Source organism: Geodermatophilus ruber (genome assembly GCF_900114385.1).
In the GTDB taxonomy this organism is placed as follows: domain Bacteria; phylum Actinomycetota; class Actinomycetes; order Mycobacteriales; family Geodermatophilaceae; genus Geodermatophilus; species Geodermatophilus ruber.
The window spans coordinates 1-228,349 of the sequence record NZ_FOSW01000004.1 but is presented as its reverse complement, the minus strand read 5'-3'; the positions used below and the strand labels follow the sequence as shown (position 1 = coordinate 228,349).

The 228,349-nt window shown below is 73.9% G+C and carries 213 protein-coding genes, 5 tRNA genes, 2 pseudogenes and 1 riboswitch (1 of these 221 cut by a window edge); of the genes and pseudogenes, 140 read left to right on the top strand and 80 right to left on the bottom strand.

The window, feature by feature from the left end; all coding sequences use genetic code 11:
- The 6 genes from BMZ50_RS08620 to BMZ50_RS08595 all read left to right on the top strand — a co-directional run.
- Positions 1-411, top strand: partial view of a TadA family conjugal transfer-associated ATPase gene (locus tag BMZ50_RS08620; RefSeq protein WP_091323188.1) — the final stretch only. The gene continues 741 nt to the left of window position 1, outside the view; the window shows 411 of its 1,152 coding nt (coding positions 742-1,152); its start codon lies beyond the left edge, outside the window; the stop codon is at positions 409-411.
- Entirely contained in the window at positions 408-1,202 is a 795-nt protein-coding gene (locus BMZ50_RS08615) for a type II secretion system F family protein (RefSeq protein WP_091323186.1), read from the top strand. The genes BMZ50_RS08620 and BMZ50_RS08615 overlap by 4 nt, the downstream gene beginning before the upstream one ends.
- Positions 1,199-1,936: a type II secretion system F family protein gene (locus BMZ50_RS08610; RefSeq protein WP_091323581.1), complete on the top strand. Its 738-nt coding sequence runs from the start codon at positions 1,199-1,201 to the stop codon at positions 1,934-1,936. The genes BMZ50_RS08615 and BMZ50_RS08610 overlap by 4 nt, the downstream gene beginning before the upstream one ends.
- Positions 1,937-2,081: 145 nt before the next feature.
- Positions 2,082-2,360, top strand: coding sequence for a DUF4244 domain-containing protein (locus tag BMZ50_RS08605; RefSeq protein WP_091323185.1), 279 nt, complete (start codon positions 2,082-2,084; stop codon positions 2,358-2,360).
- 2 nt (positions 2,361-2,362) lie between these two features.
- Positions 2,363-2,773, top strand: a complete 411-nt coding sequence (locus BMZ50_RS08600; protein ID WP_245753474.1) for a TadE family type IV pilus minor pilin — start codon at positions 2,363-2,365, stop codon at positions 2,771-2,773.
- The gene (locus tag BMZ50_RS08595; protein ID WP_091323181.1) at positions 2,770-3,177 is read left to right on the top strand and encodes an Rv3654c family TadE-like protein; all 408 of its coding nucleotides are present in this window, start codon (positions 2,770-2,772) and stop codon (positions 3,175-3,177) included. Before BMZ50_RS08600 ends, BMZ50_RS08595 begins: the two co-directional genes overlap by 4 nt.
- Before the next feature lie 5 nt (positions 3,178-3,182).
- Here the strand turns inward: BMZ50_RS08595 and BMZ50_RS08590 are convergent, their stop codons facing one another.
- Positions 3,183-5,657 carry a DEAD/DEAH box helicase gene (locus BMZ50_RS08590; RefSeq protein ID WP_091323179.1) on the bottom strand — a complete coding sequence of 825 codons (2,475 nt, stop codon included), beginning with the start codon at positions 5,655-5,657 and terminating at the stop codon, positions 3,183-3,185.
- A gap of 206 nt (positions 5,658-5,863) precedes the next feature.
- On the opposite strand from BMZ50_RS08590, the gene BMZ50_RS08585 reads away from it, so the two are divergent.
- The 5 genes from BMZ50_RS08585 to BMZ50_RS08565 all read left to right on the top strand — a co-directional run bounded on the left by BMZ50_RS08585 (position 5,864) and on the right by BMZ50_RS08565 (position 13,954).
- On the top strand, positions 5,864-8,119 hold the full coding sequence (locus BMZ50_RS08585) for a sodium-translocating pyrophosphatase (RefSeq protein ID WP_091323177.1): 2,256 nt from the start codon (positions 5,864-5,866) through the stop codon (positions 8,117-8,119).
- 166 nt (positions 8,120-8,285) lie between these two features.
- Entirely contained in the window at positions 8,286-8,603 is a 318-nt protein-coding gene (locus BMZ50_RS08580) for a hypothetical protein (protein WP_091323175.1), read from the top strand.
- The gene (locus BMZ50_RS08575; RefSeq protein WP_091323174.1) at positions 8,600-10,114 is read left to right on the top strand and encodes an alpha/beta hydrolase; all 1,515 of its coding nucleotides are present in this window, start codon (positions 8,600-8,602) and stop codon (positions 10,112-10,114) included. Before BMZ50_RS08580 ends, BMZ50_RS08575 begins: the two co-directional genes overlap by 4 nt.
- A 187-nt stretch (positions 10,115-10,301) precedes the next feature.
- Positions 10,302-13,181, top strand: a complete 2,880-nt coding sequence (topA, locus tag BMZ50_RS08570; protein WP_091323172.1) for a type I DNA topoisomerase — start codon at positions 10,302-10,304, stop codon at positions 13,179-13,181.
- Positions 13,182-13,189: 8 nt separating this feature from the next.
- Positions 13,190-13,954, top strand: coding sequence for a class I SAM-dependent methyltransferase (locus tag BMZ50_RS08565; protein ID WP_091323170.1), 765 nt, complete (start codon positions 13,190-13,192; stop codon positions 13,952-13,954).
- Here BMZ50_RS08565 and BMZ50_RS08560 read toward each other — a convergent pair.
- Complete coding sequence (locus tag BMZ50_RS08560) at positions 13,930-14,730, bottom strand: trans-aconitate 2-methyltransferase (RefSeq protein ID WP_091323168.1); 801 nt, start codon at positions 14,728-14,730, stop codon at positions 13,930-13,932. The two genes, BMZ50_RS08565 and BMZ50_RS08560, sit on opposite strands and share 25 nt — an antisense overlap.
- 103 nt (positions 14,731-14,833) lie before the next feature.
- On the opposite strand from BMZ50_RS08560, the gene tmk reads away from it, so the two are divergent.
- The 4 genes from tmk (at position 14,834) to BMZ50_RS08540 (ending at position 17,606) form a co-directional block, all read left to right on the top strand.
- Entirely contained in the window at positions 14,834-15,481 is a 648-nt protein-coding gene (gene tmk, locus BMZ50_RS08555) for a dTMP kinase (RefSeq protein WP_245753473.1), read from the top strand.
- Positions 15,478-16,653, top strand: coding sequence for a DNA polymerase III subunit delta' (locus BMZ50_RS08550; protein WP_091323164.1), 1,176 nt, complete (start codon positions 15,478-15,480; stop codon positions 16,651-16,653). Before tmk ends, BMZ50_RS08550 begins: the two co-directional genes overlap by 4 nt.
- Positions 16,654-16,711: 58 nt before the next feature.
- Positions 16,712-16,784: transfer RNA gene (locus BMZ50_RS08545), tRNA-Thr, on the top strand.
- A 72-nt stretch (positions 16,785-16,856) separates the two neighbouring features.
- Positions 16,857-17,606 (top strand): SAM-dependent methyltransferase, encoded by a 750-nt coding sequence (locus BMZ50_RS08540; protein ID WP_091323162.1) that lies wholly within the window; start codon positions 16,857-16,859, stop codon positions 17,604-17,606.
- A gap of 91 nt (positions 17,607-17,697) precedes the next feature.
- Here BMZ50_RS08540 and BMZ50_RS08535 read toward each other — a convergent pair whose 3' ends face one another.
- Positions 17,698-18,192, bottom strand: a complete 495-nt coding sequence (locus BMZ50_RS08535) for an inorganic diphosphatase (protein ID WP_091323160.1) — start codon at positions 18,190-18,192, stop codon at positions 17,698-17,700.
- A 151-nt stretch (positions 18,193-18,343) separates the two neighbouring features.
- On the opposite strand from BMZ50_RS08535, the gene dacB reads away from it, so the two are divergent.
- The 10 genes from dacB (at position 18,344) to BMZ50_RS08485 (ending at position 27,530) form a co-directional block, all read left to right on the top strand.
- Positions 18,344-19,669 (top strand): D-alanyl-D-alanine carboxypeptidase/D-alanyl-D-alanine endopeptidase, encoded by a 1,326-nt coding sequence (dacB, locus tag BMZ50_RS08530; protein ID WP_245753472.1) that lies wholly within the window; start codon positions 18,344-18,346, stop codon positions 19,667-19,669.
- 50 nt (positions 19,670-19,719) lie between these two features.
- Positions 19,720-20,805, top strand: a complete 1,086-nt coding sequence (locus tag BMZ50_RS08525; RefSeq protein WP_218146168.1) for a zinc-dependent metalloprotease — start codon at positions 19,720-19,722, stop codon at positions 20,803-20,805.
- A 10-nt stretch (positions 20,806-20,815) separates the two neighbouring features.
- Positions 20,816-21,832: a tRNA lysidine(34) synthetase TilS gene (gene tilS / locus BMZ50_RS08520; protein WP_091323154.1), complete on the top strand. Its 1,017-nt coding sequence runs from the start codon at positions 20,816-20,818 to the stop codon at positions 21,830-21,832.
- The gene (gene hpt / locus BMZ50_RS08515; RefSeq protein WP_177212712.1) at positions 21,829-22,413 is read left to right on the top strand and encodes a hypoxanthine phosphoribosyltransferase; all 585 of its coding nucleotides are present in this window, start codon (positions 21,829-21,831) and stop codon (positions 22,411-22,413) included. The genes tilS and hpt overlap by 4 nt, the downstream gene beginning before the upstream one ends.
- A 227-nt stretch (positions 22,414-22,640) precedes the next feature.
- Positions 22,641-24,632, top strand: coding sequence for an ATP-dependent zinc metalloprotease FtsH (gene ftsH / locus BMZ50_RS08510; RefSeq protein ID WP_091323151.1), 1,992 nt, complete (start codon positions 22,641-22,643; stop codon positions 24,630-24,632).
- Complete coding sequence (folE, locus tag BMZ50_RS08505; RefSeq protein ID WP_091323149.1) at positions 24,629-25,252, top strand: GTP cyclohydrolase I FolE; 624 nt, start codon at positions 24,629-24,631, stop codon at positions 25,250-25,252. The genes ftsH and folE overlap by 4 nt, the downstream gene beginning before the upstream one ends.
- The gene (folP, locus tag BMZ50_RS08500; RefSeq protein WP_245753470.1) at positions 25,249-26,118 is read left to right on the top strand and encodes a dihydropteroate synthase; all 870 of its coding nucleotides are present in this window, start codon (positions 25,249-25,251) and stop codon (positions 26,116-26,118) included. Before folE ends, folP begins: the two co-directional genes overlap by 4 nt.
- Positions 26,111-26,497, top strand: a complete 387-nt coding sequence (gene folB, locus BMZ50_RS08495; protein ID WP_091323146.1) for a dihydroneopterin aldolase — start codon at positions 26,111-26,113, stop codon at positions 26,495-26,497. The genes folP and folB overlap by 8 nt, the downstream gene beginning before the upstream one ends.
- A gap of 14 nt (positions 26,498-26,511) precedes the next feature.
- Positions 26,512-27,018, top strand: a complete 507-nt coding sequence (folK, locus tag BMZ50_RS08490; RefSeq protein ID WP_091323145.1) for a 2-amino-4-hydroxy-6-hydroxymethyldihydropteridine diphosphokinase — start codon at positions 26,512-26,514, stop codon at positions 27,016-27,018.
- Positions 27,019-27,023: 5 nt separating this feature from the next.
- Entirely contained in the window at positions 27,024-27,530 is a 507-nt protein-coding gene (locus BMZ50_RS08485; RefSeq protein ID WP_245753468.1) for a DUF3180 domain-containing protein, read from the top strand.
- Positions 27,531-27,614: 84 nt separating this feature from the next.
- On the opposite strand, the gene BMZ50_RS08480 is transcribed toward BMZ50_RS08485, so the two are convergent.
- Complete coding sequence (locus tag BMZ50_RS08480) at positions 27,615-28,790, bottom strand: ABC transporter ATP-binding protein (RefSeq protein ID WP_091323140.1); 1,176 nt, start codon at positions 28,788-28,790, stop codon at positions 27,615-27,617.
- A 3-nt stretch (positions 28,791-28,793) separates the two neighbouring features.
- Here BMZ50_RS08480 and BMZ50_RS08475 point away from each other — a divergent pair, with 3 nt between their 5' ends.
- The 4 genes from BMZ50_RS08475 (at position 28,794) to BMZ50_RS08460 (ending at position 32,800) form a co-directional block, all read left to right on the top strand.
- Complete coding sequence (locus BMZ50_RS08475; protein ID WP_091323139.1) at positions 28,794-29,528, top strand: ABC transporter permease; 735 nt, start codon at positions 28,794-28,796, stop codon at positions 29,526-29,528.
- Positions 29,525-30,259 (top strand): ABC transporter permease, encoded by a 735-nt coding sequence (locus BMZ50_RS08470; protein WP_091323571.1) that lies wholly within the window; start codon positions 29,525-29,527, stop codon positions 30,257-30,259. Before BMZ50_RS08475 ends, BMZ50_RS08470 begins: the two co-directional genes overlap by 4 nt.
- Positions 30,260-30,457: 198 nt before the next feature.
- Positions 30,458-31,474: a glycine betaine ABC transporter substrate-binding protein gene (locus tag BMZ50_RS08465; RefSeq protein ID WP_091323136.1), complete on the top strand. Its 1,017-nt coding sequence runs from the start codon at positions 30,458-30,460 to the stop codon at positions 31,472-31,474.
- 183 nt (positions 31,475-31,657) lie between these two features.
- Positions 31,658-32,800, top strand: coding sequence for a DUF6779 domain-containing protein (locus tag BMZ50_RS08460; RefSeq protein WP_143087125.1), 1,143 nt, complete (start codon positions 31,658-31,660; stop codon positions 32,798-32,800).
- Between the two features lie 13 nt (positions 32,801-32,813).
- Here the strand turns inward: BMZ50_RS08460 and BMZ50_RS08455 are convergent, their stop codons facing one another.
- The gene (locus BMZ50_RS08455) at positions 32,814-33,566 is read right to left on the bottom strand and encodes an SDR family oxidoreductase (RefSeq protein ID WP_218146167.1); all 753 of its coding nucleotides are present in this window, start codon (positions 33,564-33,566) and stop codon (positions 32,814-32,816) included.
- Between the two features lie 281 nt (positions 33,567-33,847).
- On the opposite strand from BMZ50_RS08455, the gene BMZ50_RS08450 reads away from it, so the two are divergent.
- The 10 genes from BMZ50_RS08450 (at position 33,848) to BMZ50_RS08405 (ending at position 44,798) form a co-directional block, all read left to right on the top strand.
- Positions 33,848-34,807: a Rossmann-like and DUF2520 domain-containing protein gene (locus BMZ50_RS08450; RefSeq protein WP_091323130.1), complete on the top strand. Its 960-nt coding sequence runs from the start codon at positions 33,848-33,850 to the stop codon at positions 34,805-34,807.
- A gap of 28 nt (positions 34,808-34,835) precedes the next feature.
- Entirely contained in the window at positions 34,836-35,681 is an 846-nt protein-coding gene (panC, locus tag BMZ50_RS08445) for a pantoate--beta-alanine ligase (RefSeq protein WP_091323128.1), read from the top strand.
- Complete coding sequence (gene panD, locus BMZ50_RS08440; protein ID WP_091323126.1) at positions 35,678-36,103, top strand: aspartate 1-decarboxylase; 426 nt, start codon at positions 35,678-35,680, stop codon at positions 36,101-36,103. Before panC ends, panD begins: the two co-directional genes overlap by 4 nt.
- Entirely contained in the window at positions 36,100-37,773 is a 1,674-nt protein-coding gene (locus tag BMZ50_RS08435; protein ID WP_091323123.1) for an L-aspartate oxidase, read from the top strand. Before panD ends, BMZ50_RS08435 begins: the two co-directional genes overlap by 4 nt.
- Positions 37,767-38,681: a carboxylating nicotinate-nucleotide diphosphorylase gene (nadC, locus tag BMZ50_RS08430; RefSeq protein WP_245753466.1), complete on the top strand. Its 915-nt coding sequence runs from the start codon at positions 37,767-37,769 to the stop codon at positions 38,679-38,681. The genes BMZ50_RS08435 and nadC overlap by 7 nt, the downstream gene beginning before the upstream one ends.
- Positions 38,682-38,684: 3 nt before the next feature.
- On the top strand, positions 38,685-39,491 hold the full coding sequence (locus tag BMZ50_RS08425) for a type III pantothenate kinase (RefSeq protein WP_091323121.1): 807 nt from the start codon (positions 38,685-38,687) through the stop codon (positions 39,489-39,491).
- A gap of 11 nt (positions 39,492-39,502) precedes the next feature.
- Positions 39,503-41,017: a lysine--tRNA ligase gene (lysS, locus tag BMZ50_RS08420; protein WP_091323118.1), complete on the top strand. Its 1,515-nt coding sequence runs from the start codon at positions 39,503-39,505 to the stop codon at positions 41,015-41,017.
- A 144-nt stretch (positions 41,018-41,161) separates the two neighbouring features.
- The gene (locus BMZ50_RS08415) at positions 41,162-41,515 is read left to right on the top strand and encodes a histone-like nucleoid-structuring protein Lsr2 (protein ID WP_091323114.1); all 354 of its coding nucleotides are present in this window, start codon (positions 41,162-41,164) and stop codon (positions 41,513-41,515) included.
- A 412-nt stretch (positions 41,516-41,927) separates the two neighbouring features.
- Positions 41,928-44,462, top strand: coding sequence for an ATP-dependent Clp protease ATP-binding subunit (locus tag BMZ50_RS08410; protein WP_091323112.1), 2,535 nt, complete (start codon positions 41,928-41,930; stop codon positions 44,460-44,462).
- A gap of 123 nt (positions 44,463-44,585) precedes the next feature.
- Complete coding sequence (locus tag BMZ50_RS08405) at positions 44,586-44,798, top strand: hypothetical protein (RefSeq protein ID WP_091323110.1); 213 nt, start codon at positions 44,586-44,588, stop codon at positions 44,796-44,798.
- Positions 44,799-44,801: 3 nt separating this feature from the next.
- Here BMZ50_RS08405 and BMZ50_RS08400 read toward each other — a convergent pair whose 3' ends face one another.
- Positions 44,802-45,704, bottom strand: coding sequence for an HhH-GPD family protein (locus tag BMZ50_RS08400; protein WP_091323108.1), 903 nt, complete (start codon positions 45,702-45,704; stop codon positions 44,802-44,804).
- A gap of 76 nt (positions 45,705-45,780) precedes the next feature.
- Between BMZ50_RS08400 and BMZ50_RS08395 the strand changes: the two genes are divergently transcribed.
- Positions 45,781-46,467: a MucR family transcriptional regulator gene (locus BMZ50_RS08395; protein WP_091323106.1), complete on the top strand. Its 687-nt coding sequence runs from the start codon at positions 45,781-45,783 to the stop codon at positions 46,465-46,467.
- A gap of 58 nt (positions 46,468-46,525) precedes the next feature.
- Here the strand turns inward: BMZ50_RS08395 and disA are convergent, their stop codons facing one another.
- The 3 genes from disA to BMZ50_RS08380 form a co-directional block, all read right to left on the bottom strand.
- Positions 46,526-47,611, bottom strand: coding sequence for a DNA integrity scanning diadenylate cyclase DisA (disA, locus tag BMZ50_RS08390; protein ID WP_091323103.1), 1,086 nt, complete (start codon positions 47,609-47,611; stop codon positions 46,526-46,528).
- A 101-nt stretch (positions 47,612-47,712) separates the two neighbouring features.
- Complete coding sequence (radA, locus tag BMZ50_RS08385) at positions 47,713-49,077, bottom strand: DNA repair protein RadA (protein ID WP_245753465.1); 1,365 nt, start codon at positions 49,075-49,077, stop codon at positions 47,713-47,715.
- A gap of 38 nt (positions 49,078-49,115) precedes the next feature.
- Positions 49,116-49,700, bottom strand: a complete 585-nt coding sequence (locus tag BMZ50_RS08380; protein ID WP_091323100.1) for a copper chaperone PCu(A)C — start codon at positions 49,698-49,700, stop codon at positions 49,116-49,118.
- A 241-nt stretch (positions 49,701-49,941) separates the two neighbouring features.
- Here BMZ50_RS08380 and BMZ50_RS08375 point away from each other — a divergent pair, with 241 nt between their 5' ends.
- Positions 49,942-50,715 carry a hypothetical protein gene (locus BMZ50_RS08375; protein WP_091323097.1) on the top strand — a complete coding sequence of 258 codons (774 nt, stop codon included), beginning with the start codon at positions 49,942-49,944 and terminating at the stop codon, positions 50,713-50,715.
- Between the two features lie 8 nt (positions 50,716-50,723).
- Here BMZ50_RS08375 and BMZ50_RS08370 read toward each other — a convergent pair whose 3' ends face one another.
- A complete protein-coding gene (locus BMZ50_RS08370; RefSeq protein ID WP_245753464.1) occupies positions 50,724-51,581 on the bottom strand; it encodes a UbiA family prenyltransferase in 858 nt (285 codons plus the stop codon).
- Between the two features lie 121 nt (positions 51,582-51,702).
- On the opposite strand from BMZ50_RS08370, the gene BMZ50_RS08365 reads away from it, so the two are divergent.
- The 5 genes from BMZ50_RS08365 to rlmB are packed head-to-tail and all read left to right on the top strand — an operon-like array spanning position 51,703 to position 55,748.
- Positions 51,703-52,185, top strand: coding sequence for a CarD family transcriptional regulator (locus tag BMZ50_RS08365; RefSeq protein ID WP_091323096.1), 483 nt, complete (start codon positions 51,703-51,705; stop codon positions 52,183-52,185).
- Positions 52,186-52,229: 44 nt separating this feature from the next.
- Positions 52,230-52,892: a 2-C-methyl-D-erythritol 4-phosphate cytidylyltransferase gene (ispD, locus tag BMZ50_RS08360; RefSeq protein WP_091323094.1), complete on the top strand. Its 663-nt coding sequence runs from the start codon at positions 52,230-52,232 to the stop codon at positions 52,890-52,892.
- Positions 52,889-53,389, top strand: coding sequence for a 2-C-methyl-D-erythritol 2,4-cyclodiphosphate synthase (ispF, locus tag BMZ50_RS08355; protein WP_091323092.1), 501 nt, complete (start codon positions 52,889-52,891; stop codon positions 53,387-53,389). The genes ispD and ispF overlap by 4 nt, the downstream gene beginning before the upstream one ends.
- The gene (cysS, locus tag BMZ50_RS08350; RefSeq protein ID WP_091323091.1) at positions 53,386-54,786 is read left to right on the top strand and encodes a cysteine--tRNA ligase; all 1,401 of its coding nucleotides are present in this window, start codon (positions 53,386-53,388) and stop codon (positions 54,784-54,786) included. Before ispF ends, cysS begins: the two co-directional genes overlap by 4 nt.
- On the top strand, positions 54,768-55,748 hold the full coding sequence (gene rlmB, locus BMZ50_RS08345) for a 23S rRNA (guanosine(2251)-2'-O)-methyltransferase RlmB (protein ID WP_245753463.1): 981 nt from the start codon (positions 54,768-54,770) through the stop codon (positions 55,746-55,748). Before cysS ends, rlmB begins: the two co-directional genes overlap by 19 nt.
- A 59-nt stretch (positions 55,749-55,807) precedes the next feature.
- On the opposite strand, the gene BMZ50_RS08340 is transcribed toward rlmB, so the two are convergent.
- From BMZ50_RS08340 to BMZ50_RS08325, 4 genes are all read right to left on the bottom strand, one after another.
- The gene (locus BMZ50_RS08340; protein WP_245753462.1) at positions 55,808-57,088 is read right to left on the bottom strand and encodes a DUF445 domain-containing protein; all 1,281 of its coding nucleotides are present in this window, start codon (positions 57,086-57,088) and stop codon (positions 55,808-55,810) included.
- Positions 57,089-57,134: 46 nt separating this feature from the next.
- Entirely contained in the window at positions 57,135-58,436 is a 1,302-nt protein-coding gene (locus tag BMZ50_RS08335; protein ID WP_091323087.1) for a S1C family serine protease, read from the bottom strand.
- A gap of 105 nt (positions 58,437-58,541) precedes the next feature.
- Complete coding sequence (locus BMZ50_RS08330) at positions 58,542-59,318, bottom strand: ABC transporter permease (RefSeq protein WP_091323086.1); 777 nt, start codon at positions 59,316-59,318, stop codon at positions 58,542-58,544.
- A gap of 51 nt (positions 59,319-59,369) precedes the next feature.
- The gene (locus BMZ50_RS08325) at positions 59,370-60,269 is read right to left on the bottom strand and encodes a universal stress protein (RefSeq protein ID WP_091323561.1); all 900 of its coding nucleotides are present in this window, start codon (positions 60,267-60,269) and stop codon (positions 59,370-59,372) included.
- A 182-nt stretch (positions 60,270-60,451) separates the two neighbouring features.
- Here BMZ50_RS08325 and BMZ50_RS08320 point away from each other — a divergent pair, with 182 nt between their 5' ends.
- From BMZ50_RS08320 to BMZ50_RS08305, 4 genes are all read left to right on the top strand, one after another.
- Positions 60,452-61,132, top strand: coding sequence for a hypothetical protein (locus BMZ50_RS08320; RefSeq protein WP_091323085.1), 681 nt, complete (start codon positions 60,452-60,454; stop codon positions 61,130-61,132).
- Between the two features lie 153 nt (positions 61,133-61,285).
- Positions 61,286-63,232: an APC family permease gene (locus BMZ50_RS08315; RefSeq protein ID WP_091323083.1), complete on the top strand. Its 1,947-nt coding sequence runs from the start codon at positions 61,286-61,288 to the stop codon at positions 63,230-63,232.
- A 52-nt stretch (positions 63,233-63,284) separates the two neighbouring features.
- The gene (locus BMZ50_RS08310; RefSeq protein WP_091323081.1) at positions 63,285-64,796 is read left to right on the top strand and encodes a sensor histidine kinase; all 1,512 of its coding nucleotides are present in this window, start codon (positions 63,285-63,287) and stop codon (positions 64,794-64,796) included.
- Entirely contained in the window at positions 64,793-65,467 is a 675-nt protein-coding gene (locus BMZ50_RS08305) for a response regulator (protein ID WP_091323079.1), read from the top strand. The genes BMZ50_RS08310 and BMZ50_RS08305 overlap by 4 nt, the downstream gene beginning before the upstream one ends.
- Positions 65,468-65,733: 266 nt before the next feature.
- Here BMZ50_RS08305 and BMZ50_RS08300 read toward each other — a convergent pair whose 3' ends face one another.
- Both BMZ50_RS08300 and BMZ50_RS08295 read right to left on the bottom strand, forming a co-directional pair.
- Positions 65,734-66,501 carry a sulfite exporter TauE/SafE family protein gene (locus BMZ50_RS08300; RefSeq protein WP_091323077.1) on the bottom strand — a complete coding sequence of 256 codons (768 nt, stop codon included), beginning with the start codon at positions 66,499-66,501 and terminating at the stop codon, positions 65,734-65,736.
- A gap of 137 nt (positions 66,502-66,638) precedes the next feature.
- Positions 66,639-67,241, bottom strand: a complete 603-nt coding sequence (locus BMZ50_RS08295; protein WP_218146165.1) for a FadR/GntR family transcriptional regulator — start codon at positions 67,239-67,241, stop codon at positions 66,639-66,641.
- 136 nt (positions 67,242-67,377) lie between these two features.
- Between BMZ50_RS08295 and BMZ50_RS08290 the strand changes: the two genes are divergently transcribed.
- Positions 67,378-68,733, top strand: a complete 1,356-nt coding sequence (locus tag BMZ50_RS08290) for an SLC13 family permease (RefSeq protein ID WP_091323074.1) — start codon at positions 67,378-67,380, stop codon at positions 68,731-68,733.
- 25 nt (positions 68,734-68,758) lie between these two features.
- Here BMZ50_RS08290 and BMZ50_RS08285 read toward each other — a convergent pair whose 3' ends face one another.
- From BMZ50_RS08285 to BMZ50_RS08270, 4 genes are all read right to left on the bottom strand, one after another.
- Entirely contained in the window at positions 68,759-69,424 is a 666-nt protein-coding gene (locus BMZ50_RS08285; RefSeq protein WP_091323072.1) for an HAD family hydrolase, read from the bottom strand.
- 125 nt (positions 69,425-69,549) lie between these two features.
- Entirely contained in the window at positions 69,550-70,416 is an 867-nt protein-coding gene (locus BMZ50_RS08280) for an MOSC domain-containing protein (RefSeq protein WP_218146164.1), read from the bottom strand.
- Positions 70,417-71,114: 698 nt separating this feature from the next.
- Complete coding sequence (locus BMZ50_RS08275) at positions 71,115-71,495, bottom strand: DUF2267 domain-containing protein (protein ID WP_091323068.1); 381 nt, start codon at positions 71,493-71,495, stop codon at positions 71,115-71,117.
- Positions 71,496-71,738: 243 nt separating this feature from the next.
- Positions 71,739-72,089, bottom strand: a complete 351-nt coding sequence (locus BMZ50_RS08270; protein WP_091323065.1) for a DUF8129 domain-containing protein — start codon at positions 72,087-72,089, stop codon at positions 71,739-71,741.
- A 1,512-nt stretch (positions 72,090-73,601) separates the two neighbouring features.
- On the opposite strand from BMZ50_RS08270, the gene BMZ50_RS08255 reads away from it, so the two are divergent.
- Positions 73,602-73,674, top strand: a tRNA-Thr gene (locus tag BMZ50_RS08255).
- A gap of 64 nt (positions 73,675-73,738) precedes the next feature.
- Here BMZ50_RS08255 and BMZ50_RS08250 read toward each other — a convergent pair.
- Entirely contained in the window at positions 73,739-75,244 is a 1,506-nt protein-coding gene (locus BMZ50_RS08250; RefSeq protein ID WP_218146163.1) for a M20/M25/M40 family metallo-hydrolase, read from the bottom strand.
- Between the two features lie 206 nt (positions 75,245-75,450).
- On the opposite strand from BMZ50_RS08250, the gene BMZ50_RS08245 reads away from it, so the two are divergent.
- Positions 75,451-75,660, top strand: a complete 210-nt coding sequence (locus tag BMZ50_RS08245; protein WP_091323061.1) for a dodecin — start codon at positions 75,451-75,453, stop codon at positions 75,658-75,660.
- Positions 75,661-75,667: 7 nt separating this feature from the next.
- On the opposite strand, the gene BMZ50_RS08240 is transcribed toward BMZ50_RS08245, so the two are convergent.
- Both BMZ50_RS08240 and BMZ50_RS08235 read right to left on the bottom strand, forming a co-directional pair.
- Positions 75,668-76,102, bottom strand: a complete 435-nt coding sequence (locus BMZ50_RS08240; RefSeq protein ID WP_091323058.1) for a Rieske (2Fe-2S) protein — start codon at positions 76,100-76,102, stop codon at positions 75,668-75,670.
- A 43-nt stretch (positions 76,103-76,145) separates the two neighbouring features.
- On the bottom strand, positions 76,146-76,568 hold the full coding sequence (locus tag BMZ50_RS08235) for a DUF5313 family protein (protein ID WP_091323056.1): 423 nt from the start codon (positions 76,566-76,568) through the stop codon (positions 76,146-76,148).
- A gap of 87 nt (positions 76,569-76,655) precedes the next feature.
- On the opposite strand from BMZ50_RS08235, the gene BMZ50_RS08230 reads away from it, so the two are divergent.
- The 6 genes from BMZ50_RS08230 (at position 76,656) to BMZ50_RS08205 (ending at position 83,876) form a co-directional block, all read left to right on the top strand.
- Positions 76,656-77,087, top strand: a complete 432-nt coding sequence (locus BMZ50_RS08230) for a CBS domain-containing protein (protein ID WP_091323053.1) — start codon at positions 76,656-76,658, stop codon at positions 77,085-77,087.
- A 61-nt stretch (positions 77,088-77,148) separates the two neighbouring features.
- Positions 77,149-78,066 carry an EamA family transporter RarD gene (gene rarD, locus BMZ50_RS08225; RefSeq protein WP_091323052.1) on the top strand — a complete coding sequence of 306 codons (918 nt, stop codon included), beginning with the start codon at positions 77,149-77,151 and terminating at the stop codon, positions 78,064-78,066.
- Positions 78,067-78,157: 91 nt separating this feature from the next.
- The gene (locus tag BMZ50_RS08220) at positions 78,158-78,526 is read left to right on the top strand and encodes a DUF3263 domain-containing protein (protein ID WP_091323050.1); all 369 of its coding nucleotides are present in this window, start codon (positions 78,158-78,160) and stop codon (positions 78,524-78,526) included.
- Positions 78,527-78,993: 467 nt separating this feature from the next.
- A complete protein-coding gene (locus tag BMZ50_RS25015) occupies positions 78,994-80,064 on the top strand; it encodes a LytR C-terminal domain-containing protein (protein ID WP_143087124.1) in 1,071 nt (356 codons plus the stop codon).
- Positions 80,065-80,151: 87 nt separating this feature from the next.
- A complete protein-coding gene (locus BMZ50_RS08210) occupies positions 80,152-83,004 on the top strand; it encodes an alpha/beta fold hydrolase (protein WP_245753460.1) in 2,853 nt (950 codons plus the stop codon).
- The gene (locus BMZ50_RS08205) at positions 83,004-83,876 is read left to right on the top strand and encodes an ABC transporter permease (RefSeq protein WP_091323045.1); all 873 of its coding nucleotides are present in this window, start codon (positions 83,004-83,006) and stop codon (positions 83,874-83,876) included. The genes BMZ50_RS08210 and BMZ50_RS08205 overlap by 1 nt, the downstream gene beginning before the upstream one ends.
- A gap of 57 nt (positions 83,877-83,933) precedes the next feature.
- Here the strand turns inward: BMZ50_RS08205 and BMZ50_RS08200 are convergent, their stop codons facing one another.
- On the bottom strand, positions 83,934-84,755 hold the full coding sequence (locus tag BMZ50_RS08200) for an HAD family hydrolase (protein WP_091323043.1): 822 nt from the start codon (positions 84,753-84,755) through the stop codon (positions 83,934-83,936).
- Between the two features lie 60 nt (positions 84,756-84,815).
- Positions 84,816-84,933, top strand: a riboswitch (SAM riboswitch).
- 12 nt (positions 84,934-84,945) lie between these two features.
- Here BMZ50_RS08200 and thrC point away from each other — a divergent pair.
- The 3 genes from thrC (at position 84,946) to groL (ending at position 88,554) form a co-directional block, all read left to right on the top strand.
- Positions 84,946-86,265, top strand: coding sequence for a threonine synthase (gene thrC / locus BMZ50_RS08195; protein WP_218146162.1), 1,320 nt, complete (start codon positions 84,946-84,948; stop codon positions 86,263-86,265).
- A gap of 209 nt (positions 86,266-86,474) precedes the next feature.
- A complete protein-coding gene (locus tag BMZ50_RS08190) occupies positions 86,475-86,675 on the top strand; it encodes a cold-shock protein (protein ID WP_091323040.1) in 201 nt (66 codons plus the stop codon).
- Between the two features lie 250 nt (positions 86,676-86,925).
- On the top strand, positions 86,926-88,554 hold the full coding sequence (groL, locus tag BMZ50_RS08185) for a chaperonin GroEL (RefSeq protein WP_091323038.1): 1,629 nt from the start codon (positions 86,926-86,928) through the stop codon (positions 88,552-88,554).
- A 175-nt stretch (positions 88,555-88,729) separates the two neighbouring features.
- Here the strand turns inward: groL and BMZ50_RS08180 are convergent, their stop codons facing one another.
- Positions 88,730-89,092, bottom strand: coding sequence for a VOC family protein (locus tag BMZ50_RS08180; RefSeq protein ID WP_091323036.1), 363 nt, complete (start codon positions 89,090-89,092; stop codon positions 88,730-88,732).
- Between the two features lie 83 nt (positions 89,093-89,175).
- Positions 89,176-91,254, bottom strand: coding sequence for a fibronectin type III domain-containing protein (locus BMZ50_RS08175; RefSeq protein WP_177212711.1), 2,079 nt, complete (start codon positions 91,252-91,254; stop codon positions 89,176-89,178).
- A 274-nt stretch (positions 91,255-91,528) separates the two neighbouring features.
- On the opposite strand from BMZ50_RS08175, the gene BMZ50_RS08170 reads away from it, so the two are divergent.
- Positions 91,529-92,329 carry a DUF72 domain-containing protein gene (locus BMZ50_RS08170; protein WP_091323032.1) on the top strand — a complete coding sequence of 267 codons (801 nt, stop codon included), beginning with the start codon at positions 91,529-91,531 and terminating at the stop codon, positions 92,327-92,329.
- On the opposite strand, the gene BMZ50_RS08165 is transcribed toward BMZ50_RS08170, so the two are convergent.
- Positions 92,326-93,321: a Gfo/Idh/MocA family protein gene (locus BMZ50_RS08165; RefSeq protein WP_091323030.1), complete on the bottom strand. Its 996-nt coding sequence runs from the start codon at positions 93,319-93,321 to the stop codon at positions 92,326-92,328. The genes BMZ50_RS08170 and BMZ50_RS08165 overlap by 4 nt on opposite strands.
- A gap of 66 nt (positions 93,322-93,387) precedes the next feature.
- Between BMZ50_RS08165 and BMZ50_RS08160 the strand changes: the two genes are divergently transcribed.
- Positions 93,388-93,684 carry a DUF4031 domain-containing protein gene (locus BMZ50_RS08160; protein ID WP_091323028.1) on the top strand — a complete coding sequence of 99 codons (297 nt, stop codon included), beginning with the start codon at positions 93,388-93,390 and terminating at the stop codon, positions 93,682-93,684.
- Here BMZ50_RS08160 and BMZ50_RS08155 read toward each other — a convergent pair.
- Positions 93,635-94,270 (bottom strand): HD domain-containing protein, encoded by a 636-nt coding sequence (locus BMZ50_RS08155; protein WP_091323026.1) that lies wholly within the window; start codon positions 94,268-94,270, stop codon positions 93,635-93,637. The two genes, BMZ50_RS08160 and BMZ50_RS08155, sit on opposite strands and share 50 nt — an antisense overlap.
- Positions 94,267-95,538: an ArgE/DapE family deacylase gene (locus BMZ50_RS08150; RefSeq protein ID WP_091323024.1), complete on the bottom strand. Its 1,272-nt coding sequence runs from the start codon at positions 95,536-95,538 to the stop codon at positions 94,267-94,269. Before BMZ50_RS08150 ends, BMZ50_RS08155 begins: the two co-directional genes overlap by 4 nt.
- 81 nt (positions 95,539-95,619) lie before the next feature.
- Between BMZ50_RS08150 and BMZ50_RS08145 the strand changes: the two genes are divergently transcribed.
- The 4 genes from BMZ50_RS08145 to BMZ50_RS25005 all read left to right on the top strand — a co-directional run bounded on the left by BMZ50_RS08145 (position 95,620) and on the right by BMZ50_RS25005 (position 101,241).
- Positions 95,620-96,363 carry an LURP-one-related family protein gene (locus tag BMZ50_RS08145; RefSeq protein WP_091323021.1) on the top strand — a complete coding sequence of 248 codons (744 nt, stop codon included), beginning with the start codon at positions 95,620-95,622 and terminating at the stop codon, positions 96,361-96,363.
- Between the two features lie 282 nt (positions 96,364-96,645).
- Positions 96,646-97,953: an MFS transporter gene (locus BMZ50_RS08140; protein ID WP_091323019.1), complete on the top strand. Its 1,308-nt coding sequence runs from the start codon at positions 96,646-96,648 to the stop codon at positions 97,951-97,953.
- A 124-nt stretch (positions 97,954-98,077) separates the two neighbouring features.
- A complete protein-coding gene (locus BMZ50_RS25010; RefSeq protein ID WP_281245413.1) occupies positions 98,078-98,206 on the top strand; it encodes a hypothetical protein in 129 nt (42 codons plus the stop codon).
- Between the two features lie 56 nt (positions 98,207-98,262).
- A complete protein-coding gene (locus BMZ50_RS25005; protein ID WP_091323017.1) occupies positions 98,263-101,241 on the top strand; it encodes a helix-turn-helix transcriptional regulator in 2,979 nt (992 codons plus the stop codon).
- Positions 101,242-101,303: 62 nt separating this feature from the next.
- Here BMZ50_RS25005 and BMZ50_RS08130 read toward each other — a convergent pair whose 3' ends face one another.
- The 4 genes from BMZ50_RS08130 to BMZ50_RS08115 form a co-directional block, all read right to left on the bottom strand.
- On the bottom strand, positions 101,304-103,094 hold the full coding sequence (locus BMZ50_RS08130; protein ID WP_091323015.1) for a DEAD/DEAH box helicase: 1,791 nt from the start codon (positions 103,092-103,094) through the stop codon (positions 101,304-101,306).
- Positions 103,095-103,289: 195 nt separating this feature from the next.
- Positions 103,290-104,975: a DNA repair helicase XPB gene (locus BMZ50_RS08125; protein ID WP_091323013.1), complete on the bottom strand. Its 1,686-nt coding sequence runs from the start codon at positions 104,973-104,975 to the stop codon at positions 103,290-103,292.
- 133 nt (positions 104,976-105,108) lie between these two features.
- The gene (locus BMZ50_RS08120; RefSeq protein WP_091323011.1) at positions 105,109-106,392 is read right to left on the bottom strand and encodes an SAM-dependent methyltransferase; all 1,284 of its coding nucleotides are present in this window, start codon (positions 106,390-106,392) and stop codon (positions 105,109-105,111) included.
- Positions 106,393-106,445: 53 nt separating this feature from the next.
- Positions 106,446-108,701 (bottom strand): helicase C-terminal domain-containing protein, encoded by a 2,256-nt coding sequence (locus BMZ50_RS08115; protein ID WP_091323552.1) that lies wholly within the window; start codon positions 108,699-108,701, stop codon positions 106,446-106,448.
- Positions 108,702-108,771: 70 nt separating this feature from the next.
- On the opposite strand from BMZ50_RS08115, the gene BMZ50_RS08110 reads away from it, so the two are divergent.
- The 3 genes from BMZ50_RS08110 (at position 108,772) to BMZ50_RS08100 (ending at position 111,305) form a co-directional block, all read left to right on the top strand.
- The gene (locus tag BMZ50_RS08110; protein ID WP_091323009.1) at positions 108,772-109,299 is read left to right on the top strand and encodes a hypothetical protein; all 528 of its coding nucleotides are present in this window, start codon (positions 108,772-108,774) and stop codon (positions 109,297-109,299) included.
- A 123-nt stretch (positions 109,300-109,422) separates the two neighbouring features.
- The gene (locus BMZ50_RS08105) at positions 109,423-109,653 is read left to right on the top strand and encodes a hypothetical protein (RefSeq protein ID WP_091323007.1); all 231 of its coding nucleotides are present in this window, start codon (positions 109,423-109,425) and stop codon (positions 109,651-109,653) included.
- Complete coding sequence (locus BMZ50_RS08100; protein ID WP_091323005.1) at positions 109,650-111,305, top strand: AMP-binding protein; 1,656 nt, start codon at positions 109,650-109,652, stop codon at positions 111,303-111,305. Before BMZ50_RS08105 ends, BMZ50_RS08100 begins: the two co-directional genes overlap by 4 nt.
- Here BMZ50_RS08100 and BMZ50_RS08095 read toward each other — a convergent pair whose 3' ends face one another.
- Together BMZ50_RS08095 and BMZ50_RS08090 are read right to left on the bottom strand one after the other, a co-directional pair.
- A complete protein-coding gene (locus tag BMZ50_RS08095; protein WP_091323004.1) occupies positions 111,306-111,626 on the bottom strand; it encodes a hypothetical protein in 321 nt (106 codons plus the stop codon). It abuts the gene before it with no gap.
- A gap of 46 nt (positions 111,627-111,672) precedes the next feature.
- Entirely contained in the window at positions 111,673-112,440 is a 768-nt protein-coding gene (locus BMZ50_RS08090; RefSeq protein WP_091323002.1) for an endonuclease/exonuclease/phosphatase family protein, read from the bottom strand.
- A 75-nt stretch (positions 112,441-112,515) separates the two neighbouring features.
- Between BMZ50_RS08090 and BMZ50_RS08085 the strand changes: the two genes are divergently transcribed.
- Positions 112,516-113,085 carry a nucleotidyltransferase family protein gene (locus BMZ50_RS08085; protein ID WP_091323000.1) on the top strand — a complete coding sequence of 190 codons (570 nt, stop codon included), beginning with the start codon at positions 112,516-112,518 and terminating at the stop codon, positions 113,083-113,085.
- On the opposite strand, the gene BMZ50_RS08080 is transcribed toward BMZ50_RS08085, so the two are convergent.
- Both BMZ50_RS08080 and BMZ50_RS08075 read right to left on the bottom strand, forming a co-directional pair.
- Positions 113,072-113,395 carry a DUF202 domain-containing protein gene (locus BMZ50_RS08080; RefSeq protein WP_091322997.1) on the bottom strand — a complete coding sequence of 108 codons (324 nt, stop codon included), beginning with the start codon at positions 113,393-113,395 and terminating at the stop codon, positions 113,072-113,074. The two genes, BMZ50_RS08085 and BMZ50_RS08080, sit on opposite strands and share 14 nt — an antisense overlap.
- The gene (locus tag BMZ50_RS08075; protein ID WP_091322995.1) at positions 113,392-113,751 is read right to left on the bottom strand and encodes a YidH family protein; all 360 of its coding nucleotides are present in this window, start codon (positions 113,749-113,751) and stop codon (positions 113,392-113,394) included. Before BMZ50_RS08075 ends, BMZ50_RS08080 begins: the two co-directional genes overlap by 4 nt.
- A gap of 148 nt (positions 113,752-113,899) precedes the next feature.
- Between BMZ50_RS08075 and BMZ50_RS25230 the strand changes: the two genes are divergently transcribed.
- Positions 113,900-114,295, top strand: coding sequence for a cold-shock protein (locus tag BMZ50_RS25230; RefSeq protein WP_091322992.1), 396 nt, complete (start codon positions 113,900-113,902; stop codon positions 114,293-114,295).
- 7 nt (positions 114,296-114,302) lie between these two features.
- Here the strand turns inward: BMZ50_RS25230 and BMZ50_RS08065 are convergent, their stop codons facing one another.
- Both BMZ50_RS08065 and BMZ50_RS08060 read right to left on the bottom strand, forming a co-directional pair.
- On the bottom strand, positions 114,303-114,800 hold the full coding sequence (locus tag BMZ50_RS08065; protein WP_091322990.1) for a DUF2771 family protein: 498 nt from the start codon (positions 114,798-114,800) through the stop codon (positions 114,303-114,305).
- The gene (locus tag BMZ50_RS08060) at positions 114,797-116,296 is read right to left on the bottom strand and encodes an MFS transporter (protein ID WP_091322988.1); all 1,500 of its coding nucleotides are present in this window, start codon (positions 116,294-116,296) and stop codon (positions 114,797-114,799) included. The genes BMZ50_RS08065 and BMZ50_RS08060 overlap by 4 nt, the downstream gene beginning before the upstream one ends.
- Positions 116,297-116,390: 94 nt before the next feature.
- Between BMZ50_RS08060 and BMZ50_RS08055 the strand changes: the two genes are divergently transcribed.
- Positions 116,391-117,185, top strand: coding sequence for a DUF3027 domain-containing protein (locus BMZ50_RS08055; RefSeq protein WP_091322986.1), 795 nt, complete (start codon positions 116,391-116,393; stop codon positions 117,183-117,185).
- A 1-nt stretch (position 117,186) separates the two neighbouring features.
- On the opposite strand, the gene BMZ50_RS08050 is transcribed toward BMZ50_RS08055, so the two are convergent.
- Complete coding sequence (locus tag BMZ50_RS08050; RefSeq protein ID WP_218146161.1) at positions 117,187-117,414, bottom strand: DUF2530 domain-containing protein; 228 nt, start codon at positions 117,412-117,414, stop codon at positions 117,187-117,189.
- 170 nt (positions 117,415-117,584) lie between these two features.
- On the opposite strand from BMZ50_RS08050, the gene BMZ50_RS08045 reads away from it, so the two are divergent.
- The 5 genes from BMZ50_RS08045 to thpR are packed head-to-tail and all read left to right on the top strand — an operon-like array spanning position 117,585 to position 121,936.
- Positions 117,585-119,117 carry an NCS2 family permease gene (locus BMZ50_RS08045; protein WP_091322982.1) on the top strand — a complete coding sequence of 511 codons (1,533 nt, stop codon included), beginning with the start codon at positions 117,585-117,587 and terminating at the stop codon, positions 119,115-119,117.
- 38 nt (positions 119,118-119,155) lie between these two features.
- Positions 119,156-119,590 (top strand): MarR family winged helix-turn-helix transcriptional regulator, encoded by a 435-nt coding sequence (locus BMZ50_RS08040; protein WP_091322980.1) that lies wholly within the window; start codon positions 119,156-119,158, stop codon positions 119,588-119,590.
- Positions 119,587-120,921 (top strand): MFS transporter, encoded by a 1,335-nt coding sequence (locus BMZ50_RS08035; protein WP_245753458.1) that lies wholly within the window; start codon positions 119,587-119,589, stop codon positions 120,919-120,921. Before BMZ50_RS08040 ends, BMZ50_RS08035 begins: the two co-directional genes overlap by 4 nt.
- Positions 120,922-120,956: 35 nt before the next feature.
- On the top strand, positions 120,957-121,364 hold the full coding sequence (locus tag BMZ50_RS08030; RefSeq protein WP_091322978.1) for a hypothetical protein: 408 nt from the start codon (positions 120,957-120,959) through the stop codon (positions 121,362-121,364).
- Complete coding sequence (thpR, locus tag BMZ50_RS08025; RefSeq protein ID WP_091322976.1) at positions 121,361-121,936, top strand: RNA 2',3'-cyclic phosphodiesterase; 576 nt, start codon at positions 121,361-121,363, stop codon at positions 121,934-121,936. Before BMZ50_RS08030 ends, thpR begins: the two co-directional genes overlap by 4 nt.
- A gap of 19 nt (positions 121,937-121,955) precedes the next feature.
- Here the strand turns inward: thpR and BMZ50_RS08020 are convergent, their stop codons facing one another.
- The gene (locus BMZ50_RS08020; RefSeq protein WP_091322974.1) at positions 121,956-122,924 is read right to left on the bottom strand and encodes an aldo/keto reductase; all 969 of its coding nucleotides are present in this window, start codon (positions 122,922-122,924) and stop codon (positions 121,956-121,958) included.
- Between the two features lie 27 nt (positions 122,925-122,951).
- On the opposite strand from BMZ50_RS08020, the gene BMZ50_RS08015 reads away from it, so the two are divergent.
- The 3 genes from BMZ50_RS08015 (at position 122,952) to BMZ50_RS08005 (ending at position 126,851) form a co-directional block, all read left to right on the top strand.
- The gene (locus BMZ50_RS08015; protein WP_091322972.1) at positions 122,952-123,776 is read left to right on the top strand and encodes a thioesterase family protein; all 825 of its coding nucleotides are present in this window, start codon (positions 122,952-122,954) and stop codon (positions 123,774-123,776) included.
- Between the two features lie 107 nt (positions 123,777-123,883).
- Positions 123,884-126,010: a molybdopterin-containing oxidoreductase family protein gene (locus BMZ50_RS08010; protein ID WP_091322969.1), complete on the top strand. Its 2,127-nt coding sequence runs from the start codon at positions 123,884-123,886 to the stop codon at positions 126,008-126,010.
- Between the two features lie 31 nt (positions 126,011-126,041).
- Positions 126,042-126,851 (top strand): TrmH family RNA methyltransferase, encoded by an 810-nt coding sequence (locus BMZ50_RS08005; RefSeq protein WP_091322967.1) that lies wholly within the window; start codon positions 126,042-126,044, stop codon positions 126,849-126,851.
- 1 nt (position 126,852) lies between these two features.
- Here the strand turns inward: BMZ50_RS08005 and BMZ50_RS08000 are convergent, their stop codons facing one another.
- The 4 genes from BMZ50_RS08000 to BMZ50_RS07985 all read right to left on the bottom strand — a co-directional run bounded on the left by BMZ50_RS08000 (position 126,853) and on the right by BMZ50_RS07985 (position 130,853).
- Positions 126,853-127,326 carry a YflT domain-containing protein gene (locus BMZ50_RS08000; RefSeq protein ID WP_091322964.1) on the bottom strand — a complete coding sequence of 158 codons (474 nt, stop codon included), beginning with the start codon at positions 127,324-127,326 and terminating at the stop codon, positions 126,853-126,855.
- A gap of 54 nt (positions 127,327-127,380) precedes the next feature.
- Entirely contained in the window at positions 127,381-128,292 is a 912-nt protein-coding gene (sepH, locus tag BMZ50_RS07995) for a septation protein SepH (protein WP_091322962.1), read from the bottom strand.
- Between the two features lie 211 nt (positions 128,293-128,503).
- Positions 128,504-129,616, bottom strand: a complete 1,113-nt coding sequence (gene serC, locus BMZ50_RS07990) for a phosphoserine transaminase (RefSeq protein ID WP_091322959.1) — start codon at positions 129,614-129,616, stop codon at positions 128,504-128,506.
- Positions 129,617-129,722: 106 nt separating this feature from the next.
- Entirely contained in the window at positions 129,723-130,853 is a 1,131-nt protein-coding gene (locus tag BMZ50_RS07985) for a citrate synthase 2 (RefSeq protein ID WP_091322957.1), read from the bottom strand.
- A gap of 130 nt (positions 130,854-130,983) precedes the next feature.
- Here BMZ50_RS07985 and pdxH point away from each other — a divergent pair, with 130 nt between their 5' ends.
- Complete coding sequence (gene pdxH / locus BMZ50_RS07980; RefSeq protein ID WP_425432001.1) at positions 130,984-131,631, top strand: pyridoxamine 5'-phosphate oxidase; 648 nt, start codon at positions 130,984-130,986, stop codon at positions 131,629-131,631.
- A gap of 136 nt (positions 131,632-131,767) precedes the next feature.
- Positions 131,768-133,159 (top strand): MFS transporter, encoded by a 1,392-nt coding sequence (locus BMZ50_RS07975; protein WP_091322953.1) that lies wholly within the window; start codon positions 131,768-131,770, stop codon positions 133,157-133,159.
- 44 nt (positions 133,160-133,203) lie between these two features.
- On the opposite strand, the pseudogene BMZ50_RS07970 reads toward BMZ50_RS07975, so the two are convergent.
- Positions 133,204-133,938, bottom strand: a pseudogene (locus tag BMZ50_RS07970) (UdgX family uracil-DNA binding protein); the annotation flags it as partial.
- Positions 133,939-134,106: 168 nt separating this feature from the next.
- Between BMZ50_RS07970 and BMZ50_RS07965 the strand changes: the two are divergent.
- The 4 genes from BMZ50_RS07965 (at position 134,107) to BMZ50_RS07950 (ending at position 138,152) form a co-directional block, all read left to right on the top strand.
- Complete coding sequence (locus BMZ50_RS07965) at positions 134,107-135,027, top strand: ABC transporter ATP-binding protein (RefSeq protein ID WP_091322950.1); 921 nt, start codon at positions 134,107-134,109, stop codon at positions 135,025-135,027.
- On the top strand, positions 135,024-136,208 hold the full coding sequence (locus BMZ50_RS07960) for an ABC transporter permease (RefSeq protein WP_091322948.1): 1,185 nt from the start codon (positions 135,024-135,026) through the stop codon (positions 136,206-136,208). Before BMZ50_RS07965 ends, BMZ50_RS07960 begins: the two co-directional genes overlap by 4 nt.
- Before the next feature lie 29 nt (positions 136,209-136,237).
- On the top strand, positions 136,238-137,215 hold the full coding sequence (locus BMZ50_RS07955; protein WP_091322945.1) for an LLM class F420-dependent oxidoreductase: 978 nt from the start codon (positions 136,238-136,240) through the stop codon (positions 137,213-137,215).
- A gap of 79 nt (positions 137,216-137,294) precedes the next feature.
- Positions 137,295-138,152: a tetratricopeptide repeat protein gene (locus BMZ50_RS07950; protein ID WP_091322943.1), complete on the top strand. Its 858-nt coding sequence runs from the start codon at positions 137,295-137,297 to the stop codon at positions 138,150-138,152.
- Between the two features lie 10 nt (positions 138,153-138,162).
- Here the strand turns inward: BMZ50_RS07950 and BMZ50_RS24130 are convergent, their stop codons facing one another.
- Together BMZ50_RS24130 and BMZ50_RS07940 are read right to left on the bottom strand one after the other, a co-directional pair.
- Entirely contained in the window at positions 138,163-138,321 is a 159-nt protein-coding gene (locus BMZ50_RS24130) for a hypothetical protein (protein WP_091322942.1), read from the bottom strand.
- A 9-nt stretch (positions 138,322-138,330) separates the two neighbouring features.
- Positions 138,331-139,038 (bottom strand): class E sortase, encoded by a 708-nt coding sequence (locus BMZ50_RS07940; protein WP_091323546.1) that lies wholly within the window; start codon positions 139,036-139,038, stop codon positions 138,331-138,333.
- Between the two features lie 128 nt (positions 139,039-139,166).
- Between BMZ50_RS07940 and ppc the strand changes: the two genes are divergently transcribed.
- Together ppc and BMZ50_RS07930 are read left to right on the top strand one after the other, a co-directional pair.
- Positions 139,167-141,962 carry a phosphoenolpyruvate carboxylase gene (gene ppc, locus BMZ50_RS07935; RefSeq protein ID WP_091322940.1) on the top strand — a complete coding sequence of 932 codons (2,796 nt, stop codon included), beginning with the start codon at positions 139,167-139,169 and terminating at the stop codon, positions 141,960-141,962.
- Positions 141,955-143,064: an inositol monophosphatase family protein gene (locus BMZ50_RS07930; protein WP_091322939.1), complete on the top strand. Its 1,110-nt coding sequence runs from the start codon at positions 141,955-141,957 to the stop codon at positions 143,062-143,064. The genes ppc and BMZ50_RS07930 overlap by 8 nt, the downstream gene beginning before the upstream one ends.
- A 2-nt stretch (positions 143,065-143,066) precedes the next feature.
- On the opposite strand, the gene BMZ50_RS07925 is transcribed toward BMZ50_RS07930, so the two are convergent.
- The 5 genes from BMZ50_RS07925 to BMZ50_RS07905 are packed head-to-tail and all read right to left on the bottom strand — an operon-like array spanning position 143,067 to position 146,815.
- The gene (locus BMZ50_RS07925; protein ID WP_425432000.1) at positions 143,067-144,473 is read right to left on the bottom strand and encodes an FAD-dependent oxidoreductase; all 1,407 of its coding nucleotides are present in this window, start codon (positions 144,471-144,473) and stop codon (positions 143,067-143,069) included.
- Positions 144,474-144,518: 45 nt separating this feature from the next.
- Positions 144,519-145,343, bottom strand: a complete 825-nt coding sequence (locus BMZ50_RS07920; protein WP_091322935.1) for a glycoside hydrolase family 25 domain-containing protein — start codon at positions 145,341-145,343, stop codon at positions 144,519-144,521.
- Positions 145,344-145,392: 49 nt separating this feature from the next.
- On the bottom strand, positions 145,393-146,202 hold the full coding sequence (locus tag BMZ50_RS07915; protein ID WP_091322933.1) for an Fpg/Nei family DNA glycosylase: 810 nt from the start codon (positions 146,200-146,202) through the stop codon (positions 145,393-145,395).
- Positions 146,195-146,458 (bottom strand): FAD-binding domain-containing protein, encoded by a 264-nt coding sequence (locus BMZ50_RS07910; RefSeq protein ID WP_091322931.1) that lies wholly within the window; start codon positions 146,456-146,458, stop codon positions 146,195-146,197. The genes BMZ50_RS07915 and BMZ50_RS07910 overlap by 8 nt, the downstream gene beginning before the upstream one ends.
- A gap of 36 nt (positions 146,459-146,494) precedes the next feature.
- Positions 146,495-146,815, bottom strand: coding sequence for a GNAT family N-acetyltransferase (locus BMZ50_RS07905; protein ID WP_091322929.1), 321 nt, complete (start codon positions 146,813-146,815; stop codon positions 146,495-146,497).
- Positions 146,816-146,981: 166 nt separating this feature from the next.
- Here BMZ50_RS07905 and BMZ50_RS07900 point away from each other — a divergent pair.
- The 4 genes from BMZ50_RS07900 to BMZ50_RS07885 all read left to right on the top strand — a co-directional run bounded on the left by BMZ50_RS07900 (position 146,982) and on the right by BMZ50_RS07885 (position 159,793).
- Positions 146,982-147,057: transfer RNA gene (locus BMZ50_RS07900), tRNA-Arg, on the top strand.
- 690 nt (positions 147,058-147,747) lie between these two features.
- Positions 147,748-150,645, top strand: coding sequence for a helicase-related protein (locus BMZ50_RS07895; RefSeq protein ID WP_091322927.1), 2,898 nt, complete (start codon positions 147,748-147,750; stop codon positions 150,643-150,645).
- A complete protein-coding gene (locus BMZ50_RS07890; protein ID WP_091322924.1) occupies positions 150,642-154,502 on the top strand; it encodes an Eco57I restriction-modification methylase domain-containing protein in 3,861 nt (1,286 codons plus the stop codon). Before BMZ50_RS07895 ends, BMZ50_RS07890 begins: the two co-directional genes overlap by 4 nt.
- Positions 154,502-159,793 (top strand): DEAD/DEAH box helicase, encoded by a 5,292-nt coding sequence (locus tag BMZ50_RS07885; RefSeq protein WP_091322922.1) that lies wholly within the window; start codon positions 154,502-154,504, stop codon positions 159,791-159,793. Before BMZ50_RS07890 ends, BMZ50_RS07885 begins: the two co-directional genes overlap by 1 nt.
- Before the next feature lie 185 nt (positions 159,794-159,978).
- Here the strand turns inward: BMZ50_RS07885 and BMZ50_RS07880 are convergent, their stop codons facing one another.
- Complete coding sequence (locus tag BMZ50_RS07880; RefSeq protein ID WP_177212710.1) at positions 159,979-162,348, bottom strand: bifunctional DNA primase/polymerase; 2,370 nt, start codon at positions 162,346-162,348, stop codon at positions 159,979-159,981.
- Positions 162,349-162,724: 376 nt separating this feature from the next.
- Between BMZ50_RS07880 and BMZ50_RS23665 the strand changes: the two genes are divergently transcribed.
- Both BMZ50_RS23665 and BMZ50_RS07870 read left to right on the top strand, forming a co-directional pair.
- Positions 162,725-163,123 carry a hypothetical protein gene (locus BMZ50_RS23665; protein ID WP_177212709.1) on the top strand — a complete coding sequence of 133 codons (399 nt, stop codon included), beginning with the start codon at positions 162,725-162,727 and terminating at the stop codon, positions 163,121-163,123.
- Positions 163,124-163,506: 383 nt separating this feature from the next.
- On the top strand, positions 163,507-163,926 hold the full coding sequence (locus BMZ50_RS07870; protein ID WP_091322915.1) for a hypothetical protein: 420 nt from the start codon (positions 163,507-163,509) through the stop codon (positions 163,924-163,926).
- Positions 163,927-164,156: 230 nt separating this feature from the next.
- Here BMZ50_RS07870 and BMZ50_RS07865 read toward each other — a convergent pair whose 3' ends face one another.
- A complete protein-coding gene (locus BMZ50_RS07865; protein WP_177212708.1) occupies positions 164,157-165,212 on the bottom strand; it encodes a tyrosine-type recombinase/integrase in 1,056 nt (351 codons plus the stop codon).
- Positions 165,213-165,379: 167 nt separating this feature from the next.
- Between BMZ50_RS07865 and BMZ50_RS24125 the strand changes: the two genes are divergently transcribed.
- A complete protein-coding gene (locus BMZ50_RS24125; protein ID WP_177212707.1) occupies positions 165,380-166,036 on the top strand; it encodes an HNH endonuclease in 657 nt (218 codons plus the stop codon).
- Between the two features lie 770 nt (positions 166,037-166,806).
- On the opposite strand, the gene BMZ50_RS07860 is transcribed toward BMZ50_RS24125, so the two are convergent.
- A complete protein-coding gene (locus tag BMZ50_RS07860; RefSeq protein WP_091322911.1) occupies positions 166,807-167,118 on the bottom strand; it encodes a hypothetical protein in 312 nt (103 codons plus the stop codon).
- Positions 167,119-167,972: 854 nt separating this feature from the next.
- Between BMZ50_RS07860 and BMZ50_RS07855 the strand changes: the two genes are divergently transcribed.
- The 3 genes from BMZ50_RS07855 (at position 167,973) to BMZ50_RS07845 (ending at position 170,821) form a co-directional block, all read left to right on the top strand.
- Complete coding sequence (locus BMZ50_RS07855) at positions 167,973-168,317, top strand: helix-turn-helix domain-containing protein (protein WP_091322908.1); 345 nt, start codon at positions 167,973-167,975, stop codon at positions 168,315-168,317.
- A gap of 43 nt (positions 168,318-168,360) precedes the next feature.
- A complete protein-coding gene (locus BMZ50_RS07850) occupies positions 168,361-169,773 on the top strand; it encodes a tyrosine-type recombinase/integrase (protein ID WP_091322906.1) in 1,413 nt (470 codons plus the stop codon).
- A 295-nt stretch (positions 169,774-170,068) separates the two neighbouring features.
- Positions 170,069-170,821 (top strand): DUF5131 family protein, encoded by a 753-nt coding sequence (locus BMZ50_RS07845; RefSeq protein ID WP_091322904.1) that lies wholly within the window; start codon positions 170,069-170,071, stop codon positions 170,819-170,821.
- 306 nt (positions 170,822-171,127) lie between these two features.
- Here BMZ50_RS07845 and tcmP read toward each other — a convergent pair whose 3' ends face one another.
- Complete coding sequence (gene tcmP / locus BMZ50_RS07835) at positions 171,128-172,285, bottom strand: three-Cys-motif partner protein TcmP (protein WP_091322901.1); 1,158 nt, start codon at positions 172,283-172,285, stop codon at positions 171,128-171,130.
- Between the two features lie 259 nt (positions 172,286-172,544).
- Positions 172,545-173,108 (bottom strand): hypothetical protein, encoded by a 564-nt coding sequence (locus tag BMZ50_RS07830; RefSeq protein ID WP_091322899.1) that lies wholly within the window; start codon positions 173,106-173,108, stop codon positions 172,545-172,547.
- A 324-nt stretch (positions 173,109-173,432) separates the two neighbouring features.
- On the opposite strand from BMZ50_RS07830, the gene BMZ50_RS07825 reads away from it, so the two are divergent.
- Complete coding sequence (locus tag BMZ50_RS07825) at positions 173,433-174,536, top strand: hypothetical protein (RefSeq protein WP_091322897.1); 1,104 nt, start codon at positions 173,433-173,435, stop codon at positions 174,534-174,536.
- Between the two features lie 528 nt (positions 174,537-175,064).
- Here the strand turns inward: BMZ50_RS07825 and BMZ50_RS07820 are convergent.
- Both BMZ50_RS07820 and BMZ50_RS24120 read right to left on the bottom strand, forming a co-directional pair.
- Positions 175,065-176,990 carry a hypothetical protein gene (locus tag BMZ50_RS07820; RefSeq protein ID WP_091322895.1) on the bottom strand — a complete coding sequence of 642 codons (1,926 nt, stop codon included), beginning with the start codon at positions 176,988-176,990 and terminating at the stop codon, positions 175,065-175,067.
- On the bottom strand, positions 176,987-178,225 hold the full coding sequence (locus BMZ50_RS24120) for a hypothetical protein (RefSeq protein WP_177212706.1): 1,239 nt from the start codon (positions 178,223-178,225) through the stop codon (positions 176,987-176,989). Before BMZ50_RS24120 ends, BMZ50_RS07820 begins: the two co-directional genes overlap by 4 nt.
- A gap of 311 nt (positions 178,226-178,536) precedes the next feature.
- Between BMZ50_RS24120 and BMZ50_RS07810 the strand changes: the two genes are divergently transcribed.
- A complete protein-coding gene (locus BMZ50_RS07810; RefSeq protein ID WP_143087119.1) occupies positions 178,537-178,827 on the top strand; it encodes a helix-turn-helix domain-containing protein in 291 nt (96 codons plus the stop codon).
- Positions 178,828-178,846: 19 nt separating this feature from the next.
- On the opposite strand, the gene BMZ50_RS07805 is transcribed toward BMZ50_RS07810, so the two are convergent.
- Positions 178,847-179,632 carry a hypothetical protein gene (locus tag BMZ50_RS07805; protein ID WP_091322887.1) on the bottom strand — a complete coding sequence of 262 codons (786 nt, stop codon included), beginning with the start codon at positions 179,630-179,632 and terminating at the stop codon, positions 178,847-178,849.
- Between the two features lie 66 nt (positions 179,633-179,698).
- Between BMZ50_RS07805 and BMZ50_RS24115 the strand changes: the two genes are divergently transcribed.
- The 3 genes from BMZ50_RS24115 (at position 179,699) to BMZ50_RS07790 (ending at position 182,037) form a co-directional block, all read left to right on the top strand.
- The gene (locus tag BMZ50_RS24115; protein WP_177212705.1) at positions 179,699-180,148 is read left to right on the top strand and encodes a hypothetical protein; all 450 of its coding nucleotides are present in this window, start codon (positions 179,699-179,701) and stop codon (positions 180,146-180,148) included.
- A 175-nt stretch (positions 180,149-180,323) separates the two neighbouring features.
- Positions 180,324-181,139, top strand: coding sequence for a hypothetical protein (locus tag BMZ50_RS07795; protein WP_091322883.1), 816 nt, complete (start codon positions 180,324-180,326; stop codon positions 181,137-181,139).
- Positions 181,140-181,740: 601 nt separating this feature from the next.
- Positions 181,741-182,037 (top strand): hypothetical protein, encoded by a 297-nt coding sequence (locus BMZ50_RS07790; protein ID WP_091322881.1) that lies wholly within the window; start codon positions 181,741-181,743, stop codon positions 182,035-182,037.
- On the opposite strand, the gene BMZ50_RS07785 is transcribed toward BMZ50_RS07790, so the two are convergent.
- The gene (locus tag BMZ50_RS07785) at positions 182,034-182,921 is read right to left on the bottom strand and encodes an oxidoreductase (protein ID WP_091322879.1); all 888 of its coding nucleotides are present in this window, start codon (positions 182,919-182,921) and stop codon (positions 182,034-182,036) included. The genes BMZ50_RS07790 and BMZ50_RS07785 overlap by 4 nt on opposite strands.
- Positions 182,922-182,994: 73 nt before the next feature.
- Here BMZ50_RS07785 and BMZ50_RS07780 point away from each other — a divergent pair, with 73 nt between their 5' ends.
- From BMZ50_RS07780 to BMZ50_RS07755, 6 genes are read left to right on the top strand one after another with little or no spacing between them, the layout of a single operon-like run.
- Positions 182,995-183,399: an ArsR/SmtB family transcription factor gene (locus BMZ50_RS07780; protein WP_091322877.1), complete on the top strand. Its 405-nt coding sequence runs from the start codon at positions 182,995-182,997 to the stop codon at positions 183,397-183,399.
- Positions 183,396-184,334, top strand: coding sequence for a cation diffusion facilitator family transporter (locus BMZ50_RS07775; RefSeq protein ID WP_091322875.1), 939 nt, complete (start codon positions 183,396-183,398; stop codon positions 184,332-184,334). The genes BMZ50_RS07780 and BMZ50_RS07775 overlap by 4 nt, the downstream gene beginning before the upstream one ends.
- Before the next feature lie 58 nt (positions 184,335-184,392).
- Positions 184,393-184,767: a hypothetical protein gene (locus BMZ50_RS07770; protein WP_091322872.1), complete on the top strand. Its 375-nt coding sequence runs from the start codon at positions 184,393-184,395 to the stop codon at positions 184,765-184,767.
- A gap of 50 nt (positions 184,768-184,817) precedes the next feature.
- Entirely contained in the window at positions 184,818-185,264 is a 447-nt protein-coding gene (locus BMZ50_RS07765) for an SRPBCC family protein (protein WP_091323542.1), read from the top strand.
- 40 nt (positions 185,265-185,304) lie between these two features.
- A complete protein-coding gene (locus BMZ50_RS07760; protein WP_177212704.1) occupies positions 185,305-186,153 on the top strand; it encodes an NAD-dependent protein deacetylase in 849 nt (282 codons plus the stop codon).
- A gap of 3 nt (positions 186,154-186,156) precedes the next feature.
- On the top strand, positions 186,157-187,092 hold the full coding sequence (locus tag BMZ50_RS07755; RefSeq protein ID WP_091322869.1) for an MSMEG_6728 family protein: 936 nt from the start codon (positions 186,157-186,159) through the stop codon (positions 187,090-187,092).
- On the opposite strand, the gene BMZ50_RS07750 is transcribed toward BMZ50_RS07755, so the two are convergent.
- Together BMZ50_RS07750 and BMZ50_RS07745 are read right to left on the bottom strand one after the other, a co-directional pair.
- Positions 187,089-187,514 carry a PaaI family thioesterase gene (locus BMZ50_RS07750; RefSeq protein ID WP_218146160.1) on the bottom strand — a complete coding sequence of 142 codons (426 nt, stop codon included), beginning with the start codon at positions 187,512-187,514 and terminating at the stop codon, positions 187,089-187,091. The genes BMZ50_RS07755 and BMZ50_RS07750 overlap by 4 nt on opposite strands.
- The gene (locus tag BMZ50_RS07745) at positions 187,511-187,870 is read right to left on the bottom strand and encodes a VOC family protein (protein ID WP_091322867.1); all 360 of its coding nucleotides are present in this window, start codon (positions 187,868-187,870) and stop codon (positions 187,511-187,513) included. The genes BMZ50_RS07750 and BMZ50_RS07745 overlap by 4 nt, the downstream gene beginning before the upstream one ends.
- A gap of 44 nt (positions 187,871-187,914) precedes the next feature.
- Here BMZ50_RS07745 and BMZ50_RS07740 point away from each other — a divergent pair, with 44 nt between their 5' ends.
- A complete protein-coding gene (locus BMZ50_RS07740) occupies positions 187,915-188,625 on the top strand; it encodes a YbaK/EbsC family protein (RefSeq protein WP_218146159.1) in 711 nt (236 codons plus the stop codon).
- A gap of 72 nt (positions 188,626-188,697) precedes the next feature.
- Here the strand turns inward: BMZ50_RS07740 and cpaB are convergent, their stop codons facing one another.
- The 5 genes from cpaB to BMZ50_RS07715 all read right to left on the bottom strand — a co-directional run bounded on the left by cpaB (position 188,698) and on the right by BMZ50_RS07715 (position 192,252).
- Entirely contained in the window at positions 188,698-189,315 is a 618-nt protein-coding gene (gene cpaB / locus BMZ50_RS07735) for a Flp pilus assembly protein CpaB (RefSeq protein ID WP_091322864.1), read from the bottom strand.
- Positions 189,316-189,403: 88 nt separating this feature from the next.
- Positions 189,404-189,724: an FmdB family zinc ribbon protein gene (locus tag BMZ50_RS07730; protein ID WP_091322862.1), complete on the bottom strand. Its 321-nt coding sequence runs from the start codon at positions 189,722-189,724 to the stop codon at positions 189,404-189,406.
- Between the two features lie 466 nt (positions 189,725-190,190).
- A complete protein-coding gene (locus BMZ50_RS24110; RefSeq protein ID WP_091322859.1) occupies positions 190,191-191,057 on the bottom strand; it encodes a hypothetical protein in 867 nt (288 codons plus the stop codon).
- Positions 191,054-191,581 (bottom strand): SigE family RNA polymerase sigma factor, encoded by a 528-nt coding sequence (locus BMZ50_RS07720; protein WP_091322856.1) that lies wholly within the window; start codon positions 191,579-191,581, stop codon positions 191,054-191,056. Before BMZ50_RS07720 ends, BMZ50_RS24110 begins: the two co-directional genes overlap by 4 nt.
- A gap of 407 nt (positions 191,582-191,988) precedes the next feature.
- Positions 191,989-192,252: a helix-turn-helix domain-containing protein gene (locus BMZ50_RS07715; RefSeq protein ID WP_091322855.1), complete on the bottom strand. Its 264-nt coding sequence runs from the start codon at positions 192,250-192,252 to the stop codon at positions 191,989-191,991.
- A gap of 46 nt (positions 192,253-192,298) precedes the next feature.
- Here BMZ50_RS07715 and map point away from each other — a divergent pair, with 46 nt between their 5' ends.
- The 7 genes from map (at position 192,299) to BMZ50_RS07680 (ending at position 198,396) form a co-directional block, all read left to right on the top strand.
- Positions 192,299-193,069, top strand: a complete 771-nt coding sequence (gene map / locus BMZ50_RS07710; RefSeq protein ID WP_091322853.1) for a type I methionyl aminopeptidase — start codon at positions 192,299-192,301, stop codon at positions 193,067-193,069.
- Positions 193,070-193,463: 394 nt separating this feature from the next.
- Positions 193,464-193,928, top strand: coding sequence for an SseB family protein (locus BMZ50_RS07705; protein ID WP_218146158.1), 465 nt, complete (start codon positions 193,464-193,466; stop codon positions 193,926-193,928).
- A gap of 218 nt (positions 193,929-194,146) precedes the next feature.
- Complete coding sequence (locus tag BMZ50_RS07700; RefSeq protein WP_245753453.1) at positions 194,147-195,547, top strand: hemolysin family protein; 1,401 nt, start codon at positions 194,147-194,149, stop codon at positions 195,545-195,547.
- A complete protein-coding gene (locus tag BMZ50_RS07695; RefSeq protein WP_091322849.1) occupies positions 195,544-196,563 on the top strand; it encodes a hemolysin family protein in 1,020 nt (339 codons plus the stop codon). The genes BMZ50_RS07700 and BMZ50_RS07695 overlap by 4 nt, the downstream gene beginning before the upstream one ends.
- A 40-nt stretch (positions 196,564-196,603) precedes the next feature.
- Complete coding sequence (locus tag BMZ50_RS07690; RefSeq protein WP_091322848.1) at positions 196,604-196,774, top strand: CsbD family protein; 171 nt, start codon at positions 196,604-196,606, stop codon at positions 196,772-196,774.
- Between the two features lie 63 nt (positions 196,775-196,837).
- Entirely contained in the window at positions 196,838-197,332 is a 495-nt protein-coding gene (locus tag BMZ50_RS07685; RefSeq protein ID WP_091322846.1) for a MarR family winged helix-turn-helix transcriptional regulator, read from the top strand.
- Between the two features lie 41 nt (positions 197,333-197,373).
- Positions 197,374-198,396: an LLM class flavin-dependent oxidoreductase gene (locus tag BMZ50_RS07680; protein WP_091322844.1), complete on the top strand. Its 1,023-nt coding sequence runs from the start codon at positions 197,374-197,376 to the stop codon at positions 198,394-198,396.
- A gap of 12 nt (positions 198,397-198,408) precedes the next feature.
- Here the strand turns inward: BMZ50_RS07680 and BMZ50_RS07675 are convergent, their stop codons facing one another.
- Entirely contained in the window at positions 198,409-199,935 is a 1,527-nt protein-coding gene (locus tag BMZ50_RS07675; protein ID WP_091322843.1) for a carboxyl transferase domain-containing protein, read from the bottom strand.
- Positions 199,932-201,122, bottom strand: a complete 1,191-nt coding sequence (locus BMZ50_RS07670; RefSeq protein ID WP_091322841.1) for a CaiB/BaiF CoA transferase family protein — start codon at positions 201,120-201,122, stop codon at positions 199,932-199,934. Before BMZ50_RS07670 ends, BMZ50_RS07675 begins: the two co-directional genes overlap by 4 nt.
- Before the next feature lie 272 nt (positions 201,123-201,394).
- On the opposite strand from BMZ50_RS07670, the gene BMZ50_RS07665 reads away from it, so the two are divergent.
- Positions 201,395-202,126 (top strand): FadR/GntR family transcriptional regulator, encoded by a 732-nt coding sequence (locus tag BMZ50_RS07665; protein ID WP_218146157.1) that lies wholly within the window; start codon positions 201,395-201,397, stop codon positions 202,124-202,126.
- Between the two features lie 9 nt (positions 202,127-202,135).
- Here BMZ50_RS07665 and BMZ50_RS07660 read toward each other — a convergent pair whose 3' ends face one another.
- The gene (locus BMZ50_RS07660; protein WP_091322840.1) at positions 202,136-202,720 is read right to left on the bottom strand and encodes a 5-formyltetrahydrofolate cyclo-ligase; all 585 of its coding nucleotides are present in this window, start codon (positions 202,718-202,720) and stop codon (positions 202,136-202,138) included.
- Between the two features lie 55 nt (positions 202,721-202,775).
- On the opposite strand from BMZ50_RS07660, the gene galU reads away from it, so the two are divergent.
- The 5 genes from galU (at position 202,776) to BMZ50_RS07635 (ending at position 206,760) form a co-directional block, all read left to right on the top strand.
- Positions 202,776-203,693, top strand: a complete 918-nt coding sequence (gene galU, locus BMZ50_RS07655; protein ID WP_091322837.1) for a UTP--glucose-1-phosphate uridylyltransferase GalU — start codon at positions 202,776-202,778, stop codon at positions 203,691-203,693.
- 41 nt (positions 203,694-203,734) lie between these two features.
- Complete coding sequence (gene glp, locus BMZ50_RS07650) at positions 203,735-205,147, top strand: molybdotransferase-like divisome protein Glp (RefSeq protein ID WP_245753499.1); 1,413 nt, start codon at positions 203,735-203,737, stop codon at positions 205,145-205,147.
- Positions 205,148-205,155: 8 nt separating this feature from the next.
- The gene (locus BMZ50_RS07645; RefSeq protein ID WP_091322835.1) at positions 205,156-205,776 is read left to right on the top strand and encodes a GNAT family N-acetyltransferase; all 621 of its coding nucleotides are present in this window, start codon (positions 205,156-205,158) and stop codon (positions 205,774-205,776) included.
- A gap of 167 nt (positions 205,777-205,943) precedes the next feature.
- On the top strand, positions 205,944-206,618 hold the full coding sequence (locus tag BMZ50_RS07640) for a hypothetical protein (RefSeq protein WP_245753452.1): 675 nt from the start codon (positions 205,944-205,946) through the stop codon (positions 206,616-206,618).
- Positions 206,619-206,686: 68 nt separating this feature from the next.
- A tRNA-Ala gene (locus BMZ50_RS07635) sits at positions 206,687-206,760 on the top strand.
- A gap of 62 nt (positions 206,761-206,822) precedes the next feature.
- Here the strand turns inward: BMZ50_RS07635 and BMZ50_RS07630 are convergent.
- From BMZ50_RS07630 to BMZ50_RS07620, 3 genes are all read right to left on the bottom strand, one after another.
- Complete coding sequence (locus tag BMZ50_RS07630; protein WP_091322831.1) at positions 206,823-207,527, bottom strand: hypothetical protein; 705 nt, start codon at positions 207,525-207,527, stop codon at positions 206,823-206,825.
- A gap of 76 nt (positions 207,528-207,603) precedes the next feature.
- Positions 207,604-208,425, bottom strand: coding sequence for an enoyl-CoA hydratase/isomerase family protein (locus tag BMZ50_RS07625; protein ID WP_091322830.1), 822 nt, complete (start codon positions 208,423-208,425; stop codon positions 207,604-207,606).
- Positions 208,426-208,474: 49 nt separating this feature from the next.
- On the bottom strand, positions 208,475-210,004 hold the full coding sequence (locus BMZ50_RS07620) for a dolichyl-phosphate-mannose--protein mannosyltransferase (RefSeq protein ID WP_091322827.1): 1,530 nt from the start codon (positions 210,002-210,004) through the stop codon (positions 208,475-208,477).
- A 102-nt stretch (positions 210,005-210,106) separates the two neighbouring features.
- On the opposite strand from BMZ50_RS07620, the gene rsmI reads away from it, so the two are divergent.
- Positions 210,107-210,946 (top strand): 16S rRNA (cytidine(1402)-2'-O)-methyltransferase, encoded by an 840-nt coding sequence (gene rsmI, locus BMZ50_RS07615; protein ID WP_091322825.1) that lies wholly within the window; start codon positions 210,107-210,109, stop codon positions 210,944-210,946.
- Positions 210,947-210,957: 11 nt separating this feature from the next.
- On the opposite strand, the gene corA is transcribed toward rsmI, so the two are convergent.
- Positions 210,958-212,067, bottom strand: a complete 1,110-nt coding sequence (corA, locus tag BMZ50_RS07610; protein WP_091322824.1) for a magnesium/cobalt transporter CorA — start codon at positions 212,065-212,067, stop codon at positions 210,958-210,960.
- Between the two features lie 122 nt (positions 212,068-212,189).
- Between corA and BMZ50_RS07605 the strand changes: the two genes are divergently transcribed.
- From BMZ50_RS07605 to BMZ50_RS07580, 6 genes are all read left to right on the top strand, one after another.
- The gene (locus tag BMZ50_RS07605; RefSeq protein ID WP_091322822.1) at positions 212,190-213,698 is read left to right on the top strand and encodes an amino acid permease; all 1,509 of its coding nucleotides are present in this window, start codon (positions 212,190-212,192) and stop codon (positions 213,696-213,698) included.
- A 100-nt stretch (positions 213,699-213,798) separates the two neighbouring features.
- Complete coding sequence (locus BMZ50_RS07600; protein WP_091322820.1) at positions 213,799-214,431, top strand: hypothetical protein; 633 nt, start codon at positions 213,799-213,801, stop codon at positions 214,429-214,431.
- A gap of 33 nt (positions 214,432-214,464) precedes the next feature.
- Positions 214,465-216,258: a methionine--tRNA ligase gene (metG, locus tag BMZ50_RS07595; RefSeq protein WP_091322818.1), complete on the top strand. Its 1,794-nt coding sequence runs from the start codon at positions 214,465-214,467 to the stop codon at positions 216,256-216,258.
- Positions 216,255-217,166, top strand: coding sequence for a TatD family hydrolase (locus BMZ50_RS07590; protein WP_091322816.1), 912 nt, complete (start codon positions 216,255-216,257; stop codon positions 217,164-217,166). The genes metG and BMZ50_RS07590 overlap by 4 nt, the downstream gene beginning before the upstream one ends.
- An 18-nt stretch (positions 217,167-217,184) precedes the next feature.
- Positions 217,185-218,024: a hypothetical protein gene (locus tag BMZ50_RS07585; protein ID WP_091322814.1), complete on the top strand. Its 840-nt coding sequence runs from the start codon at positions 217,185-217,187 to the stop codon at positions 218,022-218,024.
- 338 nt (positions 218,025-218,362) lie between these two features.
- Positions 218,363-219,454, top strand: coding sequence for a resuscitation-promoting factor (locus BMZ50_RS07580; RefSeq protein WP_091322812.1), 1,092 nt, complete (start codon positions 218,363-218,365; stop codon positions 219,452-219,454).
- On the opposite strand, the gene BMZ50_RS24695 is transcribed toward BMZ50_RS07580, so the two are convergent.
- Positions 219,447-219,698, bottom strand: coding sequence for a hypothetical protein (locus tag BMZ50_RS24695; RefSeq protein WP_245753510.1), 252 nt, complete (start codon positions 219,696-219,698; stop codon positions 219,447-219,449). The genes BMZ50_RS07580 and BMZ50_RS24695 overlap by 8 nt on opposite strands.
- On the opposite strand from BMZ50_RS24695, the gene rsmA reads away from it, so the two are divergent.
- Both rsmA and BMZ50_RS07570 read left to right on the top strand, forming a co-directional pair.
- Positions 219,591-220,334 (top strand): 16S rRNA (adenine(1518)-N(6)/adenine(1519)-N(6))-dimethyltransferase RsmA, encoded by a 744-nt coding sequence (gene rsmA, locus BMZ50_RS07575; protein ID WP_245753497.1) that lies wholly within the window; start codon positions 219,591-219,593, stop codon positions 220,332-220,334. The genes BMZ50_RS24695 and rsmA overlap by 108 nt on opposite strands.
- On the top strand, positions 220,331-221,299 hold the full coding sequence (locus BMZ50_RS07570; RefSeq protein ID WP_091322810.1) for a 4-(cytidine 5'-diphospho)-2-C-methyl-D-erythritol kinase: 969 nt from the start codon (positions 220,331-220,333) through the stop codon (positions 221,297-221,299). The genes rsmA and BMZ50_RS07570 overlap by 4 nt, the downstream gene beginning before the upstream one ends.
- 7 nt (positions 221,300-221,306) lie before the next feature.
- On the opposite strand, the gene BMZ50_RS07565 is transcribed toward BMZ50_RS07570, so the two are convergent.
- Together BMZ50_RS07565 and BMZ50_RS07560 are read right to left on the bottom strand one after the other, a co-directional pair.
- Complete coding sequence (locus BMZ50_RS07565) at positions 221,307-221,945, bottom strand: TetR/AcrR family transcriptional regulator (protein WP_245753450.1); 639 nt, start codon at positions 221,943-221,945, stop codon at positions 221,307-221,309.
- Positions 221,946-222,031: 86 nt separating this feature from the next.
- A complete protein-coding gene (locus BMZ50_RS07560) occupies positions 222,032-223,021 on the bottom strand; it encodes an acyl-CoA desaturase (protein ID WP_091322803.1) in 990 nt (329 codons plus the stop codon).
- A gap of 155 nt (positions 223,022-223,176) precedes the next feature.
- On the opposite strand from BMZ50_RS07560, the gene BMZ50_RS07555 reads away from it, so the two are divergent.
- The 6 genes from BMZ50_RS07555 to BMZ50_RS07530 all read left to right on the top strand — a co-directional run bounded on the left by BMZ50_RS07555 (position 223,177) and on the right by BMZ50_RS07530 (position 228,009).
- Positions 223,177-223,252, top strand: a tRNA-Gln gene (locus BMZ50_RS07555).
- A 69-nt stretch (positions 223,253-223,321) separates the two neighbouring features.
- Positions 223,322-224,803: a bifunctional UDP-N-acetylglucosamine diphosphorylase/glucosamine-1-phosphate N-acetyltransferase GlmU gene (gene glmU / locus BMZ50_RS07550; RefSeq protein ID WP_091322801.1), complete on the top strand. Its 1,482-nt coding sequence runs from the start codon at positions 223,322-223,324 to the stop codon at positions 224,801-224,803.
- Between the two features lie 46 nt (positions 224,804-224,849).
- The gene (locus tag BMZ50_RS07545) at positions 224,850-225,830 is read left to right on the top strand and encodes a ribose-phosphate diphosphokinase (RefSeq protein WP_091322799.1); all 981 of its coding nucleotides are present in this window, start codon (positions 224,850-224,852) and stop codon (positions 225,828-225,830) included.
- Between the two features lie 189 nt (positions 225,831-226,019).
- Positions 226,020-226,691: a 50S ribosomal protein L25/general stress protein Ctc gene (locus BMZ50_RS07540; protein ID WP_091322796.1), complete on the top strand. Its 672-nt coding sequence runs from the start codon at positions 226,020-226,022 to the stop codon at positions 226,689-226,691.
- 67 nt (positions 226,692-226,758) lie between these two features.
- Positions 226,759-227,346 carry an aminoacyl-tRNA hydrolase gene (pth, locus tag BMZ50_RS07535; protein ID WP_091322794.1) on the top strand — a complete coding sequence of 196 codons (588 nt, stop codon included), beginning with the start codon at positions 226,759-226,761 and terminating at the stop codon, positions 227,344-227,346.
- Between the two features lie 327 nt (positions 227,347-227,673).
- Positions 227,674-228,009, top strand: coding sequence for a hypothetical protein (locus tag BMZ50_RS07530; protein ID WP_143087117.1), 336 nt, complete (start codon positions 227,674-227,676; stop codon positions 228,007-228,009).
- A 20-nt stretch (positions 228,010-228,029) separates the two neighbouring features.
- Here BMZ50_RS07530 and BMZ50_RS07525 read toward each other — a convergent pair.
- A pseudogene (locus tag BMZ50_RS07525) lies at positions 228,030-228,349 on the bottom strand (IS982 family transposase); the annotation flags it as partial.

Here is a 228,349-nt window from a genome sequence, read left to right as displayed (position 1 = left end):
CGCGACCTGGTCCGGCAGGCGCTGCGGATGCGGCCCGACCGCCTGGTGGTCGGCGAGGTCCGGGGCGCGGAGGTCACCGATCTGCTGGCCGCGCTCAACACCGGCCACGACGGCGGTTGCGGCACCCTGCACGCCAACCGGCCGGCGGAGGTCCCCGCCAGGCTGGAGGCGCTGGGCGTCGCCGCCGGGCTCGACCGGCTCGCGGTGCACAGCCAGGCGGCCGCGGCCCTCGCCGCGGTCGTGCACCTGCGGCGGACGCCGTCCGGACGCCGGGTCGAGGAGATCGGCGTGGTCCGGCGGGCGGGGGACCTGGTGGTCGTCGAGCCGGGCTGGCGCGCCGACGGTGGGCCGTGCCCGGGCCAGGGGCGGCTCGCGGAGCTGCTCTCCCCGCCGGGGGAGGCGCCCAGGTGACCGGCGCGCTGCTGCTCCTCGGCGCGGCGCTCGCGGCCTGGCCGGGGAGGCGGACCCTGCGGCAGACCCGGGTGGCCGGGCTCACCGGTTCCCGGAACGGCGGTGCACCGGGACGCCCGCGGTCCGCCCTCCTGCCGCTTCCCCTGGTGGCCGGGTGCGCGGGAGCGGTGCTGGCGGTGGTGGCCAGCACGCCGCTGGTCGCCGCCCTCGCCGGCGCGGCCGCGTCCCTCGCCGCGCGCGCGTGGGAGCGGCGCCGGGCGGTCGCGGCCGAGGAGGCGCGGCTGGCCGGTCTCGCCGAGGCGCTGGGCGCCCTGGCCGCCGAGCTCCGCAGCGGCCGCTCGCTGGAGGAGGCCACCGACGCCGCCGTGGCCGTCTGCGCCGAGGAGGAGAGCGGGCGCGCGCTCGCCCGGGCCGTGCGGGCGCCGGTGGACGGGGGGTCCGCGCGGGGCGAGGAGGAGGCGGCGCTGCGCCGGGTGTCGGCGGCCGTGCTGCTCAGCGGCCGGACCGGCTGCTCGCTGGCGGCCGTGGTGGGTGCCGTCGAGGACGACGTGCGCGCCCGCCGCCGGCACCGGCTCGACCTGCACTCGGCCCTGGCCGGTCCGCGGGCCAGCGCCGTGCTGCTGGCCGGGTTGCCCGTGCTGGGCCTGCTGATGGGCAGCGGCGTCGGGGCCGATCCCTGGCGGGTGCTCACCACGACCGTTCCCGGCCAGGCGCTCCTGGTGGTGGGCGTCGCGCTCGAGGCCGCCGGTCTGGCGTGGTCGGCCCGGCTGACCGGGCGCGCCCTCCGATGACCGTCGCGGCGCTCGTGCTCGCGGCCGCGCTGGTGGTCTGGTCACCGCCGCGGTCGGTCGTCGCCGGCCGGCTGCGCTCCCTGACGGCTGCGCCGCCGGGGGCGGTCCCGGCGGAGCCCGGGGCGCAGCGGGGTGATCCCGCGGCTGCGGTGCGGCGCCGCTGGCTGCTCGCGGTCGGCGGCGGGCTCGCTGCCGGCCTCCTGCTGGGCGGCTGGCTCGGCGTCGTGGCGGGCGCCGGGGTGACGGCGGGGGTGGAGGCGACACTGCGCCGTGCCCCGAACGACGAGCGGCGGTCCCGGGCCGTCCTGGCCGCCGATCTGCCGGTGACGTGCGACCTGCTGGCCGTGTGCCTGGGCGCCGGGTTGCCGGTCAGCGGCGCACTGGCCGCGGTGGCGGCGGCGGTTCCCGGCCCGGTCGGCGACCGGCTGTCGGCGGTGGCCGCCCTCTATCGGCTGGGTGCTCCGCCCCGGCGGGCCTGGGCCGAGGTACCGGACGAGCTGGCGGGCCTGGCGCGCACGCTGATCCGGGCCGGGGAGTCCGGGTCCTCCGTGATCCCCGCGCTGCAGGCGCTCGCGGCCGAGGCGCGGGCCGCCGAGCGTGGCCGGGCCGAGGTCGCCGTGCGCCGGGCGGGGGTGTGGGTGCTCGCCCCGCTCGGGGCCTGCTTCCTGCCCGCGTTCCTGTGCCTCGGGGTCGTCCCGCTGGTGCTCGGCATCGCTGCCGACGTCTTCCCCTGACCTCCCGCTTCCCCTGACCCCTGCGGGCGCCGTCCACAGCCGGCGGCCCCCTCCACAGATCCGCGCCGGCCGTGGAGCCGGCCCCACCTCCCGGCGAGGGTCGGGACGCCGGCCCCGACAGCGGGCCGCAGACCGAGGAGGAGCCATGACCGCGACCCCCGACCAGTGCCCCCACCCGCAGCTCGCGCCGGACGCCGAGGAGCCCGGGGGCGACGCCGCCGACGCACCGGACGGTGGTCGCCCGGCGACGCGCTGGGCCCGGGTCCGCGCCACCGGTGAAGCCGGGATGAGCACGGCCGAGTACGCGGTGGGGACGGTGGCGGCCTGCGCCTTCGCGGCGGTCCTGTACCGGGTGGTCACCGGGGACTCGATCGTCGCCGCCCTGGGCGAGCTCGTGTCCTCCGCGCTCACCAGCCTGTCCTGACCATGGGTTCGCCGAGCCGGCTGCGCCGTCGCGCGGCAGCGCTGCGCTCCGGAGATCGGCGCCAGGCCGGCATGGTGACCGCCGAGACCGCGGTCGTGCTCCCCGTGCTGCTGCTCGTGCTGGCCGGGGCGGTGGCCACGGTGACGATCGTCGGCGCGCAGCTGCGCTGCGTCGACGCCGCCCGGGAGGGCGCCCGGGCGGCGGCGCGCGGGGAGAACGCCACCGTGGTCGTCGACGTGGCGTCCCGGGCGGCTCCGGACGGCGCGCGCACCACGGTGGCCGCCGACGGGTCGGCGGTGACCGTCACCGTCGCCGCGGACGTCGCCCCGCTGGGCCCCGTTCCCCTCCGGGTGCGGGTCAGCGCCACGGCGGTGGCGCAGCGCGAACCCGGCGGCACCGGGACGTCCGGGTGAGCGCCCGGCCCTCGCGGACCGGTGAGCGCGGGTCGGCCACGGTGTGGGTGGTCGCGCTGTCCGGGGTGCTGGCGGCGGTGGGCGTGGCCGCCGTGCTGGTCGGCACGGCCGTCGTCGCCCGCCACCGGGCCACGGGCGCCGCCGACCTGGCCGCGCTGGCCGCGGCCGAGCGGGCCGTCCGGGGCGACCCCGGCGCCTGCTCCGCCGCGGCCGCGGTGGCCGGCGCCAACGGGGCGGAGCTGACCGGCTGCACCGTGGACGGGGCGGCGGTGGTCGAGGTGACCGTCGCGGTCCCGGTGCGCCTCGGCCCGCTGGGGACCGGCCGGGCGGCGGCCCGGGCGCGGGCGGGCCCGGTGGCTCCCGCACCGGGGACGCTGCCGGTCCCGGGGGAGTCGCCGCGGTGACGAGGTCAGAAGACCAGGTCGTCCTCCTGAACCGCGTCGGGTGCAGTTCCCGCCTCGGCGTCGGCGGGGCCTTCCCCGACGTCGGTGGCCGGCTCCTCGTCGGCCGGGCCCGCCTCGGCGTCGGCTAGTTCGTCGAGGACCACGTCGAGCACGCGCACCGCCCCGGCCTTGTCCAGCGGCTCGTTGCCGTTCCCGCACTTGGGCGACTGGACGCACGACGGGCAGCCGCTCTCGCACTCGCAGCTGGCCACGGTCGCCCGCGTTGCCTGCAGCCACCGGCGGAGTGCGGCGAACCCGCGCTCGGCGAAGCCCGCTCCGCCGGGGTGGCCGTCGTAGACGACGATCGTGGCGGCGCCGGTGTCGGGGTGCAGCGCGGTCGAGACCCCGCCGAGGTCCCAGCGGTCGCAGGTGGCCAGCAGCGGCAGGATGCCGATCGCCGCGTGCTCGGCGGCGTGCAGCGAGCCGGGCAGGTTCACCTCGTCGACCCGGGCGCGCGCGACGGCCCGCTCGTCGAGGGTCAGCCACACCGCCCGCGTGCGCAGCTGCCGGGCCGGCAGGTCGAGGGGGAACTCCGCCAGGACCTCCCCGGTCCCGATCCGGCGCCGCTGGTAGGCCACCACCTGGTTGGTCACGTCGACGACGCCGGTGTGCGCGGTCACCGTGCCCAGCCGCCGGGAGCGGTCGGTGGCGACGACGGAGAGGTCGGTGACGTCCCGCGCGACCGTCGTCCACTCCGGGCTCTCCGGGTGCACGACGGCGACCGCCTCCTCGGCGTCGAACTCGTCCACGACGTAGGTCTCGCCGCGGTGCACGTACAGCGCGCCGGTGTGCACCGTCGCGTGCGCCGCGCCGCCGTCCACGGTGCCGAGCAGCCGCCCGGTCCCGGCCTCGATGATCGACACCGGCTCCGCGCCGCTGCCGCGGATGTCGACGTCCGGGCGCCCTCGTCCGGCCCAGTACCAGCCGGTCGGCCGCCGCCGGAGCATCCCCTCGGCGACCAGCTCCTCGATCCGCGCCTCGGCGACGGGCCCGCCGAACTCGGCCAGGTCCGCGGGGGTGAGCGGCAGCTCCGCCGCGGCGCAGCACAGCTGCGGGCCGAGCACGTAGGGGTTGCTGGGGTCGGTGACCGTGGCCTCCACCGGGCGGCCGAACACCGCGCGCGGGTGGTGGGCCAGGTAGTGGTCCAGCGGGTCGTCACGGGCGATGAAGACCACCAGCGACTCCCGCTGCGCCCGCCCGGCCCGGCCGGCCTGCTGCCACATCGAGGCGAGGGTGCCGGGATAGCCGGCGAGGACGACGGCGTCCAGCCCGGCGATGTCGATGCCCAGCTCCAGGGCATTGGTGGTGGCGACACCGAGCAGGTTCCCCGCTGACAGGGCTCGCTCCAGCTCGCGGCGTTCCTCGGGCAGGTAGCCGCCGCGGTAGGAGTCCACCCGCCGGGCCAGGTCGCTGCGGCCCCGGTCGGCCAGGATCCGGCGGGCCTGGTCGGCGACGGACTCCGCGCTGCGGCGCGACCGCACGAACGCCAGGGTGCGGGCGTTGCGCTCGACCAGGTCGGCCAGCAGCGTGGCGGCGTCGGCGGCCGCGGACCGGCGCAGCGGGGCGCCGTGCTCCCCGGTGCGCTCGGTCAGCGGCGGCTCCCACAGTGCGAACGTGGCACCCGGCCGGGGCGAGCCGTCCTCGGTGACGGCCACCACCGGGGCGCCGACCAGCCGGGTGGCGGCCGCGGCGGGATCGGCGACGGTCGCCGAGGCGAGCAGGAACACCGGGTCGGCGCCGTAGCGGCGGCAGATCCGCCGGAGCCGGCGCAGCACGTGCCCGACGTGTGAGCCGAAGACTCCCCGGTAGGCGTGGCACTCGTCGATGACGACGTAGGCGACCCGGCGCAGCGTGCTCGACCACCGCTGGTGGGCCGGCAGCACGCCGCGGTGCAGCATGTCCGGGTTGGTGACGATCCAGCGCGCGTGCCGCCGGACCCACTCCCGCTCCTCCATGGGGGTGTCGCCGTCGTAGGCGGCGGGGCGCACCGATGCATCGGCCAGCGCGGCCACCGAGGCCAGCTGGTCGCGGGCCAGGGCCTTGGTCGGCGCGAGGTAGAGCACGCAGGCCCGCGGGTCCTCGCCCAGCCGGGTCAGCGCCGGCAGCTGGTAGGCCAGGGACTTGCCCGACGCCGTCCCGGTGGCGACGACCACGTGCCGGCCCTCGTGCGCCAGCCGGGCGGCCTCCACCTGGTGCCGCCACGGGGCCTGCACTCCCTGCGCCTCCAGCCGCTCGCGCAGCTGCGGGCCCACCCACTCCGGCCACGGCAGGGTGCGGCTGTCCCGCACCGGTAGCCGGTGGACGTGGGTGACCGGCTGCTCCTCCTCCGGGGTGCCGGCGAGGAGGGCGTCGAGCAGATCGGCGCCGGGGAGGATTCCACCCTCTGGACCAGGGTCCGCGCCGGGAGGGGGAGCCGACCGGACCGGGTGGAGCGTGGTCACCCTCCCACTGTCACACCTGCCGGCAACCCGTCGGCGCCGGTGCTTCCTCCGGCACCGGTGAATCCGCGTCGCTGGGATCATGTGTGATCTCCCTTACACTCACGCGGCGCCCATGCGCACGGAGCCACCCGTGCGCCTGGACCGAACCTCCGCCGACCGGAGCGCAGGTGTGCCCCCGGGGCGGCCGACGCACTTTGGAGGAACACATGCCGGACAGCGCACTCTCCGGCGGGGACGTCGTGCTCGTCACGATCGTCCTCGCCGTCTCGATCGCCGCCCTCGCCTTCGCCGCGTACCTGGCCCGTGCCGTCATGGCCGCCGACCAGGGCACGGCGACGATGCGCGACATCGCCCGGGCGGTGCAGGAGGGTGCAGCGGCCTACCTGCGGAGGCAGTTCCGCACGCTGAGCGTCTTCGCCGTCATCGTCTTCCTGCTCCTGCTCGTGCTGCCCGTCGCCGACGGCGGCTGGGGGACGCGCGTCGGCCGGGCCCTGTTCTTTCTCGTCGGGGCCCTGTTCTCGGCGATGGTCGGGTTCATCGGGATGACGCTGGCCACCCGGGGGAACGTGCGGGTGGCGGCCGCCGCCCGCAGCGGCGGCTACCGCCCCGCCTTCCGGATCGCCTACCGGACCGGCGGGATCGTCGGGATGATCACCGTCGGCCTCGGGCTCTTCGGCGCCGCGCTCGCGCTGCTGCTGTTCGACGAGACCGCACCGGTGGTGCTCGAGGGCTTCGGCTTCGGCGGTGCACTGCTGGCGATGTTCATGCGTGTCGGGGGCGGCATCTTCACCAAGGCCGCCGACGTCGGCGCCGACCTCGTCGGCAAGGTCGAGGCCGGCATCCCGGAGGACGACCCGCGCAACGCCGCGACCATCGCCGACAACGTGGGCGACAACGTCGGCGACTGCGCCGGCATGGCCGCCGACCTGTTCGAGTCCTACGCCGTCACGCTGGTGGCCGCACTGATCCTCGGCCAGGTCTTCTTCGGTTCCGTCGGCATGGTCTTCCCGCTCACCATCGCTGCCATCGGCGTCGTCGCCTCGGTCGTCGGCATCCTGGCCAGCAACCCGGGCAAGGGGGACGCCAGCGGTCTCGCGCCGATCAACCGGGGCTTCTTCGCCTCTGCGGTCGTCTCCCTGGTGTTGGTGGCGGTGGCCTCGTTCACCGTGCTGCCGAGCGTCGCCGACGTCCCCGACTCGGTGGTCAGCCCGCAGGTCCTCGGCTTCGTCTCCGTGCTCATCGGCATCGTGCTGGCCGCCGCGATCCAGCAGCTCACCGGCTACTTCACCGAGACCAGCCGCAAGCCCGTCAAGGACGTCGGCCGCAGTTCGCTCACCGGCCCCGCCACGGTGATCCTCTCGGGCATCTCCCTGGGCCTGGAGTCCGCGGTCTACGCGGCCCTGCTCATCGGCGGCGCGGTGTACGGCGCCTTCCTCATCGGTGGCGGCGCGGCCCTCTACGCGGTGGCCCTCGCCGGCTGTGGCCTGCTCACCACCGCCGGTGTGATCGTCTCGATGGACACCTTCGGGCCGGTGAGCGACAACGCCCAGGGCATCGCCGAGATGTCCGGTGACCTCGACGAGGAGGGCGCCCGCGTGCTCACCGACCTCGACGCGGTCGGCAACACGACCAAGGCCATCACCAAGGGCATCGCGATCGCCACGGCGGTCCTGGCGGCCACCGCGCTGTTCGGCTCCTACAACGAGCAGGTCCGCGCGGCGCTGGACGGCATCGATCTGGGCCAGGCGTTCAGCCTGGTGGAGCCGGACAACGTCGTCGGTGCGCTGCTGGGTGCCGCGGTGGTCTTCCTGTTCTCCGGCCTCGCGATCAGCGCCGTGTCGCGGGCGGCCGGCCGAGTGGTCTTCGAGGTGCGCGAGCAGTTCCGGACCCGCCCGGGGATCATGGATTTCAGTGAGCGCCCGGACTACGGCGCCGTCGTGGACATCTGCACCAAGGACTCCCTGCGCGAGCTCGCGACCCCCGGGCTGCTGGCGGTGCTCGCGCCGGTCGCGGTCGGCTTCGGGCTCGGCTTCGGCCCCCTGGCGGCCTACCTCGTCGGCGCCATCGCGGCGGGCACGCTCATGGCGGTCTTCCTCGCCAACTCGGGCGGGGCCTGGGACAACGCCAAGAAGATGGTCGAGGACGGCGCGTACGGCGGGAAGGGCAGCGAGGCGCACGCGGCCACGGTCATCGGCGACACCGTGGGCGACCCGTTCAAGGACACCGCCGGCCCCGCGATCAACCCGCTGATCAAGGTCATGAACCTGGTGGCCCTGCTCATCGCGCCCGCCGTCGTGAGCCTGTCGGTGGGCGAGGACGCCAACGACACGGTGCGGGTGCTCATCGCGCTCGGGGCCACCCTCGTCATCGTCGGCGCGGTCGTCGTCTCCAAGCGGCGGTCGGTGGTCGTCGGCGGTACCGAGACCGCCGAGACCGACTCGCTGACCACCAGCGTCCGCTGATCCGCATGCCGGGATCCTCCGGCGGGCCGGGGCCGCCCGGAGGATCCCGGCGCGGGCTGTGGACAGCCATCGTCGGTGTGGACGACGGCCCGTGGACGGTGGCCGCCCCCTCCTAGCGTCCGGGCGCCGGATTCAGCCCGAACCGGCTCGACGCCGGGAGGTCCTCGTGTCCGTGACCATCGCCGCCCAGTTCGACGCCATCGACGCGATGGCTGCCGAGCTGGCCGGCCTCGCCACCGAGCTCGGCGACGAGGCGCAGCTGTGCCGGTCCACAGCCCTGTTCCTGGAGACGGCGGTCAGCGGTGGGGCCGGTGAACGGGCGGGTGCCGCCGGCCGGGGGTGGGGCCGGCTCCTCGACCTGGTCGCCCAGCAGATCGGGGCCCTGGCCGCGACCCTCTCCGCCGCGGTCGACTCCTACCGCCAGGCCGACGCGGCGCTCTCCGACCGGCTGCTGGTCCTGCGCGCGCCGTCGGCGGCCCGGTGAGCGCCCCGCCGCTGACCGCGATCGCCGGCTGGGACGTCCCTCTCCTGCGCGGGGCGGTCTGGACGCTGGACGCGGTCGCCGACCGGCTGCCCGCGTGGCGGGCGCGGATGGAGGCCGTCGGCCGATCGCTGACCGACGCGGAGTGCTGGTACGGGCCGGCCGCGCAGTCGGCCGGCGCCGCCCTCGTCGAGGTCTCGACCGTCGCCACGGCGGCGACCGCCGCGCTCACCGAGTCACTCGGGCACACCCAGCGGCTGCTCACCGAGGCCGCCTCCGCGCAGGAGCTCGCCGAGCAGGCCCTGGCCGCGGCCGCCGCGGTCCCGGTCGCACTGGATGACGCGGGCCGGCTGGTGGGGCCGCTGCCGACCGATCCGCTGACCGGGGCACCCGGCCTCGACGCCGACCAGACCGCCGCGGTGCTGCGCGCCCAGGAGCTCGCGGCCGACGCGCTGGCCGCCACCGCCCTGGCCGCCTCCGCGGCGACCGCGGCCGCCGACGCGCTCGTCGGGCTGGGCATCGGCGGCCCGTTCGCCCCCGCGGACTTCGACGCCCTGGCGGCGCTGGCGCCCCGCACGCCGGGGGCCAACCCCACGCTCCTGCTGGGTGCCACTCCGGGGGAGGTGGCCGGCTGGTGGGGTGGGCTGTCCACGGCCGCCCGCACGCAGGCCATCGCCCGGACCCCGGTGCTCGTCGGCGCCCTCGACGGCGTGCCCGCGTGGGCCCGGGACGAGGCCAACCGCCGCTTCCTCGACCAGGTCCTCGCCGACCCCGCCGCGCCCGGGCACGCAGTGGCCGTCTCGGTGGCCACCGAGATCGAGGCGCGGGAGAGCGCCGGGGAGCGGGTGCAGCTGTACCAGTTCCAGCCGCAGCAGGAGCTGGTCGCCCTCGCCCTCGGGGACGTCGACACCGCCGGCTCCGTCGCCTTCCTCGTCCCCGGGATGCGCAACGCGGCGGCGAACGACCTCACCGACCTGGCGGCCGCCGCCGACGCGGTCGCCGATGCCGCCCGCGCCGCCGCGCCGGGCGCCGCCGTGGCCACGGTGGCCTGGTTCGGCTACCGCCCTCCCAGCGGCGCCGGTGCGATCGGCACGGCGGCGAGCCGGGCGGGCGGCCGCGCGCTCGACGGCGCCCTGGACGGCCTCGCCGCCTCGCGTGCCGCCGAACCGGCGCGGGTCGTCGTGAGCGCGCACAGCTACGGGACGACGGTGGTGGATGCGGCGGCCGACGCCCCCGGAGAGCTGGCCGCCGACGCGGTGATCCTCAACGGGAGCCCCGGCATGGACAACGACGCCGAGGGCCTGGAGGCCGCCGAGGTGTACGAGGCGTCCCCGCTGTTCGACCCGATCACCTGGATCGACCTGCACGGGCAACACCCGACCTGGACCGACTCCTTCGACGCCGTCGGGCTGCCGGTCGACGAGGCCATGCTGCACACCGAGTACTACGACGAGCACTTCCCGACCCTGGCGGCCATCGGCGAGGTCGTGGCCGCTGCTCGCCCCGAGGAGTGAGTGTCGGGAACACGCGGGCGATCCCGGCCATTGGAGCGGGAGACGGCACGCCCGCGGTGGGTCGCCGGCGGGCTCCCTGTCCGCCTCGTGGCCTACCGTGGCGACGCCGAGGGCGTGCGCGCAGCGATCGCGTCGCCCGGCGCCGAACCGCCGGCGCCCGTCACCCAGCAGCACCGACAGGAGCACCGTGCCCACGAAGACCGCGAAGAACGGCAGCAAGACCGCCAGCGAGACCGCCGGCGGCACGAGCACCCCTGCCCGCCGCCGCACGCCGGCCGCCGGTGGCGGACGGCCGCTGGTCATCGTGGAGTCGCCGACCAAGGCCGGGAAGATCGCCGGCTACCTCGGCAGCGGCTACGTCGTCGAGGCCAGCGTCGGGCACATCCGCGACCTGCCCCGCAACGCCGCGGACGTGCCGGCCGAGCACAAGGGCGCCCCGTGGGCCCGGCTCGGGGTCGACGTCGACAACGCCTTCGAACCGCTCTACGTGATCAGCCCCGACCGCAAGCAGCAGGTCAGCCGGCTCAAGCAGCTGGTGAAGGAGGCGAGCGAGGTCTACCTCGCCACCGATGAGGACCGCGAGGGCGAGGCCATCGCATGGCACCTGGTCGACACGCTCAAGCCGCGGGTGCCGGTGCGCCGCATGGTCTTCCACGAGATCACCCCCGAGGCGATCGCCCGCGCCGTGGCCAACCCCCGCGAGCTGGACACCGCGCTGGTCGACGCGCAGGAGACCCGCCGCATCCTCGACCGGCTCTACGGCTACGAGGTCAGCCCCGTGCTGTGGAAGAAGGTGCTGCCCAAGCTCTCGGCCGGGCGGGTGCAGTCGGTGGCCACCCGCATCGTGGTGGAGCGTGAGCGCGAGCGGATGGCGTTCCACGCGGCCGACTACTGGTCGCTGGAGGGCACCTTCGCCGTCACCGGCCGGACCGCGGGCACCGACGACGGCGAGCCCACCACGCTGCGCGCCAAGCTGGTCACCGTCGACGACAGCCGGGTCGCCACGGGCCGCGACTTCGACCCGGCGACCGGCCGGGTCACCGGCGAGGTCGTGCACCTCGACGAGGCCGGGGCCCGGGGCCTGGCCGCCCGCCTGGAGGGCCGGCAGGTCACCGTCAGCCGGGTCGACGAGAAGCCCTACCGGCGCCGGCCGTACGCGCCGTTCACCACCTCGACGCTGCAGATGGAGGCCGGCCGCAAGCTCGGCTGGTCCTCGGCGCAGGTCATGCGGGTGGCCCAGCGGCTGTACGAGAACGGCCACATCACCTACATGCGGACCGACTCGACGAACCTGTCGAACGAGGCGATCAACGCCGCGCGCACCCAGGCCCGCGAGCTCTACGGCGACGCCTACGTGCCGGCCGAGGCCCGGCGCTACGCCAAGAAGGCCAAGGGCGCGCAGGAGGCGCACGAGGCCATCCGTCCCGCCGGGGACAGCTTCCGCACCCCCGGCCAGCTGGCCGGGCAGCTGGCCCGCGACGAGTTCCGGCTCTACGAGCTGATCTGGCAGCGCACCGTGGCCTCGCAGATGGCCGACGCCGTCGGGCAGACCGTCAGCATCCGGCTGGCCGGCCGCAGCTCCACCGACGAGGCCGTCGAGTTCACCGCCAGCGGGCGCACCATCACCTTCCCCGGCTTCCTCCGCGCCTACGTGGAGTCCCGGGACGAGGGCGCGGCCGGCGACGATGACCACGGCAGCGACGACGCCGAGCGGCGGTTGCCCCGCGTCGAGCGCGGCCAGCTGCTGGACACCCAGGCGCTGGAGGCCAAGGGGCACTCGACCACGCCGCCGTCCCGGTACACCGAGCCGAGCCTGGTCGCCCGGCTCGAGGAGCTGGGCATCGGCCGCCCGTCGACCTTCGCCTCGATCATGCAGACCATCCAGGACCGCGGGTACGTCTGGAAGAAGGGCGCCGCACTGGTGCCCTCCTTCATCGCGTTCGCCGTGGTGAACCTGCTCGAGCAGCACTTCACCCAGCTGGTCGACTACGATTTCACCGCCTCGCTGGAGGAGGAGCTCGACCAGATCGCCGGCGGCAACCTGCAGCGGGTCGACTGGCTGACCGAGTTCTACTTCGGCGGCGAGGGCCGCGGCAACGGCGGCATCGCCGAGTCCGGTGGGCTCAAGCAGATCGTCGGGCAGCGGCTGGAGGAGATCGACGCCCGCGGCGTCAACTCCATCCCGCTGCGCGCCAGCGGCCCGGACGGCGAACCGGTCGTCGTGCGGGTCGGCCGCTACGGCCCGTACCTGCAGGCGGGCGGGGAGGACGGCCCGCGGGTCAGCCTCCCCGAGGACCTCGCCCCCGACGAGCTGACCCAGAGCAAGGTCGAGGAGTTGCTCGCCGCGCCGTCCGGTGACCGGGAGCTCGGCACCGATCCGGACTCCGGGCTGCCCGTCGTGGTCAAGGCCGGCCGCTACGGCCCCTACGTCACCACCGTCGTGCCGGAGGGCAGCAAGGAGTCCCCGCGGACGGCAAGCCTGTTCTCCTCGATGTCGCCGGAGACGGTCACGCTCGACGAGGCACTCCGGCTGCTCACGCTGCCGCGCACGGTCGGCGCCGCGCCGGACGGCGAGGAGATCCAGGCGCTCAACGGCCGGTACGGGCCGTACCTGAAGAAGGGCAGCGACTCCCGCTCGCTCGACAGCGAGGACAAGCTCTTCACGGTCACCCTCGACGAGGCGCTGGCGGTCTTCGCCCAGCCGAAGCAGCGGGGCCGGCGGGCCGCGGCGGCGCCGCTCAAGGAGCTGGGCCCCGACCCGGTCTCCCAGGGCGCGATCACCGTCCGCGAGGGCCGGTTCGGTCCCTACGTCACCGACGGTGAGACCAACGCCAGCCTGCGCAAGGGCGACGACGTCGAGAGCATCACCCTCGAGCGCGCCGCGGAGCTGCTGGCCGACCGGCGCGCCCGCCCGACGACGAAGAAGGCCACCAAGAAGAAGGCCGCCACCAAGACGACCGCCAAGAAGACGGCCACGAAGACCACGGCCGCCAAGAAGGCGACGACGGCGGCGGCCAAGAAGACCGCCACGAAGGCCGCCGGCACCGACCCGCTCCCCGCCGGCTGAGGCCGCGGGTGACCAGGGACCTCGACCCGGCCGCGTGGCGGGAGCGGCGGCTGTCCTTCGGCTCCGTCGCGGCCGGCTATGCCGCGCTGCGGCCGGACTACCCGGCCGACGCGGTGGCGTTCCTGCTCGGCGAGCGGCCGCTGCGGGTGCTCGACCTGGGCGCCGGCACCGGGCTGCTGACCGGTGTGCTGCTCGCCGCCGGGCACGAGGTCGTCGCTGTCGACCCGGCCGAGGGGATGCTCGCCGAGCTGCGCGTCCGCCACCCGCAGGTGGTGGCGCACGTCGGCGACGCCGAGGCCGTGCCGCTGCCGGACGCCAGCGTGGACGCCGTCGTCGCGGGCCAGGCGGCGCACTGGTTCGCCCCGGAGCCGGCGGCCGGCGAGATGCGCCGCGTGCTGCGGCCCGGCGGGGTGGTCGGCCTGGTCTGGAACACCCGGGACGAGCAGGTGCCGTGGGTGGGCGCGCTCGATGCGGTCCTCGCCGCCGCGGCTCGCGGCCACGAGGCCGACCAGCAGGTCGTCGAGGACTTCGCCCGCGCGCTGGACGCCCGGGTCGAGCGGTTCCGCTCCGCCGTCGTCCAGCGGGTCGCCCCCGAGCAGGTCGTCGCCGGCATCGCCACCCGCAGCTACGTCGCGACGATGGACGACGCCCGCCGGGCGGAGTTCCTCGGCGGCGTCCGCGAGGTGCTGGCGACGCACCCGGACACCCGCGGTCGCGACCTGGTCGAGCTGCGTTACCGGACCGACGCCTACCGGCTCGTCCCCGGCGCCTGACCGACGGCGAACACCCGCCGGAACGGCAGCAGCGTCGTGCCGTCCGCGCGAGGCGGGTAGGCCCGCCGCAACGCCGCGGCGTACTCCGCCGTCAGCTCGGCGGTGTCCTCCTCCCCGAGCCGGGCGAGTACCGGCCGCAGCGCCGTGCTGCGCACCCAGCCGAGCACGGGATCGGTCCCGGCCAGCGCGTGCAGGTACGTCGTCTCCCACGCCTCGACGGCCAGCCCCTCGCCGGCGAGCACCTCCAGATAGCCGGCCGGGTCCAGCACGGCGTCCGCCGCCGGTGCGACCTCGGCCAGCACCGGTGCCCAGCGCGGTGAGCGGCACAGCTCGGCCAGCAGGACGTGGCTCGGCGCCCGGAAGTTGCCCGGCACCTGCACGGCCACCCAGCCACCGGGGGCCAGCTGACCGGCCCACCGGACCAGCAGGTCGGCGTGGCCGGGCACCCAGTGCAGGACGGCGTTGGTGACCAGGACGTCGACCCGCTCCCGGGGCTGCCAGTCGCGCACGTCCCCGAGGGTGAACTCCACCCGGCCGGGCACCACGCGGGCCGCCGCGGCGGCGAGCATCTCCGGGGAGGAGTCCACGCCGGTCACCCGCGCGCCCGGCCACCGGCCGGCGAGGGAGGCGGTCAGCGTGCCCTCCCCGCAGCCGAGGTCGACGACCACCCGGGGGTCCGCGGCGTCGACCCGGGCCAGCAGGTCGGTGAACGGCCGGGTCCGCTCGCCGGCGTACCGGAGGTAGCCGGCCGGGTCCCACGTGCCGATGCCGGTCATGGCTCCGACCCTAGGCTCGTGGAGGCCCGGGCCCGTCGGTGCCCACCGGTAGCGTGGCGGCCGCCCACCTGCCCATCCCGACCGACTGGAGCCCGCGATCCCCGTGTCCGACGACGAACCCCTGCGCGGGCTGTTCATCGCCTTCGAGGGCGGCGAGGGCGCGGGCAAGTCCACCCAGGTGCGGCGGCTGCAGGAGTGGCTGACCGCCGAGGGCCGGCCGGCGCTCGCCACGTTCGAGCCGGGCGGCACCCCCGCCGGTGCCGCGATCCGCGCGATCGTGCTCGACCGCGCGCACACCGGCCTGTCCCCGCGCGCCGAGGCGCTGCTCTACGCCGCCGACCGCGCCCAGCACGCGCACGCCGTGCTGCGCCCGGCGCTCGCCGCCGGTGAGGTGGTCATCACCGACCGGTTCGTCGACAGCTCGCTGGCCTACCAGGGCGCCGGCCGCACGCTCTCCCTCGAGGAGGTGCGCACTCTCTCCCGCTGGGCCACCGAGGGCCTGCGGCCCGACCTCACCGTGCTGCTGGACCTGCCCCCCGAGGTCGGCCTCGCCCGGGCGCGCGGGCGGGCCGCCGCGGACCGGCTGGAGTCCGAGTCGCTCGACTTCCACCAGCGCGTGCGGACGACGTTCCGGGCGCTGGCCGCCGCCGAGCCCGGCCGCTACCTCGTCCTCGACGCCACGCGGCCTGCCGACGAGCTCGCCGCCGACGTGCGGGCCCGGGTGGGTGCGCTGCTGGGGGTGCCCGCGTGAGCGGCGAAGGTGTCTGGGCGCAGGTGATCGGCCAGCCGGCGGTCGTCGCCGAGCTGCGCGCCGCGGTGGCCGACCCCACCGCGATGACCCACGCCTGGCTGTTCACCGGCCCGCCCGGCTCCGGGCGCTCGGTGGCCGCCCGCGCGTTCGCCGCCGCGCTGCAGTGCGCCGAGGGCGGCGACGGCACCTGCCACGACTGCCGCACGGTGCTCGCCGGCACCCACGCCGACGTGCAGACCGTCGTCCCCGAGGGGCTGTCCATCGGGGTGGCCGAGGTGCGCGAGCTGGTGCGCATCGCGGGCCGGGCGCCGTCCCAGGGCCGTTGGCAGGTGGTGCTGGTCGAGGACGCCGACCGGATGACCGAGCAGGCGTCCAACACCGTCCTCAAGATGCTCGAGGAACCTCCGGCGCGGACGGTGTTCCTGCTCTGCGCGCCGAGCCTGCACCCCGACGACGTGCCGGTGACCATCCGCTCCCGCTGCCGGGTGGTCGGCCTGCGCACCCCGCCGGTGGACGCCGTGGCCGAGGTGTTGGTCCGCCGGGACGGGATCGACCCGGCGCTGGCCGCGTGGTCGGCCGCGGCCGCCGGGGGGCATGTCGGCCGGGCGCGGCACCTGGCCCGCGACGAGGAGGCCCGGCTGGCCCGCAAGGCGGTCCTGGACATCCCGCTGTCGCTGGTCTCGCTGGCCGCCTGCCTCAACGCCGCCGACGACCTGGTCGGCGCCGCGAAGGAGGAGTCGGACCGGGCGAGCGCCGCCCTCGACGGCGCGGAGACCGAGGCGGTCAAGCAGAGCCTGGGCATCGGTGCCCGAGGGCCGGGGGTCGCTGCCGCGAGCCGGGGCGCCGGGCAGCTCAAGGAGCTGGAGAAGCGGCAGAAGTCGCGCGCCACCCGGCTGGGCCGGGACTCCCTGGACCGCGCGCTGGTCGACCTCGCCGCCCTCTACCGGGACGCGCTGGTGCTCGCCGCAACCCGCGAGGCCGGGGAGGAGGCGCCGTCCCTGGCCCACCCGGACCGGCGCGCCGACGCCGAGAACCTCGCCGCCCGGATCGGGGCGGAGGGGGCGCTGCGCCGCATCGACGCCGTCCTGGCCTGCCGGACGGCGCTGGAGCAGAACGTGAAGCCGCAGATCGCTGTGGAGGCGCTCACCGTGGCGCTGCGGCTGCCGGCCTGACACTCCGGCCCGTCGCGGCAGCGGTTCGCCGGTGACGTAGGCTGTGCTCCGCACGCCCGCCGCCTTAGCTCAGTCGGTAGAGCATCTCACTCGTAATGAGAAGGTCGTCGGTTCGATTCCGACAGGCGGCTCAGCAGCGCCCAGCGGGCCATCGGCACCCTGTCCAGGTGCACCCGACCCCGGCCGCCCAGCAGGATGTGCGGGTGGACAGAGCCCTGACCAGCGCCGTCGCGCACCGCTGGCACCCCGTGGCCGCCCCCGTCTCCGACGGCGCCGTCGGCCTCCTGCTCGACCGGCTCGCGCCGCCGGAGGGCGGGCGGGTCCTGGACCTGGGCTGCGGCTTCGGCGAGTGGCTGCTGCGGCTGCTGGAGGTGCACCCGACCGTGACCGGCGTCGGTGTCGACAGGTCGGCACCCGCGCTGGCCGAGGCGCGTGAGCGGGCGGAGCGGCGCGGGCTCGCCGGGCGGGTCGAGTTCGTCGAGGGGGACGCCGCGGCCCACGACAGCGGCCGGTTCGACGTCGTCCTGTGCGTGGGCGCGAGCCACGTCTTCGGTGGGCCCGCCGGCACGCTGAGCGCCCTGCGCGGCCACCTGCGCCCGGACGGGCGGGTGCTGTTCGGCGACGGTTTCTGGGAGCGCGGCCCCAGCCCGGAGGCCCTGGCCGGGCTCGGCGCCGAGCCCGGCGAGCTGCCCGATCTCCCCGGGCTGATGGCGGAGGCGGCCCGCCAGGGGTACGAGCCCGGCTACGGCCACCTCAGCACCCTGGCCGAATGGGACGAGTACGAGTGGTGCTGGACCGGGGCGCTCACCGGCTGGGCGCTCGCCGATGCGCCCACCGACGCCGACCGCGCGCAGGCGCTGGAGGCCGCCCGCACCCACCGTCGGCAGTGGCTCGCCGGCTACCGCGGTGAGCTGGGCTTCCTCACCGTCGTCCTGCACGGCACGCGGCGGTAGGAACGCCGACGGCGGTGCACCCCGTGAGGGGTGCACCGCCGTCGTGTCCGTCGTGCGCTCGGCGGCCGCTCGACGAAAGACCAGGGCCGGGTCAGTGGTGCGGCGCGGCGTCCTGCGCGCGCTGCAGGGAGGCGTTGATCTCCGCCTCGGCCTCCGCGCGGCCGACCCACTCGGCGCCTTCCACCGACTTGCCGGGCTCGAGGTCCTTGTAGGTCTCGAAGAAGTGCTGGATCTCCAGCCGGTCGAACTCCGAGACGTCGCCGATGTCGGTCAGGTGGGCCATCCGCGGGTCGGTCGCGGGCACGCACAGGACCTTGTCGTCGCCGCCCTTCTCGTCGGTCATCCGGAACATGCCGATGGCGCGGCAGGTGATGAGGCAGCCGGGGAAGGTCGGCTCCTCCAGGAGGACCAGGGCGTCGAGCGGGTCGTCGTCCTGGCCGAGGGTGTTCTCGATGTAGCCGTAGTCCGCCGGATAGCGGGTGGAGGTGAAGAGCATCCGGTCCAAGCGGATGCGTCCGGTGGCGTGGTCCAGCTCGTACTTGTTCCGCTGGCCCTTCGGGATCTCGATCGTCACGTCGAACTGCACGGGTCGTAGTGTGGCCCACCGGGCCCCGGACGGATGCCGGAGGTCGTTCCAGGGGGTGGGCACCATCGGGTCGAGCGGGTCGACGTCGGTCAGGCCGAGGTACTCCCGGTTCCGTCGGCGCCTCCTCCTCGGCGGCCTCGTCGTCCTGCTGGTGGCGCTCCTCGGTGGCTATCTCCTCGTCCGCCCCGTGGGCGGCGGCGGGGTGCTGCAGGGGGCCGACGACGCGGCGGTGGCGCTGCCCGAGCTGGGCAGCGCCGAGCCGGTGCTGGCGAGCCTCTCGCTCGAGGCCCCGGTGCCCGCCGGTCGTGCGCTGCAGACCGAGCTCGACCCGCTGCTGAGCGTTCCCGCGCTGGGCGGGGGCGTCTCGGCGCAGGTCGTCGACGTCGCCACCGGCGAGCTGCTGCTCGACCGGGACGGCGACGACCCGGCCACGCCCGCCTCCACCGCCAAGCTGCTCACCGCCGTCGCGGCGCTGACCACTCTCGGCCCGGAGGAGACGCTGGAGACGACCGTCGTCGCCGGTGCCGGTCCCGGGGAGGTGGTGCTGGTCGGCGGCGGGGACCCCACGCTGTCGCGCACCGCGCCCTCGCAGACCTACCCGGGCGCGGCGACCATGGCCGATCTCGCCGAGCAGGTGCGCGCGGCCCTGCCCGCGGGCACCGAGGTCACCCGCGTCGTCGTGGACAACTCGCTGTTCTCCGGCCCGCTCACCGCCGACGGGTGGGGCCCGGACGACGCCCCCTCCAGCTACGCCGCGCCGATCACCGCAGCGGCCGTCGACGGTGCGCGGGTGGAGCCCGGTGGGCTCGCGCGCAGCGGCCAGCCGGGCCTGGACGCGGGCATGGCGCTCGCCGACGCCCTCGGGGTCCCGGGGGCCACCGTGGCGCTCGGCGACGCGCCGGTGGGCGCCGGGGCGCTCGGCACGGTGGCGTCCGCGCCGATCGCCCGGCTGGCCGAGCAGGCGGTGTCGCAGTCGGACAACGTGCTCGCCGAGGCGCTGGCCCGGCACGTGGCCCTGGCGCGCGATCTGCCGGCCACCTTCGAGGGGGCGGCCGAGGCGGTGACCGGCGCGGTCGCCGAGGCCGGCTTCGACACGGCGGGGCTCGAGCTCGCCGACGGCAGCGGGCTGTCCCTGCGTGACCGCATCCCCGTGGCCCTGCTCGCCGACGTCCTCGTCGGGGCCGCCACCGGTGCGCCGGCCGAGATCTCCGCGATGCTGTCGGGCCTGCCCGTGGCGGGCTACGACGGCACCCTCGCCGAACGGGGTGACGAGGACCCGGCGACCGCGCCGGGCGCGGTGCGGGCCAAGACCGGCACGCTGCTGGGCGTGCACGCGCTGGCCGGCACGGTCGTCACCGCCGACGGGCGGCTCCTGGTCTTCGCCGTGATCGCCGACGAGGCGCCGGGAGACCGGGCGGCCGCCGAGGCCGCGCTGGACGACGTCGCCGCGGCGCTGGCCCGCTGCGGCTGCCGCTGACCGGGCGCCGAGGACGGCAGCCGAACGCCCGTTCCGCGTACCGTGAGGAGATGAGCAGCAGCCCCTCGATGGTCGACTGGGACCTCGCCGGACGCACCGCCCGCCGCCTGGTCGGCCCGGGGCCGGAGACCACCCGGGAGGAGGCCGCCGCCGTCGTCCGCGAGCTGCACGAGGCCGCCGCCACCGCGGTCGCGCACGTGGAGGGCCTGACCGGTCTGCGGGCGCGGCCCGACGGCCCGAGGCCGGAGATCGCCGTCGTGGACCGCCCCGGCTGGGTGGACGCGAACACCGCCGGGATGGCCGCGCTGCTCGACCCGCTGGTCGACGCGCTGGCCGAGAAGCAGGACGCCCGCCCCGGGCCGCTGGCCACCGCCATCGGCTCGCGGGCCACCGGGGTGCAGGCCGGCGGGATCCTGGCGTTCCTGTCCTCCCGCGTCCTCGGGCAGTACGAGGTGTTCGGCACCGGCGGGCGGCTGCTGCTGGTGGCCCCGAACGTCGTCGACGCCGAGCGCCGCCTCGGTGTCGACCCCAGCGACTTCCGGCTCTGGGTGTGCCTGCACGAGGTGACCCACCAGTTGCAGTTCACCGCCGTCCCGTGGCTGCGCGACCACCTCGAGGCCCAGATCGGGGAGTTCATCGAGGCCACCGACCTGAGCCCCGACGTGCTGCGCGAGCGGCTGCGCGACGTGCTGCGCAGCCTCGGCGACGCGGTCCGCGGGATCGAGGGAGGGGACGACGGCGGACTGATGGCGCTCATCCGCGACCCCGCCCAGCGCGCCGTCCTCGACCGGGTCACCGCCGTGATGAGCCTGGTGGAGGGGCACGCCGAGTTCGTGATGGACGGCGTGGGCCCCGACGTCGTCCCGTCGGTGCGGACGCTGCGCAAGCGGTTCGCCCAGCGGCGCAAGGGCCGCGGCCCGCTGGACCGCGTGCTGCGCCGGCTGCTGGGCCTGGAGCAGAAGATGAAGCAGTACGCCGACGGCCGGCACTTCGTCGCCGGCGTGGTCGACCGCGTCGGCATGGAGGGCTTCAACCGGGTCTGGTCCGGGCCCGAGACGCTGCCGCGCATCGAGGAGCTCACCGATCCCGACCGCTGGGTGGAGCGGGTGCACGGCCGCCCCGCCATCCCCGCCTGAGACCGGGCCGATGAGCGGGCCCGCGCCCGCGGTGGCCCGCGTTCGCAACGCGGTGCGCCCCGGCCTGCAGTCCTCGCCCGCACCGGTGCTCGTCGCGGTCAGCGGGGGAGCGGACTCCCTCGCCCTGGCCGCCGCGGTCGCCTTCGAGGCGCCGCGGGCCGGCGTCCGGGCCGGCGCGGTGACCGTCGACCACGGCCTGCAGCCGGGCTCGGCCGAGCGGGCCCGGACCACCGCCGACCTGCTGGCCGGTCTCGGGCTCGCCCCGGTCCGCGTCCTGCCGGTGCAGGTGGGTACCGACGGCGGACCCGAGGCCGCCGCCCGCACCGCCCGGTACGCCGCGCTCGCGGCGGCGGGCGGGGAGGGCGGTGCCCGCATCGCCCTCGGGCACACCCTGGACGACCAGGCCGAGACCGTGCTGCTCGGCCTCGGGCGCGGTTCGGGGCCGCGCAGCGTCGCCGGGATGGTCGAGACCCGAGCCGCCGGGGGAGTGACCTGGTGGCGCCCGCTGCTCGGCGTCCGGCGGGAGACCACCCGCGCGGCCTGCGCCGCCCAGGGGCTGCCGGTGTGGGAGGACCCCTGGAACGCCGATCCCGCCTACACGCGGGTGCGGCTGCGCAGCGAGGCGCTGCCCCTGCTGGAGGAGATCCTCGGGGGCGGGGTCGCCCCGGCCCTGGCCCGCACCGCCGCGATGCTGCGGGAGGACCTCGACGCCCTCGACGACCTGGCCGCCGCCGAGCTCGGCCGGCTGGCCGGTGCCGACGGGCTGCTCGCCGGCCCGCTGGCCGCGCTGGCCCCCGCGGTGCGCCGCCGGGTGCTGCGCAGCTGGCTGCGCGGCGCCGGCGTCCCGGACCTGCAGGCGGTCCACCTGGCCGCCGTCGATGCCCTCCTCACCCACTGGCGCGGGCAGGGCCGGGTCGACCTACCCGGCGGTGCGGGCGTCGTCCGGGCGTCTGGCAGGCTCGTGTTCCTGCCCCCGGATGCGCGCGGGGCCCCTGAACACGCATCTCCCGAGGAGCGCGACACGTGAGTGAGCAGGCCAGCACCGCAGAGCTGGGCAACCACCACGGCTACGGCCCCGACATCGACCACGTGCTCCTGAGCGAGAAGCAGATCCAGGAGAAGATCGCCGAACTGGCTGCGCGGATCGCCGAGGACTACGCGGGCAAGGAGGTCCTCCTCGTCGGCGTCCTCAAGGGCGCGGTGCTGTTCATGAGCGACTTCGCCCGGGCGCTGCAGCTGCCCACCCAGATGGAGTTCATGGCCGTCTCCTCCTACGGGTCGGCCACCAGCTCCTCCGGGATCGTGCGGATCCTCAAGGACCTCGACCGCGACATCAGCGACCGGCACGTCCTGGTGATCGAGGACATCATCGACTCGGGGCTGACCCTGTCCTGGCTGCTCAAGAACCTCGGGGGCCGGCGTCCGGCCTCGCTGGAGGTCTGCGCCCTGCTGCGCAAGCCCGACGCGGTCAAGGTGGACGTGCCCGTCCGCTACATCGGGTTCGACATCCCCAACGAGTTCGTCGTCGGCTACGGGCTGGACTACGCCGAGCGCTACCGCGACCTGCCCTACATCGCGACGCTCAAGCCCGAGGTCTACTCGTCGTAGCTGCCGGCCCGGTCGGGAAGCCTCCGGCCCCGTGACCGGGCCACCCGGTGGTGTGCTGCAGGGCATTCCCGGTTCGAGCACAGCTGTTGCACAGGCTCCCCGGTGTACCGTCGATCGCAACGACGCTGCACCGAGCGCCGGGGTTCCCGGGCCGCTGGGAGCGTCCCCCGGACGATCAGGAGGGTCGACGGGCCAGGTCGGGCACCCCGACCGCCCGGCATCGGTGTATGGAACGTAAGAAGATCTTCCGCTCCGTGTGGTTCTGGGTCGTCCTCGTCGTCCTCCTGGCGCTGGCGTTCTCGTCGATGTTCCGCGGCAACGGTGGGTACCAGGAGGTCTCCACCGCGACCGCGATCGAGCAGATCACCAACGGGAACGCCCGGTCGGTCACGATCAACGACAAGGAGCAGACCCTCGACCTCGACCTGCGCAACGCGGTCGAGGGCAGTGACAAGGTCACCGCCTCCTATCCGCAGGGTGCCTCCGACGACATCTTCGATCTCGTCTCCGGGCTCGGGGGCGGCGACGGGGTCGACTTCAACACCAACGTCACGCAGGACAGCGTGCTGGTCAGCATCCTGATCAGCTTCGTGCCGTTCCTGCTCCTGCTGCTGCTGCTGTTCTGGCTGTTCAACTCCATGCAGGGCGGCGGCCGCGGCGTCATGGCCTTCGGCAAGTCCAAGGCCAAGCTGGTCAGCAAGGACACCCCGAAGACGACGTTCGCCGACGTCGCCGGCGCCGACGAGGCGATCGAGGAACTGCAGGAGATCAAGGACTTCCTCGCCAACCCGGTGAAGTTCCAGGCGGTCGGGGCGAAGATCCCCAAGGGCGTGCTGCTGTTCGGCCCGCCCGGCACCGGCAAGACCCTGCTCGCCCGCGCCGTCGCCGGCGAGGCCGGGGTGCCGTTCTTCTCGATCTCCGGCTCGGACTTCGTCGAGATGTTCGTCGGCGTCGGGGCCAGCCGGGTGCGCGACCTGTTCGAGCAGGCCAAGCAGAACGCCCCGGCGATCATCTTCGTCGACGAGATCGACGCCGTCGGCCGCCACCGCGGCGCCGGCATGGGCGGCGGGCACGACGAGCGCGAGCAGACCCTCAACCAGATGCTCGTCGAGATGGACGGCTTCGACGTCAAGGGCGGCGTGATCATGATCGCCGCCACCAACCGGCCGGACATCCTCGACCCGGCGCTGCTGCGCCCGGGCCGCTTCGACCGGCAGATCGCCGTCGACCGCCCCGACCTCGAGGGCCGCAAGGCCATCCTGGCCGTGCACGCCAAGGGCAAGCCGCTCGCGCCGGACGTCGACCTGGAGACCGTGGCCCGCCGGACGCCCGGGTTCACCGGCGCCGATCTGGCCAACGTGCTCAACGAGGGTGCGCTGCTCACGGCCCGCAACAACGGCTCGCTGATCACCGACGACACGCTGGAGGAGGCGATCGACCGCGTCATCGCCGGCCCCGAGCGCAAGACCCGGGCGATGAGCGACAAGGAGAAGAAGGTCACCGCCTACCACGAGGGCGGGCACGCCCTGGTGGCGCACGCACTGCCCAACCTGGACCCGGTGCACAAGGTGACGATCCTGCCGCGCGGCCGCTCGCTCGGGCACACGCTGGTCCTGCCGACCGAGGACAAGTACACCCAGACCCGCTCGGAGATGATCGACACCCTCGCCTACGCCCTCGGCGGCCGGGCGGCGGAGGAGCTGGTCTTCCACGAGCCGACCACCGGTGCCGGCAACGACATCGAGAAGGCCACCGCGATGGCCCGGGCGATGGTCACCCAGTACGGCATGAGCGCCAAGCTCGGGGCGGTGAAGTACGGCACCAACGAGGCCGAGCCGTTCCTGGGCCGGGACATGCGCACGCATCCGGACTACTCCCAGGCCGTCGCCGCCGACATCGACGCCGAGATCCGGGCGCTGATCGAGGCCGCGCACGACGAGGCGTGGGAGATCCTCGTCGAGTACCGCGGGGTGCTCGACCAGCTCGTCCTCGAGCTGATGGAGAAGGAGACCCTCTCCAAGGAGGACATGGCGCGCATCTGCACCCCGGTCACCAAGCGGCCGTCGCTGGCGCCCTACAACGGCTTCGGCAAGCGGACCCCGTCCGACCAGCCGCCGGTGCTCACCCCGGCGGAGAAGGCCGCGCAGAACGGGGGTGCCAGCCCCCTCGGTGAGGGGCGCAACCCGGTGGGTGACGTCGGGGCACCCGCGCCGCGGTGACCGAGGTGCCGGCTGAGCCGGACGAGGAGCAGCCGGCGTCGCGGCCGCGCCCCGGCGTCGACGAGGAGCGCGCGGCCGCGGCGGTCCGGGAGCTGCTGCTGGCGGTGGGGGAGGACCCGGACCGGCCGGGCCTGCAGGACACCCCGGCGCGGGTGGCCCGCGCCTACGCGGAGAGCTTCGCCGGGTTGTGGCAGGACCCCGCGGAGGTGCTGGCGACGACGTTCGACGAGGACCACGACGAGATGGTGCTGGTCAAGGACATCCCGATGTACTCGACCTGCGAGCACCACCTGGTGCCCTTCCACGGGGTGGCGCACGTGGGCTACATCCCGGGCGAGGACGGCCGGGTGACCGGGCTGTCGAAGCTGGCCCGGCTGGTGGAGGTCTACGCCCGGCGCCCACAGGTGCAGGAGCGGATGACCAGCCAGATCGCCGACGCGCTGGCCGACGTGCTCAAGCCGCGCGGGGTGCTGGTGGTCATCGAGGCCGAGCACCTGTGCATGGCGATGCGCGGCATCCGCAAGCCCGGCTCCACCACGGTCACCTCCGCCGTGCGCGGCATCTTCCGCGACAGCCAGGCCACGAGGGCCGAGGCGATGAGCCTCGTCCTGGGCCGGTGAGCGCCGCCCCCGCGCTCGCGCTCCCGCGACCCGGGCGCTGCGTCGTCATGGGTGTCCTCAACGTCACGCCCGACTCCTTCTCCGACGGCGGCTGCTTCGCCGACGCCGGCACCGCGATCGCGCACGGGCTGGCGATGCACGCCGCCGGCGCGGACTACGTCGACGTCGGTGGGGAGTCCACCCGGCCCGGGGCGGACCGGGTGGACGCCGCCGAGGAGTGCCGCCGCGTGCTGCCGGTGATCCGGGAGCTGGTCGCCGCGGGGGCGCGGGTCAGCGTCGACACCACGCGGGCCGAGGTCGCCGAGGCCGCGCTGCACGCCGGGGCCGGCCTGGTCAACGACGTCAGCGGCGGGCTCGCCGACCAGCGGATGGCCCGGCTGGTCGCCGACGCCGGCGTGCCCTGGGTGCTGATGCACTGGCGGGGGCACAGCCGGGAGATGTACGCGGCCGCCCGCTACGGCGACGTCGTCACCGAGGTCTGCGCGGAGCTGACCGCCCGCGTGGAGGACGTCGTCGCCGCAGGGGTGGCGCCCGAGCAGCTGGTGCTCGACCCCGGCCTCGGCTTCGCCAAGCGGGGCGAGCACAACTGGCGGCTGCTCGCCGGCCTGGACCGGATCGTCGGGCTCGGCCTGCCGGTGCTGGTCGGGGCGTCCCGCAAGTCCTTCCTCGGCCGGCTGCTCGCCGACGCCGAGGGCACCGTCCGCCCGGCCGAGCAGCGCGACGCGGCCACCCTGGCCACCACCGTGCTGGCCGCCGAGGCGGGCGCCTGGGGCGTGCGGGTGCACGACGCGGCCGCCTCGGCCGACGCCGTCCGGACCGTCGCCGCCGTGCAGGCGGCCCGCCGCGAGGGGAGCTGCCGTGCCTGACCGCATCGCCGTCCGGGGCATCTCTGCGCACGCTCACCACGGGGTCTACGACTGGGAGCGCGAGCGCGGGCAGACCTTCCGCGTCGACGCCGTCCTCGAGGTGGACACGGCGCCGGCCGCCGCCTCCGACGACCTGGCCAAGACGGTCAACTACGCCGAGCTGGCCCAGCGGCTGCACGCCGTCCTCACCGGGGATCCGGTCGACCTGCTCGAGACCCTCGCCCAGCGGCTGGCCGAGGTCTGCCTGGCCGACCCGCTGGTCGACGCCGTGGAGATCACCGTGCACAAGCCGCAGGCCGAGCTGGGGGTCCCGTTCGACGACGTCGAGGTCAGCATCCGGCGGACGCAGGACCCCGGGAGCGGGCCGACGAGCGAATGACGAAAAGGCCGCTTGTGACCCGCGCGGTCCTGTCGCTGGGCGCCAACCTGGGCGATCGGGCCGGCGCGCTGCGTGCCGCGATGGCCGCACTGCGGGACGACGGCGTGCTGGTGGCCCGCTCCACGCTCTACGAGACCCCGCCGTGGGGGCCGGTCGAGCAGCCGCCCTACCTGAACGCGGTCGTGGTGGTCCGAGGGCCGAGGGACGCCGCGGGCTGGCTGGCGCGGGCCAACGAGCTGGAGCAGGCGGCCGGGCGCACCCGGGAGGTGCGCTGGGGGGCGCGCACCCTGGACGTGGACGTCGTCACGGTCACCGGGGACGACGGCCGGCCGGTGCTCTCCGACGACCCCACGCTCACGTTGCCGCACCCGCGCGCGCACGAGCGGGCCTTCGTCCTCGTGCCGTGGGCGATCCTCGACCCGACGGCCGTGCTGCCCGGGCGCGGGCGGGTGAGCGACCTGCTGGCCGGGCTGCCGCCCGAGGACGTCGCGGCCGTGGTCCGCTGGGAGCACCTGCATTGAACCCGGTGAGCCGGCGGGACCTCGCCGTCCTCGCCGCCGGCCTGGCGGTGGCGGCCTGGCTGGTCGTGCGGTCCACCTACGGCTCGCTGCCGGCGCTGCGCTGGTGGCTGCCGCTGCCGCTGGGCGCGCTCGCCGTCGCCGAGGCGCTCGGCGCCCGCACGCTGCGCGCCCGCCTGGCCGCTCAGCGGGACCGGCGCCCCCTCGCCGAGCGCCCCGATGCTCCCGTCCGTCCGGTCGAGCCGATGCTGGTGGCCCGGCTGGCGGTGCTCGCCCAGGCCAGCGCCTACGTGGGGGCGGCGTTCGTGGGGATCTGGGTGGGCGTGCTGGCGCACGTGGCGCCGGCGGTCACCCGGCTGCAGGCAGCCGGCGGCGACACCGTCACCGCGATCGTGGGGATCGTCTGCGCGGCCGGGTTGCTCGGTGCCGCCCTGTGGCTGGAGTCGGTCTGCCGGGTGCCGCCTGATCCCTCGTCGTCCTCCGGACGACACCGCGACCAGGAGCCGTCCCCCTGACGCGTTGAGCCGCTGCCCACGCCCCGCCGGAGGCCTCCGGCCGCCGCGAGCGGTCCACGCCGTGGCGGTCGCTCGGGCAGACCGTCATCCCTTCACCGACCGGCGCAGGGCCGCGTGCAGCGACGCCGGGGTGAGCACCCCCAGGTAGCGGTCCCCGTCGAGGACGGCCACCCAGCCGGCGTCCTGCTGCAGCATCGTGGCGAAGGCCGTCCGGAGCGAGGCGTGCACCGGCGCGACCGCGTCGGCCCGTTCGAGAGCGGAGCCCACCGTGCCCGGGCCGGTGGCCCGGTCGGCGGGCAGCCAGCCGACCGGCCGCCCGTCCTCGCCCAGCACGAGCGCCCACCCGGCGCCGGACCGGTCGAGCATCGCGCCGGCATCGGCCAGGCCGTCGGCGGGTCCGACGACCGGAGGCTGCTCGAGGTCGGCGGTGTCGATGGGGGTGACCGCGAGCCGCTTGAGGCCGCGGTCGGCGCCGACGAAGTCGGCCACGACGGCGTTGGCGGGCCGGCCCAGCAGCTCGGCGGGCGGGGCGAACTGCTCGACCCGGCCCCCGGTGCTCATGACCGCGATCCGGTCGCCGAGCCGCACCGCCTCCTCGATGTCGTGGGTGACGAACACGATGGTCTTGCGCACCGTCTCCTGCAGCCGGAGAAACTCCGACTGCAGCCGCTCGCGCACCACCGGGTCCACCGCGGAGAACGGCTCGTCCATGAGCAGGACGGCGGGATCGGCCGCGAGGGCGCGGGCCACCCCGGCGCGCTGCCGCTGACCGCCGGAGAGCTGGGCGGGGTAGCGGTCGCCGTGGACGGCCGGGTCCAGGCCCACCGTGGACAGCAGCTCGTCGACGCGGGCCCGGGTGCGCTTCCGATCCCAGCCCAGCAGGCGCGGCACGGTGGCCACGTTGGCCCGCACGGTCTGGTGGGGGAAGAGGCCGACGCTCTGGATGACGTAGCCGATGCGGCGGCGCAGCCGGTCGGCGTCCACCCGGGTGACGTCCTCGCCGCCGAGCAGGATGCGCCCGGTGGTCGGCTCGATGATCCGGTTGATCATCTTCATCGTCGTCGTCTTGCCGCACCCCGACGGGCCCACGAGTACCGACAGCTCCCCGGCGGCGAAGGTGAGGTCCAGCTCCGCCACGCCGACCGTGCCGTCGGGGTAGACCTTGCCGACCCCCTCCAGGCGGATCTCCTGCGCGGCGCCGGACGGGTCGGCGACCGGGTCCGGGTCGCGCAGGGAGGGGGCGGCAGCAGTAGCGTCCACGACGTGGCCTTCCTGGGTGTGCACCCGCTCGCGGGCGCGGCGGGCACCCCGGGAACCGGGTTGCTCGCGGCGGACGAGGCGCCGAACCCCTGGTTCGACCCGTCGTACGTGACCGGCAACTGGGACACCATTGTGGGCTACCTGGGCCAGCACATCCGGCTGACCGTGGCAGCCGTCGCGCTCGGGGCGCTGATCGCGCTCCCGCTGGCCCTGCTGGCGCGGCGCGGGCGGTGGCTGTCCGGGTCGGTCCTGGGCCTGTCCTCGGTGGTCTACACGATCCCGTCGCTGGCGATGTTCGCCTTCCTGGCGCCCTTCACCGGCCCGCTGTCGGCGACCACCGTGCTCGTCGGGCTGACCCTCTACACCCTGGTGATCCTGGTGCGGAACTTCCTCGCCGGCCTGCAGGGTGTCCCGGCCGACGTCCGGGAGGCGGCCCGCGGGATGGGGTACGGGCCGGCCCGGCTGTTCCTGCGGGTCGACCTGCCGCTGGCCCTGCCGACGTTCATGGCCGGGTTGCGCATCGCCACGGTGTCGACCGTCGCCCTCGTCACCGTCGGTGTCATCACCGGCAACGGCGGTCTCGGGCAGCTGATCGTCGGCGGCTTCAACTCGAACTTCTACCGGGCCGAGATCGTCACCGGCGCGGTCGGCTGCGTGCTGCTGGCCCTGGTCGCCGACGTGCTGCTCGCCGGCCTCGAGCGGCTGCTCACCCCGTGGACGAGGGCGGTCCGGACGTGACCGCGTTCGGCGACGCTCTCCGCTACCTCAACGACCCGTTCAACTGGACCCGGTCGGGGGGGATCCTCGACCTGCTCCTCGAGCACCTGGCGATCTCCGCCGCGGCCGTCCTGCTCGCCGCCGTCCTCGCGATCCCCGGCGGGGTCCTGCTCGGCCGCAGCACCCGGGGCGCCGGCGCGATCGTGGTCCTCTCCAACGTCAGCCGGGCCGTGCCGACCCTGGCCCTGCTCACCGTCTTCGCGGTGACGCCGATCGGCTTCAGCGACACCGCCACCGTCCTCGCGCTCGCCGTCTTCGCCTTCCCGCCGATGCTCACCAACACCTTCGTCGGCTTCCGCGAGGTCGACCGCGACGTCCGGGAGGCGGCCCGGGCGATGGGGATGAGCCACGGCCAGCTGCTCGCCCGGGTGGAGTTCCCGCTGGCCCTGCCGCTGGTCATGACCGGCGTCCGGACGGCGGGGGTGCAGGTGGTCGCCACCGCGACCCTGGCCGCGCTCGTGGGCGGTGGCGGGCTCGGCCGGATCATCAACCTCGGTTTCGGCCAGCAGGATCTCGGCCAGATCCTCGCCGGGGCGCTGATCGTGGCCGCGCTGGCGCTGCTCACCGAGCTGGTCCTCGTCACCCTGTCGTGGGCGGTCACGCCCGGGCCGCGGCGGCTGCCGTTCGCCCGCGTCCACCGCGGCACCGCCGCGGGGCAGCCGGAGCCCGCTGCGGCGGGAATCCCGCTGTGATGAAGGACCCCTCTGCCCCCCACCGCTCGCAGGCTCGCGGCGGGACCCTGCAGAGGGGCCGTGCGTAACAACCGGGCAACACTGGGCCCCCTGGGTTGGCATCGGCCGCCGACGGCGGGTTGCATGTCCGGCGCGGGGTCCTCCCGCCAGACACGCGTCGCGGCCGCACGGCCGCACGGGACACAGAAGGCGGGCCAGATGCGCAAGCGTTCCCGGATCGTTCCTCCTCTCGCGCTGGCCGCGGTGCTGCTCACCGCGACGGCCTGTGGCGAATCGGGATCATCAGGCACCGGCGGCGGCGAGACCGGCGGGGCGAACGCGTCCGGTGACGCCTGCGCCCCCGTGGCCGGGGACCAGCTGGTCGTCCTGGAGGACGACCGGCAGCTGCAGAACGCCGACAACGTCGTCCCGGCGGTCAACACGGCCGCCGCATCGGCCAACCCGGCGCTGCTGCCGGCGATGAACGCCGTGTCGGAGGCCCTGACCACCGACCAGCTCATCGAGCTCAACGCCGCGGTGGACATCGACCGGCAGAGCGCCGAGGACGTCGCGGCCGCCTGGGTGCAGGACAACGTCGACGCCGCCGCGCTGGAGCAGGGCAGCGGCGCCATCGCCGTCGGCGGTGCGAACTTCACCGAGTCGACGGTGCTGGCCAACGTCTACGCCGACGTCCTCACCGCCGCCGGGTTCGACGCCTCGGTGCGCGAGGTCGGCAACCGCGAGCTGTACCTGCCGGCGCTGATCTCCGGCTCGGAGATCCAGGTCTTCCCGGAGTACCTGTCCACCGTCACCGAGTTCCTCAACCGGCAGGTCAACGGCGCCGACGCCGAGCCGGTCGCCAGCGGGGACCCGCAGGAGACGGTGAGCGCACTGCAGCCGCTGGCCGAGCAGGTCGGGCTGGTCTTCGGTGAGCCGTCGCAGGCCGCCGACCAGAACGCCTTCGCCGTCACCCGGGAGTTCGCCGACCAGCTGGGGGTCTCGACCCTCTCGGAGCTGGCCGACGCCTGCGGCGACGGTTCGCTGGTGCTCGGCGGGCCGGCCGAGTGCCCGGAGCGGCCGTTCTGCCAGCCGGGCCTGGAGGAGACCTACGGGCTGACCTTCGCCGAGTTCCGCGACTTCGACGCCGGTGGCCCGCTGACCAAGGCCGCCCTGCAGCAGGGCGAGGTCTCCATCGGCCTGGTGTTCAGCTCCGACGGGGCGCTGGCGCAGGGCTGATCCGGGGGCCCTCCGGGCCCTCGCGTGGGGAGCGTCTCGCCGATCCGGGACGTGATCACACGGTGTCCCACCGTTACCCTGGTCGGCATGCGGGGGGACCGGGACGACGCGTTCGCTGGGCGTTCGAGGATCCGGTCCCGGGCCGCCGCACGGACGTCCCCGACGCTGCGCACGGTCGGTCTGGTGGCCGGTTTCGTGCTGGCCGTCGCGGCGACCGCGGTGGTATTCCTCACCGACAACCCGCAGCTGCTCCGGCTGGCGGTGGTCGCCGCCGCCTGGGCCTTCGTGCTGGCGGCGCTGGTCTCGGCCCGCCGGGGCGCGGGGACGCACGGACCTGCCACGGGGGAGGCCGCCGCGCGCGAGGCCGAGCTGCGGCTGGCCTACGAGCTCGAGCTGGAGCGGGAGGCGGCCGCCCGCCAGGAGTACGAGCTGCGCCTGGAGAAGGACCTGCGGCACGAGGCCGAGGAGTCGATGCGCGCCGAGCTGGACGCGCTGCGGGGCGAGCTGGCGCAGGTCGCGGAGCTGCGCCGGGACATGGCGCAGGTCGCGGAGCTGCGCCGGGACATGGCGCAGGTCGGTGAGCTGCGGGGTGAGCTGGCCCAGGTCGGTGAGCTGCGGCGGGACGTCGCCCAGCTCGCGGAGCTTCGGGTGGGCCTGGCCCAGCTGGCGGACCTGCGGGCCGACCTGGGGAAGCTGACCGAGCAGCTGTCCGGGGAGATGCTCATCGAGCGGATCATGCTCCGCACCCAGACGATCCGGACCGGCCCAGCGACGGTGGAGTCCCTCGACAGCCGGACCATCGACGCGGCGGTGGACGGGGACATGACCTGGGCCGCGGAGCCCGCGGCGCCGACGCGGCAGCTGGAGGAAGCCCGAGTCGAGCAGCCGGTCCCCGCGCCCGAGGTCACCGCCGCGTTCGCCGCCACCCCGCCCCCGCCGCCGCTGGACTGGCTGACCGAGCGGTCCCTCGTGGAGCCCGAGGAGGCGAGCGAGGCGCGCCGCGCCCGGCACGCGCGCCTCGACCCGGAGCCCGGCCCGGCCGTCTCCGAACCGCGCCGGCGCCGCACCGACGGCCCCGCCGCGGTCGAGCCCGCTCCGGTCGCCGCCGGGCAGCTGACCGTGGAGCGGCCGGTGGCCCAGCGGGAGCGCCCGCCGGTGCCGGGGGCGGGCCCCGCCGAGCCGGAGGGGCCGGCAGGGTCCGGGCGGCTGGCGGAGATCCTCGCGGAGAGCGGGGTGAGTCCCTCGTCCGGAGGCCGCCGTCGCCGCCGCTACCGGGAGGACGACGAGGCGGACGACGTCCTCGCCCGCGTGCTCGGCCGCAGCTGAGGAGCCCGCGCGCTCAGCCGTGGCCGCGGGAGAGCGCGCCGCCGTCGAGGACGAGCGTCTGCCCGGTGACCCAGCCGGCGCTGTCGCCCAGCAGGTAGGCCGCGGCCTCGCCGACGTCCTCGGGCTCGCCCAGCCGGCCGGCCGGGTAGGCCGCGGCGGCCTCGGCCTCGCGGCCCTCGTACAGGGCGCCGGCGAAGCGGGTCTTGACCACGGCCGGGGCCACGGCGTTGACCCGGACCTTCGGGCCCAGCTCGACGGCGAGCTGGGTGACCAGGTTGATCAGCGCCGCCTTGCTCACGCCGTAGCCGCCGATCATGGGGGAGGCCTTGAGCCCGGCCACCGAGGCGACGACGAGGATCGAGCCGCCGTGCTCGCTCATCCACGCCTTCCAGGCCTCCTGCACGAGGCCCAGGGTGGCGACGACGTTCGTGTCGAGGATCTTGCGCAGGCCGTCGAGCGGTAGGTCGACCATCGGGCCGTAGAGCGGGTTGATGCCGACGTTGCCCACCAGCATGTCCAGGCTGCCGAAGGTGTCCACGGCGGTGCGCACCGCCTCGGCCCGGTGCTCGGCGTCCCCGGCGTTGCCGGCCACCCCCACCGCGACCTCGGGACCGCCGAGGGCGCCCACCGCCTCGGCGAGCGCCTCCGGCTTGCGCGCGGTGACGACGACCCGCGCCCCACGGCCGACCAGGCTCCGCGCGATCGCCAGCCCGATGCCCCGGCTGGCGCCGGTGACCAGTGCGGTGCGTCCCTCCAACGTGCCCACGCGTCTCCTCCTGCCCTCGTCGGTGTGCCGCCGCACACCGTAGGTCCGGCGCCGGAGGCGGCCGCGGAGCGGGCGGGCGTGACCCAGTCCACACGTCCCAGCCGTTGCACGGTGCGCGAGCCGGTCACACACTCGCCTTCGGCGCTTTGCCTGCGTGACACACATCGGTCGCAGCGGGAGGGCGCCGGTACGGCCCGCAACACCCCCTACGGGCTCCGACGAGGACCCCGTGACCTGCGAGTCCGGTACCCGCGAGGGACTGGAACGAGAGGTGCCCCCCGATGCCTGCTGCCCGCAGGACCCCCCGCGCTGCCGGCCTTCCCCCGGTCAGCTCCGCTCCCGCCCGGCTCCGCGTCGGCGTCGTCGGCGCCGGCCGCGTCGGCGCCGTCCTGGGCGCCGCGCTCGCCGCCGCCGGCCACGACGTGGTCGCCGCCGCCGGCCTCTCCGCCGCCTCCGCCGAACGGGCGGCCCGCCTGCTGCCCGAGACCCCGCTGCTGCCCACCGACGAGGTGGTCGCCGCCGCCGACCTGGTGGTGCTGGCCGTCCCCGACGACACCCTCCCCGGCCTGGTCGCCGGCCTGGCCGAGACCGGCGGCTGGCGTCCCGGCCAGCTGACCTTCCACACCTCCGGCGCGCACGGGCTCGCCGTCCTCGCCCCCGCCGCCCGGGCCGGCGTGCTCCCGCTGGCCCTGCACCCGGCCATGACGTTCACCGGCGCCCCGGAGGACGCCGACCGGCTGGCCGGCGTCCCTTTCGGCGTCACCAGCGCCGCCGAGCACCGGCCCGTCGCCGAGACGCTGGTGCTGGAGATGGGCGGCGAACCGTTCTTCGTCGCCGAGGCCGACCGGAAGCTCTACCACGCCGCCCTGGTCACCGGCGCCAACCACCTGGTCACCCTGGTCGCCGAGGCCGCCGACCTGCTGCGCACCGCGGGCGTCGACCAGCCCGCGCGGGTGCTCGCCCCGCTGCTCACCGCGGCGCTGGACAACGGGCTGCGGCGCGGCGACCGCGGCCTGACCGGTCCGGTCAGCCGCGGCGACGTGGGCACCGTCCGCGACCACCTGGAGACGCTCGCCGAGCGGGCGCCGGAGTCGGTCGCCGCCTACGTGGCCATGGCGCAGCGGACCACCGAGCGGGCGCTGGCAGCGGGCCGGCTCAAGCGGCACGAGGGCGCCCCGCTGGTCGACCTGCTGGTCGGCCACGGTCCGGGTTCCCTCGCGAGCGAGCGAGCGGAGGGTTGACCGTGGTCCTTCTACCGGCGGGTTCCCGGTGACCGGCCCCGCGGTCGCCGAGACCACCGCCGAGCTGCGCAAGCTGCGGGCGGGGCTGCCCGGCCCGGTCGGCCTCGTGCCGACCATGGGCGCGCTGCACGAGGGGCACCGCACCCTGGTCCGCGCCGCCCGGGAGCGGTGCGGCAGCGTCGTCGTCTCCGTCTTCGTCAACCCGACCCAGTTCGGCCCGGGCGAGGACTTCGACCGCTACCCCCGCACCTGGGACGCCGACCTCGCCGCGCTCGCGGAGGAGGGGGCCGACGTCGTCTTCCACCCGGCGGTGGAGGAGGTCTACCCGCCCGGCTCGCTCGGCGTGACCGTCGACCCGGGCCCGCTCGGCGGCGTGCTCGAGGGCGCCGTCCGGCCCGGGCACTTCGCCGGTGTGCTCACCGTCGTCGCCAAGCTGTTCGGCCTGGTCCGCCCCGACGCGGCCTTCTTCGGGGAGAAGGACTACCAGCAGCTGACGCTCATCCGGGCGATGGCCCGCGAGCTGGCCCTGGGGATCGAGGTCGTCGGCGTGCCGACCGTCCGGGAGGGCGACGGACTGGCGCTGTCCTCCCGGAACCGCTACCTCACCCCGGAACAGCGGGCCACCGCCGTCGCGCTGTCCGCGGCGCTGCAGGCCGGCGCCACGGCCGGCCGGGAGGGCGCCGATGCCGTCCTGGCCGCGGCCGGCCAGGTGCTGGCCACCGCGCCGACGCTGGTGCTCGACTACCTCGCGCTCACCGACCCCGACCTCGGCCCGGCGCCCGCCGCCGGCCCCGCACGCCTGCTGGTCGCCGCCCGCGCCGGCAGCACCCGACTCCTCGACAACGCCCCCCTGCACCTGGGAGACCACCGATGATGCGCACGATGCTCAAGTCCAAGATCCACCGGGCGACGGTCACCCAGGCCGACCTGCACTACGTGGGCTCGGTGACCATCGACGAGGACCTCCTCGACGCCGCGGACCTGCTGCCCGGCGAGCAGGTCGCGATCGTCGACATCACCAACGGCGCGCGGCTGGAGACCTACGTCATCCCCGGCGAGCGGGGCAGCGGTGTGATCGGGATCAACGGGGCGGCCGCGCACCTGGTGCACCCCGGCGACCTCGTCATCATGATCAGCTACGGCGTGATGGACGAGACCGAGGCCAAGAGCTACATCCCGAGGGTCGTGCACGTCGACGGCGCCAACCGCATCGTCGAGCTGGGCGGCGACCCCTCCGCCCCCGTCCCCGGGGCAGCTGACCAGCGCCGCAGCGACCTCGGCGTCCCCGTTCGGTGACCGCGCTGGCGCCCGACACCGTCACCGGCCTGCCGCTGCGCCTCCGGGCGCCGGAACCGGGCTGGGAGCTCGTGGCCGACGTCTGCGTCGTCGGCTCGGGTGTCGCGGGGCTCTGCGTGGCGCTGCACGCGCGCGCCGCGGGGCTGTCGGTCGCCGTCGTCACCAAGGTCCGGGTGGACGCCGGATCGACCCGCTGGGCGCAGGGCGGGATCGCGGCCGTGCTCGACCCGGCCGACACCCCCGCGGCGCACGCCCGGGACACCGAGACCGCCGGCGTCGGGTTGTGCGAGCCCGGTGCCGTCTCGGTGCTGGTCCACGAGGGGCCCGGGCGGCTGCGCCAGCTGATCGGCTGGGGAGCGGCGTTCGACCGCGACCCCTCCGGCCGGCTGCTGCTCACCCGCGAGGGCGGCCACTCCGCCGACCGCATCGTGCACGCCGGCGGCGACGCCACCGGCTCGGAGGTGCAGCGGGCCCTGCAGGACGCCGTCCGCGCCGACCCGGGGGTGACCCTGGTCGAGCACGCGATGGTCCTGGACCTGCTCACCGACGCCGAGGGGCGGGCTGCGGGGGTCACCCTGCACGTGCTCGGCGAGGGCCGTCCGGACGGCGTGGGCGCGGTGCGCGCCCGCGCGGTCGTGCTGGCGACCGGGGGGATGGGGCAGGTCTACGCCGCCACCACCAACCCGTCGGTCTCCACCGGCGACGGCGTCGCCCTGGGCCTGCGTGCCGGTGCGGTCGCCACCGACCTGGAGTTCGTCCAGTTCCACCCCACCTCGCTCTACCTGGGCCCGGGCCTCCGCGGCCAGCAGCCGCTGGTCAGCGAGGCGCTGCGGGGCGAGGGCGCGGTGCTCCGCGACGGCGCGGGGGAGCGGTTCATGGCCGACGTGCACCCACTGGCCGAGCTCGCGCCGCGGGACGTCGTCGCCAAGGCGATCACCCGCGTGCAGCTGCGCGACGGCGTGCCGCACGTGTGGCTCGACGCCCGCGGGGTTTCCGGCGTCGCCGAGCGGTTCCCGACGATCACCGCCAGCTGCCGCGCCGCCGGCATCGACCCGGCCTCCCAGCTGATCCCGGTCACCCCGGCCGCGCACTACGCCTCCGGCGGGCTGGTCACCGACCTCGCCGGCCGGACGACGGTGCCCGGCCTCTACGCCTGCGGGGAGGTGGCCTGCACCGGGGTGCACGGCGCCAACCGCCTGGCGTCGAACTCGCTGCTGGAGGGGCTGGTGTTCGCCGCCCGGATCGGCGCCGAGCTCGCCGCGCGGCTGCCGCTGCCGGCCCCGGTCGTGTACCGCGCGCCGGCGCTGTCGGGCCTGCTGGACCCGGCCGGGCGCCGCCAGGTCACCGACACCATGTCCGCCCGCGTCGGCGCGCTGCGCACCGGGGCGGGCCTGGCGGAGGCCACCGGCCGCCTGGCGGCGCTGGCGGCAGGCCTGGGGGACCAGGCACCCGGCGTGGCCGGCTGGGAGGCCACCGACCTGCTCACCGTGGCCAGCGCGCTCACCGCCGCGGCCGCGGCCCGCGGGGAGACCCGCGGCTGCCACTGGCGGGAGGACCACCCCGACACGGAGGAGGCATGGCGCGTGCATCTGGACGTCCGGCTCGACGAGGGCGGGCACCTGCGGGTGACCCGCCGGCCGGTGGGCACCCCGTTGGTGACGCCGTGGTGACGCGGACCGATCCCCGCGACCTCGCCGGGACGGGGCTGAGCGAGGCGTGGGTCGACGAGCTGGTCGAGCGCACCCTGGCCGAGGACCTCACCGGCGGCCCGCCGCTGCCCGGCGCCCCCGATCTCGCCGTCTCCTTCGACGTCACCAGTGCGGCCACCGTCCCGGCCGCGCAGCCGGGCACCGCCGACCTGGTCGCCCGCGCCGACGGCGTCGTCGCCGGCCTGCCGGTCGCCGCCCGCGTCTTCACCCGGCTCGCCCCGGGGGCAGTGCTGACCGCCGGCGCCGCCGACGGCGACCGGGTGCACCGCGGTGACGTGCTGCTCACCGTCCGGGGGCCGGTGCGGGCGCTGCTGGCCGCCGAGCGCAGCGCGCTCAACATCGCCAGCCGGGCCAGCGGGATCGCCACGCTGACGAGGGCGTGGGTGGACGCGGTGGACGGCACCGGCGCCGTCGTCCTGGACACCCGCAAGACCACGCCGGGGCTGCGGCCGCTGGAGAAGTACGCCGTCCGGTGCGGTGGCGGGTCGAACAAGCGCATGGGCCTCTACGACGTGGCCATGGTGAAGGACAACCACGTCGCCGCTGCCGGCTCGGTGGCCGCCGCCGTCGCCGCCGTCCGGGAGCGCGCGCCGAAGGTGCCGGTGCAGGTCGAGATCGACCTGCCCGAGCAGGCGCTCGAGGCCGTCGGCGCCGGTGCGGACTTCCTGCTGCTGGACAACATGACCCCCGCGCAGCTGCGCGAGGTCGTCGCGCTGGTCGGCGGCCGGGTCGAGCTGGAGGCCACCGGCGGGCTGACCCTGGCCGTGGCCCGCGAGGTCGCCGCGACCGGCGTCGACTACCTGTCGGTCGGAGGCCTGACCCACTCGGCGCCGATCCTCGACCTCGCGCTCGATCTGCGGGCCGGCTGACCCGTGCTGCTCACCGTCGACGTCGGCAACAGCCAGACCGTCCTGGCCACCTTCGACGGCGACCGCCGGCTGGGCAGCTGGCGGGTGACCACCGCGCCGCGGGCCACCGCGGACGAGCTGCGGATGCTGTGGCGCGGGCTGCTGCGCGACTCCGTCGTCACCGGGGTGTCGGCCTGCTCGACGGTCCCGGCCCTGCTGCCGGCGCTGCGCCAGCTGCTGGACTCCCTGGAGGTGCCGGTCGTGCTGATCGGGCCCGGGGTCCGGACCGGCGTGCCGCTGCACGTGGACAACCCCCGCGAGGTGGGGGCCGACCGGGTGGTCACCGCGCTGGCCGCGCACGAGTTCTTCGGCCGCCGGCCCGATGGCAGTGGGCGGCCGGTCGTGGTCGTCGACTTCGGCACCTCCACCAACGTCGACGCCGTCGGCCCCGACGGGCAGTTCCTCGGTGGTGCCCTGGCCCCGGGGGTGGAGGTCAGCCTCGAGGCGCTGGCCACCCGCGCGGCCCAGCTGCGCAGCGTGGAGCTCACCGTGCCGGCCCACGCGATCGGCAAGAACACCGTCGCCGCGCTCCAGTCCGGGCTGGTGCTCGGGTTCGCCGGACTGGTCGACGGGCTGGTGGGCCGGATCGCCGCCGAGCTCGTCACCCAGTTCGGCGCCGCACCGGTGGTCGTGGCCACCGGAGGGCTGGCCCCGCTGGTCGCCGACAGCTGCCGGTCGATCTCCGAGCGGGAGCCGGATCTGACCGTGCACGGGCTGCGGCTGGCCTTCGATCGGCAGCAGGGGGCGGGGCGCCGGTCCGGTTCCCCGTAGGCTGGCCATCCGTGAGTGAGGAACCGCCGGGCGGGGCACCGCAGCATGAGGACGAACTCCCCGAACAGCTCCGGGTCCGCCGGGCCAAGCTGGACCGGTTGCGCGAGTCCGGTATCGACCCCTACCCCGCGGCGGTGGCCCGCACCACGACGCTGGCCGACGTCCGCGCCGCCCACCCCGACCTGCCGCCGGACACCATGACCGGCGAGAAGGTCGGCGTCACCGGGCGGGTCATCTTCTCCCGCAACACCGGCAAGCTCTGCTTCGCGACGCTGCGCGAGGGGGACGCCGAGCTGCAGGTGATGCTCTCCCGCGACCGGGTGGGCGAGGAGGCGCTGGGCGCCTGGAAGGCCGACGTCGACCTCGGCGACCACGTCCTGGTCACCGGCGAGGTGGGGACGTCGCGGCGCGGTGAGCTCTCGGTGTTCGCCGACTCCTGGCAGCTGACCGCCAAGGCGCTGCGTCCGCTGCCGGTCGCGCACAAGCCGATGAGCGAGGAGCTGCGGGTCCGGCGCCGGTACGTGGACCTCATCGTGCGCGACGAGGCCCGGCGGACGGTGCGTCAGCGCGCCACGGTGAATGCCGCGCTGCGCGCCGGCCTGGCCCGCCGCGGATATCTCGAGGTCGAGACCCCGATGCTGCAGACCGTGCACGGTGGTGCCGCCGCGCGCCCGTTCCGCACCCACATGAATGCGTTCGACCTCGACCTCTACATGCGTATCGCGCCCGAGTTGTTCCTCAAGCGGTGCATCGTCGGTGGGCTGGACCGGGTGTTCGAGATCAACCGCAACTTCCGTAACGAAGGGGCAGACAGCACGCACTCTCCGGAGTTCGCGATGCTGGAGGCTTATCAGGCGTATGCGGACTACCAGGTGATGGCCACCCTCACCCGGGAACTGATCCAGGAATCCTCCGAGGCGCTGTTCGGCGACCACGTCGCGCGGCACAACGACGGCACCGAGATCGACCTGTCCGGTGAGTGGCCGCAGGTGCCGCTCTACACCGCGGTCTCCGAGGCGGTGGGCGAGGAGATCACGCCGGAGACGCCGCTGCCGCGGCTGCGGGCCCTCGCCGAGCGCCACGGGGTGGGGGTGGACCCGGCCTGGATCCCCGGCAAGGTGGTCGAGGAGCTGTTCGAGGCGCTGGTCCAGCCCACGCTGCAGGCGCCGACGTTCGTCATCGACTACCCGCTGGACACCTCGCCCCTGACCCGCGCGCACCGCTCGACGCCCGGGCTGGCCGAGAAGTGGGACCTCTACATCGCCGGGGTGGAGCGGGCCACCGCCTACTCCGAGCTGGTGGACCCGGTCGCGCAGCGGGAGCGGTTCACCGCGCAGGCCGCCCTGGCCGCGGCGGGCGACCCCGAGGCGATGGCGTTCGACGAGGACTTCCTCGAGGCGCTGGAGTACGGGATGCCGCCGACGGGGGGCATGGGTATGGGCCTGGACCGGCTGATGATGACGCTCACCGGGCTGGGAATCCGCGAGACGATCCTCTTCCCGCTGGTCCGCCCGCTTTCCAGCTGAACGACGCCGATCCGTTCCCCAATTTCGGGGTGTTCGGTCAATTGGACCGAGCAATGGCCTATGGTTGGGTGTGACAATGTCGTCGCCCCTTCCGGGGCGCGAACCGCCCTGTTCAGGGTTCCCTGCGGGAAGTGGAGAAACGGAATGGCTCGCAAGGTTCAGGTGATCCTGAGTGACGACCTCGACGAGGACCTCCCGGCCGACGAGACGGTGAGCTTCTCGCTGGACGGGACGAACTACGAGATCGACCTGTCGGAGAAGAACGCACAGGATCTGCGCAACGCCTTCTCGCGGTACGTGCAGGCGGCGCGGAAGGTCGGGCGGGGCTCCGGCCGCGGCTCCGGCGGCGGCCGCTCCCGGGCCACCGGCGGCGGTGGGCGGATGGACCGCGAGCAGGCCGGCGCGATCCGCGAGTGGGCTCGCCGGAACGGCCACCAGGTCAGCGACCGGGGGCGGATCCCGGCCAGCGTGGTGGAGGCCTACGAGGCCGCGCACTGAGGTCTGCGTCACCCGTGACGTCGCCGGCGCGCTGCGCGCGTCCGGCCGGCCCGGTTCCCTCCTGCGGAGGGGGCCGGGCCGCTGTCGTTCCGGGCTCGCGCTGGGCGGGATCGGTGCTCCGTCGCCATCACCTGCGGGGATGACGGCGGCCCTCGGCGGCGTTGCACAGGACAGCGCCCGGACCGGGCGCAGAGGCCGTCCGCTGTCGGCGAAATCCGACACGGAACACCTGCACCCCCTGTATCAGTTGGACGGGGCAGCACCCACAACCCCCCGTCGTCCGACGCCGGGGCGGTGTGGTTCACGACTACAGTGAAAAGACCGGTGCCCAGCGCGCCGACGGATGTCGGGTGCTCCTTCCCACCCCAGGGAAGAGCAGTGCCGGACCAGCCGGTCGAAGGAGAAGCAGCAGATGTTCGAACGGTTCACCGACCGAGCCCGACGGGTGGTCGTCCTGGCCCAAGAAGAGGCCCGGATGCTCAACCACAACTACATCGGCACCGAGCACATCCTCCTGGGCCTGATCCACGAGGGTGAGGGCGTCGCTGCCAAGGCGCTCGAGTCCCTCGGCATCTCGCTGGAGGGTGTCCGCCAGCAGGTGGAGGAGATCATCGGGCAGGGGCAGCAGGCCCCGTCCGGGCACATCCCCTTCACGCCGCGGGCGAAGAAGGTCCTCGAGCTGTCGCTGCGCGAGGCGCTGCAGCTCGGCCACAACTACATCGGCACCGAGCACATCCTGCTCGGCCTGATCCGCGAGGGCGAGGGCGTCGCCGCCCAGGTCCTCGTGAAGCTGGGTGCCGACCTCAACCGCGTCCGCCAGCAGGTCATCCAGCTGCTGTCCGGCTACCAGGGCAAGGAGCCGGCCTCGGCCGGCGGCCCGGCCGAGGGCACGCCGTCGACCTCGCTGGTCCTGGACCAGTTCGGCCGCAACCTGACCCAGGCCGCGCGCGACTCCAAGCTCGACCCGGTCATCGGGCGGGCCAAGGAGATCGAGCGGGTCATGCAGGTCCTGTCGCGGCGGACCAAGAACAACCCCGTCCTCATCGGCGAGCCCGGCGTCGGCAAGACCGCCGTCGTCGAGGGGCTGGCCCAGGCCATCGTCAAGGGCGAGGTCCCCGAGACGCTGAAGGACAAGCAGCTCTACACGCTGGACCTCGGCGCGCTCGTCGCCGGTTCCCGCTACCGCGGTGACTTCGAGGAGCGGCTCAAGAAGGTCCTCAAGGAGATCCGCACCCGCGGCGACATCATCCTGTTCATCGACGAGATCCACACCCTCGTCGGGGCGGGTGCCGCGGAGGGCGCGATCGACGCCGCCAGCATCCTCAAGCCGATGCTGGCCCGTGGCGAGCTGCAGACCATCGGTGCCACCACGCTCGATGAGTACCGCAAGCACCTGGAGAAGGACGCCGCCCTCGAGCGGCGGTTCCAGCCGATCCAGGTGGGCGAGCCGACGCTCACCCACACGATCGAGATCCTCAAGGGGCTGCGCGACCGGTACGAGGCGCACCACCGGATCAGCATCACCGACGGCGCCCTGGTCGCCGCCGCGACGCTGGCCGACCGGTACATCTCCGACCGCTTCCTGCCGGACAAGGCGATCGACCTGATCGACGAGGCCGGTGCCCGGATGCGGATCAAGCGGATGACCGCGCCGCCGGACCTGCGCGAGTTCGACGACCGGATCGCGGCCATCCGCCGGGAGAAGGAGTCGGCGATCGACGCGCAGGACTTCGAGAAGGCCGCGTCGCTGCGCGACAAGGAGAAGCAGCTCCTGGGCGAGAAGGCCGAGCGCGAGAAGCAGTGGAAGGCCGGCGACATGGACGTCGTCGCCGAGGTCGACGACGAGCAGATCGCCGAGGTGCTGGCCAACTGGACCGGCATCCCCGTCTTCAAGCTCACCGAGGAGGAGACCACGCGTCTGCTCCGCATGGAGGACGAGCTCCACAAGCGGATCATCGGCCAGGAAGAGGCCATCAAGAGCGTCAGCCAGGCGATCCGGCGCACGCGGGCGGGCCTCAAGGACCCGCGCCGTCCGGGTGGCTCGTTCATCTTCGCCGGCCCCTCGGGCGTCGGTAAGACCGAACTGGCAAAGGCGCTGGCCAACTTCCTGTTCGGCGAGGACGACGCGCTCATCCAGATCGACATGGGCGAGTTCCACGACCGGTTCACGGTGTCCCGCCTGGTCGGTGCCCCTCCCGGTTACGTCGGCTACGACGAGGGTGGCCAGCTGACCGAGAAGGTGCGGCGCAAGCCGTTCTCGGTGGTCCTCTTCGACGAGATCGAGAAGGCGCACGCGGACGTGTTCAACACGCTCCTGCAGGTGCTGGAGGACGGCCGGCTCACCGACGGTCAGGGCCGGATCGTGGACTTCAAGAACACGATCCTGATCCTCACGACCAACCTCGGGACGCGGGACATCTCCAAGGCGGTCGGCCTCGGTTTCCAGGCCGGGAACGACACGCAGTCCAACTACGAGCGCATGAAGTCGCGGGTGCACGACGAGCTCAAGCAGCACTTCCGGCCTGAGTTCCTCAACCGCATCGACGACATCGTGGTCTTCCACCAGCTGACCGAGGCCGAGATCATCCAGATCGTCGACCTCATGCTCGCCCGCGTGGAGGGCCAGCTGGCCAACAAGGACATGTCGCTCGAGGTCACCCAGGAGGCCAAGAAGGTGCTGGCGCACCGCGGCTTCGACCCGGTGCTGGGTGCCCGGCCGCTGCGCCGGACCATCCAGCGCGAGATCGAGGACGCGCTCTCGGAGAAGATCCTCTACGGCGAGCTGACCGCGGGTCAGATCATCGTGGTGGACGTCGAGGGCGAGGGGAACGACGCGAAGTTCACCTTCCGCGGCGAGGCCAAGCCGATCGCCCTGCCCGACACCCCGCCGGTGGCCCTCTCGGGCGCCGAGGGTGACGAGGCCGGCCCGTCGGCCCAGGCCGAGTGAGATAGGACCCCGTTCCCCTCACCCCTCGCACGCTCGGGGTGAGCCTCTGAACGGGGCCGCGACAGGGGCCGCTCCCACCGCCAGGTGGGGGCGGCCCCTTCGTCGTTGGTGGAGAGTGGTCGCATGGCACGGGGTGAGCACCCCCGGCGGACGCCGGTTTACGGCGGGCTGCTGATCGTCGCGGCGATGGTCGGCGCGACGCTCGTCTGGTCGAGCGGCCTGCCCGGCTGGCTGCGGACCGCGCTGCTCGTGGGTGCGCTGGTCATGGCGCTGGCGGGCTGGTTGATGACCTTCCGCGACCTCAGCAGTCCCCGTCGGCGGCGCCCTCGCCCGTGAGGGTCAACCCCGGGGAAGGGTGAACAGTCCATCGGGGGTCTGCTCGACCAGGCCGTCGACGAGCAGGGAGTCCAGGCAGCGGGACCGCTGGACGGCGTCGTCCCACGCCGCCTCGAGCTCGGCCGCGGGCACCGGGTGGCAGGCGGCCCGCAGCACGTCGAGCAGCCGGCCGCGCACCTGGCGGTCGGTGCCGGCGAACTTCTGCACCCGCCGCGGCGGGCCCTCGTACGGCGGGCAGCCGGCCAGCCGCCAGGCGCACCGGTCCCGGACGGGGCAGGCGCCGCACCGTGGGGTCCCCGCGGTGCAGACCAGCGCGCCCAGCTCCATGGCGGCCACCGAGAAGCGGACGGCCCGGGCCGGCTCGGGAGGGGCGAGCAGGGCGACGTCGGCGAGGTCCGCGGCCCGCGCGGGCCCGGCCTCGGCGCGGCCGTGGATAAGCCGGGCGACCACCCGCCGGACGTTGGTGTCCACGACCGGCTGAGGCTGCCCGTGGCCGAAGCAGGCGACGGCGCGCGCGGTGTAGACGCCGATGCCCGGCAGGGCCTCCAGGGCCGCCACGTCGGCCGGGACGGCCCCGTCGTGCCGCTCGGTGAGGGTCACGGCCGCCTCGCGCAGCCGGAGGGCCCGCCGCGGGTAGCCGAGCTTCCCCCAGGCCCGGATCACCTCGGCGGGGGAGGCCGCCGCGAGCGACGCCGGCGTGGGCCAGCGGGCCATCCACTCCCGCCACGCGGGCTCGACCCGCGAGACGGGCGTCTGCTGCAGCATGACCTCGCTGACGAGGACCGCCCAGGCGTCCACGTCCGGACGGCGCCACGGCAGGTCACGCGCGGCCGTGGCGAACCAGTCGACCAGGGTGTCGCCGAGCTCCTGCGCCGGGGTCCGGACCGCTCCGGGAAGGCTCTCCACGGGGATCCAGTGTGCCGTCCGCCGAGGTCGGCGTGCCGGTGCGGCCCGTCCGGGGCCGCCGACTACGGTTCTCGGCGTGCTGCACCCGCTCGGCCCTCTTCCCGCGGCCGTGTACTGGCGACGGCGGCTGCTGGTGCTGGGTCTCCTGGTCAGCCTGCTCGGCGGGGGCGGCTGGCTGGCCGTAGCGGCCCTGAGCGGCGACAGCGACACGTCCTCGGCCGCCGCGGCGCCGGAGAACACCGAGCCGGCCGGGCCGCCGGCCCTGGCGCGCGTGGTCCCGTCCCTGGCCAGCGTGCAGACCCCCACGCCGCCCCCGGAGCCGGTCGAAGAGCCCGCCCCCGCACCGGAGCCGGCCCCGCCCGCGCCCGAGCCCGGCGGGCCGTGCACCGATGACATGGTGGGCCTGGAGGTGCGCACGCCGGGGAGCGCACCCGCGGGCGGCAAGCCGACCTTCGAGCTGGTGGTCACCAACGTCTCCCCGGTGCCCTGCGTGCGCGCGCTGGACAAGGAGCTGCAGGAGATCGTGCTGCTGGACCTGGGGGGCACCCGCCTGTGGGGCAGCAACGACTGCTTCCCCGAGTCCAGTGACGACACCCGCACCCTGGGGCCGGGGGAGGGCGTGGCGTTCCCGCTGGTGTGGGGCGGGCTCAGCAGCGAGCCCGGCTGCGCCGCGGACCGCAATCCGCTGCCCCCGGGGGACTACCTGCTGCGCGGCCGGCTCGACACCAAGACCAGCCCGGACGCCGGCTTCAGCGTCGTCTGAAGAAGGACCCCGTCCTCCTCATCCCTCGCAGGCTCGGGAGGAGCCTCGGGACGGGGCCTCAGCTGTAGCGGTCGAGGATCGACGTCTCGGCCAGCCGCGACAGGCCCTCGCGGATCCCGCGGGCACGGGCCTCCCCGACGCCCTCGACGGCCAGGAGGTCCTCGATGGTGGCGGCCAGCAGCTTCTGGAGCCCGCCGAAGTGGTCGACCAGCCGGTCGATGATCCCGGCGGGCAGCCGGGGCACCCGGGCCAGCAGCCGGTAGCCGCGGGGGCTGACCGGGGAGTCCAGCGCGTCGGCCGACGTGGGCAGCCCGTAGCAGCGGGCGACCGCGGAGAGGTCGAGCAGCTCGGTGGCCGACAGCGCCCGCAGGTCGGTCAGGACCTGCTCGATGGTGCGGGGGCGGCGGCTGCCGCCGGGCAGGTAGTCGCGGACCAGCAGCCCGCGGTCCTCCTCGACGCCGGCCAGCATCTCGTCCAGCTGCAGGGCCAGCAGCCGGCCGTCGGTGCCCAGCTCGACGACGAAGCCCTCGATCTCGTCGGCGATCCGCCGGACCATCTCCAGCCGCTGGCTGACGCTCATCGCGTCGCGCACGGTCACGAGGTCCTCGATCTCCAGCGCGGACAGCGTGCTGGCGACCTCGTCCAGGCGCAGCTTGTACCGCTCCAGGGCGGCCAGCGCCTGGTTGGCCCGGGCCAGGATCGTGGTCGGGTGCTCGAGGGTGTAGCGCCGGCCTGCGACGTAGACGCTGATGATGTGCATCGACTGGCTGACCGAGATGACCGGGAACCCGGTCTGGATGGCCACCCGCTCGGCGGTGCGGTGCCGGGTGCCGGACTCCTCGGTGGGCACCGTCGGGTCGGGCATCAGGTGCACGCCGGCCCGCACGATCCGGGCACCGTCGTAGGAGACGATCACCGCGCCGTCCATCTTGGCCAGCTCGCGCAGCCGCGTCGCCGACAGCGCGACGTCGAGGGCGAACCCGCCGGTGCAGATGGACTCGACGACGCGGTCGTAACCCAGCACGATCAGCGCGCCGGTCCGCCCGGCCAGGATGCGCTCCAGCCCGTCGCGCAGCGCGGTCCCCGGAGCGATGCGGCCGAGCAGTTCGCGGAGCGCGACCTCGGAGTCCACGGCGGGGGGCACGAGCGCTCCTGACGTTTCGATGTTGTGGCGGCTGAGTCTACGTGCCCCTCAACGGTACTGGCGGGGCTCGGTGACCTGCCCCACCGCCCCGGAGCGGGAGGTCAGAAGAAGCGGGCGAACGCGGCGCCCAGGTCGGGCACCTCCACCAGCCGCATCCCTCGCGGTGCGCTGCCGGCGTCCTCGGGCACCAGCGCCACCTTGTAGCCCTGCCGGGCGGCCTCGGCCAGCCGCCGGCCGGTGCCGCCGACCCGGCGGATCTCCCCAGACAGCCCCACCTCGCCGAGCGCGACCAGGCCGCGCGGCAGCGCGACGTCCTTGGCGGCGGAGGCGATCGCCAGCGCGAGCGCGAGGTCGGCCGCCGGCTCGGCGATCCGCACCCCGCCCACGGAGGCGGCGAAGACGTCGGCATCGGCCAGCTTGACCCGGCCGCGTCGCTCGACCACCGCGTTGACCATCGCCACGCGCTGGGAGTCCAGGCCGCTCACCGCCCGCCGCGGCGAACCGCCCCCACCGGTGCCCGCGACGAGGGCCTGCACCTCGGCCAGCAGAGGGCGGCTGCCCTCCAGGGTCACCGTGACGCAGCTGCCGGGCACCGGTGCGCTGCGCCGGGACACGAACAGGTGCGAGGGATCGGGGACGCCGACGACCCCGGAGTCGCCGATCTCGAAGCAGCCGATCTCGTCAGCCGGGCCGAACCGGTTCTTCATCGCACGGATCAGGCGGAGGGTGGAGTGCCGCTCGCCGTCGAAGGAGACGACCACGTCGACGAGGTGCTCGAGCGTGCGGGGACCGGCGATGGCGCCGTCCTTGGTGACGTGGCCGACGAGGATGGTCGTCATCCCGCGGCTCTTGGCGACGGAGGTCAGCGCACTGGCCACCGCCCGCACCTGCGTGGCGCCGCCGTCGGTGCCCTCCACCGCGGGCGAGCGCACCGTCTGGACGCTGTCGAGCACCAGCAGAGACGGCGCGACGTCCTCGACGTGGGCGAGAACGGCCGACAGCTCGGTCTCCGCGGCGAGGTAGAGGTTCTCGTGCAGCGCGCCGATCCGCTCGGCCCGCAGACGCACCTGGGCAGCGGACTCCTCCCCGGAGACCACGAGCGCCGGACCGTTGGTGGCGGCCACCCGGTGGGCGACCTCGAGGAGCAGGGTCGACTTGCCCACGCCGGGCTCCCCGGCGACCAGCAGGACGGCGCCGGGCACCAGGCCGCCACCCAGGACGCGGTCGAACTCCTGGATCCCGGTCGGCACCGCGCGGGCCGCGGCCAGCTCCACCTGCGCGATCGGGACCGCCGGCGCGGTGACCGGGCCGGCGGCCACGGCACGCAGCGGGGAGGCCGGGACGCCGACCTCCTGCAGCGTGCCCCACGCCTGGCACTCGGGGCAGCGCCCGACCCACTTGGCCGAGCCGTAGCCGCACTCGGTGCAGCGGTGGGCGGGGCGGGACTTCACACCGGGGGAGGGCACGTCACGACGCTAACCGCCGCGGGTGACAGTTCCCCGGATCAGTGGCCTTCCTCGTCGAAATCGAAGGCCTTGCCGCGCTCCAGCTCCTCGTCGGGGGTGGTGACGACGGCCCGGACGGTGACCTCGCCGGCGTTCTCGAAGGTGAAGGTCAGGTCGAGGCCCTGCCCGGGGGTGAGGTCCTCGGAGAGGTCGGTCAGCGCGACGGAGTAGTCGCCGTCCGGGCCGATGTAGACCACCCCGCGGGCCGGCACCGGGATGTCGACCGACGAGCCGGCGGATGGGGCGCCCGTCGTCCCGGGCACGGGGGAGGCGGTGGCCGCGTCCTCGGTGACCGTGACCCCGTCGAACCCCTCGCCCTCGATGCCGACGAGGGTGTCGTCCTCGTCGCCCCTGTTGCTGATCGCCATGATCAGCTCGGCGTCGTCACCGGCCTCGTAGCGTTCCTCGTCGGGATAGGCGAGATGGACCTGGCGCAGGACGATGTCGCCGGCCTGTGCCTCGGCGCCGACCTTGTCCCGGTTCTGGGCGACGGTCTGCGAGGCCTGCCCGGCGCTGCAGGCGGTCAACGCCATCGGGCTGAGGAGCAGGACACCCATCGTGGCGGCGCGCAGTGCGCGGTTCACAGCCGTCGACCTCCAGGGACGTGCCGGCCACCGCACGTCGATGGCCCGGTTGCGCCGAGCCTAACGCCCGGCCCCCGGGCTCCGCCGGGAGGTGAGGCGGTCGCGCCCGGCATGCCGCCGGTCGCTGCAGGAGCCCGTGCCCCCGATCGGGTGAATGCGGTCAGGCCCGCGCTGGTCCGTGCCGTTGAGAGGCGAAGGCGGGGAGTTCCGCCGCCCTTCGACACCTCAGGAGAGACGGCTCATGCTCCTTCCCGCCTTCGTCACCAAGATCCTCTCCGTCGGCGCCGTCGCGAAGACCGCGACCGGTGCGGGCGTGGCCCTGGTGGCCTTCACCGGTGCCGCCACGGCGGACGTCCTCCCCGGTCCCGTGCAGGACACCGTGGCCGGGGTCGTCGAGACGGTGGCCGGCGTCGACCTGCCCGACTCGGGCGACCCGGCGGAGCCGGTGGTCGAGGCGGGCTCCGGCGACGCCGTCGAGGCCGGGGAGGAGACGCCGGCCGAGGAGCCCGCGCCCGAGGAGAGCGGCGAGGCCCCGCCGGACGGGGACGGCGCCGGCAGCGGCGTGGACGACGGAACCGGGAGCGGCGAGGGGGCCGACGGTGGCACCGAGGAGGGTGCGGACGACGTCGCCGGCGGTGATACCGAGGAGGGCGCCGAGAAGGTGCACCCGGACAACTTCGGCGCGACGGTGAGCGAGGACGCCCGCGACGGGGGCGTCGACGGCCGGGAGATCAGCCGACAGGCCCATGCCCGCAACGAGGCGCGCAAGGCCGAGCGCAGGGCCGGCCGGGGTGACGCGCAGCCGGCCCCCGAGGCGCCGGCTCCTGCCCCTGCGCCGCAGCCCGCCCCGGCGCCGGAGCCGGTCCCCGCGCCGGCTCCCGAGCCCGTCGAGGAGCAGCAGGTGTCGGTCGCCCCGCAGACCCCGGACGGCAACGGGCACGGCAATGGCCACAGCAACGGCAATGGGAATGGGATCGGGAACGGGAACGGCGGTGGTAACGGCCGCGGCAGGTAGGTCGCGGGTCAGGTCACGGTGGCCCCGCCGGCCAGCAGGAGCGCGACGTCGAGCACGGTGAGCAGCATGACCGCGGGGAAGGCCAGCCGGCGGAAGCGGTCGGTGCCGGCGAGGGCGGCGACCACGACGGCGGGCGCGGCGAGGACCAGGCCGGCCCACGCCGGCGCCGACGGCGGGCCCGCAGGGCCGAGGACCAGCACCAGCGAGGCCGCGCCGAGCAGCGTCGCCCCGGCCGTCGCGGACGCCCGGGCGCCCAGCCGGTGCGGCAACCCGCGGACGCCGGTGGCCAGGTCGTCCTCTAGGTCCGGGGCGACGTTGGCCAGGTGCGCCGCGGCCCCCAGTGCGGCGCCGGCGGCGACCAGCCACCAGGGGGCCGCCGGCTGTCCCGGCGCCGCGGCCACCACGCCGGCCGGCAGCACCCCGAAGCCGGTGACGTAGGGCAGCGCCGACGCCGCGGTCCGCTTGAGGCCGGCGTTGTAGGCCCAGCCGCTGGCGACCAGGCCGAGCAGCAGCAGACCGGGGGCGAGGCCCAGCAGCAGCGACAGGATGACCGCCGCCGCGAGCGACAGGAGGGCCAGCGTGCGCAGCCGCACGGGGTCGACCGCGCCCTGGACGACGGGCTTGTCGGCCCGGGCGACGGCGCGGTCGCGGTCGGCGTCGAGCCAGTCGTTGCTCCACCCGATGGAGGCCTGACCTGCGAGGACGGCGACCGCCAGCAGCGCGACCCGCGCCGCGGGCACCCCCGCGGTCGCCGCGAGCAGGGTGGCCACGAGGGTGACCGCAACCGTGGGCCCGGGGTGGATGGCCAGCGCCAGCGCGCGGACGGCGCCCGCCGCCCGGCTGGGCCGCGCAGGCACATCCACCACGCCGTGTCAACCCCTCCCGAGTCCTTCATTCGGCCCCTGACCTGCGGATTTACGAGATCGGGCCGATCCGTTGGTCAGTCTGCCGTGGTAGCCTGTGGATAGCGAAAGGGGTCACACACACATGGGCTTCACTGTCGGCGAGACCGTTGTCTACCCGCACCACGGTGCCGCGCTCATCGAGGCGATCGAGAAGCGGGTCGTCAAGGGTGAAGAGAAGGCCTATCTCGTGCTGAAGGTCGCCCAGGGCGACCTGACCGTGCGCGTGCCGGCCGACAACGCAGAGATCGTCGGCGTCCGCGACGTCGTCGGTCAGGAGGGGCTGAACCGGGTCTTCGAGGTTCTGCGCGCCCCGCACACCGAGGAGCCGACCAACTGGTCGCGCCGCTACAAGGCCAACCTCGAGAAGCTCGCCTCCGGTGACGTGAACAAGGTCGCCGAGGTCGTGCGTGACCTGTGGCGCCGGGACAAGGACCGTGGCCTCTCGGCCGGCGAGAAGCGGATGCTCTCCAAGGCCCGCCAGATCCTGGTGAGCGAGCTCGCGCTCGCCGAGGGCACCAACGAGGACAAGGCCGAGGTCCTCCTCGACGAGGTCCTCGCCAGCTGAGCTCCCCGCAGCTCCGCGCACCAGAGCACGTCCGGGCCGCTCCCGTGCACGCTGTCGGCATCGTCGCAGCGGCCGGGAGTGGTCTGCGTCTGGGGGCCGATCGGCCCAAGGCGCTGGTCCTCCTGGCCGGGCGGCCGCTGGTCGCCTGGGCCGTCGAGTCGCTGCGCGCCGGTGGGGTGGCGGAGGTGCTCGTCGCCGTGCCCGCCGACGAGCGGGCGGCGTTCGCCGGGGCGCTGCCTGCCGACGTCCGGCTGGTGACCGGCGGGGCGAGCCGCACCGCCTCGGTCCGCGCCGCCCTGGCCGCCGTCGAACCGCGGGCCGACGCGGTGCTCGTGCACGACGCCGCCCGGCCGCTGACCCCGCCCGACGTCATCGCCCGCGTGCTCGCCGCCCTCGCCGCCGGCGCCCCCGCCGTCGTCCCCGTCCTGCCGGTGGTCGACACCACAGTCACCGTGGACGCCGACGGGTGGATCACCTCCGCGCCCGAGCGGGCCACGCTGCGCCGGGTGCAGACCCCGCAGGGCTTCGCCCGCGATGTCCTGGTCGCCGGCTACGACCGGCTCCCGGCCGGCGCCGACCTGACCGACGACGCCGCGGTGGTGCGCGCGGCCGGGACATCGGTGGTCACCGTGCCCGGCGACGAGCGGGCCGCAAAGGTGACGGTCGCCCACGACCTCGCGCTGGCCGAGGCGCAGGTGCGGCGTTGAGCGCGGCGCTGCCGCGGGTCGGCGTCGGGGTCGACGTCCACCCGATCGAGGCCGGGCGGGCCTGCTGGCTGGCCGGGCTGGAGTGGCCCGGGGCCGACGGGTGCGCCGGGCACTCCGACGGCGACGTCGTCGCCCACGCGCTCACCGACGCGGTGCTGTCTGCGGCCGGGCTCGGCGACATCGGCGGGCTGCTCGGCACCGACGACCCCCGCTGGGCCGGGGCCCGCGGGGCGGCGGTCCTGGCCCACGTGCGCGAGGTGCTCGAGGCCGCGGGCTGGCGGGTGGGCAACGCGGCGGTGCAGCTGGTCGCCACCACGCCGAAGCTGGGTCCGCGGCGGGCCGAGGCCGAGGCGGTGCTCGGCGAGGCGCTGGGCGCGCCGGTCAGCGTCACGGCCACCACGACCGACGGGCTGGGGCTCACCGGCCGCGGCGAGGGCAGGGCCGCGATGGCGACGGCGCTGGTGGTCCGGACGGCGTCCGTAGACTCTCAGCAGTGAGCCTCCGCCTGTACGACACGGCCGCCCGCGCGGTCCGCGACTTCACGCCCCTGCGTGCGGGACAGGCCTCCATGTACGTCTGCGGGCTGACCGTCCAGGGCCCGCCGCACGTCGGGCACGTGCGCGCCGCGCTGGCCTTCGACGTGCTGCGCCGCTGGCTGACCGCGAGCGGCCTCGACGTCACCAGCATCCGTAACGTCACCGACATCGACGACAAGATCCTCGCCAAGGCCGCGGCGAACGGCGTTCCGTGGTGGGCGTGGGCGTACACCAACGAGCTGGCCTGCACCCGCGCCTACGACGTCCTCGGGGTGCTGCCGCCGACCTACGAGCCGCGGGCCACCGGGCACATCCCGGACATGGTCGACTTCATCGAGCGGCTGATCGAGCGCGGGCACGCCTACGCCGTCGACGGCGACGTCTACTTCGACGTCCGCTCGTTCCCGGGGTACGGGGAGCTCACCGGGCAGCGGCTCGACGACCTCCAGCCGGCCGCCGACACCGACAGCGACGAGCGCAAGCGGGACCCCCGCGACTTCGCGCTGTGGAAGACGCACAAGCCCGGCGAGCCCGAGACCGCCGCGTGGGCGACGCCGTGGGGCCGGGGCCGGCCGGGCTGGCACCTGGAGTGCTCGGCGATGGCCGAGCGCTACCTGGGCGCGGAGTTCGACATCCACGGCGGCGGGCTGGACCTGCGTTTCCCGCACCACGAGAACGAGCGCGCCCAGTCGCAGGCCGCCGGTGACGGGTTCGCGCAGTACTGGCTGCACAACGGCTGGGTCACCCTCGGCGGCGAGAAGATGAGCAAGTCGCTGGGCAACACCGCGCTGGTCGACGAGGTGATCAAGCGGGTCCGGCCGGTGGAGCTGCGCTACTACCTGGTGACCCCGCACTACCGGTCGATGATCGAGTTCACCGACGCCGCGCTGGCCGAGGCCGGTGCCGCCTACCGCCGGCTGGAGTCCTTCGTCCGCCGGGCGGCCGAGCGGGTGGGGGCGGACGCCGGCAAGCCGGACCTGGCGCCGGAGTTCGTCGCCGCCCTCGACGACGACCTCGGCACCCCCGCCGCCGTCGCGGCCGTGCACGAGGCGGTGCGGCAGGGCAACACCGCGCTGGCCGCCGGGGACGACGAGGCGACCGCCGCGGCCCTGGGCTCGGTCCGCGCGATGCTCGCCGTCCTCGGCCTGGACCCGCTCGACCCGCAGTGGGCCGGCGGCGCCGACGACCGGCTCTCCGAGGTCGCCGACGAGCTCGTCCGGCTGGCCCTCGGGCAGCGTCAGGCCGCCCGCGCCCGCAAGGACTTCGCGGCCGCCGACGCCATTCGCGACCAGCTCGCCGCCCTGGGCGTGCAGGTCGAGGACACCCCCTCTGGACCGCGATGGGAGCTGAGTCGCTGATGGCCGGCAACAGCCAGCGCCGGGGCCGCACCAGCGGCGCCGGCAAGAAGAGCGCCACCGCCGGCACCGGCGGCAAGAACCGCCGGGCGCTGGCCGGGCGCGGCGCCACCCCGCCCGCCGAGCAGCGCACCGGCCATCCCGCCCAGCGCCGCGCGCAGGCGCAGGCCCGCCAGCGGACCGATCGCGCCAGGGCACGGCAGCGCGCCGAGGAGGCGCCGGAGCTGCTGCTCGGCCGCAATCCCGTGGTCGAGGCGCTGCGGGCGCAGATCCCGGCGACCGCGCTGTACGTGGTCACCGGGGAGAGCACGCGCGGCGGCACCGACGAGCGGATCACCGAGGCGCTGCACCTGGCCAACGACCGCGGGCTGCCGCTGCTCGAGGTGGGCAAGGCGGAGTTCGACCGGATGTCCGGCGGCGCGCTGCACCAGGGCATCGGGCTGCAGGTGCCGCCCTACGAGTACGCGCACCCCGAGGACCTGCTCGACCTGGCGCGCGACTCGGGCCGGCCGCCGCTGATCGTGGCGATGGACGGCGTCACCGACCCGCGCAACCTGGGCGCCGTCGTCCGCTCGGCGGCCGCGTTCGACGCGCACGGGGTCGTCGTCCCGCAGCGGCGCGCGGTCGGCATGACCGCCTCCGCGTGGCGCACCAGCGCCGGCGCCGCCGCCCGGCTCCGGGTGGCCCGCGCGGTGAACCTGCCCCGGGCGCTGGCCACCTACCAGGACGCCGGTCTGCAGACCGTCGGGCTGGCCGGTGACGGCGACGTCGAACTGGACGAGTACGACGGTTTCGCCGACCCGGTCGCGCTGGTGGTCGGCGCCGAGGGCACGGGGCTGTCCCGGCTGGTGCGTGAGCGCTGCGACGTCGTCGTGCGGATCCCCATCTCGCGGGACACCGAGTCGCTCAACGTCAGCGTCGCCGCCGGCATCGCGCTGTACCAAGCGGCCGCTGCCCGCCGTTAGGCCCCCTTGCAGGGGCCCGTCGCGAGCGTGCGAGCGGCGGGGGGCAAGGGGGTCCTTCTTCAGCCGATCAGCTGGGCCACCGTGTAGATCGCCAGGCCGGCCAGCCCGCCGACCACGGTGCCGTTGATCCGGATGAACTGCAGGTCCCGGCCGACCTGCAGCTCGATCCGCCGGCTGGTCTCCTCGGTGTCCCAGCGCTGCACGGTGCTGCTCACCAGGTCCGCGAGGTCGGCGGAGAACCGCTCCACGAGGTAGCCGGCGATGCTGTGCGCGTGCCGCTGCACGAGTTCGCGGACGGTGGGATCGCTGCGCAGCCGGACGGACAGCTCGAGGATCAGCCCGGTCACGCGGGCCCGCAGTTCCGACGCCGGGTCGGCTGCGGCGACGAGGACGGCGTTCTTCACGTTGGTCCACAGCGACCCCGACCAGGTGCGCACCGCCGGGTGCTCGAGCAGCTCCTTCTTCAGCGCCTCGATCCGGGCCGCCGTCGCCGGGTCGGTCCGCAGCGCGTGCACGTAGGCGCGGAGGCGGGCGTCGTAGGAGCGGCGCAGCTCGTGCCGCGGGTCCTCGCTCACCTCGTCGAGGAACTTCTGCACGCCGGCGAAGACCCGGTCGAACACCCGGTCGTCCACCCAGTCGGGCACCCAGGCCGGGGACGCGTCGCCGAGCTGGGCCCGGAAGACCACCCGGTTCTCCTCGAGGAACCGGGACAGCAGGCGCAGCCCGGCCGACAGCACCTCCTGGTGGCGGTCGCCCTCGACGACCAGCTCCAGCACCCGGGCCAGGACCGGCGCCGCGGGCGTCTGCTGCAGCTTGCGCTCCACGAGGGCGGCGACCGCCGGTTCCAGGTCCTCGTCGCGCAGCAGCTCGGTCAGCGCGGTGACGACGGCCGAGGCGTCGCGGGCCAGTCGCTCCGCCCGCCCCGGAGCGGCCAGGAACTGGCCGAGCCGGCCGGGCACGTCGATGGTGGTCAGCTTCTCCTCGACCACGTCGCGGGTCAGGAAGTTCTGCTGGACGAAGGTGCCCAGGCTGGCGCCGATCTGGTCCTTCTTGCGCGGGATGATCGCGGTGTGGGGGATGGGCAGCCGGAGCGGGTGCCGGAACAGCGCGGTGACGGCGAACCAGTCGGCGAGCGCGCCCACCATCGACGCCTCCGCGGTCGCGCGCACGTACCCGACCCAGGCGCCGGCCTCCTCCCCGAGCAGCACGCAGCCGAGGAAGACCGCTGCGGCGACGAGGAACAGGCTGGTGGCCAGCCGCTTCATGCGGGCGAGGTCCCGGGCCCGCGCCGGGTCGTCGAGCGAGCTGGCGAGGGGGGCGGTCGTGCGGGAGGCCGGCACCTGCCCGAGCCTAGGCACCGTGCCGGCATCCGCGCCCGAGGGCCGGTCAGCCGTCGGTGCTGCCCAGCGTGACCTCGACCTGCTGGGTGTCCCCGCCGCGCTGCACGGTGAGGGCGACCTGCTCGCCGGGCGTCTGGCTGCGCACGGCAGCGGTGAGCTCGGTGGAGGTGGTGATCAGGCGGTCGCCGACGGCGGTGACCACGTCACCGGCCCGGAGCCCGGCGTCGGCGGCCGGGGTCCCCGGCTCCACCTGCACGATCTGGGCCCCGGTGCCGATCTCGGGGTTGGTGTCGTCGGCGGCGGTGCGGGCGCTGACGCCGAGGTAGGTCGTCTTCGCGGAGCCGTTGTCGATGATCTCCTTGGCGATGCGATGCGCGGTGTTGCTGGGGATGGCGAAGCCGACGCCGATGTTGCCGCTCTGCTCCTGCTTGCCGGGGCCGCCGGTGGCGACGCTGGCGATGGCGGTGTTGATGCCGACCACCTCACCGGCGCTGTTGACCAGCGCGCCGCCGGAGTTGCCCGGGTTGATCGCGGCGTCGGTCTGCAGGGCGTCGATCACCGTGGCGTCGCCCTCGGTGGAGCCGGTGGCCACGGCCCGGCCGGTGGCGCTGACGATCCCGTCGGTGACGGTGTCGGTCAGGCCGAGCGGCGCACCGATCGCGACCGCGAGGTCCCCGACCTGCACCTTGTCGGAGTTGGCGAAGGTCGCCGGGGTGAGGCCGGAGGCGCCGTCCAGCCGCAGCACGGCCAGGTCGGAGATCGGGTGGGCACCGACGACGGTGGCGTCGTAGAGCCTGCCGTCGGAGGTGCGCACCGACACCGCGGTCGCCGTGCCGTTCCCCTCGAGGCTCACGACGTGGTTGTTGGTCAGGACGTAGCCGTCGTCGGTGAGGACGACGCCCGAGCCGCTACCGGAACCGGAGGAGCCGCTGACGTAGACGGTCACCACGCTCGGGGCCGCCTTGGCCGCGGCGGCGGTCACCGCCGACGCCGTCTCCGGGTTCTTGATCGTCACGTTCTGCGCGGCCGCCGTGCTGCCGCCGCGGCCGGCCGGGTCGTCGGTGAGCGCCACGACCCCGGCGCCCGCGCCGCCGCCGATCAGCGCCCCGGCGAGCAGGCCGGCGATCCCGATCCGCCACCGCCCACCCCGTGCGGTCGGGGGCTGCGCCGGCGGAGGGGGCACGGCCCCCGGGTACGCGCCGCCCGGAGGGACGGCGCCGTGGGACCCGGCCCCCGGGTGCGGGGGTGCCGGCTGCGGGGTGGCCGGCGGCTGCCAGGCCGGCGGCGGCGTCCACGCGCCGGGCTGCGGGCCGGTGGCCGGCGTGGGGGTGGTGCCGTTGTCGCTCACGAGTCGCTCTCTCCTCCCGGGCGGCGGTCCGCCGCCCTCGGTACCTACTGTCCGACCGATCGCTGCCCCGCCGCTGACGGTTGGCTGTGAGACTCCTGGACGCGTCTACCGCGGCAGGTCCTGGAGCACACGGCCGCGCGCGACCAGCTCGGTGACCACCCAGACGGCGATCGCCTCGGTGGCCAGCAGGCCGACCAGGACCAGCAGCTGGGCTGCCCCGGCGTCCAGCGGGCTCCCACCGCCGAGCAGCACGCCGACGAAGGCACCCGGGAGCGTCACCAGGCCGACCGTGCGAGTCTGGTCCAGCGGCGGGACCAGCGCCGTGCCCGCGGCCGGCCGGGCGACCTCCAGGACGGCGTCCCGCGGGAGCAGCCCGAGCGCGAGGGCGGCCTCCACCTCGCCGCGCCGCAGCTCCAGCTCCTCGCGCAGCCGCCGTCCGGCCAGCGACGTCGCGGTCATCCCGCCTCCGATGAGGATCCCGGCGATCGGGATCACCGCCTCGCCCCGCAGCGGCACGGTGCCGCTGGCCAGCATCAGGGCCACCACCGGACCGGCGCCGACGACGATCGGGGCGGCGGCCACCCGCACCCGGGGCGCGGCGCCGGGGGCGCGCAGCGGGAGCCCGGTCACCCGCCCGGCTGCCGTGATCGCGGCGACGACCACCATGAGCAGCACGAACGCCACCGACAGGAGCAGCGAGCGGACGACGAGCAGGAGCACCGCCGAGACGGCGGCCAGCTGGACCGTCGCGCGCAGGACCGCGACGACGATCGGCCGGTCCTGGCCCAGGCCGGAGACCCGGCCGACGACCGCGGCGAGCACGGAGAGCGCGGCCAGCACCCCGACGAGCCGGGGCCCGAGCTCCACGACGGCGGAATCCACGAGCGCCGATCTTGCCGGGTGGGTCGGGACCCGGCGGACCGGCCGGCCGGCTCAGCCCACGGCGATGATCTCCTCGCGCGGCTCCAGACCGGTCGGCCGATGCGGCGGCGGCACGAGCGCCATGGGCGAGGTGCAGTGCCGCAGCAGCCAGCGGTGCAGCCCGTCCAGCGGCCGGTGCAGCAGGCCGCCGTGCCCGGCGCTGAGCGACAGCAGCAGCGTGGGGCAGGCCGCGGCGAGCACCCGCCCGCCGGTCGCGTGCGGCAGGGGCTGGTGGCCGATCTCCAGGTCGGGGAACCGGCTGGCCCACGCGTCGGGATCGGCGGTCCAGCCCGACTCGGTGGTCGGCCGGGTGTGCACCACCAGGAGCGGCCGGCCGCTGCGGCGGGCCCCCTCGGCGGCGAAGACGGCGACCGGGTCGTCGTCCTCGGGGTGGCCCAGGCCGAGGACGACGACCAGCGGGCGCGACATGGCCACGCCGGCGCGGTGCCGGGGGACGACGACGACGGCCCGGGGCGACCGGGCCGCCACCTTCTGGGCGACGGAGGCGAGGACCATCTCGTCGGCCGCGCCGGTGGTGGAGATGCCGAGCACGATCAGCTGCGCATCGGTGGCCGCGCGGACCAGCGTGGTCACCGGGTCGCCGGGGACGACCTCGGTGGCGGCGGCCACGGCCGGCGCGGTGTGCCGCGCCACGGTGTACGCCTGCGCGGTGACCGCCCGGGCGGCCGGCAGCTCGCGCGCGGGCATCCCGGCGACACCGCTGCGGCCGAAGTGGGGGGTGGCGTGCACGATCCGCAGGGGTGCGCCTCTGCGGGCCGCTTCCTCGGCGGCCCAGCGGACCGCGCGCAGCGAGCACTCGCTGCCGTCGGTGCCGACCACGACATCCAGGACCGGCGGTCCCTCGTCGACCGGTCCACTCGCGGGCGAGACGCTCCCAGGAGCCGGGGTCATCGTGGTCACCGAACACCTCCGCGTCGGTCGTCCCCCGTGCCTGCGCACGATCGTCCGCGTCTCGGCGGTGGCAGGGAAGACCCTCCGCGTGTCGAAGGGTGTGGCTGGGGGAAGCGGGGTAGGGGCCGGGCGGTGCTCGCCGCGCCGGCTTCCCGTGTCCGGCCTGTCCTGGAGGCTGCCCCGTGCCCGTCCGCGGACCGCTCATCCGTTTCCTGCTGGGGCTCGGCCTCGCCGCCGTGCTCCTCCTGGCCCTCGTGGGGGGCCTCGCGCTCAGCCCGGACGCGATGATCGCCGTCGGGCTGGTCGGCGGGGTGACGGCGTGCCTGGCCGGTGGCATCGCGAAGGAGTCCGCCCGGCACGACCGGCGGGCGATGCTGGAGGCGGCCGGGCGGGCGGGCGCCGCAGCGATCACGGTGGTGCTGGTGCTGTCGGGGACCGCCGCGCTGGCCGGGCCGGTCATCGCGGTCCTGGTGGCCGGCGCCGTCGTGGCCGCCGGACTCGCGGTCTGGCTGGTGCGAACCCACCGGAGGCCGTCCACCGGCGCCGCACCCGCAGCGGCCTCCCCGGCGCCACCTGTCACCCTCCGGTCCCCGTCGATGGCGGGACGGGGCCCGAGCGCTCCGCTGCGGCCCGTGGCGGAACTGTCGACGGCGGCGCTGGGCCGGGAATGGGTGCTGTCGACGGCGGCGCTGGGGGCCCGGCTGGACCCGGCGACCCGGCAGGCGATCGTGGCCCGTCGCCAGCAGACCCTCGACGAGCTGGAGCGTCGCGATCCCGCCGGGTTCGCGCGCTGGCTGGCCGCCGTGCCGCTGCCGGGCAGCGACCCCGCCGGCCACCTGCGCTACGGCGACCCGGCCGCCTGAGCTCCTCCGCGGCCCGGGCTCCACGCGGGGTGCGGGTCGGCACGGGCCATCAAGGCGCCGTGAAAACGCGGCGGGGGGCATCAGAGACACATCAAGATCGCGGTCGGGAGGGGTGCCCGCCGCCGAGTCTGGGGCCCGATCCCAGGAGTCGCCGTGCTGCACACCCCGAAGCGGTGGTTCATCGGCCGGCCGCTGCGCAGCGACCGGCTCGGGGAGACGCTGCTGCCCAAGCGGCTGGCGCTGCCGGTGTTCTGCTCCGACCCGCTCAGCTCGGTGGCGTACGCGACCGAGCAGATCGTGCTGGTGCTCGGCCTCGGCGGGCTGGGTCTGCTGTACCTGACCCCGTGGCTGGGGACGGCGGTCGTGGTCCTGCTGGTGGTCGTCGTCGCCTCCTACCGGCAGACCTGCTACGCCTATCCGAACGGCGGCGGCGCCTACGCGGTCAGCCGGGACAACCTCGGGGTCCGGGCCAGCCTGGTGGCGGCCAGCGCGCTGCTGGTCGACTACGTGCTCACCGTTGCGGTCTCGGTGGTGGCGGGGGTCGCGGCGATCACCTCGGCGATCCCCGCGCTCGCGCCGCACGCCGTCGTCCTCTCGCTGGCCCTGGTGGTGCTGCTGACGGTGGTGAACCTGCGCGGGGTCAAGGAGTCCGGGCGCGCGTTCGCCGTGCCCACCTACGGCTTCGTCGCGATCGTGTTCATCCTGCTCGCCGTGGCCGGGCTCCGGCTGGCCACGGGCCAGACCCTGACGGCGGAGAGCGCCTCGTGGGGCCTCGTGCCCGACCACCGCACCGGCGGGTTGCTCACCGTGTTCCTGGCGCTGCGTGCTTTCGCCAGCGGCTGCACCGCGCTGACCGGCGTGGAGGCGGTGAGCAACGGCGTCCCGAGCTTCGAGGAACCGAAGTCCCGCAACGCCGCCACGACGCTGGCGACCATGGGCGGGCTGGCGATCACCATGTTCGCCGGCATCACCGCGCTGGCCGTCGTCACCCACGTGCACATGGCCGAGGACCCGGCTCACCTGATCGGCCTGCCGGCCGGACAGGAGCAGCGGACGGCGCTCAGCCAGATCGGCCTGGCCGTCTTCGGCGGCGGCCCCGCCTTCTACCTGCTGCAGGCGTTCACCGCGGCGATCCTGGTCCTCGCCGCGAACACCGCCTACAACGGCTTCCCGGTGCTCGCCTCGCTGCTGGCGCACGACGGGCACCTGCCCCGGCAGCTGGCCCGGCGCGGTGACCGGCTGGTGTTCAGCAACGGCATCGTGCTGCTCGCCGCGGTCGCCGGGCTGCTGATCGTCGCCTTCGATGCCGACGTCACCCGGCTGATCCAGCTCTACATCATCGGGGTGTTCGTCTCCTTCACCCTCAGCCAGGCCGGCATGGTCCGGCACTGGAGCCGAGAACTCCGGGCGGTGCGGGATCCTCGCACCCGGCGGTCGGTGCGCCGCTCCCAGGCGATCAACGCCACCGGCGCGGCGATGACCACTCTGGTCCTGCTCCTCGTCCTGGTCACGAAGTTCACCCACGGCGCGTGGATCGTGGTCATCGCGATGCCGCTGCTGTTCGTGCTGATGCTGCGGATCCGCCGGCACTACGACACCGCCGACGCTGAGGCCGCCCCGCGCCCGGGCGGGGTGACGCTCCCGAGCCGCATCCACGCCGTGGTCCCGGTCGTGAAGATCAACGAGCCGACGCTGCGCACGCTGGCGTTCGCCCGCGCCATCCACCCCGACGACCTGACCGCGGTCACCGTCCGCGTCGACCCGGCCGAGACCGACCGGCTGTTCGCCGAGTGGGTGGGCCGCGACATCCCGGTGCCGCTGGCGGAGATCGACAGCCCGTTCCGCGACATCGTCCAGCCGCTGGTCGACCACGTCCGGTCCATCCGCAGGAGCTCGCCGCGGGACGTGGTGTGCGTGTTCATCCCGGAGTACGTCGTCGGGCACTGGTGGGAGGCGCTGCTGCACAACCAGACCGCGCTGTGGCTGAAGACCCGGCTGCTGTTCCAGCCCGGCGTGATGGTCACCAGCGTGCCCTGGCAGCCGGCCTCCAGCCACGCCGCGATGGACCCCGAGGACCGCACCCCGGTCGGGGTCGGCTAGCCCTGCGCGGTCCCCTCCACCGGCGGGGTCCAGCGGTGGGACGCTCATCCCCATGACCGGGGCCAGGGCGCCGTTCCGCGGCTCGGCCGGCATGCAGCACCCGGCCGGCGCCCTCCCCGGGGGCTTCACCGGGCTGAGCCGCCGGCGGCGAGGGGCGGGCGCGACGCTGCTGGGCGCCGGCCTGCTGGTGCTGGCGCTGGCGCATGGACCGGCCCGGCAGCTGGACTACGCCGTCCCGGTGCTGCTGGTGTTCACCCTGGTCGTCGCCGCGGCACTGCTCGGCGGGATGCAGATCGCGCTGCCCGGTGCGGTCGCCGGCGCGCTGCTGCTCAACTGGTTCCTCACTCCGCCGTACGGAACGCTGGTGATCGAGTCCGCGGAGCAGGTCCTCGTCCTGGCCGTCTACCTGGGGGTGGCGGTCGCGGTCAGCTGGGTGGTCGACCTGGCCGCGCGCCGCACCGCGGAGGCCGCCCGGGCCCGGGCGGAGGCCGAGGCGCTCTCCGGCCTGGCCGGGGCCGCGCTCGCCGAGCACCAGACCCTGCCGGATCTGCTGGCCCAGGTGCGGCAGGTGTTCGGCATGCGCGAGGCCGCGCTGCTCGAACGGGACGACGACGGATGGCGCCTCGTGGAGGCCAGCGGTGAGAGCACGCCCGGCGCCGACGAGCACGAGATCCGCGTGCCGGCGGGGGCCGATCTCGCGCTGCGGGTGCGCGGGCCCGAGCTGTTCGCCGCCGACCGGCGGGTGCTCACCAGCTACGCCGAGGCCGCCGCCGGCGCGCTGATCACCCACCGGCTGGCCGAGCGGGCCGCGGAGGCCGCTCAGCTGGAGGTCGCCGACCGGATGCGCACCACCCTGCTCGCCGGCGTCGGCCACGACCTACGCACCCCGCTGGCCGGCATCAAGGCCGCAGTGAGCGGCCTGCGCCAGGACGATGTCGCCTGGACCGCGACCGAGACCGCGGAGCTGCTGGCCACCATCGAGACCGGAACCGATCGCCTGCAGCGGCTCGTGGGCAACCTGCTCGACGCCTCCCGCCTGCAGGCCGGCGCCGTCAGCACCGCGCTCGAGCGGGTCCGGCTGGAGGAGCTGGTCGGCCGGGCGCTGATCGATCTGGGCCGCCTCGACGCCGTCGCCCTCGACATCCCCGAGGACCTGCCCGACGTGCTCGCCGACGTCGGGCTGGCCGAACGGGTGCTGGCCAACGTGCTGGAGAACGCGCTGCGCCACGGTCGCGCGGGCACCGTCACCGTCCGCGGCGCGCTCGGAGCCGAGCCGGGCACGGTCGTCTGCGAGGTCATCGACCACGGCCCGGGCGTGCCCGCGGGCTCCGAGGCCACCATGTTCGCCCCGTTCACGCGATTGCGCGGCGAGGCCGGCGCACTCGGCGACCGCGCCACCGGCGGCCTCGGGCTCGGCCTCGCCGTCGCCCGCGGCTTCGCCGAGGCCATGCACGGCCGCCTGGCCGCGCACCCGACGCCCGGCGGCGGGCTGACCATGCGGCTCACCCTGCCGCTGGCGGGCGTCCCGCGCGGCGCGACGACCACTGGGCAGGGGGCGCGGTGAGCACGGTCCTCGTCGTCGACGACGACCCGGCACTGGTCCGCGCGCTCGGCATCAACCTGCGCGCCCGCGGCTACCAGGTGCACGCCGCCGACACCGGCGCCGGCGCACTCCGCCTGGCCGCATCCCATCCACTCGACGCCGTCATCCTCGACCTGGGCCTGCCCGACATGGACGGCAGCGAGGTCATCGCCGGACTGCGCGGCTGGACCGACGTGCCCATCCTCGTGCTCTCGGCACGCGAGCAGTCCCGGCAGAAGGTGGCCGCCCTCGATGCAGGCGCCGACGACTTCATCGGGAAGCCCTTCGGCATGGACGAACTGCTCGCCCGACTCCGGGCCGCGATCCGCCGCGGCCGCCCCGCGCCGGCGCAACCGACCATCACCACCGACGACTTCACCATCGACCTGGCCGCCGGCCGGGTCACCGCCGGCGACCGGAACGTCACGCTCACCCCCACCGAGTGGCACCTGCTGGAGGTGCTGGCCCGCAACCCCGGCAAGGTGGTCGACCACCACCGGCTGCTCACCGAGGTGTGGGGCCCGGCCTACCGGGAGCAGACGAACTACCTGCGGGTGTACATGGCGACGCTGCGCCGCAAGCTCGAGCGCGACGCGGCCAACCCGCGCCATCTGCTCACCGAGGCCGGTCGCGGCTACCGCTTCGAGCCCTGACAGCGGACGGCTTCCTGCCGTCCGGGGCGGCGAGCTATCCCTCGGCGACGGCGAACCACTGTTCGTCGGAGAGCGCGCGCCGCACTCACCGACCGTATCGGCGGGCCTGCCTGCTCGACGCGCTGCTGAATCGCGGAACGGCATGTGCAGGTTTCGGCACGTGGAGCCGGTGTCCGTGGAACGCCTGAGCGGCCGGGGTCTGTTCGTGCACGGCGAGCGGGTCGAAGCCGCACCGCAGCGAGCAACCGAACCGGCCGTGCTCGTGCTCAGATGAGCAGGGCCACTGCGGCAGCCCCGCCGGCGAGGACCACCGCGATCCGCAGCACGGTGGCCGGCAGGCGGCGGGCGATGCGTGCGCCGAGGTATCCACCGCCGATCGAGCTCACGGCCAGCAGCGCCACGACGGGCCAGTCGACCTCGGCCACGACCGCGAAGATCGCACCGGCGACCACGTTCGAGGCCATGACGGAGAGGGTCCGCAGTGCGGCGACGAAGCGGAAGTCGACGTCCAGGCCGAGCGCCAGGGTAGCGATCATCATCACGCCGGCTCCCGCGCCGAAGTAGCCGCCGTAGATTCCGGTGACGAAGACGAAGAAGGTGGTGAGCGGCCCGAGCGTGACGCGGGCGGACGACCGTCCCGACGACGCCCGCCGGACCGCGAGCCAGGCCGACAGGCGCGGCTGGACCCCGACGAGAACGCAGGTGCCGAGGATCAGCCAGGGCACGATCGCCTCGAACACGCCGGGCGGCAGGGCCAGCAGGAGCGCCGCGCCCACGCTGCCGGCGATGCCCGCGAGCAGGACGACCCGGTAGGTGAGGCCGCGGTGGAGCCGTAGCTCCCGACGGAACCCCAGCGCGGCGCCCGCCCCCGCCGGCACCAGGCCGAGGGTGTTCGAGGCGTTCGCCAGCACGGGGGGTAGGCCGACCGCCAGCAGGATCGGGAAGCTGAGCAATGACGCCACGCCCACCGTGGAGGTGAGCAGCCCCGCGCCGAACCCGGCCAGGACGACGAGGAGATGGTCCAGACCGCTCACTGCTGCTCCTCGGTCGACAGTCACCAGGTGGCGCACTGGCCAGACCACTGAACCAGATGGCCTTCGGTGTGCCGACAGCCCGACGTCGTCGAGCCTGGGAGGCGGGCGGGGCGACGATTCCCCGGTCGGGTGAGGGTTCAGGCGGTGAGCTGACCGAGGCACACGGTGGCCGCAGCGCTGCCGTCGCCGCGGATGATCGCCTCGGCCAGGGCGTCGAGAGAGGCGCGCAGGCCGGGCGAGTCCGGCGGGTCCGGGGCCTTCTCGGCAAGCATGTCGTCGAGGTCGGCCAGCAGGTGGGACCCAGCCAGGCGGCGGATGCACCGCCACGTGTGCTCGAAGGTCCGGGGTCGGCCGTCGTCGGCCAGCATCGCGAGCCGGAGCGAGGACTGCGGATTGGTGGCGGCTGCACGGGAGATCCCTGCCAGAATGGCCTCCCGGGCTGCGTACACCTCCTCCGGTGGCCGGCTCGCCAGTTGCTCGCCCAGAGGGCCGGGCGCCGGGTCGATCGACGGCGCGGCGTCGCGCACGAGAGCGCCGACCCCGTGCCGGACCTCGATCCGGCCCTGGGTCTCCAGCGCCGCGAGCGCCCGGGACAGGGTGGCCCGGCTGACCCCCAGCTCGGTGGCGAGCTGGCGCTCCGAGGGGAGGCGGTCGCCACCGACGAGGCCCTGCGCCTCGATGAAGTCGGAGATGTGGGCGGCCAGGCTCTCGTACAGCCGTTCCCGACGGACGGGCGACATCCGGCGTGGGGTGACCGAGGCCATACCCGGCAGCTTAGGGTCAGAGTGGCGCAGTTGTCAGGTGGCTCATCCACTGGCAGGATGCCCGGCGGCGACATGACCGTCGTCACATCCCCTGCTCACCCCTAGGACGACGTTGTCTCCCGAACTCATCTCGCTCGCGGTACTCGCGATCGTGTTCCTCGTCGCGACCGTGCGTGGCGTCAACATGGGCGCCCTGGCGCTCGTGGCGGCGTTCATCGTGGGAGTGACGGTCTTCGCCCTGGACGCGGACGGCGTCCTCACCGGTTTCCCCGGCAACCTCTTCGTCATTCTCGTCGGCGTCACGTACCTGTTCGCCCTGGCCAAGAACAACGGCACGGTGGACTGGTTGGTGCACGGCGCTGTGCGCGCCGTCGGCGGCCGCGTCGCGCTCGTCCCGTGGGCGATGTTCCTGGTCTGCGCGCTCGTCACCGCGATCGGCGCCGTCAGCCCCGCGGCGGTGGCCATCGTCGCCCCGATCGCCATGGGCTTCGCGGCGCGCTACCGGATCAACCCGCTGATGATGGGGATGATGGTGGTGCAGGGGGCGACCGCCGGCAGCTTCTCGCCCATCGGCATCTTCGGCAGCATCACCAACGGCGTCGTCGAGCAGAACGACCTGCCTGGCAGCCCGGCCTTCCTGTTCGTGGCCACCTTCCTGGCTGCCGCGGTGATCGCGGTCATCACCTACTTCGTCTTCGGCGGCCGCGAGCTGGTGGCCCGGGGCCGCGAGGACGCCCAGGTGGCAGCCATGGCCGCCGAGGCCGAGAAGGTGTCGTACGCCGCCACGCGGACGGCGACCGGTGGAACCCCGCACTCCGCGGCGGAGGTGACGCGCAGCGGGGCAGCGGGCGGCGAGGCCGACGACGACCACCGCCTCAACCCCGAGCGCATCGTGACCCTGCTCGGGCTCGTCGCCCTGATCGTCGGCGCGCTGGGTTTCGACCTCGACGTCGGCTTCACCGCTCTCACCATCGCCGTCGCCCTCACCCTGGCCTTCCCGAAGGCGGCCAAGGGTGCGGTGGAGAAGATCAGCTGGGGCACGGTGCTGCTGATCGGCGGCATCGTCACCTACGTCAACCTGCTCCAGGCCGAGGGGGTCGTCGACTGGCTGGGCGAGCGGGTCGCCGAAGTGGGAGCACCCCTGGTGGCCGCCCTGCTGATCTGCCTGATCGGTGCCGTCGTCTCGGCGTTCGCCTCCACCACGGGCATCATCGGCGCGCTGATCCCGCTGGCCGTGCCGTTCCTGCTGACCGATCAGGTGAGCGCGATCGGCCTGATCGCCGCGCTCGGCATCTCCAGCTCGGTCGTCGATTGCAGCCCGTTCTCCACCAACGGTGCGCTCGTGGTGGCGAACGCCGACCCGAACGACCGGGACCTGGTCTTCAAGCGGCTGATGCAGTGGGGCATGTCGATCGTCGTGGTCGCACCGATCGTCGTGTGGGCCGTGCTGGTGCTGCCCACCGCCTGAGCCCAGCCGCGTCGGCGGCCGGCGTTCACAGCGTCTGCAGGACCCCCGGAAGGTCCGCAGCCTCCTCGACCTCGAGCGACGGCTGCGGACCTTCCGCGTCGACGGCGTGGCCGCGGCGCACCAGGCGCACCGTGGTGATCCCGGCCTCCAGTGCGCCGCGCACGTCCCGCGCCGACGCGGCCACGTGCACGAGCCGGTCCGGGGCCACGGTCGCGGCTGCGCGGCGGTAGATCTGCTCGCTCGGCTTGTAGGCGCCCAGCCGCTGCGAGGTCAGCAGCAGCTCCGGCTCGACGAGACGTGCGGCGCGCGTCGTGCGGGCGAGCGCATCGTCGACGTTCGACAGGATGCCGGTCCGGTGCTCGGCCGCCACGGCGCGGACCCCGTCGGCGACGTCCGGCCACAGCGGCCATTCCGGAACCGACTCCTCGATGGTGGCCAGGTCCACTTCGACCGTTCCCTGGCCCAGACCGAACTCGTCGTAGGTCCGTGCCAGGGCCTGCCGGGACAGCTCGGAGAACGTCACCGGGGGCCGGGCGGTGCGCTGCAGGCCCTTGTTGTGCCGGTCCCAGTGGTCGTAGAGCTCAACGCCGGTCCGGTCCCAGCCGCGACGGGCGGCCAGGTCGGCGAAGACGGCCGAGCCGCCGGTGCGACTGTCGGTCAGAGCGCTGAACAGGTCGAAGGTGACGATCACACCGAGGAGTATCGGGGTTCGGAGTAGCGCTGTCGGCGTCGTGGAACATGCTGGCCGGCCACGCTGCTCCGGGCCGGCGATGGGCTGATGCCATGCGGCGTGGCGGTCGATGCGGTCCGCGGGTCCTACACCTGGAGCGGGGCCGCGACCGGCTCTTCGACCGTGATGGCCGCACCCCGCCGGACCTCACCGCCCCGGACGACCGTGGCGTAGACGCCGACGTTCGTCTGGTTGTGACGCGCCGCGGTGCGAAGGATGCCGGAATCCTTGGGCAGGTCACCCTGGGGGAGGGTTGTCATGACGCAGCGGGGGCAGGGGCCAGTGACACTCAGCCGGACATCGTCGCCGATGCGCACCGTCGAGCCGATCCAGTCGTTCTCCACGAAGCCGTTCGCGTCGTCGGGTGCGCGTACGACGATGTTCGGGCGGAACCGGCGGACCTCGAACCGCCCCTGGGGGTAGAGCTCGCGCAGTCGATCCAGGGTCGCGGTGGTCAGGACGTGAACCACCGCCAGGTCGAAGAACGTGTGCTCGGGCATGTCGAAGTCGGTGACGGTGTCCCGGTAGTCGAGGCCCTCCATGTCCGGCCAGTACTCCTCCGCGCGGGCAGGCTCGGGAGCCCGCGGAGTGGGCACCCTGGACCGGGGCCCCGGCTGCCGGCCCGGATCGGCCTTCTCGAGGGTGACCTCGCGCTGCAGTACGCGTGAGAGCGTCTGATCGAGGTCTGCCTGGCTGCTGGTGAGTACCGCACCGTCGGGCAGGGTGATCCGGACTTCGGGCAGCTGGGCCCCGGGGCGCGGCGGGTCCACGTAGGCGGCGCGGAAGTCGAACAGCCGCGGCCATTTCCGGGGGTTCTTGGCGCTGGCCACCTTGCCGGTCGAGCGGTCCATCAGCCCGTACGCCCGGTCACCCAGCAGCCCCCGTTCCGTGACCTGGGACGCATTGAGCTCTTCGCCCATCATGGACTTGACCGGATACCGCCAGATTCCCACCACCGATCCCGCTTGTTGCTGCTCCATCACGACCTCCGGGTTTGGGGAGCTTCGCTCTGCACCTGTCGCGGGACCCCTGCTGGGCGCCTACCGCTGACCGGGCCGGGCCGCTCTCGGCCTACGCGGTCGCATCCAGCTCCGCCTGCCGTGGCGCCACCTGGAACCGGATGGGCGCGCCGATGCAGGTCCTCCATGAAGAACGCCCACTCGGCCTGGGGGGTCCCGCGGTGGCGATGCGCGTCCCATCAGGCGACCCGTCTTCTGCTGAGGCCTCCGGCGCCGCCCGCACCACCTCGTTCACCAGGTGTGCGGAGCCGGCCGGAAGGACCCCGCCGGTGAGCCTCGTCGGTCCCCGAGCGAGGCCTTCGTCGGGCTCCATGACGCCTCCACGCCCGTGGGATTGCCCACTCGTCCCGCTTGCGCCCACGGGCCCGGCCCCACTGTCGGGGCGCCCATTTCGAGCGTCAATGCCCGCCGCCCCCATCACGGATGCCAGGGCGATTCGTCTCGCCTCGCTGGGGATCCGTGACCCCCGGTGGACACGAGCCGGGAAGCAGACGAGCGGGTAGATGCTGGTGGTCGGCGGCGAAGTGAACGCTGCCGCCGTCGAGTGACTGGTTCCCGGTGATCGAGGTCGCCGGGTCGACGTTGGAGGCCTCGCAGGACGTGTCCTGGAGCAGCCGGTCGGGAGCGGCCGGTTAGCTCGCTGTCCCCATGAGCGCGGCGTACTCCCGGCCCAGCTGTGACAGCACGTCGTCGAACTCGCCGGGGGTGACCGCGTCACCGATCGTCGCGAGCACGGCGGCCGCGCCGATCTGGGCGGCTGGCTCGTCGATGCCGGCTCGTTGGGCGACCCGCCGCGTGAACTCTGCCGCGCCGAACGACTCGGCCGGCTTGTCCTTCGGGACTGCGAGGTCCTCCTTCAGCTCCTTCGGCATCTGGGCCTGGAGGTCCTCGGCCTCGCCACCGCTGAGGCGTTCGGCCAGTACCCGCAGGGTGGCGTGGAGGAGCGTCTCCGCGGCCTCGCGGGGAAGCCCGGTCCGCTGGCTGACGGACTCGATGAACTCGTCGTACTTCATCGTTCCTCCGTGTATCGCCGAAGTTGACGTGGTTCGTCGCGACGGCGGGCTGCCCTTGCCGGGCCGTCCGCATCCCGGTCACCGAGGCGACGCGTTCATTGCAGCCCGGCGCCCGGCGAGCCGGTATCGGCAGGGCTGCCCATGCTGCCGGCACTCTCCAGCGTGGAGTGAGGCACACGGCTTGACATGAGTGGCGCAGGGACAGCTCCCCGCGTCCGACGTGCTGGTCGGCGCGGCCTCGCGTCACCCGGGCGGCGGCGTGAACGGCCGGGCCGGCGCGGTCGGCCTGCCGCGCATCGGCGGCCTGACGCGCGGGCCGGCCGTCGCCTCTGACACCTTCGGCCCGCCGGCCGGCGGGGGTGGCGCCTCGGGCTTGAGCTCGAACGGATGGCCATCGGAGGGCTGAGCCCCCTCGCGCAGCTCCTCCAGCCAGCTCTCCATCACTAGAACCACCGGCAGCCGATTGCCGTGTGCCCGCTCGTAGTCCAGCAGCTTCTGCACGCCGTCCGCGTCCAGCATGCGGATCCGGTGCCTCAGGGTCTCGAGGGGCAGATGCTCGTAATCGGGCAGGGGCAGTTCGTCGCGCTTGGTCATCTTCTGTTCTCCCCGGGAGCCGCGCCCCGAAATCGACCCACCCCGGCTCGGGGCCGATGCCGGTAGGACGGCCGGGTTGATGGGAACGACACGGTCCGGAGTCGGGCTCCGCCTACATGCTGGCGATGAGAGCCTTTGTCTGGGCCTGGGTCAAGGTTCCTCGGCCCAGAGCTCCAGGGCCAGCCGACGGATCGGACGCTCACTGATCCGACCACCACGTAGCTGGGGCACCACGCTCCGTCCCCGAACAGTCGGGCGGTCCTCCCGCCGAACGGCGAGCGCCGTGGTGTGCGGGCCGGTCATGTCCGGCCCGGTCCGGATCACCACTCGCGTGCCGTCCAGGATGGCCAGCACCTGTGCCGACCGTGGGCTGGCGCTGCTGCCACCTCCGATGAGGCGCAGTCGCGGTTCGGCGCTCATCGCTCGCTCCCGAAAGCCGTGCGGATCCGGAGGTCTCGAAGCCGGCCCCGACCAGGAACTCTTCCGGAAAGGGTGGTCACAGGCCTGACTTCCGCAGGAGGTGATCGATCAAGCTGTCGGCACGGTGCCGGTACCGGTCGGTGTCCCAGCGCCGGGTGACGTGGGACTCGTGCGCGTAGAAGCGCGGGTGCCGCTGCTGCAGACCCAGGGAACGTCGAGACTGCTGTGGATGCCGTGGGCGAAGCCGGGGATCCGCTGCTCGAGCGCCAGCATCTCGCCCTGGTCGTCGACCAGCGCGACGTCGACCGGTTCGGCGTCGTTCAGAGACCGGTGCTCGGGCGGAGATGCCGCTGCCGGTAGCCCTGGGCCCTGGCCTGCCGGAAGCCTTTCGCGCGTCCGCCGACGATGGTCGGAGTGGATCCCAGGACGCCGTCTGGCGGATCCTGGAACGGTGGCCGGCGGCTTCTGGAACGCCGCCGCTGTCCGCCCGGCCAGGCTCATCTGCCCCGGCTCGGCCCTCGACAGGGCCACCAACCGGTGCGGCTCAGCGGGTCCGGTAGTGCGCGTAGATCAGTCCGGTCTCGCCGGAAGCGGTCGCCGATGAAGGTGTGCACCTCCGGGTCCTCGGCCCCGGTGCCGAGGTCGCCCTCGGCTGCCTCGGCGTAGCCGGTGAGCGAGGTGACCATCGAGTAGATGAGCTTGGCCGTGCGTCTCCTTCGGGTACGAGCGCATCGATCTCTTGGGGGTCCGCGAGGCCGTGACCTGCGCAGGACCCGGAACTCATCGATCGGCCGGCCCGTTCCGTCAACCGTCGGATCCCGTACGCTCCGCGGCTCGGGTCGTGCGTCCGCTGCCACGGTCCCGGAGCCCACGAGCCCTGCCCGCGTCAGCACCGCCTGCGAGGCGAGGTGCTCCGGCGCCGTGGCCGCCCGCCACGACGTCGGGCTGCAGCCCCGGTCATCGGCCACCGTAGGGCGGCGGGGCAGCCCTCGTCGGAAGCGCGCCGACGGCGGGGTCGAGCACCGGTCAGGCGCCGCGGAGTTCTCCCCTGCGTTGTCCCTATCCTTGTCCCGGGACTTGTTCCCATGTCCCGCCGACGTGGCGCAATTGGTAGCGCACCCGACTTGTAATCGGGCGGTTAGGGGTTCGAGTCCCCTCGTCGGCTCGCGCCGGGTGGGACGGGTGGGGCGGGTGGGCGGCCGGCCGGCCGCCCACCCGCCGTCACCGCGTCAGCGGGCCAGGCCGTGCCCGGCGGAGCCGCCGGAGCCGCCGGCCCGGGCGGTGCCGTTCACCGACGACCGGGTCTGGGCGAACACCAGCGTGGCGTGGGCCGCGGCGTCACCCAGCTCGTCGAGCGCGGTCGGGTTGATGTTGGTGATGTCGTCGCAGGCCGTGTGGTAGCAGGCGTCGTAGGGCGCTCCGGCCTCCCCGCCGTACCGCGCGACCTGCTCCTCGGTCTTGACGCCCTCCGCGCCGGAGAACAACCCGCCGGCCGGGATGCCCGCCGCGATGAAGGGGCCGTAGTCCGAGCGGCCGTCGAAGGCGGTGGGCTCGGCGGCCAGGCCGCGGGCGGCGAAGTGGTCGAGGAAGACCCGCTCGATGTTCCCGCTGCCGTTCGGGCCCGCGTCGGGCGTGTCGGAGCCGTCGCCGTCGTAGACGAACCGTGCGTAGTTCGGGCTGCCGAGCATGTCGAAGTTCAGGTTCAGCGCGATGTCCTTCCGCTGCCGCTCGGTCAGCTGCGACACGTAGTGCTCGGCGCCCAGCAGGCCGGACTCCTCCGCCCCCCAGAAGGCGAACCGGACGGCGTTGCGCGGCTGGATGCCCAGCTCGGCCATCTCCTCGGCGATCTCGAGGATCGTGGCCGCACCGCTGCCGTTGTCGTTGATCCCCGGCCCCTCGGGCACGGAGTCCAGGTGCGCGCCGACGACGACGGTGCGGTCGGTGCGGCCGGTGGGGCTGTCGGCGATGACGTTGGAGGTGGTCTCCTCGTCCACCCGGGTGCTGGTGCGGATGGCCACCGCCGACTCCGGGGCCGCCAGCTCCTGACCGACCGCGAAGCTCGCACCGAGCACGGGGATCGTGATGCCCGGGCCGCCGAGGGTGCCGGCCACGACGTCGGTGCGGCCCTCCTGGCCCTCGTTGAAGACGACGACCGCCGCGGCGCCGGCCGCCTGAGCGTTCCCGGCCTTCGTGGCGAAGTCGCAGGTGCCCCGCTGGACGAGGGCGACGGTGCCCCCGGGGAACCCGGCGAAGTCGGCCGCCTCGCACCCCGAGGTGGAACCCGGCTCGGCGGGCGGGGGGAGCGTGAGGTCGACCGGGGTGACCGCGGCCGTGACCTCGCCGGAGCCGGAGTACTCCATGACGGCGAAGTCCTCGGCCCCGTAGGACCGGGCCGTGGGCGCCGTGCGGGCGAAGCTGGCCGGCTCCACCTCCCGGAAGGCGGAGAAGGTGAACTCCTGGGTGGAGACCCGGTAGCCGGCAGCGGTGAGCCTCTCGGCCACGTACGCCGCCGAGGCGTCGTAGCCGCTGGAGCCGCTGGCGCGGTTGCCGTCGTTCGCCTCCGCGATGCCCTGGAGGGCGAGCAGGTGCTCGGTGATGCCGTCGACGGTGACCGCGTCGAGGAACGCGGTCGTGTCGGGCGTGGTCCCGGCCGCGGCCGGTGTCGTGAGGAGGGCGGGGGAGGCAAGGGCGAGCAGGAGGGGTACGGCGAGGCGGCGGCGGGACAGAGGGTGCACGGCGACGTCCTTCGGCGAGGGGCGGGCGCGCGACTGCGCGTAACCGCCCAACGACGGGACGTGTCGATCGTTACGGGCCCCCGGCGTGGTGCGGGGAGGGGCGGGCGCCGCGTGGTGCAGGGTGCCCGCCACCGCTAGCGTTCCGACCGCGCCCGGTCGGTGCGTGTGGCCCGGGCCCACCGTCGAGGGACGTCAGGGAGGCAGCCGTGGGCGACCACGTGTACCGGCTCAGCGAGATCGTGGGCAGCAGCAGGACCGGCGTCGACGACGCGATCCGCACGGCGATCCGCAAGGCCGCGGAGACGGTGCGGAACATCGACTGGTTCGAGGCCAAGGAGATCCGCGGCCAGGTCGTCGACGGCGACGTCGCCTACTTCCAGGTACGGCTGGCGATCGGCTTCCGGGTCGAGGACTGACCCCGGCTCAGGCCAGCCGGACCTCGTCCCCCTCGACGACGACGTCGACCGGGGCGAGCGGTTCGGTCGCCGGCCCCTCGAGCACGCCGCCGTCGGCCGGGTCGAACGCCGAGCCGTGGCAGGGGCAGACCAGCTCGTCGCCGTCCGGCCGGACGGCGCAGCCCTGGTGCGTGCAGGTGGCGTCGTAGGCGGCCACCCGGTCGCCGGACGGGCGGGCCAGCACGATCCGCTGCTCGCCGACGGCCAGCTCCAGCGCTCCGCCCTCGGGGATCTCGTCCAGCCGGGCGAGCACGGTGCCGCTGCCGGTACCGCTCACCTCGCGGACGCCGTCGCCGCCGCATCCGGCGAGCGCGAGCGCGCCGAGGCCGGCGCCGGCGGCACCGAGGACGGCGCGGCGGGAGAGGCAGGCGGGAGCGGTGCGGCGGGCGGGGGGCGCGGTCACGACGGCGATCGTCCCCCAGGCCCTCGCGACCCGTGCGAGGTGCTCAGTCGAAGCTGCCGGCGCCGCCCTGGCGGTAGGGGGAGCGGCGCTCGAGCCGCTCCCGCTCGGTGCGCTCGGCGCGCAGCCGGGCGGCCGTCCCCGGCCGGTAACCGGCCTTGGCGACCCGGTGCTCGGTGGTCTCGGTCATGAAGGCCACCGAGAAGAACAGCCCGAGCAGCAGTCCGCCGGCCGCGGCCGAGAGGCGGTAGCTCAGCGGCACGGGCACGACGACGAGGCAGAGGACCAGGACGGGCGACAGCTGCACGACCGCGCGGAGCAGGTGGCGGCGCACCCAGCCCGGGCCGGTCGTGTCGGCCAGCACCCAGGGTGCGAGTTCGGCGGGCAGGCCGGCGCCCAGGGCGTAGCGGAGCCATTGCAGCGCCGTGGGTCGCTGCGGGGTCGAGCGCGTGGAGTGCCGGCCGTGCACACCCCGACGGTAGGCCCGGCGCGACCGTTGCCGAAGCCCTGTGAGCTGGAGCACACTGCTGCAGCACCCTCGGCAGGGAGGCCCCCCGTGCGCATCACCCAGCTGCTCCGTCGCAAGGGTTCCCACGTCGCCACCGTCGACGGTGCCGCCAGCGTGCGGACCGCGCTCGCGCTCCTGGCGCACCACGGCGTCGGCGCGCTGGTCGTCTCCGCCGACGGGCGCACGATCGACGGCATCGTCTCCGAGCGCGACATCGTCCGCGGGCTGCACGAACACGGCGCCGGGCTCCTGGCCGAGCCGGTGTCCGCGGTCATGACCACCGAGGTGCACACCTCCGTGCCCGCCGCGGGGGTGGAGGAGCTCGCCCGCACGATGACCGACCGCCGGGTGCGCCACGTCCCGGTCGTGGAGGGCGGGGTGCTCGTCGGGATCGTCTCGATCGGGGACGTCGTGAAGGCCCGGCTCGACGAGCTGGAGAACGAGCGAGCCCAGCTGGTGGACTACATCCAGACCGTCTGATGCTGAGCCCTGCTCACGATCCGGACGCCGTCCCGGCGGGGCCCGGGCGTACGGTGCGCGGGTGGACGAGCGCCGTCTGGGAGTCGCCTCCGGGCTGAGCGCCTACCTCCTGTGGGGCCTGTTCCCCCTCTACTTCCCGCTCCTGAAGCCGGCCGGTGGCGTCGAGATCGTGGCGCACCGGGTCGTCTGGTCGCTGGTCTTCATCGCCGTCCTGCTGACCGCGCTGCGCCGCTGGCCGCACGTTCGGGCCGCCGTCACCGACCGGCGGACGCTGCTGGTGCTGCTCGGCGCCGCGGTGCTCATCGCCGCCAACTGGCTGGTCTTCGTCTACGCGGTCAACTCCGGGCACGTGGTCGAGACCTCGCTCGGCTACTTCATCAACCCGCTGGTCAGCGTGCTGCTGGGCGTCGTGGTCTTCGCCGAGCGACTGCGCCCCCTGCAGTGGACCGCGGTCGGCATCGCCGCCGTGGCCGTCGCCGTGCTGACCGTCGACTACGGCCGCCCGCCGTGGATCGCCCTCACCCTCGCCGCCAGCTTCGGCCTCTACGGGCTGATGAAGAAGCTCGTGCGGGTGGAGGCGGCGCCGGGGCTGTTCGTCGAGACGGCGCTGGTCGTCGTCCCCGCGGTGATCTGCCTCGCCGTGCTGCACGCCGGCGGGGACGCGTCCGCGGGCAGCGCCGGCGTCGGCCACCTGCTGCTGCTCATGAGCTCCGGGGTCGCCACCGCCGTCCCGCTGCTTCTCTTCGCCGCCTCGACCCGGCGCATCCCGCTGGCCACGGTCGGGCTGCTGCAGTACGTGACCCCGCTGATGCAGCTGGCCATCGGTGTCTTCGTCTTCCAGGAACCGATGCCCGCGGCCCGGCTGGTCGGGTTCCTCATCGTCTGGGTGGCGTTGGCGGTCTTCACCGTGGACAGCCTCCGCCAGGCCCGGGCCGGGACCCGCCGGCGCGCCATGGAGGCCCTCACCGAGCCGGTCTGACGCGCCGCCGTTCCCCGTCGTGGCGGGTGGCCGAAATGTCGGTCGGCGGGGCTACCGTCGGGTCCTACGCACCAGCACAGAAGGACCACCGATGACTCCCGAACCAGCTCCCGCGGTCTCCCCGCCGGGGGGCGAGGGACATGCCCCCCCGGAGCACGACACGACCCCGCCGGGCGAGCCCGAGCGGTCCGCCCCGACCGGTGGGCTCTCCCGCCGCGAGCACGACATGCTCGCCTTCGAACGGCAATGGTGGCGCCGGCCGGGCGCCAAGGAGACGGCGATCCGTGATCGGTTCGGCCTCGCTCCGACGCGCTACTACCAGGTGCTCAACGCGCTGGTCGACCAGCCGGACGCGCTGGCGGCCGATCCGCTGCTCGTCCGCCGCCTGCGCAGACTGCGCGCCGCGCGCGGCCAGCGGCGTTCGTCTCGGGTTCTGGGCAACGGGGGCTCCGCCGTTTAGATTTGCTCACCGTGGGCAGGCACGCCGCGTCAGGCGGTGACGGACCGGAGCAGGGGGCGACTCCGCTCCCGCATGGACGTCGCCGCACGGACGTCGGGGACGGTGCCCGTCCGTCCGTGCCGATCGATCCGGACCTGAGCGACCACCCGACGACGCCGGGCCGCAGCCGGGCCGAACGCCGCCGGGACGGCCTGCTCGACGCGGGGGAGGACCCGGGCCGCCGGCGTCCGGTCCCGCCGCGCTCGGCGCCCCCCGCCCCTCCGCGGCCGAGCGGCCAGCCGCCGCGGCCGGCCGGCCGGAGCGCACTGGCCCGGCCGGTGCCGCAGCCGGCCCGTCCCCAGCCGGTGCAGTCCGCGCCGCTGACCCGCCCGCGGCTGCCCGTGCCGCCGGCCGTGGCACCTCCGGCCGTGGCACCTCCGGCCGTGGCACCTCCGGCCGTGGCACCTCCGGCCGTGACACCTCCGGCCGTGGCACCTCCGGCCGCACCCCGGACCACGATGGCGCCGTTCCAGGCCGTCCCCACCCCCGGCCGCGACAGTGACGAGCCCGCCCCGGGCGAGGCGGCGGTCGCCGGCTGGCCCGCCGACCCTGCCGGGGACGCCCCGCGCGATGCGGGCCGCGACCGGTCCCCGGCGGCCCGGGCCACCGGCACCGCGTCGCCGACGGGGTACCCCGCGGCCGAGCCGGCCGGGACCGTCGCGGCCGGCTACCGGGACTGGACCAGCCCCTCCCGCAGCAGGGACGAGACGCCCGCCGCGCCGCCGGCCACCCAGGCGATCCCCGACCGGGCGACCTCGCGCCGCCGGGCTGACGCCGAGGAACGGGAGGAGGGCCCCGAGCCCACGCCGGGCCCCACGACCGGACCGTCCACCGGCTCCTCGACCGGGGTCGTCGGTGGTCGCGCCGCGTTCCGCGCCGAGCGGCAGGCCGCCGAGGCCGAGCGTCGGCGCGCCGCCCGCCGCAGCGGTGCCACCCCCGCGGCCCCGTCGGACGAGGACGGCGGCGGCCGCCGGGCCAGCGGCGTGCGCCGCTCCGCGGCCGGGCTGCTCGCGGTCGCCGTGGTCGCGCTGCTGGTGCTCGGCGTCTACTCCTTCGCCGCACCCGACGCGCAGGAGGCGGCGCAGTCCTCGGCCACCGGGTCCACCCCGTCGACCCCCACCGCGAGCGCCGCACCCAGCTCGGCCCTCCCGCCGCTGTCGGTCGCGCCGCTGCCGCCGGTCGAGGAGGCGCCCGACACCCCGGTGCGCGTGCCGGTGACCGTGCTGAACGCCACCGGCGTCACCGGGCTGGCCGCCGACATCGCCGACGAGCTCGGCGGCGCCGGCTGGGAGTCGCCCGCCGTCGGCGCCTACAACGGCGGGGACGTCGCCACCACCACGGTCTACTTCACCGACGGCGACGAGACACAGCGCCAGGCCGCCGTCCAGCTGATCGAGCAGTTCCCGCAGGTCTCCGGCCCGGTTCCGCGCTTCTTCGAGGTGTCCGACGTCGACGCGCCCGGCCTGGTCCTGGTGGCCACCGGCGAGTGGCGGCCCTGACCGCACGACATCGGATCCGTGCGGGGATTCCGGAACCCTGGCGTGCCCCCGTCCGTTGGCCGCTCCGTGCGTCCCGTTCGCGGGCCCGTGCGTTCCCGTTCGCGCCCCGGCGCCCGCGCGACGCTCGCTGCCCTGCTCGCCCTGCTGGTCTCCGGTGCGCTGCTCGCCGTCGCCCCGGTCCCGCCGGCCGCCGCGGCCGAGGACGTGGCGGCCGAGGAGCAACGCGTTCCGTCCGGCTCCGGGGCGGACGCGGTGGAGCTGGACACGACGCTCTACGTGCCCGGGTCGGCGTCGGCCGATGAGCCCGCCCCGGCGATCGTGCTGGCGCACGGGTTCGGCGGCAGCAAGGAGTCGGTCGCCGAGGACGCGCGCGACCTGGCCGGCCGCGGCTACGTCGTCCTCGCCTACTCCGCGCGGGGTTTCGGTGCCAGCACCGGGCAGATCGGGCTCAACGACCCCCGGTTCGAGGTCGCCGACCTCTCCACCCTCCTCGACCTGCTCGCCGCGCGCGACGACGTCCTCCTCGACGCCGACGGCGACCCGCGGGTCGGCGTGGCCGGCGCCTCCTACGGGGGTGCCCTGTCGCTGCTCGGTGCCGCCTACGACGACCGGGTCGACGCCATCGCCCCGCAGATCACCTGGAACTCGCTGACCGCCGCCCTGTTCCCCTCCCAGGTCGGCCCGGTCGACGGCGCGCAGACCGTGGCCGCCACCCCCCAGGCCGAGGGGAGCGGCGTCTACAAGCGGCTGTGGTCGGGGCTGTTCTTCGGGGTCGGCTCCGTGCCCGGCGGGGGCCTGCTCGGCGGGGGAGCGGGGGCCGACGGCGAGGAGATCGCCCTGCCGCCGGCCGACCCCGCCTCGGTCGACGCCGCCGCGGTGGAGCAGGCGCTGACCTGCGGGCGGTTCCGCGCCGACATCTGCGCCGCCTACCAGGAGGCCGCGGCCACCGGCACGCTGACGCCGGAGATCGCCGCGGTGCTCGACCGCAGCAGCCCGGCGACCGTCCTGGACCGCATCGACGCGCCCACCCTGCTCGTCCAGGGCACGCGGGACTCGCTGTTCGGGCTGGGCCAGGCCGACGCCAACGCCCGGGGGATCGCCGCGAACGGCGCACCGGTGAAGGTCCTGTGGTACGCCGGCGGGCACGACGAGTCCGGGTCGGAGCGGATCACCGAACGGCTGCGCGAACAGGTGGCCGGCTGGTTCGACTGGTACCTGCGGGCCAAGGGTGAGGACCCCGGCACCGGGTTCGAGTTCCCCGCCCCCACCGGCCAGGCGGCCGGGCTGGGCAGCGTGCAGGGCGGCAGCCGGACCGTCGCCGCCGCCGACTACCCCGGCCTGGCCGGCGCGGACGCCGCACAGCGGTCCCGCGTCGCCGTCGACGGCCCGGCGCAGCCGGTGGTCACCCCCGCCGGAGGCACCCCGGCGGCGATCACCACCGTCCCGGGTCTCGGCTCGGCGGCGGCGTTCGGGCTCGGCGGCACCGCGCTGGAGATCCCCGGCCAGTTCGCCGCCTTCGACAGCGAGCCGCTCGACGCCGCGGTGGAGGTCGTGGGGGCGCCGACCGTCGACCTCGCCGTCGCCTCGCCCAGCGGCACCGCGACGCTGTTCGCCAAGCTCTACGACGTCGGCCCCGACGGCGGCATGACCCTGCCCGGCGGGCTGGTGGCGCCGCTGTCGCTCACCGGCCTCTCGAGCGACCCGTCCGCGCCCACCGAGGTGTCGGTGACCCTGCCGGGGATCGTGCACCGCTTCGAGGCCGGTCACACGATGCGCGTGGTGGTCTCCTCCACCGACCAGGCCTTCGCGCTGCCCGCCGAGGCCGCGGTCTACTCCGTCGCGCTGGCCGGCGGGGACGGCGGGGCACTGGCCGTCCCGGAGGTCGAGGGGCAGGCGCAGAGCGGCTCGAGCACCGCCCCGTGGTGGGGGCTGCTCGGCGTGCTCGCCGCGCTGGGGCTGCTGGCCTGGGGAACGGCGGTGCTGTGGGGCCGCCGGCGCCGCCGGCGGGTCTCGGCCGTCGAGCCCGACGGGGAGGACGTGCCGCTGCGGTTCACCGGCGTGACCAAGGCCTACAAGGACGGTTTCGTCGCCGTGCGCCACCTCTCCTTCGAGGTGCGCCGCGGGCAGGTGCTCGGGCTGCTGGGCCCCAACGGTGCGGGCAAGACGACGTCGCTGCGGATGCTCATGGGCCTGATCCGGCCGACGGAGGGCCGGATCAGCATCTTCGGCCACGCCGCCGGGCCCGGCGCCCCGGTGCTCTCGCGCCTGGGCTCCTTCGTCGAGGGCACCGGGCTGCAGCCGCACCTGTCCGGCCGCGACAACCTGCGGCTGTACTGGGCGGCCACCGGCCGGCCGGCCGAGGACGCGCACATGGAGGAGGCGATCGAGGTCGCCGGCCTGGGCGCGGCCATCGACCGCCCGGTGCGCCGCTACAGCCAGGGCATGCGGCAGCGGGTGGCGATCGCCCAGGCGATGCTCGGCCTGCCCGACCTGCTGGTGCTCGACGAGCCGACCAACGGGTTGGACCCGCCGCAGATCCACGCCATGCGCGAGGTGCTGCGCTCCTACGCCGCGACCGGCCGCACGGTGATCGTCTCCAGCCACCTGCTCAGCGAGATCGAGCAGACCTGCAGCCACGTCGTCGTCATGGCCAAGGGGCAGAAGATCGCCCAGGGCACGGTGGAGGAGATCGTCGGCACCGGCGGCGCGGTGCTGGTCGGCCTGGCCGACGACGCCGACACCGACCGCGCGGCCGCCGTCCTCACGGCGCTGCCGGGGGTGTCGGTCGAGCGCACCGACGAGGGGCTGGTCGCCGAGCTCGACGGCACCAGCCGGGCCCGGGCGCTGCAGGCGCTGGTGGAGGCCGGGGTGGCGGTGGACGCGTTCACGCCGCGGCGCCGGCTGGAGGACGCGTTCCTGGCACTGGTGGGGGAGAGCTGATGACGGTCACCGGGCACGTCCAGCCGACCGGGGCCGTCGCCGGCTACCGGCCCGAGCGCACGCTGCGGCTGTCGGTGGAGCTGCGCCGGCAGTTCAAACGCCGCCGCACCATCGGGGTGTTCGTGCTCATGCTCGCGCTGCCGCTGGTGCTCATCGCCGCGCTGCAGCTGGGCGCGAGCGAGGACGCGCAGGAGAACAGCCGGCTCAACCTGGTCGACGTCGCGACCGCCGGCGGGCTGAACTTCACCCTGTTCGTGCTGTTCGCGACGACGAGCTTCTTCCTGGTCGTGGTCTACGCGCTGTTCTTCGGTGACACGGTGGCCAGCGAGGCCCAGTGGGGGTCGCTGCGCTACACGCTGGCCACGCCGGTGCCGCGGATGCGGCTGCTCCGGCAGAAGTGGTACGCGGCGCTGGTGCTGTCGGTGGGGGCGCTGCTGACGCTGGTCCTCACCGGGCTCGTGGCCGGCGGGATCGCCTTCGGCTTCGAGAGCATCCAGACGCCGATCGGCGTGACCCTCGGGCAGGGCGAGGGACTGCTGCGGCTGGCCGGGATGGTCGGCTACCTCGCCGTCCACCTGCTCGTCGTCGGCACGCTGGCCTTCTGGCTCTCCACGATCACCGACGCGCCGCTGGCCGCGGTCGGGGGCGCGGTGTTCACGATGTTCGTGTTCGCCATCCTCGACCAGGTCGAGCAGCTGGGCTCGATCCGCGACTGGTTCCCCACCGCGGAGGAGTTCGCCTGGACCGACCTGCTGCAGACCCCGGTCGACTCCGGCGACCTGTTCCGCGGCGTCGTCCAGTCGCTGGTCTACGCCGCCGTCTTCACCGCGCTGGGCTTCCGCCACTTCGCCCGCCGCGACGTCACCTCCTGAAGAAGGACCCCGTCCTCCCCACCCCTCGCAAGCTCGGGGCGGTGCCCTGGACGGGGCCTAGATGCTGGCGCGGACGGCTTGCGCCCAGCCCTCGCCCATGGGCCCCTCGGTCACCGTCACGTTGGGGACGGCGGAGAGCAGGTCGGCCATCCCGTCGACCGTGGCCCCGTTCGCGGTGATCCACAGCCGGTCGACGGCGGGGGCCATCTCCAGGTCGCTGACGCTGTCGCCGATCGCCACCGCGTCGGCCGGGGTGAGCCCGCGCCGCTCCAGGTCCCAGGCGATCGCCGCGCCCTTGGAGATCCCCCGCGGCATCAGGTGGTAGACCCGGGGCGGCAGCACGTCCGGCGCCAGGGTCATCCGGGACGACGCCGGGATGGCGCCGTTGTCCTTGAGCGTCAGCCATCCCAGGCCGGCCTCGGCCAGGTACGCGTCGACGGCGAGCGGGTCGACCCGCCCGCGCAGCAGGGCGTCGGCCTCGTGGGTGGCGTGCCAGGGCGCGTGCCACTCCAGCCGCCCGGGGTGGCGGGCCAGGAGGTCCTCGACGACGCCGAGCTCGGCCATCACGTCCATCGGTGTCCGCTGCGCGTACCGGGCGGGGAGCTCACCGCTGAGCCGGTGCACGCCGCGGCCGGCGTCCCAGCTGACCACCGAGCCGAGCTCGGCGACGGCGCCGTCGGCGGCGAAGATCCGCGCCGCCTCCACCACCTGCTCGAAGGTGCGCCCGCTGACCAGCACCAGCGCGACACCGGCCCGGTGCAGGTCGAGCAGGGCGGCCGCCGGGTCGGCGGTCAGGGCACGGCCGGCCGTGTGCCAGAAGGACCCCCGGGGCCCGACCATCGTGCCGTCGAGATCGGTGTAGACGACGCGCGTTCCCACCTCCCCATCCTGGCCGGGTCCGCTGCGGTGCCGGTCACCTGGGTAGAGTTCGGTGCGTTCCACTCATCCAGAGGGGCAGAGGGACACGGCCCGATGAAGCCCCGGCAACCGCCGCTACAGCGGAAGGTGCCAATTCCGTCCCGCGCGGCTCGACGGCCCGACGCGGGGAAGATGAGGAGGTAGTCGTCGCATGACCCTTACCGCTCCCGGCTCCACCCGGACGAGCCCCGCCGCCCAGGCCGACCCCGCCGCAGGTGGTCCGATCGCCCCGTGTCCGGCCCGCGGGCTCATCTGCCGCAACTGCGGGGCCACCTTCGGCCTGATCGCCGAGCACGCCTGCGCCGAGTGCTTCGGCCCGCTGGAGGTCGACTACGACCCCGAGGTGATGCGCGCGGTCACCCGCGAGCAGATCGAGGCCGGCCCGCAGAACATCTGGCGCTACGCCGGCCTGCTGCCGGTGGGCCAGGACCCGGCCGACCGCATCACCCTCGACCCGGGGCTGACGCCGCTGGTCCGCGCCGACCGGCTGGCCGAGGAGCTGGGCCTCACCGGCGGGCTGTGGGTCAAGGACGACTCGGCCAATCCCACGCACTCGTTCAAGGACCGGGTGGTCAGCCTGGCGGCCACCGCCGCCAAGGGGCTGGGCTACACGAAGATCGCCGCCGCCTCCACCGGCAACCTGGCCAACTCCGTGGCCGCGCACGCCGCGCGTGCCGGGCTGCCGTCGTTCGTGTTCATCCCCTCCGACCTCGAGCCGGGCAAGGTCGTGCAGTCGGCGATCTACGGGCAGACGCTGGTCGCCGTCGACGGCTCCTACGACGACGTGAACCGGCTGACCAGCGAGCTCGCCGAGACCGACGAGTTCGAGGACACCGCCTTCGTCAACCAGAACGTGCGGCCCTACTACGCCGAGGGCTCCAAGACGATGGGGTACGAGCTCGCCGAGCAGCTCGGCTGGCGCATCCCCGCCCAGGTGGTCATCCCGATGGCGTCGGGCTCGCTGCTCACCAAGGTGGACAAGGCGTTCCGGGAGCTGGTCGCGGCCGGCATCGTCGAGGCCACCGAGTGGACGATCTTCGGCGCTCAGTCGGCCGGCTGCGACCCGATCGCGACCGCGTTCGACAACGGCTGGGACGTCGTCAAGCCGGTGAAGCCGACCGGGATCGCGAAGTCGCTCAACATCGGCAACCCCGCCGACGGCCCGTACGCGCTCGACGCGATCCGGCGCACCGGCGGTGCGGTCGGCCGGGTGGGCGACGAGGAGATCGTGCAGGGGATCCGCGACCTGGCCCGCACCACCGGCGTCTTCGCCGAGACCGCCGGCGGGGTGACCGTCGCGGTCCTCCGCCAGCTGGTCGAGGACGGCCGGCTGGACCGCACGAAGGAGACCGTCGTCCTCAACACCGGCGAGGGCCTGAAGACCCTCGACCCGCTGGAGCCGGTCGTCGGCCCCACGCACCGGGTCGAGCCGTCGCTGCGGTCGGTGCGGGCCGCGGGTCTCATCCGCTGACGCCGTAGGGCGTGCGGCCGCTCCCCGGGCGAGGGACGGCCCGTTCCCCCATCCGGTGCGTCACGTGCGTGAGGTTGCTCTCACCACGGCTTTTGTGCTGTACGTTCTCCCGCGGTTTCAGTTCCACGTTCGTGTTAGGCGGGCGGAAGAGCTAGACCCGGCCCCTGGTTCGCGGGGGTCGTCCGCACGCACGAAACGTGGGAGCACACGTGGCACAGGGCACCGTGAAGTGGTTCAACGCCGAGAAGGGCTTCGGCTTCATCGCCGTCGACGGCGGCCAGGACGTCTTCGTCCACTACTCGGCCATCCAGATGGACGGCTACAAGAGCCTCGACGAGGGCCAGCGGGTCACCTTCGAGGTCGTCCAGGGTGAGAAGGGTCCGCAGGCCGACGCCGTGCGCAGCGTCTGATCCACCCGTTCCCGGTCGAGGCCCGGTCCCCAGTTCGGGGGCCGGGCCTCGGTCGTCGCCGACCCCCGTTCTTGCACTCGGTACGGCCGAGTGCCAGACTCGATCTGGCACTCGACGCTGTCGAGTGCCAACGAGGTCGGAACGGTGAGGCGCTGGTCGCGGGCCGAGGGAGTGCTCGCACCGCCGGCGTCGTCCGTCGCGGGCGCCGAACCCGGCCGTGCAGCGATCCATGCATGGAGGACATCACCACATGGCCAAGATGATCGCGTTCGACGAAGAGGCGCGCCGCGGCCTCGAGCGGGGCATGAACACCCTCGCCGACGCCGTCAAGGTGACCCTCGGCCCCCGGGGCCGGAATGTCGTACTCGAGAAGAAGTGGGGCGCGCCCACCATCACCAACGATGGTGTGAGCATCGCCAAGGAGATCGAGCTCGAGGACCCGTACGAGAAGATCGGGGCCGAGCTGGTCAAGGAGGTCGCGAAGAAGACCGACGACGTCGCCGGTGACGGCACCACCACCGCCACCGTGCTCGCCCAGGCGCTCGTCCGCGAGGGTCTGCGCAACGTCGCCGCCGGCGCCAACCCGATGGCCCTGAAGAAGGGCATCGAGCGGGCCGTCGAGGCCGTGACCGAGTACCTGCTCTCGACCGCCAAGGAGGTCGAGACCAAGGAGCAGATCGCCGCCACCGCGTCGATCTCGGCCGGCGACCCCGCCATCGGCGAGCTCATCGCCGAGGCGATGGACAAGGTCGGCAAGGAAGGTGTCATCACCGTCGAGGAGAGCAACACCTTCGGCCTCGAGCTCGAGCTCACCGAGGGCATGCGCTTCGACAAGGGCTACATCTCGCCCTACTTCGTCACCGACCCCGAGCGGATGGAGGCCGTCCTCGACGACCCCTACATCCTGATCGCCAACTCCAAGATCAGCTCGGTCAAGGACCTGCTCCCGCTGCTGGAGAAGGTCATGCAGTCCGGCAAGCCGCTGGCGATCATCGCCGAGGACGTCGAGGGCGAGGCCCTGGCCACCCTGGTCGTCAACAAGATCCGGGGGACCTTCAAGTCCGTCGCGGTCAAGGCCCCCGGCTTCGGTGACCGCCGCAAGGCCATGCTGACCGACATCGCCATCCTCACCGGTGGCCAGGTCATCAGCGAGGAGGTCGGCCTCACGCTGGAGGGCGCCTCCATCGACCTGCTCGGCCGTGCCCGCAAGGTCGTCGTCACCAAGGACGAGACGACGATCGTCGAGGGTGCCGGTGACCCCGAGCAGATCCAGGGCCGGGTCAACCAGATCCGCTCCGAGATCGAGCGCAGCGACTCCGACTACGACCGCGAGAAGCTGCAGGAGCGCCTGGCCAAGCTGGCCGGTGGCGTCGCCGTCATCAAGGCCGGTGCCGCGACCGAGGTCGAGCTCAAGGAGCGCAAGCACCGCATCGAGGACGCGGTGCGCAACGCCAAGGCCGCCGTCGAGGAGGGGATCGTCGCCGGTGGTGGCGTCGCTCTCGCGCAGGCCACGGCCGTCGCGTTCGACAAGCTCGAGCTGCAGAACGACGAGGCCACCGGTGCCAACATCGTGCGCGTCGCGCTCGAGGCGCCGCTGAAGCAGATCGCGGTCAACGCCGGCCTCGAGGGCGGCGTCGTGGTGGAGAAGGTCCGCAACTCCGAGACAGGCTGGGGCCTCAACGCCGCCACCGGCGAGTACGTGGACATGGTCGCCGCCGGGATCATCGACCCGGCCAAGGTGACCCGCTCGGCGCTGCAGAACGCCTCGTCCATCGCGGCGCTCTTCCTCACCACCGAGGCGGTCGTCGCGGACAAGCCGGAGAAGTCCGCTCCGGCCATGCCCGGCGGCGACGGCGGCATGGGCGGTATGGACTTCTGAGTCCAGCCCCTCACCGCACCACCAGCACTGCCCGGCAGGGGCGGTCCGCTTCGGCGGGTCGCCCCTGTCGGCGTCTCTGGGGGCGCGGCGGGCCGCTTCTGGAGTAGTTCTCTCGCAACCGGGGTGCTGCAGGACCCCGGATGCCCGAGCAACACTCCAAGAGCCCGCCGGACGGTCAGTCGCGCGGGGAGAAGACGCAGAACTCGTTGCCCTCCGGGTCGGCGAGCACGTCCCAGTCGACCTCGCCGTCCCGGGCCCGCAGCAGGGTGGCGCCGGCGGCGAGCAGCGCGGCGGTGTCCCCGACGACGTCGAGGTGCATCCGGTTCTTGACCGTCTTCGCCTCGGTGACCGGGTTGAACCAGATCAGCGGCCCGGTCCCGGAGGGGTCCTTGATCGGCACCGGCCAGGCGGGGTCGCGCTCGGTTCCGCCGGAGGGGGAGCTCCGCACGTAGCCGAGCGCCGCGCACCACCAGTCGGCGAGGGACTGGTGGTCGCGGGCGTCGAGGCAGAGGTCCTTGAACCGGGCGGGGGCGCTCATGTCCCGAAGCTCAGCACACCGCGCAGGCCGAGGGCCCGTCACCGGGTGGTGACGGGCCCTCGGGTGCGTGTTCAGTCGTGGTGCTACCGGACGTCGACGGTGAACGGTCCGGCGACGGCGCCCTGGCTGGACTTGATCCAGATCTGGCTGGGCGCGGTGGTGGGGGCCGGGTCGAGGACGATCGACCAGGGGCCGGCGTTCGCCGGTGCCTCCACAGCACCCACCGTCGCCGACGGGTATCCGGGGATCGGCGTGGTGACCGGGCCGGTGCCGGTCGCGTTCGGGCGGTGGACGGTGATCGTCGCGCCCGGCACGGTGCCCGAGCCGCTGATGCGGAACTCGTCACCGGTGCGGAACTGGGCCAGGTCCAGGCCGATGTCGTCACCCGGGAGGACGACGTTGACGCCCGTGGTCAACGGCGAGTACGTCGTGGCGGCCGGCGTCTTCGACTGGACCCGGAAGACCCACCGCTGCCCCGGCGCGGACTTGGGCAGGCCGGTCACGTCCGCGGTGGTACCGGTGACGACCACGTCCCGCTCCGGCTGGAGCGTGTTGGTGTTCGTCGCGTCCGTCCGCAGGTACACCCGGACGCGGTACTCGGTGGCGTCGGGCACCGGGTTCCAGCCCAGGCTGACCCGGCCCTGGGGGTTGGCCGCGTCGGGCCCGGCGCCGGCGAAGCTGGTCACGGCCGACCCGGTGGGGGCGACGGCCGCGGCCGCGGGGCGGGGAGAGACGACACCCGAGGCGTGCGTGGCGTTGCCGGCGGTGTCGATCACCGCGATGGTGATCGCGGTGTCGGCAGCCGTGATCGGGATCGGCTCCTGGTAGATCTTCGCGGTGGGCGAGGGAACGTTGCCGTTCGGCTGCGTGGTGACCGGAGAGCCGTCGAGGGTGTAGTAGATCGTGCCCTCGTCGGCCGACAGGGTCAGCGTCCGGCTGTCGGCGAGCACCGCCGTGGTCCCGTTGAGCTCGGGAGTGGAGGTCAGGACCGGGGCGGTGGTGTCGGTCTCGCCGTCGGGAGGCGTGGGCGAGGCCGTGCCCGCGAGGGCGAACGGGGCGCCCAGTTCGCCGTCGACGATCGAGCGGACCTCGATGTCGTACAGCGCGCCGGGGTCCAGGCCGTCCAGGACCACCTGGGTGGCGTCCGGGCCGACCCGGTAGCCGGACAGCCGCTGGGCGCCGGCGGCGTCGGCCGTCTGGTCGATGGCCTCGATGCTGTAGCCGTCGACCGGCTCACCGCCCGCGACGGGCGCGGCGGAGGCCCAGGTGACGGTGGCCTGGGCCTGGTTGTCCCAGACCACGGAGAACTCGCCGGCCGGGGGTTCGGCGCCGTCCGGTCCGGGCGGGCAGCCGGGGGCGCCGCCGCCGACCAGCCCGTACTCCGCCAGCGTGAGGCCGAGCTGGGCCTCGACCGCGGTGGCGTCGGCCATCCAGCTCAGCGCCACCTTCTCGCCGTCGAAGACCAGCTGCTGGTCCGACGGCGACAGGCCGCCGAAGGTCACCGAGAACTCACCGTTCGCCGCGGTGCCCTCGACGGTGTAGCCCTGCGTGGGCTCCGCCGCCTCGTTCGGGCTCCAGCCGATCGCCCGCTCGCCGATGTTGCCCTCGTCGCGCATCGTGGGGTTGACGACCTCGACGGCGAACCGGCCGAGGTCGGTGTCCGGGCCGTAGGTGCCCGTGATCGTGACGGTGTTGACGTTCCCCTCGGCCGGCTCGCTGGCGGTCACCCCGGTGACCTCGGCCGAGCTGACCTTCATCCCGTCGACCAGTGGCGAGCCGCTGAACGAGACCGACACGTCGTCACCCGCCTGGATGTCGGGGGTGACGTCGGTGAAGCATCCGTCGAACCCGCCGCCGGGCCGCGGGGTCGCCTCGTGGTTCCACTCCATGAAGCCGGTCCCGTCGACGACGCCCGTGGCGGTGCCGACGGTCTCGCCGCCGCGCGAGACGGTCAGGGTCGCGGTCTGGCCGGCCTGGGCGGTGTAGCCCTCGATGGCCACCATGTCGCGGGAGGGGAACACCTCGATGTTGCCCGGCCCGGCCGGCGGGGTGCCGGCCGAGGCGCTGCTGACGAACCCGATGAGCCCGCCGGTGGCCGTGAGGGCGGCGAGGCCGCCGGCCAGCAGCCGGTTCCCCCGCCGGGGGGCGGGCAGCCGCGACACGGACGGAGCTCCAGCTCGCGTACCGTCCCCACGGCCACCCAAGGTGGTCGGTCGTGATCTGGTCATCGTCTTCTCCGCTGTCCGCCGGCCCTCCTCGGACGGAGGGTCGGTCTCCATGGGGACAGACGGTCATCCGATCCGCTCGAAAGCGTCAGCCGAGCGGAGGGGGGACGAAGGTCCCCAATCCGAGGGGCGCGGGGCGCGTCGGACTGGGGGCGAAGGTCCTCAATCCGAGGGGCGCGTCGGACGTCCCGGTCGCGGGTAGGCGCCGTCCGTGGCGGTGATCATCGGGACGTCGGGCTGGCAGTACCGCGACTGGCGCGGCCGCTTCTACCCGCAGAAGCTGCCGCAACGGCTCTGGCTGGAGCACTACGCCAAGCACTTCGCCACGGTCGAGAGCAACAACGCCTTCTACCGGCTGCCCGAGCGGACGACGTTCGAGAAGTGGCGCGAGCGCACCCCGCCGGACTTCCGGTGGGCGGTCAAGGCCAGCCGCTACCTGACCCACATCAAGCGGCTGCGCGAGCCCGAGGAGCCGGTGGCCCGCCTGATGGAGCGCGCCGCCGGGCTGGGCGACAAGCTCGACACGATCCTGCTCCAGCTGCCGCCCACGCTGAAGGCCGACGCCGAGCTGCTGCGCGAGTGCCTCGCCTGCTTTCCGGGTGGCACCCGCGTGGCCGTCGAACCGCGGCACGAGAGCTGGTGGACCGACGAGATCCGCGCCCTGCTGGAGCGCTACGGCGCCGCCCTGTGCTGGGCCGACCGCGATGAGCGCCCCGTCGCCCCGCTCTGGCGGACCACCGACTGGGGGTACCTGCGGCTGCACACGGGCGCGGAGAACTGGCGCTACCGGCCGGAGACGCTGCAGCTGTGGGCCGACCGCCTCGCCGCCACGTGGTCCCCGGTGGAGGACGTCCTCGTCTACTTCAACAACGACCCCGGCGGCGCGGCGGTCGTCGACGCCGTCCACTTCGCCGAGGCCGTGCGCCGGGCCGGCGGAACGCCGACCCGCGTGCCCACCCTCGAGCAGGCGACCGGCGAGGCGTGGGCGGAGGCCGGGACGGCGTCCGTCTAGAGCACGCTCGGGTCCTCCGCGTGCCGGATGCCGAGCTGGTCGGCGGCCTGGCCGAGCACCGCCTGCACGGCCAGGGTGTCGGCCAGCGGCATGACCGCGCTCTCGGTGCGGCCGGCCCGCAGGCACTCGGTCACCTCGATCAGCTCGTGCGCGTAGCCGCCGCCGGTCTGCGGGCGGGTGATCGTCTCCGGTTCGGCGCCGGCGCGGTGCAGCACGATCGTCTGCGGGTGGTGGAAGCGGGGGAGGACGTCGATCCAGCCGGCGGTGCCGAACACGCGGGCCTGCCCCGGCAGCGCGTACCGCAGCGAGGTGGTCAGCGCCGCCGAACGGCCGTCGGCGTAGCCCAGCAGCAGGCTCGCCTCGGCGTCGGCCCCGGTCGGGAACAGCGAGCCCGCGGTCGTCACGGTGTCCGGGCTGCCGAGGAGCATCTGCGCGAAGGAGACGACGTAGACGCCGAGGTCCAGCAGGGCCCCGCCGCCCAGCTCGAGGGCGAACAGCCGGTCGACGGGGTCGTAGTCGCGGGCGACCCCGAGGTCGGCCTGGACGGAACGGACCTCCCCGATCGCGCCGTCGGCCACCAGGTCCCGCAGGGCCACGACCGCCGGCTGGAAGCGCGTCCACATCGCCTCCATGGTGAACAACCCGCGCTCCCGGGCCAGGTCGATCACCTCCGCGGCCCCGGCGGTCGTCGCGGTGAACGCCTTCTCCACCAGCAGCGCCTTGCCCGCCTCCAGGGCGGCGAGGGCCACCGCGTGGTGCTGCGGGTGGGGCGTGGCGACGTAGAGGATGTCGATGTCCGGGTCGGCGAGGATGTCGGCGTAGGAGCCGTGGGCGCGGTCGAGCCCGTGCCGGCGGGCGAAGTCCGCGGCGCGGTCGAGCGAGCGGGACGCGACCGCGACCGGCCGGGCGCCCTCCACGTGGGCGAAGTCCGCGACCAGCTTCTCCGCGATGCGGCCCGGCCCGACGACGCCCCAGCGGATCTCTTCCTTCACCGGCCCGACGCTAGCGGGGACCCGCACCGCAGGAGGTTGCCGTCCCCGCCGGGCAGACTGCCTCCCGTGGCCGTGCTCATCGACACCCCGGTGTGGCCCTGGCGCGGCCGGTTGTGGTCCCACCTGGTCAGCGACGTCTCCCACGACGAGCTGCACGCCTTCGTCGCCGCCGAGCTGGGGATCCCCCGCCGGGCGTTCCAGGGCGACCACTACGACGTCCCCGAGGACCTCTACGAGGTGGCCGTGGCCGCCGGCGCCGTCCCGGTCGGCGCCCGCGAGCTGCTCGGCCGGCTGATGGCCGCCGGGCTGCGCGTCAGGAAGCCCCGCCGGCCCGTGCCCTCAGCAGGCCCAGCTCCGCGGTGAGGTTGGCCCGCGCCCGCGGGGTCCACGCCGCGGCCACCGCGGGCAGGCGGTACAGGGCGGGCAGTGCCAGCAGGTGCTCCAGGACGGTGATGCGTCCGGCGGTGAACGCCGCGTCGGAGAGGTGCCCGTACTCCGCGCGCACGGCCGAGGCGTAGGCGGCGTAGCTCTCCGGCGGACCGGCCAGCACGGCCAGGTCGGCGGCGCAGAGCACCGCGCCGTTCGGGTCGTCCGCCGCCGGGGCGTGTCCGGCGGTGAGCCGCACCAGCCGGGCCACCTCCTCCACCCGCTCCTCCGGGACCAGCCCGCGCAGCCCGGCCCGCGCCCGCTCGGCGCTGACCGCCTCGTTGTCATCGCGGAGCGGGTCGTAGACGACGTCGTGGTACCAGGCGGCCAGCCGGACGGCGTCCGGATCGGCCGCAGCGTCGGCCAGCTCGCCGACCAGCCCGAGGACGGCTGCCAGGTGTGCCAGGTCGTGGTAGCGGCGGTGCGGCTCGCCCCACGCGGCGACGACCGCGGCCCACTCGGTGCGCGAGGTGGGGGAGTCGCCGGCCAGCTGCGCCCACGTCTCGAAGCCGACGAGGCTCATGCGACCCCGCAGCTGCGCAGGGTCAGCAGGGCGAACGCGCGGGCCGCGGTCACCACCTCGGCGACCGGCACCCGCTCCTGCGGCCCGTGCGCCAGCTGCAGGTCGCCGGGCCCGTGGTGCAGGGTCGGGACACCGGCGGCGGCGTACAGGCGCAGGTCGCTGCCGGCGCTCAGCGCCCGCTCCGGGGGCGTCCCGCCGCCGGCGTCGGCCACCGCCCTCCGGACCGCCGGCAGCAGCGGGTGCCCGGACGGCAGCGAGCCGCTGGCGAACGCGCCGCCGGTCCAGCCGACCCGCACCGGGTGCTGCGCGAGCCAGGGATGCGCCGCGCAGATCGCCGCCAGCCGGTGCTCGAACGCCGCGCGGGCCTCCTCGACCGGCTCGCCCAGCCGGACCCCGTACCTCCCCTCGGCCACCAGCCGGTCGGGCACCGAGCTGGCCCAGTCGCCGGCCCGGACCCGGCCGATCGACAGGCCGTAGGGGAAGCGGGCGTCCCCGAAGCGCCGGTCGGCGTCGCGCTGCCGCTCGGCCTCGAACTCCCGCAGGCCGGCGTGCACTTCCGCGAACAGCTCGACCGCGCTCACCCCCTGGTCCCGGTGGGCGGCGTGCGCGGCGCGTCCGGTGACCTCCAGGCGGAAGGTCAGCGCGCCGGCGCAGGCGGTGACCACCGCGCCGGCGGTCGGCTCGGGAATGACGCACAGGTCGCCGCGGTGCCCCCGCTGCAGGGTCGCCCAGGCGCCCAGACCGCCGTCCTCCTCCCCGACGACGGCGTGCACCGCGACCGGCCGGGTGAGCCGGACCCCTGCCGCCCGCACCGCCGCCAGGGCGGCGAGGGAGGCGACAACGCCGGCCTTCATGTCGCAGGCACCCCGGCCGTGCAGCGCGCCGCCGGCCAGCCGGGGGACGAACGGGTCGGCGGGCCACAGCTCGCGGTCGCCGGGCGGGACGACGTCGGTGTGCCCGGAGAACACCAGCGCGGGCACGCCGTCCTCGGCGGCCGCCACCGTGCCGACCACGCCCCAGGCCTCGGTGCGGTCGACCTCCTGGCCGGGGGCGTCGGGCGCGCTCGCGGCCGCGGCCAGGTCGATCGGCCACCGGTCGACGGCGCAACCCAGCTCCTCCAGCCAGCCGGCGACCAGGTGCTGTGCCTCGGCCTCCGCCGCCGTCCCTCCGACCGACGGGACGGCGACCAGCGCGCGCAGCCGGGCGACCACCCACCGCTCGTCGACGGCGGACAGCGCGCGGGCCTCCGCGTCGGTCAGGTCGGCCACGGCCGGAGTCTGGCACGGCCGGCGGCGCCCCTGCGGCGAGCCGGGAACAGGCTGCCGGGCAGGCACGCTAGCTTCGCCGCCGTGACGCAACCGCCCCCGCCGCCCGGCTGGTACCCCGACCCCGCCGGCAGCGGCGCGACCCGATGGTGGGACGGCCAGGGCTGGACCGACCACGTCGGGCAGGCCGCGGCCCCGCCGGCGCCGGCGGTGACCGCCCAGGCGCACGGGCCCTCGCTCTACGACCAGCCGGTCCTCGTCGTCTCGCAGAAGACGAAGCTGATCGAGCTCACCAACGAGTACGCCGTCTTCGACGGCGAGGGCCAGCAGATCGGCGCGGTCGTCCAGGTGGGGCAGAGCGCGCTGAAGAAGGCCGTCCGGTTCGTCTCCAATCTCGACCAGTTCCTCACCCACCGGCTGGAGGTCCGCGACGCTCGCGGTCCCGTGCTGGTGCTCACCCGGCCGGCCAAGATCGTGAAGTCGCGGGTCGTCGTCGAGCGGCCGGACGGCCAGCCACTCGGGGAGATCGTCCAGGCCAACGTGTTCGGCAAGATCCGCTTCGACCTGGTCGTGGACGGGCAGGTCGTCGGTGCGATCCAGGCCGAGAACTGGCGGGCCTGGGACTTCGCGATCGTCGACGCCGCCGGCACCGAGGTCGCGCGGATCACCAAGAAGTGGGAGGGCCTGGCCCGGACGCTGTTCACCACGGCGGACCGGTACGTCGTGCTCGTCCACTTCCGGCTGCCCGAGCCGCTGGCCAGCATGGTCATCGCCTCGGCGCTCACCGTGGACACCGCCCTGAAGCAGGACGACCGCGGCTTCAACTGATCGGTCCCGGCCCGTGTGAGCCCCCCGCGGATGGGGGTAGCCTGGGGACTGTCCGGGCCGGGTGCTTCGTGCCCCCGGGTGCCATTTGGTTATCAGCCTTCGCGGACTACCGCCCCGACCTCGGTCGGGGGCCTGGAGCCGCGTTGTGCGTCTCGCCGCGAGGCGGCCGGCATCCGGTCCGGACCCTTCTCCTCCCGACTGCCGCGCTCGAGGTGCCGCCGTCCGGGCTCCGCCTTACCGTCGTCTCGGAGACCGAGAAGCGGCAGAGGGTGGTGGGTTCCCATGGAAGGAACGGTGCGGCAGGGGCCGAGCGCGACGACCGTCGAGGTACCGCACCGGCTCCCCGTCCGGACGCTGGTCTCGGCGAGCATCGGCAACGCCGTCGAGTGGTTCGACTGGACTGTGTACGCCACCTTCGTCGTCTACTTCTCCGGCCAGTTCTTCCCGTCGGAGAACGAGGCGCTCGCGCTGATCGGCGCCACCTCCGCCTACGCGCTCGCCTTCTTCTTCCGGCCGCTCGGCGGCTGGCTGCTCGGGCGCTTCGCCGACCTGCGCGGCCGCAAGGCCGGGATGCTGCTGACCATCCTGCTGATGGCCGGCGGGTCCATGGCCATCGCGATCCTGCCCACGTACGAGGCGGTGGGCTGGCTGGCGCCGATCCTGCTGCTGCTGGCCCGCATCGCCCAGGGCATGTCGCTGGGCGGCGAGGTCTCCAACGCCTCGGCCTACCTCGCCGAGATCGCCCCGCCGGCCCGCCGCGGCCGCTACTCGGCGTTCTTCTACATCTCCACCGGGACGGCGCTGCTGCTGGCCTCGCTGCTCGGCGTGCTGCTGACCAACATGCTCGACGAGGAGCAGCTGCAGTCCTACGGCTGGCGGATCGCCTTCGCCATCGGCGGCCTGCTCGGCATCCTGGGCCTGTGGCTGCGCCGTTCGCTGGTGGAGACCGAGCAGTTCGAGGAGAACGCGGCCAAGGCCCGCGCCACGAAGGACCCGCTGCGCCAGACCATCCGGCACCACCCGAGGGCCGTCGTCCAGCTGATCGCCTTCACGATGCTGTCGACGCTGTCCTACTACACGTTCTTCAGCGCGCTGACCCCGTTCGCGATCACTTTCCGGGGCGCCGACGACGGTGACGTGTTCCTCGCCCTGTCGCTGGGCACCGCGCTGTTCGTCGCGCTCTGCTACCCGTTCGGTGCGCTGTCGGACCGGTTCGGCCGCAAGCCGCAGATGCTGGTCTGGGCGGGCGGCTACGCGGTGCTGATCGTTCCGCTGTCCTTCCTGGTCCAGGACAACCTGCTCTCGCTGATCGTCGTCTTCTGCACGGGCCTGGGGCTCTACGCGCTGCTGGCCTCGATCGCCCCCGCGATCATGAGCGAGCTGTTCCCCACCGAGCTGCGGGCCACCGGTATCGGCGCCTGGTACAACCTCACGGTCGCGGTCTTCGGCGGGACCGCGCCGCTGGTGATCACCGCACTGTCGGGTGCCGGCCGCCCGCTGATCTTCTTCGTCTACGTGGCCGTCGCCGCCGCGATCGCCTTCGTCGCGGTCCTCACCCTCCGGGAGACCAAGGGCACCGATCTCACCTGAGGGGCCTGCCTGAGGGCCTTACCCGGCCGGGCGGGGCAGGGACTGCCTGATCGCCCGATGCCGGGCCGGACCCCTCAGCACGACCGTCGACGTCGTCCCACCCGACGACGCAGGAGAGACGGTCATGCCTTACCCCGACCCCGGCCTCGAGGCCGAGCTGGCCTACCGGCGCGAGCTGCTGCAGGCGATCGGCCGCGGAACCCGCACGCGGCCGGGCCCCTGGTTCTCCCGCCGGCGCCGTCGGGCCCGCTGAGCGGTCCCCTCCCGGTCGCTCCGGTCCCGTCGGAGGGCCGTGCCACGATCATCGGCGTGCCGCAGTGGGACGATCGACCGTTGGTGGGCCGGGCCGAGGAGCTCGACCGGCTGCTGGCCTCGGTCGACCGGGCGCTCGAGGGGCGCACCTGCGCGGTCCTGCTCGCCGGTGACGCCGGTGTCGGCAAGACCCGCCTCCTCGACGAGCTGAGCGCGCGGGCGGCCGGGCGCGGTGTCCGGGTGCTCACCGGGCACTGCGTCGACCTGGGCGACGTCGGCCTGCCCTACCTGCCGTTCGTGGACCTGCTGCGGCCGGTCGCCGGCGAACCGCTGACGGTCGCGGCGCAGCCCGCGCTCACGGGGCTGCTCGCCGGCCGGCCCGCGCCGGCGGCGGCCGAGCTGCCGGCCGGCGACGCCGCCGACCTGGGCCGGCCCCTGCCGCACCCGGGGTCCCGCGCGGCGCTGGACGACGGCCGGTTGCAGCTGTTCGAGTCGGTGGCCGCGCTCCTGGCCGAGCTGGCGGCGGGCACCCCGCTGCTGGTCGTGCTCGAGGACGTGCACTGGGCCGACCGCTCCAGCCGCGACCTGCTGCGCTACCTGCTGGCCCGGCTGGCCGACGAGCCGGTGGCCGTCGTCGTCTCCTACCGCTCCGACGACCTGCACCGCCGGCACCCGCTGCGGCCGCTGCTCGCCGAGCTGGTGCGCCTCCCGGGGGTCGAGCGGCTGGAGCTCGGGCCCCTGCCGGACGCGGCGGTGGGTGAGCTCGTCCGGGGGCTGGCCGACGGCGTGGCCGAGCGCACGGTGGACGACGTCGTGGCCCGGGCGGAGGGCAACGCCTTCTACGCCGAGGAGCTGCTGGCCGCCGGGCTGGCGGGGGAGACCCTGCCGCTGGCGCTCACCGACGTGCTCCTGGCCCGGGTGGAGCAGCTCGGGGAGGCGGCCCAGCGGGTGCTGCGCGTCGCCGCGCTGGCCGGGCGGCAGGTGCGGCACGACCTGGTGACCGCCGTCGCGGGGCTGGCGCCGGCCGAGCTGGAGGCGGCGCTGGCCGAGGCGGTGCACCACCACCTGCTCGTCGTCTCCGCCGACGGCCGCTACCGCTTCCGGCACGCCCTGCTGCGCGAGGCGGTGCTCGCCGACCTGCTGCCGGGGGAACGGGTCCGGCTGCACGCGGCGATCGCCGCGCACCTGGCGGCGACGCCCGGCGCCGGCACCGCGGCCGAGCGGGCCCACCACGCCCGGGGCAGCAACGACCTGGCCGGCGCGTTCTCGGCGTCCCTGGAGGCCGCGGTGGAGGCCTGCCGCGTGGGCGCCCCGGCCGAGCAGCTGCAGCACCTGGAGGCCGCGCTGGCGCTGTGGCCGGCGGTGCCCGACGCCGCCGGGCGCGCCGGGCGCGACCACGCCGCGCTGCTGCTGGACAGCGCGTCCGCGGCCCGCACCGCCGGCGAGCTGCACCGGGCGGTGGCGCTCCTGCGGGAGGCGCTGCAGTTGCTGGGGCCCGACGGCGACCCTGCGGCCCGGGCGCGGGTGCACTACCGGCTGGCCCAGGCGCTGGCGCGGATCGAGGACCAGGCCTCCGCGATGCGCGAGAGTGCCGCGGCCATGGCCCTGGTGCCGCGCGATCCGCCGTCCCCGGTGCGGACGTGGGCCGCCGCCACCCATGCCCGGACCTGCTACGCCGTGGGCCGGTGGGACGAGGGGGACGAGGCCGCCGGGGAGGCGCTGGCGGCCGCGGACGCGCTGGGTCTGGACAGCGCCTGGGCCGACACCGCGGTGTCCCTGGCGCGGGTGCGCGGCGGCGAGGACCGGGCCGTCGTCACCGCGCGGCTGGAGGAGGCGCTGGTCCGCGCCCGCCGCTCGGGGGACGTCGACGTCGAGATGCGGGTGCTGTTCAACCTGGCGGTCGTGCCGTACGAGGGCGGGGACCTCGCCGCGGCACTGCGCTGGATCGACACGGCGCTGACCCGGGCCGGCGACGTGGGCGTCGAGTGGTCCTTCTACGCCGCCGAGCTGCGCCACCTGGGAGTGGTCGCCCGCTACGTCACCGGGGACTGGACGGGCAGCCTCGAGCTGGTCGAGGGGCTGACCCGGGTGCCGGAGATGGCCGGGCACGTCCGGGCCGCCGGGTTGCTGGTGCAGGTCGGCCGGGGGGATCCCACCGTCGCGGACCGGGTGGCCTGGGCCCGGGGCCTGACCGCGCACCTGGACGCGCACGTCCTCCTGCTGCTGGCCACCGCCGGGGCCGAGATCGACCGTGCCGCCTGGGCGGGCGACGCCGGCGGAGCCGCGGACCGGGCGCGGGCGGCGATCGAGCAGATCCACCTCGCGTGGGGTGTCGACCGGCTGGCGGTGGTGCGGCTGGCCGCCATGGCGCTGGCGCCGGTGGGCGACGCGGCCGCGGGAGCCCGGCTGCTCGGCGACGACGCGGCCGTGCGGCGCTGGGAGGCGACGGGGGAGGAGCTCGTCGCGGCGGCCCGCTCCGCCGTCGAGGAGCACCTGGGGAAGGTCGGCGAGTACGGCGTCGAGGCGGCCGCCTGGCTCGCCCGCGTGGAGGCCGAGGCGGCCCGGCTGCAGGGACGGGCGGCACCGGAGCTGTGGGACGCCGCCGTCCGGGCCTTCGGCTACGGGCACGTCTACGAGCAGGCCCGGTCCCAGTGGCGGCTGGCCGAGGCGCTGCTGGCCACCGACGACCGCGCCGGCGCCGCGGAGCAGCTGCGGGCGGCCGCGGAGGTGGCGGCGCGGCTGGAGGCCGCCCCGTTGCGCGCGGCGGTGACGGAGCTGGCCCGCCGCGGCCGGCTGCCCCTGGACCTGCCCGGCGCCGGGCGCGTCGTGGACCCCGCGGCGGTGTTCACCCCGCGGGAGAACGAGGTCGTGCGGCTGCTGGCGCAGGGCCGGACCAACCGGCAGATCGGTGCCGAGCTCTACATCAGCGAGAAGACGGCGAGCGTGCACGTCAGCAACATCCTGGCCAAGCTGGGCGCGGGCGGCCGCACCGAGGCCGTGGCCATCGCCGCCGCCCGCGGCCTTCTGCCGCACTAGCCTGCCGCGATGTCCGTCGACCCGGACCGCAACGAGATCGGCGCCGGCGGCGCGCGGTCTGATCAGAGCATCGTGCGCAGGCGCTCGCGGCGGGCGCGGAGGACGTCGACCGACGCCGAGGCCGACGGCGGCCCGGGCACGGACTGGCGCAGCTGGGTGTGCACCACCGCGTGCGGCGTCGAGGTCTTGGCCGACACCCGGCTGACCAGCCGGTTGATTTCCCGGCGCAGCTCAGCGGCGTCGCGCCACGACCGGCCGGCGTCGTCCTCGTCGGGGTGGTCCTCGACGGGGAACAGGCCGCCGTCCTCGTCGTCGTGGTGGGCCCGCTGGGCGATCCGCAGCCGCAGCTCGTCGTCGCGCTTGGCGAGCAGCTCGGCGGTCTGCTCGGCGGTGAGCAGACCGGGGATGCCGAGGAACTCCTCGTCCTCGGGCGCGACCACGGCCGGTGACCCGGAGCCGGTGTGCGCCGTCCCGCCGTGCAGGACGTGCGCGAACCGGGCGTCGGCCTCCAGCGCCTCGAACTGCTTGACGCCGTCGACCGCGCGTTCCTTGGGCGGCAGCGGCTCGAGGTCCAGCTCGTCGCCCTGCTGCGTCTTCGGCGGCGGCATGACGTGGTTGCGCTGCTCCTCCATCGACGCGGCGAGGCTCAGCAGCGGCCGGACGGCGGGCAGGAACACCGTGGCCGACTCGTGCGGCGCCCGGGAGCGGACCACGCGGCCGACGGCCTGGGCGAAGAACAGCGGCGTCCGGTAGGAGGTCATCCAGGCCAGGACGGCGGCCCGGGGGACGTCGACGCCCTCGGAGATCATCCGCACGCAGACCGCGATCCGCGCGGACCCGGTGGAGAACCGCTCGATCTTCTTCGACGCCTTGGGATCGTCGGAGAGGATCAGCTCGGGGGCCTTGCCGGTCACCCGGCGGACGATCTTGGCGTAGGCGCGCGCGTCGTCCTGGTCGCTGGCGAGGATCAGCCCCGCGGCGTCGGGCATGCCGTTCTCGCGCAGGTGGGTGATCCGGTCGTCCATCGCCGCGATCACGTGCGGCACCCACTGGCCCTTGGGGTCCAGGGCGGTGCGCCAGGCCTGCATCTCCACCGAGCGGGTGCCGGCCTCGGACAGGGAGGCGGCGACCACCTCGCCGGCGGAGTTCCGCCAGCGCGAGGTCCCGGTGTAGGCGGCGAAGACGACCGGCCGGACGACGTTGTCGGCCAGCGCCTCCTTGTACCCGTAGGTGTAGTCGGCGCGGCTGACCAGCCCGGCGCCGGCCTCCCCAGCGTCGCCCTCGAAGCCGTCCTCCTCGTACCGCACGAAGGGGATCCGCTCGTCGGGCTTGGTGCGGAACGGCGTCCCGGTGAGGCACAGCCGGCGGGCGGCGAAGCCGTAGGCCTCCTCGATGGCCTCACCCCAGGAGAGGCCGTCGCCGGCGTGGTGCACCTCGTCGAGGATGACCAGCGTCTTGACGGAGGTCGCCCGGGCGGCGTGCAGCATCGGCTTGCCGGCCACCTGCGCGTACGTGGTGACGTAGCCCTGGGTGCCGGCGCGGACCGGGCCGACGGCGTTGGTCAGCCCCGGGTCCAGGACGATGCCCATCCGGTCGGCCGCGTCGGCCCACTGCAGCCGCAGGTGGTCGGTCGGGCAGACGACGATCACCCGGGCCACCTCGCGCCGCTGAAGCAGCCGCGCGGCCAGGGTCAGGGCGAAGGTGGTCTTGCCGGCGCCCGGGGTCGCGGTCACCAGGAAGTCCTTCGGTGAGGCCTCCTCGTACCGCTCCAGGGCCGCCTGCTGCCACGCCCGGAGGGGCCGTGCCGAGGTGATCGCCGGTGCCTGCGCGCGCGCCAGTGCTGTGTCTCCCATCGCGTGCGTCATCGTGTGTCGGACCGGTCCGACACGCCCATCCAGGCGGGGCAGCTCGGCGTGCCGCCGTGGGTGTGGCAGGGGGTGCCCAGTCTCCCAGACGAGTCAGGGCATCGCCGTCAGCAGCTTGTCGCTGGTCGCCCGGGCCACGCCGGGCGACCTCGAGCGCGCGGCCGGTGCAGGTGAGCGGAGGCGTCAGTCGGCCGGCTCGTCCACCCAGTCGGGGCCGTTGACCTCGCCGGGGCCGGCCAGGTCGGCGGCGTCGACGATCGTGTACGCGTAGCCCTGCTCGGCGAGAAACCGCTGCCGGTGTGCGGCGTACTCGCTGTCGAGGGTGTCCCGGCTGACCACGGTGTAGAAGTGCGCCTGCCGGCCGTCGGCCTTGGGGCGCAGCACCCGGCCGAGCCGCTGGGCCTCCTCCTGCCGGGAGCCGAACGTCCCCGACACCTGGACGGCCACCGCGGCCTCGGGCAGGTCGATGGAGAAGTTCGCCACCTTCGACACCACGAGCGTGCGCAGCTCGCCGGAGCGGAACTGGTCGAACAGCCGCTCCCGTTCCTTGTTCGTCGTCGAGCCCTGGATGACCGGGGCGTCCAGCGCGGTGCCGAGCTCCTCGAGCTGGTCGAGATAGGCCCCGATGACGAGCTTCTGCTCCTCGGGGTGCCGGTCGAGCACCCGGCGGATCACCGGCAGCTTCGAGGACGCCGTCGCCGCGATCCGGTACCGCTCCTCCGGCTCGGCCACCGCGTAGGTCATCCGCTCCTCGTCGTCGAGCGCGACCCGCACCTCGATGCACTCGGCCGGGGCGATGTAGCCCTGCGCCTCGATGTCCCGCCACGGGGCGTCGTAGCGCTTCGGCCCGATGAGGGAGAAGACGTCGTCCTCCCGGCCGTCCTCGCGCACCAGCGTGGCCGTCAGGCCCAGCCGGCGGCGGGACTGCAGGTCGGCGGTGAGCCGGAAGATCGGCGCGGGCAGCAGGTGCACCTCGTCGTAGACGATCAGCCCCCAGTCCTGCGCGTCGAACAGGTCCAGGTGCCGGTACTCGCCCTTCCGGCGGGTGGTGATCACCTGGTAGGTCGCGATGGTGACCGGGCGGATCTCCTTGCGCTCCCCGGAGTACTCGCCGATCTCGTCCTCGGTCAGCGACGTGCGGGCGATGAGCTCCCGCTTCCACTGCCGCCCGGCGACCGTGTTGGTGACCAGGATCAGCGTGGTGGCCTTCGCCTCGGCCATCGCCGCGGCGCCGACCAGGGTCTTCCCGGCACCGCAGGGCAGCACGACGACACCCGAGCCGCCGGCCCAGAAGCCGTCGACCGCCTCCTGCTGGTAGTCGCGCAGGTGCCAGCCGGACTGGTCGAGCTCGATCGGATGCGCCTGGCCGTCGACGTAGCCGGCGAGGTCCTCGGCCGGCCAGCCGATCTTGAGCAGCGCCTGCTTGAGCCGGCCGCGCTCGGACGGGTGGACGACGACGGTGTCCGCGTCGATCCGTGCGCCGAGCATCGGAGCGACCCGCTTCGAACGGATGACCTCCTCGAGCACCGCGCGGTCGGAGGAGTTGAGCACCAGCCCGTGCACCGGGTTGTTCACCAGGGTGAGCCGGCCGAAGCGGTCCATCGTGTCGGCGACGTCGACCAGCAGCGCGTGCGGCACCGGGTAGCGCGAGTAGCGGACCAGCGCGTCGACGACCTGCTCGGCGTCGTGCCCGGCAGCGCGGGCGTTCCACAGCGCCAGCGGCGTCACCCGGTAGGTGTGCACGTGCTCGGGGGAGCGCTCCAGTTCGGCGAACGGCGCGATCGCCGCCCGGCAGTCGCGCGCCAGCGGGTGGTCGACCTCGAGCAGCAGGGTCTTGTCCGACTGGACGATGAGGGGACCGTCGTTCACGGTGACCTTTCGGCAGCGGGCGTCCTGCCGCCCGGAGGGTGCAGCAGGGGAAGGGGCCCCGCGGGGACCTCCGTCACGGTAACCGCGGGGACCGACAAGCCCTTCCCGATCGCGGGGATCGGGGGTGATCCGGTCAGCGCCAGTCCCGCAGCCGCAGGGGCGGCGGGTCCCCGCCGGGCCGCTGCAGCAGCACCTGGTTGACCCCCATCCGGCCCGTCTCGAAGGCGAGCGCGCTGCCGGCCATGTACAGCCGCCACACCCGGGCCCGCCCGAGGCCGTTGGCCGCCACTGCGGCATCCCAGTTCTTCTCCAGCCGGTCCACCCAGGCCCGCAGGGTCAGCGCGTAGTGCAGGCGCAGCGCCTCGACGTCGAGCGCCTCGAGCCCGGTCGCCTCCAGCGCGCCCACGATGTCGGCCAGGCCGAGCAGCTCCCCGTCGGGGAAGACGAACCGCGCGATGAAGGTGTCCGGATCGGCCTGGAACGCCCCGGCGTTCCAGGCGATCGCGTGGTGCAGCAGCCGGCCGCCGGGGCGCAGCAGGTCGTGCAGCCGGGTGGCGTACCGCGGGACGTTCGCCCGTCCCACGTGCTCGGCCATCCCGATCGAGGCGACCGCGTCGAACGGGCCGTCGTCGACCGTGCGGTAGTCCTGCACCCGGATCTGCACCCGGTCGGCCAGCCCCGCCTCGGCCACCCGCCGGCGCGCGAGGCCGGCCTGCTCCCGGGACAGCGTGATGCCGACGACCTGCGCCCCGTACCGGTCGGCGGCGTGCATGGCCAGGCTGCCCCAGCCGCAGCCGACGTCGAGCAACCGCGCGCCGGGCCGCAGGTCCAGCTTGCGGCAGACCAGGTCCAGCTTGGCCTCCTGCGCCGCGTCCAGACCGGTGGCCGGCGAGTCCCAGACGGCGCACGAGTAGACCAGCGAGGCGCCGAGCACGAGGGCGTAGAAGTCGTTGCCCACGTCGTAGTGGTGGGAGATCGCCGCGGCATCCCGCGCCCGCGAGTGCCGCCGCCCGAACCGGCGCAGGCGGACCTCCTCCGGGGGCGGTGCCGGGTCGGGGCCGAGCGCCCCCAGCCGGGCGGCGGTGGCGGCCAGCCGCAGCCGCGCCCGCACACCCAGGGGCGTCGTGGGCTCGGCCGAGCCGACCCGGCCGGAGGACGTCAGCGCCGCCAGCGTGGCGAAGACGTCGTCCTCCAGGTCCAGCTCCCCGGCCACGTACGCACGACCCAGCCCCAGCTCCCCGGGTGCCCACATCAGCCGGCGGACCGCCCGCGGCGAGCGGACCCGGATCACCGGCGCGCCCGGCGGCCCGGCCTCCGAACCGTCCCACAGGCGCAGCCGCACCGGCAGCTGAGCGACCCCGAGGACCTCCGTCACCGCCGCGGCCAGCTGCGCGGCGGAACTCTGCTTGCTCCCCATGTGGACGGAGCGTCGCGGCCTGCGACCCAGGGGGCAAGCGGTTGCGGCGCGGTTCAGGAGGCCGCCGGGTCCCCCTCCTCGACCAGCGCCACGGAGGTGATCCGGTGGACGGCGAACGTCCGGTGCTCGCCGCGGCGCTCGTCGTACCCCTGCAGGAACCCGCCCGCGAGGGACACCGGCTGCACCACCCGCTGGCTGCCGCTGCCCTGCGCGTCGACGTAGCCCAGCCACACCGGCACGCCCTCCCGGACGGCGCGGGACAGCAGCTCCAGGGTGCCGGCCGTGGTCACCCCGGGGATCTGGCGCACCGCCTCGCCCCGGCGGGCGGCCAGCGCGGCGTCGCCGGCCCGGATCTCGCGGACGGTCGCGGCCAGCTCGTCCCCGCCCAGCGGCCGGGCGGCCGGCGGAGGAGCGGCGCCGGGGCGGCGCGCGGCGGCCCGCGGCCGGGCGGGGGGCCGGGTGAGGACGGCGCCGCCCGGTGACTCCCCAGCCGGCGCGTAGCCGGCCTCGCGCAGCACGGTGAGCACCTCGTCGGCGCCCAGTCCGCTGATCAGCACGCCCGGAGCCAGCCGGCGCAGCTCCGCCGCCGCGGTCCGCCGGTCGCCCAGCACCTGGGACAGCAGCCCGTGGTCGTCGGAGCGCACGTAGCTCTCGATCGCGCCGACCCGCAGCCGGCCGTGCTGGCGGGCGACGTCGTCGATCAGGTAGTCCAGCGCCTGCGGCACCGGGGTGCGCGAGGCGCGGGCGAAGAAGTCGTGCAGGTCGGTGGCCGACCAGCCGGAGTCCAGCGCCCGCCGGACGCTGGCCTCCGACACCCGGAACACCGTCGCCCCGCCGGAGGACTCGATGTCGGCGACGACGGCGAGGGTGTCGGCGAGCTCGGCCACCAGCGGCCCGGGAGCGACGAGGGAGAGGTCGGGCTGGGCGAGCACGTGGTCGACCGGGTCGGGGAGCAGCCCGCGCATGCCGTCGGCGGCGCCGTCCTCGCCGGTGGCCAGCAGCCCGCGGCCGCCGGTCGAGAGCACCCCCTCCACGACGACGCCGAGCCGGGCGGCCTCGGCGAGCAGACCGGGCACCGGCGCCAGCCGGTCGGCCCGCCGCGGGGTGCGCCAGCGCAGCAGCGCGACCAGGTCGTCGGGGGCCAGCCCCGCCCCCGCCGGGTACTCGGCCAGGGCGGCCAGGGCCGAGCGGCGGATCGCCGGCGCGGTGTGCCGGACCAGGTCGGGGGAGAGGGCGTTGACCGCCTTGCCCGAGACGTCGCGCTGCCCGGCCAGCGAGGGCAGCCGGACGCTGTCCAGCCAGCCGCCGGCCAGCGTCGCCCAGCGGGCGGGGAGGTCCTGCTCCCGCCACAGGTCGAACGCGCGGGAGGGCAGCCACTCGTCGCGGTGCGGGCCGCCGACATCGAGCAGACCGGCCAGGTGGGCCAGCTCGAGCAGCCAGCCGGCCTCCGGTTCGCTCACGTGCAGGGCGCGGGCCAGCCGCTTCTGGTCGCGTACGCCGATGCCCCCGCTGCGCAGCAGCCCGGCCGGCTCCTCCTCGAGCAGCACCAGCAGCTCGCCGACCCGCCCGATCGCCTCCATGGCGGCCCCCGCGGCCCGCCGGTCCACCGTCGCCGGGTCGCGCTGGACCACGGCCGGTTCCGGCCGCAGCCGCGGCGGGCCGAAGGGCCGGTCCCCACGCAGCAGCAGGCCGATCTCCCGGGGCAGCTCGACGTTGAGCGCGTCGATGCGGGCCAGCAGCCCGCGCTGGAGCAGCCGGCGGGCCGGGGAGGAGCCGCTGCCGTTGGTGTCGGGCAGGTGGCCGACCGGGCGGTCCCCGGCCAGCCGCTCGAGGACCTCGCGCTCCTCGGTGGGCAGCTCCCCGATCGCCGCCGGGACGTCGGCGGGCAGCGTCAGCCGCAGCTCGACCGCGCGCCGGCCCAGCCCCGCGGGATAGCGCACCGACCGCCGCACCGGGTCGGGGGCGTGCAGCAGCTCGTCACCCCACAGCAGCGCCCGGGTGGTCAGCCGGTCGACGGCGGCCCCGAGCATCTCGTCGGGCACCTCGGGCAGCGCTGCCGGCAGGTCGGCGGCGGGCACCCCGTCGGTGTCGGCGAGCAGCACGACGTCGAGCACCTGCAGCGTCGCGGCGTCCAGCTCGTCGAGGGCGCGGTCCACCGACACCGGCACCGCCAGCCGGCTGGCCAGCGCGACGACGTCCGACGGCGCGGGCCGAGCGACGTCGGGCCGGGCCACCAGCAGCGCGCTGAGCTGCTCGTCGCTGCGGGTGCGCAGCCAGGCGGCCAGGGTGGCCGGTCGGTCGCCAGACATCCGGTCCACGCTACGTCCTCCGCGCCACCTCCTGCCGCGAGCGGGGGGAGCGGTGCGCCAGCATGGCCGCGTGCACCCCGCCGCCGACGACCCGCGGACCCCCGGCGCGCTCACCGGCTACCAGGCCGGGGCGTGGCGCTGGCTGGGCGGCGGGGTCATCGCCGCCGTCCTGGGCGTGCTGCTCGCCGTGGCCGCCGTCGCCATCGCCGCCAGCTCCGGCCGGCGGCTGCCCGGGGTGGGCCTGGTCGTCGTGGCGCTCGTCGTCGGCGGGGCGGTGGCGGCGATCGCCGGCGGGGGCGCGCTGGTGCGGCTCCGCCGCTGGCGCCGGGCGCTGGAGACCACGCCGTGGCAGACGGGGACGCTGCGGATCGCCGGGCCGGCGGTGCTGGCCTTCGAGCCGGCCGGCTACGACGAGACCGACCCCCTGGCCGAGCCGGTGCGGCTGCGACTGATCAGCACGTCGGTGTGGCGCACCCGCGCCGTCCAGCGGCTCGACGGCGCCACGATCCGGGCCGCCCGCGTCGGGGACCGGGAGTGGCTTCTGGCCGCCGACGGGGTGCCGACGGTGTACGGCGCCCGGGCCGCCGGCCGCCGCTGATCCCCGCGCGCGGCCCTTCGCGCGGCGTAGTGCGTGCGTTCGGGGTACACCGTCGGCCAAGATGGGCGACGACCGGGCACTCTGCGGTGCCCGAACGACATGCACACGGAGGCGACAGGCGAGATGGCCAAGCGGAACCCCAAGCACGCGCACCTGGTGGAACCGACCTGGGGGCAGTCCGAGGACGGAGGCCCGCCGCTGACGGAGTTCACCGCCGAGCCGGCCGGCCCGCTGTCCCCCTTCGGTGAGGACCACGGCTTCCCGATGCCGCCCAGCCGCCTCCGCTACGCGCACCCGACCGACAGGCCCAACCGGGCCGGCGTCCAGACGGCCGAGGGGCGGCGCAGGCCATGACCACCCCCGCGCTGCCGTCCTACAGCAGCGGGACCTCGACTGTCCCCCTGCTCGGCGACACGATCGGGGCCAACCTCGACCGGACGGCAGCGCGGGTGGGTGACCACGAGGCGCTCGTCGAGTGCGCCACGGGCCGCCGCTTCACCTACCCGCAGTTCGTCGCGGAGGTCGACGCCTGCGCCCTGGGCCTGGACGCCCTCGGCGTGGCCAAGGGCGACCGGGTCGGCATCTGGGCGCCCAACTGCGCGGAGTGGGCCTTCGTGCAGTACGCGACGGCCAAGCTGGGCGCGATCCTGGTCACCATCAACCCGGCCTACCGCACCCACGAGCTCGCGTACGTGCTGAAGCAGGCCGGCATCTCGGTGCTGGTCAGCGCGCCGTCGTTCAAGACCAGCGACTACCGGGCGATGGTGGCCGAGGTCCACGGGGACTGTCCGGACCTGCGCGAGGTCGTGTTCATCGGCGATCCGGAGTGGGAGCGGCTGCTGGAGACCGGCCGGGCCGGCGACCGCGGCCTGCTGGCCGGCCGCGAGCAGCAGCTGTCGGCCGACGACCCGATCAACATCCAGTACACCTCGGGGACGACGGGCTTCCCGAAGGGCGCCACGCTGACCCACCACAACCTGCTCAACAACGGGTTCTTCGTGGGCGAGGGCTGCGGCTACACCGAGGCCGACCGGATCTGCGTCCCGGTGCCCTACTACCACTGCTTCGGCATGGGCATGGGCAACCTGGCGGCCACCAGCCACGGCGCGACGATCGTGATCCCCGCCCCCGGATTCGACCCGGCGCTCACTCTGCAGGCGGTCCAGGACGAGCGGTGCACCTCGCTCTACGGCGTCCCGACGATGTTCATCGCCGAGCTCGCCCTGCCCGACTTCGGCTCCTACGACCTGTCCAGCCTGCGGACCGGGATCATGGCCGGCTCGCCGTGCCCGGTCGAGGTGATGAAGCGGGTGGTCGCCGAGATGGGCATGACCGAGGTGACCATCTGCTACGGGATGACCGAGACCTCACCGGTCTCCACCCAGACCGGGGCGGACGACGACCTCGACCGGCGCACCTCCACCGTCGGCCGGGTGCACCCGCACCTCGAGGTGAAGATCGTCGACCCGGGGACCGGGCTGACCGTGCCCCGCGGGACGCCGGGTGAGTTCTGCACCCGCGGCTACTCGGTGATGCTGGGCTACTGGGACGAGCCGGAGAAGACCGCGGAGGTCATCGACGCCGCCCGCTGGATGCACACCGGCGACCTCGCGGTGATGGACGCCGAGGGCTACCTGAACATCGTCGGCCGGATCAAGGACATGGTCATCCGCGGCGGGGAGAACGTGTACCCGCGGGAGATCGAGGAGTTCCTCTACACCCACCCCGACGTCGTCGACGCCCAGGTGATCGGGGTGCCCGACGAGCGCTTCGGCGAGGAGCTGATGGCCTGGGTGCGGCTGCGGCCGGGCGCCGAGCCGCTGACCGCGGAGGGCCTGAGGGAGTTCTGCACCGGCCGGCTGGCCCACTACAAGATCCCGCGCTACGTCAAGATCGTCGAGGAGTTCCCCATGACGGTCACCGGCAAGATCCGCAAGGTCGAGATGCGGCAGGTGTCGGTGCAGGAGCTCGGCCTGCAGGCGGCCGCGGCGGTGCAGAACGCCTAGCTACACCCGGGCCTTCGGGCCCGGCGCCAGCCGGACGATCAGCTTGGACAGCAGGTTGCCGACCACGACGTAGACCAGGGCGGCCAGCGCCGCGTTGATCGTCTCGCCGAGCTTGGCGTCCTCGGGCCGGAACAGGTCGACGGTGAACCAGCCGAAGGTCTCGCGGACCTCGGCGGCGAAGCTCACCAGCGCGTTGTCCGGGTTGGCCTCGAAGAACCAGAACACTGCGTGCAGCACGATCACCGCCGCGATCAGCGAGGCGACCAGGCGCACGACCGAGGCGAGCAGGGCGAACGCGCGGGTCGCAGCGGCACGGGCCATGCGTTCATGATCTCCCGTCCGGCGCGCCGCCGCGACCCGTCCCCGCTCAGGGGACCGCGCAGGGCACCACCAGGGCCCGGTGGTCCGACAGCGGCAGCCGCACCGCCTCGCCCGGCCCGGTCGCGGTGATCCCGCCCCGGCCGAGCACGTGGTCCAGTTGCCGGGTGGGGGAGTCCAGCGGGAAGGTCGGCGCCGAGGCCAGGGGCTGGAGCCCGCTCAGCCGCACCGCCTGGCCCGCCGACATGTTGAGGTCGCCCATGAGCACCAGCGGCTCCCGGGTGCCGGTCAGCGAGCGCACCAGCGTGGACAGCTGCAGCGCGTTCCAGCCGGGGATGAACGACAGGTGCGTGTTGGCCACGGTGAACTGCCCCGACGGCCCCTCCAGCACTGCGGCGACGGCGACCCGCGGCTCGTCGCCGACCAGCTTCGGCCGCGGCGCGCCCCGGAACCACACCGGCACCCGGCTGCGCAGCGCGGGCAGCCGGACCACCCGCCAGGACACCACCGGGTAACGCGACAGCAGTGCGATGCCGTAGCTGGCCGACCCCGGCTGCTCCTCGCCGGTGGCCGCCATCCAGGTGCCCCCGGGGGTGCCGGAGAGCGCCGCCACGAACTGGGAGTCCACCGCCCCCATCGCCTCGGCGGCCACCGCGGTGAGGTCCGCGCCCATCGACCGCGGCTGGTCCCGGTCGACCTCCTGCAGGCCGAGGACGTCGGCGTCGAGGGTCTTCACCGCGGTGGCGAGGCGGTCGACGTCGACCCGGTCGTCGGCGGGCGAGCGCCCGTGGAGGATGTTGAACGTCGCGATCCGCACGAGAGGTCCAGTGCCCCGCCCGCAGCGGTCCACACCGCAACGTTCCGATGGGACGACGCGGGGTAGCAGGAGCGTGTGCAGCCCTCGGACCGAGACGAGATCCGTGACCTCCTCAAGCGCACCGCGGTCGCGCTCAAGCAGAGCGACGTGCCCTTCGCCCTGTGCGGCGGCTACGCGGCGTGGGTGCGCGGCGCGCCCGAGCCGGACCACGACGCGGACTTCCTGGTCCCGGCGGCCGAGGCGGAGCGGGCGGCCAAGGTGCTGGCCGCGGCCGGGCTGGAGGTCGTCGACCCGGCCGAGGACTGGCTGACCAAGGTGGTCCAGGGCAACTCCTTCGTCGACGTCCTCTGGCGGACCTGCGGGCAACCGGTGGAGCAGGAGCTCATCGACCGGGCCGAGGAGCTGTCGGTGCTCTCGGTGCACATGCCGGTGCTCGAGGCGACCGACATCGTCGTCACCAAGCTCATGACCCTCGACGAGCACTACTGCGACTACGCGCGGCTGCTGCCGGTGGCCCGCGCGCTGCGCGAGCAGGTCGACTGGACGAGGGTCCGCCGGGAGGTGGAGGCCAACGACTTCGCGGTGGTGTTCCTCGTCCTGCTCGACCGCCTCGGCATCGTGGAGCAGCCGGTCACGCAGGGGTGAGCACCGTCGCCAGCGCCGCCACCGCCACCAGCGCGACGACGACGGTGGCCAGCAGTGCCAGCCGGGGCGCGGCCACCTCCGAGCCGCTCTCCACGGCCCGGTGGACCAGTCGCTCCCTGCGGGGGGCCAGCCAACCCAGCACGGCCAGCCCCAGCAACGCGACGACGCCGGCGAGGGCCAACAGCACCGGCGCCCCACCCTGCGCGGAGTGGTGCGCCATCAGCCCGGCCACCGCGAGCACCCCGAGGCCGGTCCGCTGCCAGGCCAGGGCGGTCCGCTCCTGCCAGGTCTCCCGGGCCGCCCGGCTCATGCGCCGATCACCTCGATGCCGACCAGCACCGCCACCACCACGAGGACGGCGGACAACGAGGCGACGACCGTCGTCGGCACCCGGCTGGGGGGCAGCGGGCGCCCGGTGGCGATCGCCCACTCGTTGCGCCGCCACCGACGGTAGCCCCCCAGGGCGGTCCCCAGCCCGGTGAGCACCAGCGCCACCGCCACCGCCGCACCACCCCACGGGACCCCGAGGCCGGGGGCGAACTGGGCCATGGCCACCCCGGCGGCGACCAGGGCCAGCCCGGTGCGCAGCCAGGCGAGCAGGGTCCGCTCGTTGGCCAGCGTGAACCGGTAGTCCGGGTGGGCGGGCTCGGTCTCGCCGGGGGGCACCGGGTCAGGCTAGGGCGCCGGCCGATCCGGTGGAGGACGTCGACGGGACGCGGGTCACGGCGACTAATCTTGGCGCTCAGCGGCCGCCACGCCGCCACGCCCACCCGGCCCGGCGCCGGACCGTCCGCGACTCACTCGAGGGAGCAACGTGCCCACCGGCAGAGTCAAGTGGTTCAACCCGGAGAAGGGTTTCGGCTTCCTCTCCCGCGAGGACGGTCCCGACGTCTTCGTGCACAAGGATGCTCTGCCCGCCGGCACCGCCGAGCTCAAGCCGGGCCAGCGGGTGGAGTTCGGCATCGTCGCTGGTCGCCGCGGTGACCAGGCCCTGCAGGTGCGGGTGCTCGACCCGCTGCCCTCGGTGTCGGCGGCGGCCGCGGCCGCCAGCCGCAAGAAGCCCGACGAGCTGGTTCCGATCATCGAGGACCTGATCAAGCTGCTCGACGACGTCTCCAACGGGCTGCGCCGCGGCCGGCACCCCGACAAGGCCGTGTCCCGCAAGGTCGCCGCGGTGCTGCGCGCGGTCGCGACCGACCTGGAGCACTGAGCCCGGCTCAGCCGGGCGGCGGCGTTGTCGGCGGTGCGGTCGCCATCCCCCCGGAGGGCCCGCCGGCGCGGATGAAACCGATCGGCCAGGCGCCGCTGAAGCCGTCGCAGCCGGCCTCGGCGTCCTGGACGACGACGAGGTAGAACGCCGGCGGGACGACGTCGGAGCTGTTGATGTCGTCGAACACCGTCGTGCCGGCGTCGACCTCGACCTCGCCGAGCTGCTCGGTCAGCTGGTCGTCGAAGACCTGCACGCTCCAGCCGTCCTCGGCCAGCGCGTCGGGCACGGTGAGCCGGATCGTGGTGTCGGGGGAGACCTCGATGATCGGCGGGGTCACCTCGTAGCGCTGCCCCTCGCCGTCCAGGCACGCCTGGGTGGGGGAGGCGCTGACCTCCTGGGTACCGGCCCGGACGACGACGTCCTGCGGGCCCGAGGGCTCCCCCGACCCGCACCCGGCCACGCCGGCGAGCAGCAGCAGGCCGCCCAGGGCGGCTGCCGGCCTCATGCGTGCCCCCGCGAGTCGGTGGCCGCCTCGGCGGCGGCGAACGGGGGGGTGGGCGGCGGGACGGCGGGGCGCCGGCGGGGCGTCCACAGCACGAGCGCGACGGCGAGCACCAGCAGTGCGGCGGCGACGGTGAATCCGAGCCAGCCGGTGGGCGGCAGCGCGATGCCGAGCGCGCCGCCGACCACCCACGCCAGCTGAAGCAGGGTCTCGGACCGGGCGAACGCCGAGGCCCGCAGGCTCTCGGGGACCTCCCGCTGGATGATCGCGTCCAGGGAGACCTTGCCCAGCGCGTTCGCGACCGCGGACACCCCGGCGACCACGGCGGCCATCGTGAAGCTGTAGAACACCGCGGCCAGGACCGTGATCACCGCGGCCGAGCCGGCCGACACCAGCACCACCGTGTCCGGGCGGACGGTGTGCAGCCGGGATCCGACCGCGGTGCCCAGCACGCTGCCCACCCCGGCCGCCCCCGCGATCGCGCCGAGGGCCAGGGTGGCCGGCCAGCCGCCGTCGACGGTGGCCTGGACCAGGAACGCCGAGAAGATCGTGAGGAAACCGCCGAGGCCGCGCAGGGCCGCGTTGGCGCGCAGCGCGACCACCACGGCCGGGTTGACCGGGCGGCGCCGGCGGCCGGTGGTCACCGGCTGGGGCGCGGTGGTCAGCACGTCGGCCGGCAGCTCCCCGGCCGGCACGTCGACGTGTGGCGGCAGGCGGACCGCGAGCACGCCGGCGAAGAGGAACACCGCGGCGGTCACGGAGAGCTCCCAGGTGAACCCGAGCGCCCACGCCAGGCCCGCGCCCACGCCGCCGAAGACGCCGGCGGTGAGCAGCCCGAAGACCGAGAGCCGGGCGTTGGCCGAGGTGAGCGACATCGCCCCGGGCAGCACCCGCGGGACGACCGCGGCGCGCAGCACGTTGTGCGCCTTGGACAGGACCAGGACGCCGAGGGCGGCGGGGTAGAGCCAGAAGTCGTCGAAGTGCGCCGCCATCACCAGCGCGAGCACCCCCCGGCCGATCAGGCTGGCGGCCATCGCCCAGCGGCGGCCCCGCTGCAGCCGGTCCAGCAGCGGCCCGATCACCGGGGCGACGACGGCGAAGGGCGCCATCGTCACCAGCAGGTAGAGCGCCACGTTGCCGCGCTGGGCGTCGGTGGTGGCGGCGAAGAACAGCGTGCCGGCCAGCGAGACGGCGATCATCGCGTCGCCGGCCATGTGCAGGGCGTTGACCCACAGCAGCTGGGTCAGCCCGCTCTCCCCGGCGCCGTCCGCGCGGCTGGCGGTCCGGACCCGGCGCACCGCGGCACCGGTCAGCTCCCGGGAGCGGGCGGCGGCGACCCGGGTGACGGTCACCTTGCGCGGCGGGGGCACCGCCGGCTGCGGGCGGGTGGCCGGCCGCGGGGCGTCCAGCGGGGTCGTGTCCAGCCGGTCGACCGCGGAGGACGGCTGCCTCCGGCGCAGGGCGCCCCGGCGGGCGCCGGGCGGACGGGAGCTGGGCACCGGTCCATGGTGCCGCACGGGGCTGACCAGGCCGCGGGGAACCGCCCCGGGCGGGCCGCCCCCGCGCCGTCGACACGTCAGGGACAATGGCGTCGTGGCCGACTTCTCCGACCCCGCCGGTGCGGGGAGCGTGCTGTCCGCGGCGGTAGAGCTGGCCCGGGCGGCGGCGGTGGAGACCGCCGGCTCCGCCGACCAGGTCGGGGAGCACCTGGGCGCGACCCCGGAGGTGCCCGACGGCGACGCCGCGGCGCTCGGCGAGGTGGTGACGCACTCCTTCGCCAGCGCGCTGCCCGGCTACGTCGGCTGGCACTGGGCGGTCACCCTGGCCCGCGCGTCCGGTGCCGAGCAGGTCACCGTCGACGAGGTCGTGCTCCTGCCCGGCGAGCGGGCGCTGCTGGCGCCGGCCTGGGTGCCCTGGCAGGAGCGGCTGCGCCCGGGGGACCTGTCGGTCGGCGACGTGCTGCCCTCGACCGAGGACGACCCGCGCCTGGTCCCCGCCTACACCACCGACGACGACGCCGCCGAGGACCCGGAGGCCTCCGCGCTGGCGGCCGAGCTCGGGCTCGGGCGCGAGCGGGTGATGTCGCGGGAGGGCCGCAGCAAGGCGGCGGAGCGCTGGGCCGACGGCGACTTCGGCCCCCGGTCGGCGATGGCCCGGCACGCGCCGGGGCCCTGCGTCACGTGCGGCTTCTTCCTGCCGCTCGCCGGGTCGCTGCGCACGCGGTTCGGTGTCTGCGGCAACGAGTTCTCCCCCGCCGACGGGCGCGTCGTCACCGTCGATTACGGCTGCGGTGCGCACAGCCAGGCCACGCTGGTGGCCGAGGAGGCGACCGAGGTGGTGATGTCGGCGCGCTACGACACCGGCGCCTTCGACGTCCTGACCGACTAGGTCAACCGCGCCGGCGGCGGCCGAGCTGGCCCTGCCAGCGCATGATGCCCAGCCCCACGGCGGCCAGCGCGACGCCCGCCACGCAGGTCCAGGTCCACACCCGGTCCACCCGGTCGCCGAGCAGCAGGAGCACGACCAGGGCCAGGGCCCAGAGCACGGATCCCGCGAGCACCACCCGCGCGGTGTCCACCTGCAGCGGGGGCGGGGCCTGCTTCGTCGGACCGGGCACGGACCCGACCCTAGGGCCCCGGGCCCCCCGGCCCGCGCAGGCGTGCATCCCGGGTATGGCACGCTGACGCCGCTCGGAGCAGTTCAGAGCAGTTCTCAGCAGTTCGCACCGGTCGGTCGGGGCGCGCCTTCCGCCGCCCGTCCGTCCGGCTGCCCGCCCGGGGAGTCAGCATGTCCGAGAAGTCCCGCCCGTCCAGGGGCACCAGCCTCGACCAGGCAGACGGCGGCACACCGGCCGACACCGTCGCGGGAGCGGGGAGGACGCCGCAGCGCAGCGAGGGGCCGCGGATCAGGCCGCGCAACAGCCTGGACCGCTATTTCGAGATCAGCGCCCGCCGGTCGACCGTGGCCCGTGAGCTGCGCGGCGGCCTGACGACGTTCTTCACGATGGCCTACATCGTGGTGCTCAACCCGATCATCCTGTCGGGTGTCGACGTCGAGGGCGACAGCCTGCCGTTCGCGTCGGTCGCCGCCGTCACCGCGCTGATCGCCGGCGTGATGACGATCGCCATGGGCATCATCGGCCGGTATCCCTTCGCGGTGGCCGCGGGGCTGGGCATCAACGCGATCGTGGCGGTCTACGCGGCCACCCAGCTGTCCTGGCCCGAGATCATGGGCCTGATCGTGCTCGAGGGCCTGCTGATCACGGTCCTGGTGCTCACCGGCTTCCGCAAGGCCGTCTTCGACGCCATCCCGACCCAGCTGAAGACGGCGATCGCGGTGGGCATCGGCTTCTTCCTCACGATCATCGGGCTCGCCGACGCGGGGGTGATCCGGCCGGGGACCCCGCTGATCAGCTTCGGGATCGACGGTTCGCTGGCCGGCTGGCCGCTGCTGGTCTTCGTCGTCGGGCTGCTGCTGACCTCGGTGCTGGTGGTCCGCAAGGTCAAGGGCGCGCTGCTCATCGGCATCGTCGTCTCCACCGTGCTGGCGATCATCATCGAGGCCGTCGCCGAGATCGGCCCCCGCATCGGTGCCGACGGATCGGTCAACGACCGCGGCTGGGCGCTGCAGGTGCCGGGGCTGCCCGACGACGTCGTCAGCGCGCCCGACCTCTCCATCGTCGGCCAGTTCTCGCTGTTCGGCGGCTTCGAGCGGATCGGCGTGATCGCCGCCCTGCTGATCGTCTTCTCGATCATGATCGCCGACTTCTTCGACACGGTGGGCACGATCACCGCCGTGGGTGCCGAGGGCGGTCTGCTCGACAAGGACGGCAACCTGCCCCGGTCGCAGCCGGTGCTGCTGGTCGACTCGCTGGCCGCCGCCGCGGGTGGCGCGGGCAGCGTCTCCTCGAACACGACCTACATCGAGAGCGCGGCCGGCGTGGCCGACGGCGCCCGCACCGGGCTGGCCAGCATCGCCACCGGGGTGCTGTTCCTCGCGGCGATGTTCTTCACCCCGCTGGTGGAGATCGTGCCGTCGGAGGCCGCCTCGCCCGCGCTGGTCATCGTCGGCGCGCTGATGATCAGCCAGATCCGGAACCTGAACTGGGACGACATGTCCCTGGTCATCCCGGCCTTCCTCACCATCGCGCTGATGCCGTTCACCTACTCGATCACCAACGGCATCGGCGCAGGTGTCCTCAGCTACGTGCTGCTGCGGACGGCGGTCGGCCGGCGCCGCGAGGTGCACCCGCTGATGTGGCTGGTCGCGGCGCTGTTCCTGGTGTACTTCCTGCTGGAGCCGCTGCAGCAGCTGCTGTGAGCCCGGGCCGGAGCGGGTCGTCAGCTAGGCTAAGGACTGTGAGTCGGACCACGCTGGACACCGCGGCGCTGGCCCACGACCTGCGGCTGGCGGTCATGCGGTTCTCGCGGCGGCTGCGCAACCAGCGGGTGGACAGCTCCGTGACGCTCACCCACCTCGCGGCGCTGTCGACGCTCAAGCACCACGGTCCGATGAGCCCGGGGGAGCTGGCGGCGCACGAGCGGGTCCAGCCGCCGTCGATGACCCGCGTCGTCGTGGCGCTGGAGGGCATGAGCCTGGTCACCCGGCGGCCGCACCCCACCGACGGGCGGCAGGTGATCATCGACCTCACCCCGGCCGCCGACGACCTGCTCGCCGCCGAGGCCCGCGCGCGGGAGGCGTGGCTGTCCGGGAGGCTGCAGGAGCTGACGGCCGAGGAGCGCACCGTGCTGCGCGAGGCCGCGGCGATCATGGACAAGCTGGCGAGTGGGTGACGGCGCGCAGCGACCGTGCCCCCTCCGGCACCGGCATGTTCCGGTCGCTGCGCGTGCGCAACTACCGCCTCTACGCCTCGGCCAACCTGGTCAGCCTCACCGGCACGTGGATGCAGCGCATCGGCCAGGACTGGCTGGTCCTGCAGCTCTCCGGTGACAGCGGGGTCGCCCTCGGACTGATCACGGCGCTGCAGTTCGGTCCCACGCTGCTGCTGAGCATGTACGGCGGGGTGCTGGCCGACCGCTACGACAAGCGCCGGACCCTCGTCGTCACCCAGTCGCTCATGGGCCTGCTCGCGCTGGTCCTGGGCGTTCTCGTCGCCACGGACGGGATCGCGCTGTGGCACGTGTTCGTCCTCGCCGGCGCGCTCGGCGCGGTGTCGGCGATCGACGCGCCGGTGCGCCAGTCCTTCGCCTCGGAGCTGGTCGGCCCCGAGCTGCTCGCCAACGCCGTCAGCCTGAACTCGACGATCTTCAACAGCGCCCGGCTGGTGGGACCGGCGGTCGCCGGCGTGGTCATCGGCGCCGCCTCCGGGGACACGGCGCCGGCCTTCTTCGCCAACGCGGCGAGCTTCGCCTTCACCATCGCGGCGCTGCTGACCATGCGCCCGGGGGAGCTGCGGCGCAGCCCGCCGGTGGCGCGGGCCAGGGGGCAGCTGCGCGAGGGGCTCCGCTACACGTGGGCGCACCCGGACCTGGTGCTGGCGATGGCCCTGGCCTTCGTGCTCGGCACCTTCGCCTTCAACTACCAGGTCACCATCGCGCTCATGACCCGCGAGGTCTTCGACCTGGGGGCCCAGGCCTTCGGCCTGCTCTCGACGTGCTTCGCGGTCGGCTCGCTGACCGGCGCCCTGCTGTCCACCCGGCGCAGCGTCCGACCGCGGCAACGTTTCCTGGTCGTCTCGGCGGTGGTCTTCGGGCTGTGCAGCATCGTCTGCGGGCTGATGCCGGGCTACGTGTCCTTCGCGGTGATGCTGGTGCCCACCGGCGCGGCCGCACTGGTCTTCAGCGTGGCCAACAACAGCTTCGTCCAGCTCGGGGTCGAGCCGCAGATGCGCGGGCGGGTCATGGCCCTCTACTTCATGTGCTTCATGGGCGGCACGCCCCTCGGCGCTCCCCTCATCGGCTGGACCTCCGAGCACCTCGGCGCGCCCTGGGGGCTGATCCTCGGCGGCGCGGTCGCGGTCGCCGCCGGGGTGGGTGCGGCCCTCTGGCTGGCCCGGGGGCGCCGGGTCCGGCTGGAGGCGCGCGTCCGCCCGCCGGCGCTGCGGCTGCACGTCGGCCCGCGGGTGACCGCCACCACCCCGGGGCGGCCGGCCGACGTACCGTGACGGGGAGCTCCCCTCGAGTCGTCGGTGGAGGCGGCATGGCTCCCGCGCTGCTGTACGTCGCGTCGGTCGTGGCCGGTGTCGTGGGCGCGGTCGCCCTGCTCGGCTGGCTCGCCCGCTGCTTCTGCGGCTCCGCGCGGCTGCCGCTGCCGCTGCCGCGGCGCCGGCGTCCCGCGGAGCCGGTGCTGCCTCCGCGCCGTCCGCTCGAGGCGGTCGCCGCCGACCTCCACCGGCTCTCGCGACAGCTGGCCCGGGTGCCGGCCGGCGTCCCGATGGCCCGCCGGCTCGGGCTGCAGGCCGCCTACGACGACGTCCTGGGGGAGGCGGCGGTGCTGCTCGAGGTGCCGCACACGCTCGGGCGCGAGCCGGCGGGCCTGCCGCGGGACGTGGAACGGCTGCGGCTGCAGGCGGCGCTCGCGGACGCCGGACTGGTGGTGCCCGACTGACCGCCCCGGCAGCACCGCGGCCGCGGCGGCTGTTCTTCGCGGTGACGCCGTCCCCGGCGGCGCGCGCGGACCTGGACCTGGCGCTGGCGCCACTGCGCGAGGCGCCGGGCGGACCGCGCTGGACGTCGCCGGCGCGCTGGCACCTCACCCTGCTGTTCCTGGGGCAGGTCCCGCCGGATGCGGTCGACGACCTGGTCGCCGCCGCCGGGCCGGCGGTCGCGCCGACGCCCCCGCTCACCCTCCGGCTCGCCGGGGGCGGGCGGTTCGGCTCCCGCCGCCGTCCGCAGATCTGCTGGGCGGGGGTCAGCGGGGACGGGGACGCGCTCACCGCCCTGGCCGCGCGGTTGGCCACCGCTGCGCGGGGCCTGCACCTGCCGGTGGAGGAGCGGCCCTTCCGCGCCCACCTCACCCTGGGGCGCTGGCGCCCCGGGCGGCCCGGGGACGGCGACCTGCCGGAACGGCTGGCCGGGTACCAGGGGCCGGACTGGCCGGTGACCGAGGTGGAGCTGCTGGAGAGCCACCTCGGTCCGGAGCCCCGCTACGACCGCGTCGCGGCCTGGCCCGTGGGCTGAGGGCAGCCGCCCCGGACGATCACCACGCGTACTCCATCGGTGCCGGCTTGTAGCCGGGGAAGATCTCGTCGAGCCGGGCGAGCTGCTCGTCGGTGAGCCGGATGTCCAGCGCCGCCAGCGCCCCCTCGAGCTGGTCCACCGTGCGCGGGCCGACGATCGGGGCGGTCACCGCAGGCTGGTGCAGCAGCCAGGCCAGCGCGACGTCGGCGGGGGAGTGCCCGATCTCGCGGCAGAAGGCCTCGTACTGCTCGAGCGCCGCCCGGTTGGCCTCCAGGCCGCTCTTCGCGCGCCCCTCGTAGCGGCGGCTGCCCTCCGCCTTCTCCAGCGCGCCGGCCAGCAGCCCGCCGTGCAGCGGGCTCCACGGGATGATGCCGAGCCCGTAGTGCTGGGCGGCCGGGATCACCTCCAGCTCGATCTGCCGGGTCAGCAGGTTGTAGATCGACTGCTCGCTGACCAGCCCCTGGAAGTGGCGGCGGGCGGCGGCCTCGTTGGCCGCGGCGAGCTGCCAGCCGGCGTGGTTCGAGGAGCCGACGTAGAGGATCTTGCCCTGGCCGACCAGCGTCTCGCAGGCCTGCCAGATCTCCTCCCACGGCGTGGTCAGGTCGACGTGGTGGAACTGGTAGAGGTCGATCCAGTCGGTCTGCATCCGGCGCAGCGAGGCGTCGCAGGCGCGGACGATGTTGCGGGCCGACAGGAAGGTGTCGTTCGGCCAGTCCGACATCGAGCCGTACACCTTGGTGGCCAGCACCGTCTTCTCCCGCCGCTCCCCGCCCTGGGCGAACCAGGTGCCGAGCACCTCCTCGGTGCGGCCCTTGCCCTGGTCGAAGCCGTAGACGTTGGCGGTGTCGAAGAAGTTGATCCCCTCGGTGAGCGCGCGGTCCATGATCGCGTGGGACTCGTCCTCGGGGGTCTGCCAGCCGAAGTTCATGGTGCCCAGGCAGAGGCGGGAGACCGACAGCCCGCTGCGCCCCAGGTGCGTGTAGTCCATGGGAACCACCCTGGCAGTCTGGGCCGCGTGCCGCAGACCGACCCCGTTCCGTCCGTGTTCGATGCCGCCACCGCCGTGACGCGCACCGAGGGCGGGGGGCTGGTCGCCGACCTCGACCCCGGTTGGGACGTCGGAGCGGGAGTGCTCAACGGCGGTTACCTGCTCGCCGTCGTGGCGCGGGCGGCCCTGGTGGGCAGCCCGCACCCGCACCCGGTGGCGCTGTCGGCGAGCTTCCTGCGGGCCACGGGGCCCGGCCCGGCGGCGCTCGCGGTGACCGCCGGACCGGCCGGCCGAACGCTGGCGCACTCCTCGGTCGTCCTGGCCGGTCCCGACGGCCCGACGCTGTCGGCCCAGGTGACGACGGCGACCCTGACCGGCGAGCCACCGGCGTACTCCGCGGCGCCCCCGCCGGAGGCCACCCCGGTGGAGCGCTGCCTCCCCCCGGTGGACGACGGCTCGCTGGCGCACCCGCTGCCGGAGGTGGGCCTGCGGACCCGGGTGCACACCCGGCTGGACCCGGTGACCGCGGGCTGGGCGGTGGCCCGGCCGTCGGACGAGCCGGTCATGCGCGCCTGGGTGCGGCTGGCCGACGGCCGGGAGCCCGACCCGCTCGCGCTGCTGCTCTTCGCCGACGCCCTGCCGCCGACCAGCTGGGCGATCGGCCGATTCGGCTGGGCGCCCACGGTGCAGCTGCAGGTCCTGGTGCGCGCGCTGCCCGCGCCCGGGTGGTGCCTGGTCGAGGCCCGGGCGAGCGAGATCGCCGGCGGCTGGCTGGACGAGGACTACCGGATCTGGGACTCCACCGGCCGGCTGGTCGCGCAGAGCCGGCAGCTGGCCCGCCTGCCGCGCTGATCCCGCGGGCCACCGCGGCCGGGAGCCTGGCGAGTCCCGTCGGCGCGCAGGACACTGCGCGCGACCCCGGGCCGCCCGGGCCCCGGGGTGGGCCGAGGAGAAGCCGGATGACCGCCACCGAGGACGTTCCCACCACCACCGTGCGCGGGGCGTGCCCCCACGACTGCCCCGACACCTGCGCGATGCTGGTCACGGTCGCCGGCGGCCGGGCGATCGAGGTGCGTGGCGACCCCGACCACCCCGTCACCCGGGGCGGCCTGTGCGTGAAGGTCAACAACTACGTCGACAAGGTGTACGGCGCCGACCGCCTGCTCCACCCGCTGCGCCGGACCGGGCCGAAGGGCAGCGGCCGCTTCGAGCGGATCAGCTGGGACGACGCCCTGGACGAGATCACCGCGCGGTTCCGCGCCGCGGCCGCCGAGCACGGCCCCGAGGCGATCATGCCGGTCAGCTACCTCGGCACCGAGGGCGTCCTCAACGGGCTCAACGTCGGCGACCCGTTCTTCAACCGGCTGGGCGCGACGATCTCCGAGCGGACCTACTGCGACTCGGGGGCGTGCACCGCCTACACGATGACCATCGGCGCCACCGCCGGGGTGGACCCGGAGAGCCTCGTGCACTCCCGCTACATCATCGTGTGGGCCTGCAACATGACCTCGACGAACCTGCACCTGTGGCCGTTCGTCGCCGAGGCGCAGCGCCGGGGCGCGAAGGTCGTCGTCATCGACCCGGTGCGCCACCGGACGGCCAAGTTGGCCGACTGGCACCTCCCGATCCGCCCGGGCAGCGACGGGGCCCTCGCGCTGGCGATGATGCACGTGATCATCACCGAGGGGTTGACCGACGAGGCCTACGTGCGCGACCACACGGTCGGTTTTCCCGAGCTGGCCGAGCGGGTGCGGCGGTACACCCCCGAGTGGGCGTCCGGGGAGACAGGTATCGCGGCCGAGGACATCCGCACCCTGGCCCGCGAGTACGCCACCACCCGGCCGGCGATGATCCGGATCGGCGTGGCCGTCGAGCGGCACGCCGGGGGAGGGCAGGCGGTGCGGTCCATCGCCTGCCTGCCCGCGCTCGTGGGGGCCTGGCGGCACGTCGGCGGCGGTCTGCTGCAGCTCCCGCTCTGGGCGTTCCCGGTGAACTGGGGCGCGCTGATGCACCCCGAGCTCGCGACGCCGGGCACCCGCGTGGTCAACCAGTTCCTGCTCGGCCGGGCGCTGACCGGGGAGCTCGGGCTGGACCCGCCGATCACCGCGCTGATGGTCTACAACTCCAACCCGATGGTGGTCTGCCCCGAGCAGGCCAAGGTCGCCGCCGGCCTGTCCCGGGAGGACCTGTTCACCGTGGTGAGCGACCACGTGCTCACCGACACCGCCCGCTACGCCGACATCGTGCTGCCGGCGACCACCCAGCTCGAGCAGCTGGACATCATGTTCAGCTGGGGCCACTTCTACGTCACCCTGAACACCCCGGCCATCGCCCCGCTCGGCGAGGCGGTACCCAACACCGAGCTGTTCCGCAGGCTGGCCGCCCGCATGGGCTTCGACGAGCCGTGCTTCACCCGCACCGACGAGGAGATGGTGGCCGAGGCGTTCGACTGGACGGCGCCGGCGATGGCCGGCATCACCGTGGACTCCCTGCGCCGGACCGGGTGGGCGCGGCTGAACCTGCCCTCGGCCGACGAGTACGCACCGCACGCCGAGGGGGGCTTCCCCACTCCGTCGGGGAGGACCGAGTTCCGCTCCTCGCTCGCCGCCGAGGCGGGCAACTTCGTCGTCCCGCTGTTCCGGCAGGGCTCGAACGAGTACCAGCCAGGCGGCGCGGTCGACCCGCTCCCGCACTACGTGCCGCCGCGGGAGACGGCCGACTCCGGCTACCGGCTCAACCTGATCTCCCCGAAGTCGCACGCCTTCCTGAACTCCAGCGCCGGCGACCAGGCACACCAGAAGCGGGTGCAGGGCGAGGCGGCGGTGAGCATCCACCCGCTGGACGCCGAGGAGCGCGGCATCCCCGACGGCGGGTACGTCCGCGTCTTCAACGATCGCGGCTCCTTCGTCGTCCTCGCCCGGGTGACCGACGACGTCGCCCCGGGCGTGGTCGTCTGCCCGGTGGGGGCGTGGCCGAAGAACACCAAGGACGGGGCCACGGTCAACGCGGTCACCCCGTTCGTGTTCGCCGACCTCGGCAACGCCCCCACCTTCTCCGACACCCGGGTCGAGGTGGCCCCGGTCTGAGCGCCCGACCCCGGCGGGCATCATCGAGGGCGTGCCCGCCGTCCCCACGCTGATCACCGACCCGGAGGACGATCGGGTCGCCGACTTCCGCGACCTCAAGGCCGGGGACCGCCGGCCGGGCACCGAGCGGGGGACCGGGCCGGTGATCGTGGAGGGGGTGCCGGCGGTCGAGCGGCTGCTGGCCTCGCCCTACCGCGTGCGGGCCGTCCTCGGCGTGCCCGGCCGGGTGGCGGCGCTGGACCTGCCCGAGGGGGTGCCGGCCTACGAGGCGGACAAGTGGGTGCTCTCCGACGTGATCGGCTTCCGGCTGACCCGCGGGGTGCTCGCCTCGGCCGACCGGCGCCCGCCGGAGGACCTCGACGCCCTGCTCGCCGGCCCCGACCCGGCCGCGCCGCGGCGGCTGGCCGTCCTGGAGGCGCTCAACGACGCGGAGAACCTGGGCTCGATCGCCCGCTCCGCGGTGGCGCTCGGGGTGGACGGGCTGCTGCTGGACCCGCGCTGCGCCGACCCGCTCTACCGGCGCTCGGTGCGGGTCTCCATGGGGCACGTGCTGGCGCTGCCGTTCGCCGTCCTGCCCGACTGGCCCGACGGGGTGGCCCGGCTGCACGACGCGGGTTACCTGAGCGTGGCGCTCACCCCGGCCCCCGATGCGGTCGAGCTGAACGAGATCGATCCCCGCACGCATCCCCGCACCGCGGTGCTGCTCGGCGCCGAGGGGCCCGGGCTGACCCCCGAGGCGCAGCGGGCGGCGCGGGTGCGGGCCCGGATCCCGATGCGCGCCGGGGTGGACTCCCTCGGCGTGGCCGCCGCGGCCGCGGTCGCGTTCGCGGCCCTCCGCTGACTCAGCCGCGCAGGGAGAAGCGGGCCAGCAGCGCGCGCGCCTGTTCGGCGTAGGCCGGGTCGCACATGATGTCGTAGCGGCCGGCGACGATGGTGCTGAGGCTGGTGAAGTCCCGCCGTCCGCGGGTGGCCGCGTAGCCCACGGCGCCGAACAGCACGCCGAACAGCACGCCGATGAGCAGCCCGGAGAGGATCGAGCCGATCCAGGCGGCACCGTCGGCGGAGAAGATGCCGAGCAGCAGCCCCACGAACAGTCCCCACCAGGCCCCGGCGGCCGCGCCCGCCGCGATCGCGCGGCCCCAGGTGAGCCGGCCGGTCACCTTCTCCACCTGCTTGAGGTCCGAGCCGATGATCGTCACGTTCTCGACGGGGAACTTCTCGTCGGACAGGAAGTCGACGGCGGCCTGCGCCTGGTCGTACCTGTCGTAGGACCCCACCTGCACGCCGCCGAGCGGCATGGACACCGACGCTGCCATGGCGCACCCCCTACCCCGGGGACAACGCCGGACACCAGTGCCCGGTTCCGCGGCTCAGCGCTGCCGGCGGACCCCGAAGACGATGTCCTCCCACGCCGGGATGCGGGCCCGCGGGTCCTCCGCCTCGCCGTCCGCCTCGCCGGGGCGGCCGAGGACGACGGTGTCGTGCTCGGCGATGTCGTCGTCCCCGACGGTGGCGGCGCGGTCGGTGCGGCGCTCGCCGGCCGGGGCGTCCTCCCCGCCGTCCGCGGCGCCGGCGACCCGCTCGGAGGGTGCCGGGAGCCCCTCGTCGTCGGGGACGACGACCACCGGGCGGCTGCGCATGACGGGTGCTGCGGGCGGGCCGCCGCTGGGCACGTGCGGGACGACGCGGACCAGCCGGGTGCCCTCGGCGAAGTCGGTGGTGGCGGCGTCGGCGGGGGTCACCGTGCGCGCCGGGATGTCGTAGGCCCAGCGGGTGAGCCCGGACTTCGCGCCGGCCTGCCAGGCCGCGGTGACCTGCCAGACGCCGTCGGAGGCGCGGGAGGCGTCCCAGCGGACCGCATCGAGGTCGGCGCCGAGCAGCCGCAGGCGCTCGGACAGGAACTGCTGCAGCGGGACGGCGGACGTGCCGTCGGAGAGCCGGACCCGGGCCTCGCGGGCCTGCTCGGCCACGCGCTCCCGCTCCTGCAGCACCGGGTGCGCGAAGCGCATGATCCGCTCGACGCGGATGCCGGAGGCCGCGGCCACCTCCTCGGGGGTCTCCCCGGCCCGGATGCGGGCCTGGATCACCCGGGGCGGCAGGGTGGCGCCGATCTCGACGTCGATCTGGCCGAGGCGGCGGGCGTCGCCGCGGGCGGCGGCCCGGACCCGGTCGTCGATCGGCAGCTCGAACCGCTCGCCCTCCTCGCCGGCGTCCGCGCCCTCCACGGTGAGGATCAGGCTCCGGCCGTCGTCGGAGAGCGCCACGAGGCGCAGCGTGCGCATGGGCGACCTCCTGGCGGGACCGAGTGTGTGGACCGTGCGAACCGCTCCGGGGAGAGTCCGGCCTCCGAGGCTATCCGCGCGGCCGGGAGGCGCCACGCAGGCGCCCCGGCGCGGCGTGGAATCCGCTCTCGCGGCCGAGTGGTTCGACCGCTGGTCGTGAGCGGGGTGGATCCGTGCGCGTCACCCGCACGGATCCACCCCGCTCACGGGCTCAGAGGCGCTCGACGACGTAGTCGATGCAGGCGGTCAGGGCGCTGACGTCGGCGGGGTCCACGGCCGGGAACATGCCCACCCGCAGCTGGTTGCGCCCGAGCTTCCGGTAGGGCTCGGTGTCGACGATCCCGTTGGCGCGCAGCACCTTGGCCACCTGGGCGGCGTCGACCGAGGCGTCGAAGTCGACGGTGCCGACGACGAAGGAGCGCTGCTCGGGGTCCTTGACGAACGGCGTCGCGAACGAGGACCGCTCGGCCCAGCCGTAGAGCCGGCTCGAGGAGTCCTGGGTGCGCGCCACCGCGCCGGTCAGCCCGCCGAGGGACAGCAGCCACTGGATCTGGTCGGCCAGCAGGAACAGCGTCGCGATCGCCGGGGTGTTGTAGGTCTGGTCCTTGCCCGAGTTGTCGACGGCGATCGACAGGTCGAGGAAGCCGGGGATCCAGCGGCCCGAGGCCTTGATCTCCGCCACCCGCTGCAGCGCGTCACCGGACATCAGCGCCACCCAGAGGCCGCCGTCGGCGGCGAAGGACTTCTGCGGCGCGAAGTAGTAGACGTCGGTCTGCGAGACGTCGACCGGCAGCCCGCCGGCGCCGCTGGTGGCGTCGATGAGCACCAGCGCGTCGTCGGTGCCGTGCGGCCGCTCGACCGGCGCCATGACGCCGGTGGAGGTCTCGTTGTGCGCCCAGGCGTAGGCGTCCACGCCCTCGGTCGCGGTGGGCAGGGCCAGCGAGCCGGGGTCGGCTCTGGCGATGACCGGGTTGGCGAGGAACGGCGCCTCGGCGGCCCCGGAGGCGAACTTCGCGGAGAACTCGCCGAAGCTGCCGTGGGCGCTGCGCTCCCGGATGAGCCCGATGATCGCTGCGTCCCAGAACGCCGTCGTCCCGCCGTTGCCGAGCACGACCTCGTAGCCGTCGGGCAGGTCGAACAGCTGGGTCAGGCCCTCGCGCACCTGCCGGACCAGGCCCTTCACCGGGGCCTGGCGGTGGGAGGTGCCCATGAGCGCGGCGCCGCGGGTGGCCAGCGCCTCCAGGGCCTCGGGGCGGACCTTCGACGGGCCGCACCCGAAGCGACCGTCGGCGGGCAGGAGGTCGGCGGGGATGGTGATGCTCATCCAGGGAATGCCTCTCGGATCGCAGGACGTGGGGGGCGGTGTGACGGCGACGGCCCGGGACCGCAGAACGCGGGCCCGGGCCGTCGGTGCGTCAGCAGGACGGGGCTCAGGCGGGCGCGACCTGGGTGGAGGCCCGGGTGGTGATGGTGTCCCAGCCCTCGACCTCCTCGGGCTTGCGCGGCGCCGGGCCGATGTAGCGCGCCGACGGGCGGACCAGCCGGCCGGTGTTCTTCTGCTCGAGGATGTGCGCGCACCACCCGGCGGTGCGGGCGCAGGTGAACATCGAGGTGAACATGTGGGCCGGCACCTCGGCGAAGTCGAGGACGATCGCCGCCCAGAACTCCACGTTGGTCTCGATCGGCCGGTCGGGACGGCGCTCGCGCAGCTCCTTGAGCGCGGCGTTCTCCAGCGCCAGGGCGGCCTCGAAGCGGGGCGCGCCGAGGTTCTCGGCGGCCTTGCGGAGCACGCGGGCGCGGGGGTCCTCGGCGCGGTAGACGCGGTGCCCGAAGCCCATGAGCCGTTCCTTGCGGTCCAGCAGGTCCTTCACGTACTTCTCGGCGTCCCCGCTCTGCTCCACGCCGTCGAGCATGTGCAGCACCCGGGAGGGGGCGCCGCCGTGCAGCGGGCCGGACATCGCGCCGATCGCGCCGGAGAGGGAGGCGGCGACGTCCGCGCCGGTCGAGGCGATCACCCGGGCGGTGAAGGTGGAGGCGTTCATGCCGTGCTCGGCGGCCGAGGTCCAGTACGCGTCGACGGCGGCGACGTGCCGCGGGTCGGGCTCGCCGCGCCAGCGGACCATGAACCGCTCGACGATGGTGGAGGCCTGGTCGACCCGCTTCTGCGGGACGGCGGGGACGCCGATACCGCGGGCGGACTGCGCGACGTAGGACAGCGCCATGACGGCGGCGCGGGCCAGTTCCTCGCGGGCCTCCTCGGCGCTGATGTCCAGCAGCGGCTGGTAGCCCCAGATCGGGGTGAGCATCGCCAGCGCGGCCTGCACGTCGACGCGCACGTCGCCGGTGTGCACGGGGATCGGGAAGGGCTCGGCCGGCGGGAGGCCCGGGCCGAACTTGCCGTCGACCAGCAGCGCCCAGACGTTGCCGAAGGTGACCTTGCCGACCAGGTCCTCGATGTCGACGCCGCGGTACCGGAGTGCTCCGCCGTCCTTGTCGGGTTCGGCGATCTCGGTCTCGAAGGCGATGACGCCCTCCAGGCCGGGTACGAAGTCGTCGGCCATCTCGCATGCTCCTCTGCGCGCGGACACGTGCGCGCACGGGGGATGGCGCACGACTGCGGTTGCGACCCTAGGCCGTGCCGACACGCCGGGCGCAGGCGGGGCGGGTGGGGCCGATGACAGCATGTGCGTCGTGCCCGACCTCTCCCGCATGCGCAGGGACTACGACCGTCCCGCTCTCCGCGAGGAGGACCTCGCCCCGACCTGGGTCGAGCAGTTCGACCGCTGGTTCGCCGACGCCGTCGCCGCGGAGCTGCCCGAGCCCAACGCGGTGGTGGTGGCCACGGCCGACGCCGACGGCGCCCCCGACGCCCGCACCGTGCTGCTGAAGGGCTACGACGAGTACGGCTTCGTCTTCGGCACCAGCTACGCCTCCACGAAGGGCGCGGAGCTGGCGGTCAACCCGCGCGCGGCGCTGGTCTTCCCGTGGCACGCCATGCAGCGCCAGGTGCGGGTGGCCGGGCGGGTCGAGCGCATCGGGGAGACCGCCTCCGACGACCTGTGGTACCCCCGGCCCCGCGGCGCCCAGCTCGCCGCCGCCGCGTCGGTGCAGTCGACGGTCGTGGACTCCGTCCACGAGCTGGTCCTGCGGGTGCGGCTGCTCGACGAGGAGACGGCGGGCGGCCCGGTGCCGCGGCCGGCGAGCTGGGGCGGCTACCGGGTCGTCCCCCACCGCGTGGAGTTCTGGCAGGGCGGCGCCGACCGGCTGCACGACCGGCTCCGGTTCGTGCGGGACGACGAGGAGGGCGGCGGCTGGATCGTCCAGCGGCTGGCCCCATGAAGAAGGACACCCGCGACCTCGGCCTCGTTCAGAGGCTCGCCCCGAGCGAGCGAGGGGTGAGGAGAACGCGGTCCTTTCTCTCGCAGGCTCGGCGCGGGCCCCTGCAGCGAGGCCGGCAGAGCGAACCGGAGATCTCGTGACCTCTCCTGTCGACCCGGTCGAGGGCGGCGCGGGCGTCGAGGAGCCGGTTCCGGTCGACCGCCGGCGGGCCTGGGCGATCGACACCAGCCCCCTGCGCAACCCGGACTACCGGCGCCTGTTCTGGGGCGTGGCGGCGACCATGCTCGGCCAGCAGATGACGCTGGTCGCCGTCCCGTACCAGGTGTTCGCCCTCACCGGCTCCTCGCTGCTCGTCGGCGTCACGTCGGTGATCGCGCTGGTGCCGCTGATCGTCTTCGGGCTGCTCGGCGGGGCGATCGCCGACTCGATGGACCGCCGCCGGCTGATGCTGGTGACCGGTGCCGGCTCGGCGGTCACCAGCGCGCTGCTCGCGGTCCAGGCGCTGCTGCCCGGCGGGGGCAACCTGGTTCTGCTGTGGGTGCTCACCGCCTGCGTCTCCGGCTTCACGGCGGTCAACCAGCCCGCGCGCAGCGCGGTCATCCCGGCGATCGTCGGGGTCGAGGGGGTGGCGGCGGCCAACGCGCTGGCGATGACCGTGCGCCAGGTGGGCGTGATCGTCGGCCCCCTGCTGGCCGGGGTGCTCATCGCGGTCGGGAACCTGCCGATCACCTACGCGGTCGACGCCCTCGGGTTCCTGGTGGCGGTGCTGCTGCTGCGCGGGCTGCCCCCGCTGCTCCCCGGCCGCGCGGCCGGGTCGCTGCGGCTGGCCGCCGCCGTGCGCGGGGTGGGAGAGGGGTTCGCCTTCCTGCGCACCCAGCCGGTGCTGCTCATGACCTTCGTCGTCGACGTGATCGCGATGGCGTTCGCCTGGCCGCAGGCGGTGTTCCCGGAGCTGTCGGCGGGCCGGTACGCGGACTCGCCCAACAGCCTGGGCTGGCTGTTCGCCGGCGTCTCGATCGGTGCGCTGGTCAGCGGGCTGACCTCGGGGTGGGTCTCCCGGGTGGACCGGCAGGGCGCCGTCGTCCTGGCCGCGATCGTCGTGTGGGGCCTGGCCATCATCGGCTTCGGGTTCGCTCCGACCCTGTGGCTGGCGGTGCTGTGCCTGGCGCTCGCCGGCGCCGGCGACATGGTCAGCGCGGTGCTGCGTTCCTCGATGCTGCAGCTGGCCGCGCCCGAGGAGATGCGCGGGCGGATGCAGGGGGTCTTCCTCGTCGTCGTCGCGGGCGGGCCGCGGCTCGGCGACCTGCGGGCCGGGGCGATCGCCAGCGCGGCCGGGGTCACCGCGGCGATGGTCTCCGGCGGCGTCGTGGTGGTCGTGGCGATGGTCCTCGTCGCCTTGGTGGTGCCGTCGTTCTGGTTCTTCCGCGCCTCGCGCGCGATGCGGCCCACCGCCCTGGCGGGCGAGCCCCGGCCGGACTCGCCCGCCCCCGAGAGTGGCGAGGACCGGCCGGGGCCCGCGCCCAGATAACCGCATGCGGGCACCGCGGTACAGGGCGGGAGGACCGGCCGTGCTCAGGCGAGGGCGTGCGCGACCACCGTGAGGTCCGCGACCAGGGCGTCGTAGGCGGCCGCACGGGCGTCGTCCGGCGTCCGCAGCACCGCCGACGGGTGAGTGGTGGCCAGCATCCAGGTCTGGTGCGGGGCGTCCTCGTCGTCGTCCTCGTCGGGTGCGGTGCCCGGCGGGGTCCCGCCCGGCGGGGTCCAGGGGAGCAGCTGCCCGCGGTCCTTCGTGATCCGGAAGGACGGCGAGATCAGCGCCTTGGCCGCGGTCGCGCCCAGGCAGACCACCACCTCCGGCTGGAGGACGGCGAACTCCGCCTCCAGCCACGGCCGGCAGGCCCGCAGGTGCTCGGGCCCCGGCGTCTCATGGATGCGCCGCCTGCCGCGCGTGGTGAAGGCGAAGTGCTTGACGGCATTGGTGATGTAGGCGTCGCGGCGGTCGATGCCGGCGTCGGCGAGCGCGCGGTCGAGCAACCGCCCGGCCGGTCCCACGAACGGCTCGCCCTTGCGGTCCTCCTGGTCGCCGGGCTGCTCGCCGACGAAGACGATCCGCGCGGTCTCCGGGCCCTCGCCGAACACCGTCTGGGTGGCGTTCTCCCACAGCTCGCACGCCCGGCAGCCGGCGGCGGCGGCGCGCAGCCCGTCCAGGCCGACCCCGTTCGGGGGCTGCGCCGGGGCGTTCTCCTGGCTCATGGCCCGATCAGACCGCAGATGCGCCGGCCCCGCAGGGCAGACGGGCGCGGCCCGCGGGCTGGTGCCGCGGACCGTCGGCGTCCCCGCGCCCGGTGGGGCATCCCGCCCCGGCCGCTCGCCGCCCCGCGCGCCGGCGACCGGGTGGGCGCACCCGCCGGAGGTCCCGGGGGTCGTCGGCCCGACCGGATACGGTCTCGGCGCGACGAAGGGGGAACCACCGCTGTGCTGGAGTTCGACGGGCTCTCCAAGAGCTACGGGAACAACCGGGTCCTGGAGGGCGTGGCCTTCACCGTCGCCCCCGGCTCGATGTTCGGGTTCTGCGGCGCCAACGGCGCGGGCAAGACCACCACGATGCGCATCGCGATGGGCCTGGCCCGCGCCGACGCCGGGGAGGTCCGCTGGCGCGGCCGCGCGCTGGACCAGGCCCTGCGCCGCCGGATCGGCTACATGCCGGAGGAGCGCGGTCTCTACCCCAAGATGAAGGTCGGCGAGCAGCTGGCCTACTTCGCCCGGCTGCACGGCCTGGACTCTCGCGCCGCCGCCCGGGCCGCCGAGCAGTGGGCCGAGCGCCTGGGCCTCGGTGCCCGCCGCGGCGACCAGGTCGAGAAGCTGTCGCTGGGCAACCAGCAGCGGGTGCAGCTCGCCGCCGCCCTGGTCGGCCGCCCCGAGGTGCTCATCCTCGACGAGCCGTTCTCCGGGCTGGACCCCGTCGGGGTCGACGCCCTCGCCGAGGCGCTGCTGGAGCAGGTCCGCGCCGGCGTCCCGGTGGTGTTCTCCAGCCACCAGCTGGACCTCGTCGAGCGGCTGTGCGACTCCGTCGGCATCCTCGCCCGCGGCCGCATGGTCGCCACCGGCACCGTCACCGAGCTGCGGCAGCGGGAGTCCGGCCGGGTGCTGCGGGTCGTCGTGCCCGACGCGCCGCAGGGGTGGGCGAGCACGCTGAGCGGCGTCCGGGTGGTCTCCCAGCAGGGCGGCGACACCCTGCTGGAGCTGGACGGCGGCGCCGACGAGCAGGCCGTGCTCGCCGCGGCGCTGCGCACGGGCCGGGTCACCCACTTCGCGTGGCGGGAGCCGACCCTCGTCGAGCTCTTCCGCGAGGCCGTCGCCGATCCGGCCGAGCGGGGCGAGGAGGTGGCGGCGTGACCGAGCCGTCTACGCCCAGCAGCGCCGCCCTGGTCCGGCTGGTCGCCGGCCGGGAGATCTCCAGCCGCATCCGCGACAAGAACTTCATCATCAGCTCGATCGTCATCGTCGTGCTGCTCATCGGCGGCATCGCCTTCCAGGTGATCGCCAACTCCGGGGCCGACGCGGCCCGGCTGGGCATCGTCGGTGAGGCCGGCCGGCTCGGGCCCGCCGTGCAGGCGCAGGGCGAGGCCGTCGGGGTCGACGTGGAGGTGGCCGAGTACGACGACGCGGCCGCCGCGCGCGCCGCGGTCGAGGACGGGGAGGTCGACGCCGCCCTCCTGGACGGGACCGGCTCCGCGCCGGAGCTGCTGGTGGAGAACCGGGACCCCACCCTCGAGGCCGTCGTCGGCGGTGCGGTCAGCGGGCTGGCGATCTCCGACCGTCTCCTGGCGGCCGGCGTGGACGCGCAGTCCCTCCCCGCGGTGGCGGTGACCCCGCTGGGCGACGCGGAGGACGACCAGCAGCGGGTGATCGTGGCGATCGTCGGCGTCGCCGTCCTCTACAGCCTGCTCATCCTGTTCTCCCAGTTCGTCGCGCAGGGCGTGGTGGAGGAGAAGGCCAGCCGGGTGGTCGAGCTGCTGCTGGCCACCATGCGCCCGTGGCAGCTGCTGGCCGGGAAGATCGCCGGGCTCGGGGCGCTCGGCCTGGGCCAGATCGTCCTCATCGGCGTGGTGGCGACCGGCTCGGCCCTGGCCTTCGACGTGGTCTCGGTGCCCGGCGAGCTGATCTCGACGGTGGTCACCGTCATCGCCTGGTTCGTCCTCGGCTACGCCTTCTACGCCTCGGTGTTCGCGGTCGCGGCGTCCCTGGTCAGCCGGCAGGAGGACCTCGGCAGCGTGATCATGCCCACCACGATCCTGCTCGTGATCGGGTTCGTCGTCGCGATCCAGGCCGCCGGTGACCCCTCCGGCACCCTCGCCACGGTCACCTCCTACGTTCCGGGGCTGTCCCCGCTGGTCATGCCGGTGCGGCAGGCGGCCGGGGAGGTCGCGGCCTGGGAGGTGGCGCTGGCCGTCGTCCTGATGCTCGTGGCGATCGCCCTGATCGTGCGGCTGGGCGGCCGGGTCTACGCCGGTGCGCTGCTGCGCACCAGCGGCCGGACGAAGCTGCGGGAGGCGCTGCGCGCCGGGCGGGCGTGACATCCGGGGGTCACGGGTAGCCGCCCGGCATGGCGATGCAGCTGGGCTACACGATGATGACCGAGCAGGCCGGGCCGAAGGAGCTGGTCGGTCACGTGGTCGGCGCCGAGGAGGCGGGCTTCGACTTCGCGGTCTGCAGCGACCACTACTTCCCGTGGCTCGACGAGATGGGGCACGCCCCGCACGCCTGGACGGTGCTGGGCGCGGCCGCCCACGCGACCAGCCGCATCCCGCTGATGACCTACGTGACCTGCCCGTCCTTCCGGTACCACCCGGTCGTCGTGGCGCAGCAGGCGGCGACCCTGCAGCTGCTCTCCGACGGCCGGTTCACGCTGGGCCTGGGCTCGGGGGAGAACCTCAACGAGCACGTCGTCGGCGGCGGGTGGCCGGCCGCCGACGTCCGGCACGAGAGGCTGGTCGAGGCGGTCCGGATCATCCGGGAGCTCTTCGACGGTGGGTACACCAATGTCCGGGGCAAGCACTTCGACGTCGAGTCGGCGAAGCTGTGGGACCTGCCGGAGCAGCGGGTGCCGATCGGCATCGCCGTCTCCGGCCCGCAGTCCTGCCGGATCGCCGGTGAGTTCGCCGACGTGATGATCGCCGTCGAGCCCAAGGGCGAGCTCGGTGAGCAGTTCGACGCCGCGGGCGGGGCCGGCAAGCCGCGGATCGGGCAGCTGCCGATCTGCTACGACCCCGACCGGTCGGCGGCGGTGCGCCGCGCGCACTCGTTGTTCCGCTGGTTCGGCCTGGGCTGGAAGGTCAACTCCGAGCTGCCCGGCACGCAGGCATTCGACTCGGCGGCCGCCTTCGTCCGGGAGGAGGACGTCGCCGGGAGCATCCCCTGCGGGGACGACGTCGACGCGGTGATCGAGGCCGCGCGGGCCTACGCCGACGCCGGGTTCACCCACCTGGCCCTGGTGCAGATCGGGGGCGAGCACCAGGCGCCGTTCCTCGAGTGGAGCCGGAGCAGCCTCATGCGGGCCTGGCGGGAGGCGTTCGGCGGCTGACCACCCGGCCCGCCTCCTCGGGGTGAGATGCCACCGAACGGGGGACGTGCTCGCCGCGCCGGGGCCTGATGATCACGGCATGGGGAAGGACCTGGACGCGCGCCTGCGCCGGCTGCGCGCCTGCCGGGACGCCGCCGAGCTGATCGACCTGGGCTGTGACCTGGCCGACGCGGGGCGCGACCGGGACGCGGAGCGGTGCTTCCGCCGGGCAGCCGAGCTGGGCGACGCCCTCGGCTTCTACAACCTGGGCAACAGCCTGGCCGCGCGCGGGCGCACGGAGGAAGCGGTCTCCGCCTACGAGCAGGCGCTCGTGGGCGGGGAGAGCGACGCCTGGATGAACCTGGGGCTGGTCCTCGAGGAGCTCGGTGACCTGGCCGGGGCGATGCGTGCCTATCGCGGCGCCGGTGCGGCCGGCGACGCCGAGGGTGGGCTGCAGCTGGCCTTCCTGCTCCAGGAACAGGGGGAGCCGGAGGAGGCGCTGGCGGTCGCCGCGGAGCTCGCGGCGGGCGGGGACGCGCTGGCCGCCGCCGTCGTCGCCTGCTGGCGCTGGCGCACGACGCGCGATCCCGCGGTGGAGGCCGACCTGCGCGCCGGAGCCGGCCACTTCCCGTCCGCGCGGACGAGCCTGGCGCACCTGCTGCGCGAGACCGGCCGGGCGGCGGAGGCGCGGTTCGAGCTGGAGCGCGGCGCGAAGCTGGGCGAGCTGGAGGCATGGCTGCCGCTGGGCAACCTGTACGCCGACGAGCTGGGCGACGTCGAGGCGGCCGAGGAGGCGTTCCGGGCCGGGATCGCGGCCGGGGACACCTACTGCCACCACAACCTGGCCGTGCTGCTCGCCGGGCGCGGGGACCTCGACGGCGCCGTGGAGCACTTCCGGACGGGGGCCGTCCTGGGGGATGACCTCGCCGCGCGGGCGCTGCGCGAACTGGGCGGCTGAGCCGGCCGGCTCAGCCGTCGACGGTGACGTCGGTGAACGGCAGGTACGGCTCGAGCTGCGGGAAGACGACGAACAGCAGCAGGGCGCTGACCGCGGCCACGAGCAGCAGGGCCAGCAGCGACTTGACCACCGTGCCGCCGGGCAGGTGCCGCCAGATCCACGAGTACACGGTCGCTCCTCATCCTCCCCGCAGGGCGGGCGGCCCGTCGGGTGCGTCGGCGCGGGCCACCGGAGCGCCCTCGAGCAGGGCGTGCACGACCAGCCGCTGGCGTGCGGAGTACTCCGGGTGGCAGGTGGTGAGGGTCAGGTACGCGCCTGTCGGAGGGCCGTCGGCCGGCCCGTTGGGCGTCGGTGAGATGACCTGCACGTCGGTGGGAGTGACGATCTGCCGGCCGGGCACACCGCCGTCGTCCCCGAGAACCCGGTAGACGAACCAGGCGCTTGCCGTCTCGACGACGATCGGGTCACCCGGGCGCAGCTCGTCGAGCTCCAGGAACGGGGAGCCGCGACCCACCCGGTGCCCCGCGACGGCGAAGTTGCCCTGCTCCCCGGGCAGGGCGGTCCCGGTGTAATGGCCCGGGCCCTGCTCCAGCTCCTCGGCGCCCGTCCCCTCGACGACGGCGCGCGCGTAGTCGGCGCCCAGCCGCGGGATGCGCAAGAAGGCGAACGCCTCGCCGTTCTCCAGCTCGGCCGGGGCGGCGGGGGCCGGGCGGCTCCACTCCTCCCGCAGCTCCGTCGTCAGCTGCTCCTGCTGCGCCGCGCTCTGCAGATCGGTCACCCACAGCTCGTACGCGACGAACAGGAGCAGCAGGTAGCCGACGGTGAGCAGCAGCTGACCCAGCCCGCGGGCTGCGGTGCGCAGCAGCTCCGCGGAGCCTCTCGACACGGCGGCCATGCTAGGTCGGCCGGCCGCGGCGGGCGCGGCCGACATGCGGAGGCGGCTCGGACCACGGCGCGCGGACCGGGCGTCCGCCATGACACGCACGCGTCACACCGAGCGCCGATACTCGGGCGGTGTCCGAAGCCACCGTCGACGTCGCCGACCTGCGCCACTACGGGGGAACGGAGCGGGACGGCGCCGACGCGCCGCTCCGCGAGGACATCCGGCTGCTCGGCCGCGTGCTGGGCGAGGTGATCGGCGAGCAGTCGGGGGCGGACGTCCTCGACCTCGTGGAGGCCACCCGCCTCGAAGCCTTCCGGGTGCGCCGCTCGGAGGTGAACCGGGCCGAGCTCGCGCAGCGGATGGGCGACCTCGACGTCCGGGCGGCCAACCACGTCATCCGCGCGTTCAGCCACTTCTCGCTGCTGGCCAACCTCGCCGAGGACATCCACCACGAGCGGCGCCGCCGGTTCCACCGCCGCGAGGGCTCCCCACCGCAGAAGGGCAGCCTCGCCGCGACGTTCCGGTTGCTGGACGCCGAGCGCCTCGACCGCGACACCATCGCCCGCGAGCTCCGCGGCGCGCTGGTCTGCCCCGTCGTCACCGCGCACCCGACCGAGGTCCGCCGCCGGACGATCTTCCGCGTCCAGCGGCAGATCACCGAGCTGATCCGGCAGCGCGACCGGTCGGCCCCCGGGGAGGTCGATCCGGGGTGGTCGGCGCAGCTGGAGCGCGCGGTGCTCACCCTCTGGCAGACGGCGCTGCTGCGGCTGTCCCGGCTGCGGCTCGAGGACGAGATCGACGAGGCGCTGCGCTACTACGAGCTGTCCCTGTTCGAGGTGGTCCCGGCGCTCAACGCCGACCTGCGCCGGGCGCTGCGGGAGCGCTGGCCCCAGGCCGACCTGCTACCGCGGCCGATGCTCCTGCCCGGCTCCTGGATCGGCGGCGACCGCGACGGCAACCCGTTCGTCACCGCCGACGCCGTCCGCCGGGCCAGCACCCGGCAGGCGGAGACGGCGCTGGGGCATCACCTCGGCGAGCTGCTCGTGCTGCGCGACGAGCTGTCGATGTCCGACCGGCTGATCACCCCCACGCCGGAGCTGCTGCACCTGGCCGAGCTGTCCCGCGACGACTCGCCCTTCCGCGCCGACGAGCCCTACCGCCGCGCCCTCCACGGCATCCACGCCCGGCTGGCGGCCACCGCCCAGCGGGTGCTCGGCTCCGTCCCCGGGCCGCCGCCGCACACCCAGCTGGAGGCCTACGACACCCCTGACGCGCTGCTGGCCGACCTCGGGACGGTCGGCACGTCGCTGCGCAGCCACGGTGCCGGTGCGCTCGCCGACGACCGGCTGGCCCGGCTCCGCGAGGCCGTCGAGGTCTTCGGCTTCCACCTGTGTGGGCTGGACATGCGGCAGAACGCCGCGGTCCACGAGGAGGTCCTCGCCGAGCTGCTCGCCTGGGCCGGCGTCTGCCCCGACTACGCCGCCCTGGACGAGGAGCAGCGGGTCGCGCTGCTGACCGGCGAGCTGCGCATGCGCCGCCCGCTGGTACGGCCGGACGCCGAGCTGTCGGAGACCGCGCACGGCGAGCTCGGCGTGCTCACCGCCGCCGCGGAGCGGGTCGCCGCGCTCGGCCCGCGGGCCATCCCGAACTACGTGATCAGCATGTGCGAGTCGGTCAGCGACGTCCTGGAGGTCGCCGTCCTGCTCAAGGAGGTCGGCCTGCTCGACCCCGACGGGGACGACGGCCCGAGCTGCCCCGTCGGCATCTCGCCGCTGTTCGAGACGATCGGCGACCTGCAGGCCGCCGGCGCGACCCTCTCCGCCGTCCTGGACCAGCCGCTCTACCGGGCGCTGCTGGCCAACCGGGGCGACGTGCAGGAGGTCATGCTCGGCTACTCCGACAGCAACAAGGACGGCGGCTACCTCGCCGCCAACTGGGCGCTGTACCGGGCCGAGCTGGCGCTGGTCGAGGTGGCCCGCCGGGAGGGGATCCGGCTGCGGCTCTTCCACGGCCGCGGTGGCACCGTCGGCCGTGGCGGCGGCCCCAGCTACGACGCCATCCGGGCGCAGCCGCCCGGCGCGGTCGCCGGCGCCCTGCGGATCACCGAGCAGGGCGAGGTCGTCGCCGCCAAGTACGCCGACCCCGACCTCGCCAGGCGCAACCTCGAGGCGATGCTCGCCGCGACGCTGGAGGCCACGCTGCTCGACGTCGAAGGGCTGGGGGAGGACGCCGAGCCGGCCTACGCGCTGCTCGACGACCTCGCCGCCCGGGCGCAGCGGGCCTACCGGGCGCTGGTGCACGAGACCCCGGGTTTCGTCGACTGGTTCCGCGCGGCCACGCCGATCGGTGAGCTGGCCGAGCTCAACATCGGCAGCCGGCCCCCGTCGCGCAAGGCGGGCACCTCGATCAGCGACCTGCGGGCGATCCCGTGGGTGTTCAGCTGGTCACAGGCCCGCATCATGCTGCCCGGCTGGTACGGCACCGGCTCGGCGCTGGAGAGCTGGGTCGACGGCGACGAGCAACGCCTGGAAGGCCTGCGCGACCTGCACCGCCGGTGGCCGTTCTTCCGCACCGTGCTCTCCAACATGGGCATGGTGCTGGCCAAGACCGACCTGGAGCTGGCCGCCCGGTACGCCGAGCTGGTGCCCGACGAGGAGCTGCGGCACCGCGTGCTCGACCCGATCGTCGCCGAGCACGAGCGGACCTGCCGCATGCTGCTCGCGATCACCGGCGACGACCACCTGCTGGCCGACAACCCGTCGCTGGCCCGGTCGATCCGCAACCGGTTCCCCTACCTGGAGCCGCTGCACCACCTGCAGGTCGAGATGCTGCGGCGGCGCCGCTCCGGCGACGACGACGAGCTGGTCCGCCGCAACATCCAGCTGACCATCAACGGCATCGCCACGGCCCTGCGCAACAGTGGCTGAGCCGGAGGTCGAGGGGCGGGCCGGCCCCGGGCCGGTCGACCTGCGCGTGGCCACGACCGGCGAGGAGGTCCGGGCAGTCGCGGCTGCCTCCGGGATCGCCCCGGCCGCGCTCGCCGCGGCCCGCCACGACCCCTCGCTGCGGCTGCTGACCGGGCCGTTCGGCCGGTGGGGCCTGCTGCGCCGGGAGTGGGCCGAGGACGGCACGGCCGAGACGGTGCTGGTGCGCCGCGCGGGCGTCGGCATCGACCAGCCGGGGGTCCTCGCGGCCGCCGCCTCCTGGGGCTGCGGGCGGGTGCGCGACGAGCGGCGCGGTGACGTCCTGCCCGTGCCGGAGCCGCCCGCCGAGGCGCCCCTGGCCCACCGGTTCCTGCACCTCGCCGCGCTGGCCGCCACCCGGGTCGAGGCGGCCGTCGCCCTCACCCGGGATGCCGGCCCCGGCGGGGTGAAGGACGACGGCAGCCCGGCGCTGCCCGCGGACGAGGCCGCGCAGCTCGCCGCGGCGCAGGTGCTGACCCCGCTCGGCGTGCCCCTGCTCAGCGAGGAACGCCCCGACCGCCCGGTGGCCGACGGGACGCCGTGGGTCGTGCTGGACCCGCTCGACGGCACCGGCAACTTCCGCGCCGGCCTGCCGCCGTGGGCCTTCTCGGCCGCGCTGGTGCAGGGCGGCCGGCCGGTGGCCGGGCTCGTCGTCGACCTGTCCTCGGGCCGGCGCTGGGAGGGTGCGGTGGGCGCGGGGGCCCGGCGCGACGGGGCGCCGGTCGGGCCCCGTCCCGGCGGGACGGTGCTGGTCCCCAGCGCCCCGGGTGGCGGCACCGTCGCCGTGCCCACGACCGCCCGCCGGGTCCGGGTCACCGGCTGCACCGCGGTGGACCTGTGCCTGGTCGCCGACGGGTCGGCCGCGGCCTGGCAGGACGTCGACCGCAGCGGCACGCACGTGCACGACGTCGCCGGCGGGCTCGCCGTCCTCGCCGCTGCCGGCGGGGTGGCGCTCACCCCGGACGGCGGGCCGCTGGCGCTGCAGCCGGACACCGGGACGCTGATCCGGCTGGTCGCCGCCGGCAGCGAGAGGACCGCGCGGGAGCTGCTGAGCGCTCTCCGCTGAGGTCAGCGCGCTCGGGCGGCCGCCTCCCGGACCGCCGCCATCAGCGTCTCCCACTGGTGCAGCGTGGTCCGCGCCCGCCCTCTCGTGGCGCCCAGCGCGACCTCGGCGGCGTCGATCGCCCGCCAGTCCTCCAGCAGCACCGGGTCGGCGCCGCGGGCCCGCAGCTCGGCCACCAGGTCGTTCTTCGAACCTCCTCGGGGGCGCAGGACCCCGGCGGTCGCGTCCTCCAGCAGGGCGGTGACCGTCTCGCGGGCGTCGTGCTTGTTGGTGCCGACGACGCCGGTGGGGCCACGCTTGATCCAGCCGGCCACGTACTCGCGCGGTGCGGGCCGGCCGTCGCGCAGCACCCGACCGGCCTCGTTCGGCACGACCCCGCGGCCGGCGTCCAGCGGCAGCTCGGGCAGCCCGCAGCCGCGGTACCCGACCGAGCGGACGACGAGGTCGGCGGGGAGCGCGCTGACCTCTCCGGTGCCCGAGGCGCGACCATCGGCGTCCACCTCGGTGCGCTCGACCTCCACGCCGGTCACCCGGTCCTCGCCGAGCAGCCGCACCGGGCGGCCGAAGAACCGCAGCCGGACCCGCGTCCGGCCCGGTTGCGGCGCGTGCCCGGCCCACCCGGCCAGCACCGCCAGGTTGCGGCCGACGACCCGGTCGGTGGCGGCCCGCTCCGCGGCGGACGGGTCCTGCTCGAGGTCGGCCGGGTCGACCAGCACGGTGGCCTCGGCCAGCTCGCCGAGCTCGCGCAGCTCCTGGGTGGTGAAGGTGGCCTGCGCCGGCCCGCGGCGGCCCAGGATCGTCACCTCCGCCACCGGCGCGGCGGCCAGCGCGTCGAGGACGTGCTGGGGCATGTCGGTCGCCTCCAGCTCCGCGGGTGTGCGGGCCAGCACGCGGGCCACGTCGAGCGCGACGTTGCCCACGCCGACCACCACCACCGAGCGGGCGCGGGCGAGGGCGGCCTCCACCGTCGCGCGGTCGGCGTCGGGGTGGCCGGTGTACCAGGCGACGAGGTCGGTGGCGGCCAGGCTGCCGGGAAGCTCCTCGCCGGGGATGGCCAGCTGCCGGTCCCGCGCCGCTCCGTAGGTGTAGATCACGGCGTCCACGGCCTCGAGCAGCTCGCCGCAGGAGAGGTCCCTGCCGATCTCGACATTGCCCACGAACCGCACCGACGGGTGGTCCAGGGCCCGGTGCAGGGTGTCGCGGATGGCTCGCATCTTCGGGTGGTCGGGGGCGATGCCGTGGCGGACCAGGCCGAACGGGGTGGGCAGCCGGTCCAGGAGGTCCACGGCCACCGGGATCTCCTGCTGGCGGGTCAGTGCCTCGGCGGCGTAGATGCCGGCGGGGCCGGCGCCGACGATCGCCACGCGCAGCGGTCGGGGGGACGGGGGACCGAGGTGATCGTCGACCGACACGAGAGGCATCCTGACCCGGCCGGGGCCGGATGCACCAGGGCCGGCTCAGGCGCAGGAGTGATCGTGGTCCAGTCCGCGGGTCACGTACTGGGTGAGGACGACCCGGCCGCCGGGCACCAGCGGCGCCTGCCGGCAGGTGGCCCGGGCCTCCCGCGCGGTGCTCGCCCCGGCCAGCCAGCTGTCCAGCTCGTGCAGCGGGCTGTCGGGTGGCACGTCGCCGACGATCCGCCGCCACTGGAGGTCGGTCGAGTAGACGCCCACCTGCCCGCCCTTCCCGGTCAGGTAGGCGGTCATCCCCTCCAGGGAGGCGCGGTTGCGCGCGCGGGCGTCCGACGAGCCGGTCTGCCAGGTGTTCATGGTCTCGACGTCCAGCCACCACCGGTAGGCGGCCGGGTCGGTCGGGAGGCCGGCGTCGGTCGCGGCGAGGGGCAGGAACGCCTGGGCGTCGACGTATGCGCGGATCCACCCGTACTGCCAGGAGCAGGCGAGGTCGTTCTCACCGCGGCAGGTGCCGTAGGGCGTGTCGCCGGCCAGTGGCCAGCTGCTGACCTCGTCCCGGACCTGGCCCGGGTTGGCCGTGTTGACGTACAGCTGCACGGGCGGCTGCTCCGGGACCGCGCCCGATGACCCGGCCGCCCACTCCAGCTGCTCGGCCAGGCAGGGGTTGGGCCGGGTGGCGATCCCGCCGTTGACCCCGATGATCGCGAAGGCGGGGCCGTCGGGCAGGTCCTCGTCGCACTGCGGGTAGGAGACGTCGTAGCCCACCTCGCGATGCCCGTCGGAGGTGTCGGCCGCGGCGACCGGCACACCCAGGACCAGCAGCAGGCCCGCGAGCGCGGCGAGCGCGACGGCACGCACCGGGCTCGGCATCCCGCGCACGATACCCAGCCGTGAGGCGGCGGGCACCGACCCGGCTAGGTCAGGCTGCTTGGCACACGTCGCACCAGTAGAGGTTGCGGCCGGCCATCTCCTGGGTGCGCACCTCGGTCCCGCAGACCCGGCAGGGCAGGCCGGTGCGGCGGTACACGTAGTGCGCATCGTCCCGCTGCACCGCGCCCCGCCGGCGGGTGCGGTCACCGGGCAGCGTGGTCACGATGCGCCCCATCCGGACGCCGGAGCGCATCAGGGCGACCAGGTCGGCCCACATCCGCCCCCACAGCTCGGCGCCGACGTCGCGGCCCGGGCGGAAGGGCGAGAGGCGGTGCCGGAACAGCAGTTCGGCGCGGTAGACGTTGCCGACCCCGGCGAGTACCGACTGGTCCATGAGCAGCGCGCCGACGGCGGTCCGGCTGCCCGCGATGCGCCGGTGGGCGAGCATGCCGTCGGTCCGGGGCCGCAGTGGGTCGGGGCCCAGGCGGGCCAGGATCCGGTCGACCTCCGGGGCCGTGAGCACCTCGCAGGCGGTGGCGCCGCGCAGGTCGGTCCACGCGCCCCCGCCGTCGGGCGCGTCGCCCTCCCAGCGCATCCGCACCGCCCCCCGCGGGGGTGGCGGGGTGCCGGTGCCGGACGTGTACTGGCCGTAGAGCCCGAGGTGCACGTGCAGTGTGTCGGCGCCGAAGCGGGCGAACAGGTGCTTGCCGTAGGAGGTCACCTCGTCGAGCACCCGGCCGTCGAGCAACGCCGCGCCCGCGGAGAACCGGCCCTGCGGGCTGGTGACGTGCACCGGCCGGCCGACGAACGCGAGCGACTGCTCGCGGGCCAGCCGGAACAGCGTGTGCCCCTCAGGCACGGCGCACCCTCCCGCAGCGGTCGAGGGCGATCCGGCGCTCCTCGGCATGGTCGACGATCGGCTCGGGACAGCCGGCCGGGACGTCGTCCGGCGCCCGCCACGGCTCGTGCACGTAGCGGGTGGGGACGTCGCGCAGTTCGGGCACCCACCGCCGTACGTGGACGCCATCGGGGCCGGCGGCGTCGCGGGCGGCCAGCAGCGCCGGGTGGTCACCGACCCGCAGGTCGCGGCGGGCCCACAGCAGCGCGATCGGCACCCGCGGAGCGTAGACAGCCGCGGGTGCCGACGCAGGTCAGCGGTCGGCGGTGACCAACCCGAAGTGCGGCCGGTCGGCCTCGGCGACCAGATCCAGCTCCTCGGGATGCTCCTGGATGTAGTGGCGGACGAAGGAGCAGTAGGGCAGCACGTGCAGGTTGCGCTCCCGCGCGGCGGCGAGGACCCCGGCGACCAACGCCGATCCCACGCCCTGGCCGCCGACCGACGGGTCCACCTCGGTGTGCGGCAGGGCCATCGTGCCGTCCTCGACGTGGTAGCTGGCCAGACCGACGACCCGGTCGCCGGCGCGGATCTCGAACCGTCCCCGGTCGGGGACGTCGACCACACTCGTCTCCATCGCTGGTGTTCCACCTCCGCTCGCCCCGGCGCCGTTGCCGGAACACGACATGAGTACAGGAACCGTAACGCCCCGCAGCGCCCGGACGTTTCGCCTCGCCGTCGGAGCGCCGGGGGGACGTGCCAGGATGGGGCCGACGTCCCGGCGCGTGCGGCCGGTCCGTTCCGGCCCCGTAGCTCAGGGGATAGAGCAACGGTTTCCTAAACCGTGTGTCGGAGGTTCGAATCCTCTCGGGGCCACCACTGAATGCGCAGGTCAGCGCGGTATGTGCGCCGACTAGGCGTGTGGTGAGGACTGTCGCGTGACACTCCCGTGTCACATTGGGTCGGAATCGGGGCCTCTCGCCCAGCCCCCTAGCAGGACGCTGCATGAGGTGTCACTGGACTGCACCTGGGTGCACACGCTCCGATTGAGTCGCCGACTCCCCGGGTGGACGCTCGTGGCCTCCTTCGAGCCCGTGGCGTCCAGATCGCACTGAACTCCCGAGTCCCGCGGCACTCCTCCCGAGTCCCGCGGCACTCCTCCGGAGTGCTCCCGAGTCCCGCGGCGGAGAGGCATATTTCCGCTTCGCACGCTGCAGGTGGCCAGGAGGGCACGGCACGCCACGCCGCCGCGACTCCTGAGCACTCGACTCCCTCCGCTTTGACCAGCCACATCCTGCGTGTCGAGCACTCGGCAAGAGTCCCTCGAACAGGACGTCTCTCATTTCGTTGACCTTCCAGGACTCTCAGTTACCGTCACGCGGTGCCAACTGAAGGGCACAGCAGGTAAGCGGGACAGGGAGCAACGAGGGTGACCCAGGTAGCGAGTGTCGACGATCAGGTCGGCTTCAACCAGGCAGGCGTTCTTCTCACCCCTGGTGCTGACCCGGTCATCGAGAGCGCCTCAGTTGTTCTGCCGTTCACGGCCTCGCGGCGCCGGGCCTTCAGCCGATGACCAGTAGCGAGACTGATCTCTCGACGGAAAACGGCGTAACGGATCTCGACTTGCTCGCGCCCGGTCGAGTGATCCGGATGCGCGAGCGGCTGTGGCGGGTCGACTACCTCGACGGGGACATCTTCGGCGCCACCGCCCTCGACGGCCGGGACAATCAAGCGCACCGGTTCCACCGAGGGCTGGAGCGGCTCGACGAGGGCGCGCTGCCGTTACCCGCACCTGAGGCCGTCGGAGACCAGCGCCAGCAGGACCTGCTGCTCGACGCTCAGCGATTCTCCCTCCTGCACGGGACGGCGCCCATCCTGGGTCTTCAGCGGTCCCGAGCGATCCCCACCGACTACCAAATCGTGCCGCTGCTGATGGCGTTGGGCAGCGAGCAGGTGCGCCTCCTGATCGCCGATGACGTCGGAACCGGTAAGACCATCGAGGCTGGGCTCGTCGCTTCCGAGTTGATGGCCCGAGGACGAGCGCGGCGCGTCCTCATCGTCGTGCCCGCCAACCTGCGTGAGCAGTGGCGGGACGCGCTCGACCACTTCTTCCACATCGACGCGACCATCGTCTCTGGCAATCTGCTCCCGGCCCTGGAGCGCAAACTCCTGCCCGGCAAAAGCGTGTGGTCGGCCCACGACGTAGTGATCGCCAGCATCGACTACCTCAAGACCCGGACCCAACAGGTGCTGGCCTATCCGTGGGACCTAGTCGTGATCGACGAGGCGCACCTGTGCGCGATGCCGCACACGCTGCACCGGGACCAGCAGCCGGACATGGAGCGCTGGCAGTTCGCACAGGCGGCGGCCGCGGCGGCCCGGCACCTCCTGCTGCTCACCGCGACCCCGCACAACGGCTACACCGACTCATACGCGTCGTTGTTCAGGATGCTCGACGCCACGCTGGTGCACGACACGCCGGACGGCCCGGTCATCGACCGCGACCGCGCGCGGGCCCACCACGTCGTGCAGCGGCAACGACGCGACATCGAGGCGTGGTACGAGCAGCGGGGCGTCACCTCGCCGTTCCCGAAGCGCCGCGCCGACGAGCAGATCATCGAACTGGCGAAGTACCCGGACATGCGGCTCCTGCTGGAGGGGCTGCACCGCTACGCCGAAGACCTCTACGGCGCGGGAACTGCGCCCGTGGACCGATGGATCGCCGCGCACCTGCAGAAGCGGGCTCTGTCCAGCCCGTACGCCCTGCGCAAGTCCGTCGAGAACCGGGTGAAGACCCTGCGCAAGCAGGCCGCCGTCACGACCACCAAGCAGGTGGCCGTCGCACGCGAGGCGACCAGCGACCAACTGTTCACCGAAAACGACGAGGGCGACGCCGCCAACCTCGACCGAGCCGCCTCGACCCTGCAGACCGCACACGAACTGGCCCGCCTGGAGGAGATCGCCGCCGCGGCGAAGAAGGTCACGCCGCCCAAGGACCCGAAACTGCAAGAACTGTTCCGGCTGCTGCCCGAGCGGATGGCGGCCCACCCGGACACCGCTCGCGTGCTCGTCTTCACCAAGTTCAAGGACACCCTCGACTACCTCGCCGACCGGCTCGAACACGCCGCCAGCGGCCGAAACAAGAAGACGCCCGCGCTGCACGGCGCGGCCGTGTTCGCCATCCACGGACAGATGAGCCTCGCTCAGCGCAGCGAGACCTTCGCGGCGTTCGAGCGCGCACCCAAGGCGGTGCTCGTCGCCACCGACTGCATCAGCGAGGGCCTCAACCTCCAGCGCGCCTGCGCGGAGTTGGTCCACTACGAGTTGCCGTGGAACCCGAACCGGCTCGAACAGCGCAACGGCCGCATTGACCGGTTCCAGCAGAAGGAGCCCTTCGTCGGGATCCGCACGCTCGTCTACGACGACCCGCTCGACGCCGCCCTGCTCTACCTGATCGACACCAAGGCCCAGCAGATGCGCGCCGACTACGGGTTCGTGCCGCCCTTCCTGGCCAACTCCGACATCCTGCTGCACCTGTCGGATCCCGGCTCGGCCTACCGCGCCTCGCTGCAGGAAAAGCGCCGCCACGGGCAGATGGCCATTCCCGGCCTGTTCGCCGAGGAGGCCGACGCCGATCTGACCGAATTGGACTCCGAACTCGCCAGGCTCGCCGAGGCCAACATCAGCGGCACCGACCGCCTCGACAAGATGCGCGTCGAATCCTTCTACGGCCAGTCCGACATCGACCTCGCCACCATCGAGACCGCCCTCTCCCGGTCCCGCGACGAGATCGGCTCGGCGCAGCGGATCGCCGCCTTCACCCGAGCCTGCATCCGCGAACTGCAAGGCGACGTCGCCGAGCACACCGACGGGACCTTCACGATCCACCCGATCCCGGGCGAGATCGCCGACACCGTGACCGCCCGGGAGCGCTACACCTTCGATCCGGTCGCCGGGATCGATGATGCGGAGGTCGACATGATCGACCTGGCGCACCCGCTGATGCGCAGGCTCATCGACCTCACCCTCGACAAGGCCCAACTCCCCGAGTGCACGGGCCGCATCACCGGACGGATCAGCCCGAACATCGACGCCGCCCACCTGGTGCTGCACGTGCTGTTCCGTTACGTGGCTCGCGGCAACCCGCCCGTCCTCCTCGAAGAGATCGTGCCCCTGGCGTACCGCCTGAGCGACGGCTCCCCGGTGCCGGACCCGTGGCCGCTGCTCACAGGCCCCGGCGGCGCTGGCCAGCAGTACCGCGACGACCTCATCGAGGATGCCCGCGACGTTCTGCGCGACCCGGACCTGCGCCCGCGCCTGGACCGCCTCGCGGCCGCACGCGCCCGCACCGTGGCCGAGCACCACGCCGGGCTGTCCGCTGAGTGGGCCAACGGGCTCGACGACGTCGAAGCCACCTCCGCCGACCTCATCGCCGTCACCCTCGTCTACCCCGAAGTTGCGCCATGACCGACATCAGCCTGATCCACACCTCCGGAGGGCTCCTCGGGGACGTCTTTACCGACGCGCTCCGCCAGCCGGTCGTCGACGGCGACCCTCGCTTCCTCGCCGACATCGCGACGTTCACCAACGCCGACGGCGCACCGCCCACGCGCGCCCAGCACGACAGCGACTTCGACGCCGCCTTCCGCACCGGCCAGGCCCTATGGAGCGCCTACAGCGACGAGTTGGCGCGCGGCATGGACGTCTCCCGGCTGCGCGAGCGGCTCCTGCTGCCGCTGCTGAATCTGCTCGGCTTCGACCCCGTCTACCAGCGCTCGCGCCTGACCGCGGGCGGAGACACCTGGCCGATCAGCCACCTCGGCTGGCGCGGCCACGCCGCCCCACCGATCCACCTCGTGCCCGATCTGGACCTCGACGAGCGCGGCCCCCGTCACCGCAGCCCCCACGAGGAACTGCAGGGCTACCTCAACAACGTGCCCGTCCGCTGGGGCATGCTCAGCAACGGCCGCGTCCTGCGTCTTATGCGGGACTACCACCACACCCGGACCCGGGGCTACGTCGAGTTCGACCTCGCCGCCATCTTCGAGGGCGCCAGCCACGCGGACTTCCTCGCCCTGTGGCGCCTCACCCACGCCAGCCGCTTCCGACCCCTCACCGAGCAGACCAGCGACGGTGACCACCTCACCCTCTTGGAGAAGTCCTACGAGCAGGCGCTCGACGCCGGTGTGGCCGCGGGCAAGCGCCTCCAACCCCAGGTCCGCGAGGCCCTGGAAACCCTGGCCAACGGCTTGCTCGACGCCACACCCGGGCTTCGCCACGACCTGGGCGAACACCCCGACCATGGCCGGGACTTCCACCGCGAACTGCTCACCGTTCTCTACCGGGTGCTGTTTCTGCTGTTCGCCGAGCAGCGCGGCATGCTCAAGCAGGCCAACCCGCTCTACGACGAGACGTACTCGCTGACCGCGCTGCGTGCCCGCGCCGAAGCCGACGACGCCGAGCCCCGCCGCCAGGACCTCTGGGAGGGTCTCAAGACCACCTTCCGAATCTTCGGCGACGAGGCACTCGCCGCCACCGTCGGCGTCTATCCCTACAACGGGCAACTGTTCGACCTCGCCCGCACCCCGCTGACCGGCCGGGCGCGCTGCTCGAACAAGGCAACCCTTGACGCGATCCGGGCACTCACCACCGTCCACGTCGGCCGTGTCCCCATGCACGTCGACTACCGCAACCTCGGCGTCGAGGAACTCGGCACCGTCTACGAATCCCTCCTCGACTACACCCTCACCATCGCCGAGCAGGCCACCGCGGTGGACGGTCGCGTCGTCCCCGCCGGGCAGGCATACCTGGCGCCGCTGAGCGTCGAACGCTCTGACCTGGCCAGTTACTACACCCCCACCGACCTGGTCGACCTGCTGCTGGCCCGCAGCCTCGACCCTCTGATCGACCAGCGGCTCGCCGAGGCCGGACCGGATCCGCAGGCCCAGGCCGAGGCGCTGCTCTCCCTCAAGATCGTCGACCCAGCCTGCGGCTCCGCCGCCATCTTGGTCGGAGCGCTCGACCGCATCGCCTACGCCCTGGCCAAGGCCCGCAGCCAGCCCCACGAGCCCCGCGACATCGACCTCACCCACGCCCGTCGCGCGGTACTCCAACACTGCATCTACGGCGTCGATAAGGACCCGTTCGCGGTCGAACTGGCCAAGGTCGCCCTCTGGATCCACTGCATCGTCCCGGACGAACCCCTGTCCTTCCTTGACACCCACATCGTCTGCGGCGACGCCCTCGTTGGCTGGCCGCTCCTAGACATCCCGAACGAGATCCCATCCGCCGCCTACGAGTTCAAAGCGGCCGACAAGGACGACAAGGCGATGCTCACGACCGCGAAGAACCGGAATAACGCGTTCCTCGCCGCCGCTGTTGACGCCGACGACGCGCTGTTCGCCCTTGCCAAGGTCGACCCAGACCTCAAGCCGCCTTTCGCGCTCACGGCCACGGAGCACACCTACGCGGACGTCCGCGCCAAGCAACGGGCGTACGTCAAGTGGCGCGACAGCGATGAGTACGCCAAGTGGAAGAAGGCCGCCGACTTGTGGACGGCCGCCTTCTTCTGGACGGCCGAGTTCGGCCGCGCGCCGACCACCTCGGACTACCAGCAGGCCGTTAACTCCAGCGCCGAGGCCGAACTCACCGCGAAGGCGGCGCGGATCGTCGAGGACCTCAATCCGCTGCACTGGCCCCTCGCCTTTCCCGAGGCCCGTGCGCAGGGCGGCTTCGACCTGGTCATCGGAAACCCGCCCTGGGAAGAAACCGCGAGCATTGAGCAAGAGTTCTTCGCGCAGGCCGCTCCCCATATCGCAGCGATGACCAGCGAGCATCGGGGGGATGCCATCGGAGCCCTTGAGGCATCCAACCCCAGCCTCCACTCCCGCTGGTTGACCTACAAGGCGACGAAGGAACGCTTCGCGCACTTCGCGAAAACATCCGGGCGGTTCACCCGAACCACGGGGAAGACGAACACCTACGTGCTGTTCACCGAGGTTGCGGCAGCGAACAGTGGCCATGCCGGGCTCATCGTCAAGACAGGCATCGCCGTCGACCAGGCGCAGTCACGCGTCTGGCAGCGCGTGCTGGAGGACAACCGCGTCCACGAAGTCACCGACATCGTCAACGCCAGCCCCTCGGGTGCTCGCGTGTTCCCCGTGGTGGCTGCCGTCGAGCGCTTCTGCGTCCTGGTGCTCCGGCCACATGCCCCGACCGCCCCGACCATGCGTGCGGCCATGCTGAACTTCGGGGTCGAGAAGGCATCGACCGCTGCCTACCGTGAATGGCCGCGGGCGGACCTCGCTGCCTTTGCGCCGCGCACTCGGACACTGCCGTCCACTTCGCGGGTCGACGAGATCGACTTGGCGTTGGAACTGCAGAAGCGGTGGGAGACTCTGGACTTCAGCGACGTCGGCGGCCTCAATCCATGGGGTATCCGGCTAAGCGATATGTTCAACTCCACGATCGCGCGTCGGAAGGGTTGGCTACTTCGCGAGGAGGCGTTGTTCGCGGACGGCTACGGCCTTGGCGCAGACAAGGTCTTCCGGCGTTCGGACGGTCGCGTCGCGATACCGGTCTATGAAGGTCAGATGGCGAACCGGTGGGACCATCGGGCGCGCACTTTCGAGGGGTATCGAGGCGCAAACAAGTATGGGAAGAAGCCCGACATCCCCCGAGTCACGGAGACGCAACACGCTGACGTTCGGTTCGAGGTTCAACCGCGCTACTGGATGCACGCGGATATCGTCAATGCTCGACTGGAGCAGATTGCCGGTGAGCACTGGCTGATCGCTATACGGGACATCGGCCGTCCATGGACTGACCGCCGCATCATGCGCACTGCACTTCTAGGACGGTATCCAGCCACGGATACGCTTCCCGTCATCTCCGTCGCACCGGAGCACGCCCTTCGCCTTACGGCGCTGTTCAACTCGATGGTGTTCGACTTCCTTGTGCGGATCCACATGCCAGGAGGTCACGTCACGCCTTGGATCGTGTCGCAGTGCGCGGCTCCGCCTCCGCGCATGATCAGTCCCGAGGTGGAGGGGCTCGCCGCGACACTGTCCATCACCTCCCAGGCCCTGGCCGATCTGACGGGATGGCCCGTTCAGGTCTGGACTGCGAAGGAACGGGAATGGCTGGACGCCAAGGTTGACGCACATGTCGCCCGTGCTTACGGCCTAACCCTGATGGAATACGAGACCGTGCTGGACCATTTCGACCTGCTCAGGAAGATTGAGGAGCGGGACGACACCATCGGGGAATACCGCTCAAAGCGGCTGCGCCTCGAAGCGTTCGAGGAGATCGGGGGAGTGCGCTGATGCACCCGTTGGCGATGCTGGCGTCGTTGCGCGAGGACTACACGAAGTACGTCGACTCGTTCCAGTTCTACAAGAACCCGGCGATCCAACAGTGGGTGGAAAGCAAGCGCACAGAAGGGCGCCTGCTCTACCGCGAGCCATTCCTCACCATCGCCAAGCCGTTCCGCGAAGGAACCCCGCTCAAGACGCTGGTCAACGAGGGCGTGCTCGACCCCGGCGTGCTGAACGTGTTCACCAAGAAGCCGGGTGACCGATCGGCCGCGCCGATCGAGCCGTTCGCGCACCAGACACAGGCGTTCCGGCAGGTACTCACCGGCTCCAACACGGCGGTAACCACCGGCACGGGCTCCGGCAAGTCGTTCACCTTCCACATCCCGATCGTGTCCACGGCACTGGCCGGACTCGCCACCGCAACCTCGGCCGAGGGTTTCCGCTCCCCGCTGGCCGTGATCATCTATCCGATGAACGCGCTGGCCAACAGCCAGTACGAGGACCTCGCCGCGCGACTCGCGGGCAGCGGACTGCGGGTCTGCAACTACACCGGTGACCTCAAGGCCACCAGCGAGGCCGCGCTGAAGGACTTCCGGTCCCTGACCGGTCGCGAACTGCCGTTCGACTCCGAGGTCATCGACCGCAACACCCTGCACGCGCAGGGCTGCGACATCCTGCTCACGAACTTCAAGATGCTGGAGTACGCCCTCGTCCGGCGCAAGGACGGGCATCTGTTCAAGATGCTCGGCCAGGGCGGACGCTTGCAGTTCCTCGTGCTGGACGAGATGCACACCTACTCCGGCCGCCAGGGCGCGGATATGGCGCTGCTCGTCCGCCGCTTCAAGGAACGCACCGGCACGACGGGGACGCTGCGATGCATCGGCACGTCCGCGACCGTGGACTCCGGGGACCCTGCGGAGGCGGCCCGCGTCATCGCCGGATTCGCCAGCCACCTGTTCGGGGAAACCTTCAGTCCGGAGCACGTGGTGCAGGAGCAGTACGGCGCTCCGGAAACCCGGGATCCCGACATCGGGGACCTGCATCTGCCGCACGCCGTTGTCTCGGTAAGAACCGTCGAGCGAGCCCGGGCCGCTGAGACCGATGCACAGGTCGTGGAGGTCCTCGCCCCGGCGCTGCTGAACGGCCCGGCGACGCCCGACGCCGTCCGCTCCTGCCTGCCGGTGGCCTGGGTCGAGCGGGCGATGTGGGCGGGGGTTCGGTCGGTGCAGCGCCTGGCCGAGGACTACATCGAGCAGGTTCGGCCCGGCGCGTCGACCGATGAGGCGACTGCTGAAATCGAGGCGGCACTGATGTTGGCCGCCGCCGTGAAGACGCCGGGGCCCAAGGGCGACGCGGTGGGACTGCTGACCCCCAAGGTGCACGCGTTCTTCTCTCAGGGCCTTCCGGTCACCCGATGCCTGCGCATCGAGGACCCGCCGCACCTGTCCGAGCGCGGGCAGTCGACCTGCACGATGTGCGCCGAGGAGCACGTCTCCGACGTCCAGGCGTATCCCATCATCTTCTGTACTGCCTGCGGCCAGGACTACTACGTCGCCACCGACGACGGCGCCACCCTCACTTCCCGCGACTTCCTCACCACCGGAGACGACGGCCTGCCGGTGTACGTCATGACCGACGACTGGGACGAAGACGCCGTCCCGGTCGACGCGAGGGACGTCAAGAAGGACGGCACGCCGCGCAAGGGTCGGGACGGAGCAGTGCCGCGCCGCACGAAGGCGTGCGGCCGGTGCGGCACCCTCGGCGAGAACTGCGGCCACCCGGAGATCCGAGACGTGGTCATGGTGGCCGCGCCGTTGCTGCTGTGCCCGTCCTGTGGGGTCCGCTACGACGGGCAGAACTCTGAGTACAACAAGTTCTTCCAGGTCGGCACGGTCGGCCGGGCCACCGCCACCGACGTCCTCGTCGAGGGGATGCTGAACAACCTCGACCCCGACCGCAAGCCTCAGGTCATGGCGTTCACCGACAATCAGCAGGACTCGTCGTTCCAGGCGGCGCACCTGCGATCCATGTCCCGCCGGTTCCACTTCCGCCGCGCGGTCATCGCGGGCCTCCAGGCGGCGACCGATCCCGCGACGGCGCTGGACACCGGCGAGGTCGCCGACGAAGCCTTCAAGGCGATGAAGGCCACAGGGACGCTGCCGCGCTTCACCTCGCTGGAGGCCGACGCACCCAGCCTGGACCCGGAAGCGGACCAGGCGAAGGCTCGCGCTCGCTACATCCGCTACCTGAAGGCGGGCGTGCTCATGGAGACGAGCGGCGCCCCGCGTAAGGCCCAACCAAACCTCGAAGACACGGGGCTGGTCATCGCCGACTACGCCATGCTCAAGCCCGACCTGGTCCTCCCCAGACTGCAATCCGATCCGGAGGTCGGAGCGTTCCTGCGGGCCTACGGGGACACCAACCCGGATCTGGTCATGGACCTGCTCCGCACGATCCTCGACGTCATCCGCCGCCAACGGGCCATGATCAGCGACAACGAGGAGCAGGGGCCCGCGTCCGCGTTCAGCGACCCGAACAAGTTCCGCACCGACGTCCTCGATCAGATCAGCGACGCCTGCTACTTCCACGGCAGCCCGGACTTTCCGATGCGTCGAGTTGTCTTCGATGAGCGGGCCGAGCAAAGGCGTGTGGTCGAGGTTCGGCGCCTAGCGGGCAAGGAGAACCCGGACGGCTCTGACGCGCCGCAGACCACCGCACTGACCCGGTGGCTCCGCCGCGAGATCGATCCCACCAACGGCATCGCAAGCGCCGACGTCAAGCGGCTCATCCGCGAGGCACGGGACTTCCTCACGCGCTACCAGTTCCTCCGGGCCCACAGCCCGGGCCTCGTGCTCAACGAAGAGCGCTTGCGCTACTGGCTCCCCAAGGCACCCGTCGGATACCGCTGCCCCCGCTGTGCCGCCCGCTGGATCTTCACCCGGGTCCGGCACTGCCCGCGCTGCGTCCGCGTCGCCCTCGTAGAGGACCGGCCTGGGCGCGACGACTTCTTCCGCAACGCCTACACCGCCCCCCTCGGATCTGCGATGCGCATCGAGGCGTTCGAGCACACCGGCTCCCTCGACGGGGACCAGCGCAAGACAATCGAGACCCGCTTCAAGAATCCCAAGGACGATCTGAACGTCCTGGTCTGCACCCCGACGATGGAACTGGGTGTGGACATCGGGTCCCTGTCCGCCGTGTACATGCGTAACGTCCCACCGTCCCCGGCGAACTACGCGCAACGGCAGGGCCGGGCCGGACGTGCCGCCCAGCCCTCCACCGTCGTGACCTTCTGCAGCGCCCAGGGACGCAGCGGCACCCACGACCAATACTTCTTCAAGCGCCCCGAGCGGATCGTCGCCGGAAAGATCGCCGCGCCGCGGTTCCTCCTCGACAATGAGGCGCTGCTGCGGTCCCACCTCAACGCCCTCATCCTCGGAGCCCGGGACGAAGACTTCCCCGACACTCTGACGTCCTGGGTTCGACTCGACGACGCCACCGGCGGACTCACCGACGCCTACCGGGCCACCCTCAAGCAGTTCATCGAAGCCAACCGGGCGACGCTGATCGATCGTGGGAGGGCCGCGTTCGCGGACGTCTTCGCCACCGCCGTGGCCGTCACCGACGCCCTCGTCGCGGAGATCGTCGACGGCTTCGTTTCCGCGCTCGACCGCGAGATGGCGGCGCTCGTCACTTACGCCAACGAACTGAAGATCGAACTCGACCAACTCAACGCCAAGGGCGACGCCACGGGCCTGGACGGGTCAGAGAAGCGGCGCCGGGACGCCATCGAGACCATCCGTCGCAAGATCCGCGAAGGGACCGGGGACTATTACCCCCTGGCCTGGCTCGCCCAGCGCGGCTTCTTGCCCACCTACGCCTTTCCTCGGCAGGCAGTCCTCCTGCGGTTCAACAACCGAGAACAGGCCCGCGTGCGGTCTCGGGCCATCGCGCTCCGCGAGTTCGCCCCCGGCAACTCGATCTACCACCTCGGCAACCGCTACGTGGTCACGAAGGCATCGTTCGGACGTGACACCCAGGCCGTCACCGACGAACTCCACTTCTGCTCCTGCGGCGCCTACCTGACTAAGGCGCAAGCCGTGGCCAGCACTCGCTGTCCCCAGTGCGACCGACCCCTCGTGGAGGCCAAGACCTTCCGGGCCGCAATGCCGATCACCGACGCCTACGCGGTGCAGCGGGACAACGTCGGGGCAGACAGCGAGGAGCGTCTCCGGCAGGGCTACCGCATCGCCACCGGCTACCGCCTGCCGCCCCTGGGGGTAAGCAAGCGGGACATCACGCCCAGCGAAGGCAGCCCTCTGGCGGCCACTTACGCCCACCTCGGCCACCTGGTCCAGGCGAACACCGGGCTGCAGCGCAGCGACGAGCAGTTCAGTCTGTGCACCCGCTGTCGCACCTGGAACCCCGACGCCGAGCACTTCAACACGGGCAAGGAATGCCACCCGGCCACCGAGAATCTGCTGGATAACGTCGTCCTGTTCACCGAGGGACGCCACGACATGCTGCTCCTCGACGTGGTCGCGCCGGACGGAGCCGATGCCGAGAAGTACGCGCACACGTTGACCTACGCCCTCATGGCGGCTATCGGCACGCACTTCGGCGTCGAACTCGGTGAACTGTCCGGGCACGTCTTCCCGCACCCGGAGGGTGAAACCAAGCCGACCGGTCGCCGGATCCTCATCTACGAGATGGACGAGGGCGGCGTCGGGGTCGTCGACCGGGTCGCCGTTCCGGAGACCTGGCAGGCCCTGGCGGCCAAAGCCCTCGACATGCTCCACAGCAACGCCGACGGCACCGACCAGCCCGACGCGTGCCTCGACTCCTGCTACGAGTGCCTGCGGACCTTCTACAACCAGTGGAACCATGAGTACCTCGACCGCACGTTGGTCATCCCGTTCTTCGCGGCCAACGCTCGCGGCGCGACGATCACCGCGCAGGACACCTCGGGAGACTGGGACGTCATCCTTACCGAGTACGCGTCCCGGACCGAGAAGTGGATGGTGCAGGCCATCAAGGACGCGCGGCTCCCCGCGCCGACCGCCGCACACATTGGCCTTCCCCCCGCCAGCCCGGTCGCGGAGGCTGACCTGCACTGGCAGGGCGAGGGGCTCAACCTCGCGGTCCTGCTCGACGGCGGAGTCCACGATGACCCCACCATCGCGGCGGACGACGCGGAGAAGCGGCGGAAACTGCGCGATAGGGGCTACAGCGTCCTCGTGATCCGGCATGACAACCTGCAGGCTGGAATCGAGAGCCTGCGGGACCGACTCGGTGTATGAGGATCGATCAGGCTGGTGGCGACTCACCGCTCGGGCCGCGCCTTGGCTGGTAGAAGGCCAAGAAGGCGCTTGTCACCGCCCTGCGAGAGAGCAGGGCGGTGACAAGCGGCCCTAGAGCGCTAGGCGGGTCGCGTGGATTCCTAACGCACTGTCAACCCCACCGTTGTGCAGGTGCATCGTTTCGCCTAACGGCGTGATAACTCTGCGACGGGCCCGTACTCTGTTGACACGACTGCACGCTGACTTTGAGCCTTCGGGCGCATCATCGGCACGCTCATGACCTCGCGAATGTCAGGCAACGGGGCGATGCGCAGCACTGCATCGACATGGGCTCGGGCGTGCTCCGAGTCGGTAATCGGGACTTGGACCTGAAGCGCCGACTGTCCGGCCACGAATGCCTCTTCGGCTTGGTGGTCGCTGAGCCACTGTCCTGTCGATGCGTGCACGGGAATGTTCGGCGGGCGAGTGATAAGGCGGACGCTCGCGGCCACGGCGGCGACGTGCCAGACGCGCTGTGTAGGCCACGAGAGCAGGCCTGGGGTCAGCGTGTACCGCGGGACGCCCGCAGCCTCAAGATCCTGGCTCCTCAGATCGTCAGGGTGCGCGAGATTGATGAGAGCCTCCACAAGGCTCGCGATCGCCTTACGCGCCCGTTGGCTGCCACTGGCGGCGTCCACGTCGGCGAGAAGCCCCACCAAAGCCGATACCCCGTCCTCCCCCATGAGACTGCGGATTGCCTGGGCATCCCGTCGGTGTCCTTCACGGCCTCGCAGCACACGGAACACCTTCTGCTGGAGTAGCCCGCGCGCGTACTTCGCTTGATCGGCCTCTACTCGCTCAACGCGCTGCTCGACACGGTCAGCGACACCAAGGCCTTCAGCGAACTTGTCCAAGGCAGCGGCGGTATCACTGCCGCAGATCGCCCGGACAAGCGGCAGGCCGCCCGGTGTTGCACGGACCAACCCCCATCCGCAGCGTTCAACCAGGCCGAGCGAGGCCAGCGACTGACGGGAGGGAGTGACGGCGCGGTGCACCGTCGCTGAGGAGCAGTCCGCTGCCAATGCCCACTGCGCAGTCTTGATCGGGCTGCCGTCAACGGGGAGCGCCGCCAGCAGCCGCTGGTCGACGTAGGTCAGGCCGTAGCCCTTGCCTCGGCCTGTGCCGGTCCACAGTGAATGGACCATCGCGGTGAAGGTGGGGAGGCTGGGCACGTCGACAGGGTGACCGTTTTTCTCATCCCGGGGCACGTCCCCAAGGGGGACAGACCGCTGAGCATCAGAAGGTGTCCCACGATGAGAGAAATCCCTGGGCACCCGTAGCCGGTAGATCGCAGCCTCCTGGCCGAGCCGGGAGCCTCGAAACACCCTTTCCAGGACACCCGCGGTGCACAAATCGTTCAGAACCCGCCCTGCGGTTGACGCTACACAGCCGATCGCCTTGACCAACTCGCGGTGCGCCATGCGGAACTTCAGCGAACCTGAATCCGTTGCGCTCGCCAGGACGTATTCGAGCGCCGGACGACGCATGCCGCGAAGCGCCTTGCGCCCGTTCGGCGTCGTCGCCCACTTGCGGATAAGGGACAGGGTCGCAGCGACGTCCGGGCGTGGGGTGTTGGCGAGGGGCCGGATCTCGGTGAACGCCGACGCCTCAAGGGCCCGAGAAAGGACATCCGCGGCTCCGGCATCACGGCCACCAGCGGCGGCGTAAGCGGACAGCAGAGCGGACTCGACTTGCTCCCTGCTGATGTGCCGCTGGTGCACGCGGGCTCCCATCGCGATACCCGCCTTGAACAGGGCCTGGATCCGCTTCTCTGACTTGGCCGCCCGAACATTCCCCGCCTGGCCCTCTAGGCGAGCAGCCGCGTAATTGCGCTCCCGCGGGCCCACCGTATGGCCTATGCGAGGCGGGGTCTCCCACGGCAAAGTGGCCGCAATGGCACGTCCCCGGACGGCGTCACCGCGAGGCAGGGCGGGCGTCGCGGAGAGCCATGCATACGCGGCGAGAGATCGATGCAGGGTCGGCGCTGCAACCACATATCCGCTTTTCCCGCGGTAGTCGACCTGCGGCAGCAGTCGCTGGCCATTCACCGCGCCCGGCACCGAGGGGATCAAGCAGTGCAGCCCACCGGCCCGGCCGCTTCGGGCCCACGCTAGCGGTGTCGGAATGCGGTCGGCTGCGAGCAGGTCCGCGACAGCCTGCAGAGCATCCGCGCTATCAATGTCGATGACATCGAAGCCGTGGCCGGTAGCCAGCGCGATGCCCGCGCGTGGCCGCCGGTACCACCACGAGTCGATCTGCCGGGGATCTGTACTCGCGCCCTTGACGCCGTTCTTGTTGATCGGGTGCTTTCCCGCCTGCGCGGCATTCTTCCCTCCGGGCGCATGGGTGGGATCGCCGCAACCGCAGGATCCATCGGGAAGGATGTGCCAGAGCGGAAGCACCGGGATTCCCGACCGCGCATAAGCACGCGCGACCAGACGCATCGAGGCCGCCCCATCCTCCTGACCCGCTTGTGATGCGGTTATCAGCCGCTCGGGCGTGATCTGAGCCGCCATTTTGGGGGTCGCTCCGGAGGTTCGGGGGAGGCCGGGATGAATCAGTGGTCCACCACCCGTCGCTTCCCCCGGGGAGGCCAGCGGGGCCATAAACGGTTCTTCGGTAGTCACAGGCTGCCCCATCGGCAGGTTCGGACGCAGATCGGACAAGAAGTGTGCGTTGCCTGTCTAGCGCGGGGTCTACCTATCAGAAGGGGCGCGGGGCGGCCTTAGGGGCGCGCACGTTGGCGACAACGTCTGTGTTGCCGCGGCCGCCCGCACGCGAGGGAGATCATCAATCCAACTCTGAAGATTTTTCGTGACTTGTAGCAGCGGGGTTCATGTTGTGCCGATACCGCCACCGCAGTGTTCATGCGCGACGGAAAGGCGACAGCACATGAGGAACATTCAGCAGTCCTTTGCGACCATCCCCATGGTCGACCTGCAGTTCGGCCTCCCGACCCGGACGGTTCGCGGCAACCCCACCATCCCGGTAGAATGCGCGCCAGACGGATATCCCCACACCTTCAACCTCGATTCGCCGGAGTCACCCAAGGCAACCCGGGTGTGCGGGGGCGAGTGGAACTGGTGGCTTGTGTGCCGCACCATCTGGGGAAGCGCCTTCGCCGACATTCCCCCGGCGATCGTCATCGAGTCCATCGGCAATCACTGGCGCCTTTACCTGGTGACCGGGCCGGGCGGTCGGATGGTCGTGCGGGAGGTGCCAGACCCCGAAGCCCAAGCCGCAGCGCGACGGGCATTCGGGTCGCGACGTCCACGGAGTCGACGCGCCTGACCTCGGCTGGCCTTGAACTCCCGAAAGGCGCGGAGTGCGGAACGCAGCGCCGATCGGCATGATCACCGCAAGCGCGGCTGTCGATAGTCCCACCCGGTCCTTGGTCGCACGCTCCCGCGTCCCGTCGGGACTATCGACAGCCGCGAGGTAAGTCTTTAAAGGGTTGCTACCTCTCACGTAGATGAGGGGTAGCAATCGGTTGAGGCTGAACCTGTTCCTGTGCGACATGAGCCCCGCCGTGCTGTCATCACACGGTGGTCCAGACTCCTGGGTTCCGGGACATCGGCGGAGTCCCGACGCCACTAGCCACCGGGTGAACAGTACTTTGGTCATAACCCCTGCCCGCCGGAAAGCGTCAGGGTTCACGCTTATGCTGTCAAGCAATGGAGGATCTGGCGGACCCGGGTGAAATGGTGCTAATTCACGTTGCTCGTGGCGCCGACTTGGTTCGGCTGTACGGACTGTCGTCGGCGACATCGGACGGCTTGTGCTGCCCCAGGGAAGGGGCGCACGTGCTCCGAGACATCGGCCAATCGCTTGCCGGAGTCCCCCTCGTGCTGAAGCAGGTCCAGTCCTGGCTTACCGCAGCGGCGTCGGGTGGGGAGGTGGTGATCAGGCACGGCGCCTATGCGGCACATGCGGAGGACGCGGTCGGTGTCGTGCTGGCGTATCTAACTGCGGTTGAAGGCGTCCTTGATCAGGCCGTCACCGGTCTGCGGGCCGCGCAGATCATCGCCGACACCTTCGAGGGTCGTGGGCAGGCCTCGGCGGAAGCCTGCTGCTACTTGGGTCCACAAATGTAGATAGTCGCGAGGAAGTCCAGCGCCGGTCGTGTTGCTGCTGCAATTCTTGCCTGAAGGACGCGCCGGACTACTAGGCGCTGGTCAAGGCCGGGATTACCGGTGAGGTCCCCACCTAAGGCGGAGACGCCTTCTCAAACCGCGAGATGGGACTGCGAGGTCAGTCGCCCTCCGACTTGTGGACCAACGCGCAACCTATATCGGCTACGTTGGCTGGAAGCGACGAGCGGTCACTAGCCGGTGCCGAGTCGCTCCGCGACCGTCGCCCGCCACTCGCGCTCTCGGCGTAGATACCGCGCGCTCATGCCTGGAGTCTTCTGCCGCAAGTATCTTTCGACCATCCGTCCATCAATCCCGTCCAGATCCAACTGGGTTGCGCAACCCGCCCTGAGGCTGTGACCGGTCCAAACGTGCCCGCACGGCTCCTCGGCTGCGTGATGGCACAGTCCAGCCATTACGGCGTAGCGTCCGACCAGTTCCCCGACCGCGCGAGCGGACAGCCGTGTCGGCCGGAGACAGCCCCAGCGATCGATGGGCCGAAAGATCGGTCCTCGCTGGATGCCGGAGGTGGCCAGCCATGCGTCCAGCGCATGCGCCGCGTCCCCGGCGATGGGATTGCTGCGCGGCAGCACCAGCCATTCCCCTTGTCCGTCTTGGTCAGCCTTGCTCCATCGGATGTGCAGGCTGGTTCGGTGTGGCTCGCGCAGCAGGTCCTCGACGTTGAGTGCTGCCACCTCGCTGCGGCGTAGGGCGGCGACCCAGCCGACGAGCAGGACCGCGCGATCGCGCAGACCGGTGAGGGAGCCAGTATCGCAGGCTGCAGCGAGGCGCCGGATGCCGTCGAGTAGTACCGGCGTGGCCTGCCGCTGCACGTGTTCGCGCGTGGCGCGGCGATGTCCGCGCAGCAGTCGCCGGACGACCTCATGCGCCGTCGGCGGGGTCTCCACCCCTGCCTGCCGGTGGGCCGAGGCGATCGCCGCCGCGGTCTGGGCGAGGGTGGAGCGGGCGCGTCCCTGCCGGTGCAGCCAGGTCAGGTGCAGCACCACGGTGGTCGGGTCGGCGGGAAGCGCGGCCAGCCCCCGGTCGGCGGCCCAGGCCTCGAAAGCGCGCCAGCGGCTGGCGTAGGCACGGTGGGTGGCGTCGGCGCGACCGGCGGCGACCAGGTCGGCGGCCTCGGCTGCGAGGGACTCGATCTCCGCAGCCAGGACGGCCAAGCCGTCTCGCTCAGCCGGATCGGTCCCTTCGACAGTGATCGCGGCCCCCTCCGCCCGCACTGCCACAGCCGTCATCCGATCCCCCTCCGAATCCACATCAAGAACCGCTAATCCCGTCTTCTCGGCGGTCTCAGAAGGCTTGTCTACCCGCAGGGTCTGACACTTCGACGCGACTGCTCGGCAGGTCTGTGGGGACCGATCGTCTACATGAACGCGGCCCGCGTCCGTGTAGACCTGTTCGCATGACCGGCCCTGCCCGTCGTACCGAGACACCGCGCACCACGGTGTTCCTGCGCGACGGCACTCCGTTAGTCGTCGAGGTCGTCGAGGACCCCGGCATCGGAAGGCCACTCCCGACCCCGAGCCGGTATCTACTGTCATGCGCCAACTGCGGCCACGATTTCGAGACCGGCGCGCGCGCTGCCCCCTACTGCTCGCTGCGGTGTCACGACGTCGCCAAGGCGGTGCGCGACACCCGGGGACGCCTCCGCCGCGACCCTCACGCGTTCCGCGATGGTGTTCCGTACGAGTGCCGAATCAAGATCGCTCATGCCCTCGTCGGCGGATACCAGAGTGCACGTCGGGCCATCCCTCCGCCGGTCAGGGGCGCGGTAAAGGCCCGAGACCGTGAGCGCTGCATGCTCTGCGGCGCGCTCGGCACCGAGATCGACCACATCAACGGGGACAGCAACGAAGCCGTGAATCTCCGGCTTCTGTGCGCACCGCATCACCGGGAGATCACGGAGCAGCGACTTAGGCCCATCACCGACCCTGCAACGAAGCACGAATACGACGCCATCCTGCACCGAGCACTGCGCACGCGTCCGGAGCGCCCGTGCGATGCCGAACGGTGGGACTGGCGTGCTTGGAGCCTGGAGAACCGACGCGCCTTGCACTGACTGAACGGGCACCGGTACCCGTGACGCGACCGTCCAGAACGGGGCCCGGCAGAGCCGGTTCTCCGGGAGCGCCGGCGGCCGAGGGTGCCGGACATGTGACATCGGATTGCCGGTAGACCCCCCCAAGGATCGAAGCGCGGCGAGCATCCCACCATGGGGTGACTTGGAGGATCCATCCGCCTGAGACGTCGGTTCTTGCACGTCGGCTGCCGATGGCGAGGCCGCCCCGCGGGACAGGACCCAGACAGGTGTCGGACCCGTCCCGCGGAGCCCCCGGGGGAAACGCCTGCTGGGGACCTCGACAGAACTGGACGGCAACCATGACTCTCGATTACTGGCTCGGGCGACAGCACGCTGATCCCCACACCGACGTGGACACGTGGTGCCTAGTGAAGGCGGGGGACCCATTGCTGACCCGACGGGCGGCGGATCTGCCCGGGCAGGACCTGATGCAGACGGTCATGTGGGGCGAGAAGATGTGCTTCGACACGCGCAGGTCGCTATGTCCGGCCCGGCGACCTGGCGGTCGTCATGGTCCCCAATGGATTGACGGCCGCGAAGCGGGACACAGCCCGGTTGGCGGCCTCACCTCACCTGGCCCCGGTCGACCGCCGCCCTCCTGGCTCAGGCCAAGGAAGCGGCAAGGGAGGCGATGACCACGTGCGGTGGTTGAACACGGACGTTGCCCGAGTCAGGCATCCGTCTACAGATGTAGACGGAGGCTGACCGACGGTCCGACGTGCACCCCAATCGCTCAGGAAGCACTCGGATCAGGACTGCCCTCCCACGTGCTCTGGGGCGCCCATAGACATGGCCCAGTCCAGGAGTGCGGGAACCATCGCAGCGGCGTGGTCACTCTCCTGGAGTTCCGCAGTCAGGCGTTCCAGCGCATCGTCCGCCGGGTCGCCATAGAACTCGTGAAGAGCGTTTAGACCGAGATCGGCTGCATCGAGCAGTCGGTGGCGGTAGCCACACGCGCATCCCAGCGCCACGAGATCGAACGGCTTCATCCAGCAATCCGCCTCGATCAAGCGAGCACCGTCAATGCGCAAAGGCACCGTCGTCATGTAGTGGCTGATCATCAGTGCGGCCGGGGGACGCGGGTGGAGTCGAACATCGGGACGCCGTGCACGATGACGGGCACCCCAGTGAGCGCGCCAAGCGCATACCAGTACGAAATCAGGTCCCTAGCCTCGCGTTCTTCGTTCGGATGGGCCATGTGCTCGTACGGGAGCCGTGCCCCCTCTCCGCGAAATGCCTCACTCTTCTCCCAGCAAGTGTCACAGCCGCGGGGCGCCTGTCCCGGCTGACAAGGCAGATGAGAGTCAGGGTGATCACCGGCCTCGGCCCACAGCAGGTAGTGCGCGAGTGCCACCGGATCAGTCGGCCGGTCTCGCAAGTACGGCGGTAGCACCAAAGCCAGCGCCTCCGGCGGCAGCGATTCAATCCGACCGTGTAGACCGTCCATCAGGCCCTCTCTTCGATGGCACCACACATGGGCGCCTCAAGATCATCATCTCGCACAGGACTGACAGTTCTCGAACGCTCGAATGAAGCGCTCGGACGACCGCCCGAATCCGGACCAGCGATGGAGACCGGCCTATCGACTTGGGCAGCAGCGGACCTTTCCTGAGTCCTGCGGACAGCACGGCCGCGTCGCGCAGCCGTCCACCTCGGCGAGGCGGTGACCAAGACGTCTGACGCCAAGAGGTGGCGTGAACCAACCGAAGAGCACCGCGCACCAACCCAATGGGCGCTCCGGACATCCGCGTGGAGCCCTCGGCGCCGATCCGAGACAGCCCGACGGACACGCACAGTTACACGCAGGCGTATGCGACACCGAGGGGCTAGCGATACCCGCCGGTATCCAGCCCGCCACGCTCACACTGCGCTATCGCCGATCACGCGATCGGGCGTTCTTCGAGGTGGCCCAGAAATGTTTCTGCGAGTCGACCGAATCCGTCAGGCACCGGCCGATTACAGGGCGGCACTGCCCGGAAGAGCCGGGCAGGACGACGCCTTGGAGGGCAACGAAATGCACGAGTTGGATCAGATCGAGCCGGGGGACCTCGGTAACGGCCGTCGCCTTATCGACGTCGCGGAGGCAGCGCAGCGGCTCGGCATCTGTGAGCGCCATCTGCGGAGCGAGATCGCCTTGGGCCGCATGCCGCACCGGCGCCTTGGCGGCAAGGGCGGGGCGCGCGGGCGCATCAAGGTCCTTTTCCCCGACGACGTTGACGCCTACCTCCGGGAAGCGGCAGCGGGACCGGCGGCCGCCTGACGGCGCTAACAATCCACGAAGAATCTGGACGGTAGCGTTTCCCATGACTAGGTCACTCAAGCAGTCGATGCGACCTGAGCCCCAGCGTCGCAAAGGCACCGGCAGCGTCGCCCAACTCCCTTCAGGCAAGTGGCGGCCGCGCCTGACCGTGCGAGGACAACAGGTCGTCTTCCAACCCACGCTCTACGAATCCCGCGAAGACGCGCTGGCGGCACTCGATCGCTACCTGGAAGAAACCGACGCCACGCGGGACAAGCGCGCTCAGGGCGAGCGGCTGCTCGGCGCGGAAGTTGCCCGCTACATCGATGAGCGGGTGCTCTACGACGACCTGTCCGAGAGTAGCGAGTCCGATCTTCGTGACCTCGCCAGGAATGTGATTGGCGCTCCCGAGTTCGGTATCGGCCATCTTCGTCTTGTGGACCTAGCCCAGAACCGAACCCTGGCCAGGACCTGGATGAGCAAACTCAAGGAGGTGCCGGAGCGGGTTGCGCGCGGTCGAGAAGGCAAGCCCAGGCAGGGGGCCAGCCGCCGCATCAAGGCCCTCCGTCTCGCGCGCGCCGCCATCAAGGAAGCGATCGACGAAAACTGGATCGACAGGGACCCCTTCAAGGATGTCCGTGCCGTGAAGAAAGGCAAGACCGCGTCAAGCGTCAGGAAGGCCAAGTTCTTCTTCACGCCTGCCGAGATCGTCGAACTATGCGTCTCCGCTCCCGCGGAAAAGGATCGGTTGATGTTGGAGGTTGCCCTCTGGGCTGGCCTCCGCCCCGGTGAGGTTCGGGCAATGGACGGCATCACGGTCCTGCCCGCGGAGCCCAAACTCAACGTTGAGTATTCGCTCAACGAGAAGTGCGTGGGCGGCGCAAAGCGGGGGCCGGTGAAGAACCGCAAGAGTCGGTTGGTGACCATTCCTAAGCCCTTGTGGCAGCGTCTCCTTGCCTGGTCCGAGGCCCAGGGCCGCCGCCCCGGCCAGCCACTGTTCCCTTCCGCGACAGGGGGGTGGTGGCTGTATGGCGTGTGGTCCCGGTACTCCTGGCAGCCCACGTTGGCGACCGCCGCCAAGGCGCTGCCCACGCTTAACGGCGACCCAACAACCCACGTCAAAGGCCGCCGCCTGGCTCCCACGCCGTACGCGATGCGCGCCACTTACATCTCAATGCTCCAAGCGGCCGGTGTCTCCCAGCGTCGAGTGCAGGCCCAGGTAGGACACGAAGGCGGCAGCATGGTGACCGACATCTACTCGATGTCCGAGGAGGACGGGGTCGTCGAGTGGCGGGAGGCGCGCAAGGTGCGCGCCAAGGGCTGGGGCCTTCAGAAGACGCTGACTGCCATGTACAACGCGATCTGGGCGGCCTACGGGCCGGATGGCGGCCGAGATAGTCTTGCGTCCGACGTCGTCCCGGCTAACGCGTCGTACCAGTTCGCTCGCGGAGAGGCCGCCGAGGAACAGGCAGCCTGACGCGGAACGGTCGCCGGTGCCTGCTTCGGTCGGGCCGGTCGGCGTAGCGGAGTTGCGGGCTCGCCCCGTCCAAGAGACCTACCTCCGCCTCTGGATCGTGAGGCATCCGCCAACCATGTCGTGCGTACCGGACGCCGGATTGCCCTAGGAATCGGCCGCTCGCTGGCGGTGGAGAGCGCCTGAGCCCGTCCTCCGGATGTCGCCTCGTCGGACCCTGCCCCTACCGTCGGCCATGCCCGACGGGCAGAGGGCCTGCCGATAGCGTCGGAGGGACCGAAGTCGGCTGGGGGCAAGCGTGGCGAACAAGAGCACCATCGAATGGACCGAAGCGACCTGGAACCCGACGACCGGCTGCGACCGCGTATCGGTCGGTTGCGACAACTGCTACGCGCTGACGCTGGCCAAGAGGCTCAAGGCGATGGGTGCCGAGAAGTATCAGAACGACGGTGACCCGCGCACCAGCGGGCCGGGATTCGGGGTCACTGTCCATCCGCGGGCGCTGTCTATCCCGTTCTCCTGGCGACAGCCCCGGCTGGTGTTCGTCAACTCGATGAGCGACCTGTTCCACGCCCGCGTGCCGCTGGACTTTGTGCGTCAGGTCTTCGCCGTCATGGCCGCGACGCCGCAGCACACCTACCAGGTGCTCACCAAGCGCGCAGCCCGCCTGCGGAAAGTCGCCGACCACTTGGATTGGCCGGACAACGTGTGGATGGGCGTCAGCGTGGAGAACAGCGACACCTTCGACCGCATCGACGATCTGCGCAGCGTTCCGGCAGCCGTTCGGTTCCTCTCCTGTGAGCCCTTGCTGGGTCCGCTCGACGGCATCAACCTCGACGGAATCGACTGGGTCATCGCCGGAGGAGAGAGTGGCTCCGGCCACCGGGCCATGGACCCGGAATGGGTCATCAACCTGCGGAATGCCTGCCAGAACGCGCAGGTGCCGTTCTTTTTTAAGCAATGGGGCGGGCGCACTCCCAAGGCTGGGGGCCGGACATTGGAGGGCCTCGTCTGGGACGAGATGCCCGCTCGGCCCCTCGCGACCGCATAGCGACGCCCGTCCTCGGAGTGCCTTATCAGGGCGTTAGTGGAGCCGACGTGGCGGGTACTTACGCGCATGTCATTCCTGAGCAAGGGGGAATCATGGCGAAGTCGACGCGCAACAGCGGCAAGTCCTGGACATCGAGTGCGAAGGCTCAACTCCGCAGCCTGGCCTCCGGCAACACGCCGACCCGAGTGATCGGGCTCAAGTTGGGGCGCTCCGAGGCAGCGGTCCGCAGTCAGGCCGCGAAGCAGAACACCAGCCTCAAGCCGACGAACCAGTCCCCCTACAACCGCAGGTCTCGGTAGCCACCGGTCAGGCGGCCGTAGGCGGAAGGACGACCAAGTCTCGGGTCCTCTTGGTGCCGCCGACACCGGTCGTCGCGGTGCCACCCTGCTGGTGCAGCGCCTTCACCGCCTTCCGGACGACCGACTCTCTGACCTGCCCATAGAACTCACCGAAGACGGCTCTCGTGTGGTCGACCACGCGGAACCCAGCAGGGTGGCTGTGCAGGAGGTAGCGGAGATTGTCGGTGATGACCGGCAGGGCGCGCTCCTCGACCGTTTCCAAGACCGGGCGGATCGTGGCGGTGGCCGGAAACAGCGCGTCCGGATCTGCCTCGACCTCGACCTCTTCGAGGGTGTCCCACCACGCCTGGGTGGCTCGGGCGACTGCGTCTCCGAACACCCAAAGCCCATGGGCCTTGCGACTGCCGAAAATGAGGTCGTAGACCGGCTTATGGGTCGGCGCACGCCGCACCGGAACCGCGACCAGGTGCATGCCCGTCGCGGCGCTCATGCGCTCGGAGAAGCCAGCCACGACCGCCTCGACGGCTGCGTCGTTCACGCCGTTGGAGAAGAGTTCGCGCCACCATCGCCCGCCGACGGCGTCGTCCATGCGCCGGAGGGTCGCTTCGTTGCGTTGGCCGGTGACGTGGCCGCCGATGCGCCGAACTGCGTCCAGGCTGAAGTTCAGCAGGAACTCGGTGGGGGGCCACTCCTTCTTTCGCTCGCCGTTGAGGAGCCCGCTCATCCGGTTGAACGGCAGGCCCAGCCCGCAGGGGTCCAGGAACGCGAACAGGGGGCATCCGACGGCGGACCTGATGACCTGGTCGAGCACGTCCTGCACGTCGCCCCGATGAGCGAGGGCTGTGACCCCCTGAGCGACGTACTCGGCTACCACGTCGCCCAGTGCACGAGCGGATTCTGGGTCCTGCTCAACGAAGTAGCAGGTCCAAGCCAAGCCGACGCGCTCGAACTGGGACTGCGCGACCATCAAAATCTTCTCCGCAGATGCCGGAGTCCCGTCGGTGTATCGCCCGCGTCCGGCGTAACCATCGAGATAGACCACCCGCCGCCCAATCGACCCGGTCATCCCAGCGAACTGGGGGACGTACTTGTCGAGCAGGGTGTGCTTGAAGACGCTCGGCAGCGCCTGTCCGGACCAATACCGCTCTCCGGCCCCCGTAGCCATGGTGGTCCTCCTCACAGACCCACGAAGGGTGCCAGACGCACGCGACAGCGCATGGCCGACACGGTCGGGATCCGGCGGAGGGCGTTAAAGGAGTTCCTCACGGCGCGGGGTAGCAAGTCCTAGTGCCGCGACTGCCAATCCATGCCCGGGACAGACCGGCCGGAGTCATAGTTCGACCCCGGGGTTCGGCCATAAGTACGAACAGTCCCGCCCCCGTGTCCGGCTCACCGGCTCACGGAACCTCCAGCCGTGGGCGCTCTCATGCCGTTTGCCTCGACGCGAAGGCGTCCACGTCGAGGCCAGCCGCACGATAGCGGTCGAACGGGTCGCGCCCGTCCCACGCGGCTGGCATGGACCGAGACAAACCAGCAGCACCGAGCCGTAAGTCCTCCTCGACGGTGATGACGGCGAGGACGAGCCGGTCGGCGACGATGCGCCCGAACGCCTCGACGGTCGGCTCCGCCGCGAGCAGGTCCCGAGACAGCAGGTTGAGCGGGTAGACGTGCTCGGAGCGGACCGGCGCTCCGGCGACATTGGGCAGCGCCCGTGCTGCCTCAGACCACAGCACATTCGAGGGACGCCACTCGCCCCGGCGTCGTGGCGTGAACCAGTAGTCGAGCGAGCGCATCGCGCCCTGCCGCGTCACGCGGACGAACTCCATGAGTGGGGCGTCGCCGGTGAGTCGCGCCTCGCGCTCGACGTCGGGTCCAGCAACCGTCAAGGCTCGAACCAGGGACGACAGGACGTTAAGGACGTGCACAGCCTCGGACGAGCAGCCGCGCGGGAGGTTCAGCGGCACCCTCAAAGCGGGCAGCGTGGTCACGGGTCGAAAACTACAAGGCGGCCCTCGGGCTGGGAGGGCTCCGTGCCCACAGCGCTCAGCCCTTGATGACGGGCAGCGCGCTTGGGCGTGGGGGCAGTCCCCTGGACGCTCTTGCTGTCGTAGAACGGTCCGATGCTCGCATCCAGCGTTGAGTGCGGTCGGGGAAGCGGAGCGTTCACGTCATCACGGCCCCTGCCTTAACCCCCGCCAGAAACCAGGGCAAAGGTTGGCAGCCGCAGTACTAGTGACGTGGCACCTTGGTGGGCGCGGCGCCCGCTAGCGCTGCAGCCACGTACCCGCGTACGACTTCTCGAAAGGATTGGCATGGGCGAAGTGCGGCCGGACGAGCCGTCCGACGAGGAGGCGACCGCCCACCAGGAGACGCCGCGCGACGGAACCGCTGGCGACCCTCCATCAGCACAGCCGTCCGCGGCAAGTACCCGGCCGCGTGCAGGCTTGGGTCAGCGGGGTTTCCGACTCAACGAGACCCTGGCTGCTCAACTGCGGCAAATCACGCGCGATCCGGTCGCCGACCTTGCCCGGCGGCTTCAACAGCAGTCCGACGTAGCCCGCCGGATCGCCCGGACGGTCGCGACGAAGGCGCCCATCATCCCGGCGTCCACCTGGGACACGATCGTGCCGAAGATGCCGGTGATCTACGACGAGTCGTGGATGCGGCGGCTGATGGAAACGCACACCGAGGCGTTCCTCGAACAGATCCGCGTGGACATCCCACCGGTCGACTTCTCTCGGCTGATACGGCCTGACGTACTGGCCGGACTCGATCGGCTCATCGAGTCGGTCCACCGGCTCATCCCGGAGAACCTGCGCGACCTAGACGTCGAGGACTGGGCCCGGCTGGTCGAGATCAGCGAGGAGCAGCGGGTCGGGCTCGTCTGGGTTCCCCACGAGGACGTGCTGCGACTGCTGCTGGCCGCGAACACGGCCGATGACCGCGCCCGTGTCCTGACCGAGCACGTTGACACCATCCTCGACGACTGCATCGCGTCCCTGATGGAGACCACCCACGAGGACCTCACGGAACTGGTGGACTTCGCACAAGAGGCCGTCGACACGCACCGCGTGGGCCGCACCCGGGCCGCACAAGCCCTCGCAACGAACGTCCTGGACACCGGCTTGGAGCAACACCATGTCGGCGGCGTGAAGGCCCTGCGCGCGGAAATCAAGCGCCTGCCTGACTTCGACGAGGACACCGTCTCCCTGCTGGAGATGCGGCTACGGATGGTGACGGCGGGGATTCCGCCCGCGTACAACGGCTACGACTACCGGAAGCGGAGTCCGCGGTTCTCGCGGACCGGCACCGCGCACGCGGTGAACGCGGCGCTGTACACGCCGGAGAACTCGCTGCGGGCGATCAGCCTGGCCACGGTCTGGCTTCGGTGGCTGCACGAGACGTGGACCGACTGACCAGACCGCGGACCGCCCGCGCAAGGCCCATGGCCACGGCGACATCGGACATGGAGTAAGCCAGGGCCTGAAGCACCGGCTGCGCTCGGCGCCGCGTGACACATCCGTGTCACGATCCGGCGCAGAAGCCTGCACCTCCTTGCAGTCCGCTGCCGTCTTTGCAGGTCAAACGCTGAGGTTGCGCTTTCCCGCAGGGTTTGGATCGGTTTCCTAAACCGTGTGTCGGAGGTTCGAATCCTCTCGGGGCCACCACCAGGAGCTAACCGTTGACCACCGGTCGGGCTGACCGTTGGTCAACGGTGGGCCTCCCGGGGACAGCGAACGGCCCCGCCGGCCCCGATGAGGGGGTCCGGCGGGGCCGTCGTCGTGTGTGAGGGGTCGTCGCGGCCGCCGGGCGCGGCTCCGTGGCTGCCGCGGCACCGCCGCGGGGGCGTCTGGGGCCGTCTGCGGGCATGCCGAGGCCCCGGCGCGCCCGTCGTGGGCACGCCGGAGCGCGGGTGGTGCGGTGCGGGGTGGTGCGGCCGGTGGCTAGGCGCCCGGTGGGGCGCCGGCGCGGGCGTCGCCGGCGGCGGCAAGTTCGCGTTGCGCGTCGATGCGCTTGCGCATCTCGTGCCGCAGCCGGTTGTGCATGCGCGGCTTGCGGGTGGCCCGCGGCGCCGGGCGGTGACCGGTGGCGGCCAGGGCGGCCGCGGCGGCGGCCTTGTCCTGTCGGGCGGTGAACGTCTGCATCAGGCGCAGGTTGGCGGCCATCACCAGGAACAGCGTCATCAGGCTGACCCGGGCCAGGCCCATGACGCGGAACCGGCCGCGGGTGACGTTCTGCGCGGCGTCGTTCTTGACGTTGCCGAAGATGCCCTCGACGCGGTTGCGCCGGTTGATGCTGTCCAACCACTCGGCCGAGCCGTGCGGCAGCGGCTGCCAGAACGGCAGCTCGGTCATCTGCACCCGGGACTTCTCCTGCCCGCAGATCTTGGGCAGCGCGCGCGGGGTGAACACCGTCGGGTCGGTCGTCGGCCGGCGGCCGCTCGGTGCCTTGCCCATCGAGTGCGGCTTGAGGTCGCAGCGCAGCGACCCGAGCAGCTTCATCGCCTTGCAGCCGAAGTCCCAGGAGCCGTCGTCGCGGCGGCCGCCGACGGCGTGCAGCGCGTACGGGGCCCGCTGGGCGACCTGGGCCTGGTAGGCGAGGATCTCGGACTTGGGTGCGCCGACCTTCGGCGGGGTGAGGTTGCGCAGGTGCTCGGGCAGGCGGGGGCTGTAGGGCTGGCCGTCGACGACGATCGCGCCGTTGCGCAGCGGCCAGCGGCCCTGCCCGAGCTGGTGGGCGGTGAGGTAGTGCACCGAGTCGAAGCCGAGGGCGAACACCGGCCAGATCCAGTCGTCGGCGCGCTCGACCTCGGAGGTGTAGAAGCGGTCGGCGAGGATGTCGCGGCGGGGCCGGTGCGCGCGGCCGGCGGCCTCGTCGGCGCGCTCGTGGTCGGCGACCATCCGGGTGAGCAGCTCCAGCCCGGCGACGCGAGAGTCGGCGTTGGCCGCGGTCAGCTCGATCCGCTCGGTCAGGCAGGGGGTGTCCTCGCCGCCGACCTCGCCGACGCGGACCACGCCGTGCAGCCAGTAGCCGAACCAGCCGCTGCCCTTGCCGTTCCACCGGGCGTCGGGGTCGCTGATCAGCTCCGGGCGGCGGGGCTGCTTGTGGTACTGATGCGCCCAGCTGGGCACCTCGGAGGCGTCGACGCCGTAGGAGCCGGTGTGCACGGTCTCGGGCAGGGTGGCGTCCAGGCCGCGGTCGAGCACGTACCGCAGCCGGGTCAGGTTCTCCATCAGGGCCGCGGCGTGCGCGGCCTCGAGCTGGCGGTGCAGGTCGCGGCGCAGCGCCCGGTTCTCCTCGCCGGGGTGCTCCTCGCGGATGGCCTCGTGGCCGGCGCGGCGGGCGGCGAGGTTGTGCGGTGAGTGCGGGGACGGGTCGAGGGCGTGCGCGACCTGGTTGAACAGCCGGGACACCATCCGCTCGGTGAGCTGCTCGGGCACCCCGAGGCGGTGCTTGTCCGACGGGTGCAGGGCGTTCAGCAGCGCGACCGCGTCGCGGACGATCATCGCCTGCTCGGCCAGCGCGAGCAGCAGCAGCCCGACCAGCAGGGTGCGTACGCGCAGCACCCTGACCCGGCCACCGGTAGGGCGCCGCTCCTGGGCGGGCAGCAGCGACTCGAGGTAGCCGGCCAGCGGGCCGCGGTCGACGGTGGCCTCGGCCAGGGCGACCAGCGCGCGCGGCACCCGGACGACGGTCACCTTGTCCGGGCCGATCAGCGGTGCGTCGGCCGAGGCGGCGGCGAGCGCGGCCCAGTTGCCGGTGCGGCGCCCGCGGACCGGCAGCGCGACCTCAATGTCTCCGTCCGCGCCGCCGGGGCCGTCGGCGGGGTCGTCGGGGAGGACCTCGCCGGTGTGCGGGTCGACCCTCACGGCTGCTCCCGCAGCGGCGGTCGCGGGGCGGGGTGGGTGAGCCCGGGCAGCAGCAGCTGACCGGCGGTGGGCAGCGGACCGGTGCCGCAGCGCAGCGCGGCCTCGTAGGCGGCGTCGTCGAGCGCGGGCAGCCGGGCGGTCAGCGACGCGAGGATCCGCTCGCCGCCGATGCCGGCGGCGCGCAGCAGCGCCGGGTAGGGCACGCCGCCGGCCAGGACGGCGGCCAGCCAGGTGTGCCGCAGGCGCAGCGCGTTGAGCGTGAACCGCTGTTCGGCTGCCCAGCCAGATGAGTCGATGGCCCGGTCGGTGATCCGGGTGGAGCGCGGCAGCCGCTCCAGCAGCGGCCGCTCGCCGGCGGCGGCCGCGGCGTCGAGGACGGCGGCCTCGCACGCGGCGAGCACGGGGATCCGCCGCGGCGACGGGCCGGCGGTGGTGAACACGGCCGCGGCCGGGGTGCGGGTGACCGCCTCACCGGTGACGTGCACCGGCTTGCCGTCGACGACGGTGACCAGGTCCTCGTTGCGGGCGCCGGTGCCGCAGATCAGCCAGACCATCCGGGCCAGGCGCTCGCCGACGCGCCCGCCGAAGCGGGGACTGCGGTGCCCGGCGCAGAAGTCGAGCACCTCCTCCAGCTCGGCCGCGGTGAGCGGGGCGGCGGGCTCGCCGGCGGTGAACTTCCGCGCCGGCGGCGGCGTGGAGGGCACCAGGACCCGGCCGATGGTGCGCAGCCGGGCGTTCCAGGCGGAGGCGAACTGCGGCGGCAGGGTGAATGCGTCGGGTCCGCGCCCGACGTGCCCGCCGGCGAGGGTGGTGGCGACCGCGTCGGGTCCGTACCAGCCGGCGACGGTGCGGTTGGTGCCCAGCAGCAGGTGCACCCGGGCGTGCAGGCCCAGCGCCCAGCCGATGTTGCCGCCGCCCCGGCGGACGCCGGCCGGCCAGCCGACGGCCATGCCGAGGCGGACCAGGTCGGCGACCAGGACCCACTGCTCGTCGGAGAACGAGCGGTTGCGGTAGCCCGTGACCGCGTCGGCGGCCTCGGCGGGCAGCTCGGCCAGCGCGATCGCCAGCCGCACCGCCACCTCGTCGTCCACCGGCGCCGGGCTCGTCCCGGCTGGCTGGACCGCTGCGGGGGCCGGCTTGGTCGTGGCCGTGCGCGGGCGGCGCGCAGCCCGCGGCGCACTCGTCGCCGGTTTGCGGGCCGCGGCGCCGCTGCGGGTGAACGTCGGGTCAGCCACGACGGCCACCCGGGGCCCGCAGCCCGGCCGCTGCAGCGCGACGCGCATCCCCCGTGATGTGGCGCATGGCTTCCTCCGCAGCCGACTGCGCGCCGGGGGAAGACGGCGCCGTGTTCGAACAGGTGATCGAAGGTTCCCAGGAGTCGCCATCAAGATCAAGCCGGCGGAGTGCGGCTCCGGAGGGGTGGCTGGTGTGCGTCATGCAGAGGACCGGTTCGGCGTCACCGGCCGCCCCGCAGTCGCGCAGTGCTACGGGAACTCGTAGCAGCAGCGTGCGCTCACTGCGTGCGTGCGCGGCTAGCGTCCGATCCGTGCCCGGTCCCGCTGCCCGTGGTCGCGGGCAGTGGCCGCACATGACCTTCGACGACGTGCCCGACGAGGGTCTGCGGGCCGCCTGCGTGCTGGTCCAGGACGTCGCCGCAGCGCTGCTCGCCCAGCTGGAGGACGGGAAGCTGGCGGAGGTGTCCAAGCGCGAGCTGGCCCGCCGGGCCGGCGTCGGCCAAGCGACGCTGTGGCCGCTGCTGGCCGGGACGCTGTGGCCGCGCATCGACACCCTGATGCGCGTCGCTCAGGCCGCTGGCCTGCGGATCAGCGTGCTGTAGAACCGGCCGTCTGCGCCGGTCAGTCGCGCGCGCCGCGGCGGTCCAGCAGCCGGAAGGCGTGGACGAGCAGGCCGTAGGCGCACAGGTAGGAGTTGGCCAGCCCGCCCACGCTGCCGCCGGCGGAGAACTCCGCCATCCCCGCCGCGTCGGCCGCGGCCGCCTGCGCGGTGCCCTGCCGGCCCAGCAGTGACCACGGCAGGCCGTGCGCCGCGCCCGAGCCGCGCCGCCACTCGCTGCGGGCCTCGACGGCGAGCTCCCGGCTGCCCCAGGTGGCCAGCACGGCGTGGTAGATCACGTCGGTCGCGCCGAGGACGGCGGTGGCCTGCCCGTCGGCGGCTCGCAGGGCGGTCAGCTCCGCCAGTCGCCGCTGGGTGTGCTGCAGCACCGTCTCGGTGCCGTGACGGGTGTCCGGTGTCAGCGCCCGCAGATCGCGGAGGAACGCCAGGTGCTTGGCGTAGCTCTCTGCGGCGAACGTGCGGGCCCGCTTGCACCGCTCGCCGCGCTCGTCCGGGGCCAGCACCCACACCGCCTGCGCGGCGGCGAGGATCGCGGTGCGGGTCAGCGTCTGGTGGGCGAAAGGGAACAGCTCACCGGCCTCGATGTGGACGCGCACCGCCTGCAGGTGGTCCCGCGCGGCGCCCATGCCGGTGAGGGCGGACTGGGTGACCGGCAGCCACGGCCAGTCGGCGTCGTCGCCGGCCAGCTCGCTGCCGGGCTCGGGCACGAACACCACCTGCATCTGCTGCTGCCACCGGTCGAGCTGGTCGAACGTGTCGCGGATCTGCGCTTCCCGGCTCGGCGTCACCTGCGCAGTGTCACCGACGCCCCGGGAGGCTGTCGGGAACGGCCCTCGGCTGCTTGGCTGGCGGGCGTGGATGAGCCGACAACGTGGCGCCGGCACCCGGTGCTCGGGGAGACCGAGGTCGGGCAGATGCCGGCGATCCACGCCGTCGTGGTGATCGCCGACGCCTACGGAGGGCACACCGACACCTGGGGCGTCGACGACACCGGTGCCGATCAGGTGTCGTGCCCGGCCTGCGGCTGGCGGCAGGTTCTCGTTCCGGGCGGGCCGACGGTCCACGAGGTCAGCGACGCGCACCTGCTCGACGTCGCGGTGCCGGTGCTGGTCGCCGCCGAGGATCTCGCCGAAGCAGACGTGCCGGCGTTCCGCCGCCGCGCGCCGGGCTACCCCGGCCCCCTGGAGGCGCTGCTGGCCGAGCTTGCCGACCGCCCGATCGTGCAGCAGCCTGTTGCACAACCGGCGACCGCCGGGTCCCGGCGTCCGCCTCCGGCGAGCCAGGCGGCTTCGATCGGAGAGTAGGTGGGTGGCCGCCGCAGGCCCCCGTCGGAGACCGTGACGTACACGGTGCGGTGCCGGTCCGAGCTGCGTGCCGCAGGGTCTGTCGGACCACACTGTCCGGAGCCGGGAGCGGCGTGTGGAACGCTGCCCGCCAACTGGCCCCTGCGGTAGGGGTCTCGATCCACGGGAGACATCGTTGGAGACGTCCGTTCGCGCTCTCGCGCTCGTCGCGGCTGCGGCCGCCACACTGATGGGAGTCGCCGCACCGGCCCAGGCGAAGGGTTCCGCGTTGTTCGGGTACGGCTCGCAGTTCCTTCTCGGTGACTCGCTCGGCGGTACCGCGAACCACGTGTTCAGCTACGGCAACGCGGGGGACACGGCCTACTTCGGGGACTGGGACGGCAACGGCACCGACACCCCGCTGGTGCGCCGGGGCAACAGCTTCTACCTGCGCAACAGCCTCAGCAGCGGGACCGCCGACACCGCCTTCTCCTACGGCGACCCGCACGACGAGATCCTGGTCGGCGACTGGGACGGTGACGGCACCGATACCCTGGCTGCGCACCGCGGCGGCACGTTCTACGTCAGGAACTCACTGACCACCGGTGCCGCTGACAAGGTGTTCAACTTCGGCGACCCGAACGACGTCGTGCTCGTCGGGGACTGGGACGGCGATGGTGCCGACACCGTCGGCGTCCTGCGCGGCAACACCTACTTCCTCATGCCCGCCGAGGGCTCCCACGCCGGTGTCACGACGTTCGCCTACGGGGACCCTTCCGACCGCGTCCTGGTGGGCGACTGGGACGGCAACGGCACCGACACCCCGGCGGTGAGCCGAGGCAACACCTACTACCTGAAGAACAGCCTGACCTTCGGTTCAGCAGACGTCGTCACCCGCTACGGGAACCCGGGCGATCTGGCCTTCGCCGGCGACTGGGACGGCAACGGCACCGACACCTTCGGCGTCCGCCGCTCGACGAGTTCCGACCCCCAGCAGAACCCCCGCGACTGACTTCCGCCGCGCCGCCTGCTGCTGCGTTCCTCACCAGCAGGCGGCCCGCCATTCGCCGGCCCCACCGCCGTCGCACCAGGCTGAGGTGTCCGAAGCCTGGCATGAGCCGAAGCAACACAGCACCGGTGGGGTGCCGGCGATTGCCAGCCCCGAACCGGACACGGTGAACTCGACACCTCCCGCGTCCTGAACCCTGCCGCGCCGGGAGCCCGGGCCGATGCCCACACACCGCTATCGGCCGCGTCGAGGAGAGTGGTCCGCACGCCCGGGGCCGTCCAGTAAGCGTGGCCACGCGGCGCCAGCACGTTGCGGCAGCGAGCGCGGTCGTCCCAGCGCCGGCTCAGCCGTCCCGCGGTGCCCCTCGATGCCCCCGCGAAGCCAGCACCGCGGAGGTCTTCAGCAAGGTGCTGCCGCTCTCGCCTGCGACGAGCGCATCCAGCAGGCGACCATCCTCGAGCAGCTCACCTGAGCCGGCCGGCGGCGGGCATGTAAGAAGTCGGCCGCTAACGTGTAAGAAGTCACCCTGACGCAGCCCTCCGCTGCTGGTCAGAGCAACGGTTAGCACCCCACCACGCGATGCACACCGGGTACCGGTGCTCCCATGGGAGCACGCAATGCGGCGGTCGCGGCGGCGGGCCAGTGGACCGACCCCGACGACGGCATCCGCTACCCCGCCGGTGAGGTGCACGCGTGGGAACGCGGCCGCAACGAGACGGTCTGCGGGCTGGCGCTGAGCAGATCCCGGCTGGCCCGCTTCCCGCACGTCAGCTGGGCGGACGTGCAGCCGGAGTCGGGCCGGCACGCGGAGGAGGTGCAGGCCGTGTGCCGCCGCTGCCGGGCGGCCCAGGGTGCCCGCCGGGACGAGCGCGGCTGGACGCGGATCGATCCCCGCCCCTAGGGCTCGGGCTCGACCACGCCGCCGATCCGGTCCAGTTCCTCCAGCTCCACCGGGCCGAGCACCCGCGCCGCGGATTCCAGGTTCTGCTGCAGGTGGGTGAGCGACCGCGTGCTGGGGACGGGCAGGATGTTGGGGGAGCGGGCCAGCAGCCAGGCCAGCGCCACCTCCGTCTCCGTCGTCTCCAGCACGCGGGCCACCCGCGCCAGCGCCGGCGCCTCGACCGGGGGGAACCCGCCGAGCGGCAGGCACGCCACGAAGGCGATGCCCGCGCGGGCCAGCGCGTCCACCAGAGGGTCGTCGTGGCGGTGGACCACGTTGTAGTGGTTCTGCACGCACACCACCGGTGCCACCGCCTCCGCCTCGGCGAACCCCTGCGTCGTCACGTTGCTCACGCCCAGGTGGCGGATCAGCCCCTGCTGCTGCAGCTCGGCGAGGGTCTCCATCGGCTCGGCCGGCGACCGCTCGATCGGCTCGCGCTGGCCGGGCATGCGCAGGCTCACCACGTCCAGGACGTCGAGGCCGAGCTGGTCGAGCTGGTCGTGGACCGCCTGGCGCAGTTCGGCGGGGGAGAGTGCCTCCACCCAGCGGCCGTCGGAGGTCCACCGGGCACCGACGGTGGTGACGATGGTCAGGTCGTCGGGATAGGGGTGCAGCGCCCTCCGGATCAGCTCGGTCACCGGGCGGGGGCCCTCGTAGTCGCCGGTGTCGATGTGGTCCACCCCCAGGTCCACGGCGCGGCGCAGGACGGCGACGGCGGTCCGGCGGTCCGGCGGGGGCCGCCCCGCGGCGTCCGGGCCGGTCAGCCGCATCGTGCCGTAGCCGAGGCGGTCGACCCGGCGGTCGCCGAGACGGAATTCGCCGGACCGTTCTGCGGTGATCCTCATGGTCCGGGTCCTACCCACGCGGTGGCCGGCACGCGCTCCGGACGTGCCTCTCGTCGGCCGCTATCATCGATGCATGACGATGACATCGACGTCGGCCGGGAGGGTGCTCGAGCTGCCGCGCGACGAGTCCGCGGCGCTGTCGGTGGCGGCGGCGTGCCTGTTCCGCAGCCTGGGCGACCCCACGCGGCTGGCGATCGTGCGGCACCTGGCCCTCGGCGAGCACCGGGTGGTCGACCTGACCGCCCACCTGGGCCTCGCCCAGAGCTCGGTCAGCGCCGCGCTGGCCTGCCTGCGGGACTGCGGCGTGGCCACGTCCCGGCCGCAGGGGCGGGCGTCGCTGTGGTCGCTGACCGCCGCCCCGGAGCTGCGGGAGGTGCTCGTCGCCGCCGAGCGGCTGCTCGCGGTCACCGGCGACGCCGTCGCGCCCTGCCCGGCCTCCGGCGCCGAGGCGGCCCCGGCGCCCGGGCAGGCCCGATGAGCGCCGGCCACTCCCACGGGCACGGCCACTCCCACGGCCACGGCGCGCTCGAGGACCGCCGCCGTCTCGCCGTCGTCCTGGGGCTGACCGCCACCGTGCTGGTGGTCCAGGTGATCGGGGCGCTGGTGTCGGGCAGCCTGGCGCTGCTCGCCGACGCCGGCCACATGTTCACCGACGCCGCCGGCCTCGGGATCGCGCTCGTCGCGGCCACCCTCGCGCTGCGCCCGGCCACCCCGCGGCGCACCTGGGGGTACCACCGCGCCGAGGTCCTCGGCGCCACCCTGCAGGCCGCGGTGCTGCTGGCCGTGGGCGGCTGGATCATGATCGAGAGCATCCGCCGGCTGTTCGATCCGCCGGAGATCTCCTCGACCGCCGTCCTCGTCTTCGGCGCCGTCGGCCTGCTCGCCAACGTGATCGCAATCGTCGTCCTGACCCGGGGCGGGCGCAGCAGCAACGTGAACATGCGTGCGGCGCTGCTCGAAGTCGTCAACGACACCCTCGGCTCGGTCGCCGTCCTGGCCGCCGCCGGGGTCATCGCGCTGACCGGCTGGCAGCAGGCCGACGCGGTCGCCTCGCTGGTCATCGCCGTGCTGATCATCCCGCGCACGCTGAAGCTGCTGCGGGAGACCGTCGGGGTGCTGCTGGAGAGCGCCCCGCCGGGGCTGGACCTCGACGACGTCCGCCGGCACCTGCTGGCGCTCCCGCACGTCCTCGACGTGCACGACCTGCACGCCACGCAGATCACCAGCGGGCTGCCGGTGCTCTCGGCGCACGTGGTGGTGGAGGACTCCTGCTTCTCCGACGGGCACGCCCCCCAGGTGCTCGACCAGCTGCAGACCTGCCTGGCCGAGCACTTCCCGGTCAGCGTCGGGCACTCCACCTTCCAGCTGGAGATGGCCGGCCACGCCGCGCACGAGCTCCACGCGCACGTCTGAGTTCGTCCGCCGCGCTGGGAGTGCCGCCGAACGGCGCGAACCGAACTACCGTCGAACCGTGGTCATGCTGCTGGCCGAGCTCGTCCTGGTGGCGCTGTTCGTGAGCCTGGTGGTGGTGCTCGTGTGGGCGGCACGAGCCGCGCTGCAGGCGGCCCCCGGCCCGGCGCGGCTACCGTCCCGGCGGCGCGCCCAGCTCGCTGCGGCCGTCTCCCAGGCCCGGTGGGCAGCGGCGCACGACGAGGTGGACGGCGCCACGCGGATCCTGCTGCGCCGCGGCTACACCGGGCTGGACGGAATGCCCGTGGTGCTCGAGCAGCGGGTGTTCGACACCGTCCGGGCCGACGAGACCGCCTGGGAGTCCCGCTTCACCGAGGCGATGTCCGCCGCCCGGTTCCGCTGCGCCTACCTCAACGCCGAGGAGTCGCTGGGCTGAGCGCCCGCCCGCCCGCCGTGGCCGCGGCGGGCGACGGCAGGATGGGCGGCATGGGACAGGTCGTCGCCACTGCTGAACTGCTCGTCCGGGCACCGGCGGACCGGGTGCGGTCCGCCCTCGCCGACTACACCGGGGCCCGCCGCCGGGCGCTCCCCGAGCAGTTCAGCGACTACCGGGTCGAGGCCGGTGGCCAGGGCGCGGGCACCCGCGTCGCCTGGCGGTTCGCCGCCACCTCCCGGCGGGTCCGCGACCAGCTGGTCGAGGTGACCCAGCCCGACGCCGACACCCTGGTGGAGACCGACACCCGCTCCTCGATGGTGACGACCTGGACGGTGCGCCCCACCGACGCGGGCCTCACCACCGTGCGCGTGCGCACGACCTGGAACGGCGCCGGGGGCGTCGGCGGCTTCTTCGAGCGCACCTTCGCCCCCCGGGGCCTGCGCCGCGTCCATCAGGACCTGCTGGCCCGGCTCGACCAGGACCTGGCCGCCGGCTGACCCGTCGGCGCCGCGAGCGCCGGCGGGGGACGATGGCTCGGTGACCGCGCCCCCCGTCCTCGAGCCGACCGTGCCGGAGGCCCTCGCGGCGCTGGTGGGCGACGGCGACGTCGTCGTCCTCTCCGGTGCCGGCCTGTCCACCGACTCGGGCATCCCCGACTACCGGGGCGCCACGGGGTCGCTGCGCCGGCACACGCCGATGACCTACCAGACCTTCCTCCGCGACCCCCGCGGCCGGCACCGCTACTGGGCCCGCAGCTTCGTCGGCTGGCGGCAGATCCGCACCGCCCGGCCCAACCGCGGGCACCAGGCCGTGGCCGACCTGCAGGCGGCCGGGGTGGTGACCGGGGTCATCACCCAGAACGTCGACGGGCTGCACCAGGCGGCGGGGGCGCGGGACGTCGTCGAGCTGCACGGCGGCCTGGACCGCACCGTCTGCCTGGCCTGCGGCGACCTCGCCGGGCGGGCGGAGCTGGACGAGCGGCTGCAGGCGGCCAACCCGCACTTCGGCGTCCGCGCCGAGGAGATCAATCCCGACGGCGACGCCGAGCTGCCCGACCAGGTGCTCGACGCGTTCGTGATGGTGGACTGCCGCGCGTGCGGGGGCGGGCCGCTCAAGCCCGACGTCGTCTTCTTCGGGGAGACGGTGCCCCGCGACCGGGTCGACGCCTGCTTCGCCATGGTCGAGGACGCCGGCGCCCTGCTCGTCCTCGGCTCCTCGCTGACGGTGATGAGCGGCTATCGCTTCGTGCTCCGCGCCGAGAAGCTGGGGATCCCGGTGGCGCTGGTCAACCTCGGGCCCACCCGCGGCGACGCGAAGGTCGACGTCCGGGTGAACGCGCCGTTGAGCACGGTCCTCCCGGAGCTCGCCCGCCGGCTGGCCGGCTGAGCGGTGCAGACCTTCCTGCCCGTCGCCGACTTCGTCCAGAGCGCCCGGCTGCTGGACTCGCCCCGCCTGGGCAAGCAGCGCGTCGAGACGCTGCAGATCCTGCGGGCGCTGGAGCTGCCCGACTACGGCTGGGCCACGCACCCGGCCGTCCGGATGTGGCGGGGGCGCACCCCGGCCCTGGTCGCCTACGGCCTGGCGATGGTCCGGGTGTGGCGCGAACGCGGGTTCGCCGACAGCACCCTCGAGCAGATCGCCGAGTTCGCCCCCGAGGTGGTCGGTGCCGGCCAGGACGAGCTGGCCCGCGCCGGCCTGCTGCCTTCGTGGCTGGGGGACGAGGCGCTGCACCGCTCGCACCGGTCCAACCTGCTGGCCAAGGAGCCCGCCTTCTACCGGGCGCAGTTCGCCCCGCTCTTCGGCACCGAGCCCGACGACCTGCCCTACGTCTGGCCGGAGCCCGACGACGTCCCGCCCGCGGCCCCGCCGGAGGGCGTGCGGGTCTGGGTCGTGCGGCCGCGGTCGCACGCCGAGCTGGGCGCCTGCCTCGCGGCCGGGGTGGTCGGCCTGGGCACCCGGTCCGGCATCGACGTCGACGCCACCGGCCTCGCGCCGGTGCAGCTGCGTGCCCTGGCCAAGGAGCTGTCCGGACGGCGGCCGGCCAAGGACCTCCGCCAGCTGTCCGCCTTCCTCGACGAGGTGCGCCCCGGTGACCGGGTCGGCCTTCCCGTCGAGCGCGGCGCGGGCCTGCTGCTCGGCGAGGTGGTCGGGGACTACCGCTTCGAGGGCCGGGAGCTGCTGCCGCACCGGCGGCCGGCCCGCTTCGCCGGGGTCGTGCCCCGGTCGGCGGCCTGCCCGCCGGCGAGCCTGCAGGATCCGCGCGCCCTGTTCTCCGTCGTCCTGGACCCGAAGGCCCTGGACCCGAAGGCCCTGGACCAGGCCTAGGTGCCGCTCTCCGGCAGCGGCACGTTCTGCAGCCGGACCTGGCCGCGGGCGACGAGCTTGCCGTCCTCCGCGCGGGTCAGCAGCACCTGCCAGAGCTGCTGGGTCCGCCCCTGCTGGATGGGCTCGGCGAGCACCGCGAGCCGGCCGGCGGTGCTCGCGCGCAGGAAGTCGGTGTTGTTGTTCAGCCCGACGGCGAACTGCCCGCGGTCGGCGACCGCCGCGCTGGCGCCGATGCTCGCCGCCGACTCGACCACGGTGCAGTAGAGGCCCCCGTGCACCACGCCCCAGGGGGTGTGCTGGTCGGGGCCGACGTCGACGTGGCCGGCGACCCGGGTGCCGCTGAACTCGGTCACCTCGAAGCCGGACGCCGCGACGAACCGGCTGGCCGCGGCGAGGTCGACCGAGGGGATCGGCCCGCTCACGCGTCCCACACCAGGCAGAACGGGTGGCCCGCCGGATCGGCGTAGACCCGGAAGTCGCCGCCGCCACCGGGCAGCCGGCGGGCGCCGAGGGCGAGCACCTTCGGCTCGGCCTCGTCGACGTCGGCGACCCGGACGTCGAGGTGGAACTGCTGCGGCCGGTCGGGGTCGGGCCAGTCCGGCGGTCGGAGGTCCGGCGCCTGCTGGAAGGCCAGCCGGTAGCCGGCTCCGGTGATGACCACCCAGTCATCGCCCGGCTGCCCCTTGCTGACCTCCATGCCCAGCAGGCCGGCGTAGAAGGTGGCGAGCGCGTGGGCGTCGGGAGCGTCGATGACGACGGAGTGCAGTTGGCCGATCATGAGCCCATCCTGACGGTCGGTGCCGGCAGGGGCAGGATGGTCCCGTGCCGGACAGCCCTCCTCCCTCGTCGATCGTGCCGCACCTGGGCTCGCTGACCTGGACGCCGGCTGCTGCCCGGCCCGAGCTGCTGGCCGCGCCGGTCGCTGCTGCGCTGGGCGACCTGACCGGGCCCGCCTGGGTGGCCGAGATCGACGACCAGCTCGCCGACACCGCCGCCTTCACCGAGGCCTACGGGGTGCCGCTGGAGGTCTCGGCGAACTGCGTCGTGGTCGCCGCCCGCCGGGCCGGGCAGACGATGCTGGCCGCCTGCCTGGTGCCGGCCACCCGGCGGGCCGACGTCAACGGGCTGGTGCGCCGCCACCTCGGCGCCCGCAAGGCCTCGTTCGCTCCCCAGGACGTCGCGGTCGCCGAGAGCGGCATGGCCTACGGCGGGATCACCCCGATCGGCCTGCCGCCGTCCTGGCCGGTGCTCGTCGACCCCGCCGTCGCCGCCGCCGACCTGGTGGTCGTGGGCTCGGGGACCCGGGGCAGCAAGCTGGCCGTGCCGGGACAGGTGCTGGCCGCCCTGCCCGCCGTCGAGGTGCTGGAGGGGCTCGGCCAGCCGGTGGTCGAGCCCCCGAGGCCGGCCGCCGTGGCGCCGGCGGAGCGGGCACCCGACGACCGCGACGTCGGCTGGGGCGAGCGCCCCGACGATCTCTCCGCCGGCGACCGGCGCTACCTGGAGGACCGCCCCCCGCACTGGGGCAGCGACTGACCCAGCACTGCCCGGTCAGCGTGGTGCCCGTATCCACTCACGGCGGGTGCGTGACCGCCCGTCCACGGTCGGTCACGGCGGCGGCAGGCTGAGAGTCAGCGTGGTGGTGGTCGCCGCGGCGGCCAGCAGCGCGGCGGTGGGGGGATCGACGGCCAGCAGGAGCAGGCCGTCACCGGTGTCGTCCGCTCCGGGCGCGGCGAGCACGAGCGCCGCGGCGGCCACGACCTCGGCCCGCTCGGCCCCGGCCGCCGTCGCCAGGACATCGACCCGGTCGCCGGGCCGGACCAGCGCGCTCACCGCCAGGTCGGCCGGCCGCACCGGCGCGGCCACCTGCCCGGCGCCCAGCAGCACGGTCAGGCCCGTGCCGACCAGGCGCACGTCGGTGATCGGCTCGCCGGCGCGGACGCCGCCGGCCAGGACCTGGCCGACCAGCGCCGCCGGCTCGGTGACCACCCCGGCGGGCAGGAGCTCGGGCGGGAAGCGTGCCACGGCGAGGTCGCCGGCGGCCAGCACCGCCCCGGGCGCCAGGTCGGTGCTCGCCACGACGGCCGCGATCGGAGCCGGTGCGGCGGAGGCCGCCGGCGCGGGCCCCGGCCGGAGCGCGAGCACGAGCGCGGTACCGGCGAGCAGCGCGGCGAGGACCTGCCGAGCGGTGTGCAGGGGCGAGCGGGGACGGCGGAACCGGACCATGCGCCCAGGCTGGCCGCTCGGGCGCGGTGATCGGCGCCCGAGCAGCCGGTTGTGGATCGGCGGCCCGGCTGTGGATGCGGGCCCGAGGTCAGCCGGCGGCGGCGTTGCTGGACGAGGAGCCGCTGCTGGAGGAGGAGCTGCTGCTGGAGGAGGAGCTGCTGCTCGCGGAGGCGGCGGCCGGGGCCGACTCCTTCTTGGTGGACGGCGAGTCGCTGGAGGTGGAGCTCGACCGGCTGTCCGTGCGGTAGAAGCCGGACCCCTTGAAGACCACACCCACCGAGCCGTAGACCTTCCGCACCGGGCTGCCGCACTGGGGGCACTCACTCACCGGCGCGTCGGTGAAGGACTGCACGACCTCGAACTCGTGGCGGCCGTCGGGGCTGGTGCAGGCGTACTGGTAGGTGGGCACGGCAGAAGTACTCCTCGTGAGAACAGGACCGGACTGGCACTCCCGCCCGGCGACTGCTAATCATGCGCCTCCGCGGTCCGTCCGTCCACGCACCGTCGGCGAGCGTCACATTTGCGCGCGTGATGAGCGCCTCCGCACAGTTGGTGGGCGCTGAAGTGCCCTGGCGAGCGCGAGATTGCTCCGTGGCGTGCGCGCGATTGCGGCCGCGAGCGCGGGATTGTGCCTGCGTGCGCGGGTTTGCGGCCGGTCCCGCCCGGCCGGATCACGTCGCCCCGCGCCGAGTAGGCAGAAGACCACGGGTCCGTCGCCGGGGACAGGACCCGGGGCCTGCGGGTGGCAGTCGGGCCCCCTTGCGGCTGAGGTGTGATGAAGGGCGCTGCCGACGTGGGCATGGCGCGAGGCGCGTTCTACAGGGAAAGCAGGGGTCGTGCGGCTACGCAGACGGCATCCAGAACGTCCTGGTCGGTCAGCCGATCGAGATCGAGGCGATAAGCTCCCGCGCCATCTGCTCACCCTCCGGGCCCGCGGCGAACTCGGCGCTGACCCGGACGAGGCGGTCCCCGTCGAGGATGTCGAGCCAGACGGTCGTACGCCCCGTCGGGACACCCGCGGCATCCATGGCGTCGATGCCCCCATAGGCGTCGTCGGCCCCCGGCACGGTGAACCCCTCCCCGCCGTCGGTCGGGATCATCCCGCCCTCGTAGGTTGCGGTGATCATCACCCGGACGAAGCTGGGCTGTCCCCCGCCGAGTAGGGGCCCGTTCCACGTCAGCGACGGCCCCTCCATCCACGACGTCACCGGGCTGCGGTCCACGGTGTCCGCGGCCCGAGCGCCCGCGGGGACCTGGAAGGACACCCCTTCGAAGGTGCGCGACTGCCAGGCCGTTGCCTGCTCGCGCGATCGCTGCGCTGCCTCCGCGGCTGCTGCCTCCGCGGCTGCCGCCTCCTCGGCGGCCAGCCTCGCGGCCTCCGCCTCGGCAGCCTGTGACGCCTCGGCAGCGGCCTGCGCCTCGGCGCGTTGCGTGGCTTGGGCTTCCTCAGCCCGCTGCGCCCGATCGCGGACCCCCGCATCGGCGGTCACCGGTGCCGACGGGACGCCGGGACCGGCCACCTCGCCGCGGCCAGAGGTGAGCAGGCCGGTGGTGGTCACCGTGCCGGCCACCACCGCGGTGGTCACGGTGGCGACGGCGAGGGCAGCGATGCGGGTCCGCCGCTTCCGCCGGTGGCTGGCCCGGGCGGCCCGCACCTGGCCCACCACGTCCAGCTGTGGGGTCATGTGGTCGGCCAGGGACTGCAGGCGGTAGCTGAGGACGGTGGTCTCATGGTCGGTCACTGGTGCCTCCTCGACGCAGGTGTGAGGTCGTCGTCCGTGCGGGGCGTGAGCAGGCCGCGGAGGGCGGCCAGCCCTCGAGAGACGTGGTTGTTGACGGTGCTGCGCGAGCAGCCCATGAGCTGTGCGGTATCCGCCTCGGTGAGGTCCTCGAAGTAGCGCAGGACAACGGCGGTGCGGACGCGTGGTGACAGGCGGAGCAGCGCCTGGCGCAACTCGTCGGTCTCGGCGTGGGCACTCTGCGGGTCGCCATCGGCGATGTCCGGAAAGGTCTCGAGCACCCGCTCGGTGTTGGTCAGCCGGCGCACCCAGCTCAGGTGCGCGTTGATCATCAGCCGGCGCACGTAGGCGACCGGGTGGTCGGCCGCGCGCACTTTGGCCCACGACCCGTAGGCCTTCGCCAGCGCGGTCTGGAGCAGGTCCTCGCCGAGATGGGCGTCCCCGGTGACGAGGCATGCTGTTCGCAGCAGTTGCCCGCCGTGGTCGGCGACGAAGTCGGCGAACGCCGCGTCCCTGTGCTCGGTCACATACCCCTCCGGTGGGTTGGTCTCACCATGAAGACGCGTCGAGCACCCGGTGCCGCCCCACGCCGGTATGTATCGGTCTCATAACGGGGCATCGGCACCCTCAGCAGTGGTTGGCTCGGAACGTGCACCGACAGTCGTTCTTCGCACGGTTCGGCCCACAGCAGCGCGGCGCGGGCCGCGTCCGGTTGTCCCGCGGCAGCTTCTCGACGGCCTGAAACGAGGACCACCGCAATCGGGGTGTGCGTGGGGCCTGCGCACGGGCACCGCATTGCGGCGAGACGCGCGCCGGACTTGCTGCGGCGGGATCGGCGGCCCGTCACCGGCTGTGGGCGACCTGGAGGTCGGCGGCGGCTGCCGGCCCGGGGCCGGGTGTGCGACCAGTCACGCCCGGCCGCGGGCGGCGCGGGTCAGGCGGAGAGGGCCGTACGGTTGTCGTCCAGTGCCGCAGCGAGCCGGTCCAGCGGCAGCTCGAGTGCCCGGGCCAGCGCGGCGACGGTGAAGAACGCCGGCGTGGGCACCCGACCGGACTCGATCTTGCGCAGCACCTCCGGGCTGATCCCGGACGCCGCGGCGACCTCCGCCGGCGGGCGCGCGCCCCGGGCCTCGCGCAGCAGCGCGCCGAGGCGCCGGCCACGGTCGCGCTCGGCCGGGGTCAGCGGCGGTCGCACCATGACCGTGATAATAATACCGGGATACTAATACCGTAAGGATGCCGAGATGATCGAACTGCGGACCCCGGGCGAGCTCGACGCGATGCGCGCCGCCGGCGCCGTCGTCGCCCGGATGCTCGCCGCCGTCCGGGCCGCGGCGGCTCCCGGCGTCCGGCTCACCCAGCTCGACGAGGTGGCCCGGGACGTCCTGGCCGACGCCGGCGCGACGTCCCCGTTCCTCGGCTACGCCCCGCTGAGCACCACACCGCCGTTCCCGGGTGTGGTCTGCCTGTCGGTGAACGACGTCGCGCTGCACGGCATCCCCACCCCGGAGCCGCTGGCCGACGGCGACCTGCTCAGCGTCGACGCCGGCGCCACGCTCGACGGCTGGGTCGGCGACGCGGCCATCACCTTCCCGGTCGGGACGCCCCGGCCGGAGGACCTGCAGTTGGTGGGCACCACCGAGCGGGCGCTGCAGGCCGGCATCGCCGTAGCCGTGCCCGGCAACCGGGTCGGCGACATCTCGGCGGCCATCGCCGCCGTGGGCCGCGCCGGCGGCTGCGGCATCAACACCGACCAGGGTGGTCACGGGGTCGGCCGCACGATGCACGAGGCACCGCACGTGCCCAACGAGGGCCGACCCGGCCGCGGCGTGCCCCTGCGGGCGGGCCTGGTCATCGCCATCGAGCCGTGGTTCCTCGCCGGCGGCCGGGACGACTACCGGGTGGACGCCGACGGCTGGACGCTGCGCAGCGGCGACGGGAGCCGGGCCGCGCACGTGGAGCACACGGTCGCGGTGACCGCCGACGGCCCGCGCATCCTCACCGCCCTGGACTGAGTACGGACCCCTCGTCCTCCCACCGCGGGCACTCACCGGCCTACCCCGAGCTCGCACTCACCGCCGCGACCGAGCGCCGCGCGTGGTGGCCCGGTCAGCGGCTGGGCAAGGCCGGTCGGAGGCCGAAGCCGACCGGGTCGTGTCGCCCATGTCCGTCGCCTCCTGGTCCGGCACCGGGACGTGGCGCAGACGGTCGCACCCCGACCCGGCCGGCGAAGGGGGCTGCGCCGTAGCGTGGACCCCGGTGCCGGCGCCTGCGCCGGGCACCGGCGCCCAGCCTCGGCGCCGCTCTTCCCGCGGGGCCGCGGTCCCGCGGCCGCCGCGACGGCCGAGTCCTGCCGGTACCTGACGAGCGCCTCCGGTCGGTGGCCGGCCGTCGCCGAGAGGACCACCCGTGACCACAGCTCCCGATGACAACTCGACCACCGCAAGCCGCAGCACCGAGGAGGCGATCTCCTCCGGCATGGCGGCCGGCGACAACGCCGCCGTCCTCCAGACGCTGGCCACCAGCATCGCCCTGCTGCCGCAGGCCCCGGCGGCGGAGGGCGAGGAGCGACCCGAGGGGGCGATCGCGCTGCCCGTCATCGAGCACGAGGGGCAGCGGTACATCCCCGTCTTCACCTCCGAGGAGGCACTGCGGGCCGCCGGGGCCGATCCCGCGACGGCGCTGCGCATCCCCGTGGTCGAGCTGGCGTCGAACTGGCCGTCCGACGACGTCTGGCTGGCGGTCAACCCGGCCAGCGAGGAGGGGCTCGGGCTGCCGCCCGACGTGGTGCGGACGCTCCCCGTGTTCGCCAACACCGACGGCAGCGGCCCCGGCGCGGGCGCGGGTCCCGCACCCGGGACGACGTCGGCCTGACCCACGGCGCCGCGCGGCCTGCGGGGTCCGGTCACGATCGCACCGGTCGGCCCCGGGTGCCGTCGTGCCCGCGGCCGGAACTCCGCTCGCTGCCGCGGCGTTGGTCACCGGGGCTGCGCCATCCCCTCCCGGACCATCCCGACGAAGAGAGACATGAGTACCTGTCACAGACGCCCGGCCACGCACCTCGAGCCCGCTGAGGCGGTGCGTGGCCGGTGGTGACCGTTCTCTCGTTGCTCCTGGGTGTGCTGGTGGTCGGGCTGATCACCGTGGCCACGGGCTACTTCGTCGCCCAGGAGTTCGCCTACATGGCGGTCGACCGCTCGCGGCTGAAGGCTCGGGCCGAGGCCGGTGACCCCGCCGCGAGGCGGGCGCTGGAGATCACCCGCCGGACCTCCTTCATGCTCTCGGGCGCGCAGCTGGGCATCACCGTCACCGGCCTGCTCGTCGGCTACGTGGCCGAGCCGCTGGTCGGCGAGTCGCTGGGCACCATGCTCGGCGGGGTCGGGATCCCCACCGCGGTCAGCTTCGGCCTCGGGGCGGCCCTCGCCCTGCTGTTCGCCACCGTGGTGCAGATGCTCTTCGGTGAGCTCTTCCCGAAGAACCTCGCGATCGCCCGGCCCGAGCCCGTCGCCCTGAAGCTGGCCACCTCCACGGCGGTCTACCTGACGGTGTTCGGCTGGCTGATCCGGGTCTTCGACCAGGCCTCGAACCTGCTGCTGCGGGCACTGCGGATCGAGCCGGTGCACGACGTCGAGCACTCGGCCACCGCCCGCGACCTGGAGCACATCGTCGAGGAGTCCCGCGAGAGCGGGGACCTGCCGGTGGAGCTGTCCATGCTGGTCGACCGCATCCTCGACTTCCCCCGGCGGACGGCCGAGCACGCGATGATCCCGCGCTCGCGGGTGGACACCGTCGAGGACACCGACACCATCGGCCACGTGCGCGAGCTCATGGCGCACGGCCATTCCCGCTACCCGGTGCTCGCCGAGGACACGCAGGACGTCGTCGGCGTCGTGCACCTGGCCGACATCCTGACCACGACCGAGCCCGACACGGCTCCGGTGACCAGGATCGCCCGGCCCTGCCTGGTCGTGTCGCACCTGACCCCCCTGCCCGAGGTGCTCCGTCAGCTGTGGGAGACCGACAACGTGCTCGCCTGCGTGGTCGACGAGTACGGCGGCTTCACCGGCGTGATCACCCTGGAGGACCTCGCCGAGGAGCTGGTCGGGGAGATCACCGACGAGCACGACGAGGCGGAGCCGGAGTACGTGCCCGTCGAGGGCGACGGCGTCTGGGAGATGTCGGGTGACGTCCACGTCGACGAGGTGGAGCGTGCGCTGGGCATCGACCTGCCCCGCGGCGACTACGAGACCATCGCCGGTCTCGTGATCGCCCACTACGGCGGCCTCCCGCCGGAGGGGGCCACGCTGGAGATCGAACTGCCGCCCGACCCGGGGGAACTGGCCCGCGACGACGAGCCGAAGCCGCGGGTCCTGCGCATCGAGGTGCTCGAGGTCGACCGGCACGTCCCCTCCCGGGTGCGGCTGGTGCTGCCCGACGTCGCCGACAAGGCCCGCGCGGCGGGCGCCACCACCGAGGGGGAGGCCGCCCGATGACCGACGACCCTCGGGTGGTCATCCCCGTGACGGTGGGCATCGTCGCCCTGAGCGCCTTCTTCGTGGCCGTCGAGTTCGCCCTCGTCGCCGCCCGCCGGCACCGCCTCGAGGACGCCGCCACGACCAGCCGGGCCGCCCGCGCCGCGCTGCGCAGCGCGTCGGAGCTGAGCCTGCTGCTGGCCGGCTCCCAGCTCGGCATCACCCTGTGCACCCTCGCGCTCGGTGCGATCACCAAGCCGGCCGTGCACCACTGGCTCACGCCGCTGTTCGAGACGTGGGGGCTGCCGGAGGTCGCTGCCGACGTCGTTTCCTTCGTGCTCGCCCTGCTGATCGTCACCTTCATCCACCTGGTGGTCGGTGAGATGGCCCCGAAGTCCTGGGCGATCGCCCACCCGGAGCGGTCCGCGACCCTGCTCGCCCTGCCCATGCGGGCGTTCATGTGGCTCACCCGTCCGCTGCTGCGGGCCCTCAACGAAGCGGCCAACGGGCTGCTCCGGCGGATCGGCGTCGAGCCGGTGAACCAGGTGGCCGCCGGCCAGAACCCGGAGGCCCTCCTGCACCTCGTGGAGCATTCCGCGAACGTGGGCGCGCTCGACGAGCGCTTCTCGGCACAGATCGCCGGCGCCCTGGAGATGGAGCGGCTGACCGTCCGCGATCTCGTCACGCCCGCGGGATCGCTCACCGCCGTGCCCGCGGACGCGACGGTCGGCGAGGTGCGGGAGGCCGCGAAGCGCTCGGGCCACCTGCGGATCCTGCTGCGCGACGGGGAACGGATCACCGGCGTCGTGCACGTCCGCGACACCCTGCTCGCGCCCGACGACGCGCCGGCGGCGGACTTCGCGCGTCCGGTGTTCACCCTGGATGCCGACACCACCGTGTACGCCGCGCTCAAGGCGATGCGGGAGACCCGCAACCACCTCGCCGTCGTCACCGACGGGGGTGCGGTCATCGGGGTCGTCACGCTCGCCGACGTGCTCCGGCGCCTCTTCCCGCAGGAGACGACGACGGCCGCCTGACTCTCGCATGGGGAGGCCCACCGGTGGGTAGCACCTGGACATGAGCGCTGAGAACAAGATCAGCAACAAGGTTGACGAGCTGGCCGGCAAGGGCAAGGAGGCGGCCGGCCGGGCCACCGATAACCGCGATCTCGAGGCCGAGGGCAAGGGGGAGCAGACGAAGAGCAACCTCAAGCAGGCCGGCGAGAAGGTGAAGGACGCCTTCAAGTAAGCGCCGTCGCGATCGCCGGTACTGGTGCCCCACCCCTGGGCCGGGCACCAGTACCGTCGGTACGTGACGCAGGAGTGGCTCACGGAAGAGCAGCAGCGGACGTGGCGTGCGTGGCTGACCGTGGCCGAGCTGTTGCCGCGGGTCCTGGACGCTCAGCTGCAGCGGGACGCCGGCATCAGCCACGCTGCCTACGTCGTCCTGGCGATGCTCTCGGAGGCTCCCGACCGCAGCCGGCGGATGAGTGACCTGGCCCGGCGGGCCAACCAGTCCCAGAGCCGGCTCTCGCACACCGTGGCCCGGCTGGAGGAACGCGGCTGGGTGCGCCGCGAGCGCTCGCCCGAGGACGGGCGCGGCAACGTCGCCGTCCTCACCGACACCGGTTGGGACGTCGTCCGCTCGGTCGCTCCCGGGCACGTCGACGCCGTCCGCGCCGCGCTGTTCGACCCGCTCACCGCGGAGCAGAGCCGGTCGCTCGGCGAGGCGCTGAACCTCGTGCTGGACCGGCTCGACCCCGATCGCAGCCTGCGCGTCGAGCACGGGGCCGACACCCGCGGCTGATGCCGGGAAGCCGGCGGCGGCCTCCCGTGTTGCCGCCGGAGATGTCCGAGTCCCTGCCGCTGTCCGTCCTCGAGCTGGCCACCGTCGGCTCGGGGCAGTCCACCGCCGATGCCCTCGCGGCCACCACCCGCGTGGCGCAGGCTGCCGACCGGCTGGGGTACTCCCGGCTCTGGGTGGCCGAGCACCACAACATGCCCGCCGTGGCCAGCACCAGCCCGCCGGTGCTCATCGCCCACCTGGCGGCGGTCACCCGGCGAATCCGGGTCGGCTCGGGCGGGGTGATGCTCCCGAACCACGCGCCGCTGGTCGTGGCCGAGCAGTTCGCCCTCCTCGAGGCGCTGCACCCCGGCCGGGTCGACCTCGGTATCGGCCGGGCGCCCGGCACCGACCAGCACACGGCGCTGGCGCTGCGCCGCGACCCGGCCGCGCTGTCGGCCGAGGACTTCCCGCAGCACCTGCTCGACCTGCTCGGCCTGTTCGGCGACCCGCGGGTCGAGGGCGGTCTGGCCGAGCGCTTCCGCGCCACCCCGGCTCCGGCGTCCGTGCCGCTGGTGGTGCTGCTCGGCTCCAGCGGTTTCTCCGCGCAGCTGGCCGGGCAACTCGGGCTGCCGTTCGCCTTCGCGCACCACTTCGGCGGACCGAACGTGCAGGCCGCCGTCGCGCTCTACCGCGACAGCTTCCGGGCCTCGCCGGCGCTCGAGCGGCCGTACACGATCGTGACCGCGAACGTGCTCGCGGCCGACACCGCGGAGGAGGCCCGCAGGCTCGCGCTGCCCGGCCAGCTCATGCGGCTCTCCCTCCGGCTCAACCGGCTCCGGCCGGTGCCCAGCCTCGAGGAGGCCGAGCGCGACCCCGAGCGCGCCGCCGCCGAGGCGATGCCGAGCAACGCGATCGTGGGCGATCCGCCGGGGGTGGTCGCCGGGCTGCGGCAGCTCGCCGCCGACACCGGCGCCGACGAGCTCATGCTCTCGGCCTCCACCCACGGGGTCGCGGAGCGGGTCCGCAGCCTGGAGCTGGTCGCCGACGCGTGGGGGCCGGCCGGGCTGGAGCACCCCGCGGCCTGAGCCGCGGTCTCCTCAGCGGCCGAGGTGGCGGTAGCGGTGCAGCCGGCTGCGGAACCGCTCGCCGTCGTCGCGGCCCAGCAGGTTGGCCAGCTCCTCGCCCAGCACCCGGCCCAGCCGCCGGCAGAACTCCGCCGGTTCGTCGGCGGCGTCCGGCCGCTCGGGTACCACGCGGTCGACGATCCCGGCCCGCCACAGGTCGGTGGCCCGCACCCCCTGGGCGGCGGCCATCTCCCCGGCGCGGTCGATCGTGCGGTGCACGATCGCCGAGGCGCCCTCCGGCGGGAGCGGGCCCAGCCAGCCGTTGGCCGCGGCCAGCACCCGGTCGGCGGGCACCAGCGCCAGCGCGCCGCCGCCGGTGCCCTGGCCGAGCAGCACGGCGAGGGTCGGTGCCTTGAGCATCACCAGGTCCTGCAGGCACCGGGCGATCTCGGCGGCCAGCCCGCCCTCCTCGGCCTCCTTGGACAGCGCCGCGCCCGGGGTGTCGATGAGGGTGACCAGGGGCAGCCGCAGCTCGGCGGCCAGCCGCATGCCGCGTCGGGCCTCCCGCAGCGCGGCCGGCCCGAGCGGCGCCGACAGGGACTGGCCCCGCCGGTCCTGGCCGAGCACGACGCACGGCGCCCCGCCGAAGCGGGCCAGCGCCAGCAGCAGGCCGGGGTCCTTCTCGCCGGCACCGGTGCCCGACAGCCCGACGACGTCGGTGGCCGCCGCCCGCAGCAGCCCGCGCACGCCCGGGCGGTCCTCCCGCCGCGACGCGGTGACCACCTCCCAGGCGCTGCGGTGGTCCTCCGGGTCGTCGGCGTCGGTGCCGTCCTCGGGGCCGGGCCGCTCGGCGTCGGCGACGTCGCGGTGCCAGGTCTGCCGGGCGGCGAGCACCCGCAGCGCCCGGTCGGCGACATCGGCGATCTCCTCGTGCGGCACCACCGCGTCGATGAGCCCGCGCTCGGCGAGGTGCTCGGCGGTCTGCACGCCCTCGGGGAACGGCTCGCCGTAGAGGGCCTGGTAGACCCGCGGGCCGAGGAACCCGATCGACGCGCCGGGCTCGGCGATCGTCACGTGGCCGGTGGACCCCCACGAGGCCAGCACCCCGCCGAACGTCGGGTGCCGCAGGTAGACCAGGTAGGGGAGCCCGGCCTCCTTGTGCCGGGCGATGGCCGCGGTGATGCCGATCATCTGCAGGAAGGCGACGGTGCCCTCCTGCATGCGGGTGCCGCCCGAGACCGGGGCGGCCAGCAGCGGCAGCCCCTCCTCGGTGGCCCGCTCGACGGCGGCGATGAGCCGCTCGGCGGCGGCGACGCCGATCGAGCCGGCGAGGAAGCCGAACTCCCCGGCGACGACGGCCACCCGGCGGCCGCGGAGGCGGCCCTCGCCGGTGATGATCGACTCGTCCTGGCGGGTCTTCTCCGCGGCGCGGGCCAGCTCGGCGGCGTACTCCTCCGGGACGTCCCCGACCGTGACGGGGGAGTCCCAGGACACCCACGAGCCGGGGTCGAGGACGAGGTCGCGCAGCGCCCGGGCGTCGAGGTTGCGGGTCGCGGTCACGGACGCTGGTCCCCCGCGAGCCAGGCGCGGATCGCCTCGTTCGACGAGCCGAGCACCGGCGGTGCGGCGTGGTCGCGGCGGGTGGTCTCGGTCTCGCCGTCCGGACCGGGGGCGAAGAACCGCAGCGGCGGGCCGGGGAGCTGCAGCCGGCCCAGGGTGGCGTGCTCGACGTCGATCAGCAGGCCCTGCGAGAGCGTCTGGTCCCAGGTGTAGACCTCGTCGATGCTGCGCACCTTGCCGGCCGGGATGCCGGCGGCGGCCAGCCGGGCCAGCAGCTCCTCCGGCGGGATGTCGGCGAAGGTGCCCTCGAGCAGCTCGACGACCTGCCCGCGGTTGCCGACCCGCTCGCCGTTGGTGGCCATGCCCGGCGCCTCGGGGTCGAGGTCGAACTCGGCGCACAGCTTGCGCCACAGCGACTCCGACCCGCAGGAGAGCTGCACGCTGCCGCCCTTGCAGTGGAACAGGCCGTACGGCGCGATCGACGGGTGGTGGTTGCCCTGCGCCCGGCCCACCTGGCCGGCCACGGTCCACGCCGTCCCCTGGAAGGCGTGCACGCCGACCACGGCGGCCAGCAGCGAGGTGCGGATCACCTGGCCCCGGCCGGTCCGCTCCCGCTCGAGCAGTGCGGCGAGCACGCCGTAGGCGCCGTACATCCCGGCGAGCAGGTCACCGATGGGCACGCCGACCCGCTGCGGGTCGTCCGGGCCCGAGCCGGTCAGCGACATCAGCCCGGCCTCACCCTGGGCGATCTGGTCGTAGCCGGCCCGTCCGCCCTCGGGCCCGTCGTGGCCGAACCCGCTGATCGCCAGGGTGACCAGCCGCGGATTGAGCTGCTCGAGCACCTCGGTGCCGAAGCCGAGCCGGGCCAGGGTGCCGGGGCGGAAGTTCTCCAGCAGCACGTCGGCGCGGCGCAGCAGCTCGCGCAGCAGCTCCTTGTCGCCGGAGTCCTTGAGGTCGAGGGTGACCGACTCCTTGTTGCGGTTGGTCGACAGGAAGTACGTCGATTCCCGGTCGCCGGAGTCGGGCTGGACGAACGGGGGGCCCCAGCCGCGGGTGTCGTCCCCGCTGCCGGGGTTCTCCACCTTGATCACCCGGGCGCCGAGGTCACCGAGCATCATCCCGGCGTGCGGCCCGGCGAGGGCGCGCGTGAGGTCGACGACGAGCACACCGTCGAGTGGTCCGGTCACGAGGAGGTCTCCGTTCCGATCAGAAGAGCGAGGGGCGACGACGAGGGTCAGCCAGGCAGCAGCGGGCCCACGGCGACGACCATCCCGGCGTGGCCGAGGAGCTGCTCGAAGAAGCGGTCCTTGCCGACGTCCTGGCGTCGGCCAGTGACGATCTCCGGTGACACGGGAGCTCCTACGAAGGCTGAGCGGGCAGTGGCTCGCTGTCTCAGTGGCCTAGCCTCTGGTTCGGGGACACAGTGTCATGGACCACCCGACGAGCATGCAGGAGGGCCTTGTCCGCGCCCGACGAGATCCGGCCCGCCGCTCCCGACGGGCCCCGGCGGCTGCGCCGGTCCCCGCGCCTGTACGAGCAGGTCGTGCAGCAGCTGCTCGCCTGGGCGCACGCCAGCGGTCTCGGCGTGGGGGGCCGGCTGCCGCCCGAGCGCGACCTCGCCGCCCGGCTCGGCGTCAGCCGCGCAACCCTGGCCCAGGCGCTCGTCGCGCTGGAGGTGACCGGCGTGGTCTCGGTCCGCCACGGGGACGGGACCGTCCTGCTCGCGGCGCCCCGCACCGAGGCGGTGCTGGCGGCGCTGCGCGCCCGGCGGGACGACCTGGGGGACGTCATCGAGGCGCGGCAGGCGCTCGAGGTCCGCCTGGCCGCCCTGGCGGCGCGCCGCCGCACCGAGGAGGACCTGGCCGAGATCGATGCGGCCCTGTCGGCCATGGCCGACGACGTCCGCCGCGGCGGCCGCGGCGTGACCGGGGACGAGCGCTTCCACGCCGCGGTGACGGCGGCCGGGCACTCCCCGCTGCTCGCCCGGCTGATGGCCGAGATCGCCGACCTGGTCCGGGAGAGCCGGATCGAGTCGCTGTCGCAGGAGGGGCGGCCGGTCCGGAGCCTGGCGGGGCACCGCGCGATCGCCGAGGCCATCCGGGCCGGGGACGCGCCGGCGGCCGCGGCCGCGATGACCGCGCACATCGAGCTCGTCTCCGACGTCCCCCTGCTGACCGACGACGAGGGCTGAGGCGCCGGCTCAGGCCAGCGCGCGCCAGCCGCCCGACGGCGTCACCACCGCGGTCACCCGGTGGTCGTGCGGCTCCGCCGGCAGCTCGTCGACCAGCTCCTCGTCGAAGACGACGGCCACCAGCACCGCGCCGGGACGCGCGTTCCGCAGCGCCCGGTCGTAGTAGCCGCCGCCCCGGCCGAGCCGGACGCCGTCCCGCGCGATCGCCACGGCCGGGACGACGACGACGTCGGCCGCGCCGAGCGCGGCAGGTTCCAGCCGCGGGCCGACCGGCTCCAGCAGGCCGAAGCGGCCGGGGGCCAGCCGGCCGCTGTCGACCGCCCACGCCAGCTCCCGTCCCGTGCCCGGCACCACCGGCAGCAGCACCCGCGCGCCGAGCCCCGCGAGGGCCGCGGGGAGCCGGCCGGCACCCGGCTCGGCCGGATCGGGGACGAAGGCGGCCACCGTGCCGACCCCGGCCAGCGCGGGAAGCAGCGCCTCGGAGATCGCCGCGGCGGCCGCGGCCCGCTCCCCCTCGGAGCGGGCGGACCGGCGGGCGAGGAGGCGGGTCCGGAGCGCCGCCTTGGCCGCGGCGGTGCCGTCCGGGGCAGTCACCCCTGCAGGGTAGAGGCGGGCGGCCCGCCGTCCCGGCGCTGGTTAGGCTCCGGGGATGCCGACCTCGAGCTCCCGCCCGACGCGGAAGGCCGTCATCCCCGTCGCCGGGATGGGCACCCGCTTCCTGCCGGCCACCAAGGCCGTGCCCAAGGAGCTGCTCCCCGTGGTCGACCGGCCCGCGTTGCAGTACATCCTCGAGGAGGCCGCCCGCGCCGGCCTGGCCGACGTCCTCATGGTCACCGGCCGCAACAAGGCCGCCATCGAGGACTTCTTCGACCGCGTCCCCGAGCTCGAGGCCGTCCTGGAGAAGAAGGGCGACGCCGACCGGCTGGCCGCGGTGCAGGAGTCCACCGACATGGCGAACGTGCACTTCGTCCGGCAGGGCGAGGCCAAGGGGCTCGGGCACGCGGTCCTGCAGGCGGCGGCGTTCGTCGGGCACGAGCCGTTCGCCGTCCTCCTCGGCGACGACCTGATCGACGCCCGCGACCACCTCCTCGAGCAGATGCTGCAGGTCCAGGCCGAGCGCGGCGGCTCGGTCATCGCGCTGCTCGACGTGGGCCGGGAGAACATCGACAAGTACGGCGCGGTCGCGATCGAGCCGGGCGGCACCGGCGACGTCGTCGCGATCACCGGCCTGGTCGAGAAGCCGCCGGTCGAGGAGGCCCCCAGCAGCCTGGCGATCATCGGCCGCTACGTGCTGGCCCCCGAGATCTTCGACGTGCTGCGCGAGACCCCGCCCGGCCGCGGCGGGGAGATCCAGCTGACCGACGCGCTGGCCACCCTCGTCGAGCAGGGCGAGCCGGTGCACGGCGTGGTCTTCCGGGGCCGCCGCTACGACACCGGTGACCGGCTGGACTACCTCAAGGCGGTCATCCGGCTGGCCTCCGAGCGCGACGACCTCGGCCCGCCGCTGCGCGCCTGGCTCACCGAGTTCGTGGCCGAGCTGCCCGGGACGGGCGCGTCGGAGGCCTGAGCGGAGCCGCTCAGGGGGGAACATCGACCTCCGTGGTGGGAATGACCGAGGACGGCACGGGCGGGATGTTCGGCGGACAGCGCGACACCACGGCGATGGACCTGCGCCAGGGCACCCCGCTGGGCTCCGCGTCGGGCGACCTGCCCGCACCGGCCGCCCCACCCGTGCACGAGACCACCGCCATCGACCGCGACCGGGTGCCGCCGCCCCCGGCCGCCGCGGAGCCGCCCCGGCCGCGCGCCGTGGAGCAGCACCTGGACGAGATCCTCTCCGCGGTGCCGCAGCCGGACCCGATCGAGCTGGCCGTCCTCGACGCGCAGGGCCTGCTCTGCGCGGAGGAGGTGGTCAGCCAGCGGTCGCTGCCGGCCTTCGACCAGGCCGCGCTCGACGGCTATGCCGCGCGCGCCCTCGACGTGGAGGGGGCCACCCCCGAGGAGCCGGCGCAGCTGGCCGTGGTGGGGGAGACCGTGCCCGGGCCGAGCGGGCCGTCGTCCATCGGGCCGGGGATGGCCCACAAGGTGGCGGCCGGCGCGATGCTGCCGGCCGGGGCCGACGTCGTCGTCCCCGCGGTGTGGACCGACCGGGGCGTGGTCACGGTCGCCGTGCACGCCGGGCCGGAGGCCGGTGGGTACGTGCGCCGCGCCGGGGACGACGTGGCACCGGGCACCACCGCGGTGCAGACCGGCACGCCGATCGGCCCCGCCCAGATCAGCCTGCTGGCCGCCGTCGGCCGCGACCGCGTGCTGGTGCGACCGCGGCCGCGGGTCGCCGTCCTCTCCGCCGGCAGTGAGCTGGTCGACATCAGCGTCCCGCCGGAGCCGGGCCAGGTCGTCGACGTCAACAGCTACGCGCTGGCGGCCGCCGCCCGCGACGCCGGGGCGGAGGCCTACCGCTCGGGCATCGTCCCCAGCGAGCGGCGCCGCCTCACCGAGGTGCTGGAGAGCCAGCTGCTGCGTAGCGACCTGGTGCTCATCGCCGGCACCTTCGCCAGCGAGGGCGACATGGTGCAGGAGGTGCTCGCCGAGCTCGGCGACATGCACTTCTCGCAGGTCACCATGCACCCCGGCCCGGTGCAGGGCTTCGGCCGGCTGGGCCGCGACGCCGTTCCGGTGATCTGCGTGCCGGGGGAGCCGGTGGCTGCACTCGTCGGCTTCGAGGTGTTCGTGCGCCCGGCGATCCGGATGATGCTCGGCAAGCGGCAGCTGTTCCGCCGCACCGTGCAGGCGATCGCCGCCGAACCGCTGGTCTCGCCGCTGGGGTACCGGCAGTACCTGCACGGCCAGGTCATGCGGCACCCCGACGGCGGCTACGTCGTCGAGCCCCTCGGGGACGGCGACGAGGCGATGCTGGCCCGGATGGCGCGGGCCAACTGCCTCATCGTCATCGACGAGGACGTCACCGAGGTGGCCGCCGGTGGCCTGGTCACGGTCATGCCCCTGCTGCTGGGCGGCTGACCGCGACCGTGGCCGACCCCGCTGCACACCCCGGCTGGCCCGCGCGCCTGTCCTGGGGGCCGGTCGTGCTCGACCCGCTGCGCCGCCGGGACGCCGAGGAGTGGAGTCGCGCCCGGCTGGCCAACGAGGCGTGGCTCGCCCCCTGGGAACCCACCGCCGCGGCGTCGTGGGCGGCGCGGCACACGCCGTCGGCCTTCCGCGCGATGCGCCGCGTGGTCCTGCGCCGTGCCGGGCTGGGGATGACGCTGCCCTTCGCCGTCCGTGTCGACGGGCGGCTGGCCGGCCAGGTGACGGTCGACAACATCGTCCGCGGCGCACTGCGCTCGGGGAACCTGGGCTACTGGATCGACCGCTCGGTGGCCGGGCGGGGGATCGCCTCCCTGGCCGTGGCGCTGGTCTGCGACCACGTGTTCGGTGCCGTCGGGCTGCACCGGCTGCAGGCCGACATCCGGCCGGAGAACGTGCGCAGCCAGCAGCTGGTCCACCGGCTCGGATTTCGTCAGGAAGGTCTTCTGCGCCGGTATCTGGACATCGACGGCGAGTGGCGCGATCACCGGTCCTTCGCGTTGCTGGCCGAGGATTCGCCCAACGGGGTCCTCGCCCGCTGGAGCTCGCGCATACCACGGTGACCGACCGTGCGCGGGTGACTCTTTGTCGACACGCCGTGCCGACGGCACACCAGTCACACAACTCATCAGTGACACGCCCGCGCGCCTCCCTCGTCCGGGTCACTCCCTCCCTTAACTTCGCCGGCGAGTGGCTCTTGTGACGGGTGGTGTTCTGGATGGGATCGGGCGTGCTGTTGGCCGCGCTGGTCGTGCTGTGGTTCGTCGTGCTGGTGCCCATGGTGGTGACGCGAGGGAATTCGCAGACCACGCGGGCCGACTCGGGTCGGACGCTGCAGCGGCGCAGGACGGTGGACCCCGCGGTGTATGCCGAGACCGAGCGGGTGTCCATCGACCGGGGCGCCCTGCTGACCTCCGGTGAGCTGCGGATCGACGTGCACGCCGTGCGGCGGCGCACCCTGGCCGGGCTGGTGGCGCTCGCGCTGCTGGCGCTGGCCGGCGCGCTGGTCTACAGCCCCTGGGTCTGGATCGGCCAGGGCGTCATGGACCTCGTCGTCGTCGGCTACCTGATGGTGCTGCGCGCCGCCGCCCGCCGCGAGCGGCTGGCCGCCCGCCGGGCCGCCCGTGCCGCGGCCCGCGCCGCCCGGCAGCCCGCCGCCCGCCCGGCGCCGGCCATCCAGGAGCCGGCCGTCGCCGAGGCCGAGAAGGTCCACGCCACCACCGGCCTGCCGCACCCGAGCCTGCCGCTGGCGCCGGTGCACCCGCTGCGCCCGGGCCGGGTGGTCGCCGCGCGCACCGCGGCACCGGCCGGCTGGCAGAACAGCGCCGTGGTCGGCCTCGACGACGACGACATCGGCTTCGCCGACATCGACGTCTACCAGCCCAAGTGGGTGGTCAACGGCTGATCGGCACCCGGCGCCCGCCCCCCGCTGGCGGCGTCGGGGGCCGCGGACGGTAGTCTCTCCGTTCGTCAGGGGCTGTGGCGCAGACCGGTAGCGCACCTCGTTCGCATCGAGGGGGTCAGGGGTTCAAATCCCCTCAGCTCCACCCAGACACGCAGGAGCCCCGCCCGGGCCACCCGGGCGGGGCTCTGCGTGTCTGGGACGGCTTCAGTGCGTCCCGGGCCGTATCCCCCGGCGCGCCAGCTCGGCTGCGACCGCCGCCAGTCCGCTGGCTGCCAGCGAAGTGGCCGACGCCGCGAGCCGCCACGCTCCCGCCCTCGCCCCGACGGACACCGCCTGGACGCCCCGGGCGATGCGTTCGGCCGGGGTCGGCGGCCGGGACACCCAGGGGCGCCGGGCCCAGACCAGCCGGAGCCAGGACTGCCGTGCCGGCGGCCGCGCCCGCATCCGCCGGGCTCGTACCGCCGCGGCGGCCATCGCCGCCACGCCCGCCAGCGCGCCGGTCACGACCGCGGCTCGACGACCGCGCGGAGCCGCCTCGTCGGCGCCGGGCGGGAACTCCGCCGCGCTGGTCGGCAGCAGGCTGCCGGAGGCCTCCCGGGAGTACCCGATCCCGTAGTGCCGGTAGAGATCGATCTCCTGGGCCTCGGACAACCGGTGGGGGCCGCCGACCAGTGGCGCGCCGGTGACGTCGGAGCGGCTGACCGCCACCCGCACCCGGTCGCCGGCCGCCGCCGCGTCGATCACCGGCACGACCGCATTCACCCCGTCGACGTCGACGCACATCCACTCCGGTAGCCCCGTGGCCTCGTCGGCGAGGACGGCGGTGCAGGTGCCGACCCCGGTGCCCGCGCGGTCGACGACCGTCCTCCCGACCCAGGTGCTCGCCTCGTCTCGTCCAGGTAGACCCATCGCTGCCTCCCAGTGCAGGTGCGCCCGCCGGGTGTGGGCGCCACGCCGGGTCCCCTTCCGGGGTGCCGCGGGAGGTCTACCCGGCCCGCTCCCCGGCAACCTGATCGGCGGCGCCGCGGAAGTCCGGCGCGCGCTTCCCGACGAAGGCCCGCACGCCCTCCCGGCCCTCGGGATCGGCCGCGGACCGCGCGATCAGCCGCGCCTCCTCGTCCAGCTGCTCGTCCAGCGTGCGGACGGCGGCCTGCCGGACCAGCTCCCGTGTGCGGACCATCGCGCGCACCGGCCCCGCCGCGACGGCGTGCGCGAGCGCGGCCGCCGCGGTGTGCACCTCGTCGTCCTCCACCAGCCGGGCCACCAGGCCGGCCTGGTGCGCCTCGGCGGCGGTGAGGGCGCCGTCGGTCAGCATCAGGGCGAGGGCCCGCGGGGCGCCCAGCGCGTGGGTCAGCGCCCACGACGTCCCGCCGTCGGGGGAGAAGCCGATCGCGCCGTAGGCCGGCCGGATCTTCGTCGAGCTGCCGCACACCACCACGTCGCAGGCGCCGATCAGCCCCACGCCCGCGCCGGCGACCGCGCCGTGCACCCCCGCGACGACGGGCACCGGGCAGCCCACCAGCAGCCGGATGACCTCGTGCCAGTCGCGCGCCAGCTGCCCGACGAACGCGCCGGGGTCCGCGTTGGCGGCGAAGGCCTGCACGTCTCCGCCGACGCAGAACCGGGCGCCGTTGCCCAGCAGCAGCACGGTGCGCGCCTGCGCGGGCCGGCCGGTGAGCGCCGCGCCGAGCTCCGCGGCCATCGCCGGGTCGAGCGCGTTGCCGGCCTCCGGCCGGTCCAGGGTGATCCGCCAGACGTCACCGTCCAACTCGGTGAGCACCCGCGGGCGGTCCGGTGCGCCGGTCATCCTGCCTCCTCCTCGGTCGCTGCGGTCACCGTAGGGGCGGCGCGAGGGGTCAGAACCAGGAGGGGAACCACATCCGCTGCAGCCACTCGGCGTGCGACAGCGGCCGGCCGGTGAGCACCGGCAGGAAGAAGACGAACGTCGCGGCCACGACGCCGACGTACAGGCTCACGACGGCCAGCCCGACCTGCCGGCGCCAGCGCTCGACGCCGGGCCGGCCGAGGACGTCCTGCAGCACGAGCACCACCGCGAGCACGAAGAACGGCAGCACCGGGGCCATGTAGAAGACGAACATCGTTCGCTCGGGGCTGAGGAACCAGGTGCCCCACCCCGCGGCGATCGCCACGGTGACGGTCAGCGCGGCGGGGTCGCGCCGGGCCACGAGCCGCCAGGCCAGCCACACCAGCGCGGGGGCGAAGGCGAACCAGAGCGTCGGCGTCCCGACCATGAGCATGTAGCGGACCACCTGATCGCCCGCGGAGTCGGTGAGCCCCTGCGGGTTCCACAGCAGGATCGGCCGCCCGTTGACCAGCCACGACCACGGTCCCGACTCCCAGGGGTGCGGCGTCGACAGGCCGTTGTGGAAGGCCAGCCACTCGGCGTGCTGGTGCCACAGTGAGCGCAGCGCGTCCGGGACGAACGGGAAGGCCGTGTCGGGGTGCTGCTGGGCCCAGTGCCGGCCCTGGGAGGTCTCCCCGAGGAACCAGCCGGTGAACGAGGCGAGGTAGGTGAGCACCGGGACGGCGGCCAGCGCCCACAGGGCTCCGGGCAGCCCGCGGCGCGCCGTCACCAGGGTCGGCCGGGGCACCCGCGCCTCGCGCCAGGCGGCGCGGTCCCAGAACAGCGACAGGACGGCGAAGAAGGCGAGGAACCACACCCCGCTCCACTTCACCGCGCATGCGCAGCCGAACAGCAGCCCCGCGGCCAGCCGCCAGCCGCGCGGGCCGAGCCGGAAGCCGCCGGCGGCCACGGCGCCCCCGGCCGCCCGGATGCGCGCCCGCAGCCGGTCCCGGTCGACGACGAGGCAGGCCACCGCGGCGAGCACGAACACCTGCAGGAACACGTCGAGCAGGGCGATGCGGGAGAGCGTGAAGGCGAAGCCGTCCAGCGCGAGCAGCAGGCCGGCCACCAGGCCCAGCAGGGTGGACCCGGTCAGCCGGCGCGCCAGCCGGGTGAGGACGACGACGGAGACCGCCCCCGCCACCGCCGCGGGCACCCGCCAGCCGAAGGAGTCGTAGCCGAACAGGCGGATGCCGCCGGCGATCAGCCACTTGCCCAGCGGCGGGTGGACGATGAACGTGTAGCCGCGGTTGTACTCGTGCCCCCACTCGAGCATCTCGCGGGCCTCGGGCGGGTAGTACGCCTCGTCGAAGAGCAGGTCACCCGGGTAGTCGAGGTGCCACAGCCGGCTGCCCAGGGTGAGGAGACCGAGCACCGCCGTCAGCACCCAGGCCAGGAGCCGATCGCCCGGCAGCGGCGGGGTGGTGTCGCGACGCGGCCGGGGGACCGGCCACCGCCGCGCGGGCGGCGTCCGGGGCTCGCCGGCCCCCTGCCCCGTCCGCTCGGGAGCCAGCACCGCCATGGGGCCAGGGTAGTGAAAGGACCCGCCTGCCCCCCGGCGCTCGCGAGCTCGCACCGGCCCCTGCAGGCAGGCCTACGGCGATCGGCGTGACAGGCTCGCGGCATGACTGGTCGGCTCGTGCTCGGCGGCGCCCCGCTCGGCCAGCCCGGCGACGTGGGGCCGCGGCTGCGGCGGGCGATCGCGGAGGCCGACGTCCTCGCCGTCGAGGACACCCGCCGGCTGCACCGGCTGGCCAACGACCTGGAGGTGACCGTCTCGGGCCGGGTGGTCACCTTCCACGAGTCGGTGGAGCGGGCGCGGCTGCCCGGCCTGCTCGCCGCCCTGGCCGAGGGGCGGACGGTGCTGCTGCTCACCGATGCCGGCATGCCCTCGGTGTCCGACCCCGGCTACACGCTCGTGCGGGCGGCCATCGACGCCGGGGTCGAGGTGACCTCGGTGCCCGGCCCGTCGGCGGTGACCACGGCCCTGGCGGTGTCGGGGCTGCCGGTGGACCGGTTCTGCTTCGAGGGGTTCCTGCCGCGCAAGGCCGGGGAGCGACGGGCGCGGCTGTCGGCGCTGGCCGACGAGCGGCGCACGATGGTGTTCTTCGAGTCGCCGCACCGGCTGGCCGACGCGCTGGCCGACGCCGCGGCCGCGTTCGGGGACGACCGGGCGGCCGCCGTGTGCCGCGAGCTGACCAAGACCCACGAGGAGGTCCGCCGCGGGCCGCTGGCCGAGCTCGCCGGCTGGGCGGCCGGGGGCGTGCGGGGGGAGATCACCCTGGTCGTCGGGGGCGCGGTGCCGGCGCCGGTCGAGCTGGACGCCGGGCAGCTGGCCGCGGAGGTGGCTGCCGAGGAGGCCGCGGGCGCGACCCGCAAGGACGCCATCCGCGCCGTCGTCCTGCGCACGGGGCTGCCCCGGCGCACCGTCTACGACGCCGTCGTCGCCGCCAAGGACGCCTGACCCGTGGATCGTCAGAGCCAGCCGTTGCGCTTGAAGCCGCGGTAGAGGAGCAGGCACACCACCGCGATCAGGCCCAGCACCAGCGGGTAGCCGTAGCGCCAGTCCAGCTCGGGCATGAACCGGAAGTTCATCCCGTAGATCCCGGCGATCGCGGTCGGGACGGCGATGATGCCGGCCCAGGCCGAGATCTTGCGCATGTCCTCGTTGTCGGCCTGCGAGGTGCGGGCCAGCGACGCCTGCAGGATCGAGGTCAGCAGCTCGTCGAGGCCGGCGACCTGCTCGCGCACGCGGATGGCGTGATCGTCGACGTCGCGGAAGTAGGAGCGCATCGCGTCGGGGACGACGTCGACCTGCCGCTCCGCGAGCTTCTGCAGCGGCACCTCCAGCGGGGAGACCGCACGCCGCAGCGACATCAGCTCCCGCTTCAGCTGGTAGAGCCGGCCGATGTCGTCGGTGCGCCGGTCGCTGAAGACCGAGGCCTCCAGCTCGTCGACGTCCTCCTCGACCGCGCTGGCGACGTCGACGAACGCGTCGACCACCTGGTCGGCCACGGCGTACAGCACCGCCGCCGGCCCCAGGGTGAGCAGCTCGGGCTGGCCTTCCAGGCTGCGCCGCAGGTCGGTGAGCCCGCCGTGCTCCCCGTGCCGCACGGTGATCACGTAGTGGGCGCCGAGGAAGACCATGATCTCGCCGGTGTCGACGACCTCGCTGGTGGCGGTCAGCCGGTCGTGCTCGACGTAGGTGGCGGTGGTGAACACCATGAACAGGCCGTCGTCGTAGCGCTCCAGCTTGGGCCGCTGGTGGGCGTAGACGGCGTCCTCGACGGCCAGCGGGTGCAGGCCGTAGTGCTCGGCGATCGTGCCGAGCTCGGCCTCGGTGGGGGCGTAGAGGCCCAGCCAGACGAAGCCGCCCTGCGCGACCGCCTGGTGCAGCGCCTCGTGGTGGTCGACCGGCTCCTGGCGGCGGCCGTCGACGTAGACCCCGCAGTCGACGACGGGGCCGACGCCGTCGGGCCGGGAGGGCGTGGTGCGGGCGGCGCCCGGGGTGCGGGGGCGCAGCGGCGACAGGGGTCCGGACGGCGCCCTCCCGGCCGCCTCCCGGGGGATCTCCGTGCCGGTCATCGTGTTCCTTCCCGCTGGCGCCTGACCTGTCAGCGTAGGCATGCGAGCGCGCCGCACCCGTGCGACGCTGCCCGGGGACCAGTCGCGCCGGCGCCGCCGGCCCGCCGGGGGAGGGGACGCACATGGCCACAGCCGCACATCGGGTCAAGTCCGTCGAGGACTCCATCCGCGACACCGACGAACCCGAGCACCGGCTCAAGAAGAACCTCTCGGGTCTGGACCTCACGGTCTTCGGTGTCGGGGTGATCATCGGCACCGGCATCTTCGTGCTCACCGGTGTCGTGGCGCGGGACCAGGCGGGCCCGGCGGTCGCCCTCTCCTTCGTCATCGCCGGCGTGGTGTGCGGTCTCGCGGCGCTGTGCTACGCCGAGTTCGCCTCGACCGTGCCGGTGGCCGGGTCGGCCTACACGTTCTCCTACGCCACCTTCGGCGAGTTCGTCGCCTGGATCATCGGCTGGGACCTCGTGCTCGAGCTGGCCCTCGGCGCGGCCACGGTGTCGGTCGGCTGGTCGGGCTACCTCAACCAGCTGCTCGACGACGTCGGCCTCGCGCTGCCGTCGTCGATCGCGGGGGAGACGGCGGTCTTCAACATCCCGGCGATCGCGATCGCGCTGGCCATGACCGCCGTCCTGGTGCTGGGCATCAAGCTCTCCTCACGGGTCACCGCGGTGATCGTGGCGATCAAACTGGCGGTCGTCCTGCTGGTGATCGCGGTCGGCATCTTCTACATCAACGCCGACAACTACTCGCCCTTCATCCCGCCGGCCGAGCCCGCCGCCGCCGGGGAGGGGGGCTGGCTGGACACGCCGCTGATCTCGGTGCTCACCGGGTTCAGCCAGGGCACGTACGGCTGGGGCGGGGTGCTCGCCGGCGCCGCCATCGTGTTCTTCGCCTTCATCGGCTTCGACATCGTCGCGACCGCCGCGGAGGAGACCCACAACCCGGCCAGGGACCTCCCGCGGGGCATCATCGGCTCGCTGGCCATCTGCACCGTGCTCTACGTGGCGGTCTCCCTCGTGGTCGTCGGCATGCAGAACTACACGGAGCTCTCCGCGACCGCGCCGCTGGCGGGGGCGTTCGCCGCCAACGGGCTCACCTTCTTCTCGAGCATCATCTCGCTGGGTGCGCTGGCCGGGCTGACCTCCGTCGTGATGATCCTGATGCTGGGCCAGTCGCGGGTGCTGTTCGCGATGAGCCGCGACCACCTGCTGCCGCGTCCCCTGGCCAAGGTGCACCCCCGGTACGGCACCCCGTACCGGATCACGATCGCCACCGGCGTCCTCGTGGCGATCCTGGCCGGCGTCGTCCCGCTGACCGAACTGGCGGAGCTGGTCAACATCGGCACGCTGTTCGCCTTCTTCCTCGTGTCGCTCGGCGTGATCGTGCTGCGGCGCACCCGGCCGGACCTGCCCCGTGCCTTCCGCGTGCCGTTCGTGCCCGTGCTGCCGATCGTCTCCGCGTTGGCCTGCCTCTGGCTGATGGCGAACCTCCCCACCGAGACGTGGCTGCGGTTCGTGATCTGGATGGTGATCGGCGTCGTCGTGTACTTCGCGTACGGCCGCGGGCACAGCCGCATGGCCACGGGGGAGCGGCGGCCCTCCGGCGCCCCGCAGGACGTCCCCGGGAGCTGACCCCCGAAGGGGTGAGACGGGGCGCCGCGGCGGTACAGCGGAGCCCGGCCCGGGCCGACCTGACCGGTGACCACCGTCCCCGGCCAGGAAGAGCAGCCCCGTGGCGAGCACCGTCCTCGACGCCCGCGAGACCCTCGCGGCGCCGCCCGCCGTCCACCGCCGTCCGCCCGCCGCCGTGGTGGCGGCCGCGGTCGTCGCCGGCGTGGAGGCGGTGGCGCTGGTCGCCGGCGCGCTGACCGGCCTCGACGGACTGCTCCTCTCCCCGCTGCGCCCGTCCGGTGGCGTGGTCGCCGCGCTCCTGCTGCTCCTGGCCGGGTGGGTGGTGCTGTGCGCCGGTGGCGGCGCCCTCCTGGTCGACGGGTCGGGACGCCGGCTGCTCACCGCGGTCTGCTACGGCGAGCTCGCGCTCATCGGCCTCCTGCTGGTGCTCAGCCAGGTCACGCCGGTGCTGGACACGCTGCCGGCCACCCTCCCGCTGCCCGCGCTGGCGCTGCTGACCCTGGCCGTGCCGATCGGCAAGCTGCTGCTCGCCGGCGCGCCGTCCGCGCTGGCCTGGGTGGCCCAGGGGCCGCGGGCGCCCGCCCGCCGGGGGACGCCGGCCCCCGTGGACCGGCGCCTGCGCGCCGCCACCGTCGCGGTGATCGGGCTCGCGCTGTGCACCGTCGCCCTGCTCACCCCGGTGCCGGAGGCCGCGCCCGACGCACCGGTGACGGCGGGGACCAGCCAGCGCTGACCGGGGTGGACGGGGCTCCGTACTCTCGACGGCGTGAGTGATCGGCACATCCTGACCGCGGTGGCGTGGCCCTACGCCAACGGTCCGCGGCACATCGGCCACGTCTCCGGTTTCGGCGTCCCCTCCGACGTCTTCAGCCGCTACCACCGCATGGCGGGTGACCGGGTGCTCATGGTCAGCGGCACCGACGAGCACGGGACGCCGATCACCGTCGCGGCCGACGCGGAGGGCATCACCCCGCGGGAGATCGCCGACCGCAACAACCGGATCATCGTGAACGACCTGGCCAGCCTCGGGCTGAGCTACGACCTGTTCACCCGGACGACGACGGAGAACCACGCCGCGATCAGCCAGGAGATCTTCCTGGGGCTGCTGAAGAACGGCTACGTCTTCCCGAAGAAGACGCTCGGCGCGATCAGCCCGTCCACCGGCCGCACGCTGCCCGACCGCTACATCGAGGGCACCTGCCCGATCTGCGGCTACGACGGCGCCCGCGGCGACCAGTGCGACAACTGCGGCAACCAGCTCGACCCGGTCGACCTGATCAACCCGGTGAGCCGGATCAACGGCGAGACGCCGAAGTTCGTCGAGGAGGAGCACTACTTCCTCGACCTGCCGGCGTTCACCCGCGCCCTCGGCGACTGGCTGGGCACGCGGCAGGGCTGGCGGCCCAACGTCCTGAACTTCGCGAGGAACCTGCTCACCGACCTCAAGCCGCGCAGTTACACCCGCGACATCGACTGGGGTGTGCGCGTGCCGCTGGAGGGCTGGATCGACCGGCCGGACAAGCGGATCTACGTGTGGTTCGACGCCGTCGTCGGCTACCTGTCGGCCTCGATCGAGTGGGCCCGCCGCTCCGGGGACGACGACGCGTGGCGGCAGTGGTGGCAGACGCCGGACTCCGACGCCTACTACTTCATGGGCAAGGACAACATCGTCTTCCACGCCGAGATCTGGCCCGCTCAGCTGCTCGGCTACAACGGCGCGGGCGACAAGGGCGGCACCCCGGGTGGGCTGGGCCGGCTGAACCTGCCCACCGAGGTGGTCTCCAGCGAGTTCCTCACCATGGAGGGGCGCAAGTTCTCCTCCTCCCGGCAGGTCGTCATCTACGTGCGCGACTTCCTCGCCCGCTACGACGCCGACGCGCTGCGCTACTTCATCGCCGCGGCCGGGCCGGAGACCCAGGACACCGACTTCACCTGGTCGGAGTTCCGCCGCCGCAACAACGACGAGCTGGTCGCCGGCTGGGGGAACCTGGTCAACCGGTCGGTGTCGATGGCGGCGAAGAACGTCGGCGCCGTCCCCACGCCCGGCGAGCTGACCGACGCCGACCGCGCGCTGCTGGCCACGACGTCCTCGGCGTTCGGGCCGATCGGTGAGCTGCTGTCCCGCAACCGGCAGAAGGCCGCCGCCGCGGAGGCGATGCGGGTGGTCGGCGAGGCCAACAAGTACCTGTCGGACCAGGCGCCGTGGAAGCTCAAGGAGGACCCGGCCCGCCGCGACACGGTGCTGCACACGGCACTGCAGGCGGTCAGCGACTGCAACGCGCTGCTGACCCCGTTCCTCCCGCACTCCGCGCAGAAGATCCACGAGCTGCTCGGCGGCACGGGGGTGTGGTCGCCGGCCCCCCGGATCGAAGAGGTCACCGACCTCGACGACGGCTCGCCGTACCCGATCATCACCGGCGACTACGACGCGGCGCAGGCCGTCTGGGCGTCCCGGCCGCTGCAGGCGGGGACGCCGTTGGCGCCGCCCACGCCGGTGTTCAAGAAGCTCGACGAGTCGATCGTGGAGGACGAGCTGCGGCGGCTGGAAGAAGGCGAATGAGTCGCTCGGCGAGCTCCCGGGCCAACCGGCGGGGCGAGGCGCCGCCCTCCCCGGAGCCGCTGCCGGCGCCGGCGGTCGACAGCCACACGCACCTCGACATCGCGGTCGGCGGGGAGGACCGGCAGCCCACCGACGCCGAGGTGGACGCCGAGATCGCCGCCGCGGTCGCCGTCGGCGTCCCCCGGCTGGTCCAGGTGGGGGTGGACGTCGGCTCGTCGCAGTGGTCGGCGGCGCTGGCCGCCCGGCACCCGAACGTGCTGGCGGCCGTCGCTGTCCACCCGAACGAGGCCGGGGCGGGTGCCGCCACCGACGACGCGCTGGCCGAGATCGACCGGCTGGCCGCGCTGCCCCGCGTGCGGGCCGTGGGCGAGACCGGCCTCGACCGGTTCCGCACCGGCCCCGAAGGGTGGGCCGCGCAGGAGGCGTCCTTCCGCGCGCACATCCGGATCGCCAAGGAGCGCGGCGTCGCCCTGGTGATCCACGACCGGGACGCCCACGGCGAGATCCTCCGCGTGCTGGACGACGAGGGGGCGCCGGAGCACACCGTCTTCCACTGCTTCTCCGGCGACGCGGTCTTCGCCAAGGCCTGCGTCGAACGCGGGTACGTGCTGTCCTTCGCCGGCACGCTGACGTTCGGCAACGCCGGCTACCTGCGCGAGGCCGCGGCGCTCACGCCCGTGGAGCAGCTGCTGGTGGAGACCGACTCGCCGTTCCTCACCCCGGTGCCCCACCGCGGCCGGCCCAACGCCTCGCGGCTGGTGCCGCTCACCGTCCGGGCCCTCGCCGAGGTCACCGGGGTGGAGATCGCGCAGCTCTGCGCGGCGCTGACCGCGAACGCCGAGCGCGTCTTCGGCCCCTGGGAGGGGGAGCCGATTTCGTGCTCAGCGGAGGCCGCCGGGCGCTTCTGAACGGGGGACACTGGGCTCGTGGGCCGCCTCATCGCCGTCGTGCTGTTCATCGCCGTGCTGGTCCCGGGTGTCCTGCTGGCCCGCGCCTGGGCGCTGGCCGCCGGTCGCCGGGCGGTCGCCTCCGCCGGTGTCGAGTTCGCCACGCCCACACCCGAGGGCGCCGCGACGCTGCAGCGGCAGGCGCAGCACGGCCGCCGGGTCCGCCGGCTGGGCCTGCTGCTGGGCATCATCGGCATCGTGGTCAGCGTGGTCCTCTTCGCCGAGGCCTCGGTGTTCCTGTGGCTGCCGGCGCTGGGTATCGGCCTCCTGACCGGCGTGCTGCTGGCCGAGGCGACCCGGTCGCGGCCGCGCTGGCGGCTCAGCTCGCCGGCCCGCCGGCCGCGGCGCAGCGAGCAGATCTCGCTGTGGCTGCTCTGGACGATGCGCGCGGTCGTGGCCGCCGAGGTGGTCGTCGTCGCGCTGATGTGGCACCGGGACGCCCTGCCCGACTCCGTCGGCTGGGTGGCCCTGGTCGTGCCGCTGCTGGCGTGGGCCCTGGCCGAACTGGCGCTGCTGCGTGCCCTGGCCCGCCCGCTCCCGGCGGAGGGGGCCGACGTGCCGGTCGACGAGGCGCTGCGGACCTGGACGGCCCACCTGGTCACCGCGGCCACCAGCGTGCTGGCCCTGCTGCCGCTCGGCACGCTGCTGCTCGTCGCCGGCATCGACCTGGGGGACCGGGTCACCGAGGGCGTCGACCTGGTGCCGGTCGCGCTCGTCGCGGGCGGCTTCGCCGGCGTCGCCGCAGGCCTCGGGGTGGCGGGGTTCCTCCTCACCTGGTTGCGGCCGGTGCAGGCGGCGGATCGGGCGCTGGCCGGCTGAGCAGGCACTTTCTTCTGTGACCTCGGTCACACACTGAGGCGGTCCCTGCCCCCAGGGTCGAACGCCCCTGGGCGGAGTGCCGTTCACTGATCGTGTCGGCGCGCCCACATGTCGTCAAAGCGTCCCTCTGGTTCACTGCTCTCGCGCCGTTGCTGTACGTAGTCCGTTCGTTATCGTGTCGTGACCAGCCGGGGTGGGGACCGACCCGGGCGGCACCTCGACCGGGAGCCTGAGCTCCCGGTCGATCGCCGTCCAGGCCGGGGACGCGCATGGCGGCCACCGCTCGGTGGTCCGCCGGGGCTCTCCTCTGCCCGGGTTCCGTGACCCCTGGAAGTGACGTGCCCCGATCGCTGAAGCTCGCCCTCTTCGCCCTGGTCCTGCTCGGACTTGCGGGCGGCTCCCTGGCCTACTTCGCCGCCCAGAAGTCCCTGACGCTGACCGTCGACGGACAGGCGCGCGAGGTCAGCACGTACGCCGACACCGTCGGTGAGGTGCTCGAGGAGGAGGGCCTTCGGACCGAGGCGCACGATGTCGTCCTGCCGGACGCGGCCGCCGGCGTGGCCGACGGCGACACCGTCGTCGTGAACCGGGCCCGGCCGCTGCAGCTGACCGTCGACGGGGTGGAGAGCGAGGTCTACGTGACCGCGCTGTCGGTCGACGAGGCGCTCGAGCAGCTCGGCTACCGCGCGGAGGACCTCGTGGTCTCCGCCAGCCGCAGCGAGCGCCTGCCGCTGGACGGCATGGCCCTGTCGATCACCACGCCCAAGGACGTCACCCTGGTCGTCGACGGCCAGCAGCGCGCGGTCACCACCACCGCGGCGACCGCCGCCGACCTGCTCGCCGAGCAGGGCATCACCCTGGCCGAGACCGACCGGACGAGCCTCTACCCCGAGCAGGCCCTGCTCCATCGCATGGTGCTGCAGGTCTTCCGGGTGCAGGTCGACGAGGTCGTCGTGACCACCCCCATCCCGCACGGCACCGTCGAGACGCCGAACCCCGAGGCGTTCACCGGTGAGAAGACGGTCACCCAGGAGGGCGTGGACGGCGAGCAGGCCACCACCTACCGGGTCACGGTCACCGACGGCGTCGAGACCGCCCGCGAGCAGCTCGCCACCACCGTCACCCGCGAGCCGGTCGACGAGCTGGTCACCGTCGGCACCAAGGAGCGCCCGGCGCCGGCGGTCACCGCCGACGGCCTGAACTGGGCGGCGCTGGCGCAGTGCGAGTCCGGCGGCCGGCCGAACGCGGTGAGCTCCACCGGCACCTATCGTGGCCTGTACCAGTTCTCCCGGGGGACCTGGGCCTCCGTCGGCGGGACAGGGGACCCGGCGGCCGCCTCAGCCGAGGAGCAGACGATGCGCGCGCAGATGCTGTACGCCCGTTCCGGGGCCGGCCAGTGGCCGCACTGCGGCTCGCGGCTGTTCAGCTGATCGGGTCCTCCTGAGCACGCCCGCCGAGCCCACCGACGGGCTGCTGGGCCCGGCCGCCATCCGCGACCTCGCCCAGCAGCTCGACCTGCGGCCGACCAAGACCCTCGGGCAGAACTTCCTGCACGACGCCAACACGATCCGCCGGATCGTCCGCACCGCCGAGCTGACGCCCGACGACGTCGTCCTCGAGGTCGGCCCGGGCCTGGGCTCGCTGACCCTCGGGCTGCTGCCCGCGGTCGCGCACGTGACCGCCGTCGAGATCGACCCCCGGCTGGCCGAGCGGCTGCCCCGCACGGTGGCCGAGCGGGTCCCGGCGCTGGCCGACCGGCTCACCGTGGTCCAGGCCGACGCGCTGCGGATCCTCGAGGTGCCGGGGCCGCCGCCCACGGCGCTGGTGGCCAATCTGCCGTACAACGTGGCCGTGCCGGTCCTGCTGCACCTGTTGGAGCTGCTGCCCACCCTGCGGCGCGCCCTCGTGCTGGTCCAGGCCGAGGTGGCCGAGCGCCTGGCTGCCCCGCCCGGGACGGCGGCCTACGGCGTGCCGTCGGTCAAGGCCGCCTGGTACGGCGAGGTGCGCCGGGCCGGCAACGTCGGCCGCCGGGTCTTCTGGCCCGAGCCCAACGTCGACTCCGGACTGGTTGCCCTCGTCCGCCGGCCCCCGCCGCCCGGCGACCGTGCCGCGACGTTCGCCGTCGTCGATGCCGCCTTCGCCACCCGCCGCAAGGGGCTGCGCGCCGCGCTCGCCCGCTGGGCGGGCAGCCCCGCGGCCGCCGAGGCCCGGCTGCGGGCGGCCGGCATCGACCCGGCCACCCGGGGGGAGCGGCTGTCGGTGACCGACTTCGCCCGCCTGGCCGCGACCGAGCCGGCGCAGCAGGCATGAGCTGGTCGGCGCCGGGCGGTCCGGGCCGGATCGCCGGGGACGGCGCGGTGGTCGCCCGCGCACCAGCCAAGATCAACGTGCACCTCGCCGTCGGGCCGCTGCGTTCCGACGGCTTTCACGAGCTGCGCACGGTCTACCTGGCGGTCTCGCTCTTCGACACCGTGACCGTCCGCCCCGGTGACGGGCTCGCGCTCGAGGTGGCCGGGGAGGGTGCCGCGGCGACGACGGGTCCCGACGCCGTCCCGGCTGACCGCCGCAACCTCGTCTGGCGGGCCGCCGAGCTGCTCGCCGAGCGGGCCGGGGTGGCCGCCGACGCGTCGATCACCGTCGACAAGTCGATACCGGTCGCCGCCGGCCTGGCCGGGGGCAGCGCCGACGCCGCGGCGGCGCTGGTGGCCCTCGACGCGCTGTGGGGCACTCGCGCCACGAGGGGTGAGCTGGCCGCGCTGGCCGCGCAGCTCGGCAGCGACGTCCCGTTCAGCCTGCAGGGCGGGGTGGCGCTGGGCTCGGGCCGCGGCGAGCAGCTCTCCCCGGTCCTGGCGCGCCGGCGGTGGGACTGGGTGCTGGGCATCGCCGGGGAGGGGCTGTCGACGCCGGCGGTCTACGGCGAGCTGGACCGGCTGCGGGCCGCGGGGCGGCTGCCCGGCGGGGAGGAACTCACCCCACCCGAGCCGGTGATCGCCGCGCTGCGCAGCGGACCGGTGGCGGCGCTGGCCGCCGCGGTCTCCAACGACCTGCAGCCCCCTGCGCTGTCGCTGCGGCCGCCGTTGCGCCGCGCCCTGCGCGCGGCCGCCGAGGCCGGGGCCGCGGCGGCGGTCGTGAGCGGCTCCGGCCCCACGGTGGCCGCCCTGGCCGAGGACGAGGAGTCGGCGGTGCGGCTGACCGCCGCGCTGGCCGGCGAGGGGGTCTTCCGCACCGTGCGGGCGGTGCACGGCCCGGTGCCCGGGGCGCGGCTGGTCGGCTGAGCCGCGCTCAGCTCTCCGGCGCGTCGGCCAGCCCGGGAGCGGGATCCAGGTGGGCCAGGCCGTTGTAGGCGAGGTTGACCAGGTGCGCGGCGACCTCCCGCTTGCCCGGCGTGCGGGTCTCCAGCCACCACTGGCCCACCAGCGCCACCATGCCCACCAGCGCCTGGCTGTAGAGCTCGGCGAGGTGGCGGTCGTAGCCCCGGGCGTCGAACTGGGAGCCGAGGATGTGCTCGACCTTGCGCGCGACCTCGCCGATCAGCGACGAGTACGTGCCCGACGCGCTGGTCACCGGGGAGTCGCGGGAGAGCACCGTGAAGCCGTCGGTGTCCTCCTCGATGTAGTCCAGCAGCACCAGGGCGGCCCGCTCGAGCAGGTCGCGGGGGTGCCCGCCGGCCGCGAAGGCGGAGGCGAACCGGTCGAGCAGCCGCTGCATCTCCCGGTCGACGACGACGGCGTAGAGCCCCTCCTTGCCGCCGAAGTGCTCGTAGACGACCGGCTTGCTGACGTCGGCCCGGGCGGCCAGCTCCTCGATCGAGGTGGCCTCGTAGCCGCGCTGGGCGAACAGCTCCCGTCCGATGTCGAGCAGCTGCTGGCGGCGCTGGGCGCCGGTCATCCGGACCCGGGGACGGGCAGCGCCGCTGGACACGGCGTCCATGGTGCCCCGGGATCGCGCCCGCCCGGACGACCGGGGGGACGCCGGTCGCCCGGGCGGGCGAGGATCGATCGGGGTGCTCAGGACGCGGCCGACGCCGGGACCCGCCGCTTCGCGGCGAGCCGCACCGGGTCGGGCCACTTCACGTCGCGCGCCCAGCCGAGCTTCTCGAACAGCCAGATCACCCGGGCGCTGAGGTCGATCTGCCCGCGCAGCACGCCGTGCCGGGCGCAGGTCGGGTCGGCGTGGTGCAGGTTGTGCCACGACTCGCCGCCGCTGAGGATCGCCAGCGGCCAGAAGTTCGTGGCCCGGTCCCGGGAGACGAACGGCCGGCTCCCGACGACGTGGCAGACGGAGTTGATCGACCAGGTCACGTGGTGCAGCAGGGCCACCCGCACGAGCCCGGCCCAGAAGAACGCCGTCCACGCGCCCGCCCAGCTCGCCGTGACCAGCCCGCCGATGACCGCGGGCAGCGCCAGGCTGAGGAACGCCCAGACGATGAACAATCGGCTGGTGATCCGCAGCCCGCGGTCCTTGAGCAGGTCCGGGGCGTAGCGCGCGGCGTTGGTCTGCCGGCGGTCGAACAGCCACCCGAGGTGGGCGTGCCACATGCCCTTGAGCAGGGCGCGGGTGTCGGTGCCGTAGCGCCACGGCGAGTGCGGGTCCCCCGCGCGGTCGGAGAACGCGTGGTGCCGGCGGTGGTCGGCGACCCACTGGACGACCGGCCCCTGGATGGCCATGCAGCCCACGACGGCCAGCGCGATCCGCAGCGGCCGGGCGGCCCTGAACGAGCCGTGCGTGAAGTGCCGGTGATAGCCGACGGTCACGCCCAGCAGGGTCAGGAAGTAGAAGCCGACGGCGAGCCCGACGTCGAGCCAGGACAGCCCCCAGCCCCAGACGGCGGGCACCGCCGCGGCCAGCGCCAGGAACGGCACGACCACGAACACGTAGAGGGTCACCTGCTCGAGGTGGCCCTTCTCCTTGCCGAGGGCGTTCGCCGGCAGCCCTCCGTCGGGGTCGGCGGGGCGGCGCACCGGGACCGTGGGCCGGGTGACGGCGGGAGCGGACAAGCGGCCTCCTGGGCACGAGGATTCCCGGTCCCTGCGCGGTGCGCGGTGGCCGGGGTTACGAGCCCGTAACCTACGTGACCGTAGGGAGGTCCGCCCGCCCGGCAGGTGAACGCCGCCCGGTGCGGCGCCCTAGTCTCCAGGGGGACGCCCGTCCATGGGGGATGGGGTAATCGGCAGCCCGCCGGCCTTTGGAGCCGGGAAGTCTCGGTTCGAGTCCGAGTCCCCCAGCCACCGCCGGCCCGGTCCCGGGCCGTTCCGCCGTCCGGCGCCCGCAGGGGGCGCCGTCGACCGAGGAGATCCATGATCGACCAGCAGCCGGCTCCCGACGTGGCCGCCGTCGTCGTCCTCGCCGCCGGGCAGGGCACCCGCATGAAGTCGGCGACGCCCAAGGTCCTGCACACCCTGGGCGGGCGCAGCATGCTCGGTCACGTGCTCAGCGCGGCCGCCCCCCTGGCGGCCCGCCACACCGTGGTCGTCGTCGGCGCCGGGCGGGCGGCGGTCGAGGAGCACCTGGCGGCGATCGCCCCCGGCGCCCTGCCGGTCCTGCAGGAGGAGCAGCGCGGCTCCGGGCACGCGGCCGCGGTGGCGCTGGACGCGGTGCCCGACCTCGACGGCCCGGTGCTGCTGGTCAACGGCGACGCACCCCTGCTGCGGCCCGAGACGGTCACCGCGCTGGTCGACGCCCACCGCGCGGCGGGCAACGCGCTGACCGTGCTCACCGCCGAGGTCGACGACCCGACCGGGCTGGGCCGGATCGTCCGGGACGGCGCGGGCGCCGTGCGGGCCATCGTGGAGGAGCGCGACGCCACGGACGAGCAGCGCGCGATCCGGGAGATCAACGCGGGGGTGTACGTCGGCGACGCCGCGGCGCTGCGCCGCTCGCTGGCCCGCGTCGGGGCGGACAACGACCAGGGCGAGCAGTACCTGACCGACGTCCTGGCCCTGCTGGTGGCCGACGGCGAGCGGGTGGGCGGCGCCCGCGCCGGGGACCCGGTCGACGTGCTGGGCTGCAACGACCGCCGGGAGCTGGCCGCGCGCCGCCGCACGCTCAACGACCGGGTGCTCGACGAGCTGATGCGCTCCGGCGTCACCGTCGTCGACCCGGCCACCACCTGGGTCGACGTCACCGTCACCGTCGAGCCCGACGCGGTCATCGAGCCCGGCGTCCAGCTGCAGGGGACGACGCGGGTGGCCACCGGCGCCGTCGTGGGGCCGGACAGCACGCTGGTCGACACCGCGGTCGGTGAGGGAGCCGGCGTCGTCCGCGCGCACTGTGTCGGTGCCGAGATCGGCCCCGGGGTCTCGGTGGGGCCGTTCGCCTACCTCCGCCCGGGCACCCGGCTGCACGCCGGGGCCAAGGTCGGCACCTTCGTGGAGACGAAGAACGCCGAGGTGGGGGAGGGGTCGAAGGTGCCTCACCTGTCCTACGTCGGGGACGCGACCATCGGCCGGGGCACGAACATCGGGGCGGCGACCGTCTTCGTCAACTACGACGGGGTCGCCAAGCACCACACGACCATCGGGGACCACGCCCGCACGGGGGCGGACAACATGTTCGTGGCGCCGGTCACCGTGGGGGACGGCGCCTACACCGCGGCCGGCTCGGTGATCACCACGGACGTCCCCCCGGGTGCGATGGGCATCGCACGGGCGGCCCAGCGGAATGTGGCAGGCTGGGTGAGCCGCAGGCGGCCGGGTACCGCCGCGGCCCAGGCCGCGGATGCGGCCCAGGATGCAGGGGCCGCAGGGGCGGCCGACACTCGTACGCAGGTGTCCGAGTAGGGCCGGCCCGTCTCCGACACCGACGAACCAAGGGGCAGTTGAGCCGATGAGCGCCATCCGGCAGACCACCAGCAAGAGCCTGATGCTGTTCTCCGGCCGGGCCTTCCCGGAGCTGACCGACGAGATCGCCGGTCACCTCGGGGTGACGCCGACACCCACCGCCGCGTACGAGTTCGCCAACGGCGAGCTGTTCGTCCGGTTCGAGGAGTCCGTACGCGGCTGCGACGCCTTCGTCGTGCAGAGCCACACCGCGCCGATCAACACCTGGCTCATGGAGCAGCTGATCATGGTCGACGCGCTCAAGCGCGCCTCGGCCAAGCGGATCACCGTGGTCGCGCCGTTCTACCCCTACTCCCGCCAGGACAAGAAGCACCGCGGCCGAGAGCCGATCTCCGCCCGGCTGGTGGCCGACATGTTCAAGACCGCCGGCGCCGACCGGCTGATGACCGTCGACCTGCACACCGCGCAGATCCAGGGCTTCTTCGACGGCCCGGTGGACCACCTCTTCGCCCTCGACCTGCTCGTCAACCACGTCCGCGAGCGCTGGAGCGGCCGGGACGTCACCGTGGTCTCGCCCGACGCCGGCCGCGTGCGGGTCTCCGAGCGGTGGAGCGACAAGCTCGGCGGCGTCCCGCTGGCCTTCATCCACAAGACCCGTGACCCGTTGCGGCCCAACGAGGTCGTGGCCAACCGCGTGGTCGGCGAGGTGGAGGGGCGGTCCTGCGTCCTCGTCGACGACATGATCGACACCGGCGGCACGATCGTGAAGGCCGCCGAGACCCTGTTCGACGCCGGCGCGGCCGACGTGATCGTCGCCGCCACGCACGGCGTGCTCTCCGGGCCGGCCGTCGACCGGCTGAAGAACAGCCGGATCAGCGAGGTCATCGTCACCAACACGCTGCCGATCGAGCCCGAGCGCCAGTTCGACAAGCTGACCGTGCTCTCGATCGCCCCGCTGCTCGCTCGGGCGATCAAGGAGGTCTTCGAGGACGGTTCGGTCACGAGCCTCTTCGACGGGGCCAGCTGACGGGGAGGCCGCCGGCCGCCGGGGAACGGCACCTGGCCGCGGTACCCGGCCGGCGGCCGGGTAAGGTGGCACAGCCCGGCGAGGGAGACGGTCCGTCCGTACTCCGTGATCGACGTGCGTGTGCCTTCCGGGGTGTGCCGCGCCGTGCGCCGGTCAGAGACCCGATCCCCTCTCGAGGAGCACACCACCGTGGCTGACTTCCGCCTCGCCGCCGAGCCCCGCACCGAGTTCGGCAAGGGCGCCGCCCGCCGTCTCCGCCGGGCCGGCCGCATTCCCTCCGTCATGTACGGGCACGGCCAGGACGTCGTCCACCTGTCCCTGCCCGCCCGCGAGTTCGCCGCGACGCTGCGCAAGGGCGGCGGCAACGTCCTGCTCACCGTGGTCCTCGACGGCAAGGAGCACCTGGCCCTCACCAAGGCCGTGCAGCGCGACCCGCTGACCCGCGAGCACGAGCACGTCGACCTGCTCGTCGTCCGCCGTGGAGAGAAGACCACCGTCGACGTGCCGGTCGTCATCGTCGGTGAGCCGGCCCCCGACACCATCCCGAACCACCAGCTGAACACCGTCTCGATCGAGGCGGACGCCACCAGGCTGCCCGACACGATCGAGGTCGACATCACCGGCAGGAGCGCCGGACAGGGGATCACCGCCGGCGACCTGGTCCTGCCGTCCGGCGCGACGCTCGTCACCGACCCCGAGGCGCTGGTCATCGGCTTCCTCGGCGCACCCACCGCCGAGGCCCTCGAAGCCGAGCTGGAGGCCGCCGAGGCCGAGGCGGGCATCGAGCGCGAGGAGCCCACGGCCGAGGAGCCCGCCGGCGAGGCAGCTCCGGCCGAGGCCGGCTCGGACGACCAGTCCTGAGCAGGACCCCCTGAGCAGCACCGCGCCCCCCGGGGGCGCCGGCAGTGCCGGCGCCCCCGGGGAGCCTGTGTCCGAGGGCCCGTTCCTCGTGGTCGGCCTCGGCAATCCCGGCCCCTCCTACGCGGGGAACCGGCACAACGTCGGCGCGATGGCGCTCGACGAGCTGGCCGCCCGCGCCGGCATCCGGCTGTCCCCCGGCAAGGGCGCCCGGTCCCGGGCGCTGTCGGGTGAGGGGCGGCTGGCCGGCCGGCGCGTCGTGCTGGCCCGCCCCACCACCTACATGAACGAGTCGGGCGGCCCGGTCCGCGGCCTGCTCGACTACCACCGCATCCCGGAGACCGACCTCATCGTGCTGCACGACGAGCTCGACATCCCCTTCGCCAGCGTGCGGCTCAAGCGCGGCGGCGGCGAGGGCGGGCACAACGGCCTGCGCTCGATCTCGCGGTCCCTGGGCACCAAGGACTACCTGCGCGTGCGGATCGGCATCGGCCGCCCGCCGGGCCGGCAGGACCCGGCCGACTTCGTCCTCAAGGACTTCTCGGCCACCGAGCGCAAGGAGCTCGACCTGCTCCTCGCCGAGGCCGTCGACGCCACCGAGGAGCTGCTCACCCGTGGCCTCGAGGGCGCGCAGAACCTGGTCCACGCCCGCACCTGACGAGCCGCCTCGACGCGCGGTGGGCAGGCTCATCAGGAGGGCCGCGCTGGGCCGTGGGTCGTCGCCCGAACAGGTGAACCGCTCCGGAGGCTGTTGCGCCCTCGATTACCCTCTGCAAGTTCGGAGGGGGCCGCCGAGTCGCCTGGAGCAGCGCCGCCACGCTCTCGGGCCCCGAAGGCAACTGTCCGTGATGATGGACGGGATGGTTGATCTGGGGGGACACCACAGCTTCGTGAATCGAGTTCAGGGTGCCGCTGGCTGACGTCGCGGAAACCCGGGCAGGGCGCCGCTGCGGATGCTCCCCGACTTCCCGTTTCCGTGTGGAGCGTGTGGCGATTCGTCGCCAGTCTCCTGCTGTATGCCGTCGTCGCGTCGGCTGTTGTCGTGATCGGTACCAGTCCGACGACCCCCAGTGCACATGCCGATCCTGTGCCGAGCGACGCAGATCCGTGGTCGGCAGCGGGGCCGGCAGAGGAGGCAGCCCGGCAGGTCGCGCGGCTGCTTCCAACCGCCGGACCGTCCGGCGAAGAGGGGATCTGGACCACGGTCTTCGCGGACGAGTTCGACGGTCCGAGCATCGACCGGGCGAAGTGGCGGGTGAACCGCTACGGGGGGACCAGCGACGACGGGCCGTTCAACCCGCAGCACGAGGGCGCGTACTAGACGAGTAAGTCCGAACTCGATCAGTGGTCGTAGGCGATCAGGGATCGGGTGATCGGCTGGCCGGTGGCGCGGTTGTGCCAGATCGCGGCGGTCAAGGCCAGGATCCGTTGAGCGACGCGGGTAGCCACGCCGGTGAGCGTGCGTGCGCCGTGCAGTTCCAGGTCCAGCTGGCCTTTGAGGGTGTCGTAGACGGACTCGATGAGCTGCCGGATCGGCGCCAGCAGGCCCTGGCCGGGCCGGGGTGCGCGGTGGCGCAGGGACGGGCGCAGCAGATCGGCGCCGCGCCGGTGCAGGTAGTCGTCGAGTTCGGCGGAGATGTAGCCCTTGTCGGCGATGAGCA

What these genes read in the sequence shown, in the direction of transcription:
- BMZ50_RS08610 (WP_091323581.1), top strand. Translation starts at nt 1,199, where the DNA reads ATGACCGTCGCGGCGCTCGTGCTCGCGGCCGCGCTGGTGGTCTGGTCA.
- BMZ50_RS08605 (WP_091323185.1), top strand. Translation starts at nt 2,082, where the DNA reads ATGACCGCGACCCCCGACCAGTGCCCCCACCCGCAGCTCGCGCCGGAC.
- BMZ50_RS08600 (WP_245753474.1), top strand. Translation starts at nt 2,363, where the DNA reads ATGGGTTCGCCGAGCCGGCTGCGCCGTCGCGCGGCAGCGCTGCGCTCC.
- BMZ50_RS08585 (WP_091323177.1), top strand. Translation starts at nt 5,864, where the DNA reads ATGCCGGACAGCGCACTCTCCGGCGGGGACGTCGTGCTCGTCACGATC.
- BMZ50_RS08560 (WP_091323168.1), bottom strand. Translation starts at nt 14,730, where the DNA reads ATGACCGGCATCGGCACGTGGGACCCGGCCGGCTACCTCCGGTACGCC.
- BMZ50_RS08525 (WP_218146168.1), top strand. Translation starts at nt 19,720, where the DNA reads ATGAGCAGCAGCCCCTCGATGGTCGACTGGGACCTCGCCGGACGCACC.
- tilS (WP_091323154.1), top strand. Translation starts at nt 20,816, where the DNA reads ATGAGCGGGCCCGCGCCCGCGGTGGCCCGCGTTCGCAACGCGGTGCGC.
- ftsH (WP_091323151.1), top strand. Translation starts at nt 22,641, where the DNA reads ATGGAACGTAAGAAGATCTTCCGCTCCGTGTGGTTCTGGGTCGTCCTC.
- BMZ50_RS08465 (WP_091323136.1), top strand. Translation starts at nt 30,458, where the DNA reads ATGCGCAAGCGTTCCCGGATCGTTCCTCCTCTCGCGCTGGCCGCGGTG.
- BMZ50_RS08450 (WP_091323130.1), top strand. Translation starts at nt 33,848, where the DNA reads ATGCCTGCTGCCCGCAGGACCCCCCGCGCTGCCGGCCTTCCCCCGGTC.
- panD (WP_091323126.1), top strand. Translation starts at nt 35,678, where the DNA reads ATGATGCGCACGATGCTCAAGTCCAAGATCCACCGGGCGACGGTCACC.
- BMZ50_RS08415 (WP_091323114.1), top strand. Translation starts at nt 41,162, where the DNA reads ATGGCTCGCAAGGTTCAGGTGATCCTGAGTGACGACCTCGACGAGGAC.
- BMZ50_RS08410 (WP_091323112.1), top strand. Translation starts at nt 41,928, where the DNA reads ATGTTCGAACGGTTCACCGACCGAGCCCGACGGGTGGTCGTCCTGGCC.
- BMZ50_RS08405 (WP_091323110.1), top strand. Translation starts at nt 44,586, where the DNA reads ATGGCACGGGGTGAGCACCCCCGGCGGACGCCGGTTTACGGCGGGCTG.
- BMZ50_RS08375 (WP_091323097.1), top strand. Translation starts at nt 49,942, where the DNA reads ATGCTCCTTCCCGCCTTCGTCACCAAGATCCTCTCCGTCGGCGCCGTC.
- BMZ50_RS08365 (WP_091323096.1), top strand. Translation starts at nt 51,703, where the DNA reads ATGGGCTTCACTGTCGGCGAGACCGTTGTCTACCCGCACCACGGTGCC.
- rlmB (WP_245753463.1), top strand. Translation starts at nt 54,768, where the DNA reads ATGGGAGCTGAGTCGCTGATGGCCGGCAACAGCCAGCGCCGGGGCCGC.
- BMZ50_RS08325 (WP_091323561.1), bottom strand. Translation starts at nt 60,269, where the DNA reads ATGACCCCGGCTCCTGGGAGCGTCTCGCCCGCGAGTGGACCGGTCGAC.
- BMZ50_RS08310 (WP_091323081.1), top strand. Translation starts at nt 63,285, where the DNA reads ATGACCGGGGCCAGGGCGCCGTTCCGCGGCTCGGCCGGCATGCAGCAC.
- BMZ50_RS08295 (WP_218146165.1), bottom strand. Translation starts at nt 67,241, where the DNA reads ATGTCGCCCGTCCGTCGGGAACGGCTGTACGAGAGCCTGGCCGCCCAC.
- BMZ50_RS08275 (WP_091323068.1), bottom strand. Translation starts at nt 71,495, where the DNA reads ATGAAGTACGACGAGTTCATCGAGTCCGTCAGCCAGCGGACCGGGCTT.
- BMZ50_RS08270 (WP_091323065.1), bottom strand. Translation starts at nt 72,089, where the DNA reads ATGACCAAGCGCGACGAACTGCCCCTGCCCGATTACGAGCATCTGCCC.
- BMZ50_RS08220 (WP_091323050.1), top strand. Translation starts at nt 78,158, where the DNA reads ATGACTCCCGAACCAGCTCCCGCGGTCTCCCCGCCGGGGGGCGAGGGA.
- BMZ50_RS08205 (WP_091323045.1), top strand. Translation starts at nt 83,004, where the DNA reads ATGACGGTCACCGGGCACGTCCAGCCGACCGGGGCCGTCGCCGGCTAC.
- thrC (WP_218146162.1), top strand. Translation starts at nt 84,946, where the DNA reads ATGACCCTTACCGCTCCCGGCTCCACCCGGACGAGCCCCGCCGCCCAG.
- groL (WP_091323038.1), top strand. Translation starts at nt 86,926, where the DNA reads ATGGCCAAGATGATCGCGTTCGACGAAGAGGCGCGCCGCGGCCTCGAG.
- BMZ50_RS08180 (WP_091323036.1), bottom strand. Translation starts at nt 89,092, where the DNA reads ATGAGCGCCCCCGCCCGGTTCAAGGACCTCTGCCTCGACGCCCGCGAC.
- BMZ50_RS08155 (WP_091323026.1), bottom strand. Translation starts at nt 94,270, where the DNA reads ATGAGCCTCGTCGGCTTCGAGACGTGGGCGCAGCTGGCCGGCGACTCC.
- BMZ50_RS08140 (WP_091323019.1), top strand. Translation starts at nt 96,646, where the DNA reads ATGGAAGGAACGGTGCGGCAGGGGCCGAGCGCGACGACCGTCGAGGTA.
- BMZ50_RS25010 (WP_281245413.1), top strand. Translation starts at nt 98,078, where the DNA reads ATGCCTTACCCCGACCCCGGCCTCGAGGCCGAGCTGGCCTACCGGCGC.
- BMZ50_RS08130 (WP_091323015.1), bottom strand. Translation starts at nt 103,094, where the DNA reads ATGGGAGACACAGCACTGGCGCGCGCGCAGGCACCGGCGATCACCTCG.
- BMZ50_RS08120 (WP_091323011.1), bottom strand. Translation starts at nt 106,392, where the DNA reads ATGGGGAGCAAGCAGAGTTCCGCCGCGCAGCTGGCCGCGGCGGTGACG.
- BMZ50_RS08115 (WP_091323552.1), bottom strand. Translation starts at nt 108,701, where the DNA reads ATGTCTGGCGACCGACCGGCCACCCTGGCCGCCTGGCTGCGCACCCGC.
- BMZ50_RS08105 (WP_091323007.1), top strand. Translation starts at nt 109,423, where the DNA reads ATGGCCAAGCGGAACCCCAAGCACGCGCACCTGGTGGAACCGACCTGG.
- BMZ50_RS08100 (WP_091323005.1), top strand. Translation starts at nt 109,650, where the DNA reads ATGACCACCCCCGCGCTGCCGTCCTACAGCAGCGGGACCTCGACTGTC.
- BMZ50_RS08095 (WP_091323004.1), bottom strand. Translation starts at nt 111,626, where the DNA reads ATGGCCCGTGCCGCTGCGACCCGCGCGTTCGCCCTGCTCGCCTCGGTC.
- BMZ50_RS08080 (WP_091322997.1), bottom strand. Translation starts at nt 113,395, where the DNA reads ATGAGCCGGGCGGCCCGGGAGACCTGGCAGGAGCGGACCGCCCTGGCC.
- BMZ50_RS08065 (WP_091322990.1), bottom strand. Translation starts at nt 114,800, where the DNA reads ATGAGGCCGGCAGCCGCCCTGGGCGGCCTGCTGCTGCTCGCCGGCGTG.
- BMZ50_RS08045 (WP_091322982.1), top strand. Translation starts at nt 117,585, where the DNA reads ATGTCCGAGAAGTCCCGCCCGTCCAGGGGCACCAGCCTCGACCAGGCA.
- BMZ50_RS08030 (WP_091322978.1), top strand. Translation starts at nt 120,957, where the DNA reads ATGGCTCCCGCGCTGCTGTACGTCGCGTCGGTCGTGGCCGGTGTCGTG.
- BMZ50_RS08020 (WP_091322974.1), bottom strand. Translation starts at nt 122,924, where the DNA reads ATGGACTACACGCACCTGGGGCGCAGCGGGCTGTCGGTCTCCCGCCTC.
- BMZ50_RS08010 (WP_091322969.1), top strand. Translation starts at nt 123,884, where the DNA reads ATGACCGCCACCGAGGACGTTCCCACCACCACCGTGCGCGGGGCGTGC.
- BMZ50_RS08000 (WP_091322964.1), bottom strand. Translation starts at nt 127,326, where the DNA reads ATGGCAGCGTCGGTGTCCATGCCGCTCGGCGGCGTGCAGGTGGGGTCC.
- sepH (WP_091322962.1), bottom strand. Translation starts at nt 128,292, where the DNA reads ATGCGCACGCTGCGCCTCGTGGCGCTCTCCGACGACGGCCGGAGCCTG.
- serC (WP_091322959.1), bottom strand. Translation starts at nt 129,616, where the DNA reads ATGAGCATCACCATCCCCGCCGACCTCCTGCCCGCCGACGGTCGCTTC.
- BMZ50_RS07985 (WP_091322957.1), bottom strand. Translation starts at nt 130,853, where the DNA reads ATGGCCGACGACTTCGTACCCGGCCTGGAGGGCGTCATCGCCTTCGAG.
- BMZ50_RS07955 (WP_091322945.1), top strand. Translation starts at nt 136,238, where the DNA reads ATGGCGATGCAGCTGGGCTACACGATGATGACCGAGCAGGCCGGGCCG.
- BMZ50_RS07950 (WP_091322943.1), top strand. Translation starts at nt 137,295, where the DNA reads ATGGGGAAGGACCTGGACGCGCGCCTGCGCCGGCTGCGCGCCTGCCGG.
- BMZ50_RS07920 (WP_091322935.1), bottom strand. Translation starts at nt 145,343, where the DNA reads ATGCCGAGCCCGGTGCGTGCCGTCGCGCTCGCCGCGCTCGCGGGCCTG.
- BMZ50_RS07905 (WP_091322929.1), bottom strand. Translation starts at nt 146,815, where the DNA reads ATGGAGACGAGTGTGGTCGACGTCCCCGACCGGGGACGGTTCGAGATC.
- BMZ50_RS07895 (WP_091322927.1), top strand. Translation starts at nt 147,748, where the DNA reads ATGACCAGTAGCGAGACTGATCTCTCGACGGAAAACGGCGTAACGGAT.
- BMZ50_RS07890 (WP_091322924.1), top strand. Translation starts at nt 150,642, where the DNA reads ATGACCGACATCAGCCTGATCCACACCTCCGGAGGGCTCCTCGGGGAC.
- BMZ50_RS07885 (WP_091322922.1), top strand. Translation starts at nt 154,502, where the DNA reads ATGCACCCGTTGGCGATGCTGGCGTCGTTGCGCGAGGACTACACGAAG.
- BMZ50_RS07880 (WP_177212710.1), bottom strand. Translation starts at nt 162,348, where the DNA reads ATGGCGGCTCAGATCACGCCCGAGCGGCTGATAACCGCATCACAAGCG.
- BMZ50_RS23665 (WP_177212709.1), top strand. Translation starts at nt 162,725, where the DNA reads ATGAGGAACATTCAGCAGTCCTTTGCGACCATCCCCATGGTCGACCTG.
- BMZ50_RS07870 (WP_091322915.1), top strand. Translation starts at nt 163,507, where the DNA reads ATGGAGGATCTGGCGGACCCGGGTGAAATGGTGCTAATTCACGTTGCT.
- BMZ50_RS07865 (WP_177212708.1), bottom strand. Translation starts at nt 165,212, where the DNA reads ATGACGGCTGTGGCAGTGCGGGCGGAGGGGGCCGCGATCACTGTCGAA.
- BMZ50_RS24125 (WP_177212707.1), top strand. Translation starts at nt 165,380, where the DNA reads ATGACCGGCCCTGCCCGTCGTACCGAGACACCGCGCACCACGGTGTTC.
- BMZ50_RS07860 (WP_091322911.1), bottom strand. Translation starts at nt 167,118, where the DNA reads ATGATCAGCCACTACATGACGACGGTGCCTTTGCGCATTGACGGTGCT.
- BMZ50_RS07855 (WP_091322908.1), top strand. Translation starts at nt 167,973, where the DNA reads ATGTTTCTGCGAGTCGACCGAATCCGTCAGGCACCGGCCGATTACAGG.
- BMZ50_RS07850 (WP_091322906.1), top strand. Translation starts at nt 168,361, where the DNA reads ATGACTAGGTCACTCAAGCAGTCGATGCGACCTGAGCCCCAGCGTCGC.
- tcmP (WP_091322901.1), bottom strand. Translation starts at nt 172,285, where the DNA reads ATGGCTACGGGGGCCGGAGAGCGGTATTGGTCCGGACAGGCGCTGCCG.
- BMZ50_RS07825 (WP_091322897.1), top strand. Translation starts at nt 173,433, where the DNA reads ATGGGCGAAGTGCGGCCGGACGAGCCGTCCGACGAGGAGGCGACCGCC.
- BMZ50_RS07790 (WP_091322881.1), top strand. Translation starts at nt 181,741, where the DNA reads ATGGGAGCACGCAATGCGGCGGTCGCGGCGGCGGGCCAGTGGACCGAC.
- BMZ50_RS07785 (WP_091322879.1), bottom strand. Translation starts at nt 182,921, where the DNA reads ATGAGGATCACCGCAGAACGGTCCGGCGAATTCCGTCTCGGCGACCGC.
- BMZ50_RS07780 (WP_091322877.1), top strand. Translation starts at nt 182,995, where the DNA reads ATGACGATGACATCGACGTCGGCCGGGAGGGTGCTCGAGCTGCCGCGC.
- BMZ50_RS07775 (WP_091322875.1), top strand. Translation starts at nt 183,396, where the DNA reads ATGAGCGCCGGCCACTCCCACGGGCACGGCCACTCCCACGGCCACGGC.
- BMZ50_RS07765 (WP_091323542.1), top strand. Translation starts at nt 184,818, where the DNA reads ATGGGACAGGTCGTCGCCACTGCTGAACTGCTCGTCCGGGCACCGGCG.
- BMZ50_RS07745 (WP_091322867.1), bottom strand. Translation starts at nt 187,870, where the DNA reads ATGATCGGCCAACTGCACTCCGTCGTCATCGACGCTCCCGACGCCCAC.
- cpaB (WP_091322864.1), bottom strand. Translation starts at nt 189,315, where the DNA reads ATGGTCCGGTTCCGCCGTCCCCGCTCGCCCCTGCACACCGCTCGGCAG.
- BMZ50_RS07715 (WP_091322855.1), bottom strand. Translation starts at nt 192,252, where the DNA reads ATGGTGCGACCGCCGCTGACCCCGGCCGAGCGCGACCGTGGCCGGCGC.
- map (WP_091322853.1), top strand. Translation starts at nt 192,299, where the DNA reads ATGATCGAACTGCGGACCCCGGGCGAGCTCGACGCGATGCGCGCCGCC.
- BMZ50_RS07695 (WP_091322849.1), top strand. Translation starts at nt 195,544, where the DNA reads ATGACCGACGACCCTCGGGTGGTCATCCCCGTGACGGTGGGCATCGTC.
- BMZ50_RS07690 (WP_091322848.1), top strand. Translation starts at nt 196,604, where the DNA reads ATGAGCGCTGAGAACAAGATCAGCAACAAGGTTGACGAGCTGGCCGGC.
- BMZ50_RS07680 (WP_091322844.1), top strand. Translation starts at nt 197,374, where the DNA reads ATGTCCGAGTCCCTGCCGCTGTCCGTCCTCGAGCTGGCCACCGTCGGC.
- galU (WP_091322837.1), top strand. Translation starts at nt 202,776, where the DNA reads ATGCCGACCTCGAGCTCCCGCCCGACGCGGAAGGCCGTCATCCCCGTC.
- glp (WP_245753499.1), top strand. Translation starts at nt 203,735, where the DNA reads ATGACCGAGGACGGCACGGGCGGGATGTTCGGCGGACAGCGCGACACC.
- BMZ50_RS07630 (WP_091322831.1), bottom strand. Translation starts at nt 207,527, where the DNA reads ATGGGTCTACCTGGACGAGACGAGGCGAGCACCTGGGTCGGGAGGACG.
- BMZ50_RS07625 (WP_091322830.1), bottom strand. Translation starts at nt 208,425, where the DNA reads ATGACCGGCGCACCGGACCGCCCGCGGGTGCTCACCGAGTTGGACGGT.
- BMZ50_RS07620 (WP_091322827.1), bottom strand. Translation starts at nt 210,004, where the DNA reads ATGGCGGTGCTGGCTCCCGAGCGGACGGGGCAGGGGGCCGGCGAGCCC.
- rsmI (WP_091322825.1), top strand. Translation starts at nt 210,107, where the DNA reads ATGACTGGTCGGCTCGTGCTCGGCGGCGCCCCGCTCGGCCAGCCCGGC.
- corA (WP_091322824.1), bottom strand. Translation starts at nt 212,067, where the DNA reads ATGACCGGCACGGAGATCCCCCGGGAGGCGGCCGGGAGGGCGCCGTCC.
- BMZ50_RS07605 (WP_091322822.1), top strand. Translation starts at nt 212,190, where the DNA reads ATGGCCACAGCCGCACATCGGGTCAAGTCCGTCGAGGACTCCATCCGC.
- BMZ50_RS07590 (WP_091322816.1), top strand. Translation starts at nt 216,255, where the DNA reads ATGAGTCGCTCGGCGAGCTCCCGGGCCAACCGGCGGGGCGAGGCGCCG.
- BMZ50_RS07570 (WP_091322810.1), top strand. Translation starts at nt 220,331, where the DNA reads ATGAGCTGGTCGGCGCCGGGCGGTCCGGGCCGGATCGCCGGGGACGGC.
- glmU (WP_091322801.1), top strand. Translation starts at nt 223,322, where the DNA reads ATGATCGACCAGCAGCCGGCTCCCGACGTGGCCGCCGTCGTCGTCCTC.
- BMZ50_RS07545 (WP_091322799.1), top strand. Translation starts at nt 224,850, where the DNA reads ATGAGCGCCATCCGGCAGACCACCAGCAAGAGCCTGATGCTGTTCTCC.